This is a genomic window from Massilia polaris (assembly GCF_012927275.1).
In the GTDB taxonomy this organism is placed as follows: domain Bacteria; phylum Pseudomonadota; class Gammaproteobacteria; order Burkholderiales; family Burkholderiaceae_D; genus Telluria_A; species Telluria_A polaris.
Genome location: NZ_JABBGG010000001.1, coordinates 570,521 through 798,835 on the forward strand (window position 1 = coordinate 570,521; position 228,315 = coordinate 798,835).

The 228,315-nt window shown below is 64.0% G+C and carries 200 protein-coding genes, 2 tRNA genes, 6 pseudogenes and 2 riboswitches (1 of these 210 running past the window's edge); of the genes and pseudogenes, 115 read left to right on the forward strand and 93 right to left on the reverse strand.

The features are described from left to right. Window positions 1-25 precede the first annotated feature (25 nt). Window positions 26-808, reverse strand: a complete 783-nt coding sequence (locus tag HHL21_RS02700) for a 3-hydroxybutyrate dehydrogenase (protein ID WP_206085522.1) — start codon at window positions 806-808, stop codon at window positions 26-28. Between the two features lie 175 nt (window positions 809-983). On the opposite strand from HHL21_RS02700, the pseudogene HHL21_RS02705 reads away from it, so the two are divergent. From HHL21_RS02705 to HHL21_RS02730, 6 genes and pseudogenes are all read left to right on the forward strand, one after another. Beyond that, window positions 984-1,856: pseudogene (locus HHL21_RS02705) on the forward strand (alpha/beta fold hydrolase); the annotation flags it as partial. 24 nt (window positions 1,857-1,880) lie between these two features. Further along, window positions 1,881-2,231 carry a RidA family protein gene (locus HHL21_RS21525; protein ID WP_169463921.1) on the forward strand — a complete coding sequence of 117 codons (351 nt, stop codon included), beginning with the start codon at window positions 1,881-1,883 and terminating at the stop codon, window positions 2,229-2,231. 6 nt (window positions 2,232-2,237) lie between these two features. Next, window positions 2,238-4,478 (forward strand): RelA/SpoT family protein, encoded by a 2,241-nt coding sequence (locus tag HHL21_RS02715; protein WP_169463688.1) that lies wholly within the window; start codon window positions 2,238-2,240, stop codon window positions 4,476-4,478. 3 nt (window positions 4,479-4,481) lie between these two features. After that, entirely contained in the window at window positions 4,482-5,285 is an 804-nt protein-coding gene (locus HHL21_RS02720; protein WP_169463689.1) for an MlaE family ABC transporter permease, read from the forward strand. 10 nt (window positions 5,286-5,295) lie between these two features. Continuing rightward, window positions 5,296-6,249, forward strand: a complete 954-nt coding sequence (locus tag HHL21_RS02725; protein ID WP_169463690.1) for an MlaD family protein — start codon at window positions 5,296-5,298, stop codon at window positions 6,247-6,249. Then, the gene (locus HHL21_RS02730) at window positions 6,246-6,899 is read left to right on the forward strand and encodes a hypothetical protein (RefSeq protein ID WP_229495888.1); all 654 of its coding nucleotides are present in this window, start codon (window positions 6,246-6,248) and stop codon (window positions 6,897-6,899) included. Before HHL21_RS02725 ends, HHL21_RS02730 begins: the two co-directional genes overlap by 4 nt. Before the next feature lie 22 nt (window positions 6,900-6,921). Here HHL21_RS02730 and HHL21_RS02735 read toward each other — a convergent pair whose 3' ends face one another. From HHL21_RS02735 to HHL21_RS02750, 4 genes are all read right to left on the reverse strand, one after another. Then, window positions 6,922-7,467, reverse strand: coding sequence for an SRPBCC family protein (locus HHL21_RS02735; protein WP_169463692.1), 546 nt, complete (start codon window positions 7,465-7,467; stop codon window positions 6,922-6,924). A 91-nt stretch (window positions 7,468-7,558) separates the two neighbouring features. Beyond that, window positions 7,559-7,897, reverse strand: coding sequence for an ISC system 2Fe-2S type ferredoxin (gene fdx / locus HHL21_RS02740; protein WP_169463693.1), 339 nt, complete (start codon window positions 7,895-7,897; stop codon window positions 7,559-7,561). An 11-nt stretch (window positions 7,898-7,908) separates the two neighbouring features. Further along, the gene (locus HHL21_RS02745) at window positions 7,909-8,823 is read right to left on the reverse strand and encodes an NAD(P)/FAD-dependent oxidoreductase (RefSeq protein WP_169463694.1); all 915 of its coding nucleotides are present in this window, start codon (window positions 8,821-8,823) and stop codon (window positions 7,909-7,911) included. A gap of 78 nt (window positions 8,824-8,901) precedes the next feature. Next, window positions 8,902-9,816: a cation diffusion facilitator family transporter gene (locus HHL21_RS02750; RefSeq protein WP_169463695.1), complete on the reverse strand. Its 915-nt coding sequence runs from the start codon at window positions 9,814-9,816 to the stop codon at window positions 8,902-8,904. 160 nt (window positions 9,817-9,976) lie between these two features. On the opposite strand from HHL21_RS02750, the gene HHL21_RS02755 reads away from it, so the two are divergent. The 11 genes from HHL21_RS02755 to HHL21_RS02805 all read left to right on the forward strand — a co-directional run bounded on the left by HHL21_RS02755 (window position 9,977) and on the right by HHL21_RS02805 (window position 20,529). Next, window positions 9,977-10,053 (forward strand) — tRNA-Val (locus HHL21_RS02755). Between the two features lie 191 nt (window positions 10,054-10,244). Then, window positions 10,245-12,152 carry a threonine--tRNA ligase gene (thrS, locus tag HHL21_RS02760; protein WP_169463696.1) on the forward strand — a complete coding sequence of 636 codons (1,908 nt, stop codon included), beginning with the start codon at window positions 10,245-10,247 and terminating at the stop codon, window positions 12,150-12,152. 30 nt (window positions 12,153-12,182) lie between these two features. After that, window positions 12,183-12,728 (forward strand): translation initiation factor IF-3, encoded by a 546-nt coding sequence (gene infC / locus HHL21_RS02765; RefSeq protein ID WP_370659660.1) that lies wholly within the window; start codon window positions 12,183-12,185, stop codon window positions 12,726-12,728. 194 nt (window positions 12,729-12,922) lie between these two features. Continuing rightward, window positions 12,923-13,120, forward strand: coding sequence for a 50S ribosomal protein L35 (rpmI, locus tag HHL21_RS02770; RefSeq protein ID WP_054262960.1), 198 nt, complete (start codon window positions 12,923-12,925; stop codon window positions 13,118-13,120). Window positions 13,121-13,141: 21 nt separating this feature from the next. Further along, window positions 13,142-13,501, forward strand: a complete 360-nt coding sequence (rplT, locus tag HHL21_RS02775; protein ID WP_106759958.1) for a 50S ribosomal protein L20 — start codon at window positions 13,142-13,144, stop codon at window positions 13,499-13,501. A 119-nt stretch (window positions 13,502-13,620) separates the two neighbouring features. Then, window positions 13,621-14,637, forward strand: a complete 1,017-nt coding sequence (gene pheS, locus HHL21_RS02780; protein WP_169463697.1) for a phenylalanine--tRNA ligase subunit alpha — start codon at window positions 13,621-13,623, stop codon at window positions 14,635-14,637. Between the two features lie 31 nt (window positions 14,638-14,668). Beyond that, complete coding sequence (pheT, locus tag HHL21_RS02785) at window positions 14,669-17,095, forward strand: phenylalanine--tRNA ligase subunit beta (RefSeq protein WP_169463698.1); 2,427 nt, start codon at window positions 14,669-14,671, stop codon at window positions 17,093-17,095. Between the two features lie 104 nt (window positions 17,096-17,199). Next, the gene (locus HHL21_RS02790) at window positions 17,200-17,559 is read left to right on the forward strand and encodes an integration host factor subunit alpha (RefSeq protein WP_169463923.1); all 360 of its coding nucleotides are present in this window, start codon (window positions 17,200-17,202) and stop codon (window positions 17,557-17,559) included. An 8-nt stretch (window positions 17,560-17,567) separates the two neighbouring features. Continuing rightward, entirely contained in the window at window positions 17,568-17,990 is a 423-nt protein-coding gene (locus tag HHL21_RS02795; RefSeq protein WP_169463699.1) for a MerR family transcriptional regulator, read from the forward strand. Window positions 17,991-18,181: 191 nt separating this feature from the next. Beyond that, window positions 18,182-18,814: a response regulator transcription factor gene (locus tag HHL21_RS02800; RefSeq protein ID WP_054262954.1), complete on the forward strand. Its 633-nt coding sequence runs from the start codon at window positions 18,182-18,184 to the stop codon at window positions 18,812-18,814. Window positions 18,815-19,005: 191 nt separating this feature from the next. Beyond that, window positions 19,006-20,529: a CHASE3 domain-containing protein gene (locus tag HHL21_RS02805; protein ID WP_169463700.1), complete on the forward strand. Its 1,524-nt coding sequence runs from the start codon at window positions 19,006-19,008 to the stop codon at window positions 20,527-20,529. Here the strand turns inward: HHL21_RS02805 and HHL21_RS02810 are convergent. Together HHL21_RS02810 and HHL21_RS02815 are read right to left on the reverse strand one after the other, a co-directional pair. Next, window positions 20,426-21,235, reverse strand: coding sequence for a Crp/Fnr family transcriptional regulator (locus HHL21_RS02810; protein ID WP_169463701.1), 810 nt, complete (start codon window positions 21,233-21,235; stop codon window positions 20,426-20,428). The genes HHL21_RS02805 and HHL21_RS02810 overlap by 104 nt on opposite strands. Window positions 21,236-21,452: 217 nt before the next feature. Further along, entirely contained in the window at window positions 21,453-23,375 is a 1,923-nt protein-coding gene (locus HHL21_RS02815) for a methyl-accepting chemotaxis protein (protein WP_169463702.1), read from the reverse strand. Window positions 23,376-23,485: 110 nt separating this feature from the next. Here HHL21_RS02815 and HHL21_RS02820 point away from each other — a divergent pair, with 110 nt between their 5' ends. From HHL21_RS02820 to HHL21_RS02850, 7 genes are all read left to right on the forward strand, one after another. Further along, the gene (locus HHL21_RS02820; RefSeq protein ID WP_169463703.1) at window positions 23,486-24,151 is read left to right on the forward strand and encodes a response regulator transcription factor; all 666 of its coding nucleotides are present in this window, start codon (window positions 23,486-23,488) and stop codon (window positions 24,149-24,151) included. Continuing rightward, complete coding sequence (locus HHL21_RS02825) at window positions 24,148-25,503, forward strand: sensor histidine kinase (RefSeq protein WP_169463704.1); 1,356 nt, start codon at window positions 24,148-24,150, stop codon at window positions 25,501-25,503. Before HHL21_RS02820 ends, HHL21_RS02825 begins: the two co-directional genes overlap by 4 nt. 90 nt (window positions 25,504-25,593) lie before the next feature. Next, complete coding sequence (locus tag HHL21_RS02830) at window positions 25,594-26,181, forward strand: GspH/FimT family pseudopilin (protein WP_169463705.1); 588 nt, start codon at window positions 25,594-25,596, stop codon at window positions 26,179-26,181. Window positions 26,182-26,192: 11 nt separating this feature from the next. Next, a complete protein-coding gene (gene pilV, locus HHL21_RS02835; protein WP_169463706.1) occupies window positions 26,193-26,639 on the forward strand; it encodes a type IV pilus modification protein PilV in 447 nt (148 codons plus the stop codon). Next, the gene (locus HHL21_RS02840) at window positions 26,639-27,439 is read left to right on the forward strand and encodes a PilW family protein (protein ID WP_206085525.1); all 801 of its coding nucleotides are present in this window, start codon (window positions 26,639-26,641) and stop codon (window positions 27,437-27,439) included. The genes pilV (HHL21_RS02835) and HHL21_RS02840 overlap by 1 nt, the downstream gene beginning before the upstream one ends. Window positions 27,440-27,441: 2 nt before the next feature. Beyond that, a complete protein-coding gene (locus HHL21_RS02845) occupies window positions 27,442-27,981 on the forward strand; it encodes a pilus assembly PilX family protein (RefSeq protein ID WP_169463708.1) in 540 nt (179 codons plus the stop codon). Window positions 27,982-27,988: 7 nt separating this feature from the next. Continuing rightward, window positions 27,989-31,360 carry a pilus assembly protein gene (locus HHL21_RS02850; RefSeq protein WP_169463709.1) on the forward strand — a complete coding sequence of 1,124 codons (3,372 nt, stop codon included), beginning with the start codon at window positions 27,989-27,991 and terminating at the stop codon, window positions 31,358-31,360. A 13-nt stretch (window positions 31,361-31,373) separates the two neighbouring features. Here HHL21_RS02850 and HHL21_RS02855 read toward each other — a convergent pair whose 3' ends face one another. Continuing rightward, window positions 31,374-32,438 (reverse strand): RNA-guided endonuclease InsQ/TnpB family protein, encoded by a 1,065-nt coding sequence (locus HHL21_RS02855; RefSeq protein ID WP_169463710.1) that lies wholly within the window; start codon window positions 32,436-32,438, stop codon window positions 31,374-31,376. A 158-nt stretch (window positions 32,439-32,596) separates the two neighbouring features. Between HHL21_RS02855 and HHL21_RS02860 the strand changes: the two genes are divergently transcribed. After that, window positions 32,597-33,001, forward strand: a complete 405-nt coding sequence (locus HHL21_RS02860) for a type IV pilin protein (protein WP_169463711.1) — start codon at window positions 32,597-32,599, stop codon at window positions 32,999-33,001. A gap of 12 nt (window positions 33,002-33,013) precedes the next feature. Here the strand turns inward: HHL21_RS02860 and HHL21_RS21880 are convergent, their stop codons facing one another. Genes HHL21_RS21880 through HHL21_RS21540 form a run of 6 tightly spaced genes read right to left on the reverse strand, consistent with a single transcriptional unit; the run spans window position 33,014 to window position 39,397 of the window. After that, window positions 33,014-36,310 (reverse strand): pilus assembly protein, encoded by a 3,297-nt coding sequence (locus HHL21_RS21880; RefSeq protein WP_169463712.1) that lies wholly within the window; start codon window positions 36,308-36,310, stop codon window positions 33,014-33,016. An 11-nt stretch (window positions 36,311-36,321) separates the two neighbouring features. Then, window positions 36,322-36,882, reverse strand: coding sequence for a pilus assembly PilX family protein (locus HHL21_RS02870; RefSeq protein ID WP_169463713.1), 561 nt, complete (start codon window positions 36,880-36,882; stop codon window positions 36,322-36,324). 2 nt (window positions 36,883-36,884) lie between these two features. Continuing rightward, window positions 36,885-37,943, reverse strand: coding sequence for a PilW family protein (locus tag HHL21_RS02875; RefSeq protein ID WP_169463924.1), 1,059 nt, complete (start codon window positions 37,941-37,943; stop codon window positions 36,885-36,887). A 13-nt stretch (window positions 37,944-37,956) separates the two neighbouring features. Then, a complete protein-coding gene (gene pilV, locus HHL21_RS02880; protein WP_169463714.1) occupies window positions 37,957-38,550 on the reverse strand; it encodes a type IV pilus modification protein PilV in 594 nt (197 codons plus the stop codon). Then, window positions 38,547-39,020, reverse strand: a complete 474-nt coding sequence (locus HHL21_RS02885; protein WP_169463925.1) for a GspH/FimT family pseudopilin — start codon at window positions 39,018-39,020, stop codon at window positions 38,547-38,549. The genes pilV (HHL21_RS02880) and HHL21_RS02885 overlap by 4 nt, the downstream gene beginning before the upstream one ends. Further along, window positions 39,014-39,397: a type IV pilin protein gene (locus HHL21_RS21540; RefSeq protein ID WP_169463715.1), complete on the reverse strand. Its 384-nt coding sequence runs from the start codon at window positions 39,395-39,397 to the stop codon at window positions 39,014-39,016. The genes HHL21_RS02885 and HHL21_RS21540 overlap by 7 nt, the downstream gene beginning before the upstream one ends. A gap of 196 nt (window positions 39,398-39,593) precedes the next feature. Here HHL21_RS21540 and HHL21_RS02895 point away from each other — a divergent pair, with 196 nt between their 5' ends. Beyond that, the gene (locus HHL21_RS02895) at window positions 39,594-41,246 is read left to right on the forward strand and encodes a peptide chain release factor 3 (RefSeq protein WP_169463716.1); all 1,653 of its coding nucleotides are present in this window, start codon (window positions 39,594-39,596) and stop codon (window positions 41,244-41,246) included. 13 nt (window positions 41,247-41,259) lie between these two features. Here HHL21_RS02895 and HHL21_RS02900 read toward each other — a convergent pair whose 3' ends face one another. Next, window positions 41,260-41,637: a VOC family protein gene (locus HHL21_RS02900; RefSeq protein WP_169463717.1), complete on the reverse strand. Its 378-nt coding sequence runs from the start codon at window positions 41,635-41,637 to the stop codon at window positions 41,260-41,262. Window positions 41,638-41,827: 190 nt separating this feature from the next. Between HHL21_RS02900 and HHL21_RS02905 the strand changes: the two genes are divergently transcribed. Together HHL21_RS02905 and HHL21_RS22245 are read left to right on the forward strand one after the other, a co-directional pair. Further along, window positions 41,828-43,105 carry a methyl-accepting chemotaxis protein gene (locus HHL21_RS02905; protein WP_169463718.1) on the forward strand — a complete coding sequence of 426 codons (1,278 nt, stop codon included), beginning with the start codon at window positions 41,828-41,830 and terminating at the stop codon, window positions 43,103-43,105. Beyond that, complete coding sequence (locus HHL21_RS22245; RefSeq protein WP_206085526.1) at window positions 43,000-43,257, forward strand: REP-associated tyrosine transposase; 258 nt, start codon at window positions 43,000-43,002, stop codon at window positions 43,255-43,257. Before HHL21_RS02905 ends, HHL21_RS22245 begins: the two co-directional genes overlap by 106 nt. A 202-nt stretch (window positions 43,258-43,459) precedes the next feature. Here HHL21_RS22245 and gcvP read toward each other — a convergent pair whose 3' ends face one another. The 3 genes from gcvP to gcvT all read right to left on the reverse strand — a co-directional run bounded on the left by gcvP (window position 43,460) and on the right by gcvT (window position 48,008). Beyond that, window positions 43,460-46,354 carry an aminomethyl-transferring glycine dehydrogenase gene (gcvP, locus tag HHL21_RS02915; RefSeq protein ID WP_169463719.1) on the reverse strand — a complete coding sequence of 965 codons (2,895 nt, stop codon included), beginning with the start codon at window positions 46,352-46,354 and terminating at the stop codon, window positions 43,460-43,462. Between the two features lie 107 nt (window positions 46,355-46,461). After that, window positions 46,462-46,842: a glycine cleavage system protein GcvH gene (gcvH, locus tag HHL21_RS02920; protein WP_169463720.1), complete on the reverse strand. Its 381-nt coding sequence runs from the start codon at window positions 46,840-46,842 to the stop codon at window positions 46,462-46,464. 47 nt (window positions 46,843-46,889) lie between these two features. Next, window positions 46,890-48,008: a glycine cleavage system aminomethyltransferase GcvT gene (gcvT, locus tag HHL21_RS02925; protein WP_169463721.1), complete on the reverse strand. Its 1,119-nt coding sequence runs from the start codon at window positions 48,006-48,008 to the stop codon at window positions 46,890-46,892. 68 nt (window positions 48,009-48,076) lie between these two features. Then, window positions 48,077-48,179, reverse strand: a riboswitch (glycine riboswitch). Window positions 48,180-48,196: 17 nt separating this feature from the next. Continuing rightward, window positions 48,197-48,284, reverse strand: a riboswitch (glycine riboswitch). A 144-nt stretch (window positions 48,285-48,428) separates the two neighbouring features. On the opposite strand from gcvT, the gene HHL21_RS02930 reads away from it, so the two are divergent. Then, the gene (locus HHL21_RS02930) at window positions 48,429-48,989 is read left to right on the forward strand and encodes an ATP-dependent Clp protease proteolytic subunit (RefSeq protein WP_169463722.1); all 561 of its coding nucleotides are present in this window, start codon (window positions 48,429-48,431) and stop codon (window positions 48,987-48,989) included. 156 nt (window positions 48,990-49,145) lie between these two features. Here HHL21_RS02930 and HHL21_RS21550 read toward each other — a convergent pair whose 3' ends face one another. Beyond that, window positions 49,146-49,487 carry a hypothetical protein gene (locus tag HHL21_RS21550; RefSeq protein ID WP_229495889.1) on the reverse strand — a complete coding sequence of 114 codons (342 nt, stop codon included), beginning with the start codon at window positions 49,485-49,487 and terminating at the stop codon, window positions 49,146-49,148. A gap of 171 nt (window positions 49,488-49,658) precedes the next feature. Then, window positions 49,659-51,017: a methyl-accepting chemotaxis protein gene (locus HHL21_RS02940; RefSeq protein ID WP_229495891.1), complete on the reverse strand. Its 1,359-nt coding sequence runs from the start codon at window positions 51,015-51,017 to the stop codon at window positions 49,659-49,661. 284 nt (window positions 51,018-51,301) lie between these two features. Here HHL21_RS02940 and HHL21_RS02945 point away from each other — a divergent pair, with 284 nt between their 5' ends. The 7 genes from HHL21_RS02945 to HHL21_RS02975 all read left to right on the forward strand — a co-directional run bounded on the left by HHL21_RS02945 (window position 51,302) and on the right by HHL21_RS02975 (window position 62,323). Continuing rightward, window positions 51,302-53,572, forward strand: coding sequence for a DUF1631 family protein (locus HHL21_RS02945; protein WP_229495894.1), 2,271 nt, complete (start codon window positions 51,302-51,304; stop codon window positions 53,570-53,572). Window positions 53,573-53,678: 106 nt separating this feature from the next. Further along, window positions 53,679-57,206 (forward strand): chromosome segregation protein SMC, encoded by a 3,528-nt coding sequence (gene smc, locus HHL21_RS02950; protein ID WP_169463724.1) that lies wholly within the window; start codon window positions 53,679-53,681, stop codon window positions 57,204-57,206. Then, window positions 57,203-58,327, forward strand: coding sequence for a cell division protein ZipA C-terminal FtsZ-binding domain-containing protein (locus HHL21_RS02955; RefSeq protein ID WP_169463725.1), 1,125 nt, complete (start codon window positions 57,203-57,205; stop codon window positions 58,325-58,327). Before smc ends, HHL21_RS02955 begins: the two co-directional genes overlap by 4 nt. Window positions 58,328-58,377: 50 nt before the next feature. Beyond that, window positions 58,378-60,399, forward strand: a complete 2,022-nt coding sequence (gene ligA, locus HHL21_RS02960; RefSeq protein ID WP_169463927.1) for an NAD-dependent DNA ligase LigA — start codon at window positions 58,378-58,380, stop codon at window positions 60,397-60,399. A gap of 19 nt (window positions 60,400-60,418) precedes the next feature. Further along, window positions 60,419-61,312 (forward strand): UTP--glucose-1-phosphate uridylyltransferase GalU, encoded by an 894-nt coding sequence (gene galU / locus HHL21_RS02965; RefSeq protein ID WP_169463726.1) that lies wholly within the window; start codon window positions 60,419-60,421, stop codon window positions 61,310-61,312. Continuing rightward, window positions 61,309-61,845: a peptide deformylase gene (gene def, locus HHL21_RS02970; RefSeq protein WP_229495897.1), complete on the forward strand. Its 537-nt coding sequence runs from the start codon at window positions 61,309-61,311 to the stop codon at window positions 61,843-61,845. The genes galU and def overlap by 4 nt, the downstream gene beginning before the upstream one ends. Window positions 61,846-61,852: 7 nt before the next feature. Continuing rightward, the gene (locus HHL21_RS02975) at window positions 61,853-62,323 is read left to right on the forward strand and encodes a hypothetical protein (RefSeq protein WP_169463728.1); all 471 of its coding nucleotides are present in this window, start codon (window positions 61,853-61,855) and stop codon (window positions 62,321-62,323) included. Between the two features lie 11 nt (window positions 62,324-62,334). Here HHL21_RS02975 and HHL21_RS02980 read toward each other — a convergent pair whose 3' ends face one another. After that, window positions 62,335-63,030, reverse strand: a complete 696-nt coding sequence (locus tag HHL21_RS02980) for a dienelactone hydrolase family protein (protein ID WP_169463729.1) — start codon at window positions 63,028-63,030, stop codon at window positions 62,335-62,337. A gap of 330 nt (window positions 63,031-63,360) precedes the next feature. Between HHL21_RS02980 and HHL21_RS02985 the strand changes: the two are divergent. The 3 genes and pseudogenes from HHL21_RS02985 to HHL21_RS02995 all read left to right on the forward strand — a co-directional run. Beyond that, window positions 63,361-63,948: pseudogene (locus HHL21_RS02985) on the forward strand (transposase); the annotation flags it as partial. Next, window positions 63,944-64,978 carry an IS630 family transposase gene (locus tag HHL21_RS02990; RefSeq protein ID WP_169463928.1) on the forward strand — a complete coding sequence of 345 codons (1,035 nt, stop codon included), beginning with the start codon at window positions 63,944-63,946 and terminating at the stop codon, window positions 64,976-64,978. The pseudogene HHL21_RS02985 and the gene HHL21_RS02990, both read left to right, overlap by 5 nt. 9 nt (window positions 64,979-64,987) lie before the next feature. Continuing rightward, the gene (locus HHL21_RS02995) at window positions 64,988-65,323 is read left to right on the forward strand and encodes a CzcE family metal-binding protein (protein WP_169463731.1); all 336 of its coding nucleotides are present in this window, start codon (window positions 64,988-64,990) and stop codon (window positions 65,321-65,323) included. Between the two features lie 35 nt (window positions 65,324-65,358). On the opposite strand, the gene HHL21_RS03000 is transcribed toward HHL21_RS02995, so the two are convergent. Continuing rightward, window positions 65,359-66,348, reverse strand: coding sequence for an MBL fold metallo-hydrolase (locus HHL21_RS03000; RefSeq protein ID WP_169463732.1), 990 nt, complete (start codon window positions 66,346-66,348; stop codon window positions 65,359-65,361). A 40-nt stretch (window positions 66,349-66,388) separates the two neighbouring features. Beyond that, window positions 66,389-68,368 (reverse strand): helicase-related protein, encoded by a 1,980-nt coding sequence (locus HHL21_RS03005; RefSeq protein ID WP_169463733.1) that lies wholly within the window; start codon window positions 68,366-68,368, stop codon window positions 66,389-66,391. An 89-nt stretch (window positions 68,369-68,457) separates the two neighbouring features. Between HHL21_RS03005 and HHL21_RS03010 the strand changes: the two genes are divergently transcribed. The 5 genes from HHL21_RS03010 (at window position 68,458) to HHL21_RS03030 (ending at window position 73,062) form a co-directional block, all read left to right on the forward strand. After that, on the forward strand, window positions 68,458-69,060 hold the full coding sequence (locus HHL21_RS03010; protein ID WP_169463734.1) for an IMPACT family protein: 603 nt from the start codon (window positions 68,458-68,460) through the stop codon (window positions 69,058-69,060). A gap of 77 nt (window positions 69,061-69,137) precedes the next feature. Further along, window positions 69,138-69,213: transfer RNA gene (locus HHL21_RS03015), tRNA-Lys, on the forward strand. Between the two features lie 73 nt (window positions 69,214-69,286). Further along, window positions 69,287-69,679, forward strand: coding sequence for a transposase (locus HHL21_RS21885; protein ID WP_169463735.1), 393 nt, complete (start codon window positions 69,287-69,289; stop codon window positions 69,677-69,679). Next, window positions 69,679-70,512 (forward strand): IS1380 family transposase, encoded by an 834-nt coding sequence (locus HHL21_RS03025; RefSeq protein WP_169463736.1) that lies wholly within the window; start codon window positions 69,679-69,681, stop codon window positions 70,510-70,512. The genes HHL21_RS21885 and HHL21_RS03025 overlap by 1 nt, the downstream gene beginning before the upstream one ends. A 159-nt stretch (window positions 70,513-70,671) precedes the next feature. Beyond that, window positions 70,672-73,062 carry an FG-GAP-like repeat-containing protein gene (locus HHL21_RS03030; protein WP_169463737.1) on the forward strand — a complete coding sequence of 797 codons (2,391 nt, stop codon included), beginning with the start codon at window positions 70,672-70,674 and terminating at the stop codon, window positions 73,060-73,062. 12 nt (window positions 73,063-73,074) lie between these two features. Here HHL21_RS03030 and HHL21_RS03035 read toward each other — a convergent pair whose 3' ends face one another. From HHL21_RS03035 to map, 4 genes are read right to left on the reverse strand one after another with little or no spacing between them, the layout of a single operon-like run. Then, window positions 73,075-74,688 carry a M28 family peptidase gene (locus HHL21_RS03035; protein ID WP_169463738.1) on the reverse strand — a complete coding sequence of 538 codons (1,614 nt, stop codon included), beginning with the start codon at window positions 74,686-74,688 and terminating at the stop codon, window positions 73,075-73,077. Window positions 74,689-74,713: 25 nt separating this feature from the next. After that, window positions 74,714-75,460 carry a pseudouridine synthase gene (locus tag HHL21_RS03040; RefSeq protein WP_169463739.1) on the reverse strand — a complete coding sequence of 249 codons (747 nt, stop codon included), beginning with the start codon at window positions 75,458-75,460 and terminating at the stop codon, window positions 74,714-74,716. Between the two features lie 26 nt (window positions 75,461-75,486). Next, window positions 75,487-78,057, reverse strand: coding sequence for a [protein-PII] uridylyltransferase (locus tag HHL21_RS03045; RefSeq protein WP_169463740.1), 2,571 nt, complete (start codon window positions 78,055-78,057; stop codon window positions 75,487-75,489). Between the two features lie 4 nt (window positions 78,058-78,061). Then, the gene (map, locus tag HHL21_RS03050) at window positions 78,062-78,889 is read right to left on the reverse strand and encodes a type I methionyl aminopeptidase (protein WP_169463741.1); all 828 of its coding nucleotides are present in this window, start codon (window positions 78,887-78,889) and stop codon (window positions 78,062-78,064) included. A gap of 291 nt (window positions 78,890-79,180) precedes the next feature. Between map and rpsB the strand changes: the two genes are divergently transcribed. From rpsB to HHL21_RS03135, 17 genes are all read left to right on the forward strand, one after another. Next, the gene (rpsB, locus tag HHL21_RS03055; protein WP_169463742.1) at window positions 79,181-79,927 is read left to right on the forward strand and encodes a 30S ribosomal protein S2; all 747 of its coding nucleotides are present in this window, start codon (window positions 79,181-79,183) and stop codon (window positions 79,925-79,927) included. Window positions 79,928-80,024: 97 nt separating this feature from the next. Beyond that, entirely contained in the window at window positions 80,025-80,933 is a 909-nt protein-coding gene (tsf, locus tag HHL21_RS03060) for a translation elongation factor Ts (protein ID WP_169463743.1), read from the forward strand. Window positions 80,934-81,068: 135 nt separating this feature from the next. Beyond that, window positions 81,069-81,785: a UMP kinase gene (gene pyrH, locus HHL21_RS03065; protein WP_169463744.1), complete on the forward strand. Its 717-nt coding sequence runs from the start codon at window positions 81,069-81,071 to the stop codon at window positions 81,783-81,785. A 40-nt stretch (window positions 81,786-81,825) separates the two neighbouring features. After that, a complete protein-coding gene (gene frr / locus HHL21_RS03070; RefSeq protein WP_169463745.1) occupies window positions 81,826-82,386 on the forward strand; it encodes a ribosome recycling factor in 561 nt (186 codons plus the stop codon). Between the two features lie 108 nt (window positions 82,387-82,494). Continuing rightward, complete coding sequence (gene uppS, locus HHL21_RS03075) at window positions 82,495-83,247, forward strand: polyprenyl diphosphate synthase (RefSeq protein ID WP_169463746.1); 753 nt, start codon at window positions 82,495-82,497, stop codon at window positions 83,245-83,247. Next, window positions 83,247-84,077: a phosphatidate cytidylyltransferase gene (locus HHL21_RS03080; protein ID WP_169463747.1), complete on the forward strand. Its 831-nt coding sequence runs from the start codon at window positions 83,247-83,249 to the stop codon at window positions 84,075-84,077. The genes uppS and HHL21_RS03080 overlap by 1 nt, the downstream gene beginning before the upstream one ends. Window positions 84,078-84,089: 12 nt before the next feature. After that, window positions 84,090-85,271 carry a 1-deoxy-D-xylulose-5-phosphate reductoisomerase gene (gene ispC, locus HHL21_RS03085; RefSeq protein WP_169463748.1) on the forward strand — a complete coding sequence of 394 codons (1,182 nt, stop codon included), beginning with the start codon at window positions 84,090-84,092 and terminating at the stop codon, window positions 85,269-85,271. Beyond that, window positions 85,268-86,608 carry an RIP metalloprotease RseP gene (rseP, locus tag HHL21_RS03090; protein WP_169463749.1) on the forward strand — a complete coding sequence of 447 codons (1,341 nt, stop codon included), beginning with the start codon at window positions 85,268-85,270 and terminating at the stop codon, window positions 86,606-86,608. The genes ispC and rseP overlap by 4 nt, the downstream gene beginning before the upstream one ends. Window positions 86,609-86,670: 62 nt before the next feature. After that, window positions 86,671-89,007 carry an outer membrane protein assembly factor BamA gene (gene bamA, locus HHL21_RS03095; protein ID WP_169463750.1) on the forward strand — a complete coding sequence of 779 codons (2,337 nt, stop codon included), beginning with the start codon at window positions 86,671-86,673 and terminating at the stop codon, window positions 89,005-89,007. Between the two features lie 55 nt (window positions 89,008-89,062). Beyond that, complete coding sequence (locus HHL21_RS03100; RefSeq protein WP_229495900.1) at window positions 89,063-89,581, forward strand: OmpH/Skp family outer membrane protein; 519 nt, start codon at window positions 89,063-89,065, stop codon at window positions 89,579-89,581. A gap of 19 nt (window positions 89,582-89,600) precedes the next feature. Then, window positions 89,601-90,650 (forward strand): UDP-3-O-(3-hydroxymyristoyl)glucosamine N-acyltransferase, encoded by a 1,050-nt coding sequence (gene lpxD, locus HHL21_RS03105; protein ID WP_169463751.1) that lies wholly within the window; start codon window positions 89,601-89,603, stop codon window positions 90,648-90,650. Continuing rightward, the gene (fabZ, locus tag HHL21_RS03110; protein WP_169463752.1) at window positions 90,647-91,132 is read left to right on the forward strand and encodes a 3-hydroxyacyl-ACP dehydratase FabZ; all 486 of its coding nucleotides are present in this window, start codon (window positions 90,647-90,649) and stop codon (window positions 91,130-91,132) included. The genes lpxD and fabZ overlap by 4 nt, the downstream gene beginning before the upstream one ends. Beyond that, window positions 91,133-91,921 carry an acyl-ACP--UDP-N-acetylglucosamine O-acyltransferase gene (lpxA, locus tag HHL21_RS03115; protein WP_169463753.1) on the forward strand — a complete coding sequence of 263 codons (789 nt, stop codon included), beginning with the start codon at window positions 91,133-91,135 and terminating at the stop codon, window positions 91,919-91,921. Next, window positions 91,905-93,071 (forward strand): lipid-A-disaccharide synthase, encoded by a 1,167-nt coding sequence (gene lpxB / locus HHL21_RS03120; protein ID WP_169463754.1) that lies wholly within the window; start codon window positions 91,905-91,907, stop codon window positions 93,069-93,071. Before lpxA ends, lpxB begins: the two co-directional genes overlap by 17 nt. Continuing rightward, on the forward strand, window positions 93,068-93,745 hold the full coding sequence (gene rnhB / locus HHL21_RS03125; RefSeq protein ID WP_169463755.1) for a ribonuclease HII: 678 nt from the start codon (window positions 93,068-93,070) through the stop codon (window positions 93,743-93,745). Before lpxB ends, rnhB begins: the two co-directional genes overlap by 4 nt. A gap of 3 nt (window positions 93,746-93,748) precedes the next feature. Next, window positions 93,749-94,534: a TrmH family RNA methyltransferase gene (locus tag HHL21_RS03130; RefSeq protein WP_169463756.1), complete on the forward strand. Its 786-nt coding sequence runs from the start codon at window positions 93,749-93,751 to the stop codon at window positions 94,532-94,534. Window positions 94,535-94,591: 57 nt separating this feature from the next. Next, a complete protein-coding gene (locus tag HHL21_RS03135) occupies window positions 94,592-95,788 on the forward strand; it encodes an EAL domain-containing response regulator (RefSeq protein ID WP_169463757.1) in 1,197 nt (398 codons plus the stop codon). A gap of 89 nt (window positions 95,789-95,877) precedes the next feature. Here the strand turns inward: HHL21_RS03135 and ppsR are convergent, their stop codons facing one another. Next, window positions 95,878-96,726, reverse strand: a complete 849-nt coding sequence (gene ppsR, locus HHL21_RS03140) for a posphoenolpyruvate synthetase regulatory kinase/phosphorylase PpsR (RefSeq protein WP_169463758.1) — start codon at window positions 96,724-96,726, stop codon at window positions 95,878-95,880. A gap of 192 nt (window positions 96,727-96,918) precedes the next feature. Between ppsR and ppsA the strand changes: the two genes are divergently transcribed. From ppsA to HHL21_RS03165, 5 genes are all read left to right on the forward strand, one after another. After that, complete coding sequence (gene ppsA, locus HHL21_RS03145) at window positions 96,919-99,357, forward strand: phosphoenolpyruvate synthase (protein ID WP_169463759.1); 2,439 nt, start codon at window positions 96,919-96,921, stop codon at window positions 99,355-99,357. Between the two features lie 167 nt (window positions 99,358-99,524). Next, window positions 99,525-99,947 carry an NfeD family protein gene (locus HHL21_RS03150; protein WP_169463760.1) on the forward strand — a complete coding sequence of 141 codons (423 nt, stop codon included), beginning with the start codon at window positions 99,525-99,527 and terminating at the stop codon, window positions 99,945-99,947. A 25-nt stretch (window positions 99,948-99,972) separates the two neighbouring features. Next, complete coding sequence (locus tag HHL21_RS03155) at window positions 99,973-100,890, forward strand: SPFH domain-containing protein (RefSeq protein ID WP_169463761.1); 918 nt, start codon at window positions 99,973-99,975, stop codon at window positions 100,888-100,890. Window positions 100,891-100,959: 69 nt separating this feature from the next. Further along, window positions 100,960-101,298, forward strand: a complete 339-nt coding sequence (locus tag HHL21_RS03160; protein WP_169463762.1) for a hypothetical protein — start codon at window positions 100,960-100,962, stop codon at window positions 101,296-101,298. Between the two features lie 19 nt (window positions 101,299-101,317). Further along, a complete protein-coding gene (locus HHL21_RS03165) occupies window positions 101,318-102,124 on the forward strand; it encodes an SDR family oxidoreductase (protein ID WP_169463763.1) in 807 nt (268 codons plus the stop codon). Between the two features lie 28 nt (window positions 102,125-102,152). Here the strand turns inward: HHL21_RS03165 and HHL21_RS03170 are convergent, their stop codons facing one another. Next, window positions 102,153-104,333 (reverse strand): TonB-dependent receptor, encoded by a 2,181-nt coding sequence (locus HHL21_RS03170; protein WP_169463764.1) that lies wholly within the window; start codon window positions 104,331-104,333, stop codon window positions 102,153-102,155. 112 nt (window positions 104,334-104,445) lie between these two features. On the opposite strand from HHL21_RS03170, the gene HHL21_RS03175 reads away from it, so the two are divergent. From HHL21_RS03175 to lepB, 3 genes are all read left to right on the forward strand, one after another. Continuing rightward, on the forward strand, window positions 104,446-105,606 hold the full coding sequence (locus HHL21_RS03175; RefSeq protein WP_169463765.1) for a PepSY-associated TM helix domain-containing protein: 1,161 nt from the start codon (window positions 104,446-104,448) through the stop codon (window positions 105,604-105,606). Then, a complete protein-coding gene (locus tag HHL21_RS03180; protein ID WP_169463766.1) occupies window positions 105,603-105,770 on the forward strand; it encodes a hypothetical protein in 168 nt (55 codons plus the stop codon). Before HHL21_RS03175 ends, HHL21_RS03180 begins: the two co-directional genes overlap by 4 nt. A 78-nt stretch (window positions 105,771-105,848) precedes the next feature. Beyond that, a complete protein-coding gene (lepB, locus tag HHL21_RS03185) occupies window positions 105,849-106,520 on the forward strand; it encodes a signal peptidase I (protein WP_169463767.1) in 672 nt (223 codons plus the stop codon). On the opposite strand, the gene HHL21_RS03190 is transcribed toward lepB, so the two are convergent. Next, window positions 106,521-107,621 carry a TIGR03118 family protein gene (locus HHL21_RS03190; protein WP_169463768.1) on the reverse strand — a complete coding sequence of 367 codons (1,101 nt, stop codon included), beginning with the start codon at window positions 107,619-107,621 and terminating at the stop codon, window positions 106,521-106,523. It lies immediately after the preceding gene. Between the two features lie 204 nt (window positions 107,622-107,825). Here HHL21_RS03190 and HHL21_RS03195 point away from each other — a divergent pair, with 204 nt between their 5' ends. Next, complete coding sequence (locus tag HHL21_RS03195; RefSeq protein ID WP_169463769.1) at window positions 107,826-109,016, forward strand: multidrug effflux MFS transporter; 1,191 nt, start codon at window positions 107,826-107,828, stop codon at window positions 109,014-109,016. Between the two features lie 183 nt (window positions 109,017-109,199). On the opposite strand, the gene smpB is transcribed toward HHL21_RS03195, so the two are convergent. Further along, window positions 109,200-109,649, reverse strand: a complete 450-nt coding sequence (smpB, locus tag HHL21_RS03200) for an SsrA-binding protein SmpB (RefSeq protein WP_169463770.1) — start codon at window positions 109,647-109,649, stop codon at window positions 109,200-109,202. Between the two features lie 73 nt (window positions 109,650-109,722). Here smpB and HHL21_RS03205 point away from each other — a divergent pair, with 73 nt between their 5' ends. Together HHL21_RS03205 and HHL21_RS03210 are read left to right on the forward strand one after the other, a co-directional pair. Then, entirely contained in the window at window positions 109,723-110,154 is a 432-nt protein-coding gene (locus tag HHL21_RS03205; protein WP_169463771.1) for a type II toxin-antitoxin system RatA family toxin, read from the forward strand. Next, window positions 110,147-110,440, forward strand: coding sequence for an RnfH family protein (locus HHL21_RS03210; RefSeq protein WP_169463772.1), 294 nt, complete (start codon window positions 110,147-110,149; stop codon window positions 110,438-110,440). Before HHL21_RS03205 ends, HHL21_RS03210 begins: the two co-directional genes overlap by 8 nt. On the opposite strand, the gene HHL21_RS03215 is transcribed toward HHL21_RS03210, so the two are convergent. Then, window positions 110,441-110,953, reverse strand: a complete 513-nt coding sequence (locus tag HHL21_RS03215) for a DUF4124 domain-containing protein (protein WP_169463773.1) — start codon at window positions 110,951-110,953, stop codon at window positions 110,441-110,443. It abuts the gene before it with no gap. Between the two features lie 154 nt (window positions 110,954-111,107). Here HHL21_RS03215 and guaB point away from each other — a divergent pair, with 154 nt between their 5' ends. The 4 genes from guaB (at window position 111,108) to HHL21_RS03235 (ending at window position 117,420) form a co-directional block, all read left to right on the forward strand. Further along, window positions 111,108-112,568, forward strand: coding sequence for an IMP dehydrogenase (gene guaB / locus HHL21_RS03220; protein ID WP_169463774.1), 1,461 nt, complete (start codon window positions 111,108-111,110; stop codon window positions 112,566-112,568). 93 nt (window positions 112,569-112,661) lie between these two features. Then, a complete protein-coding gene (guaA, locus tag HHL21_RS03225) occupies window positions 112,662-114,272 on the forward strand; it encodes a glutamine-hydrolyzing GMP synthase (protein ID WP_169463775.1) in 1,611 nt (536 codons plus the stop codon). Window positions 114,273-114,551: 279 nt separating this feature from the next. After that, window positions 114,552-116,414 carry a dihydroxy-acid dehydratase gene (gene ilvD / locus HHL21_RS03230; protein WP_169463776.1) on the forward strand — a complete coding sequence of 621 codons (1,863 nt, stop codon included), beginning with the start codon at window positions 114,552-114,554 and terminating at the stop codon, window positions 116,412-116,414. Between the two features lie 127 nt (window positions 116,415-116,541). Further along, window positions 116,542-117,420 (forward strand): hypothetical protein, encoded by an 879-nt coding sequence (locus tag HHL21_RS03235; RefSeq protein ID WP_169463777.1) that lies wholly within the window; start codon window positions 116,542-116,544, stop codon window positions 117,418-117,420. Window positions 117,421-117,520: 100 nt separating this feature from the next. Here HHL21_RS03235 and HHL21_RS03240 read toward each other — a convergent pair whose 3' ends face one another. Both HHL21_RS03240 and HHL21_RS03245 read right to left on the reverse strand, forming a co-directional pair. Beyond that, window positions 117,521-119,023, reverse strand: a complete 1,503-nt coding sequence (locus HHL21_RS03240) for a tripartite tricarboxylate transporter permease (RefSeq protein ID WP_169463778.1) — start codon at window positions 119,021-119,023, stop codon at window positions 117,521-117,523. A gap of 106 nt (window positions 119,024-119,129) precedes the next feature. Next, complete coding sequence (locus HHL21_RS03245) at window positions 119,130-119,579, reverse strand: Rv1443c family protein (RefSeq protein WP_502569631.1); 450 nt, start codon at window positions 119,577-119,579, stop codon at window positions 119,130-119,132. Between the two features lie 164 nt (window positions 119,580-119,743). Between HHL21_RS03245 and HHL21_RS22250 the strand changes: the two are divergent. The 3 genes and pseudogenes from HHL21_RS22250 to HHL21_RS03255 form a co-directional block, all read left to right on the forward strand. After that, a pseudogene (locus HHL21_RS22250) lies at window positions 119,744-120,082 on the forward strand (hypothetical protein); the annotation flags it as partial. 49 nt (window positions 120,083-120,131) lie between these two features. After that, a pseudogene (locus HHL21_RS22255) lies at window positions 120,132-120,425 on the forward strand (thiamine pyrophosphate-dependent enzyme); the annotation flags it as partial. Window positions 120,426-120,516: 91 nt separating this feature from the next. Then, window positions 120,517-123,189, forward strand: coding sequence for a bifunctional diguanylate cyclase/phosphodiesterase (locus HHL21_RS03255; RefSeq protein ID WP_229495903.1), 2,673 nt, complete (start codon window positions 120,517-120,519; stop codon window positions 123,187-123,189). Here the strand turns inward: HHL21_RS03255 and fahA are convergent. The 10 genes from fahA to HHL21_RS03305 all read right to left on the reverse strand — a co-directional run bounded on the left by fahA (window position 123,186) and on the right by HHL21_RS03305 (window position 133,094). Continuing rightward, the gene (fahA, locus tag HHL21_RS03260) at window positions 123,186-124,505 is read right to left on the reverse strand and encodes a fumarylacetoacetase (RefSeq protein ID WP_169463781.1); all 1,320 of its coding nucleotides are present in this window, start codon (window positions 124,503-124,505) and stop codon (window positions 123,186-123,188) included. The two genes, HHL21_RS03255 and fahA, sit on opposite strands and share 4 nt — an antisense overlap. Before the next feature lie 17 nt (window positions 124,506-124,522). Continuing rightward, window positions 124,523-125,818: a homogentisate 1,2-dioxygenase gene (gene hmgA / locus HHL21_RS03265; RefSeq protein WP_169463782.1), complete on the reverse strand. Its 1,296-nt coding sequence runs from the start codon at window positions 125,816-125,818 to the stop codon at window positions 124,523-124,525. Window positions 125,819-125,841: 23 nt separating this feature from the next. Beyond that, window positions 125,842-126,021 (reverse strand): hypothetical protein, encoded by a 180-nt coding sequence (locus HHL21_RS03270; RefSeq protein ID WP_169463783.1) that lies wholly within the window; start codon window positions 126,019-126,021, stop codon window positions 125,842-125,844. Next, window positions 126,018-127,727, reverse strand: coding sequence for an FAD-dependent oxidoreductase (locus HHL21_RS03275; protein ID WP_169463784.1), 1,710 nt, complete (start codon window positions 127,725-127,727; stop codon window positions 126,018-126,020). Before HHL21_RS03275 ends, HHL21_RS03270 begins: the two co-directional genes overlap by 4 nt. Before the next feature lie 11 nt (window positions 127,728-127,738). Then, window positions 127,739-129,088 (reverse strand): MFS transporter, encoded by a 1,350-nt coding sequence (locus HHL21_RS03280; RefSeq protein ID WP_169463785.1) that lies wholly within the window; start codon window positions 129,086-129,088, stop codon window positions 127,739-127,741. 146 nt (window positions 129,089-129,234) lie between these two features. Beyond that, window positions 129,235-130,053, reverse strand: a complete 819-nt coding sequence (locus HHL21_RS03285) for a helix-turn-helix transcriptional regulator (RefSeq protein ID WP_169463786.1) — start codon at window positions 130,051-130,053, stop codon at window positions 129,235-129,237. Window positions 130,054-130,293: 240 nt separating this feature from the next. Further along, window positions 130,294-130,764 carry a hypothetical protein gene (locus HHL21_RS03290; protein ID WP_169463787.1) on the reverse strand — a complete coding sequence of 157 codons (471 nt, stop codon included), beginning with the start codon at window positions 130,762-130,764 and terminating at the stop codon, window positions 130,294-130,296. Between the two features lie 256 nt (window positions 130,765-131,020). Then, window positions 131,021-131,521 (reverse strand): arsenate reductase ArsC, encoded by a 501-nt coding sequence (locus HHL21_RS03295; protein WP_169463788.1) that lies wholly within the window; start codon window positions 131,519-131,521, stop codon window positions 131,021-131,023. A gap of 35 nt (window positions 131,522-131,556) precedes the next feature. Next, window positions 131,557-132,399, reverse strand: a complete 843-nt coding sequence (gene yghU, locus HHL21_RS03300) for a glutathione-dependent disulfide-bond oxidoreductase (RefSeq protein WP_169463789.1) — start codon at window positions 132,397-132,399, stop codon at window positions 131,557-131,559. A gap of 71 nt (window positions 132,400-132,470) precedes the next feature. Further along, complete coding sequence (locus HHL21_RS03305) at window positions 132,471-133,094, reverse strand: head GIN domain-containing protein (protein ID WP_169463790.1); 624 nt, start codon at window positions 133,092-133,094, stop codon at window positions 132,471-132,473. Window positions 133,095-133,478: 384 nt separating this feature from the next. Here HHL21_RS03305 and HHL21_RS03310 point away from each other — a divergent pair, with 384 nt between their 5' ends. Beyond that, complete coding sequence (locus HHL21_RS03310; protein ID WP_169463791.1) at window positions 133,479-134,219, forward strand: response regulator; 741 nt, start codon at window positions 133,479-133,481, stop codon at window positions 134,217-134,219. 8 nt (window positions 134,220-134,227) lie between these two features. Here HHL21_RS03310 and HHL21_RS03315 read toward each other — a convergent pair whose 3' ends face one another. Next, window positions 134,228-134,587 carry a hypothetical protein gene (locus HHL21_RS03315; protein WP_169463792.1) on the reverse strand — a complete coding sequence of 120 codons (360 nt, stop codon included), beginning with the start codon at window positions 134,585-134,587 and terminating at the stop codon, window positions 134,228-134,230. Between the two features lie 362 nt (window positions 134,588-134,949). On the opposite strand from HHL21_RS03315, the gene HHL21_RS03320 reads away from it, so the two are divergent. Then, a complete protein-coding gene (locus HHL21_RS03320; RefSeq protein WP_169463793.1) occupies window positions 134,950-136,845 on the forward strand; it encodes an LTA synthase family protein in 1,896 nt (631 codons plus the stop codon). A 17-nt stretch (window positions 136,846-136,862) separates the two neighbouring features. On the opposite strand, the gene arfB is transcribed toward HHL21_RS03320, so the two are convergent. Then, a complete protein-coding gene (arfB, locus tag HHL21_RS03325; protein ID WP_169463930.1) occupies window positions 136,863-137,261 on the reverse strand; it encodes an alternative ribosome rescue aminoacyl-tRNA hydrolase ArfB in 399 nt (132 codons plus the stop codon). A 68-nt stretch (window positions 137,262-137,329) separates the two neighbouring features. Between arfB and HHL21_RS03330 the strand changes: the two genes are divergently transcribed. Further along, complete coding sequence (locus HHL21_RS03330; protein ID WP_370659655.1) at window positions 137,330-138,232, forward strand: alpha/beta fold hydrolase; 903 nt, start codon at window positions 137,330-137,332, stop codon at window positions 138,230-138,232. 10 nt (window positions 138,233-138,242) lie between these two features. On the opposite strand, the pseudogene HHL21_RS03335 reads toward HHL21_RS03330, so the two are convergent. Continuing rightward, window positions 138,243-138,689 (reverse strand): annotated as a pseudogene (locus tag HHL21_RS03335) (isocitrate/isopropylmalate family dehydrogenase); the annotation flags it as partial. A gap of 120 nt (window positions 138,690-138,809) precedes the next feature. Here HHL21_RS03335 and HHL21_RS03340 point away from each other — a divergent pair. Further along, complete coding sequence (locus HHL21_RS03340; protein ID WP_169463795.1) at window positions 138,810-139,607, forward strand: ferritin-like domain-containing protein; 798 nt, start codon at window positions 138,810-138,812, stop codon at window positions 139,605-139,607. A gap of 39 nt (window positions 139,608-139,646) precedes the next feature. Here HHL21_RS03340 and HHL21_RS03345 read toward each other — a convergent pair whose 3' ends face one another. The 3 genes from HHL21_RS03345 to HHL21_RS03355 all read right to left on the reverse strand — a co-directional run bounded on the left by HHL21_RS03345 (window position 139,647) and on the right by HHL21_RS03355 (window position 142,693). Continuing rightward, window positions 139,647-141,149 carry a tripartite tricarboxylate transporter permease gene (locus HHL21_RS03345; RefSeq protein WP_169463796.1) on the reverse strand — a complete coding sequence of 501 codons (1,503 nt, stop codon included), beginning with the start codon at window positions 141,147-141,149 and terminating at the stop codon, window positions 139,647-139,649. 10 nt (window positions 141,150-141,159) lie between these two features. After that, window positions 141,160-141,621 (reverse strand): tripartite tricarboxylate transporter TctB family protein, encoded by a 462-nt coding sequence (locus HHL21_RS03350; protein WP_169463797.1) that lies wholly within the window; start codon window positions 141,619-141,621, stop codon window positions 141,160-141,162. A gap of 97 nt (window positions 141,622-141,718) precedes the next feature. After that, complete coding sequence (locus HHL21_RS03355) at window positions 141,719-142,693, reverse strand: tripartite tricarboxylate transporter substrate binding protein BugD (protein WP_169463798.1); 975 nt, start codon at window positions 142,691-142,693, stop codon at window positions 141,719-141,721. 304 nt (window positions 142,694-142,997) lie between these two features. Here HHL21_RS03355 and HHL21_RS03360 point away from each other — a divergent pair, with 304 nt between their 5' ends. Next, window positions 142,998-144,125, forward strand: coding sequence for a branched-chain amino acid ABC transporter substrate-binding protein (locus HHL21_RS03360; protein ID WP_169463799.1), 1,128 nt, complete (start codon window positions 142,998-143,000; stop codon window positions 144,123-144,125). A gap of 6 nt (window positions 144,126-144,131) precedes the next feature. Here the strand turns inward: HHL21_RS03360 and leuA are convergent, their stop codons facing one another. From leuA to HHL21_RS03400, 8 genes are all read right to left on the reverse strand, one after another. After that, window positions 144,132-145,823 carry a 2-isopropylmalate synthase gene (gene leuA / locus HHL21_RS03365; protein WP_169463931.1) on the reverse strand — a complete coding sequence of 564 codons (1,692 nt, stop codon included), beginning with the start codon at window positions 145,821-145,823 and terminating at the stop codon, window positions 144,132-144,134. 341 nt (window positions 145,824-146,164) lie between these two features. Next, window positions 146,165-146,737 carry a M23 family metallopeptidase gene (locus tag HHL21_RS03370; protein WP_169463800.1) on the reverse strand — a complete coding sequence of 191 codons (573 nt, stop codon included), beginning with the start codon at window positions 146,735-146,737 and terminating at the stop codon, window positions 146,165-146,167. An 11-nt stretch (window positions 146,738-146,748) separates the two neighbouring features. Continuing rightward, window positions 146,749-147,609, reverse strand: a complete 861-nt coding sequence (locus tag HHL21_RS03375; RefSeq protein ID WP_206085530.1) for an EamA family transporter — start codon at window positions 147,607-147,609, stop codon at window positions 146,749-146,751. Window positions 147,610-147,669: 60 nt separating this feature from the next. Beyond that, a complete protein-coding gene (locus HHL21_RS03380) occupies window positions 147,670-148,581 on the reverse strand; it encodes a diguanylate cyclase (RefSeq protein ID WP_169463801.1) in 912 nt (303 codons plus the stop codon). Further along, window positions 148,581-152,027: a hybrid sensor histidine kinase/response regulator gene (locus HHL21_RS03385; protein ID WP_169463802.1), complete on the reverse strand. Its 3,447-nt coding sequence runs from the start codon at window positions 152,025-152,027 to the stop codon at window positions 148,581-148,583. Before HHL21_RS03385 ends, HHL21_RS03380 begins: the two co-directional genes overlap by 1 nt. Beyond that, complete coding sequence (locus HHL21_RS03390; RefSeq protein WP_169463803.1) at window positions 152,021-153,361, reverse strand: oxygenase MpaB family protein; 1,341 nt, start codon at window positions 153,359-153,361, stop codon at window positions 152,021-152,023. Before HHL21_RS03390 ends, HHL21_RS03385 begins: the two co-directional genes overlap by 7 nt. Then, a complete protein-coding gene (locus tag HHL21_RS03395) occupies window positions 153,358-154,164 on the reverse strand; it encodes a carotenoid biosynthesis protein (protein WP_169463804.1) in 807 nt (268 codons plus the stop codon). Before HHL21_RS03395 ends, HHL21_RS03390 begins: the two co-directional genes overlap by 4 nt. Window positions 154,165-154,181: 17 nt before the next feature. Then, on the reverse strand, window positions 154,182-156,401 hold the full coding sequence (locus HHL21_RS03400; RefSeq protein WP_229495905.1) for a TonB-dependent receptor: 2,220 nt from the start codon (window positions 156,399-156,401) through the stop codon (window positions 154,182-154,184). Between the two features lie 295 nt (window positions 156,402-156,696). Between HHL21_RS03400 and xth the strand changes: the two are divergent. Then, window positions 156,697-157,475, forward strand: a pseudogene (xth, locus tag HHL21_RS03405) (exodeoxyribonuclease III). Here the strand turns inward: xth and HHL21_RS03410 are convergent. After that, window positions 157,453-158,826: an amino acid permease gene (locus HHL21_RS03410; RefSeq protein WP_169463806.1), complete on the reverse strand. Its 1,374-nt coding sequence runs from the start codon at window positions 158,824-158,826 to the stop codon at window positions 157,453-157,455. The pseudogene xth and the gene HHL21_RS03410 sit on opposite strands and share 23 nt — an antisense overlap. Before the next feature lie 611 nt (window positions 158,827-159,437). On the opposite strand from HHL21_RS03410, the gene HHL21_RS03415 reads away from it, so the two are divergent. Together HHL21_RS03415 and HHL21_RS03420 are read left to right on the forward strand one after the other, a co-directional pair. Next, on the forward strand, window positions 159,438-159,776 hold the full coding sequence (locus HHL21_RS03415; RefSeq protein ID WP_169463807.1) for a CidA/LrgA family protein: 339 nt from the start codon (window positions 159,438-159,440) through the stop codon (window positions 159,774-159,776). Beyond that, on the forward strand, window positions 159,769-160,515 hold the full coding sequence (locus HHL21_RS03420) for an LrgB family protein (RefSeq protein WP_169463808.1): 747 nt from the start codon (window positions 159,769-159,771) through the stop codon (window positions 160,513-160,515). Before HHL21_RS03415 ends, HHL21_RS03420 begins: the two co-directional genes overlap by 8 nt. On the opposite strand, the gene HHL21_RS03425 is transcribed toward HHL21_RS03420, so the two are convergent. The 3 genes from HHL21_RS03425 to HHL21_RS03435 are packed head-to-tail and all read right to left on the reverse strand — an operon-like array spanning window position 160,505 to window position 164,042. After that, window positions 160,505-161,770: a dihydrolipoamide acetyltransferase family protein gene (locus HHL21_RS03425; RefSeq protein ID WP_169463809.1), complete on the reverse strand. Its 1,266-nt coding sequence runs from the start codon at window positions 161,768-161,770 to the stop codon at window positions 160,505-160,507. The two genes, HHL21_RS03420 and HHL21_RS03425, sit on opposite strands and share 11 nt — an antisense overlap. Further along, a complete protein-coding gene (locus HHL21_RS03430; protein ID WP_169463933.1) occupies window positions 161,770-162,774 on the reverse strand; it encodes an alpha-ketoacid dehydrogenase subunit beta in 1,005 nt (334 codons plus the stop codon). Before HHL21_RS03430 ends, HHL21_RS03425 begins: the two co-directional genes overlap by 1 nt. Window positions 162,775-162,809: 35 nt before the next feature. Further along, window positions 162,810-164,042 carry a 3-methyl-2-oxobutanoate dehydrogenase (2-methylpropanoyl-transferring) subunit alpha gene (locus HHL21_RS03435; protein WP_169463810.1) on the reverse strand — a complete coding sequence of 411 codons (1,233 nt, stop codon included), beginning with the start codon at window positions 164,040-164,042 and terminating at the stop codon, window positions 162,810-162,812. Window positions 164,043-164,366: 324 nt separating this feature from the next. Here HHL21_RS03435 and HHL21_RS03440 point away from each other — a divergent pair, with 324 nt between their 5' ends. After that, a complete protein-coding gene (locus tag HHL21_RS03440) occupies window positions 164,367-165,758 on the forward strand; it encodes a DUF1565 domain-containing protein (RefSeq protein ID WP_229495908.1) in 1,392 nt (463 codons plus the stop codon). 14 nt (window positions 165,759-165,772) lie between these two features. Here HHL21_RS03440 and HHL21_RS03445 read toward each other — a convergent pair whose 3' ends face one another. The 3 genes from HHL21_RS03445 to HHL21_RS03455 form a co-directional block, all read right to left on the reverse strand. Then, complete coding sequence (locus HHL21_RS03445; protein WP_370659656.1) at window positions 165,773-166,123, reverse strand: group III truncated hemoglobin; 351 nt, start codon at window positions 166,121-166,123, stop codon at window positions 165,773-165,775. A 126-nt stretch (window positions 166,124-166,249) separates the two neighbouring features. Next, window positions 166,250-166,711 carry an RrF2 family transcriptional regulator gene (locus HHL21_RS03450; protein WP_169463813.1) on the reverse strand — a complete coding sequence of 154 codons (462 nt, stop codon included), beginning with the start codon at window positions 166,709-166,711 and terminating at the stop codon, window positions 166,250-166,252. Window positions 166,712-166,900: 189 nt separating this feature from the next. Beyond that, on the reverse strand, window positions 166,901-167,308 hold the full coding sequence (locus HHL21_RS03455; protein ID WP_169463814.1) for a hypothetical protein: 408 nt from the start codon (window positions 167,306-167,308) through the stop codon (window positions 166,901-166,903). A gap of 172 nt (window positions 167,309-167,480) precedes the next feature. On the opposite strand from HHL21_RS03455, the gene HHL21_RS03460 reads away from it, so the two are divergent. Together HHL21_RS03460 and HHL21_RS03465 are read left to right on the forward strand one after the other, a co-directional pair. Next, a complete protein-coding gene (locus HHL21_RS03460; RefSeq protein ID WP_206085532.1) occupies window positions 167,481-167,891 on the forward strand; it encodes a GFA family protein in 411 nt (136 codons plus the stop codon). An 11-nt stretch (window positions 167,892-167,902) separates the two neighbouring features. Continuing rightward, window positions 167,903-168,385, forward strand: coding sequence for a DUF1579 domain-containing protein (locus HHL21_RS03465; RefSeq protein ID WP_206085534.1), 483 nt, complete (start codon window positions 167,903-167,905; stop codon window positions 168,383-168,385). Between the two features lie 26 nt (window positions 168,386-168,411). Here the strand turns inward: HHL21_RS03465 and HHL21_RS03470 are convergent, their stop codons facing one another. The 3 genes from HHL21_RS03470 to HHL21_RS03480 form a co-directional block, all read right to left on the reverse strand. Beyond that, the gene (locus HHL21_RS03470; RefSeq protein WP_169463816.1) at window positions 168,412-169,152 is read right to left on the reverse strand and encodes a DUF481 domain-containing protein; all 741 of its coding nucleotides are present in this window, start codon (window positions 169,150-169,152) and stop codon (window positions 168,412-168,414) included. A gap of 139 nt (window positions 169,153-169,291) precedes the next feature. Continuing rightward, window positions 169,292-169,681 (reverse strand): DUF4124 domain-containing protein, encoded by a 390-nt coding sequence (locus tag HHL21_RS03475; protein WP_169463817.1) that lies wholly within the window; start codon window positions 169,679-169,681, stop codon window positions 169,292-169,294. Between the two features lie 99 nt (window positions 169,682-169,780). Then, window positions 169,781-171,073 carry an NCS2 family permease gene (locus HHL21_RS03480; protein WP_206085580.1) on the reverse strand — a complete coding sequence of 431 codons (1,293 nt, stop codon included), beginning with the start codon at window positions 171,071-171,073 and terminating at the stop codon, window positions 169,781-169,783. Window positions 171,074-171,241: 168 nt separating this feature from the next. Here HHL21_RS03480 and HHL21_RS03485 point away from each other — a divergent pair, with 168 nt between their 5' ends. The 4 genes from HHL21_RS03485 to HHL21_RS03500 all read left to right on the forward strand — a co-directional run bounded on the left by HHL21_RS03485 (window position 171,242) and on the right by HHL21_RS03500 (window position 174,064). Further along, window positions 171,242-172,408 (forward strand): hypothetical protein, encoded by a 1,167-nt coding sequence (locus HHL21_RS03485; RefSeq protein WP_229495911.1) that lies wholly within the window; start codon window positions 171,242-171,244, stop codon window positions 172,406-172,408. Window positions 172,409-172,502: 94 nt separating this feature from the next. Next, the gene (locus HHL21_RS03490) at window positions 172,503-172,832 is read left to right on the forward strand and encodes a DMT family transporter (RefSeq protein ID WP_169463819.1); all 330 of its coding nucleotides are present in this window, start codon (window positions 172,503-172,505) and stop codon (window positions 172,830-172,832) included. 183 nt (window positions 172,833-173,015) lie between these two features. Beyond that, a complete protein-coding gene (locus tag HHL21_RS03495) occupies window positions 173,016-173,813 on the forward strand; it encodes a DNA/RNA non-specific endonuclease (RefSeq protein WP_169463820.1) in 798 nt (265 codons plus the stop codon). Further along, entirely contained in the window at window positions 173,810-174,064 is a 255-nt protein-coding gene (locus HHL21_RS03500) for a hypothetical protein (RefSeq protein ID WP_169463821.1), read from the forward strand. The genes HHL21_RS03495 and HHL21_RS03500 overlap by 4 nt, the downstream gene beginning before the upstream one ends. Here HHL21_RS03500 and HHL21_RS03505 read toward each other — a convergent pair. Next, window positions 174,061-175,866: a PHA/PHB synthase family protein gene (locus tag HHL21_RS03505; protein WP_229495914.1), complete on the reverse strand. Its 1,806-nt coding sequence runs from the start codon at window positions 175,864-175,866 to the stop codon at window positions 174,061-174,063. The two genes, HHL21_RS03500 and HHL21_RS03505, sit on opposite strands and share 4 nt — an antisense overlap. Before the next feature lie 216 nt (window positions 175,867-176,082). Between HHL21_RS03505 and HHL21_RS03510 the strand changes: the two genes are divergently transcribed. Continuing rightward, window positions 176,083-177,087, forward strand: a complete 1,005-nt coding sequence (locus HHL21_RS03510; protein ID WP_169463822.1) for a DUF2382 domain-containing protein — start codon at window positions 176,083-176,085, stop codon at window positions 177,085-177,087. Between the two features lie 119 nt (window positions 177,088-177,206). Here the strand turns inward: HHL21_RS03510 and HHL21_RS03515 are convergent, their stop codons facing one another. From HHL21_RS03515 to HHL21_RS03525, 3 genes are all read right to left on the reverse strand, one after another. Next, entirely contained in the window at window positions 177,207-180,044 is a 2,838-nt protein-coding gene (locus HHL21_RS03515; protein WP_169463823.1) for a M16 family metallopeptidase, read from the reverse strand. Between the two features lie 128 nt (window positions 180,045-180,172). Further along, complete coding sequence (locus HHL21_RS03520) at window positions 180,173-181,162, reverse strand: sensor domain-containing diguanylate cyclase (protein ID WP_229495917.1); 990 nt, start codon at window positions 181,160-181,162, stop codon at window positions 180,173-180,175. 126 nt (window positions 181,163-181,288) lie between these two features. Continuing rightward, window positions 181,289-182,212 (reverse strand): sensor histidine kinase, encoded by a 924-nt coding sequence (locus HHL21_RS03525; RefSeq protein ID WP_169463824.1) that lies wholly within the window; start codon window positions 182,210-182,212, stop codon window positions 181,289-181,291. 184 nt (window positions 182,213-182,396) lie between these two features. Here HHL21_RS03525 and queE point away from each other — a divergent pair, with 184 nt between their 5' ends. The 8 genes from queE (at window position 182,397) to HHL21_RS03565 (ending at window position 188,736) form a co-directional block, all read left to right on the forward strand. After that, on the forward strand, window positions 182,397-183,032 hold the full coding sequence (queE, locus tag HHL21_RS03530; RefSeq protein ID WP_169463825.1) for a 7-carboxy-7-deazaguanine synthase: 636 nt from the start codon (window positions 182,397-182,399) through the stop codon (window positions 183,030-183,032). A 4-nt stretch (window positions 183,033-183,036) separates the two neighbouring features. Further along, the gene (queD, locus tag HHL21_RS03535; RefSeq protein WP_169463826.1) at window positions 183,037-183,483 is read left to right on the forward strand and encodes a 6-carboxytetrahydropterin synthase QueD; all 447 of its coding nucleotides are present in this window, start codon (window positions 183,037-183,039) and stop codon (window positions 183,481-183,483) included. Next, the gene (tadA, locus tag HHL21_RS03540; protein WP_169463827.1) at window positions 183,476-183,952 is read left to right on the forward strand and encodes a tRNA adenosine(34) deaminase TadA; all 477 of its coding nucleotides are present in this window, start codon (window positions 183,476-183,478) and stop codon (window positions 183,950-183,952) included. The genes queD and tadA overlap by 8 nt, the downstream gene beginning before the upstream one ends. Before the next feature lie 107 nt (window positions 183,953-184,059). Then, window positions 184,060-184,986: an alpha/beta fold hydrolase gene (locus HHL21_RS03545; RefSeq protein WP_169463938.1), complete on the forward strand. Its 927-nt coding sequence runs from the start codon at window positions 184,060-184,062 to the stop codon at window positions 184,984-184,986. Continuing rightward, window positions 184,983-185,900: a muramoyltetrapeptide carboxypeptidase gene (ldcA, locus tag HHL21_RS03550; protein WP_169463828.1), complete on the forward strand. Its 918-nt coding sequence runs from the start codon at window positions 184,983-184,985 to the stop codon at window positions 185,898-185,900. Before HHL21_RS03545 ends, ldcA begins: the two co-directional genes overlap by 4 nt. Continuing rightward, window positions 185,893-187,170: an NAD(P)/FAD-dependent oxidoreductase gene (locus HHL21_RS03555; RefSeq protein ID WP_169463829.1), complete on the forward strand. Its 1,278-nt coding sequence runs from the start codon at window positions 185,893-185,895 to the stop codon at window positions 187,168-187,170. Before ldcA ends, HHL21_RS03555 begins: the two co-directional genes overlap by 8 nt. Then, window positions 187,170-188,354, forward strand: a complete 1,185-nt coding sequence (locus HHL21_RS22090) for a DUF418 domain-containing protein (RefSeq protein WP_169463830.1) — start codon at window positions 187,170-187,172, stop codon at window positions 188,352-188,354. The genes HHL21_RS03555 and HHL21_RS22090 overlap by 1 nt, the downstream gene beginning before the upstream one ends. A 40-nt stretch (window positions 188,355-188,394) precedes the next feature. After that, window positions 188,395-188,736 (forward strand): zinc ribbon domain-containing protein YjdM, encoded by a 342-nt coding sequence (locus HHL21_RS03565; RefSeq protein ID WP_169463831.1) that lies wholly within the window; start codon window positions 188,395-188,397, stop codon window positions 188,734-188,736. Here HHL21_RS03565 and HHL21_RS03570 read toward each other — a convergent pair. After that, complete coding sequence (locus HHL21_RS03570; protein ID WP_169463832.1) at window positions 188,723-190,072, reverse strand: MBL fold metallo-hydrolase; 1,350 nt, start codon at window positions 190,070-190,072, stop codon at window positions 188,723-188,725. The genes HHL21_RS03565 and HHL21_RS03570 overlap by 14 nt on opposite strands. Before the next feature lie 189 nt (window positions 190,073-190,261). Here HHL21_RS03570 and HHL21_RS03575 point away from each other — a divergent pair, with 189 nt between their 5' ends. The 3 genes from HHL21_RS03575 to nadC are packed head-to-tail and all read left to right on the forward strand — an operon-like array spanning window position 190,262 to window position 193,892. After that, entirely contained in the window at window positions 190,262-191,860 is a 1,599-nt protein-coding gene (locus tag HHL21_RS03575) for an ABC-F family ATPase (RefSeq protein ID WP_169463833.1), read from the forward strand. Between the two features lie 38 nt (window positions 191,861-191,898). Continuing rightward, window positions 191,899-193,032: a quinolinate synthase NadA gene (nadA, locus tag HHL21_RS03580; RefSeq protein ID WP_169463834.1), complete on the forward strand. Its 1,134-nt coding sequence runs from the start codon at window positions 191,899-191,901 to the stop codon at window positions 193,030-193,032. Beyond that, window positions 193,029-193,892 carry a carboxylating nicotinate-nucleotide diphosphorylase gene (nadC, locus tag HHL21_RS03585; RefSeq protein WP_169463835.1) on the forward strand — a complete coding sequence of 288 codons (864 nt, stop codon included), beginning with the start codon at window positions 193,029-193,031 and terminating at the stop codon, window positions 193,890-193,892. Before nadA ends, nadC begins: the two co-directional genes overlap by 4 nt. Before the next feature lie 29 nt (window positions 193,893-193,921). On the opposite strand, the gene HHL21_RS03590 is transcribed toward nadC, so the two are convergent. From HHL21_RS03590 to nadB, 3 genes are read right to left on the reverse strand one after another with little or no spacing between them, the layout of a single operon-like run. Beyond that, on the reverse strand, window positions 193,922-194,752 hold the full coding sequence (locus HHL21_RS03590) for an NAD-dependent protein deacetylase (protein ID WP_169463836.1): 831 nt from the start codon (window positions 194,750-194,752) through the stop codon (window positions 193,922-193,924). A 12-nt stretch (window positions 194,753-194,764) separates the two neighbouring features. Then, window positions 194,765-195,664, reverse strand: coding sequence for a DMT family transporter (locus HHL21_RS03595; protein WP_169463837.1), 900 nt, complete (start codon window positions 195,662-195,664; stop codon window positions 194,765-194,767). A 43-nt stretch (window positions 195,665-195,707) separates the two neighbouring features. Next, window positions 195,708-197,321: an L-aspartate oxidase gene (gene nadB, locus HHL21_RS03600; protein ID WP_169463838.1), complete on the reverse strand. Its 1,614-nt coding sequence runs from the start codon at window positions 197,319-197,321 to the stop codon at window positions 195,708-195,710. Window positions 197,322-197,441: 120 nt separating this feature from the next. Between nadB and HHL21_RS03605 the strand changes: the two genes are divergently transcribed. Further along, window positions 197,442-198,890, forward strand: a complete 1,449-nt coding sequence (locus tag HHL21_RS03605) for a TIGR03013 family XrtA/PEP-CTERM system glycosyltransferase (RefSeq protein ID WP_229495920.1) — start codon at window positions 197,442-197,444, stop codon at window positions 198,888-198,890. A 32-nt stretch (window positions 198,891-198,922) separates the two neighbouring features. Then, complete coding sequence (gene prsR / locus HHL21_RS03610) at window positions 198,923-200,281, forward strand: PEP-CTERM-box response regulator transcription factor (protein ID WP_169463839.1); 1,359 nt, start codon at window positions 198,923-198,925, stop codon at window positions 200,279-200,281. Between the two features lie 75 nt (window positions 200,282-200,356). Here the strand turns inward: prsR and HHL21_RS03615 are convergent, their stop codons facing one another. Both HHL21_RS03615 and HHL21_RS03620 read right to left on the reverse strand, forming a co-directional pair. Further along, window positions 200,357-201,157 (reverse strand): hydrolase 1, exosortase A system-associated, encoded by an 801-nt coding sequence (locus tag HHL21_RS03615; protein WP_169463840.1) that lies wholly within the window; start codon window positions 201,155-201,157, stop codon window positions 200,357-200,359. Next, a complete protein-coding gene (locus HHL21_RS03620) occupies window positions 201,154-201,999 on the reverse strand; it encodes a hydrolase 2, exosortase A system-associated (RefSeq protein WP_169463841.1) in 846 nt (281 codons plus the stop codon). The genes HHL21_RS03615 and HHL21_RS03620 overlap by 4 nt, the downstream gene beginning before the upstream one ends. Before the next feature lie 297 nt (window positions 202,000-202,296). On the opposite strand from HHL21_RS03620, the gene HHL21_RS03625 reads away from it, so the two are divergent. Further along, a complete protein-coding gene (locus HHL21_RS03625) occupies window positions 202,297-203,874 on the forward strand; it encodes an acyl-CoA ligase (AMP-forming), exosortase A system-associated (RefSeq protein ID WP_169463842.1) in 1,578 nt (525 codons plus the stop codon). A 15-nt stretch (window positions 203,875-203,889) separates the two neighbouring features. On the opposite strand, the gene HHL21_RS03630 is transcribed toward HHL21_RS03625, so the two are convergent. Then, on the reverse strand, window positions 203,890-204,786 hold the full coding sequence (locus HHL21_RS03630) for a polysaccharide deacetylase family protein (protein WP_169463843.1): 897 nt from the start codon (window positions 204,784-204,786) through the stop codon (window positions 203,890-203,892). A 135-nt stretch (window positions 204,787-204,921) separates the two neighbouring features. On the opposite strand from HHL21_RS03630, the gene HHL21_RS03635 reads away from it, so the two are divergent. Further along, on the forward strand, window positions 204,922-206,046 hold the full coding sequence (locus tag HHL21_RS03635; RefSeq protein WP_169463844.1) for a glycosyltransferase family 4 protein: 1,125 nt from the start codon (window positions 204,922-204,924) through the stop codon (window positions 206,044-206,046). Here HHL21_RS03635 and HHL21_RS03640 read toward each other — a convergent pair. The 5 genes from HHL21_RS03640 to HHL21_RS03660 form a co-directional block, all read right to left on the reverse strand. Then, entirely contained in the window at window positions 206,001-207,119 is a 1,119-nt protein-coding gene (locus HHL21_RS03640) for a glycosyltransferase family 4 protein (RefSeq protein ID WP_169463845.1), read from the reverse strand. The two genes, HHL21_RS03635 and HHL21_RS03640, sit on opposite strands and share 46 nt — an antisense overlap. Before the next feature lie 15 nt (window positions 207,120-207,134). Then, window positions 207,135-208,319, reverse strand: a complete 1,185-nt coding sequence (locus HHL21_RS03645) for a TIGR03088 family PEP-CTERM/XrtA system glycosyltransferase (protein WP_169463846.1) — start codon at window positions 208,317-208,319, stop codon at window positions 207,135-207,137. 107 nt (window positions 208,320-208,426) lie between these two features. Next, the gene (locus HHL21_RS03650) at window positions 208,427-209,209 is read right to left on the reverse strand and encodes an XrtA-associated tyrosine autokinase (protein ID WP_169463847.1); all 783 of its coding nucleotides are present in this window, start codon (window positions 209,207-209,209) and stop codon (window positions 208,427-208,429) included. Between the two features lie 19 nt (window positions 209,210-209,228). Continuing rightward, a complete protein-coding gene (locus HHL21_RS03655) occupies window positions 209,229-210,758 on the reverse strand; it encodes an XrtA system polysaccharide chain length determinant (protein ID WP_169463848.1) in 1,530 nt (509 codons plus the stop codon). Window positions 210,759-210,947: 189 nt separating this feature from the next. Continuing rightward, window positions 210,948-211,898, reverse strand: a complete 951-nt coding sequence (locus HHL21_RS03660) for an EDSAP-1 family PEP-CTERM protein (protein WP_169463849.1) — start codon at window positions 211,896-211,898, stop codon at window positions 210,948-210,950. 307 nt (window positions 211,899-212,205) lie between these two features. On the opposite strand from HHL21_RS03660, the gene HHL21_RS03665 reads away from it, so the two are divergent. Continuing rightward, entirely contained in the window at window positions 212,206-212,949 is a 744-nt protein-coding gene (locus tag HHL21_RS03665) for an N-acyl amino acid synthase FeeM domain-containing protein (RefSeq protein ID WP_169463850.1), read from the forward strand. A gap of 11 nt (window positions 212,950-212,960) precedes the next feature. Next, on the forward strand, window positions 212,961-214,634 hold the full coding sequence (locus tag HHL21_RS03670; protein ID WP_229495922.1) for an FAD-binding oxidoreductase: 1,674 nt from the start codon (window positions 212,961-212,963) through the stop codon (window positions 214,632-214,634). Window positions 214,635-214,652: 18 nt separating this feature from the next. On the opposite strand, the gene prsT is transcribed toward HHL21_RS03670, so the two are convergent. The 4 genes from prsT to HHL21_RS03690 all read right to left on the reverse strand — a co-directional run bounded on the left by prsT (window position 214,653) and on the right by HHL21_RS03690 (window position 222,052). Continuing rightward, window positions 214,653-217,430, reverse strand: a complete 2,778-nt coding sequence (prsT, locus tag HHL21_RS03675; protein ID WP_169463851.1) for an XrtA/PEP-CTERM system TPR-repeat protein PrsT — start codon at window positions 217,428-217,430, stop codon at window positions 214,653-214,655. Window positions 217,431-217,525: 95 nt separating this feature from the next. After that, window positions 217,526-218,908, reverse strand: a complete 1,383-nt coding sequence (locus HHL21_RS03680) for a SpoVR family protein (protein ID WP_169463852.1) — start codon at window positions 218,906-218,908, stop codon at window positions 217,526-217,528. Then, entirely contained in the window at window positions 218,905-220,065 is a 1,161-nt protein-coding gene (locus HHL21_RS03685; RefSeq protein ID WP_370659657.1) for a DUF444 family protein, read from the reverse strand. The genes HHL21_RS03680 and HHL21_RS03685 overlap by 4 nt, the downstream gene beginning before the upstream one ends. Window positions 220,066-220,087: 22 nt before the next feature. Beyond that, entirely contained in the window at window positions 220,088-222,052 is a 1,965-nt protein-coding gene (locus HHL21_RS03690) for a serine protein kinase (RefSeq protein ID WP_370659658.1), read from the reverse strand. A gap of 246 nt (window positions 222,053-222,298) precedes the next feature. Here HHL21_RS03690 and HHL21_RS03695 point away from each other — a divergent pair, with 246 nt between their 5' ends. Then, entirely contained in the window at window positions 222,299-222,802 is a 504-nt protein-coding gene (locus HHL21_RS03695) for a pyridoxamine 5'-phosphate oxidase family protein (protein WP_169463853.1), read from the forward strand. A 172-nt stretch (window positions 222,803-222,974) separates the two neighbouring features. Further along, window positions 222,975-224,135: a beta propeller repeat protein gene (locus HHL21_RS03700; RefSeq protein ID WP_169463854.1), complete on the forward strand. Its 1,161-nt coding sequence runs from the start codon at window positions 222,975-222,977 to the stop codon at window positions 224,133-224,135. Between the two features lie 33 nt (window positions 224,136-224,168). On the opposite strand, the gene HHL21_RS03705 is transcribed toward HHL21_RS03700, so the two are convergent. From HHL21_RS03705 to HHL21_RS03725, 5 genes are all read right to left on the reverse strand, one after another. Further along, window positions 224,169-224,432 carry a copper-binding protein gene (locus tag HHL21_RS03705; RefSeq protein WP_229495986.1) on the reverse strand — a complete coding sequence of 88 codons (264 nt, stop codon included), beginning with the start codon at window positions 224,430-224,432 and terminating at the stop codon, window positions 224,169-224,171. A gap of 93 nt (window positions 224,433-224,525) precedes the next feature. Then, on the reverse strand, window positions 224,526-225,920 hold the full coding sequence (locus HHL21_RS03710; RefSeq protein WP_169463856.1) for a multicopper oxidase family protein: 1,395 nt from the start codon (window positions 225,918-225,920) through the stop codon (window positions 224,526-224,528). Window positions 225,921-225,934: 14 nt separating this feature from the next. Next, window positions 225,935-227,317, reverse strand: coding sequence for a TolC family protein (locus HHL21_RS03715; RefSeq protein ID WP_169463857.1), 1,383 nt, complete (start codon window positions 227,315-227,317; stop codon window positions 225,935-225,937). Window position 227,318: 1 nt separating this feature from the next. Beyond that, a complete protein-coding gene (locus tag HHL21_RS03720) occupies window positions 227,319-227,609 on the reverse strand; it encodes a hypothetical protein (protein ID WP_169463858.1) in 291 nt (96 codons plus the stop codon). 85 nt (window positions 227,610-227,694) lie between these two features. Then, a complete protein-coding gene (locus HHL21_RS03725) occupies window positions 227,695-228,099 on the reverse strand; it encodes a hypothetical protein (protein WP_169463859.1) in 405 nt (134 codons plus the stop codon). 118 nt (window positions 228,100-228,217) lie between these two features. Between HHL21_RS03725 and HHL21_RS03730 the strand changes: the two genes are divergently transcribed. Next, on the forward strand, window positions 228,218-228,315 hold the 5' portion of the coding sequence (locus HHL21_RS03730; RefSeq protein ID WP_169463860.1) for a heavy metal translocating P-type ATPase. The gene runs 2,074 nt beyond the window's last position; only the first 98 of its 2,172 coding nucleotides appear in the window; the start codon lies at window positions 228,218-228,220; its stop codon lies beyond the right edge, outside the window.

Sequence of the window (228,315 nt, forward strand, 5' to 3'; positions counted from 1 at the left end):
ACCCGCCGTGAGCAGACGGGAACGCTTACTGCGCCACCCAACCGCCATCCATATTCCACGCCACACCGCGTACCTGTCCACCGGCCGGGCTACAGAAGAACACCGCCAGCGCACCCAACTCCTCCGGCGTTACAAACTCGCCCGACGGCTGCTTCTCGGCCAGCAGCGCCTTCTTGGCCGCATCATTGCTCAGTCCCTCGCGCGCGGCACGGTCATCCACCTGCTTCTGCACCAGCGGCGTCAGCACCCAGCCCGGGCAAATCGCATTACACGTCACACCGGTGTGCGCCGTCTCCAGCGCCGTCACCTTGGTAAAGCCAACCAGCCCATGCTTCGACGCGACATACGCCGACTTCTGCGCCGACCCAACCAGTCCGTGCACCGACGCGAGGTTGATAATGCGTCCCCAGTTCTTCTGCTTCATGCCCGGCAGCGCCAGGCGCGTCGTGTGGAAAGCCGAGGTCAGGTTGATCGCGATAATCGCGTCCCACTTCTCAATCGGAAAATCTTCAATGTTCGACACATGCTGAATCCCCGCATTGTTGACGAGGATATCGACGCCGCCGAACTTTTCATCGGCGAACTTCATCATCGCTTCGATCTCGGCCGGCTTGGACATGTCGGCATTGTGATAAGCGGTCTGCACGCCAAACTCCTGGCCGGCGTCACGGTACAGCTTTTCGATCTGCTGGGCGTCGCCGAAACCGTTGAATACGATGTTAGCGCCTTGCTGGGCCAAGGTGCGGGCAATGCCCAGGCCGATGCCGGAGGTGGAGCCGGTGACAAGTGCCGTTTTGCCACTTAACATGCTTGTATTCATTGTGTCCTCTGAGAGAATGGTTGGCTGGAGACGGATAGGCAGCGCGGTGCGCTACACATTGGTAGAATTCTAATCGCAACGCCGGGTAAAATGTGGGTTTTGCCAGACGTCAGGCCGTTAGACTGGATAACGGCGACGGATATCCGCCTTGATAGGAATCGGCATGGTTGAACCAAGAATAAAATCCGTCCAGTGCATTTCCCCGGCCGGCTTGCACGAGATGTCGTACAAGGAGTGGGGCGACGAGAACAATCCGAAGGTGCTGGTGTGCGTGCACGGCGTGACGCGCGTCGGCGACGACTTCGATAACCTGGCGCGCGCGCTGTGCGGCGACTACCGCGTGGTGTGCCCGGACGTCGTCGGACGCGGCCGCTCCGGCAAGCTGGCCAATCCGGAGCTGTACCGGGTGCCGCAATACGTCAGCGATATGGTGACGCTGATTGCGCGCGTGAGCGCGGTCCCCGGTACCAGCGTCGACTGGTTCGGCACTTCGATGGGCGGCCTGATCGGCATGGCGCTCGCTTCGCTGCCGCACAACCCGATCCGCAAGCTGGTGCTGAACGACATCGGCCCGTCGCTGGACACCACCGCGCTGCAGCGCATTGGCGACTACATCGGCCAGGTGCTGAAGTTCCCGGACTTCGACAAGGCGGCGACATTTGTCCGCGAAGTGTCGCTGTCGTTCGGCGAGCACACCGACGACGAGTGGCACAAGCTGGCCAGCGACGTGCTGCGCGAGGAGCAGGGCGGCCAGTGGGTGCGCCATTACGACATGGGGCTGGCGCAGCCGTTCAGGTCCAGCACGCCGGAGACGGCGAAGGCCGACGAGTGCATGCTGTGGGCAGCCTACGATGCGATCCGCTGCCCGACGCTGCTGGTGCGTGGCGCCCAGTCCGATCTGCTGTCGCACGCGACGGCTCAGGAAATGACGCGCCGCGGTCCGAAGGCCACGCTGGTCGAAATTCCGAACGTCGGCCATGCGCCGACCTTCCTGCATGAAGACCAGATCGCAATCGCAAGACAATTTTTAATCGGCCCGGCCGATATTCTGAAAGAGACTATGGAAATCACACGACTGCACGTAGGTAAACGCCTCTCCGAAGTGGCTGTATTTAACGACACCATCTACCTGGCCGGCCAGATCGCCGAAGACACCGGCGCCGACATCGTGGGCCAGACCCGCGAAGTGCTCAGCCACGTCGACCGCCTGCTGACCGAAGCGGGCAGCGACAAGACCTGCATCCTGATGTGCCAGATCTACATCTCCGACATGGCCAACTTCGCGGGCATGAACGAGGTGTGGGACGAGTGGGTCGCGCAGGGGCACACGCCGCCGCGCGCTACCGTTGAAGCGAAGCTCGCCAACCCGGCCTGCCTGGTCGAGATCGTGGTCACCGCGGGCAAGCGCTAAACCGTCATGGTAGCTATTGCGGCGCTTGGCAGCGCAACGACGCAGCTCGTCCAGGGTCTCGGCCCTGAGGACAGCGCGCGCGTGGAAGCGGCGCTGGCCTATGCGAGCGACGCTTACCAGGACAAGGCCTGCGTGTCCGGCCAGAACGCGCTCGAGTTTTCGATCGGCGTGGCCAGCACGCTGGCCTACCTGAACAGCGACGCGGAGACCCGCATCGCAGGGCTGCTGTTCGAATTGTCGATCCTCGATCCTGACGCCGCAGCCGGCCTGGAAGCACGCGTGGGCAAGGATGCCACCGACCTCGTGACCGGCGTGCACCAGCTGATCCGCCTGCGCGACATGACAATGGGGCAGAAGGAAACGGGCCGCGGCAAAGGCGCATCGCAACGCGCGGTTGCCCAGGTCGAAACGCTGCGCAAGATGCTGCTGGCGATGGCGAGCGACATGCGCGTGGTGCTGGTGCGGCTGGCCTCGTGCGTAACCACCTTGCGCTACTTCGCCGACGTCAAGCTGTTCAACGACATGACCCACGCATACGGGCGCGAGACGCTCGACCTGTACGCGCCGCTGGCCAACCGCCTCGGCATCTGGCAGCTGAAGTGGGAGCTGGAAGACCTGTCGTTCCGCTTCATCGAACCCGATACCTACAAGCGCATTGCCAAGATGCTGGAAGAGAAGCGCATGATGCGCGAGGGCTTCGTGCAAACGGCCATCGTGCGCTTGCAGGACGAGATGGGCGCAGCCGGCATCAAGGCCGAGGTATTTGGCCGGCCGAAGCACATCTACAGCATCTACAACAAGATGCGCGGCAAGGACCTCGATTTCAGCGAGCTGTACGACGTGCGCGCCTTCCGGGTCATCGTCCCCGACATCAAAACCTGCTACACGGTGCTGGGTATCGTCCACAATATCTGGACGCCGATCCCGAGAGAATTCGACGACTACATTTCGCGGCCGAAGCCGAACGGCTACCAGTCGCTGCACACGGTCGTGATGGCCGAAGACGGCCGCCCGCTCGAAGTGCAGATCCGCACCCAGGAGATGCACAACTTCGCCGAGTACGGCATCGCCGCGCACTGGCGCTACAAGGAAGAGGGCGGGTCCAGCTTCAAGGGCCAGAAGTACGACGAGAAGATCGCATGGCTGCGCCAGCTGCTGGCGTGGAAGACCGACGTGGCCGACGCCGTCGTCGAGGAAGAAGAAATCCAGCGCGAATGGGTCGAGAAGCTCAAATCGGCCACGCTGGATGACCGCATCTTCGTGCTGACGCCGCAGGCGCGCGTGCTCGAACTGCCGGTCGGCGCCACCCCGATCGACTTCGCCTACCACTTGCACAGCGAAGTTGGACACCGCTGCCGCGGCGCGCGCGTCGACGGCATTATGGTGCCGTTGAATACGCCGCTGAAGAACGGCCAGACCTGCGAGATCATCACCGCCAAGGGCGCCCCGGGCAGCGCCGGGCCTTCGCGCGACTGGCTCAACCCCGAATACACCGTCAGCTCGCGGACGCGCACCAAGGTCCGTGCCTGGTTCAATGCGATCGACCAGCAGGAGACGCTGTCGCAGGGGCGCGCCCTGGTCGAAAAGACACTCCAGCGCGAAGGCAAGACCGCGGTCAACCTGGAGGCGCTGGCGCACAAGCTTGGCTTCAACAAGGTCGACGAGATGTTCATCTCGGTCGGCAAGGACGAATTCAGCCTGCGCCACGTCGAACACGCGCTGAATGACACAGAAGCCGCAACCGGGCCGGAAGACGCGGTCGTCCTCAACAAGAGCCGCGCATCGAGCGTCGAACAGGGCGCCAAGTCGGGCGTCCTGGTGGTCGGCACCGAAGGCCTGATGACGGTGCTGGCGAAGTGCTGCAAGCCGGCGCCGCCGGATGGCATCGTCGGCTTTGTCACGCGCGGCAAGGGCGTGTCGATCCACCGGGCCACCTGCAAGAACTTCACCGAGATGCGTTCCAAGGCGCCGGAACGGGTGATCCACACAGAATGGGGACGCACCGGGCAGGATACGGTCTATCCGGTCGACCTGTTCATCCTCGCCAGCGACAGGCAGGGACTGCTGCGCGACATCTCGGAGGTATTCTCGCGCGAGAAGATCAATGTGATCGGCTCGAACACGCAAAGCGCGAAAGGCCAGGCCCGCATGACGTTCACCGCCGAAATCGGCTCGACCGCGCAGCTGCAAAAGGCGCTCGCCGCAATCGGCGAGGTGAACGGCGTGCAGGAAGCGCGGCGCCAGTAGCCGATGCGCCCTACCTCCTTCCTTTATTCGCAGCCGCGCGACTGGGGCATGGTTGCGGTCCGCATCCTGCGCAGCTGGTGGTACATGATCCACCTTGGCGCCATCGCAATGGTGATGGCGCTGTCGCTCAGGACATACAGCCGGGCCAACCGCATCGTCGCATCGCGCTTCATCTATGCCAGCACCTGGCAGGTGTTGCCGTGGTTCACGGCGCTGGCGGCGCTGGTCAGCCTCGTCATCATCCGCATCGTCGTCGTCACGGCGCTCAGTTACGGCCTGTCGGCATACGCGCTGGAGATGGTGGTGCGGGTGCTGGTGCTGGAGCTGATTCCCTTGACCGCCGCGATGTTCGTCGCGCTGCGCGCGGGCCTGGCGTTCAATGTCGGCGATGCGCTGGCCGTCGCGGCGGCCGCATCGCCCGACACCTCAAGGCGAGCGCAGGAGCGGCTGCGCCAGGAGCTGGTGCCGCAGGTGATCGCCAACGCGTTCGCAGTGCTCAGCCTCGCGATGGTCAGCAGCGTCATCGTGCTGGTGCTCGCCTACGTTAACGTCTACGGGCTGTCGCCCTGGGGCGTGCAGGATTACACGCGCACCGTCGGCCGCATTTTCAATCCCGCCGTGACCATCGGTTTTATCTTTAAAACCGTGTCGTTCGGGCTGGCCGTCGCGGTGATTCCCACCGCGGCGATCCTGGAGATGCACCGCTACGGCCTGCGCTCGTCGTCGACCGTGCAGCCGGGCGCGGTGCGGCTGCTGTTCGTGCTGCTGCTGATCGAAGCGGCTTCGCTCGCCATTAAATACATATAAGAGGACTGACATGACAGAACCCGTAGCCCCCGCCGCTGCCGACGCGCCCGTGGAAGCGGTCGCCCACGTCGAGGCGAAGGCGGTGGCGCTGCTCCTGCTGATGGCGGCACTGAGCGTCGCCTTCCTGCTGTACGTGATGTACGCGCGCGGCGTGTTCGAAATCACGCAGCGGCTGGTGCTGATCTCGGACGACTCGGAAGGCGTCATTCCCGGCATGGACATGACCTTCGCGGGCTTCCCGATCGGCCGCGTGCAGCGGGTCGAACTGGCGCCCGACGGCAAGGCGCGTATCCTGGTGGACGTGCCGCGCGACGATGCTAAGTGGCTCAAGACCAGCAGCGTGTTTACGCTGGAGCGCAGCATGGTCGGCGAGACGCGCATCAAGGCCTTCACCGGCATGCTGGAAGATGCGCCGCTGCCGCCGGACGCCGTGCGCACGGTCCTGCGCGGCGACACCAGCGCCGAGATTCCGCGCGTGGTCGCCAGCGCCCGCGCGCTGCTTGAAAACCTCGATACGATGACGCGCAGCGATTCGGCGATCAACAACAGCCTCGCCAACCTCGAAGCCGCGACCGGCCGCTTCGCCGGCAAATACGGCCTGCTGGGCGGCGCGCTTGGCAGCGACGCCGAAGCGCAAAAGCTGATCGTCACGCTCGACCGCGTCAACGGCCTGCTGGCCAAGGCCGACCAGCGCGTGTTCGGCAAGAAGGGGCTGATGGACGACACCCAGGCTGCGGTCATCCAGATGAACGCCGTGCTGAAGGACGCCAGCAGCACGCTCAAGAAACTCGATGCGGTTCTGGCGGAAGCGCAGCAGGTCGGCGCCAACGCCAAGGTCGCCACCAAGGACCTGGGCGCCTTGCGCGCCGAGGTCGACGCCAGCCTGCGCAAGGTCACGCGCATGATCGATGAAATCAACCGCAAATGGCCATTTGCACGCGAGACGGAGCTGAAACTTCCATGAACAAGACCGCACTGACCGTACTTGTCGCATTTGCCGTGGCCGGATGCGCCAGCAAGCCGGCACCTCCGGCGTGGAAGTCGAACGCCTCCGACGCGTTGAAGGGCTACAGCGACGCCTGGCTGAAAGGGAATACCTCGATTGCCGAATCGGAGTTCGCACGGGCGCGCAGCGAGATTGCAAGCACCGGCCGCCCCGACCTGGTGGCGTTTGCCGAGTTGGTACGTTGCGCCAGCCGTGTCGCAAGCCTGGAGTACGACGAGTGCCCCGGCTTTGCCGCGCTTGCGTCGGATGCAACGGCGGGCGAGCGTGCGTATGCCGACTATTTGACGGGACGCTGGCAAGGGCTGGACGCTGCGCTTTTGCCGGAGCAGCACCAGGCAGTGGTTCGCGCCGTGCCGGGCGCCGCTACCGGCGTGCTGGCCGCGATACAAGATCCGCTGTCGCGCATGGTCGCGGCGGGCGCATTGATGCAGGCAGGGCGGATCGGGCCTGCGGATATCGTGCTGGCGACCGAGACGGCGTCAGGACAGGGCTGGCGGCGGCCGTTGCTGATGTGGCTGGGCGTTGCGCAAAAGCGCGCGCAGGCAGCGGGGGACGCGGCCGAAGTAAGCCGCATCCAGCGCCGCATAGACGTCGCCCTACCTCGATAAGCTTGGAACCGTAGGGCGGCTCTCAGTGCTGCGTCACCTCTCCGCGCCACGCCCCGGTTTCCCTGCCCCGGGCTTCGATCATCGCCTTGAATCGCTCCAGGTTGCGGCGCGCTTCCATGCGCACCGCCCCCAGCACATCACCGATGTTTTCAACCGCGCCATCGGGCGCATACTCCATCTGCAGCATGATTTTCGCGGTTGTTTCGTCGAGTTTATGGAAGGTGACGACCCCGCCATTCGACACGCCGCTTGTGCTGCTCCACGCAATGCGCTTGTCCGGGCTCTGTTCGGTGATCTCGGCGTCCCATTCCTTTTCCTTGCCAGCGACATCGGCTCGCCAATGCAAGTGGGTGTTGTCGACCTGGCGAACTTCGTGAACGCTGTCCATAAACAGTGGAAACTCTTCGAACTGCGTCCACTGGTTGTAGGCAGTGTTGACAGGAACATTGACCTCGATCGACTCTTCGACGGTCGAGCCACGTGGCGAGCCGGAGCCCTTTTTTATTTGCCTGGACAACAGGTATCCGCCGACAGCTAGTGCGGCGACTGTGACCACACGGGTTAGCATATTTTTTTCTCCTGTAGAAAGTCGGCGCCCGTTCATGCTCTCGCGCCGCCAATCAGTCAGACTTGGACAGCGCGCAATCGTTCAGATTTTTTTATCCGACTTCCTTGGCGAGGTTCAGCGAGTAGCGCGGGATCTCGACCACCAGGTCCACGTCCGCAACAATCGCCCGGCACGACAGCCGCGAATGCGGTTGCAGTCCCCACGCGCGGTCGAGCATGTCTTCTTCGTTGTCGTCGACTTCGTTGAGGGAGTCGAAGCCCGCCTGGACAATCACATGGCAGGTGGTGCAGGCGCCGACCTTGCCGCAGGCGTGTTCGATGTCCACGCCGTGGTCAAGCAGCGCGTCGCAGATGGTTGTCCCCGGCGCCGCGTTGATAGCGTTTCCGGCTGGCGCGTATTCGGGGTGCGGGAGCACGGTGAGCTTGGTCATCGCCGTAAATTTTACTCCCTGAAGCGGCGTGGCAAACGGTTGTGAATGCGCGTCGCCGCCACTGCGGCATGACCTGCCGCGACGCTGATCTGGTTCAGCCCGCGAACAACGTCGCCCACTGCGTACAGCCCCGGCACCGAGGTGGCCTGGAATTGGTCGACCACCAGCTTCGCGCAGTCGGTCGTTTCGGCGCCCAGCGCGGTCGCCAGGTCGGAGCGCGCGGTTTCGCCGAGCATCGGATACACGACGTCGAAGTAATGGTCCTCGCCGTCGGCAGTATGCAGCACCGGCTTCATGTCTTCGGTCAACGTGATACCCAGCAGTGGCGATTCGATCCGCCGGATGTTCGCTTCGTCCAGGCGCTGCTGGTCCTTGCCGATCGGGCAGGTGCTGGTGTCGCGCTCGAACAAGGTGATGTCGTTGGAGAAGGTGCGCAGGAACAGCGAATGTCCCACGCAGTTCTCTGGCGCGCCGATCACCGCGATGCGCTTGTCGAGCACGTCGAAGCCGTCGCATACCGGGCACAGCCTGACGGCACCGCTGGCAATGGCCTCATGCCAGTTCTCAATCGGCATCCCGGCGTCGGCAATCCCGGTCGAGAGCAGGACGGTGCGCGCATGGAACTGGCCGCCTTCAAATTCTGCGGTGAAATAATCAGCGACACGTGTGAGGCTGGTGACCTCGCCTTCGGTAACGTGGCCGCCGTAGCGCCCCAGCTGGCTGCGCAGGTTGTCGAGCAACTGGGTGCCCTGGATGCCGTCCGGGAAGCCGGGAAAGTTATGGGTGACGGGGATCAGTTGCAGGCGGCTGTTACCCTTGTCGACGACAACAATGTCGCGCCGGAAGCGGCGCAGGTAGATCGCGGCGGTCAGTCCGCCCGGTCCGCCGCCAATGATCAGGGTGTCGTAGATTTTCGACGGGCTCATGCCCCATTATCGGCAGCGCACGACAGGCTGGCAATCGGTGCCGTGGCCGCCATCCGGTAAGACCGGGCTTACACCGGATCAGCGCGTTTCGGGCTGCAGGGTGACGTGGTCGATGCCATGGCGCTCCAGCAGCATCGCCTTGACCGCTTCCAGCACGTGCGGCCATTCGGCAAGGTCGCGGATCTCCAAATGGCCGATCAGCGCCGGCTCGCCCGGCGACATGTCCCAGACGTGCAGGTCGTGCACCGACAGCACGCCGGGCACCGTGGCCAGGTCGGCGCCGACCTGGACGTAGTCGATGTGGCGCGGCACCGCTTCCATCAGGAAGTGGTAAGAATCACGCAGCACGCCGAAGGTCGACTTGAGGATCAGGATGGCCACCAGCATCGACAGCAGCGGGTCGATCTGCATCCACCCCGTCAGCGCGATGACGACACCGGCGATGATCGCCGCCACCGAGCCGAGCACGTCGCCCATCACATGCACCAGCGCGGCGCGCGTGTTGAGGCTTTGCTGGTCGCGCGACAGCACCCATGCCACCATCAGGTTGATCGCCAGGCCAACTGCGGCGACCATGATGACTATGCCGCCCTTGACCGGTTCCGGCGTGGTGAAGCGTCCCAGCGCTTCGACCACGATCCAGCCGACCACGGCCAGCATCGCCAGCGCATTGACGAAGGCCGCCAGCGCTTCGGCGCGCACGAAGCCGAACGAGTGGCGCGCCGACGGCGGGCGCCGTGCGATCAGCTGCGCCATCAACGCGAGCCCGAGCGCGGCGGCGTCGGTCACCATGTGCCCGGCGTCGGAAATCAGCGCCAGTGAGTTGGCCAGAAAGCCGGCGGCCACTTCGACCACGGCGAACACCAGTGTCAGGCCGAGCGCCCAGCCAAGGATGGCCTGGCTGCGGCCGGCGATGGAGTGGGCGTGCTTGGCGTCTCCCGCGCCGTGCGCGTGCAGGTGGGCGGAGGACTGGTCTGGCTGGGTCGATTGCATTTGTTATTTATAGAAGAGAGAGCAGGCGACAGTGTAGCCGGGTTGCGTGCGCGAGGGCAGTGGGGGAGAATTGTCTGAATCTAAAATTTTCAAAGAAATCAATGTGCCTGAAAAATAGCCCTTGTTTTTCACGAAACGGCTCTCTATAATGCTGGGCATCGGGCGGTTAGTTCAGCTGGTTAGAATACTTGGTCGACATCCAAGGGGTCGGGGATTCGAATTCCTCACCGCCCACCAGAATACATAGAGTAAGAGCGAGAAAGGCACCACGGTTATGACACCGCGAACTACAACCAGGTTGTGGGAGCGACGCTAGTCAGCGTGGGGATTTCTTTGGCTTGGAAAAAAGAAAAACGCGGCTAGTCCGCGTTTTTTTTTTCGTCCGCATTTTTGTTTATCATATTTCGTTCAAAGTTCAGGAGAGCAGCATGGTCGCAGTCCGACTCCCAGATGGTTCCCAGCGCCAGTTTGACGGCCCAGTCACCGTAGCAGACGTCGCCGCCAGCATCGGCGCCGGCCTGGCCAAGGCCGCGCTCGCCGGCAAGGTCGACGGCAAGGTGGTCGATACCTCGTTCCTGATCGAGCAGGATGCCGACCTCGCCATCATCACCGACAAGGATGCGGAAGGCCTGGACGTGATCCGCCACTCGGCCGCCCACCTGCTGGCCTACGCCGTCAAGGAATTGTTCCCGGACGCGCAGGTGACCATCGGCCCGGTGATTGAAAACGGTTTCTACTACGACTTCTCGTACAAGCGGCCGTTCACGCCGGAAGACCTGGCGGCGATGGAGAAGAAGATGCTCGAAATCGCCAGGCGCGACGAGAAAGTCACGCGCAGCGTCATGCCGCGCGACGAGGCGGTTGCTTACTTCAAGTCGATTGGCGAACACTACAAGGCTGAGATCATCGCCTCGATCCCGGCCAATGAAGACGTGTCGCTGTACGCCGAAGGCGGCTTCACCGACCTGTGCCGCGGCCCGCACGTGCCATCGACCGGCAAGATCAAAGTGTTCAAGCTGATGAAGCTGGCCGGCGCCTACTGGCGCGGCGATTCGAAGAACGAGATGCTGCAGCGGGTCTACGGCACCGCCTGGGCCAAGAAGGAAGACCAGGAGCTGTACCTGCACAACCTCGAAGAAGCGGAAAAGCGCGACCACCGCAAGCTGGGCAAGCAGCTCGACTTCTTCCACTTCCAGGACGAAGCGCCGGGCCTGATCTTCTGGCATCCGAAGGGCTGGACCATCTGGCAGCAGGTTGAGCAGTACATGCGCAACAAGTACCAGGTCAATGGCTACAACGAAGTCAAGGCGCCGCAGATTCTCGACGTCACCTTGTGGCAGAAGACCGGCCACTGGGACAACTACCGCGAGAACATGTTCACGACCGAGTCGGAGAACCGTTCGTACGCGCTCAAGCCGATGAACTGCCCGGGCCACGTGCAGATCTACAACGCCGGCATGAAGAGCTACCGCGACCTGCCGCTGCGCTACGGCGAGTTCGGCCAGTGCCACCGCAACGAATCGTCGGGCGCGCTGCATGGCATCATGCGGGTGCGCGGCTTCACCCAGGACGACGGCCACATTTTCTGCACCGAAGAGCAGATCGAAGCCGAGGTAACGGCTTTCCATGCCCAGGCGATGGAAGTGTACGGCGACTTCGGCTTCAGCAGCATCGACGTCAAGCTGGCGCTGCGTCCTGAGAACCGGATCGGCTCGGACGAGGTGTGGGATGCCGCCGAAGAGGCGCTGCGTTCGGCGCTGCGCGCCTGCGGCGTCGAGTGGACCGAGCTGCCGGGCGAGGGCGCATTCTACGGACCGAAGATCGAATACCACCTGAAGGATAGCCTGAGCCGTCCTTGGCAGGTCGGCACGATGCAGGTCGATTTCTCGATGCCGGGCCGCCTCGGCGCCGAGTATGTCGCCGAAGACAATAGCCGCAAGGTGCCGGTCATGTTGCACCGCGCGATCGTCGGTTCGATGGAGCGTTTCATTGGCATCCTGATCGAGAACTACGCCGGCGCGCTGCCGATGTGGCTGGCCCCGGTGCAGGTCGCGGTACTGAACATTTCCGACGCGCAAGCAGAGTACGCAAGCGAACTGGCGGCGCGTTTGCGCAAATCGGGATTCCGCGTTCACGCTGATTTGCGCAACGAGAAGATAACCTATAAAATACGCGAGCATTCCGTCCAAAAACTGCCGTATATCCTCGTGATCGGCGATAAAGAGCGGGATGCCAACACTGTAGCTGTGCGAGCACGCGGCAATGTCGATTTGGGCGTCATGTCCATCGATGCGCTGGTCGAGCGCCTCAAGCAAGATGTAGAAGCCAGGGCTTGAGGTGAATATTCCGCACGGCACTCCAATTCGATATTAAAAGGAAACAACATAGCTACTGACAAGTCGTCGCATCGCATCAATGGCGAAATCACAGCCCCCGAAATGCGTCTCTCCGGGGTTGAAAACGAGCCGCTTGGCATTGTGAGCCTGGCTGAGGCTTTTCGCCTGGCCGAAGAAGCGAACGTAGACCTGGTGGAAATTGCGCCAACCGCGCAACCGCCGGTGTGCCGTCTGATGGACTACGGCAAGTTCAAGTATTCGGAGCAGAAGAAGGCCCACGAAGCTAAATTGAAGCAGAAGATCATCGTCCTGAAGGAAGTCAAATTCCGTCCGGGCACCGATGATGGTGACTACAATATCAAGCTGCGTAACCTGGTCAAGTTCCTCGACGAGGGCGACAAAACCAAGATCACGCTGCGTTTCCGCGGCCGTGAGATGGCTCACCAGGATATCGGCTTCCGCATGCTGGAGCGCCTGAAAGCCGACCTCGAGCCGTATGGCCAGGTCGAGCAGTTCCCGAAGATGGAAGGCCGCCAGATGATCATGATCCTGTCGCCGAAAAAGAAAAAAGTGTAAGCGGTTTTGCACTGATGCCAGGGGCGGATGGGATTTTCCCATCCGCCCCTTGTTATTTCTGGGTGGATTCGTGTTAAAATCTGCGGTTCCGCACTCTCGGGTACGGAAACTACTGTGAAAGCAGGCATCTAAGCGCAGCGCAGTGCTGCCACCTGCAATCCTGACAATGGAGCTGTCCTCAGGACAGAACTACAATGCCAAAAATGAAGACCAAAAGCTCCGCGAAGAAGCGTTTTCGCGTGCGTCCAGGTGGTACCGTTAAATCGGGTCACGCTTTCAAACGTCACATCCTGACCAAGAAAACCACCAAGAGCAAGCGCCAGTTGCGCGGAATCACGAACGTCGACGCAGCGGATGTCAAGTCCGTTATGCGTATGATGCCGTCGGCTTAATCTCACAACTAAGGAGTTACTATGCCTAGAGTAAAACGTGGGGTTACAGCTCGTGCCCGTCATAAGAAAATTCTTGTACAAGCTAAAGGCTACCGTGGTCGCCGCAGCAAGGTATACCGTGTTGCCAAGCAAGCAGTCATGCGCGCTGGCCAATACGCATACCGCGATCGCCGCAACAAGAAGCGCGTCTTCCGCCGCCTGTGGATCGCCCGTATCAACGCCGCTTCCCGTGAGCATGGCGTAACGTACAGCGTATTCATGAACGGCCTGAAGAAGGCAGCTATCGAACTGGACCGTAAAGTCCTGGCCGATATGGCAGTGATGGACAAGCCAGCGTTCGCTGCGATTGTCGCCGCTGTTAAAGCAAAGATCGCTGCGTAAGCGACGGTTGATGCATGCAGGTTAGCGCCGCCGTCAAAAGCGGCGCGAAAAGAGCGGGGCAGAGGTGCAAACCTGTGCCCCGTTTTTGATTGTGGAACGACTCAGGAAAACAAAAACGCATGAACTCCCTGGAAGAACTCGTCGTCACGGCGCAGGCTGACTTTATCGCCGCCCAAGACGCTGCCGCCCTTGAAAACGCCAAAGCCAAATACCTCGGCAAGACCGGCCAGGTCACCGAGCTGATGAAGGGCCTCGGCAAGCTCGAACCGGAACAGAAGAAAGCCCAGGGCGCGTTGATCAACGCGGCCAAGGTGCAGATCGAGAACGCGCTGACCGGGCGCCGTGACGCCCTCGCCAACGCCCAGCTGGAAGCGCGCCTGAATGCCGAAGCGATCGACATCACCTTGCCGGGCCGCGGCCGCTCGAAGGGCGGCATCCACCCGGTGATGCGCAGCTGGGAGCGCATCGAGGAGATCTTCCGCTCGATCGGTTTCGACGTGGCCGACGGCCCCGAAATCGAGAACGACTGGACCAATTTCACCGCACTGAACAGCCCGGAAAACCATCCGGCCCGTTCGATGCAGGACACCTTCTACGTGGAAGGCAATGACAGCACCGGCAAGCCGCTGCTGCTGCGCACCCACACCAGCCCGATGCAGGTGCGCTACGCGCGCACGCATACGCCGCCGATCAAGGTGATCGCGCCGGGCCGCACCTACCGCGTCGACAGCGACGCCACCCACTCGCCGATGTTCCACCAGGTTGAGGGCCTGTGGATCGCCGAGGACATCAGCTTCGCCGACCTGAAGGGCGTGTACCTGAACTTCGTCAAGGCCTTCTTCGAGACCGACGACCTGCAGGTGCGCTTCCGCCCGTCTTACTTCCCGTTCACCGAACCGTCGGCCGAGATCGACATCGCCTTCGGCAGCGGTCCGCTGAAAGGCCGCTGGCTGGAAGTGTCGGGCGCCGGCCAGGTCCACCCGACCGTGGTGAAGAACTTCGGCCTCGATCCGGAAAAGTTCATCGGCTTCGCGTTCGGCTCCGGCATCGAGCGCTTGACGATGCTGCGTTACGGGATCAACGACCTGCGCCTGTTCTACGAAGGCGACCTGCGTTTCCTGAAACAGTTCAACTAATAATAATTTTTCGCGGCTGAAGGCTTAGATTATGCAATTTTCCGAAAACTGGCTCCGTACCATGGTCGATCCGAAGATGACTTCGGATGAACTGTCGCATTTGCTGACGATGTCCGGTCTCGAAGTCGAGGAAGTGGAGGCGGTCGCGCCGCCATTTTCGAACGTGGTCGTGGCCGAAGTACTGGACGTGTCCAGGCACCCGAACGCCGACCGCCTGAATGTGTGCACGGTCGATGTCGGCACCGGCACCCACCTGAACATCGTCTGCGGCGCGCCGAACGTGCGCGCCGGCATGAAGGCGATCTGCGCGATGGCCGGCGCCGTGCTGCCGCCAGGCGCGGACGGCAAGCCGTTCGAAATCAAGGTCGGCCAGCTGCGCGGCGTCGAATCGCAGGGCATGATGTGCTCGGCGAAGGAACTGAAGCTGTCGGAAGAAACCAGCGGCCTGATGGAACTCCCGGCCGACGCGCCGGTCGGACAGAATATCCGCGACTACCTCGCGCTGAACGACCTCAAGTTCACCATCAAGCTGACCCCGAACAAGGCGGACTGCCTGTCGGTGCTGGGTGTGGCGCGTGAAGTGTCGGCGCTGACCGGTACGCCGCTGCACGTGCCGACCGCGCGCGCGGTGGCGGTGTCCAGCGACGAAGTGCTGCCGGTGACGATCAGCGCGCCAGACCTGTGCGGCCGCTTCACCGGGCGCGTGATCCGCGGCCTGAACGCGCGCGCCGCCACGCCTGAATGGATGAAGCGCCGCATCGAACGCAGCGGCCAGCGTTCGGTCTCCGCGCTGGTGGACATCTCCAACTACGTGATGCTGGAGCTGGGCCGTCCGTCGCACGTGTTCGACCTCGACAAAATCCACGGCAAGATCGACGTGCGCTGGGGCCGCAAGGGCGAGTCGCTCAAGCTCCTGAACGGTAACACCGTCGACGTGGATGACTGGGTTGGCGTGATCGCCGACGACCAGCAGCTCGAATCGCTGGCCGGCATCATGGGCGGCGACTCGACCGCGGTCTCGCTAGACACGACCAATATCTACCTGGAAGCGGCATTCTGGTGGCCGAACGCCATCCAGGGCCGCGCCCGCCGCTTCAACTTCTCGACCGATGCGGCGCACCGCTTCGAGCGCGGCGTCGATTTCGCCACCACCGTCGAACACATCGAACGCATCACTTCGCTGATCCTGGAAATCTGCGGCACGCCAGGCGCCACCGTCGGCCCGGTCGACGACCAGGTCGTCAATGTGCCGCAGCGCCAGCCGGTAACGATGCGCACCGCGCGCGCCCAGAAAGTGATCGGCGTGCCGGTCACCGACGTGATGGTGGCCGATATCTTCACCCGCCTGGGCCTGCCGTTCACCCAGCAGCCGGGCGAGTTCGCGGTGACCGCGCCGTCCTACCGCTTCGACATCGAGATCGAGGAAGACCTGATCGAGGAAGTCGCGCGCGTCTACGGCTTCGAGAATATCCCGGCCAATCCGCCGGTCGCCGCAAGCGCCATGCTGGCCGCGCCGGAAGACACCCGCTCGCTGTTCGCGCTGCGTCACCAGATGGCCGACCTCGGCTACCAGGAAGTGGTCAACATGAGCTTCGTGGAAACTGCGTGGGAAGCCGACTTCTCCGGCAACCTCGACCCGATCAAGCTGCAGAACCCGATCGCCAGCCAGATGAGCGTGATGCGCTCGTCGCTGATCGGCAGCCTGGTCGCCAACGTGCGCTACAACCTGAACCGCAAGGCGGGCAGGGCGCGCCTGTTCGAGATCGGCGCCATCTTCAAGCGCAATCCGCAGGCGCAGGACGGCCCGCTGTCGGTGGCCGGCTTCGAGCAGCCGAAGCGCCTGGCCGCGATCGCCTACGGCCCGGCCGTGGACGAGCAGTGGGACGTGACGACCCGCGCGGTCGATTACTTCGACGTCAAGGCCGATGTCGAGGCGATGTTCGCCCCGTACGCGCTGCGTTTCGTCAAGGCGGACCACCCGGCGCTGCACCCGGGCCGCTCGGCGACCATCGTGCTGGAGGGCCGCGACATCGGGTTCATCGGCGAGCTGCACCCGCGCTGGCTGCAGAAATACGAGTTGCCGCAGGCGCCAGTGCTGTTCGAAGTCGATGCAGTTGCGCTACAACAACGGCCATTGCCAAAGTACGAAGAAGTTTCGAAGTTCCCGGGCGCCACGCGCGACCTGGCGCTGGTCGTCAAGCAAACCGTTGCGGCACAGGATCTGTTGGATGCTTTTAATGCGGAGATCGCTGCTAATCCGGCCGGACGCATTGTGCAAGCCATTGTTTTGTTTGATGAATATCGGGGCGCGGGCCTCGAAGCGGATGAAAAAAGCCTTGCTTTCCGCTTTAGCTTGCAAGATACTCAAACCACCTTGCAGGACGACCAGGTCGAGCTTCTGATGACGGCTGTGGCCAGTGCGGCGAGACAAAAACATCACGCAAAATCGCGTGGATAAACCCATCCGAAACGTAGCTTTAAAGGCAGGGCTGGAAAATTAATAACAATGACGTAGATTCGGCCGTCCTCCAATCGGCACTGGCGGCTGACTTGCATCGTGCGATGCTGGACGCCAAGGTACGCCAGGCGGCCGAGAAGGATATGCCGACCCTGACCAAGGCCGAGCTGGCCGAGCTGCTGTTCGAGCAGGTCGGCCTGAACAAGCGCGAAGCCAAGGACATGGTCGAGACTTTCTTCGACGAAATCCGCAATGCGCTTGAGCGCGGCGAAGCGGTCAAGCTTTCGGGCTTCGGCAACTTCCAGTTGCGCGACAAGCCGCAACGCCCGGGCCGCAACCCGAAGACCGGCGAAGAAATCCCCATCACGGCGCGCCGCGTCGTGACTTTCCACGCCAGCCAGAAACTGAAGGGTATGGTTGAAGAAACCAGCCCGGCGGCTTCCGCACTGCAGCGCGCCGCCTGATTTAGCCGATGAACGACCGTCTCGCCAAGTCCGACCTGGTCGCGCTGCCACCTATCCCGGCCAAGCGCTACTTTACAATCGGCGAAGTCAGTGACTTGTGCGGCGTCAAACCGCACGTACTTCGCTATTGGGAGCAGGAATTCACCCAGCTAAAGCCGGTCAAGCGGCGGGGTAACCGCCGCTATTACCAGCACCACGAAGTGCTGCTGATCCGCCGTATCCGTGAACTGCTGTACGAACAGGGGTTTACGATCAGCGGGGCGCGCAATAAACTCGATAGCCGCGCCAGCGACGCCGCGCCAGTCCATGAAGAGTGGGCGGCCTTCGAGGGCGGGCGCGACACCACCAAGGGCCTGCACGCTCCTCTCGATGGAGCATTGATACGCCAGGAACTCCTCGCCATCCTGGCCTTGCTGAAGCACGAAACCTGAGCTTGCTGCCGAAAGGGGTGCGCCGCCACTCTTTCTTGTCAATTTTGCATCGAACCGCGCACATGCCGGCGCACTCCTGCATTGTTTGCTATGCCGGGCGCGCCTGGTGAGTGCTAGAATGTTAATCTTGTGTTTGCCGACGGGACACATGCGCAGCACTTTCCTATGCCAGGAAAATTTAAGGGAAGACAATGATACGCGTTGCCATTTGTGACGATCACCAAATTGTAAGAGCAGGTTTTAAACAGATTTTTTCTTCGTCGCCGGACTTTGATGTCGTCGCCGAAGGTGCCACCGGCCGCGAAGCCCTCGATATCGCGCGCCGCGAGATTTGCGACGTGCTGCTGCTGGACATCGCCATGCCCGACCAGAGCGGCATCGACATCCTGCGCACCATCCGCCAGGGCCAGCCGAACCTGCCGGTACTGATCCTGTCCGGCTATCCGGCCCAGCAGTACGCGCTGAACCTGTTCAAGATGGGCGCCAACGGCTACCTGAACAAGGAATGCGAAGCCGACGAGCTCAAGACCGCGGTACGTACCGTGTTCCAGGGCCGCCGCTACGTGTCGTCGACCGTCGGCGAGCTGCTGGCGCAAAGCTTCGACCGCGATCCGAATACCGCCCTGCATACGGAACTGTCGGACCGCGAATTCCAGGTGTTCCTGCGCCTGGCCAAGGGCGCGACCGTCTCCGACATCGGCGTGGCGCTGTCGCTCAGCATCAAGACGGTGTCGACCTACCGTACCCGCATCATGGAAAAAATGGGTTTGCAGTCGAACAGCGACCTGACCTACTACGCCATGAAAAACAACCTGCTCGACTAGGCAGCGTACCGCAACGGGCCGTTCTGGGCCGTTCGCTTTTTGGGGCGCGCGGCAAAAATTCCGCAACGCAATACAACTTTCCACCCTGTAAGACGCCTCCCGCTACTGCCGAGTTTAGGCTGCATCGCACCATGTTCCCGGTCTATAATGACCGATGAGCTTGCAATGTGGCATGCATAAGGAGTCCGACGATGTACTTCACCACAGAACCCGATGGCGCACCGGCGCTGCCGTTCTATGCGACAGTGCTTGGCCTGATGTGCGTGCTGATCCTGGTCGTCAACGGCGTCAGTCTTTTCCATAATCTCTCTTCTCTCAACGGCGCCAATGCCGTGCAGGGCAAGACCGCGCAGGTCAGCGACAAGCTGCAGAAACTGAACGTGCTGGTGATGGACGCCGAGAGCAGCATGCGCGGCTATTACCTGTCCGGCTCGGATGTCTACCTGGGGCCGATGCGCACCGCCTCGGCCGAGATCGAACCCCAGTTCCATGAACTTGAAACCCTGCTGGCCGGCAGCCCGTCGCAGCTGCGCAACCTGGCGCAGTTGCGCACGCTGGTGCGGCGCAAGCTCGATGTGCTCGCCCAGACCCTGGCCGTGTACCGCCTGGGTGGACTGGAAGATATCGCGAAGATCGCGGCGACCGCCGACAGCAAGGCTGACATGGATGAGATCCGCCTGCTGCTGCTCATCATGTCGAAGGAACAGCACGAACTGACGGCGGCGCGGCGCGCGGAGTTCAATGCGGAATACCAGGAGGCGGTGTTGCTTGGCATCGGGATTAACGCGGCGGCGATCCTGGTGATCGTGTTGTTTTATGGACTGATCCGCAGCAGCTATTTTGCGCGGCTGAGGACCCAGCGTGCCTTACAGCATGCGAACGACAACCTGGAAACGATGGTGGCAATGCGTACCGAGCAGTTGTCGGTGCTGTCGCGCCACCTGATCAAGCTGTCGGAAGAAGAGAAATCACGGCTGGCGCGCGAACTGCACGACGAGCTGGGCGCGAACCTGACGGCGATCAGCATCGACATCAACTGCGCCGCCGATGAATTGCGCAGCGAACACGCGCACATCGCGCAACGGCTGGACCGCGCACGCATGACCCTGGTCACGACGGTCGAACTGAAGCGGCGCATCGTCGAAGACCTGCGCCCGAGCCTGCTCGACAACCTCGGACTGGCGGCGGCACTGCAAAGCTATTGCGAAGAATTCGCCGTCGTGACGGGGCTCGAATGCGAGGCGCTGATCGAAGGCGACGTCGATGTGGCGGGCCCGATGCACGCGATCGCGGTGTTCCGCATCGTGCAGGAAGCGCTGAACAATATCGCCAAATATGCGGGTGCGCGCACGGTCATTGTGCACCTCGCGCGCGAGGCCGGGGGCCTGGCGCTGGAGGTGTCCGATGATGGTGTGGGTATCGATGTCGATGCCGTCAGCAAGCCGAAATCGCACGGCTTGCTGGGCATGCGCGAACGCGCTCTGCTGTTGAACGGAAGCTTGCAGGTGAAACGCGGGGTGAACGATGTCGGCACCTGTGTCGAAGCGTTCATCCCGCTGGCCGAACCGGACGAGGAGGGCGGCGCGGCGCCCCGCCTGCCGGTGGCGGAACTTAGCGTGCGGCCACGTCCATCAGCAGCCGGTCGTATTCCGTCTTCGCAACCTTGTAGCACTCTCCGGCATACTCCTCAAGGCCTTGACGGTCAATTACGGTGATGTTGCCGCGGCGGTACTGGATCAGTCCGTCGTCCTGCAACTTGCCGGCCGCCGCGGTGATGCTTTCGCGGCGCACACCCAGCATGATCGAGATCAGTTCCTGGGTCACCTTCAGTTCGTTCGATGGGGAACGGTCGAGGCGGTCGAGCAGCCAGCGGCACAGTTTCTGTTCGATCGAGCTGTGGCGGCCGCCGACGGCGTTCTGGGCCATCTGGGCGAACAGCGCATTGGTGTAGCGCATCAAGAGCTGGGGCAGGGCGCCGCCCTGGTTGAAGGCGTCGCGCAGGAACTGGGTCTTGAGGCGGTAGCCGTAGCCCGCGCTCTGGATCACGGCGCTGCACATGGCGCGCTCGCCCATGAACAGGGACACGCCGACCACGCCTTCGTGTCCGACAACCGCGATTTCAGTGGTCGCGCCGTCTTCCATCACATACAGCAGCGAAACGATCGCGGTGGTTGGGAAATAAACGTAATCAAGCTTGCTGCCGAATTCAAACAGCTCCTTGCCGAAAGGCATGGGAACCAGTTCCAGGTGTTCAAACAGCGTTTCCAGGTCATTCCGTGGAAGGGCGGCGAGCAATTCATTCTGCTGGGTACCGCTGAGGCTGACAACTGGACGGGACGCAACTTTCAATTCCTTCGCGCTGACAGGAATCTGGTTTACCGATGCTGTTTGTGCGGCGTTACCAAGTTGGACGTTGTTCATTTTTTTCCTCACTAATCTCTAATAACCTCAGGACGATCCCGCCATGACTACCTGGCGAGTCGCGATGTGTGAACATTAAGGCTATAGTCTGTTGGCGAACATAAGATTAGCAGTCGCACCCATGTAGGCAGTATGCATAATGTTTTGTCGTCCTAGTCCTACTGGAGGAATTAGCGAGAATTGCCACTTTTATAGGCAATTTGACAAGCATTTTGTTTCAATTGAGCAACGCTCGGCATGGCTGAGTGCGCTCGAGCGTGAACATGCTCACCGCCCGCGTCAATTCATCGGTTTCGCCGTGCAGCAATTGCGAGCCGTCGCGCGCATGCCCGACCAGTTCGCCGTTGCGGCGGGTCATCGCATCGATGCGCGCGATCGCGCCTTCCAGCTGGACCAGCTCGGATGCCTGGACCCGGCCGGCCTTGTCCATTTCCCCGATCAGGTGCTCGACCTGGCCCACCGCCCTGGCCAGCTCGCCGATCGTCGATCCTGCCGCGGCCACCAGCGCGTTGCCGGTATCGACGGTGGCCACCGAGCTGCCGATCAGCTGCTTGATCTCGCGCGCCGCCTCGGCCGAACGCTGGGCCAGGCTGCGCACCTCGGTCGCGACCACCGCGAAGCCGCGGCCCTGCTCGCCGGCACGGGCGGCTTCCACCGCGGCATTCAAGGCCAGGATATTGGTTTGGAAGGCGATGCTGTCGATCACGCCGATAATGTCCGATATCTTGTGCGAACTTGCGCGGATCGATGCCATCGTCTCGACGACATCGCCGACCGCGCGCACCCCGCGCGCAGCGACCCCGGCTGCGGCGCCGACCAGTTCGCGCCCGGATGCGGCATGCGCCGCGCTGCGCTTGACGCTGGCGCTCAGCGAACCCATCGACCCGACGGTCTCGGACAGGGCGCCAGCCTGCGCCTCGGTATGGCCCGACAATTCGGCATTGCCGTGCGCCAGCGCCTCGGTCGCCTCGCCGATCGTTGCCGCGCCGGCGCGGATGTCGGTCACCAGGCCTGCCAGCGCTGACGCCATGCGCCCGAAGGCGTTGACCAGGTCGCCGATCTCATCGCTGGCGTGCGAGCGCATGCGGACGGTCAGGTCGCCTTCGGCGGCGCGCTGGACCGCATGGTTCAAGTGGCCAATGTCGCGCGAGAACGAGATATAGAAGCCGGCGAACAGCCAGCCGGCCAGCAGCAGCGCCGCGCCGATGCCGGCCAGCACCAGGTTGCGGTGCAGCGCCTCGCGCGCGGCGCGCGCCGCCAGCATGGTGTCCAGTTCGCCCATCACCGCCGCGCCCAGCGCGTGCAGCTTGGCGGCGGCGGCGTTGCCTGCGGCAAGGTACTGGCTGCCGGAAGTCTGGTTATACGAGTTGCTGACTTCATCGCGGGTGCGGTCGAGGAAGGCAAGGCCCGCCTTGAACGCCTGGTCCCCGCCCAGGTTGGCGAGGCCGCCGGCGGCGCGGTCCAGTCCATGGCGCGCGACCATTGCGGTGGCGTTGATCAACTGATCCTCGTTGGCCTCGAACAAGCCGGTGTCGATATACGCCGAGCCGCGCGCCGCGATCGCGGACAGGCTCTCGGCCAGCTCGGGCAGCGTGTGCACCGATGCGCCGATCAGGACGTCGCTGGCGGCGACCGGGTCCAGGCTGAGCCCGGAAAGTTCGGCGACGCTGACCGCCAGCTTGCGCAGCGCCGCGAGGACGGCGGTGTGGCGCGCCATGCTGTCCTTCGCGCTGGCGCCGGGCTGTGCGGCAGCAAGCGCCGCCCAGCCCTCGCGTACCGCTGTCCAGCCAGCCAGTCCGGACACGGAGCCGGCGCCGGCCTGGTGGGTATCGAGGGCCGCGATGCGCTGTGCAATGGACGCGCGCACCGCCGCGTCGCCGGCCGGCGCGCGCGTCGACAGGCGCAGGTGCTCGGCGCCCCGGTGCAGCTGGAGCAGCCGGACGATCTCATGGACCTGCACGATGTAGGCCGCGCCCGCGCGCTCGGACTCGCTGGCGGCGATCGACTTTTGCAGTTCGGCCAGCAGCAGGGCGCTGACAAGTACCAGCGGCACCAGCACCACATGGCAGACAAGGATGAATTTGGGTAACAGGCGCAGGTGCTGCATCAGCGCGACGGCCGGGCGAAACAGGAAAGTCATCGATATGTCCAGGTTGCATTAGTTGTCATAACGCAATAATGCAGATCGATTGTGACGCGATGATGAATTGCAGCATAATGTCCGCACCCCAACACACTGACGTAGGCCGCATGCATGTTCTCCTGGTAGAAGACGACTCCGTACTGGCCGATGGCCTGTCGCGCATCCTGCAGGGGCATGGCATGCAGGTCGAGGTGGTCGGCGATGGCTTGCAGGCCGACCAGGCGCTGCAGCGCGGCGAGTTCGCCGTCGCCGTGCTCGACATCGGCCTGCCCGGCATCGACGGCTTCGAAGTGGTGCGCCGCCTGCGCGCGCGCGCCAGCGCCACCCCGGTGCTGCTGCTGACGGCGCGCGACGCCGTCGAAGACCGCGTGCGCGGCCTCGAGACCGGGGCTGACGATTACCTGGTCAAGCCCTTCGCCACCGCCGAACTGGTGGCGCGCATCCGCGCGCTGGCGCGCCGCAATACCCCCAAGCCGGCCGTGCTTGCGCTCGGCCAGCTGACCCTCGACACCTCGGCGCGCCGCGCCCGCATCGGCGAACGCCCGCTCGACCTGTCGGTGCGCGAATGGGCGGTGCTCGAATACCTGCTCCAGCACACCTCGCGCGTCGTCTCGAAGCAGCAGATTATCGACGCCATCCTGCCGTGGGGCGACGACCTGACCCTGAACGCCGTCGAAGTCTATGTGTCGCGCCTGCGCCTCAAGCTGGCCGACGCCGGCATCGCCATCCGCACCATCCGCGGCTTCGGCTACATGCTCGAACCGGCTGCATGAACAGCATCCGCCTGCGGCTGCTGAAATGGCTGATCGGCCCGATCCTGGTGGTCAACCTGGCCGGGGCCGCGCTGACCTATTTGCTGGCCTGGACCCCGGCCCGGCTGGCGTTCGACCAGGGCCTGTCCGACGCTGCGCTGGCGCTGGCCGCGCGCGTGCGCCAGGGACCGCAAGGGGCGGTGCTCGACCTGCCGGCGCAGGCCGAGCAGGTGCTGCGCGCCGACCGCGTCGACGCGACCTATTTCGTGGTGCGCGGGCCGGATGGCGCGCGGCTCGCGGGCGATGGCGATTTCCCGGCCATCGGCTCGGCCAGCGTGCACGATGCGGTGGCGCGCGGCGAACCGGTGCGCGTGGCGACGGCCAGCGTGCGCGCCGGCGCCGATGTCATCCAGGTCGCCGTCGCCAAGACGCTGCGCAAGCGCGGCCAGATCCGCTCGGCGACCATCCGCGCCCTGGTGCTGGTCGAAGGCCTGTTCACGCTCGCGCTGGCCGGGCTGATCTGGTTCTCCGTCACCAGCGGCCTGCTGCCGCTGTCGCGCATGCGCGCCAACCTGAATGCCCGCGACGGCGCCGACCTCGAACCGATTGCCGACGAAGGCGTGCCGTACGAGCTGTCGCCGGTGGTCTCCGCCTTCAACGACCTGCTCGGCAAGGTGCAGGCCGGGGCGAGGGCACAGCACGACTTCCTCGCCAATGTCGCGCACCAGCTGCGCACGCCGCTGGCGGGCATGAAGCTGCAGCTCGAGTGGCTCGGCCAGCGCCACGCCGCCGACGCCGACAGCGTGCGCTCGATCGGCCTGATGCTGCAATCGAACGAGCGCATGATCCGCCAGACCAACCAGCTGCTGGCGCTGGCGCGTGCGGAGCCGAGCCGCTTCGAAAAGGCGCGGCTTGAGACGGTCGACCTGTCGCAGCTGGTGGCCGAGGTAGTCCAGTACTTCGTCGACGAAGCGGGCAAAAAGGATATCGACATCGGCTTCGACCTGCAGCCGGTGCAGGTGGCGGGCGACAGCTTCCTGCTGCGCGACCTGGTCGACAACCTGGTCGACAACGCGGTGCGCTACACGCCGCCCGGCGGCACGGTCACGGTGCGCTGCCTGCGCGCCGAGGACGGCGCCGGCCTGCTGGAAGTCGAGGATTCCGGGCCCGGCATTCCGCAGCATCAGCGCGCCCTGGTCTTCCAGCGCTTCCTGCGCCTGGATGACCGCATTCCCGGCAGCGGCCTGGGCCTGGCAATCGTCCGCGATATCGCCCAGGCCCATGGCGCACAAATCGTGCTGGCCGATGGTCCCGGCGGATGCGGCATGGTAGTTACGGTGCGCTTTGTGTCGGACGCGACTCCGCGCGAATAGATGTTTCTCTCGGAAAATATTTTTTGACGCGGCGGCGAACATCTTCCTATAATGAAACTTCGCGCCTTGTCCAAAGGCGATGGGAAGACGATGGAAAAATTTGCCAAGCACCAAATCCGGCCTGGCAGCAGCGACGGCTTCAGCCTGTCGGAATTGCTGGCGACGATAGCCATCGTCGCCGTCGTGACCTCGGTCGGCCTGCCGATGCTGCGCGGCTTCATCGATGATGCCGCGGTGTCGACCGCTGCCGACCAGATGCTGGCCGCCTTGAACTACTCGCGTTCGGAAGCGGTGAAGCGCAACACCCGCGTCACCATGTGCCGCAGCGTCGACGGCGCCACCTGCGCCGCCGAAGCGGCGGTCGGCGACTGGCGCCGTGGCTGGATCATTTTCGTCGATGCAGATGACGCCGGCGCCCTCGACGCCGACGACCAGGTCCTGCGCGTGCAAGACGCGCTGCCGGGCAGCGGCGCGCTGCTCGCCGGCGGTGCGGTGGCCGACTATGTGTCGTACGCTAGCAACGGCCAGGCCAGGCTGGCCGACAACAGCGCCCAGACCGGCGTATTTACCGCATGTGCCGAATCGGCAAGCGCCAAACGGCGCCGGATCGCACTGACCGCCGGCACCGGCTGGGTCGGCGTCGATATCCTGGCCGCCTCCGCCAACTGCAGCAGCTGACAGGAACTCCCATGAAACGCCAGCACGGATTCTCCCTGGTTGAAGTCCTGGTCACGATGCTGGTGGTCAGCATCGGGCTGCTCGGCATCGCCGGCCTGATCGTCACCAGCATGAAGAACAACCACAGCGCGCAGTCGCGCAGCCAGGCCAGCGTGCTGGCCAACGACATCATCGACCGCATGCGCGCCAACCGCAGCGTCGCCGAATTGTCGCCGTCGCCGTACCAGCTCGAACTGGGGGCGGAGGCCGATCCGGGCGCCGGCGTGCCGGGCGCCGACCTGGCCGAATGGCTGGCCGCGGTGCAGGCCGGGGTGCCGTCCGGGCAGGGTGCGGTGCAGTTCGACGCCGCCACCCGCAACGTCACCGTGACGGTGCAGTGGAACGATACGCGCGCCAGCGGCGACGGCGCCACGGTCGGGCTGCCGGCCCAGCAGCTGGTGGTGGCGACGCGCCTGTGATGGCCCGCCCGCGCAGCCAGCGCGGTCTTGGCCTGGTCGAGGTGCTGGTGGCGATGGCGCTGGGCCTCGTGATGCTGGGCGCGGTCGGCTATCTGTTCGTCGGCAGCAAGGAGATGAACCGGAACCAGGCCGACCAGGCCCGCATGCAGGAGAGTGCGCGCAACGCGATGGATGTGGTGGGCAAGGCGCTGCGCCAGGCCGGCTACAAGCTGAACGTCGACCAGCCGCTCGGCGGCGATGCGCTCGAAGGCAGCGACGGCGGCGGCAGCGGCGCCGAGGCGCTGTCCGACACGCTGGTGGTGCGCCACGATCCGGCCTGGGTCGCCGACAGCGCGGTCCCGCCCAATCCCTTGCTGGGACACGAAAGCAATTGCGAGGGCGTGACAGTCGTCTCCAACAACCTGCCCGACGCCACCACCGGCGCGGCGCCGGTCAACGCCAGCATGGTCGAATACCGGTTCGCGGTCGAAGGCGGCAAGCTGCTGTGCCGCGCCGATCCCGGCGCCGCCGCGGGCGGTGTGGTGGTCGCCGACAATGTCGAGAACATGCAGGTCAGCTACGGCATCGGCAACGGCGCCGAGGCAATCCTGAACTACACCGACGCCCCCGAGCCGCATGAATTCGCGCGCGTGTCGGCGGTGCGCGTCAGCCTGCTGATCCGCGGCCCCAGCCCCAACATCGTTACCGGCGCCGGCCAGGAATACATGTTCAACGGCGCCAGCGCCACCAGCAGCGACGGCCACCTGCGGCGCGTCGTCACCTCGACCTTCACCGTGCGCAACCAGACCCGATGGAAATGACCATGCCCCACACGCCCGCGCGGCAGCGCGGCGCCATCCTCGTCACCGCACTGATCTTCCTGCTCGTGCTGACCATGTTCGTGCTGGCCATGGTGCGTAGCGGGACGCTTGAGGAGCGCATGGCGCGCAACGCGCGCGACCAGCAGGTCGCGCTGCAGGCGGCGGAATCGGTGCTGCGCGACGCCGAGGCGACCTTGTTTACCGGCGCGCCCTTCGACCCCTACGATTCGAGCAGCTTCAGCGCCACCTGCGAGGGCGGCCTGTGCCGCCAGCCCGACGCGGCCAGCAGCTGGCGCGAGATCGACTGGAGTTCGGAGACGCTGACGCGCACCTTCGCCACCAGCGCCAACCACATCGGCGCGCTCGACGAGCAGCCGCGCTACATCGTCGAAATCGTCAGCCCGCCGTTCCGGACCTCGAGCGCCGGCCAGTGCGAATACGGGCTGGCGCGCATCACCGCGCGCGGCCAGGGCAACGGCGGCGCCGCCGCCTTCGTGCAGTCGACCGTACGTTTCCGCGTCTTCACCAACATTTGCGACTGAGATGGCTATGAACATGAAACTCGTGGCAGTGGCAAGCGTGGCCGCGCTGGCGGCGGCAGCGGCCTTGCTGGCCGGCGCCGCGGGCGTGTTCAATCCCGATGCGCAGCCGGTCGGCTATGTCGGCCAGCCCGCCGTCTCCAGCACCAACGTCGCCACCGGCACCGCCCGGATGTACTCGATCGACTACAGCTCGCGCAACTGGACCGGCAACGTCCACGCCTATCCCGTCACTTCCGCCGGCGCGATCGGCACGGTTGACGAGTGGGGCCCGGGCGGCGCTGCCGCCAAGATCAAGCTGCAGGCCGCCGCCGACACCCGTTTCATAGTCACGATCAAGAACGGCGCCGGCATCCCGTTCCGCTGGGCCGACCTGTCGCAAGGGGCCGGCGGCCAGCGCGAGGCGCTCGACGCCGGCTCGGCGGGCGCCTCCAGCTCGGCCTTGCTCGACTACCTCCGCGGCAGCAGCGCCAACGAAGGCAGCGCGGCCGGCCAGTTCAGGGCCCGCGCGACGGTCCTCGGCGACATCATCCATTCGACCCCGGTGTACTGGAACGACGGCGTCAACCAGACCGTGTTCATTGGCGCCAATGACGGCATGCTGCATGCGATTAATGCGCAGGACGGCACCGAACGGTTCGCCTATGTCCCGCAGGTGCTGCTGCCCAAGCTGGGCATGCTGGCCAGCCAGGCGTACAGCCACAAGTACTATGTCGACGGCCGCATGGACGTCAAGAAGATGGGCGCGCAGACCATCCTGGCCGGCACCCTCGGCGGGGGCGGCAAGGCCATGTTCGCGCTCGACGTCACCAATGCCAACGCCACCTCGGAGGCGAATGCCGCCACCAAGGTGCTGTGGGAAGTCACCAGCGAGTCGACCGGTTTCGAGGACCTCGGCGACACCTACGGCGCGCCGACGCTGGCCACGCTGCCCGACGGCACCAACGCGCTGGTGATCGGCAACGGCTACAACAACACCGGCAACGGCCACGCGGTGCTCTACCTGGTCAATGCCCGCACCGGCGCCCTGATCAAGGCCATCGACACCGGCGAGGGCAGCGAGGACGCGCCCAACGGCCTGTCGTCGCCATCGCTGTGGGATTCGAACGGCGACGGCCGCAAGGACACCGCCTACGCCGGCGACATCAACGGCAACCTGTGGAAGGTCAGCCTGGCGGCACCGTACACCGCGGCGGCGCGCGTGCTGCATACCAATACGCTCGGCGCCAGCCAGGCGATCACGATGGCGCCCGGCCTGATGCGCCACCCGCTCGGCGGCGTGATGGTGACCTTCGTGACCGGCCGCATGCTCGACAGCGACGACGCCGACAACACCGCCAGCCATTACGCTTACGGCATCTGGGATGGCAAGCCGTCGTCGAACACGGCGCTGCTCGAACAGACGCTGACCGAAGCGAGCTACTCGGGCGCCAGCCAGGCCACGCGCGTACGCATCGCCACCCGCAACGCGCCCGACTGGCGCGCCGGCCACCATGCCGGCTGGCGTACCCGCCTGCCGATCGGCGGCGAGCGCGTGGTCGGCGACGGCGCCTTCGTCACCGGCGACATCTTCCAGTTCTTCAGCACCAACCCGGCAGTCAACACCACCAGTGTGCCGCCCGGCGAAAACTGGTGGATGCAGCTGAACGCGCTGACCGGCGGCGACGCCGGCGCCACGCTGTTCGACCTGAACGGCGACAACCAGTTCACCTCCGACGACAAGGTCAATGAAGACGATCCGGTCGGACGCTACATGGGCGGCGGCGTGCGCTCGCAGCTGATCGCGCTGTCGGCCGACGGCGTCGACGTATTCCAGTCGAACTACGACCGCAACAGCGCACCGCCGGCCGAAACGGTCAACACCACCATCGCGACGGTGGACGGCCAGCGCGGGGTGTCGGGCGGCCACTTCGATACCGACTTCATCTGCTACAAGAACTGCGGCGCCGCCACCTCGACCTACCGCACCATCTACGCCTCCACCGGCGTGTACTCGGTCGGGCGCGAAAGCGGCGGCGACACCGATACCCTGAACTACGTGCACGTGCACGAGTACGACGACATCTACGACCGCATCGGCATCGACACGCTGCGCCCGAGCCAGGACTTCCAGCGCGTACACCGCTCAAAGTCCAATTCGGTCATCACGCACGCGCCCAACACGCCCAACTTCGAGGACCGCGAAGCCTATCCGGCCGCCGGGGTGACCCTGGTATCGACGTCGACCGAAGGCGGCAAGTCGGCACGCAACGTACCCGGCGACAGCTACAACTACCAGCACACGACGCCGGTTCCGCTGCCGGGCTTCCCGTCGTCGAGCGCCGACGACAGCGCCGCCAGCAAGATCACCAAGACCCGCTATACCACCACGCTGACCATCGGCGAGGCGGTCAGCGTCGGTTCGCGCGACCGCAATGGCCGTTATCCTTATTCGTGGCGCACCACCGTGCGCAGCTGGGAGACCGTCATCACGACCATCGAGACCGTGCCCAATTTCCGCTTCAAGGTGCTGATATCGAACCAGGCCTATTCGCCGGCGGTCACACTGCGCATCGGCGGCGCCGAGAACGGCGCGCTCACCAACGCCACCTACGACGGCCCGGTGTTCAACTTCCAGACCGCCGCCGGGCTGAAGACCGCCACGCTGGCCACCTACAAGATCGGCTCGGTGCGCGACCTCGAACTGGCGATGCCGCTGGATGCGTTTAACGTCAAGAACTGGGGCACCGGCGTCACCCGCACCGGGCTGCATCCGATCCGACCGCAATGCGCCGGCATCGCGGTCGAGCGTCCAACCGCCGGCCCGCTGGGCGAATGGCGCAACGGCGCGCTGACCGTGCAGGTGGTCGATTCAACGGTGACCGACGCCGAGATACAGATGAACGTGACCGGCCGGCCCGACCTCGGATACCGCCTGAAAGCCAGCGCGATGAAAACGAAACTGGTGGCCGAGTACCTGATCTACTGGCACCACCCGAACAACAAGTGCATGGCCGACACCGGCTGGACAAAGTCGCCGCCGCAGGATGATGGCGCGTCGGACGCGGTTCCGGGCACATGGGCGCCGGGCGAGGATGATCCGAAGGGCGTGTTCCAGCCAGGCGCGGGCGAGCAGTCCAGCGTGGTGCCGCTTGCGCCGCCGACGACGACGGTCACCAACCCTGACGGCAGCACGACCATTACGACGGTGGTGCATACCGCGCTGGCCGGCGGCGGCTATACGGTGACGACGACGGTACGCACGATCCCGCCGCAGCTATCGGGCAGTACCGGCATCGTCACCGGCGGCGTGGTCGGCAGCGGCGGCGAAATCGATACTGGCGGGATCAACAAGAGTGCGGCCAACCTTGGCCGCATCAACTGGCGGGAACTGCAGCGTTGACGTCCTCCCCGGCCTAAACGTCGGGGATTCCTACAGCTAGCGTCGCACGTCCGCGACGGAGAATGTTTAGCGCAGCATTGAGATCCCGATCATGTACCGCTCCGCAATCACAGCAACGCCATTCTTTCGCATGTTCAGTGAACATGCTTCCAAGGTCTGCGATACCTTTCGGCCGCGAATCGGGAACAGCGCCACAATCCGAGCAGATCTGGGTGGTAAAGCTTTCGTTCACTTCTTCAAACCAGGCGCCATGCTTAACAGCCTTGTACGCCAGTTGTGTGCGGAAAGACGACCAGCCGACATCGTAGACGGACTTCGCCATGCTGGTCCTGGCGAGCGCGGATGCATTGATATTACCGACCACGATATAGTCGAACGCGCCGACGATGGCGCTGGTGCAGGTGTGCAGGTAATGGCGGCGGCGATTGGCAATCCGTGCGTGGATCGCCGCGACCCGCTTCTTCTTACGCGCGCGCTGGGCCACCGCCAGTGCCGCCTCGCTGGCACGGTAGATGTGCGGCGCCGCGATGCGGCTGCCGTCGCTCAGTGTCGCCAGGTCTTTCAGGCCAAGATCGATTCCCACAGCGCGCACCGGCAAGCGGGCGGGAGCCGCCGGCACTTCAAGGACGATATTGAGGAACCAGTTGCCGCACCGGTCGCGCGAGAAGTTGGTCCCATCGGTGATTTTTCCTTCGGGCAGCGCGCGCGAATGGAATACGCGGAAGGTATTGCCGGCGAAGCGGAAGGCATTGCCTTCGCGTTTCAGTTCACGTCCTTTCAACGGCCCCCAGCCCAGCGACTTCCTGCCGCGATAGCGAAGGTAGGGCCGGCGCGACCCGGAGCGCGACCTGGCGTACTGCTGGCACACGTCGTTGACCGTACCCGAGTGAAGGCCAAGCTCCTTGCTGCACCCCGTGGTGAGCTTGACCAGGTCAAAACCGGTATGCCAGCGGCGACCGAAACGCAGCGCATCGTTTTGCCTGTCGTTGCAGTAGTTCCAGACGAAGTTGACTGTCCTGGCCTGCTTGTTCAGCAAGCCGGTCAGCGACTTGACGCGATAGCGGTAAACCAGTTTCATCCACGTTCGACAGCAATTGTCGGCCATGGTTCCACTCTCACAACCAAGGCATCGACTGCTGCGGCATGTCTTTTTACGGGGCCCGAATTGCTGCGCAATTCGCAGTCGGCTCCTTTCACTCCTCGTCCTGAAGGACAAGGTTTCTCGGAGCAAATCTGATGAACAAGCAAATGCGAAGCCGGGGATTCACCCTGGTCGAATTGATGGTGGTGCTGGTGGTGGTGGGCATCCTGTCCGCGATCGCGATCCCGTCGTACACCCAGTACATCCTGCGCTCGCACCGCACCAGCGCCCAGGCCGTGCTGGCTGAAACGGCGCAGTTCATGGAGCGCTTCTACACGACCAACAACAGCTACGAAGGCGCCGCGCTGGTGACGGCGGTAGTGCCGCGCAATGCCGGCGGCGCCGAGGTGCGCTACAACGTCAGCTTCGTGGAAGATCCCGATGCGGACGGGTTCATGCTGCAGGCGGTTCCAGCCAACGCGCAGGCCGATGACGAATGCGGCACGCTGACCCTGTCGGGCACCGGCGCGCAAGGCGCCGATGCCAGCGGCTGCTGGTAAGTCCGGCCCCGCTTAATCTCCTTTGGTGTAGGTGTAGGCGCGCTTGCGCTTCGACGAGATCGCCGGGCGGATGCGCTGCGGGCTGATCGGCACGCTGACGCCGCCGCTGTTGTCGCCGTCCTTCTGGGCCGCACCCAGCACCACTGACACCGAGTTCCCACCCACATCCACGCCGGATGCGAACACCGGCGACGGCGGCAGGCCGCCACCGACAAACACCGACGAACGGCGTCCGCCGCATGCTCCTTGCACTCCGATCGCGCCTGAACCGTTCAGCAGGTTGACCCAGTAGCCGCGCGCTTCGCCCAGCGTGGTCGAGCAGCTGCCTTCCAGCTTCGGCACCGGCCGGTTGGTGCTGAAGGTCACCATGCCGCCCGCGATCAGGGCCGACGTCACCACCTGCTCGCCCTGGCCGTTCTGGTTCAGCTTGATGAACCAGCCAGCCTTGAGCGAATCGGGCAAGATCGGGGCCGTGGTGCAGCTGTCCAGCGTGGTGTAATTCTCCAGCGAGTCGAGCTCCGTCGGCAGCGTGAGCGCCGACGCGGTGAGGTCGTCGCGATAGACATAGAAGCGGTTCTCCACGCCGGCGTACGGATACTGTTCGCGCAGCGGATGTTCGCGGTCGCCGCTGCCGATCGCCACATACACCTTGTTCTGCGAGTACAGCAGCGCTGGCGCAAACAGGAACTTGCGTCCGTCGCCGGTCGATGCGACTTTGCGCCGGGTCCACTGCGTGCTGCTGAGCGCGACGCGCGTGGTCGGGCTGGCGATGAAATCGACGCGGTACAGGTTGCCGCCGGTGTCGGCAGCATAGGCGTAGTCGGGATAGCTGTCGTTGTCGACGTCGACCATGGCGATGTCGGCAGCGACCGGCTTGTCCGTGGAGAACGAGCGGAGCAGCGCCCCGGTATCGGCGTTCAGCACGTAGATGAAGCCGCCCTTGCTGCCGGTGCAGGCGGGCGATTTGCTATTCGCGTCTTCGCAGCTGTCGTAGCCGCCGCCCACCACCACGACCGGGGTGGTCGTCGAGAAGCCCTTGATGAAGGCGGCGCTCGGCGTCGACCAGGTCTGGCCGATGCCTTCCATGCCTGTGGTGCAGCCGGTATCGTTGGTCAGGTTCGGGCAGCCTGCGCGCCACTTGAAGACGGGCGTGGCCGGCGTGGTGACGTCGATCCCGTACAGCATCCGGCCGCCGCGGCGCATGCTCGGGAAGATCCAGACCTTGCTGTTGTTGGCGTTCTGGTAGACCCCGATCGAGCCGTCGAAGAAGTAGTCCTTCGGGCGCGGCGGCGGGATGAATTCATCGCTCATGCCCGGATAGCTGATGCGCGGGCTGTTGTTCCGGATGCGCGACAGGCGCGAGAAGAACTCGGGCGCCACGAACGACCAGCGCTCGGTCCCGTTGGCGGCATCGACCGCGCGCAGGGTGCCGTCGTTAGCGCCGTAGTACACGGTGACGCCGCCGCTGCCGTAGTTGACCGGCAGCGGACGCGAGTGGATCACGTCGCCGTGGATCGACGGGCGTGTCTTGGTGGTCTGGTCGTTCAGCTTTTCGTTCTCGGTGTCCTCGCCGCGGATGTAGTTGACCAGGCTCGGATGCAGTCCGGTGTTGGCGGTGCTGAAATCGACCAGCGCGCCGTTTTCCACTGTCAGCATGTTGCGGGTGACCGACTCGGTCGCGGCGGCGGTCGTGCCGAGGTTCCCTTCGCGCAGGACCTGGGCGGCGCCGCCTTTTTCAACCTGCGGGCCGTCCGGCGCGTCGGAGTATTTGTCGAGCGTGCCGAGCGTGCAGGTGCCGATCGGATCGGGGGTGATGCCCTTGTTGGCCCAGTAGTTGCCGCTGTCGCGCGTCCAGTAGCTCTTGGCGCACGGCGTCACGAAACCGGTCAGTGGATTGACCGCGACGCTGCCGGCGGCGTCGGCCAGTTCGATGTCGGCGCCGCGGGCGATCAGCTGGTAGCGTTTCAGGTTGCCGAACCAGCGCGGCTTGGCGGCCGGATCGGGACGGAACATGCCGATGAAGACCTGGTTCATGTTCTGCGAACGGTTGGTGGCGTTGACCGGCAGGCTGGTCGACGCGAACGAGGTGTTCACCGCCTGGATCTCGACCATGATTTCGCGCAGCGCATCGACGATCGACTGCTCGTTCTTGGCGACGAAGTAGCGCCCGCCGCCGGCCTTCGCCATGCCCATCATGAGCGAGGTGTGCTGGGCGTTCGGCTGCTTGTTGTAGACGTCGATGGTGTAGGTGGTGACCGACGGCCGCACGGTGGCGCCGCTGACTGGAATGCCTTTGTCGTGCATGAAGCGCGACCATTCGTCGGCGTTGTATGGCTTGGTGTCGGTGCTGGTGGTGCCGGTGGCGACGTTGGTGATCTCGGTGTCGGTGCCGACCACGGTGTACTTGCTGGTCCCTGCGGCACAGGCGGTGGCGCCGTCATTGGCGGTGACGGTGCCGATCTTGCAGCCGTCAGTGAAGTTGGCGCAGGTGGTGCTGAAGGCCGGAAGCGCGGCGGCGGCCGCAGTCGCGCTGGCATAGCATGCGCTGGTGGTGCCGACCTCGGTGGGCGTGCTGACGCTCTGGCTGGTGAAGTTCGGCAGGCCGAGCTGGGGCGGCGTGCTGCCGTTCAGGGCGGCCAGGCGCGCGGTGTTGGCAGCGTTGTCGGCGCTTGGTCCGCTGGCGCTTGGGTTGCCGATGAAGATGACAAAGCTGCGTCCGCAGGTGTTGTCCGCCGTGAGCGGCGAACGGAAACGGCTGAACGCGGTCGAGTAGCCGGCGGTGTCGGCCTTGGATGCCAGGGTAGCCGAAGGCGAATACGAATTCGCACCCGCGAAGTAGTTGTACACGTCGAACATCAGGTTGCCGTACGGCGTACCCGAATTGCGTTTCTCGTCAGGACTGTTGATGTTGTTCGAAATGGTCGTCAGCTGGGCAGCCATCAGCGTCCGGTTGACCGCGCTCATTTCGCGCACCGCGGAGCGGATGAAACCGCCGTCGTCGTTTGCGTTGCCGCCGGTGACAAACTCCATCAAGCCGACGCTGACACGTTCATCGACCTCGCCGATCGCGGTGCGCACCGCATCGGCCTCGGCCTGGCCCTGGGTTTTCCCGCCCGGCCACTGCTGGTTCTGGCGCGACCAGTTCGACGTGTTGTCGAGCACGATCAGGATGCGCGGCACGATCGTCGTGCCGGCCGAAGTGCCGAGGAAAATATCGATATCGTCAGCCAGCGCGACCTGCGGCGAGATAAAGCCAAGGCTGGCGCACAGCGAGAGCGCGATCAGTTTCGTTCCGGTGCTGCGTTTCATGGCGACCTCTTTTAGTTAGGGCAGTTGGTTGCGATGTCATCTTCCGCGACACGCACGGCGATGCCCTGGTTGACTTCCACCTGGGCTTCGGTGACCGCGTCGGTGGCGACCACATGGACGTCCCAGATGCTGTTGGCGCATGTCGAATTGCCGGTGGTGGCGCCTTCGGTGGCCCAGTTCTGGTTGGCGCCGATCGAGCAGCCCAGGTCTTCCGGCTCGGCCAGGTCCAGGTCGGACGACTTGATCGACTGGGCCTTCACGCATCGCGGGGCGGGCGTGATGGCTACCGTGACATCGGTGACGCCGTCGCCATTGACGTCCACGCAGCGCTGGTTGTTGGCGCCGCATGGGTTGGCAAGCACGTTCGAGGGCGTTTCGAAAAAGCGCGTGCTGCTGATGGTTTCCTCGATCACCTCGCGCGCCGCGGCCAGCGCCTCGTCGCGCTGCTGCATGTTGCTGACAATCTGGAGGTTCGACTGGTTCATGTTGAAGCTGGTCAGGGCCAGCATGGTCAGGACCACCAGCATCACCAGCGCCATGATCAGGGTGATGCCCTGTTGTCGGTGCAGCATTTTCACGGCGTTTTCCTTCCGGCGGGATTAGGCAGGGCGACCAGCGACTGGAATACGTGGCGCTTGTAGGCGTCATTTTCGGGATCGTAGACGACCTCTTCACCGGCGGCGTCGAGTCCGAGCTTGTAACGCTTGTCGTCAGTGAAGCCGGCGGTTGGCTCGAGGTTGCGGGCCAGCAGGTTGAGCTTGACCGAGACCACGTTGCGCCAGTTGGCGACGGCGCACGCGGCATCGGCGCAGCTTGCGGCGGTCGCGGGGCTGGCGGTGAACAGGTCGGCGACGCCGTCGGCGCCGGTATCGAGGCCGTATTCGACTTGCAGGTTTTCGATGCCGTTCACCAGCGGGACTTCGGTGATCGACAGCGCGGTACCGGTCACGCCAAGTTCGGCGCGTTTCAGCGTCGGCACGCCGTCGGCTTCGCGGTCATTCGCCGAGATGTAATAGACATGGGTCAGGTAGCGCCTGATCGCGGCGGCCGTCGTGCAGTTGCGCTGGTGCCTGTCCAGCGTCGTGGTGACGATGTCGAGGCCATAGAAGTCGGCGGTGTCGCCGGACCCAAGCTCGGCCGCGGCGGTGCACAGCGAGGCCTGGAAAAATGGGCCGCCATCGCTCACGGGCGCGCATCCGGCCGTTCCGGCGATGCAGGTGGCGGTACGGCGCACCACGATGACATCGGTGCCGGCGACAAGGCCGGGCAGGCAGTCGAGCGCATCGGCGTCAGCATCGTCGATGCCCTGGACCGGCAGCGGCAGCGCGCCTTTCAGCGCGGCCACCGTCAGCGCGCACGGATCGGGCAAGTCGGCCGGGCTGGCAAGCACGGTCGGGTCGAATTCGCCGTAGAATCCGGCGTTGCGCAGGTCGGCCGTCAACGCCTGCATCGCAAAGCGGCCGTTCTCGATCTGGCGGTTGGCCTTTTCAATTTCGGCCTGGGCGCGGCTGTTGTTGACGAACAGGGTGGTCATGCCGGCCAGGATCAGCAGGCCGATGGTGGCCGCGATCATCAGTTCGGACAGCGAGAAACCGCGTTGCGCGCGGAGCAGGGTCGGGCGGAAGGCTGGCATCGTCGTCTCGCGGTTATTTGCAGTCAGGGACGCCGACGGCGACCCGTGCGCCGATCGCGCGGCGGTGGGTTTCAGCGCCGTATTCGCCATTGCCGCAAACGTGCGACGGCGCGCGCGTGGCATGCATGCCCTGCCACGCAACGGTCAACTGGTAGATGCCTGGCTGGCACACGCCGGGCGCAGCGTCGCGCGCCTGGATCTCGGTGACGCAGCCGCGCGCGCCGAGCATGGCGCCGGCGTTGACGTCGGCCTCGCCCTTGACCTCGGCGGCGCCTTGCAGCGCCGTGCTCCATTCGCACTTGTCGCGCGCGCTGCGCTCGGTGAGCGTGCTGCAGTTGCCCGGCTCGTCGTCAGTGCCGAGCGGTGTTTCGGCGTCGGTGACATACCCAGCGGCCTGTGCCGGGTTGCCCGACATGCGGGCCTGCAGGTCTTCCAGCAGCACCACGGCCTGGGCGCGCTGGTAGGCTTCGATCGATCCCACTTGGGCCTTGGCCTGGAAAGCGGCGATGCCGAGCAGGCCGAAGGCCAGTACGACCACCGTGACGAGCACTTCGACCAGCGTGGTGCCGCGCTGGCGCCGGATGTGGGCGTAGGGGAGATGGGTCATTGGGCGGGAACGCAGGCGGTCGGTTTCTGATAGGGGCGGCCGGACAGGTCGATTTCGACACAGCGGCGCTGGCTGCTGCCGTCGACTTCGATATCGAACGACGGCGCGGTGGTTCCGCTGAGACGGCCGTTAGGCAGGTAGGTCACGCTTGACGGGCCGTCGATGGTGGCGCCGGTAATGGCGCCGTGGTCGTCCAGCAGGATGTCGCCGTCGGTTGGATGGGCGATGTTCCAGCCCGACGCCCAGCCCTCGTCAGCCGGCGACAAGGTGATGGCGGTGTTGCGCTTGATTGCCTCGCTGCGCGTGCGCAGCAGCGACGCGAACACGTCGGATGCCGCGCTTTTGACGCGCTGGCCGGCGATCAGTTCCGAGAACGACGGCGCGGCAACCGTGGCGAGAATCGCCATCACGGCAACCCCGGCCAGCAGTTCGGGCAGCGTGAAGCCGCGCGCGCGCCGTGCCGCTACCATTTGTCCGCCGGGGACCTGGTCCCGCTCTGGTTGATTGTCAGCGTATCGTCGCCGTGCTGGTTGGTGCCGGTTTTTGGCTCCGCCGTGATGGTGAAGCCCGGCGGCCCGTCGCTCGCCTCGATCGTGATGTCGTACTTCGACGAGACCGCCGCTGGCGTTGTCATGCCGAGATCCGTGACGGAATCGGCGTAGGCGCGGTTGTCGACCAGAAACTGCGCCTGGGCCTGCGCCAGCTCCATCATGTGCGACTGGGCCGCGCCGCGGTTTCCCTTGACCAGGTAGCTGCCGTAGGCCGGGTAGGCGATCGCCGCCAGCATGCCGATGATGGCGACGACGACCATCATTTCAATCAGGGTGAAGCCACGTTGACGGTTCATGGTGTGCTCTGCAGGTGCATTGAGGGAAGATGTTGCTCAGTATAAACACTTAAGCTTGCATTTCCCTGAAGTAATCCTGACAAAACGCTGACAATGCCACAGCCGGCATCTGCCGGCAGCCCGATTCAGTTCACACACCGGGGGCAAGAGACGGTAAAATCGAAGGTTTTTCGCAGAAGCCAAACCGGCTCAGACCATGTCCGACGATATCGCAGCATCAACACCAGAATCCGGCGCCAGCGCCTCCAAGGCGCCGGCCGCCATTGCGCGCGAAGTGCAGCGCCGCCGCACCTTCGGCATCATCTCCCACCCGGACGCCGGTAAAACCACGCTGACCGAAAAACTGCTGCTGTTCTCCGGTGCGATCCAGATGGCCGGCACGGTCAAGGCGCGCAAGAGCGGACGCCATGCGACCTCGGACTGGATGGAGATCGAAAAGCAGCGCGGCATCTCGGTGGCCTCGTCGGTGATGCAGTTCGAATTCCGCGACCACGTGATCAACCTGCTCGACACCCCGGGCCACCAGGACTTCTCGGAAGACACCTACCGCGTGCTGACCGCAGTCGACTCGGCCCTGATGGTGATCGACGCGGCCAAGGGCGTGGAAGCGCAGACCATCAAGCTGCTCGACGTCTGCCGCATGCGCAGTACGCCGATCGTCACCTTCATGAACAAGCTTGACCGCGAAACGCGCGACCCGCTTGAACTGCTGGACGAACTCGAATCGGTGCTGAAGATCCAGTGCGCCCCGGTGACCTGGCCGATCGGCATGGGCAAGAACTTCCGCGGCGTGTACCACCTGCTGCGCGACGAGATCATGCTGTTCCGCGCCGGCGAAGAAAAAGCCGACGGCGCCTTCGAAATCGTCAAGGGCATCGACAACCCGCGCCTGGCCGAGATGTTCCCGCTCGAGATCGAACAGCTCAAGACCGAAGTGGAGCTGGTGCACGGCGCCTCGCACCCGTTCGACCTGGAGCAGTTCCTGGCCGGCGTGCAGACGCCGGTGTTCTTCGGTTCGGCGATCAACAACTTCGGCGTGCGCGAGATCCTGTCGGCGCTGGTCGACTGGGCGCCCGCGCCGCGTCCGCGCAACGCCACCGTGCGCGACATCGCGCCGGAAGAGCAGCCGTTCACCGGCTTCGTCTTCAAGATCCAGGCCAACATGGACCCGGCCCACCGCGACCGTATCGCCTTCCTGCGCGTGTGCTCCGGGCGCTTCGAGCGCGGCATGAAGGTCAAGCACCTGCGCCTCGGGCGCGAGATCAAGGTGTCGTCGGTGGTGACCTTCATGGCGTCGTCGCGCGAACAGGTGGAAGAGGCGTACGCGGGCGACATCATCGGCCTGCCGAACCACGGCAACATGCAGATCGGCGACAGCTTCTCGGAAGGCGAAATGCTGGTATTTACCGGCATTCCTTACTTCGCGCCGGACTTCTTCCGTTCGGTACGCATCCGCAATCCGCTCAAGATCAAGCAGCTGCACAAGGGCTTGCAGCAGCTGGGCGAAGAAGGCGCGGTCCAGGTGTTCAAGCCGGTGCAGGGCAGCGACATCATCCTGGGCGCGGTCGGCGTGCTGCAGTTTGAAGTGGTGGCGAGCCGCCTGCTGAACGAGTATGGCGTCGATGCAGTATTCGAAGGCACCAGCATCAGCAGCGCGCGCTGGGTATCGGGCGACGACAAGCGGGTACTGGCGGACTTTGAAGCGGCGCTGGGCCACAACGTCGCCTACGACGCGGCCGGCAACCTGGCGTACCTGGCGACCTCCAACGTCAACCTGCGCCTGACGCAGGAACGCTGGCCGAAGCTGACCTTCCACGCGACCCGCGAACACGCCGCAAAATTGGGCTGACCGGGTACGGAACCTAGCCGCTTACGATGCTTAGGATGTTGCCGTCGGGATCTTTGAACCAGGCGACCTTAAAGTCATCGTTGCGGTAAATGTCGCCTTCGAGTGTCATGTCAGGCATATCGTAATGCTCGAAGGTGACGCCCTTGGCCTTCAGGCCGGCGGCGACGGCGTCAATGTCCCCGCCTACATTCCAGAGCGCGGAGGTGGCCTTATTGGTCGCCGCGTATTGCGATCGATAGACGTTGAGCCTCGAGCTGCCACTGCGATAAGTAATGGCTTCCTCCCCTTCGGTTGACAGCCTGGTCAAGCCAAGCGTGCCTTCATAAAACCTTGCTGCTGCGTCAAGGTCCTTCACTGCGATCATGGCGATCGCTTCACTGTCGCTGAGCATGCTTCACTCCCCGGATCAAGGTTGGTGAGCCAGCAAGCGTAGGCCTCGATAGACGGCGAGTCTGTTCGTTGCCACACGCTGTACGCTTCCGTTCCCGTTGATCTCGCGCAAGTATCCGGGCACTGCCGGGCGTACAGTGCAAGATGCGCGTGGGAAATAAAACCACAGCCTGCGCGTCGGGGAGACACACATGTTAAGCAAACTACGGCTCGGCCCGAAGCTGCTGCTCGCACCTGGCGTGGTGCTGGTGCTGCTGGTGCTGCTGTCGTGCGGCGCGTACTACGCGATGGTGCGGCAGAACCAGTCGCTGGACATCATCGTCGACCAGCGCGCCGGCAGCATCCGCGCCGCATCCGACCTGGTCTCCTCGGCCCACCAGGCGCACACTGAAATCTACCAGCTGCTGACGTGGCAGTACGCCAGCTTCACGGCCCCGCGCACCGATGCGCTGGCGCGCGACATCCACGCGCGCCACCGGGGCATCGACGTCAAATTCCGCGCGCTGGCCGCCAGCACACTGGCCGGAAGCAGCGAACGCCGCGTCATCGACGAGGCGGCTGCCGCCTACCGCGTGTATGTCAGGGCGGTGCTCGACGTGATCGAATTGTCGCGCGATGACGGCTCGATCAGCGCCAATGCGATGTCGAAGGCGATGTCGACCCTGATGCCGGTGGTGATCGTGTTGTCGGTGGTGCTGTCGCTGGCGATCACCGTCGCGGTGCGCAGCGCGCTGCTGCGGGAGGTGCGCGACATCGGCCAGGCCGCGACCGGCCTGGCGCGCGGCGACCTGACCGTGCGCGAGCGGGTCTACGGGCGCGACGAGATCGCCGAGACATCGCGCGTGCTCGACGCCAGCATCCGCAACTTGAACGCCACCCTGAAAACCATCCTCGATTCGGCGCGCTCGATCGATACGGCGTCGCGCGAAATCGCGCTTGGCAATGCGGACCTGTCGACCCGTACCGAAGTGCAGGCCAGTTCGCTGAACCACACGGTGTCGTCGGTGGAGCAGCTGACCGAAACGGTGAGCCGCACTGCCAGCAACGTCGAGCTGGCAAACCGGCTGGCCGAGAATGCGTCGTCGGTGGCGCAGAGGGGCGGTAGCGTGGTCGAGCGGCTGGTGCTGACGATGGCCTCGATCAAGGACAGCTCGTGCAAGGTGGCGGAGATTGTCGACGTGATCGACGCGATTTCATCGCAGACCAATATCCCGGCGCTGAATGCCGCGGTGGAGGCGGCGCGTGCGGGCGAGCATGGCAGCGGATTCGCGGTGGTGGCGAGCGAGGTGCGCACCCTGGCGCGGCGTTGCGCGACTGCGGCGCATGAGATCAGGGAGATGCGTGGGTCGTCTTGCCCGAACATATGCACTGTGTTTGGACGCTTCCCGCCGAGGATGCGGATTACTCCAAACGGTGGAAGACGATCAAAATCCACTTTTCGAAATCATTGCCGAACGTGGAGCCGTTGACGCCGGTGCGAAAGAAGCGTGGGGAGCGCGGCATCTGGCAACGGCGCTATTGGGAACACACCATTCGCGACGAACGCGATTTCGAAGCACACGTCAATTACGTGCATTTGAATCCAGTGAAACACGGCCTGGTTCTGCGCGCTTGCGATTAGCCTTATTCGTCGTTCCACCGATACGTGAAGAATGGGATTTATCCCAAAGATTGGATGGGGTATGGCGACGAGATCGACGCCCGTGAATAAAAAATGGCGGAATGCGCTTCGCTTTTCCACCCCACAGCCCGCGGCAAATCGTAGCGTGGAAAAGCGGAGCGCATTCCGCCAATTGCCGGCGTATGCGAACCGCCGTTAATGCTTACTCGTAATCGCTGATCGGGGCGCAGCCGCAGAACAGGTTGCGGTCGCCGTACACGTTGTCGGCACGGCCGACCGGCGGCCAGTACTTCTGCTTGCGCAGCGACGCTACCGGGAAGGCAGCCGCTTCGCGCGTGTACTTGTGCTGCCAGTCGTCAGCCATCACCACTTCCGCCGTGTGCGGCGCGCCCTTGAGCGGGTTGTCCATGCGGTCGTACTCGCCACGTTCAACCTTGACGATCTCTGCATGGATCGCAATCATCGCGTCGATGAAGCGGTCGATCTCGACCTTCGACTCACTCTCGGTCGGCTCGATCATCAACGTGCCCGGTACCGGGAAGCTCATGGTCGGTGCGTGGAAGCCGAAGTCCATCAAACGCTTGGCGACATCCTCATTGCTGATGCCGGTCGCGTCCTGCAGCGGACGCAGGTCGAGGATGCATTCGTGCGCCACCAGTCCGTCATGACCCGTGTACAGAACCGGATAGTGCGGCGCCAGGCGGCGGGCGATGTAGTTGGCCGACAGGATGGCGGTCTCAGTGGCTTCGGTCAGCCCTTCGCCGCCCATCATCGCTATGTACATCCACGAGATCGGCAGGATGCTGGCCGAGCCGTACGGCGCGGCGCTGACCGCGCCGATGCCCGCTTCGTCGCGCGAGTAGCCGGTCGAACGCTGGTTCGGCAGGAACTTGGCGAGGTGCGCGCCAACGCCGATCGGGCCAACGCCCGGTCCGCCACCGCCGTGGGGAATGCAGAAGGTCTTGTGCAGGTTCAGGTGGCTGACGTCGCCGCCGAAGCTGCCCGGCGCCGCTACGCCAACCAGCGCGTTCATGTTGGCGCCGTCGATGTAGACCTGGCCGCCGTGCGAGTGGATGACTTCGCAGAGTTCCTGGATGCCTTCCTCGAACACGCCGTGGGTCGATGGGTAGGTCACCATCACGCACGCGAGGTTCTTGCTGTGCAGTTCAGCCTTGGCCTTGAGGTCGTCGAGGTCGACGTTGCCGTTTTCGTCGCAGGCGGTGACCACGACCTTCATGCCGACCATGTTGGCCGATGCCGGGTTGGTGCCGTGCGCGGACGATGGGATCAGGCAGATGTTGCGGTGGCCTTCGCCGCGCGACTCGTGGTATGCCTGGATAACCAGCAGGCCTGCGTATTCGCCTTGCGAGCCGGCGTTCGGCTGCAGCGAGATCGCGGCGTAGCCGGTGACGGCGCACAGCATCTCTTCGAGCTGGCCGATCATCTCGCGGTAGCCGACGGTCTGCGAATCAGGCGCGAACGGGTGGATCGACGAGAACTCCGGCCAGGTGACCGGGATCATTTCGCTGGTGGCGTTCAGCTTCATCGTGCACGAACCGAGCGGGATCATGGTGCGGTCGAGCGCCAGGTCCTTGTCGGCCAGGCTGCGCAGGTAGCGCAGCATTTCGTGTTCGGCGTGGTAGCGGCTGAAGGTCGGGTGCGTCAGGTAGGCGCTGGTGCGCGCCAGTTCGGACGGGTAGGTGTCGTCGATGTCCGCGTCGAGCGCGTCGAGGTCGAACGCGCTGGCGCTGTCGATGCCTTCGGCGAAGATCGAATGCAGCAGGGCGATGTCTTCGCGCGTGGTGGTCTCGTCGAGCGAGACGCCGACATGCGATGCGTCGATGCGGCGCAGGTTGACGCCCTTCGCTTCAGCGGCGGCGTGCAGCTGGTCGGCGCGGTTGGTCTTGATGGTCAGCGTGTCGAACCAGGTGCTGTTGGCCAGCGTGTAGCCGAGCTGGCCCAGTTGCGCTGCGAAGATGCTGGTGAAGCGGTGCACGCGGGTCGCGATCTGCGCCAGGCCTTTCGGGCCGTGGTAGACGGCGTACATCGACGCCATCACTGCCAGCAGGACCTGCGCGGTGCAGATGTTGGAGGTAGCTTTTTCGCGGCGGATGTGCTGCTCGCGGGTTTGCAGCGCGAGGCGGTATGCCTTGTTGCCTTGCGCGTCGATCGTTACGCCGACCAGGCGGCCTGGCATGCTGCGCTTGAATTCGTCGCGGGTAGCGAGGAAGCCTGCGTGCGGGCCGCCGAAGCCGAGCGGTACGCCGAAGCGCTGGCTGTTACCGACAACGACGTCGGCGCCCCATTCGCCCGGAGGCGTGAGCAGGGTCAGCGCCAGCAGGTCGGCGGCGGCGATGACCATCGCGCCGGCTGCGTGAAGCTTCTCGACGGCGGCGCGGTAATCGCGCACTTCGCCGTTGACGCCCGGGTATTGCAGCAGCACGCCGAAGCACGATGCGTCGAGCGACTCGACTTCGCTGGCAGCGATGGTGCGCACTTCGATGCCGAGCGGCCGGGCGCGGGTTTCGATCACTTCGCGCGTCTGCGGCAGCACGTCGTCGGCGACGTAGAACACGTTCGATGCCGATTTGCCGACGCGCTGGATCAGCGTCATCGCTTCGGCGGCAGCGGTGCCTTCGTCCAGCATCGACGAGTTGGCGATGCCCATGCCGGTCAGGTCGGTGACGACCTGCTGGAAGTTCAGGATCGCTTCGAGGCGGCCTTGCGAGATCTCCGGCTGGTACGGGGTGTAGGCGGTGTACCAAGCCGGGTTTTCGAAGATGTTACGCAGCACGACGTTCGGCGTGAAGGTGCCGTAGTAGCCCTGGCCGATCACCGACTTCATGACCTTGTTCTTTGAGGCGATCGCCTTCAGCCTGGCCAGCGCTTCCTGCTCCGGCATCGGGTTGTAGAACTCGCCCAGCGCGAGCTTGCTCTTGTTGCGGATGTTGGCCGGGACGACAGCGTCGATCAGCGCGGCGCGCGATGCGTAGCCGAGCTTCGACAGCATGGCTTGCTGTTCGGTGTCCGATGGGCCGATGTGGCGCGAGATGAAATCGTCGCGGGCTTCAAGTTGGGTCAGGCTGGTGCGGGTCATGTAGAGGCCAAATAAGATGCTGGCAGCCGGAGGGGCGGCGGCCGATGGGTGTGAAGGGCTGATAGGGCAGGTCCTGCCGCGCGCGGGCGCGCGGCAGCAAAACCGGATTACTCGGCGGTTGCCTTGCCGTAGCCGGCTGCGTCGAGCAGGCCGTTGATGGCGTTGGCGTCGCTTGGCTTGATCTTGAACAGCCAGGCCGAGTAGGCGTCCTGGTTGATCGAGTCAGGCGCGTCGGCCACCGAATCATTGACCGCCACGACTTCGCCCGATACAGGGGCGTAGATGTCGCTTGCGGCCTTGACCGATTCGACCACTGCTGCGTCGTCGCCGGCGGTGTACGACTTGCCGACTTTCGGCAGTTCGACGAACACGATGTCGCCCAGTGCGTCCTGGGCGAATTCGGTGATGCCGACGGTCAGGGTGCCGTCTTGTTCAGCGCGTACCCATTCGTGGGATTCGGTGTATTTCAGGTCGGCAGGAATATTCATGTGTGGCTCCATGTTAATAAGTGTCAGGTGTTGGTTTGCGGGGCTGGTCAGGCAACCAGGATTTTACCGTTACGGACGAACGGCAGCTTGATCACGGTGGCGGCCAGCTTCTTGTCGCGGATTTCGACGTGCACGGTGTCGCCGACGGCGACGTCCATCGGCAGGCGGCCCAGCGCGATGGCTTGCTGCATGGTAGGGCTGAAGGTGCCGCTGGTGATTTCGCCGACGCTGCCCGATGCGCTGATGACTTTCTGGTGCGCGCGCAGCACGCCGCCTTTTTCGCGCAGGATCAGGCCCACGTACTGCTGGTGCTGGCCGTCCTTCTGCAGTGCGGCCTTGCCGATGAAGTCGCGCTCGGAGACCAGGTCGACGGTCCATGCCAGGCCGGCGTCGAGCGGGTTGACGGTTTCGTCCATGTCCTGGCCGTACAGGTTCATGCCGGCTTCCAGGCGCAGCGTGTCGCGTGCGCCCAGGCCCGCAGGCTTGACGCCGGCGGCCACCAGCGCGTTCCACAGCGCGTCGGCTTGCGAAGCAGGGAAAGCCAGCTCGAAGCCGTCTTCGCCGGTGTAGCCGGTGCGCGCGACCATCACTTCGCCGAACGCGGTGTCCTTGGCGATGACGGCATTGAATGGTTTGAGCGGCTCGGATGCTTCCTTCGCGGTCGGCAGCACTTCCCATACCTTGGCGCGGGCGTTCGGGCCCTGGACGGCGATCAGCGCCATCGCGTTGTCGCCATCGCGGCGCTGGGTGACGGTGACGCCGCTGCTGGTCGCCGCGTTCTGCGCGTTGATCCAGGCGATGTCTTTTTCGGCGGTGCCGGCGTTGACCACCAGGCGGAACCAGTTCTCGCCGAAGAAGTAGACGATCAGGTCGTCGATGACGGTGCCGTCAGGCTTGAGCATGCACGAGTACAGCGCCTTGCCCGGAACCTGCAGCTTGTCGACGTTATTGGCCAGCAGGCCGCGCAGGAAAGCGCGCACGTTGGCGCCTTCGAGGTCGACCACGCACATGTGCGAGACGTCGAACATGCCGACGTCGGTGCGCACGGCATGGTGTTCTTCGATCTGGGAGCCGTAGTTGACAGGCATGTCCCAGCCGCCGAAGTCGACCATCTTGGCGCCGGCGGCGCGGTGTGCGGAATTGAGCGGGGTCGCTTTAAGCGTCATGGAAATCCTCAGGGCAAGTGAAAAGGGGACTGCCGAGCAGACGCGCGGCCGCAGCCGTCCACGTATGTTCGCGCCCCTCTGTCCTCGATACCTGAGAGATAGCGGAATGATCCGCCTGCCCCTTCGGTGGGCCGCTTGCAAGTGCCGCGGCCGCTCTCCAGAGTTGAACCGGTGCGCGATGCGCTGCCGACCCCTGACCGGTCCTTTTGCCTGAGAGTTTTTGGGTGATGCCCCTTCGGCGGCAGCTTGGACGCTGCCCTCTCCCGATCAAGACTGTGGAGCATATGCCACCATGGCCTCTGTGTCAACTCGGCGGCATGCGACCCGGCAGGGAAGGGCGCGCACGAATGGCTTCCCGTGCGAGGCTTGCCATCACCTAATTTGTTAGAATCCGACTATCAATAACGCGAGCTAATAACCATGAGCGAAGAAACCGTGAGCAAGGAAACGGACGCCTATTACACCTTGTCGGGAGACGTCAACAGCGACATGGTGCACCGCGTGTTCGAGGCGGTCGCCGAAATGACTGAGCGCGGCATCGATACCGCGCACGTATTAATACAGTCGAATGGCGGCTATGTCAGCGATGGCCTGTGCCTGTACAACTTCCTGTCGAATTCGCCGATCAAGTTCGTGGTGTATAACGGCGGCGCGGTCGCGTCGATTGCGGTCATCCTGTTCTTGTCGGGCACCGAGCGATATGCCAGCGAGACGGCGCGCTTCATGGTGCACAAGTCGCATGCCACCGCTTCGCCTGGCGCGCGGCCGGATGCCCTCAACATCATCGTCGAAGGCCTGCGCGCCGACGATGCCCGCACCGAGTCGATCCTGCGCAAGCACGTCACGCTGACGCCGGAACAGTGGGCGATCCACCAGTATTCCGACCTGCACCTGACCGCGCGCGACGCCGAAACGGCCGGGGTGGTCAACAGCATCCGCGATTTCGCCCCGCCCAAGGGCTTCCACCTGCACAACATCTGACCGAACCGGCCTCGCGCCGGTTTTTTTAATGGCGCCCAACGGAAAAGAGCCTGCCAACCGGAATGTCCGGCGCAGACTCTTTCTTTTTGCTTCCTGTTTGGCTACTGAAATGACGGGGCCCGGAAACACGGCGCCGTCCAGCAGGCGACGACGTTATCAGCGCTTGTCGTTTTTGTGGCTTTGACGGCCAGCTTCAGCGTGTTGCTCAGGGGTGCCGCCGCGGGTTCCGCCCCCGCTCGACTGGCGGCCGCCCGGCGATGCCGAATTGGCGTCCGAACCAGGCGATCCCGACTGGCGCGATGCGTCGTTCTTGTGGCTTTGGCGGCCCGCTTCAACGTGCTGCTCGTGGGTGCCGCCCTGGTTGCCCGAACGCGAACCGGGGTTATTGGCCGATTGCTGGCTATCCTGGTTGCTTTCCGAACGCGAGCCCGATTGGTTACCCGACTGCTGGTTACCCGGTTGTTGCTTACTAGCTTGTTTCTTTTGGTTCGAGTTCATGTTCATTCCTCTTTAAAGTTGGGATGCTGTGCTCACCGGTTTTGCAGTCGAGAAAAGTTTTCATCTGCGTTTCCGGTGAAGCAATGATGCAATCCGCACTGTTGAATCGGTATCAGAACATTACTCGTACCCCTGTAGGATTGAGTCCTACAGGATTGCAACACTCAGCCGTCAGAATTCTTCCCAATCGGCATCTAGCCTGGTTGCGGCGCGCTTGCCTGGGGCCGCCGCGGCCGGGACCGGAGCCGGGCGAGGGCGCTTCACCGGTTCGCGTCTCGCAACGACGGGCCTGCCGGGATTGCTGGCGATCAGGTGGATCTGGGCCGCCGGCCGTGGGTGCCCGGCATCCAGCGAGAAAGCAGCGATGGTGTGCTTGAGCGCGCCCGCCTGGTCGCGCATCGACGCTGCCGCTGCCGCCGACTCCTCGACCAGCGCCGAGTTCTGCTGGGTGGCGTGGTCCATTGCGGCGATGGCCTGGTTGACCTGCTCGATGGCGGCGGCCTGTTCGGCGCTGGCCGCGGCGATCTCGCCGATGATCTCGGTGACGCGCTTCACGCTGGACACGACCTCGTTCATCGTTTTGCCCGCCTTGTCGGCCAGCTGCGTGCCGGCCGTGACCTTGCCGACCGAATCGTCGATCAGTTCCTTGATCTCGCGTGCGGCAGCGGCCGAGCGCTGCGCCAGGTTGCGCACTTCGGCCGCCACCACTGCGAAGCCGCGTCCCTGTTCGCCGGCGCGCGCAGCTTCCACTGCCGCGTTCAGCGCCAGGATATTAGTCTGGAAAGCGATGCCGTCGATGACGCCGATGATCTCGGCAATGCGGCGCGACGACTCGTTGATCGACGCCATCGTGCCGACTACCTCGGACACCGCCTGGCCGCCCTTGACCGCCACTTCCGACGCCGACACGGCCAGCTTGCTGGCCTGGTGGGCGTGGTCGGCGTTCTGCTTGACGGTGGAGGTCAGCTCTTCCATCGAGGACGCGGTTTCCTCCAATGACGCGGCCTGCTGTTCGGTACGCGCCGACAAGTCCATGCCACTGCTGGCGATTTCGCCCGCTCCGCTGGCGATCGTCTCCGAATCGGAGCGCACGCCGGCGATCAGCGCCACCAGCTTGTCGTTCACCTCCTGCATCGCACGCGATAGCAGGGCCTGCTCGCCGCTGCCTTCCTGCTCGATGCGGGTGCCCAGGTCGCCGCTGGCGATGCGCTGGGCTGCCAGCACGGCCGCGTGGATCGGACGCGATACTTCGGCCGCGAGCCAGGCGGCGAGTGTGCCCGCGACCGCCAGGCCGGCGATGATGAGCGCGATGCTCCAGTTGCGCGTGCCGCTGTAACCCGAGCGCAGCAGCTCCGCCGCGTGGGCGCCGCCGCCGGCCTTGCCGCCTTGCTGCAACACCTGGGCCGTGAGCTCGCTCAACTGGCCAAGCTGGGCCAGCAGCCAGGCCGCCAGCGCCACGCCAAGGAACGACACGATGGCCAGGCAGGCGTGGATCTTGAGGTTGGTGTCGAGGTTGCGGATGCGTTTCATGGCGGGTTCCTTCTCGGTGGCTACACCAGGCGGGGGATCCATGCCATGGTAAGGAAGTCCAAACTGCAACATTTGCGCGATATCAAGGTAGGGCGGACATCGGCTAGCCCGTGGCGGGGAACTATCTCGCAAAAAGTCACCGGCATGCCCCCCAAAGCGTGGCAAATATGCATATCGACTATTGCCATGTGGAAATTATCTGTCAGAATGGACTGATGATGGCGAGTCGAGATTCGGAAGCAGCTTCTCCACAGGCATCTGGCGTCCAAGCGCGCCAGGACCTGATGGACAAGCTCGTCGGCATCGTTGCCAGCCACGTCAACGACAATCTGATGGCGGTAGTCAACCGCATCATTGCCGATTTGCTCGACGCGGCCAGCGCCTCCGCCAACGGCGGCGCGATGTTCCAGCGCGTCAAATCCGGCAATCTCCTGAAAGAAAACAGCTACGCCTTCTTCCACCTTGCCTGCACCGCGCTTGCCGATGCGGTACGCAAGGAACTGGTGGCGCTTGCGCCAGTACCGGTCAAGAGTGCCGGCGCAGCCGTCCCGCTCGGCCTGGTGCCACTGGAAGAGATGGACAACCGGGTGGCGTTCGAAACGATCAGCCGGCCATTCGACGTCAGTTGCTCGGATGCGCTCGCCACGCTGGATGTGCGGCTGGGGTACATGCTCGAACGCGACGTGTTGCGCATGAACCAGAACCCATTCCGGCCGCAGGTCTTCCTGATGGCATTCCAGCAGGCCTGGATCGAATTCGAACCCAATGCGGCCGGCCATGAGCTGCTGCTGCCCCTGCTGAAGCCGGCGGTGCTGTTCGAATTCGCCCCAATGTACGAAGCGTTGAACCTGGCGATGGTGCGCAAGGGCGTGTTGCCGGGCTCGGTCGACGCCTACCGTATCCAGAAAACCGACAACGCGGCAGCAGCCAGGGCCGCGAGGGTGCAGGAAAAAGCGGCCTTGTCGCGCCGGCTGCAGGATTTTTTCTCGGGCGGGGCAGCCACCGGCGATGGCATGCCGCTGATTCCCGACCTTCCGTCCATGCCGCAAGGTAACGGAGGCTGGCGGCCGAGCACCGCCGCGGGCTTCGATGCGCCGACGCCGGGAGAAGCAGTGCCGACGCGCGGTGGCTTTGCCGAAAAGGCTGGAGCTGCACATCAACAGGCTGATGGTGCCGGGGGATCCATCCATCCCCCAGCCGGCGTCAGCTCCGTGTCGCAAGCCCCCGTGCTGACTGGCGCCAGCCTGATTGGCCTGCTGGGCGAGATGCAGAAACGTCTTCCCCAGCTCCCTGCGGCCGGTACGGCAAGCGAAGGCGGCGCGACGCCGCACAATGCGTTCTACTTGCCGCGCCTGAAGCAGAGCCTGCCGCAGGGCAGCCTGTCGCGCGGCGACGAAAGCACCATCGACCTGCTGTCGCGCATCTTCGAGACCGTTTTCCTCGACGACAGCATCCCTGCGGAAATCCGCGACCTGATCCAGTTCCTGCAGATCCCGGTGCTGAAGGCGGCGCTGTCGGACAAGAACTTCTTCTTCGAGGAAGCGCACCCGGCGCGGCGCATGATCGACCTGCTGTCGCGCATGGGCTGGGAGCAGCGCAAGGACGCCGACGACCCCTTGTTCCAGGCGATGCGCCGCAACGTCGACCTGGTCGGGCGCGACGCCGGCCGCGAGCAGCAAGCGTTCGCCGAAGCGGTGGCCGACCTCGAGGCGTCGATTGCGGCCGACGAGAGCGTCGCCGACAGCGATATCGCAGGTCCGATTGCAAACGCGCTCAAGCAGGAAAAAGCGGTCGAGGCGACGCGCAGCGCGAAGACCGCGGTGGCGATGCGCATCGGCGGCAACGGCGCGGTGGAGATCGTCGATTCCTTCCTTGAGCGCAAGTGGACCACGGTTCTGACGGTTGCCTACAGCGTGGAAGACGACAAGCCAGGCGCGGTTGCCAACGCGACGCGCACAATGGACGAGCTGCTGTGGAGCGTCAAGCCCAAGGTGACGGCCGAGCAGCGCAAGGAACTGATCGGCAAGCTGCCGGCGCTGCTCGCCGCGCTGAACAAGTGGCTCGACGTCATCAAGTGGCAGGATGCGGACCGGTTGCAATTCTTTGCCGGGCTGGCCGAGTGCCATGTCTCGATCGTGCGCGCGCCGCTGGACCTGTCGCCATTGCGGCAGCTTGAAATCGCGGTCGAGGTCGCGCAGCAGGATGCGATTCGCCGCATCGAGAAAGAGCAGGCGGCGGACGCTCAGGAGCAGGCAGCGCAGGCTGACGAGGCGCTGGTGACCGTAGACGGGCTTGAGCGCGGCATGTGGCTGGAGTTTGTCCAGCCGGACGACAGTGTGCGCAAGGCGAAGCTGGCGTGGGTCAGCCCGCTGCGCAGCCTGTTTATCTTCTCGAGCGGGGCGCGGCAGGAGTCGTTCTCGCTGCAGGGCGAGGCGCTGGCGCAGGCCTGCCGCGACGGCAAGGCCCGCGTGATCCAGGAGAGCGGGGTGGTGGCGCGCGTGCTGTCGGAGGCCATGGCGGTCAATGACCCGGCCGGTTTGGTCGTCGCCGCCTGATACCGGCTCTGAACTTGGCCTTAATGCAAGCAACCAATGGTATGATGGTGCCCTTTCCGTTCGCCGGGTAACCTAGAGCCGAGCAAGGCCAGGAACAGTCAACAACGTGCGTCTATCTTCCATTAAATTGTCGGGATTTAAGTCTTTCGTTGATCCCACCAATTTCCAGGTCCCGGGTCAGTTGGTGGGCGTCGTCGGCCCGAATGGCTGCGGCAAGTCGAATATCATCGACGCCGTGCGATGGGTGCTGGGCGAATCGAAGGCGTCCGAACTGCGTGGCGAGTCGATGCAGGACGTGATTTTTAACGGCTCCACGCACCGCAAGCCCGCCGGGCGCGCCTCCGTCGAACTGGTGTTCGACAATAACGACGGCAAGGCCGCCGGCCAGTGGGGCCAGTACGCCGAGATCGCGGTCAAGCGCACCCTGACCCGCGACGGCACTTCGACCTACTACATCAACAGCCAGCCGGTACGCCGGCGCGACATCCAGGACATCTTCCTCGGCACCGGCCTCGGTCCGCGCGCCTACGCCATCATCGGGCAGGGCATGATCTCGCGGATCATCGAGTCGCGTCCTGAAGAACTGCGCATCTTCCTGGAAGAGGCGGCAGGCGTCTCGAAGTACAAGGAACGCCGCCGCGAAACCGAAAACCGCCTGAACGACACGCGCGAAAACCTGCTGCGCGTCGAGGACATCCTGCGTGAACTGAACGCGAACCTCGAGAAGCTCGAAGCGCAGGCTGTCGTGGCCAACAAGTTCCACACGCTGCAGGGCGACCAGGAAGAAAAACAGAAGCTGCTTTGGCTGCTGCGCAAGAACGAGGCGAAGGCCGAGCAAACCAAGTACTTCCGCGAGATGGAGCAGGCCCAGACCGACCTCGAAGAGCAGACCGCCAAGCTGCGCCACGTCGAGCTGGACCTCGAGCGCATGCGCCAGGCCCACTTCGCGGTCGGCGACCGCCTTCACACGGCGCAGGGGCACCTGTACCAGACCAACTCCGAAATCGGCAGCCTCGAAGCGCAGATCAAGTTCGTGATCGAATCGCGTTCGCGCTTGCAGAACCAGATCGGCACATTGACCGCACAGCGCAACCAGTGGCAGGCGCAGGGCCAGGAATACCAGGAACAGGTCGAAGAAGCCGAGTACCTGCTGGAGGAGCTGGGCGGCCGCGTCGAGCAGTCGCAGATGTCGGCGGAAGCGCAGAACGAACGCATCCCGTCGCTGGAAGCGGCATGGCGCGAAGCGCAGGAAACGACCACCGGATCGCGCCAGAAGATCATGCAGGCGCAGCAGCAGATCGAGCTGTCGTCGGCGCACCAGCGCAACGCATCGAACATCCTGCAGGGCCTGGCCACGCGGCGCGAGCGCCTGCAGCAGGAAAAGAACGGCTTGAACCTGCCGGACAGCAGCCACCTCGCCAACCTCAAGATGCAGCTCGAGGAAAAGCAGCAGGCGCTGGAAGAGCAGACATTGACGCTCGAGGAAGCAGCCGAGCAGCAGCAGCGCGTCGAGGAAGAGCGCTCCGCCGCCCAGGCGCAGGTGAATGCCGAAAGCGCGGCCAACGCGCAGCTGGAAGCGCGCCTGTCGGCGTTGAAGCAGCTGCAGGAACGCGTGCAAACGCAGGGCAAGGTCCAGCCCTGGCTGCAGAAGCATGAACTCGACGGCCTGCCGCGCCTGTGGCAGAAGCTGCACATCGAGCAGGGCTGGGAAACCGCGATGGAAGCGGTGCTGCGCGAACGAACTGGCGCGCTGGAGATGTCGAACATCGACTGGGCCAAGGCCTTCTTCAACGATGCGCCGCCAGCCAAGCTGGCGCTGTATAGCCCAACGCTGGGAAACGCCGCGACGCCGGCGGAAGTCAATGGACTCAAGCCGTTCGCCAACCTGCTCAAGCTGAACGAAACCGGCTTGCGCGGACTGCTGCACGACTGGCTGCACAATGTATTCGCCGCCGAAGACACGGCGAGCGCGTTCGCGGAGCGCGGCAAGCTGCCGACCGGCGGCTCGTTCATCACGCGCCAGGGCCACGTCGTCACGCAGTCAAGCGTGCGGTTCTACGCCCCCGATTCCGAGCAGGACGGCATGCTCGGGCGCCAGCAGGAAATCGAAAACATCACGCGCCAGCTGCGCGCGCAAGCGCTGCTGGCTGACGAAGCGCGCGCCCGTTCGGTACGTGCCGACGCGGCCGCATCCGATCTTTCGCGCCGCCTGCAGGACGCGCGCCAGCGCATCGCGGGGCTGACGCAGCAGGTGCACGGGCTGCAGATCGACGTCGTCAAGCAGTCCGAAGTCGAAGCGCGCTTCAACCAGCGCAGCACCCAGATCGCCACCGACCTGGCCGAGATCGCGGCGCAGGAAGCGGAGCAGCAGCAGATCCAGGCCGAGGCCGAAGAAAAATTCGAGCAGCTCGACATGGAGCTGGCCGAACTGCAGGGCGCGCACGAAGACGGGCAGACCGTGTTCCTCGAAAAGGAGCAGGCGCTGGCCGACGCGCGCCAGCAGCTGCGCGAGATGGAACGCGCGGCGCAGGAAGCGCAGTTCGCCGAGAAGTCACAGCGCAGCAAGATCGAAGAACTGCGCCGCAATATCGCGACCGCCACGCAGCAGGCCTCGCAGGTCGGCGAGAGCATCGAACTTGGGCAGCAGGAACTTGAAACGCTCGAATCGGGCGCCGCCAAAGACGGCCTGCAGGACCTGCTCGACCGCCGCACCGGCCAGGAGCGCGCGTTGTCCGATGCGCGCCATGAGCTCGACCAGATCACCCAGCAGCTGCGCAGCGCCGAAGAAGCGCGCATGCAGGCCGAACGCAGCCTGCAGCCGCAGCGCGACAAGATCACCGAGATGCAGCTGAAGGAACAGGCCGCGCGCCTGAACCAGGAGCAGTTCGACGAGGCGCTCAAGGCGGTGCAAGCCGACGAAGCAGCGCTGACCGAGAAGCTCCATCCGGACATGAAGGCGTCGTACCTGCAGGGCGAAGTCACGCGCCTGACCAACGCCATCACGTCGCTTGGCGCGGTCAACCTGGCTGCGCTCGACGAGCTGGCTCAGGCGTCCGAGCGCAAGAACTTCCTCGATTCGCAGAACGCCGACCTGAATGAAGCGATCACCACGCTGGAAGACGCCATCCACAAGATCGACAAGGAAACGCGTGACCTGCTGCAGGACACCTTCGACAAGGTCAACCACCATTTCTCGGAGCTGTTCCCGATCCTGTTTGGCGGCGGCAATGCCAAGCTGGTGATGACCGGCGATGAAATCCTCGACTCCGGCGTGCAGGTGATGGCGCAGCCGCCGGGTAAGAAGAACGCGACCATCCACCTGCTGTCCGGCGGCGAAAAAGCCCTGACCGCGACCGCGCTGGTGTTTTCGATGTTCCGGCTTAACCCCGCACCATTCTGCCTGCTGGACGAAGTGGACGCGCCGCTCGACGACGCGAACACCGAGCGCTTCTGCAGGATGGTCAAGCGGATGTCGGAACATACCCAATTCCTTTTCATCTCGCATAACAAGATTGCGATGGAAATGGCCAATCAACTGATCGGTGTGACGATGCAGGAACAAGGTGTATCGCGCATTGTGGCGGTGGACATGGAGTCCGCCGCGAATTTCGCTACTGAGGCACAAGCAGCATGACAGATCTTCAAGTGAGCCTTCTTGCCGCTGGCGGCGTGTTTATCGCCGGCGTGTACACCTATAACAAATGGCAGGAGTACAAAGCCAGGAAAACCGTGGAGCGCGCCTTCGCGACCGACCATGACGATGTGCTGATGCGCGTCGGCGAAACCCGCCAGGAGCCGTCGTTCGACCTTGGCCTGAACCCGATACCGGGCGCCGTTGCAGGCACTGGCAATGGTTTCGACGCCGATCCTTCCGGCTCCGCGCCGGTCGACGACTTCGCGCCGATCGCCGCGGTGCAGGCGCCGGTCGGCCCGGACGGACTGACGCCTGCCGCCGAACTGGCCAACACGCTGGTCGATCCGCTGATCGACTGCCTGATCCCGCTGGCGCTGGAGATCGCCGTCCGCGGCGACAAGATCCTGCCGGTATTGCAAACGCTGCGCCACGTCGGCAACAAGCCGGTCCACTTCATCGGCCTGCACGTCAACGGCGACTGGGAACCGATCACGCATGGCGGCGTGTACACCAAGCTGCAGGCGGGCGTGCAGATGGCCAGCCGCACCACCGCGCTGAACGAACTTGAATACTCCGAACTGGTCACCCGCCTGCGCGCGGTGGCCGACGAAATCGGCGCCGAGCCTGAAATCCCGGACATGATCGAAGTGATGGGCGAATCGCGCACCTTGCACCGCTTCGTCGCGGGCCACGACGCCCAGCTTGGCGTCAACCTGATGTCGAATGGCGCGCCATGGTCGATGACCACGCTGATCGGCGCGCTGGAAAAGCAGGGCTTCGACGTGCGCCCGGACGGCCGCTTTGCGATGCCGGACGGCGAAGGCGGCATCCTGTTCACGCTGTCGACCAACGTCACGCTGGGCGCCGACACCACCTCGCGCCTGACCCTGCTGCTCGACGTGCCATGCGTCGCGCCTGCGCGCGACGGCTTTGGCGCGATGGTCACCTGCGCCAAACAGCTGGTCGAGCGGCTTGACTGCACCATCGTCGACGACTTCGACCAGCCGTTGACCGACGCCGCACTCGGCGGGATCAACGGCCAGGTGCTGGAGTTCTACCAGGAGATGGAAGCGGCCGACATCCCTGCCGGCTCGACCCGTGCAATGCGCCTGTTCAGCTAAGTCTGGGGATTATCGTGACGCTTGACGCAAACAGCGCCCACCTGGAGCGGATGAAGTGGCTGACCACTGAACTGAACCGCCACATCTTCGCGTATCACGTACAGGACGCGCCAACCATTCCTGACGCCGAGTACGACCGGCTGTTCCGCGAACTGCAGGAACTGGAAGGCGCGCACCCGGAAGCGGTATCGGTCGATTCGCCGACCTACCGCGTGGGCGCCGCCCCGATCCCCGAATTCAGGCAGGTGACGCATACGGTGCCGATGCTGTCGCTGAATAACGGTTTTGCGGATGAAGATGTCGAGAACTTCGACCGGCGCGTGCGCGAAGGACTGGGCGCGGTGCAGGCGGAATACGCCAGTGAACTCAAGTTCGACGGGCTGGCGATCAGCCTGCGCTACGAAGACGGGGTGTTTGTGCAGGCCGCCACGCGCGGCGACGGCGCCACCGGCGAGGAAGTCACGACCAACATCCGCACCATCCGCGCGATCCCGCTGCGCCTGCACGGCAGTGCGGTCCCGAAGGTGCTCGAAGTGCGCGGCGAAGTGTTGATGTATAAAGCCGATTTCGCCAGGCTGAATGCGCGCCAGCGCGACGCCGGACAGAAGGAGTTCGCCAACCCGCGCAACGCGGCTGCCGGCAGCCTGCGCCAGCTCGACTCGCGCATCACGGCGCAGCGCAGCCTGCGCTTCTTCGCCTATGGCATTGGCGCGCTGGAAGGGCGCGCGATGCCCGACTCGCACTCCGCACTGCTGGACTGGTACCACGAGCTTGGCCTGCCGGTCTGCGCCGAGCGCGCCGTAGTGCCTGGCATTGCGGGCATGCTGGCGTTCTACCGCGACATCGGAACGCGCCGCGCCAGCCTGCCGTACGAGATCGACGGCGTGGTGTACAAAGTGAACCGGGTCGAAGACCAGCAGCAGCTTGGCTTCGTGTCGCGCGCGCCGCGCTTTGCGCTGGCCCACAAGTTCCCTGCCGAGGAAGCGCTGACGCAGGTACAGGATATTGAAGTGCAGGTTGGCCGCACTGGCGCGATTACGCCTGTGGCCCGGCTGGTGCCGGTATTCGTCGGCGGCGTCAACGTGATGAACGCGACGCTGCATAACGAAGACGAAGTGCGCCGCAAGGATATCCGGATCGGCGACACCGTCATCGTGCGCCGCGCCGGCGATGTGATCCCGGAGGTGGTGGCGCACGTGCCTGAACGCCGTCCGGCAGACGCACGCGAGTTCGTCATGCCGGCCAGCTGCCCGGTATGCGGTTCGCCGATCGTCAAGCCCGAGGACGAAGCAATCGCGCGCTGCTCCGGCGGCTGGACGCATTGCAGCGCGCAGCGCAAGGGCGGGCTGATGCACTTCGTATCGCGCCGCGCCATCGACGTCGAAGGCATGGGCGACCAGCTGATCGAACAGCTGGTCGACAAGGGCGTGGTCAAGACCGCCGCCGACCTGTACCGGCTCGACATGGAACGCCTGTGCGCGCTCGATCGCATGGCCACCAGGTCGGCGCAGAACGTGCTCGACGCGCTTGAGAAATCGAAGCAGACCACGCTTGCGCGTTTTATCTACTCGCTCGGCATTCGCCACGTGGGCGAATCCACCGCCAAGGCGCTGGCGCAGCACTTCGGCAGCATCGACGCACTGCTTCACGCGGCAACGTGGGAGAATGGGATCCAGCTGCTGGACGTGGCCGATGTCGGGCCGGTCGTGGCGCGTTCGATTGCCGACTTCCTGTCCGATGACGACAACCGCGCGCTGGTAGCACAGCTGCGCGAAGCCGGCATGACATGGAAAGAGGGCGCGCATTCGATGGCGAAGCCGGACGGTGCGCTGTCCGGCAAAACGTTCGTGTTGACAGGCACGCTGCCGACCCTGAGCCGCGACGAAGCGGCTGCGATGATCGAGACGGCTGGCGGCAAGGTGTCTGGTTCGGTATCGAAGAAGACTTCGTATGTTGTCGCTGGTGCGGACGCAGGCAGCAAGCTGGCGAAGGCGCAGGAACTGGGCATCACGCTGCTCGACGAAGCCGCGCTGGTAGCCCTGCTTGAGACCGCAAACGGCGTCACCGCGTAAAAGATCGAAGGAGTGCAGGATGCAGCGAATCAGAAAAGCAGTATTCCCGGTTGCCGGCCTTGGCAGCCGCTTCCTCCCGGCCACCAAGGCGCAGCCAAAGGAAATGCTGCCCATCGTCGACAAGCCGCTGATCCAGTACGCGGTCGAAGAGGCGGTCGCCGCCGGCATCACGGAGATGATCTTCATCACCGGCCGCAACAAGCGCGCGATCGAGGACCATTTCGACAAAGCCTACGAGCTCGAAGCCGAGCTGGAAGCGGCCGGCAAGGCGCAGTTGCTGGAAGCGGTGCGCAACGTCATCCCGAAGAACATCACCTGCATCTACATCCGCCAGTCGGAGCCGCTTGGCCTCGGCCACGCGGTGCTGTGCGCGCGGCCGGTCGTCGGCAATGAGCCGTTCGCGGTGCTGCTGGCCGACGACTTCATGGATACCGGTCGCGCCGACAAGCCGGTGCTCCAGCAGATGACCGAGCTTTACGACTACGAGAACTGCAGCGTGCTGGCGGTGCAGGATGTCCCGCGCGAGAACACCAGGCAATACGGCATCGTCAGCTCCGCGCCATACCGTCCGGGCATCGAGCTGGTATCCGGCATCGTTGAAAAGCCGCAGCCGGAAGTGGCGCCGTCGACGCTCGCCGTGGTCGGACGCTATGTGCTGACCGGCCGCATCTTCGACTACCTTGAACACCTCGGCACCGGCACCGGCGGCGAGATCCAGCTCACCGACGGGATCGCGGCGCTGATGGCGGCCGAGCGCGTGCTGGCCTACCGTTATTCGGGCCAGCGCTACGACTGCGGTTCCAAGCTGGGCTACCTGAAGGCCATGACCGCGATGGGGCTGAAACACCCTGAAACCGGCGCGGGCCTGCGCCAGTTCCTCAACGACGTATGCGAAAGGATGGACCCAAAATGACTGTTCGTGACATCCTCAAGATGGGCGATCCGCGCCTGCTTCGCGTGGCCGAGCCGGTGCGCGACTTCGATACGCCCGAACTGCATGCGCTCATCGCCGACATGTTCGACACCATGCACGACGCGAACGGCGCAGGCCTCGCAGCGCCGCAGATCGGCGTCAACCTGCAACTGGTGATCTACGGCTTCAAGCAGAACGCGCGCTATCCGGACGCGCCGCAGGTGCCGGAGACGGTGCTGATTAACCCCGTGCTCACGCCGCTGTCGGACGAGATGGACGATGAGTTCGAAGGCTGCCTGTCGGTGCCAGGATTGCGCGGGCTGGTGCCGCGGTTCAGCAAGCTGCGGTACGAAGGCGTCGATCAGTTCGGGAGCAAGATCAGCCGCGATGTCGACGGGTTCCACGCGCGCGTTGTTCAGCACGAGGTGGACCATCTGCTGGGGATTCTCTACCCGATGCGGATCACCGATTTCTCCAAGTTCGGCTACACCGAAGTGATGTTCCCGGATCTTGATCCACACGACGACGACTAATAAAAGCATGATGAAAAAAACTGCCATCGCGCTGGCATTGCTGCTGTGCGCGCAAGCCCAGGCCCAGGAGCAAGACAGCGGCAAACGCAGCGAGCTTTGGCTTGCGACCGGATTCGCGACGTACCACTTCCAGAGCGATAAGGACCTGAACGGACAGAACCCGGGTGTCGGCATTGAGTATCGGTTCTCGGATGTCGCTGCGGTTACTGCAGGGCGTTTCTATAACAGCGACCGGGATCACTCGAAGTACGTGGGTGTGTATTACCAGCCGTGGAGCTACCGTGGGGTGAAGATGGGCGCTGTGGTTGGGGCGTTTGACGGCTATCCGAACATGCGCGATGGGGGATGGTTCCCGGCCTTGATTCCGACCGCGACCTACGAGTACAAGCGGGTGGGCGTGAACCTGGCGGTGATCCCGACGTACAAGAACCGTTTGCACGGCGGGATATCGCTGCAGCTGAAGTTCCGGCTGTTCTAAGGTTCGGCGGATCAGCCCAGGTGCTTTTTGAAAAACTCAAACGTGCGCTGGTTCGCCAGCTTCGCCGACGCCGCATCGTAATGCGTGCCGCGGTGCCGTGCGAACGCGTGGTTCTGACCCGCATACGTGTACACCGTCACATTCGCATGCTCCTCGGCCGCCTTGGTGATCTTCTCGCGCGCCGGTGGCGGAATATACTCGTCCGCTTCCCCCAGATGCATGATCATCGGGCATGACACCGACTTGAACTCGCTCACATACTCGTTCGTCCTGCCGCCGTAATAGGCCGCGGCTGCATCAGGCTCCTTGCGCGCCGCCGTCAGGAAGGTCATCAGTCCTCCGAGGCAGAAGCCCATCACGCCAACTTTGCCGTTGGAGCCTGCATAAGTGCGCGCAGTCTGCAGCGCCGCGCCGATATCCTCTACGCCCTTGTCGATATCGAACTTCTGGTAGAACTCCATCGCCTTCGCCCACTCTGCCTTGCTCTGGTCGGTCAGCTCGACACCCGGCTGCATGCGCCAGAACAGGTCAGGGCAGATCGCGATGAAACCCTGTGCGGCCAGCTGGTCGCAGGTCTCGCGCAGGTCGGCGTTGATGCCGAAGATTTCCTGGATGACGACAATTGCCGGCGCCGGCGTTGTCGCGGGCTTTGCAACATAAGCGCCGAAGCTTCCGTCCGGCGTGTCGATCTTGATGCGTTCGTTCATCGTTTTCTCCTTGTTTGGACCGTGGTCATTTTGGCACATCCAGAAGAAAGCGGCGCGACGTGCGACGGATTGAATAGCGACGACCGCGATGGCCAGATTTGCATGCCGCGATGCTAGAATAGTTGATTATACGAAATATTTAATCTTAGATAACAGGCAGATCAGATGGACTATCAAGGAACACCGGGAGCGGATGTCATCAACCAGGCTGCGCTGAACATCCCACTAGCCTGAATTTTGCATAAAAAAGGGCAAGAATGCCGTAAGTGATTGATAAAATGTGAGTTATCCCTAAAACACATTCGTCAACACGAACACATCTTGCCCGGCATGAATTCTACCCCAGAGCAGCTCCGTTTTGCATCCATTCCAGCCCACAGCGTTCGCGCCGATTTCGCCGGCGGCGGTTTGTCGTCCGATCTCGGTCCGGTTTTGTTGCGTGGCGTCGATCTCCAGATTGGATTGACCAAGCGCCTCGCGGCTGCCTTGCCTGACCGTCGCCATCAGAGTTACGTCAGCCATTCATATCACGATATTCTGACGCAGCGCATCTACCAAATTGGCTGCGGCTACGAGGATGGCAATGACGCGAACAGTTTGCGCCACGACCCGATGTTCAAACTTGGCGCCGCGCGCCTGCCGTTCGACGATGATGCCGCGCTGGCGTCGGGAGCGACTATTTCGCGCTTCGAGCACGCGGCAAGCCGTCAGGACATTTACCGTGTCAGCGAAGCGCTCGTGGAACAGTATATTGCCAGCTTCGCCAGCCCGCCGAAGAGCCTGATTCTTGACCTCGATCACTCGGAAGATGCGTGCTACGGCCAGCAGCCGCTGGCGTTCTATAACCATCACTATGGTTCGACCTGCTACCTGCCGCTGATGATCTTCGACGGGAAGACAGGCGGCTTGATCGCTGCCGCAGGCTTGGGCAAGGCGGCATAAGACGGCGCAAGCACTTGCCTTACGTTCGAGGATCGTTCTTGCCTGTTCGGACGGCGCCGACAGCAGCGCTGTTGCGGTCAAGCTTGCAGTGACCCAGCAGACCGTGTGCAAGTGGCGCGGTCGCTTCGTGAAGGAACGCCTCGATGGGCTGCGCGATGCGCCGCGTTCGGGGACGCCGCGCACGATAGACGATGCGCGTGTCGAGGCCGTCATCGCCAAGACGTTGGAAGGCCAGCCGAAGAATGCCACGCATTGGAGCACACGGACGATGGCACGCGAGGCGAAGCTGTCGCAATCAGCGGTCAGCCGGATTTGGCGCGCCTTCGGTTTGCAGCCCCATCGGCAGGAAACGTTCAAGCTTTCCACCGACCCGCACTTTGTTGAAAAGACCCGCGACATCGTGGGCCTGTACATGGACCCGCCCGTTAAGGCCATGGTGCTATGCGTTGATGAAAAAAGCCAGATCCAGGCGCTCGACAGAACCCAGCCCATGCTGCCGCTGGCTCCCGGCATCGCGGAGCGACGCACACATGATTACGAGCGTCACGGCACGACCACCCTGTTCGCCGCCCTCGATATCGCCACAGGCAAGGTCATCGGAGAACTACACCGGCGCCATCGCAGCAGTGAGTTCTTGAAATTCCTGCGCACCATTGAAGCGTCGGTTCCAAGTGATCTCGACATTCATCTGGTGATGGACAACTACGGCACACACAAGACGCTGACCATCCGCAGGTGGTTTGCCCGCCATCCCCGTTTCAAGGTCCATTTCACGCCGACCTCCGCTTCATGGCTCAACCAGGTCGAACGCTGGTTTGCCACATTGACTGAAAAGCAGATTCGCCGCGGAACCCATCGCTCGACCCGCCAACTTGAGGATGCGATTCGCGCCTACCTCAAGATTAACAACACTGAGCCAAAGCCGTTCATCTGGACAAAATCCGCTGACGCGATCCTGGCCAGCATTGAGAGATTTTGTTTGCGAATTTCTAACTCAGGACACTAGGAGCATGTCATGCAAAAATTTAACCGCGCAACTTTCGTCCTGATCACCGCCCTGCTGGGCGGCGCCGCTGGCGCCGCTGGCCTGACCAACACCGGTGCCGATTATGGCTACGTTGCGCTGACCGCACCAGTCGACCGCACCATCGTGATCGACGCGTCCACCAAAGTCGTCAACGTCACCAACGGCGAAACCGTGGAATTCAAGATTGACGGCCAAAGCATCCGCTGGCACTTCAATACCTTCCACCGCGAGAGCGTGCTCGATCTGTCCAAGATCGTCCCGCAAGCTGCGCAGGCCGCCAATGTGCGCGTGTACGTCGCCGCCAACCCGCTGTACCAAAGCTAAGACGCACGAGCCCTTGCGGCGGGTGGTAGCGCGGCTTATTGCTGCAAACGCAAACCATCTTCCGCGAATGTCAACGGCCCAAGGTAGTTTTGGCGTATGGACTTGGTAACGGCCTCGCGGTTTCCATCCACGGCAGGCGAGATATGACTCAGCAGCAGCCCACCTGCCCTGGCCTGCTGGGCAATTCTCCCAATGTCGGACGGTGAGGTATGCAAGGTGTAGAGTATCGCCGGTGCACCGGGAGGATCCAGCACCACGGTGTTAAACACCAGTAGCTGTGTACCTTGCGCGATAGAGCGCAGCGCAGCATGGCCCAGAGGATCGATATCTCCGCTGAAGGTGATGCTCTTGTCTTTGTAATCCACACGGTAGATGACGGCAGGCGCATCGCGGTGATGTCCCGCAATAGCGCTGATGACCAGGCCGTCCTTGTTCACGATGACGCTGGGCGCGCGGCCCGCTTGGCGTGCCGCGAACAGGCTATTTGCTGTGAAAGTAATCGGCGCGGAGAAATCGCTCAGATAGCTGAACGCGCCCTGCTTTCCAAACATCAGGTCGATGTAGCGGCTTGTCGAGGGAAATATCGCAGCCGTTTCACCGGCCTTGTCTTTGCCACCCGTACTGCCACTCGGACCAAACACCTGGAACGCGATGTTGCCGCGCGTGCTGACTGCGCGCGCTTTCACCAAACCTGGCAAGCCGCCTGCGTGGTCAGCATGCAGATGGGTCAGTAACACAATGTCCATCCTGGCCAGCGCCAGGTTCGCCTCGCCCAAGCGCACAAACGTGCCAGGTCCCGCGTCCACCAGGATGCGCGGCGTACCGTCCAATAGCACCACATATCCAGCACCTGCACGTCCAGTGGCGCCGGGGCCGCCGGAACCAAGTACGACCAGCTCCAGCGCAGCGACGGACGGTGTTGCGTCTTGCGCGGCGCACAGCTGCGGCATGCCTATCAAGGCGGTCGACAAGATGGCGGCCAATACATCTACCTGGGGCAGTCGCAATCGCTGAAAAAAGTCCATGATTTCTCCGGCTATCAATTGAAATGAGTTCCCGCGCCTGTCAGCGGAAGCGCTTGGGCTGCTTGCGGCGGGTGGCGGCGTTCTGCTGCTGCAGCAGGGAGTCGACGCGCTCCGAGGCCATGCGCGACAGGCTTTGCGCCAGCTCGATGTCGGGGAAATGCTCGGGCAAGCGGTAGCCCAGCCACGCGTAGGCAGAGTACAGGCGGCAAGTATCCTCCACTTCCTGCCGGCTACAGCGGAACAGCGCGAAGTCGTCCTGCTTAAGGCGCGTCACTTTACCGCGCGACAGCGAAGTGGCCCAGTGTTCCCACGCGCGCTGCAGCGACAACACCTTGCTCGACACCGGCACCAGCGACAGCGTGAACTTGTCGGCCACCGACAGCTCCAGGCTGTCCAGCCAGGCCGCGCGCGTCGACTGGTCCTCCGTGATGCGCGGGTAGAAGAAGCCGTCCGGCACATCGATGTTGTACACGAAGCGCTTGAGCAGCTTGGCAAGCGAGGTTTCGCTGGTGACCGAGGCGATGCGGTGCAGGTGCTCCAGGGTCGGCGCCACCGAAAAGCCGCTGGCGTTCAGCGGCGCCAGTTTCTCCTTCAGCAGCGCGCGCATCACCTGGTGCGTGTTGTCGTCGTAGCCGGCCACCAGGCCTTCCTCGTGGATGCCGTAGCGCCCTGCGCGGCCGGCAATCTGGCGCGCCAGAGAAGCCGAGATTTCCTCCTCCTCGTAGCCGTTGTACTTGACCGAGGTGGTCATCACGATGCGCGAGATCGGCATGTTCAAGCCCATCGCGATCGCGTCCGTGCCCACCACCACATCGGCCTGACCGTCGCGGAAACGCTGCGCCTGCGCGCGCCGCACTTCGGGCGACAGGTTGCCGTACACGGTGGCGACCGACAGCCCGGCCTCGGTCGCCATGTCGCGCCACATCAGCACGTCGCGGCGTGAGAAAGCGATCACCGCGTCGCCCTTGCGCAGGCCACGGATCTTGCGCACCGCGCCTGGCTCCATCGACAGCGGCGCCTTGCGCTTCAGGATGTGCACCTCCAGCTGGCACTCCAGCCGCTCGGCCAGCGCTTCGATCGCGCGGCGTGCCTCGGGCGCGCCAAGCAGGTAGATGGTGCGGGCCGGCGCGCCGCACACGGCGGCGGTCCAGGCGGCGCCCCGGTCGCGGTCGGCCAGCATCTGGATCTCATCGATCACCGCCACGTCCACCGGCGTGCGCGTGTCCAGCATTTCCACCGTGCTGGCCACGTGCGTGGCGCCCTCGGCGATGCGGCGCTCCTCACCGGTGACCAGGCTCACCGCCAGCGGCTTGCCGTGCGGGGCGAAGGCCTGCAGGCGCTCATAGTTCTCCAGCGCCAGCAGCCGCAGCGGCGCCAGGTAAATGCCGCTCGGCGCCTTGGCCAGCGCTTCGATGGCGCGGTGCGTCTTGCCGGAGTTGGTCGGCCCCAGCAAGGCGATGAAGCGGCGCGGCAGACGGCGCGCCACCTCGAAAGACTCCGGATACTCGGCCAAGTTGATGCTTTGCTTGGTGCGCTCGGCATGGCGCTCCTCGCGCTGACGCTCGATGGCGTACTCCAGTCGCTGGCGGATGCGCCCGAACACCACGCTGGCCATTTCCGAGGTCTGCAAATCGGACAGCGTGTGCAAAAAGCTCATCGGGTCCAGGCCGAAATCGTCGCACTCCAGCGCCATCTCGCGCACGAAGGCGGCGGTAGCGGCGCGCAGCTCGTCCACGGCCTGCTCGCCGGTGCGCTCGCGCAGCAGCTGGGCGCGGTCGTCTGCGCTCAACTTGCGCCATTTGGACGGCTTGGCCAGCACGCCTTGCGCCGGCACCAGCTGGTACGGCACGCGCAGATCCTCCTCCGCCACCGTGCCGGAGAAGCGCAGGAACACGCGGCCCTCCATTTTGACCAGCTGGATGCCCCGGGCCGGCAGACCCAAGTCGCGGCACAGCACGTCGTCGCTGCCGTGATCGTCGTCGTGGTCGGCCGGGGTGGACGGGGGAAAATTGGATGTCATCTCAAAACGCTCGTGTGGACTGGAGTGGGGTTGCAGGGTATTCTGCACCATTCAACGCTTCAAGCTGGTGCTGGTACACCGTATTATCAATGCCTCAAACAATCACCGCAGCCGCGCACAGCGAGCTGATTATCAAAAAAAGCCGCTTCATCTGCTGCGTCCAGCCCATGACCGACCGCGCCACCGCCCAGGCGGTGGTGGCCGCGCTGTGGGAACAACATCCGGGCGCGGCCCACGTGTGCTGGGCACTGCTGGCCGGTGGCCAGTCGGCGGCCGTCGACGACGGCGAGCCCAGTGGCACAGCCGGCCGGCCCATGCTCGACGTGCTGCGCCACCAGGACCTGGAAGGCGTGCTGGCTACCGTGGTGCGCTACTTCGGCGGCGTGAAGCTGGGCGCCGGCGGCCTGGTGCGCGCCTATACCGACAGCGTGGCGCAAGCCCTGCTCAAAACGGAGAAGGCCGCCATAGTACGTTTGCGCACGCTGCGCTGCAAGGTGCCATATGCCATGGAAGGCATGTTGCGGCGCGAAATCGAGGCCGCGCGCGCCACGCTGGAGCAGGTCGAGCATGGCGACGACGTGACCCTGGCCTTCAGTCTGCCGGACGCGGCCGCCGCGGCGCTGCAGGCCAGCCTGAGCGAAGCGGGCCACGGCCGCATCCTCTGGCTGGCAGATGACGATGCAATCGAATAGAACGCGCCGTAGCATTTTCCAGCCCTTCACCATCCCTTGCCAACTCGGCGGGGCCGCCATTTAATGTGGCCCCTTTCGGGTCGTTAGCTCAGCTGGTAGAGCAGCGGACTTTTAATCCGTTGGTCGCAGGTTCGAATCCCGCACGGCCTACCACGAATTAGTACGAAGCCCACGAATTTGCGTTCGTGGGCTTTTTGCTTTCTGGTCGCTTTGGAAAAGGTCCGCCTTGCCTGACCGTCGCCATCAGAGTTACGTCAGCCATTCATATCACGATATTCTGACGCAGCGCATCTACCAAATTGGCTGCGGCTACGAGGATGGCAATGACGCGAACAGTTTGCGCCACGACCCGATGTTCAAACTTGGCGCCGCGCGCCTGCCGTTCGACGATGATGCCGCGCTGGCGTCGGGAGCGACTATTTCGCGCTTCGAGCACGCGGCAAGCCGTCAGGACATTTACCGTGTCAGCGAAGCGCTCGTGGAACAGTATATTGCCAGCTTCGCCAGCCCGCCGAAGAGCCTGATTCTTGACCTCGATCACTCGGAAGATGCGTGCTACGGCCAGCAGCCGCTGGCGTTCTATAACCACACTATGGTTCGACCTGCTACCTGCCGCTGATGATCTTCGACGGGAAGACAGGCGGCTTGATCGCTGCCGTTCTTCGACCCGGCAAGCGGCCATTTGGCGACGAGAACGCGATGATCATGCGCCGTGTTTTAAAACTGATTCGCCTCCATTTCCCCGATACCCATATTCTCGTTCGGGGCGACGGCCACTTCAGCGGACCTGAACTGATGGGCCTCATCGACAGCATGCCGAACATCGACTTCATTTTCGGCTTCTCCTGCAACGTCAAGCTGCTTGAGATGGCCGAGCCCACGAGACTTCGTGCCATCGACCAGTGGGTAGCAGCGCAATCCCAGGACGTGGTGCCGAATGCCTTGCGCCTGTTCGACGAGTTTGATTACAAGGCCCGCTCATGGCCGAGGGCATGGCGGGTATTGATGAAGGCCGAAGTCATGGCGCTCGGCGAGAACACACGCTTCATCGTGACCTCGCTTCCCGGACTCGATGCGGGCACGCTGTACGAAGACATTTATTGCGGGCGCGGTCAAGCCGAAAACCATATCAAGCATCTCAAGGACGATCTGGCCGCCGACCGCACTTCCTGTACCAGCTTTCTCGCCAACTGCATGCGCCTTCTGCTGCATGCCGCCGCTTATATCTTGCACCAGCAACTGAGAACGCAGGCACTGCAGCATACCGCGCTGTCGCAGGCGCAACCATCAACGGTCATCTCCAAACTGTTCAAGATCGCCGTGCAGGTCAGGCAGTACAAGAACAAGATCGTCCTTCATCTGCCGAGCGCGTGCCCGGTCAAACATCTGCTGCGGACCTTGACCGAGCGTCTGTATCTGCCGACACCGGCAAGCTTCTTCAACTCGTCCTGAGTAAGCCACGTCCGGTCTGCCGAGAACTGACCACCCCACCGTCATCCATCAACCTCATGCCGCTCCATTTGACGTCCCGTTTAGTTGGGTAGGGGAGCTATTGCCCGCGCCGTCACAATCGCTGTCGAGGAAGTCCTGTATCGATGAGCCGGCGCCGTAGTGGCAGTTTATGAAACATCCAGGCTAGGCAGCGTTATCCGCGCCGGGGACGGCAACGACACTGTGTTCGCCGCGTATGCGCTCGTCGTCGGGGGACGCGGCGATGACCTCATCGTGTCGATCGGCGAGGGGACCACGGTTGTCTACTGGGACTCTCCCACGGGTGTGACCATTAATCTGGCCGACGGAACCGTGCGCGACGGTTTCGGCTCCGTCGACAGGCTGGAGGGAATCAAGGTGGTGCAGGGCTCCGCTCATGACGATTCACTCACCGGCAGCGGCGCCGACGAATCGTTCCATGGAGGACTGGGTAACAATCGTTATGCCGGAGGTGGCGGTTACGATACGGTAAGCTACTTCTTTGTTAAATCGACCGATGCCAGCGTTGTCTATGAAGCGGCCTCGGACAGCTTTACGGTCACCAAACGATTCCCGAACGGCGACACCGGAGTCGATACACTGCACGGGATCGCGAAGATCGAATTTGTCGGCGAGGGCGCGGACGACGCCGCGATTCACCGGAGCGATTATGTGGGAAGTTTCCGCAGCGGCTACACCGCGTTCAACGTGGCAGTGCCCAAGTTGGCCGGATTATCGCAATTTACGACGGGCGACTTCAACGGAGACAACAAGGCCGACTTCACGATCGTGACCCAGGTTGGAACGGGCACCGCGCCCGCGCCGGCCTTCATTTTCCTCGGCGACGGGCAGGGACATTTTTCCGACCAGACCGCGGCGGTGTTTGCGAATGGTTCCGCGATGAACGCTGTCGGCGGGGGGCGCACCCTTGTTGCCGACTTTAACAACGATGGCCGCAGCGACCTGTTCCAGCTGAACTTCGGCGGCGACGCGCCGCCATTCCCCGGTGGGCAGAACAGCCTGTACCTGTCGTCGCCATCGGCCGGCACGCTGGCGGACGTGAGCGCGACCCTGCCGCGCACGCTGGAATTGAATCATGGAGGCAGCACTGGCGACCTTAACGGCGACGGCTTCGCTGACGTCCTGTTGAACACACTGGACGAAGGAAGCCTGCTGCTGATGAACGATGGCACGGGGCACTTCAATTCTGCGCGGCCGGGAAAGCTTCCTCGGCCGCTCGGGCACACTAGTTATGGCGATTACCCGGAATCGCACACCTTTTCGGGGATTGTCGATGTTAACGGCGACCGCCGGCCCGACCTCATCCTGGGTACTTGGGACGGTACCATGGGCAAGCACGAAAGCAAGGTACTCCTCAACGACGGAACTGGCGATTTCTCGCGCCAGGCTTCGATTGCCTTGCCGGCCAGCGGAATCGACAAGGAAATTGTGCTCGACGTGGAGCCCATCGACCTGAACGGCGATGGCTTTGCTGACCTGATGCTGAGCATCACAAATGGCGGCACGAACGATGTGTTTTACCGCACCGCCTATATCCAGTTGCTCGTGAATGACGGGACCGGGCACTTCCGCGATGAGACCGTGATTCGCCTTCCGCAGGACAAAACCCCTGACGCCGGGGGCTGGCTGATGTCGCTTACGCCCGTCGATTTCAACCGGGATGGTGCGATGGATATCCTGGCCGAGAGCGCGGGCGGAACGGTCAGGTCGTCGGTCTATCTGAATGACGGGAAAGGCCATTTCACGCAGCACTGGCAATCCGGACCGGGGGAACGTACCGCCGCTATCGACCTGCAGGGCGACGGGATGGCTGACCTGCTCTCCGCGGCGGGGAACCTGCGAATGATCCCTCTGTCGAACTACCTGCCCAACGACCACGTCTACCGGGCAAATTTCGGCGGTGAGGAACTGCTCGGCTCAGCGGGGAACGATACCTTCGTCCCGCGCGACGGACGTAACGTGTTCGATGGCGCAGGCGGAATGGATATCGTCAGGTTCAGCGGCGCGCGCGCGGACTATTCCGTGACGGGCAGCGCCGCAAGCGGCGTCACGATTACCGGCGCAGCCGGTAATGTCGCGATGACGCACATCGAGAGGGCGGTGTTCGGCGATGCGGCGGTGGCGTTCGATGTGGACGGCGCTGCCGGCCAGACGTATCGCCTCTACCAGGCGGCCTTTGACCGCAAGCCGGACGCTGCCGGCTTTGGTTTCTGGCTGACCCAGATGGAAAAGGGCGCAAGCCTGCAAGCCGTCGCTGGCGCTCTCGCGTCCAGTCCAGAGTTCATATCGCTGGTCGGTGCTACCGCAAGCGGCGAACAATTTGTCACCGCCATGTACGCGAACGTGCTGCACCGGCTTCCGGATAAAGACGGCATGGCGTTCTGGCTTTCCATACTGGACCGCGGCGTTGCGCGAGGTGACGTGCTGGCGTCGTTCGGGGAAAGTCCCGAGAACCAGGCACAGGTCATCGGCACGATCCAGGCCGGCATGGAGTACGTGCCGTACAGCTGACCAGCCCGCGTCTTAACGCTTCACTTCGCCGAACGCTTCACCCTTGTTCCAGGTAGGCATCGACGGCGCATTCGCCACTTCGTAACCGAGGTTCAAGGTAAACTGCGCCTGCTGCACCATGCCCGACAGGTTCCACGCCGGGTTGTATTCGTCGCTGACCTGGTGATAGTGCTTGGTAAAACCAACCATCTTCTGGCTCGACGCCGAGTGGTCGTGCTCGAAGTCGAACGAGCCGTCGCCCGAGAACACGGCCGATCCGACGTTGAATGCCGGGATGCCGGCCTTGGCGAACGCGAAATGGTCGGCGCGGAAGAAGGCGCCGCCGAGGTCAGGGACGGTCGGCGCCAGCCGCAGGCCCATTGCCTTCGCTACCTTGGCCGCGCTGGCGTGCAGGCTGCTGCGTTCCGAACCGGCCACGCCGATGTCGCGCGTGCGGCCGACGAAATTCAGGCTGTCGAGATTCAGGTCCGCTGCGGTTTTCGCCAGCGGCCAGATCGGGTTGCGGGTGTAGCCCGTTGCCCCGATCAGGCCTTGTTCCTCGGCCGCCGTCCACAGGAAGATCTGGGTGCGCTTGGCTGGCTTGGCGACCGCGGCCTGCGCCATGGCCAGCAGCGCCGCGCTGCCGGACGCATTGTCGATGGCGCCATTCCAGATGTGGTCCGGCTGGCCCGGCACTTCAAGCTTGCCGAGGTGGTCCCAGTGCGACGAGTAAATCACCGCCTGGTCCTTCAGTTTCGGATCGGTGCCCGGAACAATACCGGCGACGTTGGTCTCTTCGATGTTGCGGTGCTGGCTGTCGATTGCGACCATCGCCCTGGCGCCAAGGTCGACCGGCTTGAAGCCGCGCACTTCCGCTTTCGCGCGCAGCGCGTCGAGGTCATGGCCGCCAGCGGCGAACAGGCTGCGTGCGGTGTCTTCATGAATCCAGCCCTGCATCGCGTTGCCTTTGCCGGCAAGGCGGAACTGCTCGCGCGCGAAGCCATTCGCAGGCACGCTCCACGGATACGATGCCGAGTCCGTCGTGTGAATCAGCAGCACGCCCGCGGCGCCCTGGCGAACTGCTTCCTCGAACTTGTAGATCCAGCGGCCGTACCAGGTCAGCGACTTGCCGGCGAAGCGGTTCGGCTCCTGGGCGGTCGGCTTCGGGTCGTTGACCATCATGACGACAACCTTGCCCTTGACGTCGGTTCCAGCGTAGTCGTTCCATTTTTCGCCGGGAGCGTCGATGCCGTAGCCGACGAACACCATCGGCGCCTCGAAGCGCGTCTGGGCCGCGTCGTTGGCGTTGGCGAACACGATGTCCTTGCCCAGCACCGGCGCAAACGCCTTGCCGCCTGCTTCGAACCTGACCGAGCTGGTCGGGAGAGTCCTGCTGCCGACGATCTTGACCGGCTGGCGGTAACCTTTGCCGAGCGCCGGCTTGAGGCCGATGATGGCGGCCTGCGTTTCGATGTACTTGACGGCGAGTTCGCCGCCGCGCTGGCCGGTGCCGCGGCCTTCGAGCAGGTCGTCTGCGAGGAAGGCGAGGTGCGCACGCAGCGGCGCTTCGGTCACGGTTTGGGCAGCAGCGATAGCAGCATGGCTTGCCAGGATCGCGCCGGCAGCAAGTACAGGGAATTTACGCATCAGGTCTCCGGATCTAAAACAGGCATCAAAATTGTTCGTCAGGACGCAGGTAGCGCCATTTCCCGACCGGCAGGTCGCCCAGCTTGACCTTGCCGATGCGGACGCGCTTCAGGCCGACCACCTTGAGTCCAACCATGTCGCACATGCGCCGGATCTGGCGCTTCTTGCCTTCCTTGAGGGTGAAGCTTAGCTGGTCGTCGTTTTGCCAGCGTACCTTTGCCGGCAGCAGCGGCTTGCCATCCATCCAAAGGCCGAAGCACAGCTTCTTCAGGTCGGACTCGGGCAGCTTGCCTTCCTTGGTGTACTCGACGCGCACCAGGTATTCCTTCTCGACGGTGGTGGTCTCGCCGATCAGCGTCTTGGCAACGCGGCCGTCCTGGGTCAGGATCAGCAGGCCGACCGAGTCGATGTCGAGGCGGCCGGCCGGCACGAGGCTGCGCAGCTGCGTCGGGTGGAAGGTCTCGGGCGACGGATCGTCTTCCCAGCGGTTCTCCGGTTTGATCAGCGCCACCGCCGGCGTGTAGCCGTCTTCGGCCTGGCCGCTGACATAGCCCATCGGCTTGTTGATCAGGATCGTCACGCGCTTGGACTGCTCGGCGGCGGCCTGGCGCTCGACGGTGATTTTCTGGTGCGGCAGCACCTTGCTGCCCAGTTCCGACACCACCTGGCCGTCGACGCGTACCCAGCCGCGGGAGATCCATTCATCTGCTTCGCGGCGCGAAGAAAGCCCGAGTTCGGACATGCGTTTCGAAAGGCGTACTAATTCAGTCATTGTGTTCTTTACGATTGGAGTGCTGTTTAAACTTTGAGGGCGTCGAGCAGGTCGGTCTCGAGCTGGATCTGGTTGCGTGCGTTGTTCAGTACCGCGCCGTCGATCAGGAACACGTCTTCCACACGCTCGCCGAGCGTCATGATCTTGGCGGTGTGGACGTTGATGCGGTAGCGCGTGAGGACATTGGCGATCGAGTACAGCAGGCCGGTACGGTCGTTGGCCGCAATCGACAGCAGGTAGTACTGGCCGCGTTCGTCCGGGCGCAGGTCGACCGTCGGCGCGATCGGGAAGGTGCGCGACAGGCGCGACAGGCGCCCGCGCGTCGGCACCGGCAGCGGCGTCTGCGACACCAGCAGTTCGCAGATTTCGTGCTCGATCAGGTTGATGATATCGCGGTAGCTCTTGGCGAAATTCTGCTCGGTGACGAGGAAGGTGTCGAGCGCGTAGCCGTGCCGCGTGGTGTGGATCTTGGCGTCGAGGATGCTGAAGTTCTTGCGGTCGAAGTAGCTGCAGATGCGCGCGAACAGGTCTGGCTGGTCCTTCAGGTACACCGTCACCTGCAAGCCTTCGCCGATTGGCGCCAGGCGGCACTTGATCACCGGCCGCTCGCTGTCGATGCGGTCGTACAGCGAACGGGTTTGCCACGCGATGTCGGAGGCGTCATGGCGCAGGAAGTAGGCCATGTCCAGCTGCGCCCACAGCGCTTCGTGCGCGTCCGGCGGCAGGCCGAACAGGCGCAGCGTGGCCATCGCTTCGACCTGGCGGTTCTTCAGTTCGCGGTCGGCCGACGGCGGCTCGCCGCCCAGCACGCGCAGGGTGATGCGGTACAGGTCTTCCAGCAGCTTGGCCTTCCAGGCGTTCCAGACCCTCGGGCTGGTGCCGCGGATGTCGGCCACGGTGAGGAGGTAGAGCGCGGTCAGGTGGCGTTCGTCCTTGACCAGGTTGGCGAAGGCCTGGATCACGTCGGGGTCCGACATGTCCTGCTTCTGCGCGACGGTCGACATGACCAGGTGCTCCCTGACCAGGAAGGCCACCAGTTCGGTGTCCTCTGCGCTGATGCCGTGGTCCTCGCTGAACTGCACCACGTCGGCCACGCCGAGGATCGAGTGATCGCCGCCGCGGCCCTTGGCGATGTCGTGGAACAGCGCGGCGACGTACAGCAGCCAGGAGCGCGGGAAATTGGCGATCAGCTGGCTGCAGAACGGATACTCGTGCGCGTGCTCGGTCATCGTGAAGCGGCGCATGTTGCGCACCACCATCATGATGTGCTGGTCCACCGTGTAGACGTGGAACAGGTCGTGCTGCATCTGGCCGATGATCGGCCGGAAGCTCGGGAGGTAGCGTCCCAGCACGCCGGTGTCGTTCAGGCGGCGCAGCGCGTGCACCAGGCCGACCGGCGCCTGCAGGATGCGCAGGAAGCTGTTGCGGTTGACCGGGTCGGCGCGGAATCCGGCATCGATCATCGAGCGCGCGTGCCACAGCGCGCGCATGGTGCGGGCCGTCATGCCTTTCAGGTGCGGCCGCTCCGTCATCAGCACGAACATTTCGAGGATGGAGGAGGGCGTCGTCTCGAAGGTATTGTCGTCGGCGATGTCGATGAAGCCGCCGACATCGTTGAAGCGCTCGTTGATCGCTGCCGGCACCGAGTCCTGCGGGAACAGCTGCGCCTCGATGTTCTGCAGCAGGATGGTATTGAGCTGGGTGACCGTCTTGGCGGCCCAGTAGTAGCGCTGCATCAGGTATTCGCTGGCGCGGCGGGACTGAGTGGTCTTCAGGCCGAAGGTCCCCGCGATCGGCGTTTGCAGGTCGAACAGCAGGCGGTCTTCGCGGCGGTTGGCTTGCAGGTGCAGGCGGACGCGGATGTCCTTGAAGGCGCTTTCCTTTTCCATCAGCTGGCGCGCCTCGGTCTGCGTGATCAGGCCGCGCGTGGCCAGCTGGCCCCACGAATTGGCCAGGCCCGCAGCCTTGGCGACCCACAGGATCGCTTGCAGGTCGCGCAGTCCGCCGGGGCTTTCCTTGCAGTTCGGCTCGAGGCTGAACGCGGTGTCTTCGTATTTGGCGTGGCGCAGGCGCATCTCGGCCATCTTGGCCTGAAAGAAGGCCTGCGGGTTCATCGCCGCGAGATAGCGCTGCTGGAGCTGTTTGAATACGGCGCCGCCGCCGGTGATCAGGCGCGCTTCCAGCAGGCTGGTTTGGACCGTGATGTCGGCCTCCGACTCGACCAGGCATTCGTCGACGGTGCGGATGCTGTGGCCGATTTCGAGGCCAAGGTCCCACAGCAGCTGGACCAGGCCTTCGAGGCGCGCCTGCGTCAGCGCGTTGGCCGGTTCGGCCAGCAGGATCAGGAGGTCGACGTCGGAAAATGGAAACAGCTCGCCGCGGCCGTAGCCGCCCACGCCGACCAGCGCCGCGTCAGGCGGCAGGCCGGAGGCGTTCCAGGCATCGGTGAGGACGGCGTCGACGCTCTGGCGCAGGCAGCGCAGCAGTCTCTCGGGTTTGCCGTCCTCGCGGAAGGCGGCGATGAGCAGCGCGCGGTCCGCTTTCAGCCTTTGCTTGAGCAGGTCGCGCGTTTCGTTTTTGTGCGCCGCCGCTGGCATGGCTTTACGCCGCTACAGCTTGCGCCGGGGCGCCGACGATGGCCGGCGGAGGTGGGGTGCCGGCCGACTGGGTCAGTACTTCATAGCCGGTCTCGGTGACCAGGATAGTGTGTTCCCACTGCGCCGACAGGCTGCGATCCTTGGTCTTGATGGTCCAGCCGTCGCCCATTTCGCGGATGTCGCGGCGGCCGGCGTTGATCATCGGCTCGATCGTGAAGATCATGCCCGCTTCGAGTTTTTCCAAAGTGCCCGGACGGCCGTAGTGCAGTACCTGCGGCTCTTCGTGGAACACTTTGCCGATGCCGTGGCCGCAGAACTCGCGCACCACGCTGTAGCCGTTCTTTTCGGCGTGCTGCTGGATCACGTGGCCGATATCGCCCAAGTGGGCGCCGGCGCGGACCTTGGAGATGCCGAGCCACATGCACTCATAAGTCACTTCCGACAGGCGGCGCGCCAGGATCGACGGTTCGCCGATGAAGTACATGCGGCTGTTGTCGCCGTGGTAGCCGTCCTTGATGACGGTGATGTCGAGGTTGACCACGTCGCCATTCTTGAGGACCTTGTCGCCCGGGATGCCGTGGCAGATCACGTCGTTGACCGAACTGCAGATGGCTTTCGGGTACGGGGTGTAGCCGGGCGGGCAGTAGTTCAGCGGCGCCGGGATCGTGCCCTGCACGTTGACCATGTATTCATGGCACAGGCGATCGAGTTCGCCGGTGGTGACGCCAACCTTGACGAACGGGGTGATGTAGTCGAGGACTTCGGAAGCAAGGCGGCCAGCGAGGCGCATGCCTTCGATTTCTTCGGGGGTTTTAATGGAAATGGTGGACATAGTGGTCACAATCGACAGAAAGCGGTTCAAAGCGGGAATGTCCACATTATAAGTGATCGAAGGGCATCACGTAGGCCGTGGGGCGGAAAAGGGCAACCTTCGTCGACCTTCATGCAGGCATTCCAATACACGCGCCACTTGAAAAGATGGCCAAAACCCGCTAGAATCTCGGGTTGCTTGATTTACGTTTTCAAGCGATGTTGTCAAAATACTTGTTAAATCGCGAATCCGGCCTCAAAGGGTGCCCTCGAGGTGACTGGCCGGATTCCAGACCCAACCCTGGAGAATCACATGTCCGTAACAATGCGTGAAATGCTGGAAGCCGGTGTCCACTTCGGTCACCAAACCCGTTTCTGGAACCCAAAGATGGCTCCTTTCATCTTCGGCCACCGCAACAAGATCCATATCATCAACTTGGAAAAGACGATGAGTATGTATCAAGAAGCAATGAAGACCATCAAGCAGATCTCCGCTAACCGCGGCACGATCCTGATGGTTGGTACCAAGCGCCAGGCACGCGACATCATCGCTGCCGAAGCCGCTCGTGCCGGCGTTCCTTTCGTTGACCAGCGCTGGCTGGGCGGCATGCTGACCAACTTCAAGACGATCAAGACGTCGATCAAGCGCCTGAAGGACATGGAAGCAGCAATCGCTGACGGTTCGGCTGAGCAACTGTCGAAAAAAGAAAACCTGATGTTCCAGCGCGAGATGATCAAGCTGCAGAAGGCCATCGGCGGCATCAAGGACATGGGCGGCGTTCCTGACGCTATCTTCGTCGTCGACGTCGGCTACCACAAGGGCGCGATCACCGAAGCTGGCAAGCTGGGCATCCCAGTCATCGGCGTGGTTGATACCAACCACTCGCCAGAAGGCGTGACCCACGTCATCCCAGGTAACGATGACTCCTCGAAAGCGATCGCCCTGTACGCTCGCGGCGTCGCTGACGCGATCCTCGAAGGCCGCGCTAACGCGACCAACGAAGTCGTTCAGATGGCTAAGTCGTCGGACGAGTTCGTCGAAGTTTCCGACCAGGCATAAGCCGGCGGCAGGGCGACCTGCTGATCACGTAGAAAAAGGGGTAGCATCTGCTCCCCTTTTTTTTAAACAGAATACGAAATAACTTAGGAGAATTCTTATGGCAGCGATTACTGCAGCAATGGTTGGCGAACTGCGCGCCAAGACCGATGCGCCAATGATGGAATGCAAAAAAGCACTGACCGAAGCCGAAGGCGACATGGACCGTGCGGAAGAGATCCTGCGCGTCAAGCTGGGCGGCAAGGCATCGAAAGCATCGTCCCGTATCACCGCTGAAGGCGTGGTAGCATCGTTCATCTCCGGCGGCGTTGGCGCCCTGGTAGAAGTGAACAGTGAAACCGACTTCGTGGCAAAGAACGACGACTTCATGGCGCTGGCAAACAATGCAGCCCGCCTGGTCGCCGAGCACAACCCGGCTGACGTTGCAGCCCTGCTGGCACTGCCGCTGGACGGCAAGACCCTGGACGAAGTGCGTGCTGCCCTGATCGGTAAAATCGGCGAAAACATGTCGATCCGCCGCTTCCAGCGTTTCGAAACCACCGGCAAGCTGGCTTCGTACCTGCACGGCGCCCGTATCGGCGTCATGGTAGAGTTCGACGGCGCGGACGAGCAGGTTGGCAAGGATGTTGCAATGCACATCGCTGCAATGAAGCCAGTGTCGCTGTCGGCTGACCAGGTTCCTGCAGAACTGATCGAAAAAGAGCGTTCGGTTGCTGCGCTGAAAGCACAGGAAGACGCTGACGCAGCTGCTGCCGCAGGCAAGCCAGCCCAGTCGCCGGAAATCCTGGCCAAGCGCCTCGAAGGTTCGGTACAGAAATACCTGAAAGAAGTATCGCTGCTGAACCAGGCGTTCGTTAAGAACGACAAGCAGTCGATCGAACAGATGCTGAAAGAAAAGAACACCACCGTGAAAGCATTCACGATGTATGTTGTTGGCGAAGGCATCGAGAAGAAGCAGGACGATTTCGCAGCAGAAGTTGCTGCGCAAATGGCTGCTTCGAAGCAGTAAGTTTGAAAAGCGGGCCGGAAGGCCCGTTTTTTTAACTCGCGCCACCTGCCAGCACTGGCGGGTGAGGGCTGGCGGGCGGCCACAAGCCGCTTGCTGTCCGGACCCGAATACAACTGTCATTTTAGGAGCCCACACATGTCAAAACCAGCTTACAAACGCGTACTCCTGAAACTGTCTGGCGAAGCTCTGATGGGTGACGATGCCTATGGCATCAACCGTGCGACGATCGAGCGCATGGTCGCCGACATCGCGGAAGTGGCGAAATCGGGCGTGGAACTGGCAGTGGTCATCGGCGGCGGCAACATCTTCCGCGGCGTTGCGCCTGGTGCGCAGGGCATGGACCGCGCCACCGCCGACTACATGGGCATGCTGGCCACCGTGATGAACGCGCTGGCCCTGGCCGACGCGATGCGCCACGTGGGCATCGTCGCGCGCGTGATGTCGGCGATCGGCATCGAGCAGGTCGTCGAGCCATACGTGCGCCCGAAGGCGCTGCAGTACCTGGAAGAGGGCAAGGTCGTCATCTTCGCCGCCGGCACCGGCAACCCGTTCTTCACCACCGACACCGCGGCTGCGCTGCGCGGCTCCGAGATCGGCGCCGAGATCGTCCTCAAGGCAACCAAGGTCGATGGCGTATATACTGCCGATCCGAAGAAGGACCCGAGCGCCACCCGCTACGAGTCGATCAACTTTGACGAAGCCATCGCCAAGCACCTGCAGGTCATGGACGCCACCGCGTTCGCGCTGTGCCGCGACCAGAAGCTGCCGATCAAGGTCTTCTCGATCGTCAAGCCGGGCGCGCTGATGCGCGTCGTGATGGGCGAAGACGAAGGCACGCTGGTCCACGTTTAAGAACCAAGCAAACAATAACCACCGAATACAGGAGAGCAGCATGACTATCGCTGACGTTAAGAAAAGCGCGCAAGACCGCATGAACAAGTCGATCGAGACCCTCAGGGCCGACCTGGCCAAGGTCCGTACCGGCCGTGCCCACACCGGCATCCTCGACCACATCATGGTTGAATACTACGGTTCGCCGACCGCGCTGACCCAGGTCGCCAACGTGACCCTGGTCGACGCCCGCACCATCGGCGTGCAGCCGTTCGAAAAGAAGATGGCGAGCACCATCGAGAAAGCGATCCGCGACTCCGACCTGGGCCTGAACCCATCGTCGCAGGGCGACATGATCCGCGTGCCGACGCCGGCGCTGACCGAAGAGCGCCGCAAGGAGATGGTCAAGCTGTGCAAGGGCGAGGCTGAAGACGCGAAAATCGCCGTGCGCAACATCCGCCGCGACGCCAACGAATCGCTGAAGAAGCTGGTCAAGGACAAGGCGATCTCGGAAGACGAAGAGCGCCGCGCATCGGACGAGATCCAGAAGCTGACCGACAAGTTCGTGGTCGACATCGACAAGACCGTCGCCGAAAAAGAGAAAGAAGTCCTGACCGTGTAATAATTGCATGTTGGCGGGTTCCCCGCCATGAACGCATGCTCGGCGGATGCCGGGGGGCGCCGAGCCCGTTGCGCTTATCCGCCCTACGTTTTTTCTGGCCCAGGATCTATGATTTTCAAGAGTTCGACGACAGCAGTCCCTGAAGTGGCGAAAATGCCGCGCCACGTTGCCATCATCATGGACGGCAATGGCCGCTGGGCGACCAAACGTTTCATGCCGCGCGTGGCCGGCCACGTCAAGGGTGTCGAAGCCGTGCGCGGCGTCGTGGAAGCCTGCGCGCTGCGCGGCATCGAATATCTGACCCTGTTCGCCTTCTCGTCCGAGAACTGGCGCCGTCCCGAAGAAGAAGTGTCGCTGCTGATGCGCCTCTTCGTGACCGCCCTCGAACGCGAAGTATCGAAAATGCACGCCAATAACATCCGCCTGAAGGTCGTGGGCGACCTGTCGCGCTTCGACGCCAAGCTGCAGGAGATGATCGCCGCAGCCGAGCGCCGCACCGCCAACAACACCCGCCTGACCGTCACCATCTGCGCCAATTACGGCGGACGCTGGGACATCATGCAGGCCGCCGGAAAAATGGTCGCCGCCCATTCCGGCGCGACCGAGTTCACCGAAGAACAACTGGCCGAACACCTGGCCATGGCCTATGCGCCCGAGCCCGACCTGTTCATCCGCACCGGCGGCGAAGAGCGCATCTCCAACTTTTTACTGTGGCAGCTCGCGTATTCGGAGCTGTACTTTACCGATACCTACTGGCCCGATTTCGGCGTCGAGGCGCTCGACACCGCGATCGTGTCCTACCAGGCGCGCGAACGCCGCTTCGGCCGCACCGGCGACCAGCTGGCGGGAGAGAGCGCATAATGCTGAAGACCCGCGTCATCACCGCCGTCGTCCTGCTCGTCGCATTGCTGGGCATCCTGTTCGGCGGCTACTATCAGCTGTTCGCCGCGGCCATCGTGCTGTTCCTGGTCGCCGCGGTCTGGGAAGCGTTCCAGCTGTTCGGCTCCTCCAAAAAACAGGCGCTCGCGATCTCGCTGTTCTGGGGCGCCGCGTTCGCATACACCTTCCTGTTCCAGACCAACCAGTCGACCCAGTTCTGGTTCGCGCTGTGCGCCGCGATCTGGCTGGTGCGTTTCGTGCCCGCGCTTGGACACGGGCTGCCGCCGCCGCAAGGCATCGGCAACACGCTGCTTGGCACCGTGTACGGGCTCTCGCTGGTCGGCTGCTTCGCTGCGATGGTGGTGTTCTACCAGCACTCGCCAATCTACCTGCTGTCGGTGATGGCCCTGGTGTGGGTGGCCGACATCGGCGCCTACTTCTCGGGCAAGGCGTTCGGCAAGCGCAAGCTGGCGCCGTCCATCTCGCCGGGCAAATCGTGGGAGGGCGCGATCGGCGGCGCCATCGCCGTGCTGCTGCTCGCGGCCGCCGTGATCCTGTCCGGCAGCCCGATGGCGGCCGACACCTTCGTCGTCAAACTCCAATCGTCGCGTGGCTGGCTTGCCGCCATGGCGATCCTTGCCGTGATCGTCGCCGCCAGCGTGGTCGGCGACCTGTTCGAATCGATGCTCAAGCGCCGCGCCGGCGTCAAGGACAGCAGCAACCTGCTGCCTGGCCACGGCGGGGTGCTGGACCGGATCGATGCACTGGTCCCGGTCTTGCCATTCGCCGCGCTGATCGACGCCTGGCTTTAAAGAAGGCGCACTATGCAAAGCATCACAATCCTTGGCGCGACCGGCTCGATCGGCGTGTCGACACTGGACGTGCTCGCGCGTCATCCTGAAAAATACAAGGTCTTCGCGCTGACCGCGCATGGCCGGGTCGAAGAACTGGCTGCGCAGTGCGAGCAGTTCCGCCCCGCGCACGCCGTGGTCGGCAGCGCCGAAGCGGCGCAAAAGCTCTCAAGCCTGCTGCGCGAAAAAGGCCTGCGCACCGAGGTGGCGTACGGCGAGGAAGCGCTGTGCGCAGTCGCCTCCAGCTCCAACACCGACACCGTGATGGCCGCCATCGTCGGCGCGGCCGGGCTGGCGCCCACCCTGGCCGCTGCCCGCGCCGGCAAGAAGATCCTGTTGGCGAACAAGGAAGCGCTGGTCATGTCCGGCCAGCTGTTCATGGACGCGGTCGAGGAAAATGGCGCGACCCTGCTGCCGATCGACAGCGAACACAATGCGATCTTCCAGTCGCTGCCCCAGTCGTATGCGCGTTCACCGCGCGGCGCCGGCGTCGCCAAGATCCTGCTGACCGCCTCCGGCGGGCCATTCCTGGCGCGCGCCGTCGAGACGCTCGAAGCGGTGACCCCGGAGCAGGCATGCAAGCACCCGAACTGGGTCATGGGCCGCAAAATATCGGTCGATTCGGCCACCATGATGAACAAGGGCCTCGAAGTCATCGAGGCGCACTGGCTGTTCGGCGCGCCGGCAAGCCAGATCGAGGTCGTCATCCACCCGCAAAGCGTGATCCATTCGATGGTGTCCTACGTCGACGGTTCGGTGATCGCCGAGCTGGGCAACCCCGACATGCGCACCCCGATCGCCCACGCGCTGGCTTTCCCTGAGCGGATCGAGTCCGGAGTGGCGCAGCTGGACCTGATCGCCATCGGCACCCTGCAATTCGAAAAGCCGGACTACCAGCGCTTCCCGTGCCTGGCGCTGGCGTTCGAAGCGCTTGAGGCAGGCGGCACCGCGCCGGCCCTGCTCAACGCGGCCAACGAGATTGCCGTGCAGGCCTTCCTCGAACACCGCATCGGCTTCCGCGACATCGACCGCGTGATCGCGCGCGTGATGCACGAAAACGACCACGGCGCCGCCAGCAGCATCGACGCCGTCATGGCGCAGGACGCCAGGGCGCGCAGCGCCGCCGAAGCCATCGTCGCAGGCATCCAGCGATGAACTTCATCCAGACAGTGCTCGCCTTCCTGCTGGCGCTGGGGCCGCTGATCATCTTCCATGAACTCGGTCACTACGCGGTGGCGCGGCTGTGCGGCGTCAAGGTGCTGCGCTTCTCGGTCGGCATGGGCAAGGTGGTGTGGTCGCGCCGTTTCGGCAAGGACCAGACCGAATGGGCCGTGTCGATCCTGCCGCTGGGCGGCTACGTCAAGATGCTCGACAGCCGCGACCCGGACGCGCCGCCGCTGGCGCCCGGCGATGAGCAGCACGAATTCACCCGCAAGAGCGTCTGGCGCCGCATCGCCATCGTGGCCGCCGGCCCGATCGCCAACTTCATTCTCGCCATCGTGGTGTTCGCCGGCCTGTTCATGTATGGCATCGCCGAACCTTCCACGCGCATCCGCTTCATGCCCGAGACCACGCCGGCCTGGCAGGCTGGCCTGCGCGGCGGCGACCAGATCGTTGCGGTCAATGGCGAGCAGGTTGGTGCATGGTCCGAGCTCAATTGGGAAGTCATTTCGTCGGCGCTGGACAAGCGCGACGTGCAGTTGCAGGTTGAACGCGAGTCGCAAGGCCGCGTCGACCTGGTGTTGCCTGCCGCCTCGTTCGAGGGGCTGGACGCCGACGCCGACCTGCTTGGCGCGATCGGCATCGGCGTGGCGCGCCCGGCGCCGGTGCTGGGCAAGATCATCCCAGGCGGCGCGGCCGAACGCGCGGGCCTGGAAAGCGGCGACCTGGTGACCGCCATCGACGGCAAGCCGGTCCCGGACGGCATCGCTTTCATCGAAGCGCTGCGCAAGGCGGGCGGCCGCACCGTGCAGGTCGCTGTCACGCGGGACGGGAGCGTAATTACGATCCCGGTGGCGCCGGAGCTCGACCCTGAAACCGGCTATGGCCGCATCAAGGCTGAAGTGGCGCTGGCGCCGGAGATGGTGAGGGTGGCGTCAAGCCCGCTGGAGGCAGTCGGCAAGGCGGTACGCAAGACCTGGGAGACCAGCGCATTGACGGTCAAGATGATCGGCAAGATGATCACCGGCGAAGTCTCGCTGAAGAACGTCACCGGCCCGATCACGATTGCCGACTACGCGGGGCAGACCGCGCGCATGGGCGTGGTGACCTTCCTGATCTTCATCGCCTCCATCAGCATCAGTCTGGGTGTGATGAATCTGTTACCAATTCCGGTTCTGGATGGTGGCCTTTTGCTGTATTATTCGCTGGAAGTTTTGACCGGACGCCCCTTGCCGGAGCGGATCGCCGAATTTGCGCAGCGCGCTGGCGTCGCCATGCTGGTGATGCTGATGGCGCTAGCCGTCTTCAACGACGTGGCGCGGCTGCTGTAAAGCCCGTGCCTGCAGTCCCGAGTAACGTATTGTGCCTATTGATCGACCCTTTGATTTAGCCGATGAAATTACAATCTGATCGTTCCGCATTGCCTTCCTTTCGCCGCAGCCTGATCGGCGCCGCCGTCGTGGCGCTGTGCTCCGGACCCGCCTTCGCAGTCAACCCGTTCGTCGTCAAGGACATTCGCGTCGAAGGTATCCAGCGCACCGAAGCCGGCACCGTCTTCAGCTACCTGCCGGTCCGCGTCGGCGAGACCTTCAACGATGACAAGAGCATTGCCGCGATCAAGGCGCTGTACGCCACCGGCTTCTTCAAGGACGTGCGCCTGGAAGAAGAAAACGGCGTGCTGGTGGTGCTGGTCGAAGAGCGTCCTGCGATCGCCGGCGTCGACTTCACCGGCTCCAAGGAATTCGAGAAGGACATGCTGATCAAGGCGCTGAAGGAAATCGGCGTCGGCGAAGCCAAGATCTTCGACAAGGCCTCGGTCGACCGCGCCGAGCAGGAACTCAAGCGCCAGTACCTGTCGCATGGCCTGTACGGCGTCAAGATCACCACCACCGTCACCCCGATCGAGCGTAACCGCGTCACCGTCATGTTTAACATCGACGAAGGCGAGGTCGCGCGCATCCGCCAGATCAACATCGTCGGCAACAAGACCTTCTCGGACAAGGAACTGCGCCAGCTGCTGCAGCTGGACACGAGCGGCTGGTTCACCTGGTACAGCAAGGCCGACCAGTATTCGAAGACCAAGCTGACCGGCGATATCGAAGCGATCAAGTCGTTCTACCTGAACCGCGGCTACCTCGAAGCGAACGTCGAATCGACCCAGGTCGCGATCACGCCGGACAAGAAGGACATCTACCTGACCATCAACATCACCGAAGGCGAGAAGTACACCGTCTCCGACGTGAAGGTGGAAGGCGAGATGTTCGGCCGCGAAGACGAAATCCGCTCGCTGGTGCTGCTCAAGCCGGGCAAGCCGTATTCGGGCGAGCTGCTCACCGCCAGCAACAAGCTGATCGCCGACCGCATGGGCACCTTCGGCTATGCGTTCGCCAACGTCAACGCCAACCCTGAACTGAACCGCGAAAAGCGCGAAGTCGCCTTCACCTTCTTCGTCGATCCGGGCAAGCGCGCCTACGTGCGCCACATGAACATCTCCGGCAACACCGTCACGCGCGATGAAGTCATCCGCCGCGAGTTCCGCCAGTTCGAAGGTTCGTGGTACGACGCGAACAAGATCAAGATGTCGCGCGACCGCGTCGACCGCCTCGGCTATTTCAAGGACGTGACAATCGACACGCCGGAAGCGCAGGGAACGTCCGACCAGGTCGACATCAACCTGGCCGTGGTCGAAAAGCCGACCGGTAACTTCATGATCGGCGGCGCCTTCTCGCAGGCCGAGAAGTTCACCTTCACGGCGTCGATCCAGCAGGCCAACTTCGCCGGCAGCGGCAGCACCGTCGGCATCGAGCTGAACACCAGCCGCTACCTGCGCACGATCGCGTTCTCGCACACCAATCCGTACTTCACGGACGACGGCGTATCGCGCTCGTTCGAACTGTACCTGCGCACGGTGCGCCCGCCTGCACTGAACATCGGCAGCTATACCGTCAAGCAGACCGGCGGACGCCTGTCGTTCGGCGTGCCGTTCTCCGAATACGATACGGTGTACTTCGGCGCGGGCCTGGAACGCACCGAGATCGAAACCGACATCACCAGCCCGACCCGCTTCAAGGAATACGTGCGCGACTTCGGCAATTCACCGGACGGCATCGGCAGCGCCACCACCAACGCCTTCCCGTTGACGGCAGCGTGGGGCCGCGACAGCCGCGACAGCGCGATCACCCCGACCATCGGCCGCTACCAGCGCGCCAACCTCGAGATCGACGTGATCGGCGACGCCAAGTACTACCGCGCGGTGTACGAGCAGCAGTACTACAAGCCGCTGACCCGCATGATCACGCTCGCGCTGAAGGGCGAATTCGACTACGGCCACGGCCTGCAGGGCAACAAGTACCCGGTCTTCAAGAACTTCTACGGCGGCGGCATCGGTTCGGTGCGCGGCTACACCAGCTCCTCGCTCGGCATCGTCGATCCGCAGACCTTCGACGCGCTGGGCGGCGCGGTTCGCGTGATCGGTAACGCCGAACTGCAAATGCCATTCCCTGGCGGCGGTCCTGACCGCAGCCTGCGCTGGTTCGGCTTCCTCGACGCCGGCCAGATCTACCAGGAAGGCCAGAAGATCCGCGCCAATGAGCTGCGCTACTCGAGCGGCCTGGGCATCAGCTGGATTTCCCCGGTTGGTCCGCTCAAGTTGAGTTATGCTAAGCCTTTGAACGCAAAACCGGGCGACCGCCTGGAGCGCTTCCAGTTCCAGATGGGTACCGGGTTCTGATGCAGTGGTCCGCCACTGCGCCTGCGACGTTTCAATTCAGATTGCGGAGAATAAGTTGAAAACTGCCTTTACCTCAATGTCGAAACAGCTGCTGCTGTTGGCGCTGTGCGCGGTGCCAATCGCCCACGCGCAGGCGCAGATGGCGGGCAGCCGCATCGCATACGTGGCGACCGAACGCCTGATGACCGAGTCGAAGCTGGCCAAAACGGCCGACGAACGCATCGAAGCGGAATTCTCCAGGCGCGACAAGTCGATCAACGAACAGATCGGAAGCGTGCGCGCACTGGCCGAGAGGTTCGAGCGCGAAGCGCCGAAGCTGACCGAGATCGACCGCACCCGCCGCACCCGCGAACTGATCGACATGGAGAAGGACGTCCAGCGCAAGCAGCGCGAGTACCGCGAGGACCTCATGCAGCGCAAGAACGAAGAACGCGCGAATATCGCGCAAAAGGCGTACAAGGTCATCGAACAGATCGCCGCGCAGGAACAGCTTGACGTGGTGATCTACGAAGCCGGCTGGTTCAATCCGCGCATCGACATCACCGACAAGATCTTGAAGCAACTCGACAAATAACAGAAACAGGAACTACCAGATGGGCACTCGACTGGGTGAATTGGTCGAACGCTTGGGCGGTGAGCTGGCGGGTGACCCGGAGATCGAAGTCACGGGCATCGCGCCGCTGGCCGATGCAGGCGCTTCGCACATCAGCTTCCTAAGCAATAGCAAGCTGCGCGCACAAGCCGCGCAAAGCGGGGCCGCGGCCCTGATCCTGTCCCCGGCCGACAGCGAGACGGTCGGCGCCACCTACCCGGGTGCGCGCATCGTCACCAAAAATCCGTATGCTTACTTTGCCCGCGCCGCGCAGTATTTCGACGCGCTGACGGCGTTCGTGCCCGCGCCCGGCGTCCACGCCAGCGCGTTCGTCGACGCCGGCGCCACGGTCGATCCGTCGGCCCACGTGGGGCCGAATGCGACGGTCGAAGAGGGCGCCTTCATCGGCGCCGGCGCGGTGATCGGCGCCGGCTGCTTCGTCGGCCGCGACGCCATCATCGGCGCGGAGACCCGGCTGTTCGCCAACGTGACCTTCCATGCGGGCTGCCAGATCGGCGCGCGCGGGATCGTCCATTCGGGCGCCGTGATCGGCACCGACGGCTTCGGCTTCGCCAACGAAGGCGGCGTGTACATCAAGATTCCGCAAACCGGCCGCGTGGTCATCGGCGACGACGTCGACATCGGCGCCAATACGACCATCGACCGCGGCGCGCTGGCAGACACCATCATCGAAGATGGCGTCAAGCTGGACAACCAGATCCAGATCGGCCACAACTGCGTTATCGGCGCGCACACGGCGATGGCCGGCTGCGTCGGCGTGGCCGGCAGCGCGAAAATCGGCAAGTACTGCACTTTTGGGGGCGCCGCGATGGTGCTGGGCCACCTGACCATCGCCGACCACGTGCACATCTCATCGGGCAGCATGGTATCGCGCTCGATCGCGGAACCGGGCCAGTACACCGGCTTCTACCCGCTCGCTAAAAACGCCGACTGGGAAAAAACCGCGGCGATCGTTCGCAACCTGGACACGATGCGCGATAAAATCCGCGCGCTGGAAAAAACAATCAAAACCCTGACAGAACAAAAATGACAACTACCGAAAACAAGACCCTCGACATTTGCCAGATCAAGGCGCTGCTGCCGCACCGTTATCCGCTGCTGCTGGTTGACCGCGTGCTGACCTGGGAAGCGAACAAGTCGATCACTGCGATCAAGAACGTCACCGTCAACGAAGAATTCTTCAACGGCCACTTCCCGCACAAGCCGGTCATGCCGGGCGTGCTGATGATCGAAGCGCTGGCGCAGACCGCCGCGCTGCTGTCGTTCCTGACCATGGGCGTCAAGCCGGACGAGAACTCGGTGGTCTACTTCGTCGGCATCGACAACGCGCGCTTCAAGCGCCCAGTCGGTCCTGGCGACCAGCTGAAGATGGACGTCGAGATCCTGCGCGTATCGCGCGGCATCTGGAAATACAAGGCAGTAGGCAGCGTTGACGGCGCCGTGGCGCTCGAAGCTGAACTGATGTGCACCATTCGCGCCACCGATGACGCGAGCAAGCCAGCGGGGCAGTAAATGACGATGATTCACCCAACCGCCATCGTCGATCCGAAGGCGCAACTCGACAGCACCGTCGAGATTGGCCCGTACTCGATCGTCGGCCCGAACGTGCAGATCGGCGCGCGCACCGTGGTCGGCCCGCATGTGGTCATCGAAGGCCATACGACCATCGGCGAAGACAACAAGTTCTTCCAGTTCTCGTCGATCGGCGCCGCACCGCAGGACAAGAAGTGGGCGGGCGAACCGACCCGGCTTGAAGTCGGCGACCGCAACACCGTGCGCGAGTTCTGCACCTTCAACCTGGGCACCACCCAGGACCAGGGCGTTACGCGCCTCGGCAACGACAACTGGATCTCGGCCTACGTCCACCTGGCGCACGATTGCCAGGTCGGCAGCAACACGATTTTCTCGAACAATGCGCAGCTGGCCGGCCACGTCGAAGTGGGCGACTGGGCGATCATGTCCGGCTACGCCGGCGTGCACCAGTTCTGCAAGATCGGCGCGCACGCGTTTGTCGGCATGTACACCAGCCTGACCCAGGACGTGCCGCCGTTCGTGCTCGTATCGGGCAACCCGGCTGGCGCGCGCGGCGTCAATATCGAAGGCCTGAAGCGCCGCGGCTTCACGCGGCCACAGATCGACGGCATCCGCGCAGCCTACAAGCTTATCTACCGCAACAACCTCACGCTGGACGAGGCCAAGGCGGAGCTGGCGAAGCTGCAGGGCGACTCGCCGGAAGCGGCGTCGCAGGTCGGCGCGATGCTGGACTTCCTGGGTGGCGCTACCCGTGGCATCGTCCGCTGACATAACGGTCGCCGTCGTCGCCGGCGAGGTGTCCGGCGACATGCTCGCCGGCCGCCTCCTGGCCGGCCTGCGCCCGCATCTCCCTGAAGCGCGCTTCCACGGCATCGGCGGCCCGCGCATGGCCGAACAGGGCTTCGTGTCGGACGTGCCGATGGATACGCTGACCGTGCGCGGCCTGTTCGAGATCATCCCGCGCTACCGCGAGATCAAGGGCATCCAGAACGCGCTGCGCGACCGCCTGATCGCCGAGCGTCCGAACGTGTTCATCGGCGCCGACTATCCCGGCTTTAACCTCGGGCTCGAACAGCAGCTGCGCGAGGCCGGCATCCCGACCATGCACTTCGTCAGCCCGCAGATCTGGGCCTGGCGCGGCGGGCGCATCAAAAAAATCCAGAAGGCTGTGTCGCACATGCTGGTGATCTTCCCGTTCGAGGAAGAGATCTACAAGCAGGCCGGCGTGCCCGTGACCTATGTCGGCCATCCGCTGGCCGAGATGATCCCGATGGAGCCCGACACCGCGGCAGCGCGGCGCGCGCTCGGCATTCGCGAGTCCGCGCGGGTGGTGACGGTGATGCCGGGCAGCCGCATGGGCGAACTCAAATACCTGGCGGCGCCGTTCGTGGCGGCCGTCAGCCTGCTGGCCAAACGCGACCCGGGCCTTCGCTTCGTCGTGCCGATGGCGGGCGAGCGCCAACGGCAGTACTTCAACCAGCTGGTCTCGGAAGCGGGCCTGTCGAATGTGCAGATCGACCTGGTCGACGGCCAGTCGCATACCGCGATTGCGGCCGCCGACGCGGTGCTGGTCGCATCGGGCACGGCGACGCTGGAAGTGGCATTGTTCAAGAAGCCGATGGTCATCGCCTACAAGGTCATGCGCGCGTCGTGGGAGATCATGCGCCACATGGGCTACCAGCCGTGGATCGGCCTGCCGAACATCCTCGCGCGCGAATTCCTGGTGCCCGAATTCCTGCAGAACGCTGCCACGCCCCAAGCGCTGGCCGACGCGGTGTGGAAGCAGCTTGAAGACGTGCCGGGCCGCCTGAAGCTGGTCCAGCGCTTCACCGACATGCACCACAGCCTGCTGCGCAACAGCGCGGAAGAAGGCGCCGCCGCCGTCATGCGCGTCATACAATCGTCCAAGGCACCATGAGAACCAAGAAAGTCAATTTTTACCCTGGGCTGAAGAAGAACGCGCTGCCGTTCACGCCTGAAGATATCGTCTGCGGCGTCGACGAGGCCGGACGCGGCCCGCTGGCCGGGCCTGTGTTCGCCGCGGCGGTGATCCTGCATCCCGACCGTCCGATCCTCGGCCTGCGCGACTCCAAGAAACTGACCGCTGAACGGCGCGACGAACTCGCGCCGCTGATCAAGGCCAATGCGATTGCGTGGGCGATCGCCGAATGCTCGCACGAAGAAATCGACGCCATCAACATCCTGCAGGCGACCATGCTGGCGATGCGCCGCGCGGTGGAAGCCTTGTCGACGCTGCCGACCATCGCGCTCATCGACGGCAACCGCAGCCCGGTGATGACGATCCGCTGCCATGCGATCATCGAAGGCGACGACAAGGTGCACGCAATTTCGGCCGCATCGATCCTTGCCAAGACGGCGCGCGACGCCGCGCTGGTCACGCTGCACCAGCAGTATCCGCAGTACGGTTTCGACCAGCACAAGGGCTACAGCACCGCGATGCACATGGAGCGCCTTCGCGAGCACGGCCCATGCCCGGTGCACCGCCGCTCGTTCGCGCCGGTGCGCGCGGCGCTGGTCGGCGCGTTGTCCGGCGAAACCATCCCGTTCGACTTCGCAGTGGAAGAAGACTGACGCATGAAGACCATCACTTCGCGCGACAACCCGCTGTACAAGGAACTCAAGCACCTCGCCACCAGCTCGCAGGCGCGCCGCAAGGCCGGCCGCACGCTGCTCGACGGCGTGCACCTGAGCCAGGCCTGGCTCGACATGCGCGGCGCGCCGCTGCAATGCATCGTCAGCGAAAGCGCGCTGGCCAACCCGGAGGTTGCCGGCATCGTCATGCGCTGCGAGAACCAGCACGCGCATGTCACCGCGCTGCCGGATGCGCTGTACAACGCGGTCAGCCAGGTCGAACACGGCGTCGGCCTGATGTTCCTGATCGAGACGCCGGCCAGCGAACTGCCCGCCAGCCTGACCGTTAACGCGGTCCTGCTGGATAACGTGCAGGACCCGGGCAACGTCGGCTCGATCCTGCGCAGCGCGGCGGCGGCCGGCATCACCCAGGTCTTCTGCAGCAGCGGCACCGCGTTCTGCTGGTCGCCGAAAGTGCTGCGCGCGGCGATGGGCGCCCACTTCGTCGTCGAGATCTACGAGAACGTCGACCTCGCGTCCCTGATCGCGCCATCGAAGATTGCCGTTATTGCCACCAGCGGCTATGCCACGCAACGCGTGTACGACGCCGACCTGCGCCAGCCGGTCGCCTGGGTCTTCGGGCACGAAGGGCAGGGCGTCGCCGACGACCTGCTGTCGATGGCCACCCAGCAGGTGGTCATCCCCCATTTGGGCCAGGTTGAGTCGCTAAATGTTGCGGCTTGCGCAGCAGTTTGCTTTTTTGAGCAAGTCAGGCAGATTCAGGCGTAGACGACAGCCTGAACTCAGCGTACCCTCTTGGGATAGAGCAACAGTGGAGTTTGAAGAGTGGACATCGCCCATTTGCATTTTTTGGTAGCCGAAGCGGACCAGGCCCAGCGTCTCGCGGTCGTGGACATGCTCGGCAAGCTGGGCGCCAGCCAGGTTTCCGAAGTTCCGGACGGTCATTCGACCCTGCGGTTCCTGAACGAATCGTTCGCCCCCGCGGTGGATATCGCCATCGTCGACCTGTCGCTGCCGGGCATGGACGGGCTGGAACTGATCCGCACGCTGGCGGGCCAGAACTGCCGCTCGCGCATGATCGTCGTCGGCGCGCAGCCGTCCAACCTGCTGTTTTCGGTCGAGACGATGGCGCAGGCCTATGGCCTCGACCTGCTGGGCAGCATCGCCAAGCCGGTGACGGTCGCGCGCCTGCAGGCGCTGATTGAAAATTTCGTCCCGCCGCCGCAGCGTTCCGAACCCCCCCACGGCCCGACCTTCTCGTTCTCCGATATCGGCGTCGGCCTTCAGGCGCGCCAGTTCGAACCCTACTTCCAGCCGAAGATCGAGCTGGCCACCGGCCAGGTCAAGGGGCTGGAGACGTTCGCGCGCTGGGAGCATCCGGAGCACGGAGTGCTGGGGCCGCACGCCTTCATCGACGCGCTCGAACAGCACAACCGCATCGACTTCCTCGACTGGACCATGATCGAAAAATCGGTCGAGCGCTGCCGCGAGTTCCAGGACAAGGGCACGCCGATTCCGATCTCGATCAACCTGGCGCAGGAGACGATCGCGCATCCGGGATTCATCCAGCAAATCACGGCCTGCGTGCAGCGGCATCGCGTGATGCCTGACTATATAACGTTCGAGATGCCCGAATCGTCGGTGCTGACCACAGACCCGTCCTTCCTGGAGCGGCTGGTGCGCTTGCGGATGATGGGGTTCGGGCTGGCGATTGACGACTACGGCACGGGCAGGTCGAACCTGCAGCTGCTGGCGCGGGTGCCGTTCACGGAGCTGAAGATCGACCGCAGCTTTGTCGATGGCGCGTCGAAGAAGCGGGCGCTGGGCACGGTGCTGAGTTCGTGCCTCGGGCTGGCGCGCAGCCTTGACCGGATGTCGGTCGCGGTGGGCGTCGAGACCAGGCAGGACTGGGATTTCCTGCAGGGGCTGGGATGCACCTATGCGCAGGGGTACCACATCGCCAAGCCGATGGAAGCGGAAGCGTTTCCGGGGTGGCTGGAGGATTGGCGGCATTTCTTCTGATGCCGTCATTCCCGCGCAAGCGGGAATCCATAGTCGCGTGCTACACATATGACGCATGGGTTCCCGCTTTCGCGGGAACGACATCTACCTCAATAATCCCGACGGTCCGGCTTGATCTCCTGAAGGATGGTCGTCGCGATCTCCTCAATCGACTTGGTCGTCGACGACAGCCACCTGATCCCCTCGCGCTTCATCATCAGCTCCGCCTCGTTCACCTCATAGCGGCAGTTCTCGATCGACGCGTACTTGCTGCCCGCGCGGCGCTCGTGGCGGATCTCCGACAAACGCTCCGGCGTGATGCTCAAACCGAAAATCTTGTGCCGGAACGGCGGCAGCGACGACGGCAGCTTGCCGCGCTCGAAATCGTCCGGGATCAGCGGGTAGTTGGCCGCCTTGATCCCGTACTGCATCGCCAGGTAAAGGCTGGTCGGCGTCTTGCCCGAGCGCGACACGCCCACCAGAATCACATCCGCGCCCGACAGATTCTTGTGCGACTGCCCGTCGTCGTGCGCGAGCGAGAAGTTGATGGCCTCGATCCGGTTCTTGTATTCCTCGCTGTCGACGATATTGTGCGAGCGGCCCACCGTGTGGGTCGACTTCATCCCGAGCTCCTGCTCCAACGGCGCGACAAAGGTCTGGATCAAATCCATATGCATGCCGTCGGCCTGGCGGATCACCTGCGACAGGTCGTGCTTGACCAGGGTCGAAAACACGATCGGGCGCTGCCCGTCGGTGTTGACGGCTTCGTTAATCTTGCGCTTGGCGTCGTAGGCCTTGTCGAGGGTGTCGATGAACGGCAGGCGCACCTGGCGGAACTTCATCTCGAACTGCGTCAATACGGCGTGCCCGAAAGTCTCGGCCGTGATGCCGGTGCCGTCGGAAACGAAGAAAACGGTGCGCGCCGAGGTCGGCAAGGGGGAACGGGTTTCTAAGGTCATTATGTGGTCTGCATCTGATGCTGCCATTGATTCAAGGTTGTGCGCTGTAAATTCACCGCACAGGCTGTAAAATGCTCTGCAACGGATTCAATTGTGCTGCACGACGCCAAGAATAACAAGAATACCGGGCGGCCCGGAGTTGGGTAGCATTGCCTCACGCGAAGATTTCTATCATCAGTAAGGGTATTTACCATGACCAACTTGTCTAACGCTGCACGGAAGGAGCCCGATCAGGCCGATTCGAGCGTGTATGTCGCTTCATTTGAAGAGTTGCGCATGACGGATGTCGAATCCGTCGGCGGCAAGAACGCTTCGCTTGGGGAGATGATCAGCCAGCTGGCGCACGCCGGCGTGCGCGTGCCGGGGGGCTTTGCCACCACCGCGCAGGCATTCCGCGATTTCCTCGATCACAGCATCGACGGCGGCCCATCGCTGGGCGACCGCATCGCGACCCGCCTCGAAGGCCTGAACATCGACGATGTGCGTTCGCTGGCCCAGGCTGGAGCCGAGATCCGCCAGTGGATCGTCGAGACGCCATTCCAGCCGCGCCTCGAAAAAGAGATTCACGCGTTCTACGACCGCCTGGTCGCCGATTCGGCCACCGAGATGTCGTTCGCGGTACGCTCCTCCGCCACCGCGGAAGACCTTCCGGATGCATCTTTCGCGGGCCAGCAGGAGACCTTCCTGAACGTGGTCGGCATCGACAACGTGCTCGAAGCGATGAAGCACGTGTTCGCATCGCTGTACAACGACCGCGCGATTTCGTACCGCGTGCACAAGGGCTTCACCCACGCCGAAGTCGCGCTGTCGGCGGGCGTGCAGCGCATGGTCCGTTCCGACCTGGGCGCGGCCGGCGTGATGTTCACCATCGATACCGAGTCCGGCTTCAAGGACGTGGTGTTCGTCACTTCCAGCTACGGCCTGGGCGAGACGGTGGTGCAGGGCGCGGTCAACCCGGACGAATTCTACGTCCACAAGCCAATGCTCGAACTGGGCAAGCTGCCGGTCATCCGCCGCAACATCGGCTCGAAGCTGATCAAGATGGAATTCACCGACGAAACCAAGGCTGGCCGCTCGGTCAAGACCGTCGACGTGCCGATCGAAATGCGCAACCGCTACTCCCTGAACGATGCTGAAGTCGTCGAACTGGCGAAGTACGCCGTCATCATCGAGAACCACTATGGCCGCGCGATGGACATCGAGTGGGGCAAGGACGGCCGCGACGGCAAGCTGTACATCCTGCAGGCGCGCCCTGAAACGGTGAAGTCGCAGCAGAAGGCGACCGACGCGCAGCAGCGCTTCAAGCTCAAAGGCACGGGTACGGTCCTGACCTCCGGCCGCGCAATCGGCCAGAAGATTGGCGCAGGTCCGGTGCGCGTCATCACCGACCCGTCGGAGATGGAACGTGTGCAGCCGGGCGACGTGCTGGTGGCCGACATGACTGACCCGAACTGGGAACCGGTCATGAAGCGTGCGTCTGCGATTGTGACGAACCGCGGCGGCCGTACCTGCCACGCGGCGATCATCGCACGGGAGCTGGGCGTGCCTGCGGTTGTCGGCTGCGGTGATGCGACCGAGCTGCTCAAGGATGGCACCTTCGTGACGGTATCCTGCGCCGAAGGCGACGAAGGCCGCGTCTACGACGGCCTGCTGGAAACCGAAGTGTCGGAAGTTTCGCGCGGCGAACTGCCGCCGCTGAAGACCAAGATCATGCTCAACGTCGGCAACCCGCAGCTGGCCTTCGACTTCCAGTCGGTGCCGAATGCAGGTGTCGGCCTGGCGCGCCTTGAGTTCATCATCAACAACAACATCGGCGTGCACCCGAGGGCCATCCTCGAGTATCCGAACATCGATGCGGACCTGAAGAAGGCAGTCGAGTCGGTCGCACGCGGCCACGCTTCGCCAAAGGCGTTTTACGTCGACAAGCTGGCCGAAGGCATTGCGACCATCGCAGCCGCGTTCTGGCCGAAGCCGGTCATCGTGCGCCTGTCCGACTTCAAGTCGAACGAGTACAAGAAGCTGATCGGCGGTTCGCGCTACGAGCCGGACGAGGAAAACCCGATGCTGGGCTTCCGCGGCGCGGCGCGCTACCTGGCGGCGGACTTTGCCGGCGCATTCGAAATGGAATGCGAGGCGATGAAGCGCGTGCGTAACGACATGGGCCTGACCAACGTCGAGATCATGGTGCCGTTCGTGCGTACCGTGGGCCAGGCCGAGAAGGTCGTCGACCTGCTGGGCAAGAATGGCCTGAAGCGCGGCGAGAACGGCCTGCGCCTGATCATGATGTGCGAAGTGCCTTCGAACGCTATCCTCGCGGACGAGTTCCTCAAGCACTTCGACGGCTTCTCGATCGGCTCGAACGACCTGACCCAGCTGACCCTGGGCCTGGATCGCGACTCGGGCATGGCGCTGCTGGCGGCCGACTTCGACGAGCGCGACCCGGCCGTCAAGGCGATGCTGTCGATGGCAATCAAGGCCTGCCGCGCGCAGGGCAAGTACATCGGCATCTGCGGCCAGGGGCCATCGGACCATCCGGACTTCGCCGCATGGCTGATGGCCGAAGGGATCGAGTCGATGTCGCTGAACCCGGACTCGGTGGTCGAAACGTGGCAGAAACTCGCGGCCATGTAAGTAAAACGATGATGTTGACTCTTCGCTAAAACTGGATACACTACAGGCATCAATTCAGCGAATCCAAACATTATAAAAACTTATACCATCGCGTCAGGAACCCTCGCAGCCTTCACAGGCTTCGGGGGTTTTTGTATTTTGAAATGGCAGTTCCAGAGGAGAGTGTGATGAACGACTGGGTATTGTGGCTGATCATGGCCGGCGTACTGGTGGCACTGGAGATGTTCACCGGGACCTTCTACCTGTTGATGATTGCGGTCGGACTCGGCTTCGGCGCGCTGGCCGCGCTGTTCGGCATGTCGGTACCGGCGCAGACGATTGTCGCAGCGGTGGTCGGCGTCATCGCGACTGGCATTTTGCACCGCAGCCGCTTTGGCCGTCCGGCCAAGCACAATGCGGCGCGCGACCCGAACATGAACATCGATATCGGCCAGCGCCTGGACGTGTCCGAGTGGCAGGGCGGCCGGGCGCGTGTGATGTATCGGGGCGCGCTGTGGGACGTCGAGCTGGGGCACGGAGCCATACCGGAAGCGGGCAGCTTCAAGATCGTCGAGGTGCAGGGCAGCCGGCTGATCGTCGCGAATTCATAATAATCAAACGGAAAGAGGATCAATCATGGAGTTATTTGGCAGCGTAGCGACGGTCCTGTTCATCGTCGCACTGGTATTCGTATTCAAGACCATCAACGTGGTGCCGCAGCAGCATGCGTGGGTAGTGGAGCGGCTCGGCAAATATCACGCGACGCTTGCGCCAGGCCTGAATATCGTCATCCCGTTCATCGACCGCATCGCCTACAAGCACTCGCTCAAGGAGATCCCGCTCGACGTGCCGCCGCAGGTCTGCATCACGCGCGATAACACGCAGCTGCAGGTCGACGGCATTTTGTACTTCCAGATCACCGATGCGATGCGCGCGTCGTACGGCTCGTCGAACTACCTCGCCGCGATCACCCAGCTGGCGCAGACCACGCTGCGTTCGGTCATCGGCAAGATGGAGCTCGACAAGACGTTCGAAGAGCGCGACCACATCAACACGACCATCGTCAACGCGATCGACGAGTCGGCCGCCAACTGGGGCGTGAAGGTGCTGCGCTACGAGATCAAGGACCTGACGCCGCCGCAGGAGATCCTGCATGCGATGCAGGCGCAGATTACGGCGGAGCGCGGCAAGCGCGCGCTGATCGCGGCGTCCGAAGGCCGCCAGCAGGAACAGATCAACATCGCGACCGGCGAACGCGAAGCGGCGATTGCGCGCTCCGAAGGCGAAAAGCAGGCATCGATCAACCGCGCCGAAGGCCAGGCCAAGGCGATTGTTGCGCTGGCCGAGGCGAATGCAGACGCGCTGCGCCAGATCGGCGCGGCGATCCGCGAGCCGGGCGGCACCGAGGCGGTCAACCTGAAAGTGGCGGAGCAGTACGTGCACGCCTTCGAGAGCCTCGCCAAGACCAACAACTCGATCATCGTGCCGGCCAACCTGTCCGACATGAGCGGCCTGATTGCCAGCGCTATGCAGATCGCCAAGGCGCAGAAATAAACGGTGGATGCAGTGATGGATGGCTTGCACCCAGGTACCGGAGTTCCGCAGCGATTGAAGGCGAGACCGATGCTCTATGCGCTGCTGTTAATTACAGCCGGCGAGAGTTTTATCGTGACCGCCGCCAACGACCGTCCACACGTAGATGTCATGGCTTTGCTCGAGGTGGCCTCAAACTTTGTCGCGTTTGTCTGGTATTGCCGGGACAGCGATGCGATGGGTTACAAACGCTCGTCCGGGCTAAACATCGCCGTCATCCTCCTTGGCCCGTTTGGGGTCGCATTTTATCTGGTGCGAAGCCGGCCAAAGGGTAAGCGGCTGCGCGCGGTCCTGCGATTGCTGGGCTTCGTTTGCCTGCTGGTCGGCGCATCGGTGCCTGGCACGATCATCGGCGCTATCCTCACATGACCTATTGGAGAAGGCGTCAATGAAAGTTATCGTTATTACCGGGGCCTCGGACGGGATCGGGGCAGAGATGGCGCGCCAGCTGGCGCACGCACACGGCAGTGCCGTGGCGCTTGTGCTGGCGGCCCGTAATGAGCAGCTGCTGATGGAAGTGGCGGGCCAGTGCGAGGCGCTCGGCGCGCAGGCCCTGGTGGTGCCGACCGATGTCACGGTGCAGGACCAGTGCATCCGGCTGACCGACAAGGCAGTGGAGCGATTCGGACGTATCGATGCGTTGCTCAACAACGCGGGACGTTCGGCGCATGCGCTGTTTGAAGAAGTCGCAGACCTTGGCTGGTATGAAGAGCTTATGCGGATCAACCTGTGGGGTAGCGTGTGGTGTACGCACGCGGCGCTGCCGCATTTGAAAGCCTCGAAGGGTTCGATCGTGGCGGTGTCGTCGATTGTCGGACTGGTTGGCGTGCCTGGCAGGACGGCTTATGCGGCGACGAAGTTTGCGATGACCGGGTTTTTCGAGACGCTGCGCATGGAGCTCAAACGGGCTGGTGTCAGCGTAACGACGGCGTATCCGGGCGTGGTGGCGACCAGGATTCGGGTGCGCGGGTTTAATGCGGAAGGCAAGCCGGCGGGCGTGAGCAAGCTGAAGGAAGACGACGCGATGAGCGTGGAGGAGTGTGCGCGCCTGATCATCGAGGGCATGAACCGGCGCGAGCGCGAAGTCGTGATGACGTTGAAGGCGAAGGTCGGGCGCTTCCTGAAGCTGGTCGCGCCCGGCATGGTGGAGGATATGGCGCTGGCGGCTGTCAAGGACGACGCAAAGCCGCATTAGCACCACTACCCCGTTACGCGCCTTAGGCTCAGAAGTCTGCTGACGCGGAGACTGCTACCGTGCGCGGGGCTCCTTGCACGAGGTAGCCCGAACCCGGGAAGCCGCCGGCGGATGCCCAGTAGTCTTTGCCAGTTGCGTTATCGACGCGTGCGCGTAGCGTGACGGCGCGGTCGGCGATACGCGTCGCGTAGCTTGCGCCCAAGTCCAGGCGCGCCCATGACGGCAGCTTCTGCAGGTTGGCGCCGTCGGCGAACTGGCCGGACGTGTACAGCGTGCGCGCCGTCAGCGTCAGGCCATCCACTCCCGACACATCCCATTCGGCGCCAAGGTTCAACTGCGTCTCCGGCACGCCGATGACATCCTTCCCCTGAGTGATGTCGCTCGCAGTCATGCGCTGCTCCGCATCGAGCAAGGTCAGGCCGCCCAGCAGGCGCACGCCACGCGCCGGCGTACCGAATACCGACAGTTCGAGGCCGCGGTTGCGCTGCTCGCCAAACACGCCGAAGTGGCGGTCGACGACGTAGGCAGCTGGCTGCGATGTGGTAAACAGCGCCGCGCTCATGCCCAGTTTGCCGCCGTCGTACTTGACGCCCACTTCCTTCTGCTTCGACGTGAACGGCGCGAACGCCTCGCCGACATTGTCAATATTCGTGCCGGATGCGACCGCGCCTTGCTGCAGGCCTTCGATATAGTTCGCGTAGACCGAGACGCCGGCCCACGGCTTGTACACGATGCCGGCAACCGGCGTGACTTCGCCCTGGTCGTACGCCGAGTTCTCGATACCGGTGTTGTAGTCGTAGCTGTAGGCTTTGATTTTCTGGTGGCGTGCACCGACGGTCACCAGCAGTTTTCCATCGGCCAGCGCCATCGTGTCGGCCACTGCGTAGCTCGACAAAATACTCTTCTGGGTCAGCAGCGGATTGTTCATGTCGCCGCCAGTGAAGAAGTTAGCCTGTGGCGCGGCTACGTCGACCGGACGATAGATGTTCGTGGCGAAGCCGGTGAAGAAATCGCTCATCGCGTAGGCGTTGCGCGACTCCTGCGAGAAGCCCGACACGGTGGCGCTGAGCGTATGGCCCACGGCACCGGTGCGCAGCTTGCCGCGTACGCCGATTTCGCCCGTGCGAACGTGGTCGGTGCGGGCGTTGTCGAAGCGGTACATGATGGCGCTTCCATCTGCCTTGCCAACTGTCGGCGCGGCCAGGATATTCATCTCGTCGCCCGAACGGACGCCGAAAGCGCCCCATGCAACTGCGTCGGCGCCGAGATCTACCTCAGCGCGCAGGGTGCCGAAGGTGTCGCGCTCCGTGGACGTGGTCCATGGCTGCGCCCAGTTGCTGGCGCCCTTAGGCGCCGCTGGCACAGGGATGCCTGCGGCGAGCGTCACGCTTGGGCGCGCATTGTCCAGCGTGTGGTCCTGGTAGCCCGCGTCGGCCGATACGCGGAAGTTGTTGCCGCGGTAGTCGAGTCCAATCGAGAACAGGCTCAATTCGCGCTCTTCGCGGTCGACGGCGGTGTCGCCCTTGCGCTTGGCGGCGTTGATGCGTACGCCCGCACGGCCTTCGGGACCGAAGCGGCGTCCGATGTCGGCTGCTGCATACGCCTGGCCGCCACTTTCGACGCCGGCCGTGAACTGGGTCAGCGGCGTGTTGGAGGCGCGCTTGGGCACCAGGTTGATCGAACCGCCGACGCCACCGCCGCCCGGCGCTGCGCCGTTGACGAAGCTGTTCGCACCGCGGAATACTTCGACACGCTCAAGCAGTTCCGATGCGACGAACTGGCGCGGCAGCAGGCCATACAGGCCGTTGTAGGCCAGGTCGTCCGAGTTCACCGCGAAGCCGCGGATCACATACAGCTCCTGGTAGTTGCCGAATCCGCGCGCCACGCGCACCGACGGGTCGTTCTGCAGCACGTCGGCGACGCTGCGCGCCTGCTGGTCCTGGATCAGCGCCTGGGTGTAGTTCATGGTGTTAAACGGCGTGTCCATCACGTCCACGTTGCCGAGCAAGCCGAGGCGGCCGCCTCGCGCTACCTGTCCGCCGGCGTAGGCCGATGGCAGGCCTTGCGCCGATGCGTCGGCCGATGCGCTGATCACGACGGTCGGCGTGACGGCGGCGTCGCTGCTCGCGGTCTGTGCGTGGGCGACAGAGCTGGTAACGATCAGGGCGGCGAAGGCGACAGGCGAGAGCTTGAAGGGGGGGGTGTGCATGGAATTTTTTCTTAATAATGAGAACGATTCTCATTTTACTTCGGAACGCTCGTCTTGTAAATGAGAACGATTTGCATTAAGATCTCAGGATATTCCTCTATGATGTTTTCCGATGACCCCTGTTACCGTCCGCCGCTGGGCATGGATCCACAAATGGAGCAGCCTCGTCTGCACCGTGTTTATGCTGCTGCTCTGCCTGACCGGGCTGCCGCTGATCTACCACCATGAGATCGGCCACCTGCTTGGTAACGACGTCGAGGCGCCGGCGATGGCGGCCGGGTCACCGAAGGCGAACCTCGACGACGTGATCGCAGCCGGGAAGGCGATGTACCCGGGGAAGATCATGATGTACATGTCGCAGGAAGCGGACGAGCCGGACATCTGGAACCTGACGCTGGGCGACCACCCGACCGATGAAGATTACAAGCCGATTGCGGTGGACGCGCGCACCGCGAAGGTGATCGCGGAACCTGCGTTCGAAGGCGGCGCCTTCATGTCGACCATGTTCCACCTTCACGTCGACCTGTTCGCGGGCCTGTGGGGCAAGCTGTTCCTCGGGCTGATGGGCCTGCTGCTGCTGGTGGCGCTGGTGTCTGGCGTCGTGCTGTACTCGCCGTTCATGCGCAAGCTCGAATTCGGCACGGTCCGGCGCGACCGCTCGCCGCGCACCAAGTGGCTCGACCTGCACAATGTGCTCGGCATCGTCACGCTGGTGTGGGCGCTGGTGGTGGGCGCGACCGGCATGATCAATACCTGGGCCGACGTGCTGCTGAAGTACTGGCAGGCGACCGAACTGGCCGAGATGGTCAAGCCTTACCAGGGCATGGCCGCACCGACCAAGCTGGCGTCGATGGAACGGTCGATCAAGCTGGCCGAGGCCTCGGAGCCGGGCATGAAAGTCGGCTTCGTCGCGTTCCCGGGTACGCCGTTCGCGACGCCGCATCACTACGGCGTGTTCATGCGCGGTGATGAGGCGTTTTCGTCGCGCCTGTACAGGCCTGTGCTGATCGACGCCCAGACGGCGGAGATGACGGACCGCCGCACGCTGCCCTGGTACCTGACCGCGCTACTGGTGTCGCAGCCGCTGCACTTTGGCGACTACGGCGGCGCATGGATGCAGTTCTTGTGGGCGATGCTCGATATCGCTACCATCGTCGTGCTGGGAAGCGGCTTGTACCTGTGGGTGAAGCGCGGGAGGACTGCGAAGGCTGAAGCCGCGCTGCCGTCGGCGAACGTGCCGCAAGCGGCATTCGCCCGCAAGGAGGCGCGATGAAGCGGCGAACCAACAGCACCTGGCGCGCCCCAGTCATGTTTGGCGTGCTGACCAGCGTCGGCCTGATCTCCGCGCTGCTTGGCGACGGCTTGTGGGACGCGCTGTCGGCAGTGACGCTGGGAGTTCCCGTCGCAGCGTGCGCATGGTACGGATTCAAGCGCTGACCCGCGCTCCCGGTTTAAGCTTGGCTAAAGAATAACTGCGTATAACTGCGGGCATACCAACCACAGATGGGGCCTGAAATGAAAAGCTGGATTAGCGCAAACAAGGGATTCCTCATGTTCCTCGTCCTCTTCGGTGTGTTCCGCACCGCGGTGGCGGACTGGAACCCGGTTCCGACAGGTTCGATGCGGCCTAACCTGCTCGAAGGCGACGTGGTGTTCGTCAACCGGCTTGCATATAACCTGAAGGTGCCGCTGACCGACGTGGTGGTAGCGCAGCTTGGCGATCCGGCGCGCGGCGATGTGGTTACCTTCAGCTCCCCGAAGGACGGTACCCGCCTGATCAAGCGCCTGGTCGCGCTGCCTGGCGACGTGGTCGAGATGCGCAATGAGCGGCTGGTGATCAATGGCCAGGAGGCGGCGTATGACATGGTCGGTTCGGTCTCCGAACAGGTCGGTGGTTCAAGCACCTACACCACGGCGCTCCAGCTGACCGAAACGACGGATGGCAAGCAGCGCCCGATCCTCGTCATGCCGCAGGTACAGGCGATGCGTAACTTCGGGCCGGTGACGGTACCGGCCGGCCAGTACATGATGTTGGGCGATAACCGCGACAACAGCGCCGATTCGCGCTTTATCGGCTTCGTCCCGCGCGCGCTGCTGATTGGCCGGGCCGAGCGGGTGCTGGTCTCGGCCGACATCAAGGGCAACTGGATGCCGCGCGGGTCGCGCTTTTTGATGGCGCTGGACTGATTACTCGCTGTCGGCCACGTCGCCCCGGGCCACGTCGATGCGGCCATACAGCCCGTGTTCCTCGTCACCCGGTCCGGCGGTGAAGAACAGGGTGTTGAGGGGCTGGTTGTTGACCCCATTTCCGAACGCGAGTCCCCATAGTCCATCGATGCGAATCGGCTCGCGGTCGGTGCCGCGCAGGCGCCCGGCGAAGCGGCCGTTGGCGATATCGTAGGCGTTTATCGCACCGTCGCCGAAATTGCCCACCAACAGCCGGTTGCCGAATTTGCCGAAGCTGGCCGGCGCCAGCGCCAGTCCCCACGGCGCGTTCAGGGCGCCGCGCGTGATCAGGCGGCGTACGAATTCACCGGTCGGGCTGAAGACCGACACCAGCCCCAGTCCGCGCCCGGCCACTTCATGGTCTCGGTCAGCGTCCTGCTTCGCATACGTCACATAGATATCGCCGCCGATCGCCTGGATGCCGAAAGGCGCGAAGCAGTGCGGCAGGTGCGGGTCGTGGAAGGCGCGGGCGGGCAGGACGACGGGCTGGAAGGCGGCGTCGAACACGTCGACGCGACCGTTATGGAAGTCGGTCGCGTACAACAGCGCGCCCTGGCCGCTGGCGCCGATGGCCAGGCCTTTGTACACCGCGCCGAGCGGCGAGTTGTCGACCACGCGGATCGCGTTGGTGAAGTCGACGTTGGGCGCCCATCCAGAGATGACTCCGTCCTCGCCGGCGAAGATGAAGCGGCTTGGGCCCGACGAGCTGCCGTTGCTGACGACGAAACCACCGCCGCCGTAGAACGCGATGCCGGTCGGCTCGCCGCGTTCGGAGGAACCGGCTGGGGGAGGAATCGTCACCACCAGCGACTGCGGATGGCCGTCGCCGTCGTACAGGGTCGACAGGCCGGTGCCCTCGTCGCTCACCCACACGAATCCGAAGGGATTGAAGGCGATGCCCCAGGCGTTGACCAGGTTCGGGTCGATATTTTCGGCGCCCAGCGCGGCGAGGTTGGCCACCAGCTTGCGAACTTCATAATAAGAGGGGAGATGCACGATGGGCAGCTCGGGCCGTGCCTGCAAGGGCTGGCTGCCGGTCAGGTGACGGAGGAAGGCGTTCATTTTGGACTCCTGCGATGGCAAATCAGACGGACACAACCGTGATAATCGGCGCGTTTCGGCAGGGCGCGTTGAGATCGCGTAAAGAATGGCAGCGGCGTTAACGGTAGTAAAAGTTGGGTCGTCGGTAACCTTTCCGAAATTCCCGTAAAATCGCGGCCTCGGATGGCGCGCGCAATGCGGTGCCGGCATTTTTAAAGGCATTGCATGCAGCGACTGTTAACGGTAATTCTGGCTCTTTTGGGCATGGTGGGCGCGCTCGCGATCGACACCTACCTGCCATCCATCCCCGCCATCGGGCGCGAATTCGCGGTCGGGCCGCTGGCCGTGCAGCAGACGCTCAGCGTGTTCCTGTTCACGTTCGCGTTCATGATGCTGTTTTACGGGACGCTGTCCGACTCGTTCGGGCGCCGTCCGGTGATCCTGGTGGCGCTGGCGGTGTACACGCTGTCGTCGCTGGGTGCGGCATTCGCGCCGACCTTCGGCTGGCTGCTGGTCTGCCGCGCGCTGCAAGGGCTGGCGGCGGGCGCCGGCTCGGTGATCGGGCAGGCGATCGTGCAGGACCGCTTCTCGCACGACCAGTCGCACGCGCAGCGGATCATGTCGCACATCATGATGGTGTTCGGGCTGGCGCCGGCGATCGCGCCGATCCTGGGCGGCTGGCTGCACGTGACATTCGGCTGGCGCTCGACGTTTATCTTCCTGGCCGTGTTCGGCGCGCTGCTGATCGCGCTGGTGTACCGCATGCTGCCTGAGAGCCTGCCGAAGGAGCAGCGCCATGCCTTCCACGGCGTGGCGATCGCGAAGAACTACCTGAAGGTGCTGAAGAACCCGCAGTTCCTGCTGCTGTCGCTGTCGGTGGGGATGGCGTTTGGCGGGCTGTCGCTGTACATCGGCTCGGCGGCGAACTTCGTGCTGGAGATTCTGCACCTGCCCGAGACTGCGTTCGGCTGGCTGTTCGTACCTTTGATCAGCGGTATGGTGATTGGTTCGGCGTGGGGCGGCAAGAAGGCCGGCAAGATCGATCCCGCGCGCCTGGTGTGGCTTGGTTTCGGGGTGATGGCGCTGGCGGGTGTGCTCAACGTCGGCTACAACTCGCTGTTCGTAGCCGACATCCCGTGGGCGGTGCTGCCGCTGATGATCTACACGTTCGGGCTGGCGGTGGCGATGCCGGCGATCCAGGTCGGCGCACTGGGGCTGTTCCCGGCCAACCGCGGGCTGGCCTCGTCGATGCTGTCGTTCATCCAGATGATGGCGTTCGCGCTGGTATCTGGCCTGCTGGCGCCGGTACTCTTTGACAGTGCGTTGAAGCTGGCTTGGGGTGTGATGGCCGGGCTCGTGGCAGGTTTCCTGTGCTGGCGCCTCAGCCTTCGCGTCCAGACCCCACAGCAGCAATAAAGAATCGGGTCAACGTGACCCGGTCCGTCCCCGGGGTCTGTCCCCAGGGACGGACCCCGAAGTCCTTTGCAACTTTTCGTTCGGAATGCGGGCCGTGATGGGGTAGGAAAACGCGAACGGGGTCTGTCCCCGGGGACGGACCCCGATTTTGGAAGTCTTTCGGAATGAAATACTTAGCGGTGGCTAACGGGTGTTTTGCTTCATCGCGCTGGCGACTTCGCGCTTGGCGTCCCGGTCTTTCTCGGTGGCGCGCTTGTCGTGCTGCTTCTTGCCCTTGGCGAGACCAATCTCGCACTTGACCCGCCCACCCTTGAAATGCAAATTCAGCGGCACCAGCGTGTAGCCGGAGCGCTCGACCTTGCCGATCAGCTTGTCGATCTCGGTGCGGTGGAGCAGTAATTTGCGCGTGCGGATGGCTTCCGGGTGGCTGAACGCCGACGCGGTGTTGAGGGCGCTGACGTGCGCGCCGAAGAGGTATAGCTCATCGCCACGCACGACGACGTACGCTTCCTTGATCTGGACGCGCGATTCGCGAATGGCTTTTACTTCCCATCCTTCCAGCACAATGCCGGCCTCATAGCGGTCTTCGATGAAGTAGTCGTGAAATGCTTTTCTGTTGTCTGCAATGCTCATGAAATAGCGAAATAGCGCGGTTCGGTTAAACTACTAATGCAACATATCCAACATCATAACAAACGGCTGACTCATGGCAGTAGTGCACAAAACAGTTTTTCTGGGTTATAGCGCAGAACAAATGTTCGACCTGGTGGCGAACGTGGAAGATTATCCGAAATTCCTGCCCTGGTGCGGCGGTGTCAAAATCCTCGAACGCACCGACGACACGCTGGTCGCCTGCCTCGCGATCCATTTTCACGGCGTGCGCCAGAGTTTCACGACCCGGAATCACAATCTCCGCCCGACCCAGATGAAAATGAAACTGGTCGATGGTCCATTCAAAGTCATGGATGGCACCTGGACTTTTAAAGCCCTGCGCCCCGACGCCTGCAAAGTCGAACTGGACCTGCACTATGAGTTTTCGAGCATTATCCTCGAGCAGCTGATCGGACCCGTGTTCGGTATGATCGCCAACAGTATGGTCGATTCCTTCTGCAAGCGTGCGGAAACCGTTTATGGCTGACCTGGTCAACGTGCAGCTGTGCTACGCAGCGCCGTTGCGGGAGTATTTCCGCGAGCTGGCCGTCGCTCCGGGCACGACGATCGAACAGGCGATCGCGCAGAGCGGAATACTGCAGGACATTCCGGGCATCGACCTGGAAACCCAGCAAGTCGGCATCTTCGGCAAGAAACGCCCTCTCGACACCGTACTGCGCGAGCGCGACCGCATCGAAATCTACCGTCCCCTCGTCGCCGATCCGAAGGATTCGCGCCGAAGGCGCAGTGAGAAGAGGGCGGCAGCGGCCTGATTAACGGCAGGCGGCGAGGATCTTGTTCGCCTTCGCATTGGCCAGCGCGCGTTCGGCGTCGCTCATGAAGGTTTGCTCGCCGCTTTGACTCACGCTGCCGATGCGCGCGCCGGAATCCAGCTGCATCCTGTACTCACGCGCCGCGGCGCATTGCTCGGCCTTCGCCGCCTTCGCCTGCGCCTCGGCCGCCGCCTTCCTGTCCGCCGCGGCCTTGTCGCTGACCCGCTTGTTGAATTCGACGTCGCGCTCGGCCATCGTCGGCGGCGCCTTTTTTTCAGTCTCCGCCACAGAAGCAGGCTTCGGCTGGTCCGGGTCTCGCGCCACGATGGCGACCGCCGGACGGCCAGGCGCCTTCAGGATATCCTTCTCAGGCACCGACGAGGGCGGCGAACGGTCGGAAAACTGTTTGATCCCTTTCGCGTCGATCCACACGTACTGCGCCTGCGCCAGTCCGGCGACCAGCGACAGCGCTGCGACCGCCAGCAGGCGCCGGCAAGGGGAGTATCTATTCATCTGCATTATTTCCATAAAGAAGCTTTGTACCGATTTCCTCATGCCTGAGCCCGCATGTCAACGACGGCCTATGCTTTTCCGCCGAAATGTTGGCTGCTGCAGACGGTCGCCCGGAACTTCTGTATAATTCGCTTTTGCGCCTATAGGAAATACTATGCGTCTACTTCAGAAAGCACTCACATTCGATGACGTGCTGCTCGTTCCGGCTTACTCGAATATCCTGCCAGCCGAAACTTCCCTCAAAACACGTCTGACCCGCAACATCGCGCTCAACATTCCCTTGTTGTCCGCCGCGATGGACACGGTGACCGAAGCACGCCTGGCGATCGCGATGGCGCAAGAAGGCGGCATCGGGATTATTCACAAGAATCTCGGTCCAAAAGACCAGGCCCGCGAAGTTGCGCGCGTAAAACGTTTCGAGGCCGGCGTGCTGCGTGATCCGATCACGATTCCGCCAACCATGAAAATCCGCGACGTGATCGCGCTGACCGTTCAGTACGGCATCAGCGGCTTCCCTGTCGTTGAAGGCAACACCGTCGTCGGCATCATCACCAACCGCGACCTGCGTTTCGAAGAGGAACTCGACGCGGAAGTGCGCGCCAAGATGACCCCGCGCGACAAGCTGGTGTACGTCAAGGAAGGCGCCGATACCGCCGAAGCCAAACGCCTGATGAACAAGCACCGCCTCGAGCGCGTGCTGGTCGTCAACGATGAATTCGAACTGCGCGGCCTGATCACCGTAAAAGACATCCAGAAGTCGCACGAGCACCCGTTCGCGTCGAAAGACGCGCTCGGCAAGCTGCTGGTCGGCGCGGCAGTTGGCGTCAGCCAGCGCGACGAAGAGCGCATCGAGCTGCTGGTCGCGGCCGGCGTGGACGTGCTGGTGGTCGATACCGCCCACGGCCACTCGCAAGGCATCCTCGACCGCGTCAAGTGGATCAAGACCAAGTTTCCGCACATTGACGTGATCGGCGGCAACATCGCCACGGCGGCGGCGGCGCTGGCGCTGGTCGAACATGGCGCCGACGCGGTCAAGGTCGGCATCGGCCCAGGCTCGATCTGCACCACCCGTATCGTTGCAGGCGTCGGGGTGCCGCAGATCACCGCGATCGCCAACGTGGCAGCTGCCCTCGAAGGCACCGGCGTTCCATGTATCGCCGACGGCGGCGTTCGCTTCTCGGGCGACGTGTCGAAGGCGCTGGCAGCTGGCGCATCGACCGTCATGATGGGTTCGATGTTCGCCGGTACCGAAGAAGCGCCGGGCGAAGTGATCCTGTACCAGGGCCGCAGCTACAAGTCGTACCGCGGCATGGGCTCGCTGGGCGCGATGGCCGATGGTTCGGCCGACCGCTACTTCCAGGATGTCGCTTCGCGCGTCGACAAGTTTGTGCCGGAAGGTATCGAAGGCCGCGTTGCCTACAAGGGCAGTGTGGTTGCGATCATTTACCAGCTGGTCGGCGGCGTGCGCCAGTCGATGGGCTACTGCGGTTGCGCGACGATCGACGAGCTGCGCGAAAAAGCCGAGTTCGTGGAAATCACTTCGGCCGGCATGCGCGAATCGCATGTCCATGACGTGCAGATCACCAAGGAAGCTCCGAACTACCGTTCGGAATAACAGTAGGTGCGTGGGCAGGGTTTCCTGCCCACGTTTGCATTCGCCCCATCGTTTCATGCGCCGCCCCGCGCGCCATTTATTTAATCGGTCTCCATGCATTCTAAAATCCTCATCCTCGATTTCGGCTCCCAGGTAACTCAGCTGATCGCGCGCCGCGTGCGCGACGCCGGCGTGTTCTCGGAAGTGTTCCCGTACGACGTCAGCGACGAATTCGTCCGCAACTACGGCGCGTCCGGCGTCATCCTGTCGGGCAGCCACAATTCGACGCTCGAAGGCGACTCGCCGCGCGCGCCGCAGGCTGTGTTCGAACTCGGCGTGCCTGTGCTGGGCATCTGCTACGGCATGCAAACGATGGCGGCCCAGTTGGGCGGCAAGGTCGAAAGCGGCCTGGTTCGCGAATTTGGCTACGCCGAAGTGCGTGCGCGCAGCCATACCGCGCTGCTGAACGGTATCAACGATTTCGTCACCGACGAAGGCCACGGCATGCTGAAGGTGTGGATGAGCCACGGCGACAAGGTGCTGGAAATGCCGCCAGGCTTCAAGCTGATGGGCAACACCGAAAGCTGCCCGATCGCCGCGATGGCGGATGAAGAGCGCCGTTTCTACGCGCTGCAGTTCCATCCGGAAGTGACGCACACCTCGCAGGGCAAGGCCATCCTCGGCCGCTTCGTGCACGAGATCTGCGGCTGCAAGTCGGACTGGAACATGCCGGATTACATTTCCGAAGCGGTCCAGAAGATCCGCGACCAGGTTGGTACCGATGAAGTCATCCTCGGCTTGTCGGGCGGCGTCGATTCGAGCGTGGCAGCCGCGCTGATCCACCGCGCGATCGGCGACCAGCTGACCTGCGTGTTTGTCGACCACGGCCTGCTGCGCCTCGACGAAGGCAAGATGGTGATGGACATGTTCGCCAAGAACCTCGGCGTGAAGGTGCTGCGCATCGATGCCGAAGACCAGTTCCTCGGCCACCTGGCCGGCGTTGCCGACCCGGAAGCCAAGCGCAAGATCATCGGCCGCGAATTCGTCGAAGTGTTCCAGGTCGAGGCCGGCAAGCTGAAGAACGCCAAGTGGCTGGCGCAGGGCACCATCTACCCGGACGTCATCGAAAGCGCGGGCAAGGGCAAGAAGGGCCAGACCATCAAGAGCCACCACAATGTGGGCGGCCTGCCGGAAACGCTGAACCTGAAGCTGCTGGAGCCGCTGCGCGAACTGTTCAAGGACGAAGTGCGCAAGCTGGGCGTCGCGCTCGGCCTGCCGCATGACATGGTGTATCGCCATCCGTTCCCGGGCCCGGGCCTGGGTGTGCGCATTCTCGGCGAAGTGAAGAAGGAATTCGCCGACCTGCTGCGCCGCGCGGATGCGATCTTCATCGAAGAGCTGCGCAAGACCCCGTGCGACATTCCTGCGCTGGAAAGCATCGACGCGGGCGAAGCGCCGAAGAACTGGTACGAGGCGACCAGCCAGGCGTTTGCGGTATTCCTGCCAGTTAAATCGGTGGGCGTGATGGGCGATGGCCGCACTTATGAATATGTGGTTGCACTGCGCGCGGTGCAGACGCTGGACTTCATGACGGCGCAGTGGGCGCATCTGCCGCATAGCCTGCTGGGTAAGGTGTCGAACCGGATCATCAATGAAGTGCGCGGGATTAACCGGGTGGTTTACGATATCTCGGGCAAGCCGCCTGCAACGATCGAGTGGGAGTAATCTTCCGCCTCGAATATGCAATTCGTAAAAACCCGCTTCGGCGGGTTTTTTTGTGAGCAAGGCGTATGCACCATGTAACGCGCGGGCGCATGGGTAGTCTATTCCATGCACGGTTCGGTTGCTGGTCTCGGAGGGGCTAGGCTGTATTGATATGCAAACCATGCATTCCTTTGGTCTGTGATTCGCCAGGGATATCACAGCACGGTTAAAGCGATATTGGACAAAGCGTAAGCGGGAGGGCAATCTGGCCCTATCCGCAATTCCAATTGGACTCCAATCATGCCGCAATACCGCTCCCGAACCACCACCCACGGCCGCAACATGGCCGGCGCGCGCGCGCTGTGGCGCGCCACCGGCATGAAAGACGGCGATTTCGACAAGCCGATCATCGCCGTGGTGAACTCCTTCACCCAGTTCGTGCCCGGCCACGTGCACCTGAAAGACCTGGGCCAGCTGGTCGCGCGCGAAATTGAAGCGGCCGGCGGCGTCGCCAAGGAATTCAACACCATCGCCGTCGACGACGGCATCGCGATGGGCCACGGCGGCATGCTCTATTCGCTGCCGTCGCGCGACCTGATCGCCGACTCGGTCGAGTACATGGTCAACGCGCACTGCGCCGACGCGATGGTCTGCATCTCCAACTGCGACAAGATCACGCCGGGCATGCTGATGGCCGCGATGCGCCTGAACATCCCGGTGGTGTTCGTCTCCGGCGGACCGATGGAAGCGGGCAAGGTCGTGAAGGTCGTCGACGGCACCCGGAAAATCATCAAGCTCGACCTGGTCGACGCGATGATCAAGGCCGGCGACAGCAGCATCAGCGACGCCGACGTGGCCGAGATCGAACGCTCCGCTTGCCCGACCTGCGGTTCGTGCTCCGGCATGTTTACCGCCAATTCGATGAACTGCCTGACCGAGGCGCTGGGCCTGTCCCTGCCGGGCAACGGCACCATCGTCGCCACGCACGCCGACCGCAAGGAGCTGTTCCTGCGCGCCGGCCGCACGATCGTCGAACTGGCCAAGCGCTATTACGAGCAGGACGATGCATCCATCCTGCCGCGCAATATCGCCACCATGGCCGCGTTCGAGAACGCGATGGCCCTGGACGTGTCGATGGGCGGCTCGACCAACACCGTGCTGCACCTTCTGGCTGCCGCGCACGAAGCCGGCGTGCCGTTCACGATGGCGGACATCGACCGGATCTCGCGCAAGGTGCCATGCCTGTGCAAGGTCGCGCCGATGACCGACAAGTACCACATCGAAGACGTGCACCGCGCCGGCGGCATCATGGCGATCCTGGGCGAGCTGGCGCGCGCCGGCCTGCTCGATACCTCGGTGTCGTCGGTGCATGCAAAGACGCTGGGCGAGGCGATCGAAAAGAACGACGTCAAGCGCTGCGACGACCAGGCGGTGCACCAGATGTTCCGCGCCGCGCCTGGCGGCGTGCCGACGCAGGTAGCATTCTCGCAGTCGGAACGTTACGCAGCGCTGGACCTGGACCGCAGCGCCGGCTGCATCCGCGACCTGGAGCATGCGTATTCGAAAGACGGCGGCCTGGCTGTCCTGTATGGCAACCTGGCCGAGAAAGGCTGCATCGTCAAGACGGCCGGCGTGGATGAAAGTATCCTGAAGTTTTCCGGCAAGGCGCGCGTGTTCGAAAGCCAGGACGACGCGGTGGAAGGCATCCTGGGCGACACCGTCCATGAGGGCGACGTGGTCATCATCCGCTACGAAGGGCCGAAGGGCGGCCCGGGCATGCAGGAAATGCTGTACCCGACCTCGTACATCAAGTCGAAAGGCCTGGGCAAAGCCTGCGCCTTGCTGACCGACGGCCGTTTCTCGGGCGGCTCGTCCGGCCTGGTGATCGGCCATGCATCGCCGGAAGCGGCGGAAGGCGGCGCGATCGGCCTGGTGGAGGAGGGCGACACGATCGACATCGACATCCCGAACCGTAGCATCAACCTGCGCATCGACGCCGCAGCACTGGCGGCGCGGCGCGCGGCGATGGAATCGAAGGGTGGCGCCGCATGGCAGCCGCTCAACCGCGAACGGGTGGTATCGCAGGCGTTGCAGGCGTACGCGGCGCTGACCACGTCGGCCGACCGCGGCGCGGTGCGCGACCTGTCGCAGCTAAAGCGCTGACCGCACAATTGATGAGGTGTTGACGGCGTTCAATGGTGCGCAGAGTACGGCTTAACTGCGCTATTCTCAAATTGTTCCAACGCTAATAGTTGCGGTGGTCGCGTTCTCAACAATGGGAGGAGTCACCATGAAACATACCCTCATCGCCGTTTTCGACAGCCGCACCGATGCCCAGGGCGCCATGGACGAGCTGCTGCTGTCCGGCTTCACGGGCACCGACGTGCGCCTGTCCGAGGACACCGCCAGCATCGCCGACACCGAAGTGTCCGACCGCACGGAGGAGCAAGGCATTGGCGCCAGCATCATACATTTCTTCACCGACTTGTTCGGCAGCGACCGCGACGTCCATGGGAACAAGTACGCCACGGCTGTCAGCAAGGGCCACCATGTGCTGACTGTGACGACCGCCGACGAGCCGGAGGCCGAGCGCGCCGCCGACATTGTCGAACGTTTCGGGCCGGTCGATATCGACGACAAGGTCGCCGAATGGAGCGGTGCGCCGCTTACCGCCAGTGGGCAGGCGATGCGCATGGCAAGCCCCGGCAGTATGCAACGGTCGGAACGCACGACCCTGCATTTCCAGGGAGACCGCGGCCTGTTTGCGCAGCAGTCGCTGAACGATGAAAGGCCCATGGGCCATACCTACCAGGAAAGTATGGGGCCGGGGGATGAGTTGTCGACGGGGTATTTCGGCGGCGTGCAGCGCGGCGGCTCGCGTATTTTCTCCCCGCTGACTCCGGGCCAGGCGAACATCATCGATACGGAAACGTATAACCGCAGCCACTGGGACAGCACTTACGGTGCGGGCGGCCGCTCGTATGACGACTACGAGCCTGCCTACAGCTTCGGGCACGAGATGGCCACTATGTACCGCGACCGTCCCTGGGATGAGGCAGAGCCGGACGTTCGCAACAAGTGGGAATCGCGCGATACCGCCGGCGGCGCATCAACCTGGGAAGAGTTCAAGGCTGCCATCCGCCACGGGTGGGACCGCCTGACGCACTAGAGCCAGAGAAAGCCCGCCTCGGCGGGTTTTCTTTTTCGATACGCGACAGGCCAGCTTTAGAACGTGTGGCGCACATTGTTCATGGTGGTGCCGTACGATGTTATTCCGGATGAAATGCCTCCTCGCGCTTCCTTTTGAGTGAAGGCAGCATGACGACAACCATCGCCGCGACCGCCAGCCCGAGCATGGTCGCGCTGATCGGACGCTGCACGAACACCAGCGGGTCGCTGTGCGACAGCAGCAGCGCGCGCCGCAGGTACTCCTCCATCATCGGGCCGATGATAAAGCCCAGCAGCATCGGCGCCGGTTCGGCATCCAGTTTGGCGCAGGTGTAGCCGAACAAGCCAAACAAGGCCATCAGCCACACATCGAATTCGCTGTTGTTGAGGCTGAACACGCCGATCGCGCAGAACATCAGCACGGCGGGATACAGGCGATGGTAGGGGACCATGATCATCTTGACCCACAGCCCGATCATCGGCAGGTTCAGGACGACCAGGAACAGGTTGCCGAACCACATCGACACGATCAGGCCCCAGAACAGCGCCGGCTGCTCGGTCATCACCGCCGGGCCGGGCTGGATGCCCTGGATGATCAGGGCGCCGATCATCAGCGCCATCACCGGATTCGACGGGATTCCAAGGGTTAGCATCGGAATGAACGAGGTCTGGGCGCCGGCGTTGTTGGCCGCTTCCGGCGCCGCGACGCCTTCGATCGCGCCCTTCCCAAACTGGGCGGAGTTCCTGGATACTTTTTTCTCGATCGAATAGGCGGCAAACGATGCGAGCATGGCGCCTCCGCCAGGCAGGATGCCCAGCGCCGCGCCGAGCACCGTGCCCCGGACGACGGGCGCGATGATGCGTTTGAAATCCTCTTTGCTGAGCATGAGGCCCGACACTTTTTTCATCGCGAGGCTGCGGGTTTCGTCATGCTCGAGGTTGCGGACGATCTCGCCGACCCCGAACATGCCCATTGCGACGATGACGAAATTAATGCCGTCGGCCAGTTGCGGCACATCGAAGGTGTAACGCGCGACGCCGGAGTTGACGTCGGTGCCGACCAGGCCGAGCAGCAGGCCAAGCAACACCATGCCGACCGCGTTGAGCAGCGAGCCGCTGGCCAGCACCACCGATGCCACCAGTCCCAGCACCATCAGCGAGAAGTATTCCGCGGGCCCAAACCGGAGCGCCAGTTCCGCCAGTGGCGGAGCGAACGCGGCGAGCAGAACGATGGAGACCGTGCCGGCAAAGAACGAGGCCAGCGCGGCCGTGGCGAGCGCCTTGCCGGCATTGCCGTTGCGGGCCATCTGGTAGCCGTCGATCGCCGTGACTACCGAGGATGATTCGCCGGGCAGGTTGACCAGCACGGCCGTGGTGGATCCGCCATATTGGGCGCCGTAGTAAATCCCGGACAGCATGATCAGCGCGGAGATCGGCGGCAGGCCGAAGGTGGCCGGCAGCAGCATCGCGATGGTGGCGATCGGGCCCAGCCCCGGCAGGACGCCGACTGCGGTGCCGACAAAGACCCCGATCAGGCAATACATCAGGTTGCCCAGTGTGAAGGCGGTGGCGAAACCCAGTCCGAGGTTGCTTAGGATGTCCATTTTCCTGGCTAAAAGCGGAGCCGGGGGAGTCCACCTCCCGGAAGCCTTGAATTTTGCGCGTATGAACCTGCCAATGCAAGAGGCAGCTCAATCGTGTGTCGCTGTGCTAGCGAAAGGTTCGCGCAAGCACCGCATGCCTGTGCTGGAAGAACAGCTTGACGAACCATGCAAGGAGCGGCGACGCGAAGCGCGGCGAGAACTCCAGGTTGTCCGTGACAGTTGCGCCGTCACCTGCCGCTGTCACTATCCGCTCGTGCCGCCACATGCGCATCGAAAACAGCGGCGACTGCTCGACGAAGCGGCGGCCAGGCTCCAGTTCGACGAAGGTCAGCCTGGACATGTCCATCGGGAATATCCCAAACAGCAGGAAGTGGCAGCGGCCGAGCGATTTCCCGAGGGCGGTGTCCTTGTCGATGTGTTTCATCCCTTTGGGGAAAGTCATCTTCAGGACAGGCCACATCTCCGCCTGTATGCCCCGGGTCGACGTCGACCAGGTCCAGAGTTCGTCGACAGAAGTCGGTAAGGTGGTTACAAAAGTGAGGCGCTCTATCGGCATCCGGCTTCCACATGGTTGTTGCGGATATTGGTATTCTGTCCCTTTCCATGGTTTGCTTCCGTTAGCCAAGTCGCAGTTCGGGCAAGTTCCCCTGCTGGCGATCCGCTTTTCGCTTGCGCTGCCCGTGCCGGATGCCGATACCGGCGCCTTTGGCGAAGTCGCCGATGACCGGCACTGATGGCCGCTCCACGCACGACACGCGGCAAGGGCTTGCAGTTGAGTTCCAATCCGGTGCTGGCGCCAAAGCTGCCGGCCTGCCGTCACAAAATGGAACGCGCAGGTGCGCGACGCCGGCCAGATTGCGCAAACGGTGCAGGCGGCTATCCGGATCGCGACTCGCGGCAGGCGATGCCGCGGTTGAGTTGATCAGGCGTGCGCGCCGCCCGATCTTCTACGGCGGCGGAGGGCTGATCAACTCGGGCAATGAGGCGTGCAAAAAATTCGCGGAACTGGTTCGGCGAAAGCGCGGTCCATGCACGCTCACACTGATGGGACTCGGCGCCTTCCCCGCATCGAGCGAGCTTTGGCTCGGCATGCTGGGCATGCACGGCACGCCAGTGGCAGGAGCTCCATCACGCAGCGCGCTACAGCCACAGCTACTCCGAGGCCATGCCCGTTTTCGTCGCGCTGGCACGCGCGTTCGGGTGGAGCGCGCGGCGCGTCGAACACGCCGGCGAGCTCGATGCTGCGCTGTCGGAATGCCTGTCTTCGGACACGCCATACTTTCTGGATGTCGTCGTCGAGCAGGCCGAGAACTGCTTCCCGATGATCCCATCCGGGCACGGACATCACGAAATCATGCTTGGGAAAGACCGCTGGTATCGAGGTGGCCGGCCGGTGTCATGATGCCGAAATAATTGCCGGTTAGCATCTTGTGTTTGCGCCAGTTCGCGCTGGTCGATTCACAAAATCTAGGACGGCGATGGCCAGGCAAGCTTTGAACGACCCCACCCCGATTTCCAGCGCGCGCCCTTCATTGCTCGCGCTTCTGTTCTGGCCTGTCGCGGCGATTTTGCTGATCGCAGCGGTGTGGTGGATAACATTTGTACGCGCGAACAATGAGCGTACCGAGGCCGAACAGAACACACGCCGCGAAGCGACTGCGGCGGCCCAGGCATACGAGCAGTACGTGACCCGGTCGGTGGCGCAGATGGATCAGGTGTCGATGCAGCTGAAACAAAGCTGGGAGCAATCGAACGGCCAACTGCGGCTGGAACACCTGACCCGCGACGGCATGTTCCTCGATAGCGCGTTCGTCGCTGTCAGCGTCGTCGACGCGCAGGGTCGGGTAATCAGCTCTACCCGCGCCAGCGAACTCGATACCTCGTATGCGCAGTCCGCATTCTTCAAATTCCACCGCAATAACAACTCAAGTTCCCTGAAGATCGAAACGCCCCAAGGGGCGCCAACCCCGGTCCACGCCGCAGTTTTGTTCAGCCGCCGCCTCGATACCCGCGAAGAAGCGTTCGACGGCGTCGTGGTCGTGACCGTGCCGTCCGACTACCTCACATCGTTCTACGTGCCGTCGGCACTCGGTCGCGAGGGCATGGTCGCTACGGTGGGCGCGGAGTCCGGGCTGCGGCTGGAACAGCAAGAATACGCTGGTGCCAGCCCGTCCGAGACGGCATTCCCGCATAACCCAGGGCTGTGGGCCGCGGAATACGGTGTTTCGCTGCTGGATGGCGAACGTGGTTTTCCGGACGGCCAGCCGCGCTTTCTCGCCTGGCGCCACTCGTCGGCGTACCCGCTGGTCGCCCTGGTCGCGCTGTCGAAGAACGAGGCGATGGCGGCCGCGGATGCCTACTGGATCGATGGCCGCAACAATGCGGCATTCGCTTCGTTTGGCCTGGCGTTGATCGCCGCATTGGCAACCGTGCTCGCACGCCGCGCCGCCCATCGGCTCAGCGAACAGGAAGACGTGCGGCTCGCCTACCGGACGGCCACCGAAAGTGCCAACGACGGCTTCTACATGGCCGCCGCCCTGCGCAACGACGCCGGGGAGATTGTCGATTTCCAGATTGTCGACTGCAACGAACGTGGCGCCTATTTTTATGGGACCTCACGCGGAGAGCTCCTTGGCAAGCGCTTGTCCTCCATCGAGGCCGGCGTATTCGGCGACGCGCTGCTGGACACCTACACCGCGGCGATGGAATCGGGCTTCCATGAGGACGAGCGCGAGATGCCGTCCGATAAGCGCCTCAACATCAAGTGGGGCCACCGTCGCCTTGTCCGTGTCGGTAACGGGCTCGCAGTGACACTGCGCGACATCAGCGAACGCAAGGCGCATGTCGTCGAACTGGAGCGGCTCGCCAACGAAGACATGTTGACCGGGCTGCCGAACCGCCATTGGCTGATGGGGTTTCTGCCCCTTGCGATGGCGGCCAGCCGTGCCAATGGCACCGAGCTTTCGCTGCTGTTCATCGACCTCGACGAATTCAAACAGGTCAATGACCTGCACGGACATGCCGTCGGCGACCAGCTGCTCAAGGCGGCGGGTGAGCGCCTGCGCGCACTGCTGCGCCCGGGCGATCATGTGGTCCGATTCGGTGGCGACGAATTCATCGTGCTGCTGATGCCCTCGGAGGCGGAGCAGCAGGCTGCCAGCGTCGCCGAACGCATCATCGCCGCGTTCGGGACGCCGTTCACAATTGGCGGCGAACAGCCGCAGGTCGGCGCGTCCGTTGGCATCAGCGTGTTTCCTCGCGACGCCGCAGATGCTGCGGCGTTGATCAAGAACGGCGACATCGCCATGTACGCGGGGAAGACCGATGGCAAGGGACAGTACCGCTATTTCGAGGCATCGCAGTCGCGCATTATCCAAAGCCGCCTCCAGCTGAAACACAGGCTGCTCGAGGCAATCGAGCTTGACCAGTTCGTGCTGTACTACCAGCCGCGGGTCGATGCCTACACGGGCAAGGTATGCAGCATGGAGGCGTTGGTGCGCTGGATCCATCCGCAGCATGGACTGGTGTCGCCGCTCGAGTTCATCCCGATGGCCGAAACCACTGGCCTGATCCTGCGCATCGGCGAAATGGTGATGGAGAAGGCGTGCCGCCAGATCGACGAATGGCGCAGCGCGGGACTGGCTGTCGTGCCGGTCTCGATCAACGTGTCGCCGAAACAGTTCGCTCGGGGCGAGGTGCATCGCCAGCTGGCCGTTTATCTTGACCGGTACGCGATACCTTCTTCATTGCTGGAGGTGGAGATCACGGAGTCGGCCATGATGGGCGAGCAGGAAGAAGTGCTGGCGGAGCTTGGCGCCATCCGGGCTTTGGGCGTCAAGCTGCATGTCGATGATTTCGGCACCGGCTATTCGTCATTGTCGCAGTTGCAGAAACTGAAAATGGATGTGCTGAAGGTCGACCGGGCGTTCACGTCGGAACTGGGCAACTCGCGCGAGGGACGGGTGTTCTTCCAGGCGATCGTCTCGATGGCGCATGCGCTGGGCATGTCGGTTGTCGCCGAAGGCGTGGAGACAGCCGAGCAGCTGGGCATTTTGCAGGAGTTGGGTTGCAATGAAGTCCAGGGCTATTATCTGGCGAGGCCGATGCCGGCGGCGGCGATTCCTTCCGTTCTCACGCAAGGAAATCTGTTCGCCACGACACGTTAGCTCTGTTTTGCGGGCAGCACGGTGCCGCGGCACTCGCCAAATCCAATGCGGGCAGTGCCAGGCTTCTCGCACCAGCCGCGCATGATGACCGTATCGCCATCGAGCAGGTAGGTGCGGCTGTCGCCGTCCGGCAGGCTCAATGGTTCCTTGCCGCCCGACGTCAGCTCGATCAACGCGCCGGCCTGGTCGGGCGTCGGTCCGGACAAGGTCCCGCTGCCGAACAGGTCGCCCGGCTGTAAATTGCACCCGCCGACCGTGTGGTGCGCGAGCAGCTGCGCCACGGTCCAATAGGCGTGGCGGTAGCTGGTCGCAGACAGCTGCGCAGGCGCGCTGCCGGCCGAACGCATGCGTTCACTTTCAAGCAGCACCTGGAGTTGCACGTCGAAGGCGCCGCCGGCGCGGTTGGCGGGCGTATCCAGGTAAGGCAGCGGTTGCGGATCGCCTTCCGGCCGCGCGAACGGCACACGGTAAGGCGCCAGCGCCTCCAGCGTCACGATCCACGGCGACACGGTGGTCGCGAAGTTCTTCGACAGGAAAGGCCCGAGCGGCTGGTATTCCCAGGCCTGCACATCGCGCGCCGACCAGTCGTTCAACAGGCACAGCCCGAACACGTGCGACTCGGCCTGGTCCATCGGCACCGAGCTGCAGGACTGGTTCCCGGTCCCCACATAAATCCCCAGCTCCAGTTCGTAGTCAAGGCGCTTGCATGGTCCGAAGTCAGGTTCGGACTTCCCGGGCGCCATGGTCTGGCCAACCGGGCGATTGAAACCCTGGCCCGATACCTGGATTGACGAGGCACGCCCGTGATAGCCGATCGGAACCCACTTATAGTTGGGCATCAACGGACTCTCGGGCCGGAACAGCTTGCCCACGCTGGTGGCGTGGTGGATCGAGGTGTAGAAGTCCGTGTAGTCGCCGATCTTCGCCGGCACGGTGTACTCGGCGTCCGATTGCGGAACCAGGCACGCGCTTAGCAGCTCGCGTTCGGGCGCGCCGGTGCGCAGTGCGCGGCTGAGGGCGAGCCGCAGCGCGCCCCATGCGTCGGGGCCCATCGCCATGAAGCGGTTCAGTGAACTGTCGCCGCATGCAGCCGCAAACCGCAGCGACTGTGGCGACAACGCAGCACGGCTGGCGGCCATGCGCAGGTCGACGATCTGGTCGCCAATCGCAACGCCGCCGCGGAAGGTCTCGTCGGATCCGGCGCGGCGGAATACCGCAAACGGCAGGTTCTGGATCGGGAAATCGGCGCCCGGCTGGTTGGCCGAGGCAACCCAGCTGCGCAACGCCGGCGCGTGGGTTTCGTTTAGCAATGACATGAATGCTCCTTGTGGTTTCAGCGCTGGGTTGGATCGAAGCGCTTTTCCAGCCCTTGCCAACAGTTGGCGTAGCTGGTTTGCAGTTGGGCCGACTCGAGCGCGTGAACGGTCGGGCGGATGACCGCCGGCGTTTCGAACATGAAGGCCATGGTGTCGGCCACGTAATGCGGCTTGCTGGTGTCGGCCACGCTGGCCTTGTCGAACGCCTCGGCATCGGGTCCATGGCCGCTCATGCAGTTATGCAGCGATGCGCCGCCGGGCGCGAAGCCCTCGGCCTTGGCGTCATAGGCGCCGTGGATCAGTCCCATGAACTCGCTGGCGAAGTTGCGGTGGAACCAGGGCGGGCGGAAGGTGTCCTCCGCGTTCAGCCAGCGCGGCGGGAAGATCACGAAATCGAGGGTGTCTACGCCGGGCGTGTCGCTCGGCGCCTGCAGCACCAGGAAGATCGACGGGTCAGGGTGGTCGTAGCTGATCGAACCGATGGTGTTGAAGCGGCGCAGGTCGTATTTGTAGGGCGCGTAGTTGCCGTGCCACGCGACCACGTCGAGCGGCGAGTGCCCGATCGCGGCGCGCCACATGCGTCCCTGGAACTTGGCGACCAGTTCGAAGTCGCCCTCGCGGTCCTCGTAGCACGCCACCGGCGTGAGGAAGTCGCGCGGATTGGCAAGGCCATTCGATCCGATCACGCCCAGGTCCGGCAGGCGCAGCAGCGCGCCGTAGTTCTCGCACACGTAGCCGCGCGCGACAGGACCGTCGAGGCGTACCTGGAAGCGCACCCCGCGCGGAATCACGGCGATCTCGTGCGGCTCCACCTGGAGCGTTCCCAGCTCGGTCGCAATCGTCAGTGCGCCCAGCTGCGGCACGATCAGCAGCTCGCCATCGGCGTTGTAGAAGTAGCGTCCTTCCATCGAGCGGTTCGCCGCGTACAGATGGATGGCGCAGCCGGCGCCGGCGGCGGGATTGCCGTTGCCGCCCATGGTTACCAGGCCCTCGATGAAATCGGTCGGTCCATGCGGCAGCGGCAGCGGGTCCCAGCGCAGCTGGTTGGGTGAGACCGGCACGTCGTCGAAGCTGCTGACGATCCGGCCAGTTTCCGTGGCGGCGAACGGCCCGTGGATAGCCGCCGGGCGTATCCGATAGAGCCATGAGCGGCGGTTGGTATGGCGCGGCGCCGTGAAGGCGGTGCCGGACAACTGTTCGGCGTACAGCCCGTAAGGCGCGCGCTGTGGCGAGTTGCGCCCGGCCGGCAGTGCGCCGGGCAGGGCTTCGGTGGCGAATTCGTTGCCGAAGCCGGATTGATAATCGAGCTGCATGGGATGTCCTCCTGATGCGTTGTTCATTCCGCGAGGCCGGCGGCGGCATCGTCCACCATGCGCTCGACGGTGACGGGATCGCCGATCTGGCCGATCGCCAGCAGCGCGAAGCGGGCCAGGAACAGGGGCGACTTGTCCGCGCCCAGCTGGGTCATGGTCTTGCAAAGCCGCGTGTAGACGGCATCGAGTTCGCTGTCGTTCATGAGAGCTCCTTGCTCGGTGATGGATGCAGCAGGTGTTCGACCGCGGCGGCGAGCTGGCCTGCGTCCGGCGCCTGCCAGCGGCCCAGCACATGGCCGTCGGGCCGGACCAGGTAGACGCTGCCCGGCGCCGCGCCATACATGGGGAACAGGCGGCCGGTGTCGTCCCATGCGCAGCGCGATGCCGGGTCCAGCGGACGTTCCTGCGCAATCGGAACCAGGGTCAGGTCAATGCCCCTGTACCGCATCGACTCCGCAAACGCGGCGAGCTGCGGCGGCGCCGTGGCGTCGGTCGTGAAGCAAAGCGCGGTAACGCCGCTGCCAGGCAGGTCGGTGACGTGGCCCGGCGATCCCTTGGCCGCATTGAAGACCATGAGCGGGCACTCGGGCAGGACCGCGCCTGGCACAGGGCCCGCGCTCCACCCGTCCTGGTCCGCGATGTTCAGCGGCGAGCCGGTGTACGTGATGGCGGAACTCTGGCGTGGATTGATCAGCGGGCGCACGCAAGCGTGCTTTGCGGCGAGGCCAAGTACGGCGGTGCGCATCAGTTCAAAGGCAAACGAGGGCGGCGCCATGAATTCGGTGCTCTTGGTGCCGTAGCCGAGGTTCTCGTGAGTCGCTGCGACTCGCTCGCTGGAGTAGCTGTCCAGCAGGCTCTCGCCGGCCAGCCCCTTGACCACGTATGCCAGCTTCCACGACACATTGTCCGCGTCGTCGATGCCCGAATTCGCACCGCGCACGCCGAAGATAGGCACCAGGTGGGCGGCGTCGCCAGCGAACATCACGCGGCCGTGGCGGTACTCCTCCAGCGTCAGCGCGTTCGCCTTGTACATCGTGATCCAGATGGGCGCCCACGGTCCGCTCTCGCCCATCATGTCGAGCAGGCTTTGCACGCGCGGCAGCACGTTTTCCGGCTTGACCGCTTCGTCCGCGTTTTCGCCGTCCTGCACCTGGTAGTCGATGCGCCACACATTGTGCGGCTGCTTGTGCACCAGTACCGTCGATCCGGGATTGCATGGCGGGTCGAAGTAGGCCAGCCGCTCGGTCGGGCGCTCGCTTTCGAGCTTGATGTCGACGATGATGTAGCGGCCTTCATAGCTGGCGCCGCGCAGCGGCAGTCCCATCGCCTCGCGGATCGTGCTGCGCCCGCCGTCGCAGGCCACCAGCCAATCGGCGTCCAGAGAGTAATTGCCCGCGGGCGTGTCCAGGCTGAGCGTGACGCCATCGTCACCGTGCTTGAAGCCGGTGACGCGCGCCTGCCAGCGGATGTCGATCAGGTGCGGGTACTTTTCGGCCGCCTCGAGCAGCAGTTCCTCGATGTGGTACTGGGCAAGGTTGACCATCGGCGGCAGCTTCTGGTTGTCGTCCTGCGGCATTTTAAAGTGCAGCACCTCGGTATCGCGGTAGAAGCTGCGCCCGCCAGTCCACGGCAGGCCGGTCTTGAGGAAGCCATCGAGGGCGCCAAGGCGTTCGATGATCTCCAGGCTGCGGCGCGAGATGCAGATCGCGCGGCTGCCCTGGCAGACCGAGTCGTCCGCTTCGATCAGCACCGAGGCGATGCCCTGGCGCGCCAGCCCGAGCGCGGTGGACAGGCCGACCGGCCCGCCCCCGACAATGGCTACCTTGTGGCGGATTGCCGCTTCCGGCGGCGGGATGCGGGCCGGGTACTGCCGGGCCGTGAACGGGTAGGGTGCAAATTCAATGGTCATCGTCTTTTCCTTCAATGGTCGGTTTTCGGGCGCGCGCCGATCGGCAGCATCAGCACGATCACCGTGCCGGCCACCAGCAGGGCGCTGGCGTAGAACAGGCCGCCCGTAAAGCTCCCGGTCGCATCCTTGATCCAGCCGACCACCAGCGGATTAATCGCCGAGCTCACGTTACCGGCCGCGTTAATGACAGCGATGCCGATCGCCTGCGCCTTCCAGCTCAGGGCCTGGTCGGGCGTGGTCCAGAAAATCGACATGGCGGTGTACGAGCCGGCCGATGCCATGCAGATGCCAAGCATCTGCACCACCGGGTCGCCTGACAGCGCGGTGAACATCCAGCCGACGGCCGAGGCCAGCATCGGAATGACCAGGTGCCAGCGGCGCTCCTGCTTGCGGTCCGAACGGCGGCCCCACCAGATCATCGCCACGATGGTGACCACCTGCGGAATCGCGGCCAGCAGGCCGATGGTGCGGTTGCTGGCGTCGGCGCTGAAGCTCTTGACGATCAGCGGCGTCCACACCGCCACCATGGCCAGCGTATTCACCAGGCAGAAGTAGGCCAGCCCGAACTTGACCACGGCCGGGGAAGTCAGCTCGGCGAACAGGCTGGGTTCAGGCGCGGCGCCCCCTGGTACTGGCTGTTTGCGGACGCTCCGCAGGCTGCGTTCCAGCGTGCTTTTCTCGGCGGCGCTCAGCCACTTTGCGTCTTGCGGCTTGTCGTCGAGGTACCAGAACACGATCAGGCCGAGGATCGACGACGGCAGGCCTTCCAGCATGAACAGCCACTGCCAGCCTTTCAGTCCCATCGCGCCATCGAGTTCGAGGATGTAGCCCGACACGGCCGATCCCAGCGCGGCGGTGACCGGCATCGCGATCATGAACAGCGCGTTGGCGCGGGCCCGGTAGGCGGGCGGGAACCAGAAGGTCAGGTACAGCAGCATCCCGGGCAGGAAGCCGGCTTCGGTGATGCCGACCAGGATGCGCAACAGATACAGGGTCTCCGGGCTGGTGGCGAACATGGTCGCGGTCGAGGCCAGGCCCCAGCCGATCATGATGGTCCCGATCCAGCGCCGCGCGCCGACCTTCGCCAGCGCGATATTGCTTGGTATGCCGAACGCGACGTAGGCGATGTAGAAGAGGGTAGTGGCGAGGCCGAACTGGGTGGCGGAGAGGCCAAGGTCGGCGGACATCGTCAGCGCGGCGAAGCCGATGTTGATGCGGTCGAGGAAGGAGAAGACGAACAGCAGGAAGATAAACCAGAGCAGGCGACGCGACACCTTGCCGATGACCTGTTGTTCGAGCTCGAGTTGCTGATGCGATGCGCCGCTGGATGGCGCCTGGATTAACGTGGTCACCGGTGGCATTGGGGGTCTCCTGATATCCGGTTGAGCTGGAGCCGCAACGAATATCGCGGCTTACCCTGACGTTTGTTTTTATTGTCGTCGTTAGCCGAGTATGAGGATGGCCGATCCCGCTGTCTGTCCCCATTTTGGGTACAGCCCGCACAGTCTCAGGGCTTGTCGGTGGACAGGCAGAGCGCGAACAATTGGCGCTGGCTGGAGATGCCGAGGCGCTGGTAAGCGCGCTTCTGGTAGGTGATGACGCTGGTGGGCTTGATGCCCATCAGGTCGGCGATTTCGGCGGCGGTGCGGCCTTCCAGCACGCCCCGGACGACGTCCAGTTCGCGTTTGGCCAGCGAGGGGCACAGGCGGCGCACCCGCGCCAGCATCAGCTGCGGGATGCCGAGTTGGTTCTGGCCGTGCATGACGTAGTGATGGCGCGCGGCGTGCCCGATCAGCGGCGCCAGCGCCTCGACCAGCGCGATCTCGCCCGGCTCGAAGTTGCCGTAGCTGCGGTCGCGGTAGAGGTTCACGGACAGCCAGATATGGTCGGCCGGCTGCACCATCAGCGACAGCCGGTCGCACACGTTCGGGTCGCTGTAGCATGCCGCGCGATACCCGGCGTGGTCGATATCGTCGGTGTTCTGCTGGTGGATGATCAGCGACGACCCGGAACTGGCCTGCGGTGCGGCCGTGATCACGCGCTGGTTCCCGTCGAGCAGGTAGTAGTGGCGCGCGTATGCATCGGCGACATCGCGCAGGAAGCGCCCGCCGCGATGGTCGGCCACCGAGACGGTGCGCGGGCGGTTGCCGAATTCGTAGGCGAACACGGTGCACTGCGAAATCTTGGCCGGCTCGGCCAGCGTCTTCAGGACCTCGGCGGCGAATGTGGTGTTATCCGCCTGGCCGATCGCCGCCACCAGCCCTGTGACCCGAGACAAGTCGAGCAGGGCGGCGGGAGCGGGACGGTCAAGGGACCAGTAGCGCATGGCGGGACAGGAAACGTAAATGATTCATACCGTTTCAGGCTAGCACCTTAGTACGGTAGCGTCAAACGAGGTGGTCCGGCGCCCAGGTCGGACCAATCCCGGCGCGACCGCCCCGTTTGTCAAAGCACGATGTGGTTGCGGGGTTCGGGAAGCGGGGCAAGTCGCGCTCGCCCAGCATTGTGCGCAGCTCCAGAGTTAGTGCTTGCTGCAGGCGCCCATCATTTTTCGCGCGGCGCGCCGCTAGCGTGTCAAAGCGAGATAGAGGCTGCCGAATAGAAAACCGAACAGCGCCGAAGATACGCACACAGCGCACCAAAGCCCAAACTGGTACAGCTCCTGCCGCTCTTTGCAGGCGCGCTGCTTGTCAAACGTCCGGCGATGTTTTGTCCTGCGGCACACGCAGTCGTCGGCCGAAGCGTATTTGTTGAAGCGCTCGCTGTAAACGTTCGCGCCCAGCAGCGATGCGATGTCGAACATAACACGGATCAGTTCTTCGGATGGGTCCCTTGCGCCCGCTATTCCGAAGCGGTCAAGGCGGACGCTGGCGCGCCTGGCGCTTTTCAGTCGAACCACCTGCTGGCCATGCGCCCTGAACGACACTGCCTTATCCAGGATCAACTTGTCGCATCGATTAACTGCCGCCAGCCATGCTTCTACGGAGATCGGTGATGTCCGCAGCCCCTCATATGCAATGTAGACGTACGCGCTCAATTCGGCCTCCGCACTGACAACGGGCAGTCGAGGATCAAACCGGATTTGATCTTTGATCGGCTTACGGGGATCCACCTGCCCTGGATGGATCTCTTGTAGGAATGTTCCTACCCCGCTGTACAGCCGTAAGCAGGGAGTGTGCCAGCTAGCGCGAACTTTTAAGAATCAAGGGCTTATGCGGGTAAGCGGGCAAATGGGGCCCGTGCCCGAATGAAAGATGTAAAAGATGGCGACACACTCGTTGGTCGTGCGACCGTCACGGCTTGGAAGCTCCGATCTGATCGAGCTCACGCTTGAGTGCCAATTTTTCGAGCTTCTCCATCGGGAGCGACTGGAAAAGATCGAGGCGATATTTGATTTCCCTGCAAACTTTTGCGAAGGCGTGCCGGACTTCCGCGTCGGTTCCGTGACAAAGCACCGGATCTTCAAAGCGCCAATGCGCTGTGATCGGCTGGCCGGGCCATACCGGACACGGTTCGCCCGCCGCGGCGTCGCACACCGTGATCACGAAATCCATGTGCGGGGCGGACGTCGCCTCGAACTCGTCCCACGACTTACTTCTCAGCTTCTCCAGCGAATATCCGAGCGAACTGAGTTCTTCGCACGCAAACGGATTGACCGTGCCGGTTGGATGGCTCCCTGCGCTGCAGGTTTTGAAGCGTCCACCGCTCGTCGCATTCAGCATGGCTTCGGCCATGATGCTGCGCGCCGCGTTCCCGGTGCAGAGGAACAAGACGTTGTACGTTTTGTCGTTCATGGAAAACTCCTTGGCCTCAAGAAGAGAATATCTGATCAGTCCAGATCCGAAGCGTCGTGCCGCTCCGGAACCTGTTCCTCCGGCTTCCCGCGCACGCGGTTAACCTTGCGGCCGCGGATAACGGCGGGACGTGCACCGACCTCGTCGGCCCAGCGCTTGACGTTCTTGTAGTCGTGCACCGACAGGAATTCCGCCGCATCGTACAGTTTCCCCCGCACCATCCCGCCGTACCAGGGCCAAATCGCCATGTCGGCAATGGTGTACTGGTCGCCGGCGACGAAGCGATGCCCGGCCAGCTGACGGTCCAGGACGTCCAGCTGGCGCCTGGTTTCCATGGCATAGCGGTCGATCGGGTATTCGAACTTCTCGGGTGCGTAGGCATAGAAGTGACCGAAGCCGCCACCCAGGAAAGGTGCCGACCCCATCTGCCAGAACAGCCAGTTCATTGTCTCGGTGCGCGCCGCCGTTTCCTTCGGCAGGAAGGCGTCGAATTTCTCCGCCAGATACATCAGGATAGAGCCTGATTCGAACACGCGCAGCGGTTCGTCGCCGCTATGGTCGACCAGCGCCGGGATCTTCGAGTTCGGATTGATGTCGACGAAGCCGCTCGAAAATTGGTCGCCTTCGTTGATCCGGATGAGCCAGGCGTCGTACTCGGCGCCGGTATGGCCCAGCGCGAGCAGCTCTTCCAGCATGATCCCGACCTTCACCCCGTTCGGCGTCGCCAGCGAATACAGTTGCAGCGGATGCGTGCCTACCGGCAGGGCCTTGTCATGGGTAGGGCCGGCGACCGGGCGGTTGATGTTCGCAAACGTCCCCCCCGACGACGCGGGAGGAACCCAGACAGCTGGCGGAACATACTTCGCTTGGTCAGTCATCAACATCTCCTCGAACCTGTGATGCTGGACATTCTAGCCGCGACGGTGGCCACAGGTACGTGCACGATATTTCAACGGGCGGCCGTGACGCTTCCAATGCCCGAGACCGATTTATTGACGATGCGCGGGTTGCCGTAATAAGTCAGGTTGCCCATGCCTTCGACGTCCGCGGTGAGCTTCTCGCTCGCATAGATCGAGACGGCGCCGATGCCTTCGAAGCTGACATCCGCTTCCTGCGCGATCAGGGCTTTGGTATCGACTTCGCCGACGCCTTCGGCATCAATGCGCACGTGGCGCACCTTGCCGTTAATTTGCAGGCTGCCGGCGCCACGGTAATCCACATCGAGGCGGTCGCCCTGGATGTTGTTCAGGCGGGTGAGGCCCGCGCCTTCCGCATCGAAGCCGGTCAGCGATGGCATCGACACGACAATCCGTTCGTGCTTTCTCATCCTGATGTTCGAGTCGTCATCCATGCCAATGCGCAGCTCGCCATTAACGACCTTTGTCGTCACCCGGCCGATGTATTTCGGATCGCCGTGCACGGTCACCGAAAACGGCTTGCCGGCGTCAACCGTCAGGTTCATCGCGCCGGAGATGGCGATCTTATTGAATTGCGTCACGTTGCGGGTTTGTTCGTCGGCGTGCGCCGCGACGGTGGCAATGGACAGCAGAAGGGCGAGGGTTGTACGCAGCATGTTTGTCTCCGGTTCGGTGGGTATGCATTGATTCTACGGAAGCCCGCTTTGCCACGCGTCTATTTGCGATGAACTGCAAAAAACGTGGTCCCAAACGACCTGGGGTGCGCTTTTGTAAAATTTCTCAGGGGCTTGATGGTGTTGGTCGCGCTAACGGGACATCGGTCTGCCTTTTTCTCCGACGTTATTCCCACACGGAATTTTTCGAAATGGATTTTGGTTTCATTGCTGGTCGTTGTCGAGACCGTTGTGTCATCTGACATATTCACGCTCCGGCACATCGCAGAAATTTGTGGCAAAGTAAGCGAGTACCGAAGGGGGTTGAGGGATCTATGTGCTGTTGCCGGCGGCGCGTAGCATTCACCTGACTGAGAGAACGCTGTGATGTTGCATCCGACCGTTGCGTCACCTGTTCACGCGCTGATCGTCGACGGCGATAGCGGGATGCGCACGATGCTTACAAGCTATCTTGCGGACAATGAAATGCGCGTCAGCGCCATGTCCCATGGGCATGGCGTGAGTGAGGCGATGCAGCGCGAGATCTTCGATGTCCTTATCCTGAACCCGAGGCTGCCCGGCGAGGACAGCATGCAGATCGTGCGCCGCGTGCGGGACGAGTCCGATATTCCCATCATTGTGATTACTGGTCGCAATGAAGAGGCCGACCGCGTCATGTGGCTCGAGTCGGGCGCCGACGACTACTTGGGCAAGCCATTCTCCCCACGCGAACTGCTGGCCAGGATACGCGCACTGTTGCGCCGCTCGCGCGCGCAGCAGACCGTCGCGCAAGGCCTGGCGCGGGTTCGTGCGTATCGCTTTGGCGGTTGGGAACTCAATGTCCGGCTGCACCGTCTGGTCGCTCCAGGCGGCACGGTGATCGCACTGACCAATGCCGAGTTCCACCTGCTTGCCGCCTTCCTCGCCGCCCCCCAGCGTGTGCTATCGCGGGAACAGCTGCTCGACCTGTCGCGGCTTCATGGCGCCGAGGTGTACGACCGCGCCATCGACGTCCAGGTGGGGCGCCTGCGCCGGAAACTTGATTCAGCCTGCGTGCATGAGGACCTGATCCACACCGACCGCGGCGCAGGCTATTCGCTGACCGTCGCAGTTGATATTGTTCACTAGCCCACCAGCTACTTGCCGTCCAGCTGATCGAGCGATTCGGACAGTGTGGCGCGGTGATGCCTGACCGCCTCGACCGCCTCGGCACGAACCTCAGCGCTGTTACGGACGCTGTTCGCCTGACGGGCAACGACAGGCGGGGATGATCCTGTGGTAGCGCCGCGCGTGTCGCCGGCCTGCGTCATTGTGCTTCGGCCGGGTGCGGGCGACGCGGTCGGCGGCTGTTCCTGCGGCGTGGCATTGCCGGTGTCACGCGCCTCAGGCTGGGGCTGTACGTTCGTCGCCGCCTGCGGCTCCTGCCCCATGCATACGGAAGCGAAGGCCGTGGCCCCGAACAAGGTCAAAGCCCTCAGGGGGGAATAGTATTTCATCGTCGTTCTCCCGGTCACGTGCTGACTCGCAGGATCGAGCCTGAGCCTGCGATGTGACGCGTGTGTGTCCGTCATCGGATCAACGATTTCATTTGACACGCACGCAAAGTCTCGCCGGCAGGCCATGCCCCAAAAACGATGGATGACTTGCTGGCTTCCGGCTGGGCGTTTAACGAAACCTTAACGCGGTTTTAACGCTGAAACCACGCGCGGGCATGTATATTCTTTTCGCCGTAACGCCAAACGGTGCATCTCGCATCATGGCCAATCGTGGATCGGGCGACAATAACGTGTTAAACAGTTTTGCCGTTCGGCTAGGACGGCGGCTCCAGTGGGCAGGCCCGTACGCCATCTTTGTGCAGATGACTTTAATTGGCATGGCGGCGCTGTCGATTTCCCGCCTTGCGCTGGTCGGGTGGCAGTGGGACCGGGTCAGCGCGACCGGCATGATGGCCAGCGTACTTCTCCAGGGTATTCGCGCGGACCTGATATTGCTCGGCTACTTCACCGTCATTCCCATTATTTTGCTCGCTCCGCTGACCTGGGCGCTGCCGGCGCGTCTCTTGAGGATTATCTGCACCTCCTGGGCCACGATCGCCCTGGTCCTGATCGTGTTCATGGAAGTGTCGTCGCCGCAGTTCATCACGCAGTTCGACGTCCGGCCGAACCGCCTGTTCATCGAATACCTGCTGCATCCGAAAGAAGTCGTCGCGATGCTGTGGAATGGCTTCCGCTTTACGGTGATCGCAGGCGTAGGCGCCTCGATCCTGCTTGGTGCTGCGATTTTTTACGTCCTGCGCGTGGCGTCCGCCAGCGCCGTCACCTGGCCGGCCAGACGGTTATTGTTGATCTGGCCCCTGGTGTTCCTGCTGGTGTGCGTCCAGATCCGGTCGACCACGGCGCACCGGCCGGCAAACCCCGCCTTGTTCGCGCTCACCGGCGACGCCATGGTGAATTCGCTGGTCATCAATTCACCGTGGGCCGTGCTCGATGCACTGCTGTCGATGCGCAAGGAGGCCAATTCATCCGAGATCTACGGCCCGTTCCCGCGCGACAAGGTATTCGAGACGGTGAAGTCGGCGTCGTGGCTGAAAGACGCTGAATTCACATCGGCTGAACTTCCGACATTGCACCGGCAGGTCGCTGCGATCAAGCGCGACAGGCCGCTGAACCTCGTGATCGTCCTTGAAGAAAGCCTGGGAGCGACATTTGTCGAATCGCTCGGCGGCCTGCCGGTCACGCCGGAACTCGAGAAGTTGAAGCACGACGGCTGGTGGTTCCAGCAGCTTTATGCCACCGGCACGCGTTCGGTGCGCGGGATTGAAGCAGTTGTGGCGGGTTATCCGCCCACGCCGGCGCGCAGCGTGGTGAAACTCTCGCTGGCCCAGCAAAACTTCTACACGCTGGCGCTTGGCCTGGGCAGGGAAGGTTACGCGACCGAGTTTGTTTATGGCGGCGAAGCCCATTTCGATAATATGAGGAGCTTCTTCACGGGGAATGGGTTCCAGCGGGTTGTCGACCGCAACGACATGACGCCGGTGTTCGAAGGCAGCTGGGGCGCGTCGGACGAGGACCTGTTCAATAAATCCCTTGAGCGCCTGACGACGCTGCATAAAGAAGGAAAACCGTTCTTCAGCCTGATTTTCAGCTCGTCGAATCACCAGCCATTCGAGTTCCCGGACGGGCGCATCGAACTGCACGATTCACCGAAGCAGACGGTCAACAACGCCGTTAAATATGCTGACTTCGCGTTGGGGCGATTCATCAGCGAAGCGAAGAAACAGGACTATTGGAAGGACACCATTTTCCTTATCGTGGCAGACCACGACACGCGCGTATATGGAAACAGCCTGGTCCCGATCAAGAAATTCCACATTCCGGGGCTGATCCTCGGCGCGGACATCCAGCCGAAACGCATCGCCGCCGTTGCAAGCCAGATCGACCTTGGGCCGACGCTGTTGTCATTGATGGGCGTGTCGAGCCAGCATCCGATGATCGGCCGTGACTTCGCACGCGATAGCGACAGCCCGGGCCGCGCACTGATCCAGTTCGATAATTATTTCGCGTGGCTCGAAGGGACTACGGCAACGATTCTCAGGCCGGGCAAGAGCCCTGTGCTGGCGAGCTATGATGCGGCGAGCGGCGATGTGTCGATCGAAGCGGCTGCGCCCACCCCGGCGCAGATCGACACCGCGATGGCGCATGTGATGCTGCCATCGATCGTGTACCGCGAGCGGCGCTACAAATTAGCCAGATAGGGAGAATCATCCGCCGCTTACTCGCTGACCTTTCCCCGTAACGCCTTCACCTGGCCGCTGCGCGTCTTCTCGTCCAGCCTGCGCCGTTGCGAACCGCGCGTCGGCCGCGTCGGCCTGCGCACCACTGGCACCTCGGCCGCGAGGTCGACCAGCGCCTGCAGCCGCCGCAACGCATCTTCCTTGTTCTGCTCCAGGCTGCGCGATTGCTGCGCCTTCAGCACCACCACGCCGCCTTGCGTGATGCGCCCGTCGCGCATCTCCAGCAGCCGCGCCTTGATGGCGGGCGGCAGCGAGGAGGCCGCAATGTCGAAGCGCACGTGCACGGCGCATGAAACCTTGTTGACGTTCTGCCCGCCCGGCCCCTGCGCGCGAATGGCGCTGAACTCGACTTCGGCTGGGTTGATCGCGACAGTCATCATGGGTTGATCGAATTAACGTGCTGGTGTTTAATGCGATCATGATAAACCCTTCGCAAGGCAACCACGTGACGACGCAATTCTTTCCTGGATTCCGCACTTCCTTAGTGGAAGTAGCGCCTGGCGTGCAGATCAATACCGCCGTCGGCGGAAATGGCCCGCCGTTGCTGCTGCTGCACGGTCATCCGCAAACGCACGTCATCTGGCACAAGGTCGCGGCCGCTCTGTGCGACCGCTTTACTGTCGTCACCTGCGACCTGCGTGGCTATGGCGATTCGTCCAAGCCGCGCGGCGACGCATCGCATGCCAGTTACAGCAAGCGGACGATGGCCACGGACGTGCTGAAAGTGATGCAGTCGCTTGGGTTCGCCCGGTTCCGCGTCATGGCGCACGACCGTGGCGCGCGGGTCGCCCATCGCCTTGCCGCCGACCATCCGGAAGCGGTGCAGCGCCTGGTCTTGCTCGATATCGCGCCGACCCTGGCGATGTACGAAAAGACCACCGAGGCATTTGCGCGGGCGTACTGGCACTGGTTCTTCCTGATCCAGCCTGCGCCGATGCCGGAGCGGCTGATCGAGGCCGACCCGGCCGCCTACATCACGGATGTCATGGGTAGCCGCAGCGCCGGCCTGGCGCCTTTCGACCCGCGCGCTTTGAAGGAGTACCAGCGCTGCCTGGCCTTGCCCGGCGCCGCCCACGGGCTGTGCGAAGACTACCGGGCCTCGGCCTCGATCGACCTCGAACACGACCGCATCGACCTGGAACGCGGCTACCGCTTGCCGATGCCGCTGCTGGTGTTGTGGGGCGGGCAGGGCGTGGTGCAGCGCTGCTTCGAGCCACTGCGGGAATGGCGGCAGGTCGCCGGCGACGTTTCCGGTGAAGCGCTGGCGTGCGGCCACTACATACCGGAAGAAGCGCCGGAGCTGCTGTTGGCCCGTGCCTTGCCGTTCCTCGCCGTGGAAACCCCCTGAGCGGCGAGCGTCAGGCGCGCGGCCGGATCGCCGCCGCGATCGCCGTTCCAAGCTCGGTGGTAGTCGCGCTCCCACCCAGGTCGGGTGTCGCCGGGCCCTGCAGCAGCACCGTTTCGATGGCCCTCATGATCGCGTCGTGCGCCGCGGTGTAGTTCGCGTCGCCGTTGCCAAGGAAGTCCAGCATCATCGCGCCGGACCAGATCATGCCAATCGGATTGGCGATGTTCTTGCCGAAGATGTCAGGCGCCGAGCCATGCACCGGCTCAAACAGCGAGGGGAAGGTGCGGTCGGGGTTCAGGTTGGCTGACGGCGCGATGCCGATCGTCCCGGTGCCGGCCGGGCCGAGATCGGACAGGATATCGCCGAACAGGTTGGACGCCACCACCACGTCGAAACGCTCCGGCGACAGGACAAAGCGCGCGCACAGGAGGTCGATATGGTACTTGTCCCAGCGAACGTTTGCAGGGACGTTTAATCGTAAGTCGGGAAATGGAACGGTGTCAAACGAGCCGCGTATCCACCCGAATCCGGCAATCTCGCCGATAATTCCGTATGCGTAACTCATCTGATGTGAACAATGAACGGTAGTGAACTTCGCGCCTGTGCCCTGCAGTGCCTGCTTGAAACCGACCCAGTCCTTAAAGCCGGCAAGGTGGCGGCGATGTCCGCGGCCTGGCTTGCGGGCGAACTGGCGCTGGAGCCGGACGCCGCCATGCCGGGGTCGGCAGCGATTCCGGGCCGTCCTGAACGTCCGGCGCTGGTCGCGCCACGCCTGGTGGGGCGCCGTTCGATGGCGACGGTGGAAGGGCGCGCCATGCTGATCCATGCGCTGGCCCACATCGAATTCAACGCGACCAACCTGGCGCTCGACGCGCTCTGGCGTTTCGCGGGAATGCCGCCCGATTACTACACCGACTGGCTGCGGGTTGCGAGGGAGGAAGCGATTCATTTTTCGATGCTGTCGGCGCACTTGCAAACGCTGGGTTCCGAGTACGGCGATTTCCCGGCGCACGACAGCCTGTGGGAGATGGTCGAGCGAACGCGCGAGGACATCGTGGCGCGCATGGCGCTGGTGCCGCGCACGCTCGAGGCGCGCGGCCTCGACGCGATCCCGCCGCTGCGCGCCAAGCTGGCCCAGGCCGGCGACATGGCGGCGGCACAGATCCTCGACCGGATTTTGCAGGATGAAATCGGACACGTCGCGATCGGCAATCACTGGTATGTCTATCTGTGCGGCCAGCGCGGATGGGAACCGCGCCCGACCTATGACGAACTGGCGGCGCGTTACCGCGCGCCGGCGTTGAAAGGGCCGTTCAACCTCGATGCGCGCCGTCTTGCGGGCTTCACCGAAGCCGAACTGGACAACCTGGCCTGACACGCATGCCGGCGAACCCGCAGGATCGCCGGCATGGTCTTACTCCTCGTGGAACGCTTCTTCGCGCTTCTTGCGCAAGGAAGGCAGCAGCACCACCGCCATCGCCGCAACGGCCAGGCCCAGCATGACCGCGCTGATCGGACGCTGCACGAACACCATCGGGTCGCTGTGCGACAGCAGCAGCGCGCGGCGCAGGTATTCCTCCATCATCGGTCCGATGATGAAGCCCAGCAGCATCGGCGCTGGTTCCGCGTCGAGCTTGGCGCAGATGTAGCCGAACAAGCCGAACAAGGCCATCAGCCCGACATCGAACTCCGCGTTGTTGAGGCTGAATACGCCGATCGCGCAGAACATCAGGATCGCCGGATACAGGCGGTGGTAGGGAACCATGATCATCTTGACCCACAGCCCGATCATCGGCAGGTTCAGGACCACCAGGAACAGGTTGCCAAACCACATCGACACGATCAGGCCCCAGAACAAGGCTGGCTGTTCGGTCATCACCGCCGGTCCAGGCTGGATGCCCTGGATGATCATCGCGCCGATCATCAGCGCCATCACCGGGTTGGACGGAATGCCGAGCGTCAGCATCGGGATGAACGAGGTCTGCGCACCGGCGTTGTTGGCCGCTTCGGGCGCCGCAACGCCTTCGATGGCGCCTTTGCCGAATTGCTTCGAGTTCTTCGACACCTTCTTCTCGAGCGAGTAGGCGGCGAACGACGCCAGCATGGCGCCGCCGCCCGGCAGGATGCCAAGTGCCGAACCGAGGCCGGTGCCGCGCAGGACCGGTCCGATGATGCGCTTGAAGTCTTCCTTGTTCAGCATCAGCCCGGAAACTTTCTTCATCACCAGGTTGCGGGTCTCGTCATGTTCCAGGTTGCGGATGATTTCGCCGATGCCGAACATGCCCATCGCCACGATCACGAAGTTGATGCCGTCGGCCAGCTGCGGCATGTCGAAGGTATAGCGCTGGGCGCCCGAGTTGACGTCGGTGCCCACCAGGCCGAGCAGCAGGCCGAGGATGACCATGCCGATCGCATGCAGCAGCGAGCCGCTGGCCAGCACGACCGAGGCGACCAGGCCGAGCACCATCAGCGAGAAGTATTCCGCCGGGCCGAACTTGAGCGCCAGGTCGGCCAGCGGCGGTGCGAACAGCGCCAGCAGGATGGTGGCGACGGTGCCGGCGAAGAACGACGCCAGCGCCGCGGTCGCCAGCGCCTTGCCGGCGTTGCCGTTGCGGGCCATCTGGTAGCCATCGATCGCCGTGACCACCGAGGATGACTCCCCGGGCAGGTTGACAAGGATCGCGGTGGTCGAGCCGCCGTACTGGGCGCCGTAGTAAATACCCGACAGCATGATCAGCGCCGAAATCGGCGGCAGCCCGAAGGTGGCCGGCAGCAGCATCGCGATGGTGGCGATCGGGCCGAGGCCCGGCAGCACGCCAACGGCGGTGCCGACGAACACGCCGATCAGGCAGTACATCAGGTTAGTCAGGGTAAATGCGGTTTCGAGGCCGAGGCCAAGGTTGCTTAAAATTTCCATGTTTTTCTACTCACCCACCAAGCCAGGGACCAAAGATCGGCATCGGCAAGCCAAGCAGCTTGACGAACACCACCACGGCGAAAATCGCCAGGCCGCCGGCCAGCAGCGCTGCCTGGCCGAGACGGAACTTGGGACTCGCGTACGCGCTCAGCATGACAATCACCAGCACGGCCGGAACCAGTCCGGCGCCGCGCATCAGGAAGCCGAACAGCAGCACCGCCGACAGGACGATGACAAGTTCCTTGATGTAGAACTTGCTGACCGGTTCACCAGGCGTCAGCAGGGAGCGCACCACGGCAATCGCGCCGATCAGGGTCAGCAGGCCGCCGAGCACGGTGGGGAAATAGGCAGGACCCATGCGGCCCGCTGTGCCCATTTCGTAATCCAGGCCGATGACGATCGCGCCCAGTCCGAAGAATAGAAAAATGATGCCGGTCCAAAAGTCCTTTGGATGGCGAATAAATGATGGCACTGCGAGTCCCCTTATTACTTTTTATATTTACTCATGGTGCTGCGCCCGGTAACGGGGGCTGCGCCATGTGCCGCTTGTTACGTGAGCGAGGACCGGTCTAGTCCGCGTACACGCCTGCCTTCTTGATGATCGCACCCCAGCGGTCGATTTCCGACTTCAGGTGCGCGCGCAGTGCTTCCGGACGGGCCTTCGCGTCAGCAACCGGCTCGGTGCCCAGGTCGGCGAAGCGTTGCTTGACGACAGGATCTTTCAGCGCCACTTGCAAAGCGCCAGCCAGGCTGTCGATGATTGGCTTCGGCGTACCTTTTGGTGCATACAGGCCGTGCCACACCGCGACTTCGAAGCCCGGCAGGCCGGATTCGTTCAGGGTCGGCACGTCGGGCATGGAAGCCAGGCGCGTCTTGGTGGTCACGCCATAGGCCTTGATCTTGCCGCCTTTGATCTGGCTGGTGGTGTTGGTGGTCTGGTCGCACATGAAGTCGACCTGGCCGCCCAGCAAATCGTTCATCGCAGGGCCGGTGCCCTTGTAGGGAACGGTGGTCAGGTCGGTGCCGATCGCGGTCATGAACAACATGCCGCACAGGTGCGACGCCGAACCCACGCCTGCGTTGGCATAGGTAACCTTGTCCTTGTTGGCTTTGACGTAGGCGAGGAACTCCTTCAAGTCCTTGGCCGGGAAGTCCTTGCGCGCCACCAGCGTCATCGGCACGTCGGTGATCAGGCCGATCGGCTCGAAGCTGTCGATCGCATTGTAGGTCAGCTTGCGGTACAGGCCGGGCGCGGTCGACTGGCCGATGTGGTGCAGGAACAGCGTGTAGCCGTCCGGCGCCGCCTTGGCGACGCGTGCCGCACCGATCGTACCGCCGGCGCCGCCGACGTTTTCGATAATGATCTGCTGCTTGAGTTTGGTGCCCATCGACTGGGCCACCAGGCGCGCAACCGTATCGGTCGGTCCGCCGGCGGCGAACGGAACGATCATCGTGATGGTCTTGGTTGGGTAGGGCTGGGCATGGGCCAATGCGCTGCCGAACAACGCCAGGCATGCGACCGAACGCAAAAGTGTAAGTTTCATCGAGTTGTCTTCCTCTAAGCTCTGTTTTAAGTATGCGGATCATTGCGTGGAGCGGGGCCAGGGGCTTGCCGGACTCAGCAACATTTTCAGCGAACGCCGCCGCTGCCTCACGCAAGGATTGTTGTACCAGTTAATAGATAGATGTGCAACTGTGGAAAACCGCAGTTCGGGCCGTTTTTTTGACGCCGGCCAGAATCAGCGCATGGCAAACCGGCTTTCTTTTGTTGCGATATTATGCTGCATCGCACATTTCCGGAGTCGCCATGCAAGGCGTGGCTCCGTGACGTATTTCCAAGAGGATTGAATGAAGAAGTTATTTGTTGTTGTTGCCCTGTCGATCGCCAGCGTGGCCTCGGCACAGGAAGTCGTCAAAATCGCCCACGTCGGCGCGACCACCGGTCCGGTGGCCTACTTCGGCAAGGACACCGAGAACGGCGCCCGCATGGCGATCGAGGCGCTCAACGCGCGGAATCCTGTGATCGGAGGCAAGAAGGTGCGCTTCCAGCTGGTCGCGGAAGACGACGCCGGCGATCCGAAGCAGGCCACCGCCGTCGCGCACAGGCTGGTCGACGCCAAAGTCAACGCCATCGTCGGACACCAGACCTCGGGCACCACGATTCCCGCGTCGAAGATTTACTACTCGGCGGGGATTCCGCAGATTTCGCACTCGAGCACCAGCCCGAAGTACACCCAGCAGGGCTTCAACACGACCTTCCGCGTCGTCAGCAATGACATGCAGCTGGGCCGCGCGCTCGGACGTTACGCGGTCAGGCAGATGGGCGCGCGCCGCATCGCCGTGATCGACGATCGCACCGCCTACGGCCAGGGGCTGGCGACCGAGTTCGCCAGGGGCTTGCAGCAGCAGGGCGGCGCCACGGTGGTGGCCAAGGAGTTCACCCACGACAAGGCGACCGACTTCACCGCGATCCTGACCAAGATCCGCGCCACCAAGCCGGACCTGGTGTTCTTCGGCGGCATGAACGCGGTCGCCGGCCCAATGCTGCGCCAGATGAAGACACTCGGCGTGAATGCGAAGATGATGGGCGGCGACGGGATCTGCTCCGACGAAATCGCCAAGCTGTCGGGCGGCGCCATGGCCGATGGCCAGGTCGTCTGCGCTGAAGCGGGCGGGGTCGAAGCTGCCGGCAAGCCGGCGCTGGACAAGTTCCGCGCCGACTACAAGAAGCGTTTCGGCATCGAGGTGCAGATCAACGCGCCGTATGCCTACGACGCGGTGATGACCTTTGCCGATGCCATGACGAAGGCGGGCTCCACCGCGCCGGCAAAATACCTGCCGGAACTGGCGAAGATCCGCTACAAGGGCGTGACCGGCACTGTCGCTTTCGATGAGAAGGGCGACATCCGCGACGGCACGCTGACCCTCTACACGTTCAAATCCGGCCACCGCACCATGCTGGCGGTGACCAAATAAGGACGCTTATGCGGCCAGCGCCGGTGCCACGCTTTGTTGCGTGGCCGCCAGTTGCCGGTTCACCGCCGACAGTACCGCCTTGAACGAGGCCGTCACGATATTGCTGTCGATGCCCGCACCGAACAAGGTCGGGCCGTTGGCGACACGCAGTTCGACATAACAGGCCGCGCGCGCGTCCGCGCCCGAGCCGATCGCATGCTCGTGGTAATCCATCAGCTGGATATCGATGCCGAGCGCATTCACGAATGCATCGATCGGACCGTTGCCCGACCCAGGCATGGTGCGGCGCAGATGGTTGTCGATGACCGCCACCTCCACCTTCACACGTTCGCCAGCGCCGCTGTTCTCCGTCATCGAATGCGAGACGTAGCTGTACGGCCCATCGTGCTCGAGGTATTCGCGCGAGAACAGCGCGTGGATGCCGGCGGCGGCGATTTCCCGGCCGCTTGCGTCGGCCTGGCCCTGCACCACGCGCGAGAACTCGATCTGCAGGCGGCGCGGCAATTCCAGTCCATATTCCTGCTCGAGCAGGTAAGCGATGCCGCCCTTGCCGGACTGGCTGTTCACGCGGATGACGGCGTCATAGTTGCGGCCGAGGTCGGCGGGGTCGATCGGCAGGTAAGGCACTTCCCAGATCCCGCCGGCCTGCTGCTGTGCGAAACCCTTCTTGATCGCGTCCTGGTGCGACCCTGAGAACGCCGTGTACACCAGTTCGCCCGCGTACGGGTGGCGCGGATGCACCGGCAGTTCATTGCATTCCTCGACCAGCTGGCGCACCGCATCGATGTCGGAGAAATCGAGTCCCGGGTGCACGCCCTGCGTGTACAGGTTCATCGCCAGGGTGACGAGGTCGACGTTGCCGGTACGCTCGCCGTTGCCGAACAGGCAGCCTTCGACGCGGTCGGCGCCGGCCATCACGGCCAGTTCGGCTGCCGCTACCGCGGTGCCGCGGTCATTGTGCGGGTGCACGCTGATGACCAGCGACTCGCGCCGTTCGAGGTGGCGGCACATCCACTCGATCTGGTCGGCGTAGACGTTGGGCGTGCTGGCTTCGACAGTGGAGGGGAGGTTGACGATCATCGGCTTCTGCGGCGTCGGCTGCCACACCGCGCTCACCGCGTCGACGATCTGCTTCGAGAAATCGAGCTCGGTGGTGGAGAACGACTCCGGCGAGTATTCGAGGCCCCAGTCGGTTTCCGGATGGGCCGCGACGAGCTGCTTGACCAGTTGCGTGCCATTGACCGCGATCTGCACGATGTCCTCGCGCGACATGCCGAATACGACACGGCGGAACACCGGCGCCACCGAGTTATAGATGTGCACAATCGCGCGTTTCGCGCCGGCCGCCGAGTCCACCGTGCGGCGGATCAGCTCCTCGCGCGCCTGGGTCAGCACGATGATGGTGACGTCGTCCGGAATGCGCTTCTCGTCGATCAGCATGCGCACAAAATCGAAGTCGGTCTGCGAGGCCGACGGGAAACCGACTTCAATCTCCTTCAGGCCGATTTTGACCAGCATCTCGAAGAAGCGCAGCTTCTTTTCCGGGCTCATCGGCTCGATCAGCGCCTGGTTGCCGTCGCGCAGGTCGGTGCTCATCCAGATTGGCGGGCGGGTGATGGTGTTCGACGGCCATTGACGGTTGGCGAGCTGGACGGCAGGGAAGGGACGGTATTTGCTGGCTGGATTGTTCAACATGATTGCTTGCTCCTGTGACTACGGTACGGGTGCCGGGACGGCGCGCTGTGGCGGGAGGCTGCCGGACGGGCCACGTAACGCTAGGCCCGGCAACCGATCGGTAGCTTTAGCAGCAGCGCGCACGTACGAACACCGGCAACCGCGGACGGTGCGGAGCAAGGGAACGACGGGGTGAATTCGAAGGTGGCAGACATCGGAACAACTTTCCTGAAACTACTGGGAGACCGGCAGGGCCGGACGCAAACGGCGGCAATTAAGCGCGTAGTAGCAGGCCTGCTAGCGATAGGACGCTGGCATGCGGCAGGGAAGTCGACAGATGCAGTTGGAAGGACATGGCGTTGACTTTAAGGAAGAGTCGCGCTCGTGTCAAGCATTCCCTTGCCCGACTGGCTGCTTCCTTCCTCGATGCGCAACACCGGGTAGGGATTGATCGCGCCGCCCGCTTCGTAGATTCCGTAGTGCAGGTGCGGCGGCGTTCCCGCGGCATTGCCCGTATTGCCGACGTAGCCAATCACGGTGCCCGTCCTGACCCGCAAGCCGCGCGCCACGTCCGCAAAGCGGTCCAGGTGGGCATAGTAATGGCGCTGGCCGCCCGGGCCGAGCACCCAGACGACTTGCCCGCCCAGCCGGTTGTTTCCGACCCGCATTACGATGCCTTCGGTCGCCGAGTGCACCGGCGTACCGCGCGGCGCGAAAATGTCGATGCCTTCGTGCTTGCGCCCGCCGCTTCGTGCGGCTTGCCAGGTGTCCGTGAGTTTCTTCGGCGTGACGCCCCGCACTGGCACGCTGACGGAGTCCGGCGCCGGCATCGAGGCCAGCCGGATCGCGTAAATGGCGTCGTCGACGTAAGGACCGACCAGCGCATACGCCACCACCAGCAACACACCCAACAGCAGGATTCGGACGATGGCACGCATGGCTTGAATTTTCAGTTCCTGATCCGGGCCGACCAGGCGCTGGTGGCCGACGCCAGCACGATGCAGGCGATCGCGATCCATTGGCTTGCTGTCAGCATCTCACCGAGGATGAGGAACCCGGCCAAGGCGCTGACCGCCGGCGCCGCGCTGCTCAGCATGCCGAACAGGCCCTGCGACAAGCCACGCAGGGCGATCACCTCCAGCGTGTACGGAATGGCGCTGGACAGTACCGCGATGGCAATGCCGGTCAGCACAATGGCAGGGGCGAGCATGGCGGCGCCGGAGCAGGCGATGCCAAGCGGTACGGTGAACAAGGAAGCGACCAGCATGCCCCACGCGACCCCCTGGCCGCCCCGCAACGCCGACGCGCGCTTGCCGAACACGATATACAGCGCCCAGCACAGCGCCGCGCCAAACGCATACGCGATGCCGGCGGGATCGAGCTGCCCGGGGCCGCCGTCGAATGGCAGCAGCAGGTAGAGTCCGAAGATGGCCAGCGCGCAGGAAGCGAAGTCGCGCGGCCGGCGCGACGACAGCAACGCCACGCTCAGCGGCCCGGTGACTTCGATCGCCACCGCGATGCCTATCGGGATACGGTCGAACGCGCGGTAGATCAGCAGGTTCATCATGCCCAGCACCGTGCCGTAGATCAGCAGGTTGACGGCGTCGCGTTTGGTGATCGGCGAACGCCAGGGACGGAATATCGCCAGCAGCAACAGTGCGGAAAAGCCGACGCGGAACGCGGTGATGCCTTCGACGCCGATCAGCGGGAACAGATTCTTGGCGATCGCGGCGCCGAGATTGACGGAGATCTGGCCGCCGAATAGTGCGAGGGACGGCAGCAACACGCCGTCACGGTCTGATTGAAGCAAGGGGAAGTGCTTTCTGGAGATTGTTTGGGAACAGCTTCTGCAGAAACATTATAAGTGACGCTACCCTTGTCGCCAGACGATGCGGTTGCGCCCGGCCTGCTTGGCCTGGTACAGGTGCGCATCGGCCGCTTCGAACATGGCGGAGGCGGTTTCAGAGCCGTGTTCGTGGAGGGTGGCGCCGCCAACGCTGACCGTCAGCACCGGGGCCACCGTCGACGCGGCGTGCTCGATCATCAGCTGCGCGATCTCGCTGCAGATCGCGCAGACCACTTGCTGCGCCTGCGCGGCGTCGGTGTCCGGCATCAGCAGCACCAGTTCTTCACCGCCGTAACGCGCGGCCAGGTCGGCCGGCCTGCGCATGCCGTTGCTGGCGGTGCGCGCGACGGCCCTTAATGCGCGGTCGCCGGCGGGGTGGCCGTAATGATCGTTGTACAGCTTGAAGCCGTCGATATCGAGCAGGGCCAGCGACAGCGGACGCTTGCTGCGCGAAGCGCGCAGCCATTCCGCTTCGTACACTTCATCGAAACGGCGGCGGTTGGCCAGTTCGGTCAGGCCGTCGACGTGCGCCAGTCTTTCCAGCATGCGCCGCTGGCGCACCACTTGCAGGTGCAGCGCGACACGCGCCATGACGACGGTCGCATTGAACGGCTTGGCGATGTAGTCGGCCACGCCCATGCGCAGGCCGTTCGCCTCGTCTTCGGGGCGGTCGAGTCCCGAAATGAAGATGACCGCAATGTGCGCCGTCTGCGGGTCGGCGCGCAGCTGGCGCAGCGTTTCGTAGCCGTCCATGTCGGGCATCATGAGGTCGAGCAGGATCAGGTCGGGCGCATGGCGCGCGGCGCGTTCGAGCGTCTGGGCGCCGTTTTTGGCGAGGATGACCGTGTATTCCGGCTTGAGCAGTTCGCCGAGCACCATCCGGTTGATCGCGTCGTCGTCGGCAACCAGGACCTTCTGCATGTCGTCGAAGCTCATCAAGCGTTTTCTTTCAAGTCCATGTCGAGCGCCTGCGCCAGTTCGGCCAGCGGGACCAGTGCCGCATGATATTCGATGTCGTCGACCGCGCGCTGGACCGCCGCCAGCACGCCAGCGTGGCGCGAGCCGGCGAGCAGGGTTTGAAGCTCGTGCAGCGCGTCCTCGGCGCGCGCGTCTTCCGATTTCAGCAAATTCTCGAGGCGATCGACCAGCCTGCGGCCGTCCGCCGCGGCGTAGCGGCTCGCGACCACCGGCGCTTCAATTTGTCCGAGGCCGCCAAGCACCGTTTCGAGGCTCTCCCTCAGTTCTGTCACCAGCGCGTCGATGCGTTCGAATCGTCCGGCGCGCAGTTCCAGTTCGACCGTGTTGGCCAGCGCGGACAATCCCGACGCGCCAAGGTAGAACGCGCTCGACTTCAGGTTGTGCGTCAGGCTTTCGATGGCGCCGTAATGCGTGCCCGCCAGCGCATCGCGCAAGGTGGGCGGCGCGTCCCGGTACTCCAGCAGGAAGCCGCGGATGCGCTTGTGCAGGCGGCTGTGCTGGCCGTCGACATTGGCAAGCGCCTGCCGCCAGTCCACGCCGCTGATGGCAGGCAGCGCGGCGGCATCATCCTGGGCCGCGCCGGGAATCGACGGCGGCGGCAGCTGGCGGCCGGCCAGGCGCGCGGGATCGATCCAATTGAGCAGTGTGCGGAACAGCAGCGCCGGGTCGATCGGCTTGGTGACATGGTCGTTCATCCCCGCATCCAGGCTCTTCTCGCGGTCGCCCGCCATGGCGTGCGCCGTCATCGCGACGATCGGCACGTGCTGCAGGCGCTTGATGGCGCGGATGCGGCGCGCTGCCGTCAGCCCGTCCACTTCCTGCATCTGGATGTCCATCAGGACCAGGTCGTAATCGGCTTCCTGCGCCATCTGCACGGCTTCGCCGCCGTGGACGGCGACGTCGACCTGCATGCGCGCCGAGGCCAGGAAGTCCAGCGCCACCTCGCGGTTGTTGGCATTGTCTTCCACCAGCAGGATGCGCGCGCCATCGAGGCGCGCCAGGTCCGGCAGCTGGATACCTGGCGCATTGTGCTGCGCCAGCTCGCCTGCGTCGCGCTGCGGTACCGCAAGTTCCGGATGCAGCACCTGGAAAAGGCTGTGATAGAGCAGGGCGGGGCCGACCGGTTTGGTGAGGAAGGCGTGCAGCGGAACGTCGCCCTCGTTCTGCAATACAGTCTCGCGCGACGAGGCGCTGACCATCAGGATGGCCGGCGGTGCGGGGAAGCGCACATCCGCATGGATACGGCGGATGGTTTCGACGCCGTCCCATCCCGGCATCATGTAATCCATCAGCACGACCTGGTACGGCTCGCCCGTATCGACCGCGCGCGCCAGCATCGCCAGCGACTGCTCGCCGGAGCTGGCGGCGTGCGCGGTGACGCCGAAGGACGCCAGCATTTCGACCAGCGCGTCGCGCGACGTGGCGCTGTCGTCCACCACCATCACGCGGGCCTGGTGCAGCGCCGCTGCCGATAGCGTAACGGCGGCGGCATCAGGGTCGCCGATCCCGAGTTGCACCGTGAACGTGAAGCGGCTGCCGGCGCCGGGCGTGCTGGTCGCTTCGATGGCGCCGCCCAGCAGCTCGACCAGCTGCTTCGAGATGCTCAGGCCGAGGCCAGTGCCGCCGTAGCGGCGCGTGATCGAGTTGTCGGCCTGGTTGAACGACTGGAACAGCTGCGCCAGCTGCTCCTTGTTCATGCCGATGCCGGTGTCGGTGACGCTGAAGCGCAGCGTGAGCGCGCCGCCGCAGCGTTCGACCGTGTCGACCGCCACCACGATCTCGCCATGCTCGGTGAACTTGACCGCGTTGCTGGTCAGGTTGATCAGCACCTGGCCGATGCGCAGCGGGTCGCCTACCAGCCGGGTTGGCACGCCGCGCTCCACGCGGAACACCAGTTCGACCGGCTTCGCGCCAGCCTTGATGGCGGTCACGCCGGACAGGTGCTCCAGCATTTCGTCGAGATCGAACGGCACCGCTTCCAGCTTCAGCTTGCCCGCCTCGATCTTGGAGAAGTCGAGGATGTCGTTCAGGACGCCGAGCAGGTGCTCGCCCGATCCGAGGATCTTGCTCAGGTAGTTGCGCAGTTTCGGCTGCGGGTCCGCCATCAGCGACAACCGGCTCATGCCGATGATCGCGTTGAGCGGCGTGCGGATTTCATGGCTCATGTTGGCGAGGAAGTCGGACTTCATGCGGGTGGCGGCTTCGGCGCGCAGCATCGCATCCTGCATCTGCCTGGTGCGCAGGGCAAGGATCCGCATGAACACCAGCATGTCGAACAGGTTTCCGAACTGGAGGGCGTGCATGGTCCAGAAGTTGGCCGGGACCGCGCCGTTGATGACCTGGCTGAGGATCACCGATGATGCGAAGGCGACCGCCCACCCGGCCAGGAAGTAGGTGCCGACGGCATCGCCGCTTCGCGCGCGCTTGAATGCACCGGGAAGGCCGAGCAGCATCGGCATCAGGCCGAGCGTGCTGACGATGGCGACCAGGGTCTCGACGCTGATCACGTCGAGCGCATAGGCAAGCGCGCTCACGACGCACAGCACTGCACCGGTCTTCATCAGGCGGCTGAACAGGCGGTCGGTGCCCGGACGGGCCAGCGCCTGTTCGACGAACAGGTAGGCGCCGCAGGAGGCCATCAGCGCAAACAAGCCGCCCGCGTGCAAGTTCATCCACGCGTTTTCCTTCCAGATGTACTGGCTGCCCAGGCCGAAGAATTCGACCGAGAACATCGTGGTGCCGCCGATCAGCAATGCGTACTTGCCGAATAGCGGCTCGCGCAGGTTGATCCACTGCGCCACGCTATACAGCAGCAGGCAGACGCTCAGGCCAATCAGCAACCCTTGCAACATCTGCTCGTTGAGCGCATCGGCGTGGAACGGGCCCGGTTTGGACAGGCGGATCGGCAGGATCATCGAACCCACGTTCTCGATGCGCAGCAGGATCAGTTGCTGCTGGCCGGGCTTGAGCGGCAGCAGGACAGCAGGCGCGCGCCCGCCGCGTGCGTTCGCTTGCACCGGCTGCAGGTTGCCGAGCGCCGGGTGGCGCTTCACCTGGCCATCGGTGACGACGAACACGTCGACCCGGTTGATGACGGCGTAGTCGATGTCGAGGATCCAGTCGGCGCCGCTTGTAGCCGACAGCGCAATGGGGATGCGCAACCAGACAACGTCCTTGTGCACGCCGAGCGTGGCATACGCGGAAGTGGGCGCCGCGAATTTCGCCGCGGCCGCGAGTGCCTCTTCGGCGCGCAGCGTGCCGCCAGGGTCGCTCAGCACCGTTACCGCCGGCCATGCGTCTACCCGCCCGAGGCGGTCTTCCAGTACCAGCGGGCCGGGCGCCGCCAGCGACAGGCCTGGTATCAGCACCAGCAGGAGGAGCGCAAGGCGCAGCAGCGTCAGCATTTGATCGGTCCGGGTGAAGGGTTTTGTTTGCGGCGGCCGGTCAGCCGCCGTTCCAGCGCGTTCATCCAGCCTGGCGCGCTGGGATCCGCCTGCCAGGTCTCGAGCACGCTTCCGACCTGGTTCAGCAGCGCGGCCGGCAGCTTGAGGGGGCGCGTCTGGTCCATCAGCACCTTTGCGGCGAAGCGGTGGCCGGCTATCCGGGTCACCAGGCGCGCGATCGAAAACTGCGGCAGCGCCAGGCGTACGACGCTGTCGATCACGCGGACCGCGCCCATTGTCACAGCAAACAGCGCGCTTGACGGCCACGAGACCCGCGCTGTGAGGGCCAGCGCCTGCGCGGCATCGGGCCCGCACAGGAAGCGCGTCATCAGCACCGGGAAGGGTTTGCAAAGCGCCAGCGGAATCTCGTTCTCCATCGTTTGCATCAGCGCTGCGCCGAGCGCGGGGCGCGGGTCGGGCAGGAACGATGCACCGCGGGCGCGCGCCTGGATGGCGCCAAACATGGCCTCGGCCTCCGCCATCGTCTCGGGCATCAGCGCGCGCTCGATCCCGATCAGGTGGCCGAGGACGTTCCAGGTGTGCAGGTAGGCCTCTTCGTCGGCCTCGGGGAGACCGATGCCGAGCCGGCGCAAGCCGCGCAGGAACACATAGCCGAAGGTGAGCAGTGTATAAGCCAGTTCATCCTGGTTGCAGGGCAGGCCGTTGCGCCCGACGTCCCAGCCATTCGCCAGCAAGGTGTGGTGCAGGCCCTCCCCTTGCGGAGGCTGCGGCGTAACCACTGCGTAGTCGCGGGCGGCGGCGGGGTCGCCGCGAAGCATCAGGTGGCGGATCGTGGCGTGGATCAGGCGCACCTTGATCGCCTGTGCGACGCCGCCGCCGGCGCCAAGCAGGCCGCCGTGCATCATCACCGGGAAGACCATCGCGGCAGTGGAGCGGATGCGGTAATCGGTGTGCTGCTCCAGCTGCCCGGCGGCGTGCAGGACGCCGGCCAGTTCGGGGACCACATAGCATTCGGGCAGGCTGGCGCAGAACAGCAGGGTGCACGACGTCATGCTCATGTCCATGAACAGCGTTTCGGCGCGCGCTATCTTCGCATCGTCGGCCCAGCCAGGCAATTTCAGTGCGGCGCTGACGTAGTCTTCCAGCGCGGCGGCAATCGGGGCAGCGACATCCGGCCCGGCCTTCCAGTCCGCCAGCGCGCCGTTGGACTGCCACTGCGCGAGCTGGCGGTTGACGATGGCGAGGATGTCAATTGGCGCCTCGGTAGCGGGGCCGAGGATGCGGGCGATGGTGTCGTCAGCCAGCGGATCGGCGCGCAGGCTGGCGGGCTTCATGCGCTCACCTGCGATGCCGGCGCCTGCCAGCGCACGAAGCCGCACAGCGCCGCCAGCAGGGGAATTCCCATCGCGAACAGCGCGATCGTGCGCGTCTCGACCGGGTAGCCCTCGACCATTTGGAACAGCATGCTGCCGCCGTAAATGGCCAGAGGAACCAGCGCATGGCGGCGCGCCACCGGCCGCGCCGCCAGCGGAGCGCGTCCGCGCAGGCTGAGGCGGAAGGCGAGCACGATGACAAAGGATACGAACGCCCAGCCGGCGAATCCCTGCACGGTTTCGCCGAACCACCAGCCGTCGGTCTCGGTCATGATCCACGCCTTCAGCTTGTAGACCATGTACGGGTCGGCGCCGAGGTCGTAGGCAGTGACGACCATCGCGGCCAGCAGCGACATCGCAATCGCCTGCATGAGCGGGGCGGCGCCGTCGGAGGGCGCCTGCCAGACCATCAGGTTGCTGATGATGTAGGCAACGTAGCACAGCGCGAACCACATCAGCGGGATCACTGCCGGGACGTCGCCCAGTCGCGGTCCCAGCACATCGGTGTACGTGTAGCTGCCGAAAAACCAGCCGTAGGACGAACCCAGCTGCTCGGCGATCCAGCCGGCCGCCACGCCGATCACGACGAAGCGGAGCGCGGCGCGGGCGCCCAGCAGGTGGATCGCGCTCGCCCAGCAGCATGCGAACATCAGCACCGAACTGGCGATCAGCAGTTGCGTCGTCTCGGCCTGGCCTCGCATCAGCATCGCAGCGAGGAAGGCAAGCAGGAGGGCGATCGTAATGCGGGGCAGGTGATTTGTCATGAGGGCAGGCTATGTGATCAGAAGCGGTAATCCAGGCGAACATCCATCGTGCGCGGATCGCTCGGCACCAGCATGCCGAAGCTGTCGATGGCGATCGGCGCGATCTTGTCGCCGATGTTCTTCACCAGCGCGTGAAGGCTCCAGCGCGCGCCATCGGGACGGTAGCCGAGGCTTGCATCGGCGGTGGTGCGGGATGGGATCGGGTATTGCAGCAGCTGGCTTGGGACGCCGATCGTGTATGAACTGCTCGAGCGCGCGGCGACGCCGGCCTTCAGCTGGCCGCCCGCGGCACGGAAGCGGTGCTGGTAGCCCAGCGTGACGACGGTGCGTGGCGCGCGGTCAAGCTTGTTGCCGGCCCACGAATGCACGCCGTCGGGCGTGTACGACACGTAGTGGGCGTCGAGCAGGGCGAGCGTGTAGTTAAAGCTGCCGGCTGCTGTCGCGTTGACCACGCCTTCGACCTCAAGTCCCTTGACGCTGGCCGATCCGGCATTGGCCGTCACATAGCGCGGCGCGCCCTGGACGATCGCCACGCCCGACAGCTGCAGGTTGGTGTAGTCGTAGTCGAAGGCCGTGACGTTCAGGCTCGCGCGATTGCGCCAGAAACGGGTCTTGATGCCAGCCTCGTAGGAGCGCAGCTGCTCCGGCTGGTACAACAGCGTATTCGCGGGCACCGCCGCCGCGGCCGGGCAGCCGATGCCGACGCCGCTGCTGCCCGCCAGGCAGCCGTCGTTGAAGCCGCCCGCCTTGTAACCGGTCGAGACGGCGCCGTACACGAAGGTCGCGGGAGCGAGGTCGTAGTCGGCGCCGAGGCGCCAGGTGGTCTTGTGCGTGTCCAGCGACGCCGCATTGAGCAGCCTGAAGTCGGTGGCGGGATTGAACGCCTGCGCTTGCTGGAAGTTGGTCGAACCGACGCGCGACTTGTCGTCTTTGGTGTGGCGCGCGCCAGCCGTGACGCGCAGCTGCGGCGACATGCTGTAGGTCGCCTGGCCAAAGGCGGCGCGGCTGCGCGCGACGGTCGGGCCGTGCGGGAATACGTAGTACGGCGGCAGGCCGACCAGTTCGAGGTCGTGGAAGCCGTACACCACGCTGGACTCTTCGCGGAAGTAGTACAGCCCGGCCTGGGCGCTGAGCGGCCCGCTGCCGTTGGTGGCGATCCTCAGTTCATGCGAATCCTGTTCGTAGTCGCCGCTGAAATCCTGGCGCACGCCAAGCGCAAACGCCGGTGCCACGCGGTAGTAGAAATTGGCCAGCGCGCCGTGCTCGTAATTGCGGTGCGCGCCGAGGTAGGACAGGGTGGCCGCGCCCAGGTTCCAGGCCAGCTCGGCGCCAGTGCCCGAAGTGGTCTTGTCGCTGTAGCCCTGCGCCGGCACCGTATTCGGCGGCACGAAGGCGTTGGTCAGGCGCTGCCCGGTGCTGGCGCCGTACCATTGAGGGCTGCCGCTGGCGACGCCGGTGTAGAAGTTGGTATCCGGGACGATGCTGTCGTTGTTGTCGTGGACCGTGCTGCGGTCGTGGCGCAGCAGCAGCGATGCCGACCTGCCGATGGCCAGTTTGGCCGACAGGCGCGCCGAGCGGTCGTCGCGGTCAAGCCCGAGCGTGTGCGGCGTCCCTTGCGCATTGACCAGGTAGCTGTCGTGCTTGTTGTAGGCAACCGCGGCGCGCACGGCAAGCGCGTCGCTGACCGGAACGTTGAGCATCGCGCTGGCTTTGCGGCTGCCGAAATTACCCGCCCCAACGCTGGCCGCCGCTTCCCGCTTCCGGACCGGCGCGTTCGAGATGACGTTGACCACGCCGGCGGTGGCATTGCGGCCGTACAGAGTGCCTTGCGGCCCGCGCAATACCTCGACGCGGGCGAGGTCATGGAAGCTGAGGTTCTGGTTCTGGGGGCGGGCGATGTAAATCCCGTCGAGCATGAAAGCCGCCGACGGGTCGCCTTTTTCCGTGGTATCGGCGTTCGACACGCCGCGGATTGTGATCTTCAGTCCATCGGCGGCGCCATCGAGGTGCACGTTAGGCAGCCGCGCGGACAGGTCGGATGGGCGGTCAATGCCGGCATCGTGCAGCCGCTCGCCGGACATCACGCTCATCGCGACAGGCGTGCGCGACTCGTTCGACACGGTGCGTTGCGCGGTGACGACAATTTCCGCGATTTCGGCCTCGCTGCCGGACTGGCGTGGCGCCGCCACCTGGGCGTTAGCCGCGGTCCAGACGATACCCGAAATCGAAACGGCCAAAAGTGTAGGGCTCAGTCGAACCCGGCGAATAGACATTGCAGCGCTCCCCAGCCTTGTCACGGCGCCGGCGATCGGCCGGTACCCCTCCCACCGTCCATGTTTTTCACATTTGTATACGGTAGGAATGAAAATTAGGAGTCTAGCAGTTAGTGTCGCGAGGAAATAGCCCCCGAACCAACAATGTGAAAATAACTACAAGCAATAGATACAGTTGCAATTGCTTTTTTGTCTACCTTGCGCCGGCCCAAGCCCATCTGCGGTCAGAATAGCGAGGAACATTCACTGCGGAGAAACCATGCTGATCGCCACTTTCAACGTCAACGGCATCACCAGCCGGCTGCCTGCCTTGCTGCAATGGCTGGAGGAGAAACAGCCGGACGTCGCCTGCCTGCAGGAACTGAAGGCGCCACAGCAGAAATTCCCGGAGCGGCGTTGAAAGAGCTGGGCTACCAGGCGCTCTGGCACGGGCAGAAAAGCTGGAACGGCGTGGCCATCCTGACGAAGGACGCGCCGGCCCAGGAAATAGGGCGCGGCCTGCCGGGCGATCCGAACGACGAGCAAAGCCGCTATATCGAGGCGGCCGTCAACGGCGTGCTGATCTGCTGCCTCTACCTGCCGAACGGGAACCCGGCGCCGGGGCCGAAGTTCGACTACAAGCTGCAGTGGTTCGAACGGCTGATCATCCGCGCGGCCGAACTGATGGAGAGCGGCGCGCCGGTGGTGCTGGCGGGCGACTTCAACGTGATGCCGACCGAGCTCGATGTCTACAAGCCCGAGCGCTGGGTCAACGACGCGCTGTTCCGGCCGGAGACGCGGGAGGCCTTCCACCGGCTGGTCGCGCAAGGCTGGTGCGACGCGTTGCGCGCGATGCATCCGGATGAACGGATCTATACCTTCTGGGACTACTTCCGCGATGCCTACGGACGCGATGCCGGCCTGCGCATCGACCACCTGCTGCTCAGTCCTGCGCTTGCCGGATCCCTGACGGCGGCGGGCGTGGACCGCGAGGTGCGCGGCCGCGGAAAGCCGAGCGACCACGCGCCCACGTGGATCAGGCTGGACCTTGGCCGGTAGAACGCGCGTTGCGCTGCCTCGCCCAGTAGCCGATTCCCAGCAGGGCAAGCCATGCGGGAATCATGTAGACCGAGAGCCGCAGGCCAGGCGTCATGAACATCACGACCAGGATGCCCGCCAGGAAAAGCAGGCAAAGATAGCTCGATACCGGGAACGCCGGGCTCGGGAACTCGGTCGCTTCGCCAAGTTCATTCTTGCGCGCGCGGAAGCGCAGGTGGATCCAGCTGATCATCGACCAGTTGATGACCAGCGCCGACACCACCAGTCCCATCAGCACCCCGAACGCTTCGCCGGGCATGAAATAGTTCAGGCTCACGCACAGGCCGGTGGCCACTGCCGACACGCCCAGTGCGGCCAGCGGCACGCCGCGCTTGTTGACCTTGAGCAGTGCGCGCGGCGCGTTGCCTTGCAGCGCGAGGCCGTACAGCATGCGGCTGTTCGCATACACGCAGCTGTTATACACGGACAGCGCCGCGGTCAGCACGACGATATTGAGGACGTTGGCGACCAGGTTGCTGTTGAGCGCGTGGAAGATCAGCACGAACGGGCTGCCGCCGGTGACCACTTTCTGCCACGGATACAGCGACAGCAGCACGCCCAGCGCGCCGATGTAGAAGATCAGGATGCGGTAAATGGCCTGGTTGGTTGCCTTGGGAATCGTCTCGGACGGGTTCTCGGCTTCGGCCGCGGTAATGCCGACCAGCTCAAGCCCGCCGAACGAAAACATGATGACGGCCATCGCCATCGCCAGGCCGCCGACGCCATTCGGGAAGAAGCCGCCGTGCTGCCACAGGTTGGCGATACCGGCTTCCGGGCCGGCGCCGCCCGACACCAGCAGGTAAACGCCGAAAACGATCATGGCGACAATCGCGACTACCTTGATGACGGCGAACCAGAACTCCATCTCGCCGAACGCCTTGACGGTCGCCAGGCTGATGCTGTTGATGATGACGAAGAACGCCAGCGCCGACATCCAGGTCGGAATGTCGGGCCACCAGTATTGGACGTAGATGCCGACGGCGGTCAACTCCGCCATGCTGACCAGTATGTACAGCACCCAGTAGTTCCAGCCCGACGCGAAGCCGGCCAGGTGGCCGCAGTATTTGTCGGCGAAATAGCTGAACGAACCGGCGACCGGCTCGTCGACGACCATTTCCGCCAGCTGGCGCATGATCAGGAAAGCGATGACGCCCGCAATGGCATAGCCGAGCAGCACCGACGGTCCGGCCAGCTGGATGGTCTGCGCGATGCCGAGGAACAGGCCGGTGCCGATGGCGCCGCCCAGCGCGATCAGCTGGATGTGCCGGCTCTTGAGGCCGCGCTTGAGTTCGTTATTGCCGTGTGCAGCCATTGTTGTGTACCAGTACGCCAAAGGGGAGCATTTTAATGCATCGCAGCAAGCGAGTACGGCAGGCCGGCTTCGCGCGCATATGTTTCAGACATGTATCAGGCGTTGAAACCTGCGACTGGGTGCATAAAATGGAAGCATGTTGCTCGGAGGACGGTCATGAATATCCTGACGAAGGGCGTGGCGAAACGCCTTATATTTTCGCTCTTGCTGGCGGGCTCCCTTGGCGGTTGTGCCTACTATGGCCCTCCGCCTTCCGGCTACGATTCCTATCCATATTCTTACGGTTACCCTGGCTACGCCGGGCCACCGGTCTCCATCGATCTGGGATTCGGCTTCTATGACTACGGCCGGGCCCACCATAGCCGCGGACATCGCGTCCACCATGGTTACCATGGCGGATACCGGGGCGGCCATCATGGGAGTCGTGGTTTCCAGGGCGGCGGCCGCAGTCGCCACCGCGGATGGAGGTGATTCGAATTATTGACTGTCCGGTTCGGCAGGAGAGCAAAAGGTCCGTGCTATTCTTCGTGGACAGTTGATCTCCCGACAAACAACCGGAGCCGGCATGAAAGTCAAGATGATCCGCATCACCTGCCGCGGCCGGTAGCCTGATGCGGCAGACCTTTGCGATCCTGCTGGTGTTCCAATGCCTTGGCGAAGGCCTGGTATTCCTGCTGCACCTGCCCATCCCCGGTCCGGTGGCCGGGATGCTGCTGCTATTGGCCGCGCTCCTGGCCTGGCCGCGCTTGCATGCGCTGGTCGAACCGGCCGGCAGCGAACTGCTGAAGCACCTGTCGCTGCTGTTCGTACCCGCTGGCGTTGGCATCATCGCCGCCGGTTCGGCAATCGCAAGCAATTGGCTGGCACTTGTCGTCGCAATGGTGGGAAGCACTCTGGTAACCCTCGCCGTGACGGCAGCGGTGATGCGCGCGCTGATGCCCGATGACTGACCTGCCCGAAATCGGCACGTTCTGGGTTTACCTTACGGCCACGCCGCTGCTCGGCCTGACGCTGACCTTGTGCGCTTATACCGGCGCCCAGGCGATCCACGTGCGGTGCCGCATGTCGCCGCTGGCAAATCCGGTCGCGATCGCGCTGGTGGCGCTGGTACTGGCGCTGAGCGGCATGTCGTACAAGGAGTATTTTGCCGGCGCCCAGTTGGTCCACTTCCTGCTCGGGCCGGCGACAGTGGCGCTTGCCATTCCGCTGGCGCGCCAGGTCCCGACAATACGCCGCGTGTTCCTTCCCTTGTTCGCCGGCCTGTTCGCCGGATCGGTGTGCGCCATCCTGTCGGCGGTGCTGTTGGTGATGGCACTGGGCGGCTCTGAACTAATGGCAGTGTCGGCGGCGCCGAAGTCTGCGACGACCCCGATTGCGATGGCTGTCGCCGAAAGGCTGGGCGGAATGAGTGCGCTAACGGCCGCGCTGGTGGTGGGCACCGGGGTGTTAGGCGCCGTGGTGGCCCGCGCCCTGTTCAATTGGATGGGGATCGGCTCGCCCAAGGTGCGCGGATTCGCGCTGGGTGTCGCCTCGCATGGCATCGGCACGGCGCGCGCGTTCCAGGTCAGCCCGGAAATGGGCGCCTTCGCTGGACTCGGCATGGGGCTGAACGCGATACTGACTGCGTTGCTGGGCCCCATGGCTCGTGCCGCTCGCACTGCGCCTGTTCTGACGGCGCTCAGTCGATGAACAGGGTCGCCGGGTACTCCAGGTAGGCGCGCAGCGCCTGCACGAACTGCGCGGCGTACATGCCGTCGATGACCCTGTGGTCGAATGAGCAGGACAGGTTCATCATCTTGCGCACGACGACCGCGCCGTCGCGCACCACCGGCCGCTCGACCATGCGGTTGACGCCGACGATGGCCACTTCCGGATGGTTGATCACCGGCGTCGTGACGACGCCGCCCAGCGCGCCCAGGCTGGTGATGGTGATGGTCGATCCGGACAGCTCTTCTCGCACCGCCTTGCTGGTGCGCGCCGCTTCGGCCAGCCGCGCCACTTCGGCGGCGCTGGCCCACAGGTCGCGCGCCTCGGCGTGGCGCACCACCGGCACCATCAGGCCCGCATCGGTCTGGGTGGCGATGCCGATATGGACCGGCTTGTGGTATGTGACCACGCCGGCGTCGTCATCGAAGCGCCCGTTCACGTTCGGGAAGCGGGCGGCGCCCAGCACGACCGCGCGCATCAGCAGCGGCAGCAGGGTCAGGCGGCCGCGGTCCTTGCCATGCTGCGCATTGAGCTGGACGCGCAGCGCCTCGAGGTCGGTGACATCGACTTCTTCAACATACGTGAAATGCGGGATGCGGCGTTTTGCGTCCTGCATTTTCTCGGCGATCTTGCGGCGCAGGCCAAGCAGCGGAACCGCCTGCACGCCCTCCAGCGGGGCGTAGCGGCTCGGGCCCTCGGCGGCGCGCGGCTGGCTGCCGGCGATGATGGCATCGAGGTCGGCATGCGTAATGTGCCGCGCCGGACCGGTGGCGGTCACGCTATGCAGGTCGATGCCGAGATTACGTGCGCGCTGGCGAACCGATGGCGAGGCGAGCGGCTTCTCGTTCGATGCCGATGGCGCCGGCGCGGCTGCAGGCGGAGGCGGCGTCACGGCCGTCGCCGGGGCGGCAGCCGGCGCAGGTGGAGGCGGCGGCGGCGGTGCGGGAGGAGCCGGGCGCGCCGGCGCAGGCGCGCCTGCCGTCGTATTGCCTTCGCCTTCCACTTCGATCCGGATCAGTTCCGCACCGACCGCCAGCGCCTCGCCGATCGCGCCGCCCAGTGCCAGCACGGTGCCGTGCACCGGCGACGGAATCTCCACAGTGGCCTTGTCGGTCATGACGTCGGCCAGCACCTGGTCTTCGGTCACCGCATCGCCCGGCTGCACGCGCCATTGCACGACTTCGACTTCGGCGATGCCTTCGCCCAGGTCGGGCATCTTAATCACATGAATTCCCATTACGCCTCCATCGCACGTTTGAATGCCGCCCCGACGCGGTCAGGGCCGGGGAAGTAAGCCCATTCCTGTGCGTGCGGGTAGGGCGTGTCCCAGCCGGTGACCCGTTCGACCGGCGCTTCGAGGTGGTAGAAGCAGTGCTCCTGCACCAGCGCCACCAGCTCGGCGCCAAAGCCGCTGGTGCGGGTCGCTTCGTGCACCACCACGCAGCGCCCGGTTTTCTTCACCGAATTGACGATGGCATCGAGGTCGAGCGGCCAGATGCTGCGCAGGTCGATGATCTCGGCGTCGACGCCGGTTTCGCGCGCCGCCGCTTCGGCGACGAACACCATGGTGCCGTAGGTGATCACGGTCAGGTCTTCACCAGGGCGGAACACCGACGCGCTATCGAGCGGCACCGTGTAGTAACCCTCCGGGACCTCGCCCAGCGGATGCTGCGACCACGGCACCACCGGCTTGTCGTGGTGGCCGTCGAAGGGGCCGTTGTAAAGGCGCTTGGGTTCGAGGAAGATCACCGGGTCGTCGTTTTCGATCGAGGCGATCAGCAGGCCCTTGGCATCGTAAGGATTGGACGGCATCACGGTGCGCAGGCCGCACACGTGGGTGAACATCGCCTCCGGGCTCTGGCTGTGGGTCTGGCCGCCGTAGATGCCGCCGCCGCAGGGCATGCGGATGGTCATCGCGGCGGTGAACTCGCCGGCCGAGCGGTAACGCAGGCGCGCCGCTTCCGACACGATCTGGTCCGACGCCGGGTAGAAGTAGTCGGCGAACTGGATCTCGACCACCGGGCGCAGTCCGTACGCCGCCATGCCGACCGCGGTGCCGACGATGCCGCCTTCCGAGATCGGCGCGTCGAACACGCGCGACTTGCCGTACTTGGCCTGCAGGCCGTCGGTGCAGCGGAACACGCCGCCGAAATAGCCGACGTCCTGGCCGTAGATCACCACGTTGTTGTCGCGCTCGAGCATCACGTCCATGGCCGAACGCAGGGCCTGGATCATGGTCATCGGCACGGTGTTGGTTTCCTTGTCTCTTGCCACGGTCACACTCCCAATTGTTCGCGCTGGCGGCGCAGGTGTTCCGGCATGTCCTTGTAGACATCCTCGAACATCGACGCCGCGCTCGGTACCCGGCCGTTGGCCAGGGTGCCGAATTGCTCGGCCTCCTTTTGCGCGGCGACGATTTCGGCTTCAAGTTCCTTGCGGGTGGCTTCGTGCTCGTCGTCTGACCACAGCCCGCGCAAGGTCAGGTGCTGGCGCAGCCGCGCGATCGGGTCGCCCAGCGGGAAATGGGTCCAGTCGTCGGCGGGACGGTATTTGGACGGGTCGTCCGAGGTCGAGTGCGGGCCGGCGCGGTAGGTGACCCATTCGATCAGGGTCGGGCCGAGGTTGCCGCGGGCCCGATCGGCTGCCCACTTCGAGGCAGCGTAGACGGCGAGGAAGTCGTTGCCGTCGACGCGCAGCGAGGCGATGCCGCTGCCGACGCCGCGCGCGGCGAAGGTGACGCTTTCGCCGCCGGCCAGCGCCTGGAAGGTCGAGATCGCCCACTGGTTGTTGACCACGTTCAGGATGACCGGCGCCCGGTAGACGTGGGCGAAGGTGAGGGCGGTGTTGAAGTCGGATTCGGCGGTGGCGCCGTCGCCGATCCATCCCGATGCGATCCTGGTGTCGCCCTTGATCGCCGAGGCCATGCCCCAACCGACCGCCTGCACAAACTGGGTCGCGAGGTTGCCCGAGATGGTGAAGAAGCCGGACTGGCGCACCGAATACATGACCGGGAGCTGGCGCCCTTTCAACGGGTCGCGTTCGTTCGACAGCAGCTGGCAGATCATGTCGACCATCGAGACCTTGTGCGCCATCAGCAGGCTTTGCTGGCGGTAGGTCGGGAAGTGCATGTCGCCATCTTCGAGCGCGAGCGCCTGGGCGGTGCCGAGCGCTTCCTCGCCGAGCGAGGTCATGTAGAAGGACATCTTCTTCTGGCGCTGGGCGATGACCATGCGCGCGTCGAAGATGCGCGTTTTCATCATGGTGCGCAGGCCGAAGCGCAGCAGTTCGCTGTCGACGTCGGGCGCCCACGGCCCCACCGCGTTGCCGGACTCGTCGAGGACGCGGATCAGCGTCCACGCCAGGTCGGCGGTGTCGGATGGCGCCACATCGACGGGCGGCCGCCTGGCGTCGCCGGCAGGGTTCAGGCGAAGGTAGGAAAAATCGGTCTTGCAACCCGGCCGGCCGGTAGGCTCCGGGACATGCAGTGACAGAGGCTTGCTCTGGCTCATAATCGCTTCCCCTTGGTAAGGTGGTGCGCCGAAAGAATAACAAATTTGTGGCTGCCTTGGGATGTAAATTACGCAAGTTTCCATATTGCGCTGCGCCATAGACGAGCGCACCCATGCGAACTAAATGACCGGGGCGCCTGTCTAGATCACAGTCGAGCATCCAGGCGAGCAGAGCTTGCGCGATCCCTCCTGGCGCTCTGGGATTGACGCAGCGGGTCCGGCACGTCGCTGTTTTGCGCCATGCCATGCCCGCCGGGCTCGTTGAATGCTATTTCTGAGTCGCGGCGCCTGGCCGACAGGAATCCGCGCGCCGAGGGGGACAAGATGACGAAGATATCTGCAACGAGGTGGCGGACGGCGATGCTGTTGGCGGCGGGCTGGCTGCCGCTGCTGGGCGCGTGCAGCGGCGGTTCGGGCGAGGCGCGGCCGGCGCCGGGACCCGCAGCACCCGCGGTCCCAGGCAACGAAGCGCCGCCAGGCGGCGGCCAGCCCGTCGGGGGGGCGCCGGCCCCGCTGCCGGGCGCGCCGCCGCCCGCCGTGGTCGACGAATTCCTGCTGGCGGGGTATTCGCCCGCGCCGGCCAGCGTACCTGCCGCGGCGGTGTTTCCAGGCATGGACGGCAGCGTCGCCGACCCGCCGCACGAGACGCCGGACGCCGTGCTGCTCGCCAGGGCCAACCGCGACGCGCTGTATGTGTCGCCGAAGGGAATCGACAGCAACCCGGGCACAGCCGACCGTCCGTTCCGATCGCTGGCGCGCGCCGCGCGCGCGGTACGCGCCGGCATCACCGTGTATGTGGCGCCCGGCGCCTATGGCGGCGGCGTCCGTACCAACGCCAGCGGCAGGGCCGACGCGCGCATCACCTATGTGTCGACGACCAAATGGGGCGCGCGTATCGTGCCTCCGCCAAACTCGCAGGCCAGCGCGGCATGGGACAACCGGGGCGACTATGCCGACGTGGTCGGCTTCGAGATCGATGGGCGCGGGTACCGCGAAGGGGTGCGCTGGACGCATGGCATCTACAACGGCGGCTCCTACGATTCGATCCGCAATAATTACATCCATCACATCGCCCAGAACGTCGACTGCACGCCCGGCGGCGGCGCGGCGATCGGGATCGACAGCTATTACCGCGCCGTCAAATCAGACGCGATCGCCAACCTGTTGCATGACATCGGGCCGGCTGGCTGCCACTACATCCAGGGCATCTATTTCAGCACTTCCGGCAGCGTGAAGAACAATGTGATCTATCGCGTCGCCGAGGCCGGCATTCACCTGTGGCATGACGCGAACAACGTTGTCATCACGAACAATACGGTGACCGCATCGAACACGGGCATCATCGTGGGCGGGGGCAACTTCTATCACACCAAGGGCCCAAACGATCACACCATGGTCTACAGCAACATCGTGTACGACAACAAGATGGGCATTTCGGAACAGGGCAGGACGGGCGCCAACAACAGCTACCGCAACAACCTGGTGTACCGCAACGCGCGTTTTAACTGGAGCCTGAAGAACGGGCTGGCGCACAGCGGCACCGTGAGTTCGCCGCCGCTGTTCGTGGGCGGGGATGCCAGCGTGCCGAACCTGAAGCCGAGCGGCAGTTCGCCGGCGGTCGGGCAGGCGTCGCCGACTCATGCGGCAAGTACCGACTTCGAGGGACGGTCGCGCAATTCGCGCACCGGCTTCGATATCGGCGCCTACCAGCACTGAGGCAGCAAGGCGGATTAGTGGACTTCGACGCGGCCGAAGAAGCCGTACTGCAGGCTGGCGGCAATGCGGCGCGCCACCAGCAGGAACTCGTCGGCAAGGTCGGGGACGAACAGGCGCCGCGCGGTCGATTCGAACAGCGCGAGCCAGCGCTTGAAGTGCTCGGGTACAACGCCGTCCAGTTCCATATGGGTGCCAAAGACATTCCCGCGGAACTCGTGCGTCGCCAGCATGACGGTCGACCAGAACTCCACCATGCGGTCCAGGTGCGGTTCCCAGTTGTCGCCGATGGCCGCCTCGAAGATCAGCTGCAGTTGCGGGTCGCCCCTGACGTCGGCGTAAAATTCGTGGACCAGTCGGGCGATCACGGTCCTGTTCAGTTCAGCATACATGGCAGCCAGTTAACATGGAAATCAGATGCCACATTATAAGCGTCGTAAAACACGGCCAAGGGCAGCTAGCCGCGATAAGCAACGTCGTTAAATTAACGACGTTCAGGCCACCTGGCGGGTTGCCGGTTTAGTGTAGAACTGGACCGGAACGGCGTCCGGGCGCGGGCGCGGCAGCACCGAGGCCAGGGTCTGATTGTCGAGCACGGCGAGGTAGGCGTCGGTGGCATCGACCAGGACGTCCTGCAGGCGGCATCCGCCGCTCAGCCCGCAGGACGAGCCGGCCGGGTTGAAACATTCGGCCATGTAGAAGTCGGTTTCGCTGGCGCGCACGATGGCGCCGATGTTGATCTGTTCCGGCTCGAGCTTCAGGCGCAGGCCGCCGTTACGTCCGCGCAGCGTTTCGACCACGCCGGCCAGGCCGAGCTGGTACACCACCTTCATCAAGTGATTCTTGGAGATCGCGTGCAGGTCGGCGATTTCCTGGATGGTAACCAGGCGGTCGCGGTGCATGCCGAGGTGAATCAGCGTTCGCAGGGTGTAATCGGTGAAAGTGGTCAGTCGCATGGGCGTAGGTATTGTCCGGCAATCGGGTTACTGCCGAAGCATATCACGCAGAGGCGTGTGAAACGGAAATCTGGTGCCGGTGTTTGAGGCCACCGGACTAACCTGCGGGGCTTGCTGCTGCAAGCCGCCAACGCCCCCATGGTAGTACCCTCAAATGACCGGAGAATGACTTCGGTCTAACTGGGAGCGTTAAGGATTTCCCAGCAGGTCATGTGCATCCAGGATCGCGTAGGCGATGTCGGGATGGCGCTCCAGGCATTTGCGCACTGCCGCCGGGATGGCCTGGCGCGTCTTGCGGCACAGGCCCGGGCGCTCGTCGAGCTGGATGGTAAAGCCGCGCACCGTGCGCACGCCGCGCGCACTGGGGGTGATGGTCAGGCCGATGCCAAGCAGCTCCTGCATCTTGTCGCCGATGCGCCGCAGGTCGTCGTAGGTCTCGATGCAATCGATGCGTGCGATCAGTTTCTTTTCTTCCTCACGGGTCAGGCGCAGCACGCGCGTGTCGGCGTGCGGGTCGGCCAGCAGGCTGTCGCGGTCGCAGACGCAGGCGCCCGGAGGGCACTCTACGCGTATCGGGAACGGTACTGCTTGAAGCATGACGTCGCGCCGGGTGGTGGGAAAGGAGACATATTCTACATCGGCCGCCGCGGCGATCCAACTGGCGCCGAGAACGCGGGTTACACCGGAGTGGCGCAAAGGCCGGGCACGCGTGCGCGCCACGAACTGGCTTACACTACTGTCATGTCGGATGTCGCGCGCGGAGGTTGTCATGGTGCTGAGCGGGGGATGCTGTTGCGGTGCTGTGCGGTATGAAACTGCGGAGCGGGCGTTCCACGCCACCATCTGCCATTGTCCGACCTGCCGCAAATCGGCGGGCGCGCCCAGCGTGGCCTGGTTCAGCGTGGTGCTGTCGGATTTCGCGCTCATATCGGGCACCCTGGCCAATTACCGCTCCAGCCTGCACGTTACACGCGGCTTCTGCGCCGAATGCGGCACCCAGCTGACCTACCAACACGACGGCTTCCCCAGCGACATCGATATCACGCTGTGCAGTCTCGACGATCCCGAGGGAATGCGCCCGGACGACCACACCTTCGTGCGCTACCGCCTGAGCTGGATGGTTCCGGGGGACAACCTTCCCGAATTCAAACGTAGCCGCGCGGAAGGCGCGGGCAAATGACAGGAGACGCCATGGACAAGGAAATCGTTACTGAGCAACACCGCTGGCTGCAGCAACTGGTCGGCGACTGGGCCTACGAATCGACGGTGGCGATGGGGCCTGGCGAGACCGACACGACCATCGGCATGGACCGCGTCAAGGCGCTGGGAGAGTTCTGGATTATTGCCGAAGCGGAGGGCGAGTTTCCCGGCGACGGGCCAGCCAAAATGGTGATCACGCTGGGCTACGATCCGCTGCGCGAGCGCTTCACCGGCACCTTCATCCATTCGCAGATGAGCTACCTGTGGCATTACGACGGCGAGCTCGACGGCACGCGCAGGATACTGACGCTTGAATCGTCCGGACCGGCCATGGACGGTAGCGAAACCACGGCGCGTTACCGCGACGTGATGGAAATCGTGGATGAATCGCGGCGCCTGTTCAGTTCATATGCCTTGCGCGAGGATGGCAAGTGGCATGAGTTCATGAGCGCGCGCTACACACGCGTGGCGTAGCGGCTGACCGGCATTGCGATAGCGGGTCAGAATGAATAAACGAGCGTCACCGAGGTCTGCGTATCGGTGTTCTTCTTGTTTGCCGGCACATTGGTATCGTTGCGTGCCGCAAACGCCGCCTTCATCTGCATGGTGTCGTTGATCTTGGTCGATACCGCCGCCTCGGCAATCGAGTGCACATTCGATGTGCCCCGTTCCACGCTGACCGACTGCGAAAACATCGCCGACGGACTCAGGCGCCAGCGCACGGCGGCAGCGCCGCGCACGGTAAAGCCATTTTCTTCTTCGCCAGTAGCGCGCGTTCCGGCGAAGTAACCCGGGCCGACCTCCAGGTCGATTCGGCGGTCCCTGGCGTTTTCCCAGCCCCAGGCGTGACCGATGCCCATCGTGCTGTACGTCGTGTATGCACCGAAATTATCGTCGACGTGGGTACCCAGCACAAACAGCTTTTTACCGTCTTCCATTAATTTGTACGCGGCCTTGGCCGACAGCGAAACGCGCTCAGCCGACTTGACGGTCACGGTCTTGCCACCGCTTACCGTTTTCTCGTCTTCCTTGAAGTAGCCGGAAACAATGTACTGATTGCTCCAGTCCGCCAATTCCTGGCGCGCGTCGATCCTGCCGGTGACGGAAGTACCTGCGGTGTTGCCGGAGGTGGTGATGGCGCCGAGTTCGGCTGAGGTGTTCCAGGCGGGGGCGATGTCGCCGGCGAAAACGTTGGCGTGCGTCATGGCCGCGGCCAGCGCGAGAAGCGAAAAGAGTTTCATGTGCGTAGCGGAGCTGCTGTCGGTGACCGTATTGTACCCGATCAACAGCCGGAAAACTGTCAAGTTGCTCATTAATTGACAGCAACTTGCGGTCAATACACGCTAACAATCGCTATTCAGTCACAACGACAGCGCCGGGTCAGCGAGATGCGGCGAGTCCGCGCTGGCGGCTGGCCGACATCGAGCCGTCGAGAAGCATCAGGGTGCGGCGTGCTTCTTTTAACGTGGCGACATCGCGGGCCAGCGCGCGGCCGGGCGCCTGCACCTGCGTGAAGGGCGCCGCGCGCAGGCGTGCGGATGGCGGCAGGTTGGCCAGCTGGTGGCGCGTCACTTCAGCCACGGCGTCTGCCGGGGCGGCTGGCGCGGCTACCAGCACCTGTGCCGCATCCTCGCCTTTGCAAGGCTGGTCGGTCAGCGTGACGTGGCCGGCGTCATCGGTGCACTTAATGACGTCGGTTCCCGCAAAAGTGCTCGAAACGAACACCATGCCTGCAACAAAGAGTGTGTGGCGGATGGCTCGGCAGTTCATGGTGTTGCTCCTCGTTGGCGTTTAGACAATTATGCTCGCTACGGGAACCCACCTCTGTTCGGTACCACACGGTGTCAAGATGATAATTTATTGTCGCGTTCAGGTGCCTATGGTCGCGTATTTGAAGGTGAACGCCGCAGCGATAATCCACACGATCGGCTTCACCTCGCGGGCTTTGCCGGTCAACAACTTGAGCACGGCGTAGGTAATGAAGCCGAATGCGATGCCGTGGGCGATCGAGTAGGTGAATGGAATCGACACCGCGCAAACTGCCGCCGGAATGCTTTCGGTGGTTTCTTCCCATTCGATGTTGCCGAGGTCGCGCAGCATCAGGCAGGCGACGAACAGCAGCGCCGGTGCGGTCGCGTAGGCAGGCACCACGCCGGCCAGCGGCGAAATGAACAGGCAGGCGAGGAACAGCAGCGCGATGACCACGGCGGTCAGGCCGGTGCGCCCGCCCGCCTGCACGCCGGCGGCGCTTTCGATGTAGGCGGTGGTGCTCGAGGTGCCGAGCGCGGAGCCGGCGACGATGGCGGCGCTGTCGGCCAGCAGTGCGCGGTTGAGGCGCTCCATTTTGCCGTCGACCAGCAGGCCGGCGCGGCTGGCGACGCCCATCAGGGTGCCGGTCGCGTCGAACAGTTCGACCAGGAAGAACACCAGCACCACGTTCAGGATGCCGACCCCGATGGCGCCGCCGATGTCGAGCTGCATCAAGGTCGGCGCGAGCGACGGCGGGGCCGAGACGATGCCCTTGAACGTATTGCCGCCGAAGAAGAAGCTGGCCACCGTGATGGCCATCATGCCGATCAGGATGGCGCCGCGCACGCGCAGGCGGTCGAGCGTCACGATCAGCAGGAAGCCAATGATCGCCATCAGCGCCGGTGCCGAGCGCAGGTCGCCCGCGGTCACCATCGTGGCGGGACTGGCGACGACGATGCCGGCGCTCTTGAGTGCGATCAGGCCGAGGAACAGGCCGAGCCCGACCGTAATCGCGGTGCGCAGGGAGTGCGGAATGCCGCTGACGATCATCGCGCGCAGACCGAACACGCTGACCAGGATGAACAGGCAGCCGGAAATGAACACCGCGCCCAACGCCGTCTGCCATGGGACCCCCATGCCGAGCACCACCGCGTAGGCGAAGTAGGCGTTCAGCCCCATGCCCGGCGCCATGCCGATCGGATAGTTGGCATACAGGCCCATCATCAGGCTGCCGATCGCCGCCGCGAGGCAGGTGGCCACGAACACCGCGTCCTTCGGCACGCCCGCGTCGCCGAGGATCGATGGATTGACGAAGATAATATAGGCCATCGTCAGGAACGTCGTCAGGCCGGCGATGACCTCGGTGCGCACTGTCGTTCCGCTTTCTTGCAGCTTGAAATAGTTGTTCAGCAATGACACTGTGCTCTCCCGTTGGGTTTCCAGGCAGCCCGCCAACGGGTCCGCCTTGTCGTGTTATCAAGATAATACCGCGTTCGCTGTTGAGCCTGAAACGCCTTTGCCAGTCGCGCGGACGCTGGCGATTTGCTAACATGGCGGACAGATCCCTCACCAGAAGCAGCCATGCCAAAAAACAAGCGCCCAGTTCCACGCAAGTCCGCCGTCACTTCCGTCCCGCAGGACGACGACGATTTCGTCGCGCAGGCAATGGCGGAACTGGCCCTCGACGTCGCCGTGCCGGAAGACGATGACGAGGCGGTGGTTCGCCAGAAAAACGACGAACTCAACCGGATGATCCTGAACGCTCTGCGCAAGAAGAACGACGACGTGCTGTATGACGCCATCGACCGGGCGCGCTATTCGGATATCCCGGCGTACCAGTTGCTGCGCGCCAGCATCGAGGAGGCCAGCGGCGTGGTGGTCACGCGGCGCGAGGGCGCCGCCGCAATGGAAATCAATGCCTTCGCCATTCCCCTGTTTGTGCACGGCGCCGGCGGCCTGAAGGAAAGCGAGTCGTTTGCCGACCCGGATGCGTTCGAGGCGCTGGTCGACAGCTTCCGCAGCGCCGGGCTGGAAAGCGAAGGAGCGCAGGTCGTGCTGGTCGCGCACGCCTACGATCCGCGCGAGGCGGCACGCATCACGTATTGCGAACTGAACGAGATCGTGCGCGACGTCCATGCGTCGATGACGGCGAAGAAACTGACCGCGGCGCCGGCGCTGGACCGCAGCATGACGGGCTGGGCGCAAAACATGGCAGCCGCCGGCGCGCCGACGGTCGAGCTGCGTTTCCTGGTCGGTTTCGCGCTCAAGCGGGTTGACGATCCGTTCTACGCCATACCGGACGATGAAACGCGCGCCGAGGAATATTTCGAGGCGCGCATGGCCCGTTACCGCACCTGGACCGAACTGGCGGCGCCGCTGGTAAGGCGCTGCCTGGCCGCCAATCCCGACAGTATCGAAGTGAACTTGCTGTACCAGGACCTGTTCTTCGGCGCGTTCGAAGATGGCGTCGAGGAACTGGCGACGCTGCGCATGATGACGCAGCTGAACCAGGCGCTGGAAAGCAGCGGCATCGAGCCGGCCGCGGCCAGCGCCCGCGTTGCCGTGGCGGCCGCCGAAGATGACCTCGTCATGCGCGTGACCTTATTCGGGCAGGGCGGGGCGGTGCTGGCGACGGTCGACAAGCCGCTCGATGTCGGCGCCGAGCTGGAGGCAGAGATCGAGGATGTGCGCGATGCGCTGGCAGCTATCGGCATCGGCAATGTCGAGGTTGAAGCGGCTGGCAGTTAAGCGGTGCCCGCTTTGCGCACGCATTCGCGATCCTGTCGAGGCTGGCCTAACCGCTGAAGCCGCTGCATACTGCGAACTCGACGGGAGAAAATTCATGAACAAATGGCTGGTCTTGGGCGTCGCAATCGTAGCGGAAACTATCGCGACATCCGCGCTGAAATCGAGCGAAGGATTTACAAAGGTCTTGCCTTCCGTCGTAGTCCTGATTGGATACGGGATCGCCTTTTATTGTCTGTCGATGACCTTGAATGCGATACCCGTAGGCGTTGCTTATGCAATTTGGTCGGGCATCGGCATCGTGCTCATCACCGTGGTTGGCTGGACTGTTTTTGGCCAGAAGCTCGATGCGCCGGCGCTGCTTGGCATTGCGCTGATTATCGCCGGTGTCGTCATAATGAACGTGTTCTCGAAGAGCGGGCATTAACGCATACGGGCCGGGATGCGACGCCAGGTCAGCGTTTGGCTTCGCCGCGCTCCACGGCCCCGGCGTCCCACGCATCGGCAGCAGGGCTTCAAAAATTGTGCGAGGGTACGGCTGGGTCGGAATAACAAGATTTCTCTACGGTATGACGTTAGAATAGCGGCCTGAATTTTCCATCAGGCATCGATGTTTCAACAGATTTTGGCCGGCACCCTGCTGGCCGCGGCGCTGCTCGGCAGTGCCAATGCAGGCGGCTGTCCGGACCATTATGTCGACGGGCGGCTGCCCGAAATCCGCAATCCCCGGCTGGCCGTTGCCACGCGCGAGTTGTGCTACGGCGTATTCGGCGTCATGCATTCGGGGGTCACGCGCACGGCCCTGTGGTCGGCCGAGCATCTGCGGGCGGACAACGTGGCGGCCGCAAGCGACCAGTCGCGCATCAATTCCTTCCATGCCGAACCGCGGCTGCCGCGCGCGCAGCGCGCGGAACTGTCAGATTACGCGCTGAGCGGGTTCGACCGCGGCCACCTGGCGCCCAACGGTAACATGCCGGACCGGCGCAGCCAGCGCGAGAGTTTTTCGCTGGCGAACATGGTGCCGCAGGACGCCGAGAATAATCGCCACGTATGGTCGGGCATTGAGCACATCGTGCGCAAGATGGCCGCGAAGGAGGGGGCGCTGTATGTGCTGACCGGCCCAGCGTTCCTGGGCGGCAACCTGCGCAAAGTCGGCAATGTGCTGGTACCCAGCCACCTGTATAAAGTGGTCTGGAACCCGCGCCAGAAGGCGGGCGGCGCCTGGTTTATCGAGAACGCGCCGACCACGCAGTACCAGACCATGACGGTCGCGCAGCTTGAGAAGACCATCGGCATCGACCTGATGCCGTCCTTGTCCGCGCGCGAAAAAGAGGCGATGCTGCGCTTGCCGCACGTCCGGCAGCGCAAGCCGCGGCGCGCACGGCGATCTCAGGAGGAGCTGCAATGAAGAACGGGTTTGATCCCTACGCCAATGAAGCCGACGTCGTTATCGTCGGCAAGCTGATGATCGAGAACCGTCTTGACCGCGTGACCTTGAGCGGCGACGTCGACCTGACCGCCGACCAGGCGGGGCTGACCCGGGCGCGCGAGCTGCACGACTTGTTGGGCGCAATCGTCGGCAAGCTCGAAACGCAGGCGCTGCCGGACGCGCTGCCGCCACCAAACATTCAGACGGTAAAGAATCCCTTCACCGGCTAGCGTTCGAGCACGTAGCGCCCTGGCGCGAGTCCGAGCGAGCCCTCGACCGGTTGCGCCGCTGCCATGCCGCCCGGCGACACGCGATCGAGCCAGGCCAGCCATTCGGGCCACCACGAGCCGGGCCGCTCATCGGCCAGTTCGATCCATTTGTCGGGATCGGTGTAGCGGTCGCCGCGCCGGTGTAGCGCGGTGTAGTAGCGCCTCCCGGCGCGGCCCGGCTCGCTGATGATGCCGGCGTTGTGGCCGCCGCTGGCGAGCACGAAGTTGACGTCGCAGTGCGACATCAGGTGCACCTTGTACACCGAACGCCACGGCGCGACATGGTCGGTCATGGTCGCCACCGCGAACACCGGCACGTGCACGTCCGACAGCGCGACCGGCCTGCCGTTGACGCGGTAACGCCCAGAGAACAGGTCGTTGTTGAGGAACAGCTTGCGCAGGTAATCGCTGTGCATGCGGTAGGGCATGCGCGTGGTGTCGGCATTCCATGCCATCAGGTCGCTCATCGGGGCGCGCTCGCCCAGCAGGTAATGGCTGACCGCGACCGACCACACCAGGTCGTTCGAGCGCAGCAGGCGGAACGCGCCCGCCATCTGCCGGTTGTCGAGGTAGCCCTGCTGCCACATCAGGTCTTCCAGCCAGGCCACCTGGCTTTCGTCGATGAACAGCATCAGTTCGCCCGCTTCGGAGAAATCGGTCTGCGCGGCCAGCAGCGTGATCGAATTCAGGTACGCGCGCTGGTCGTGCTCGTATGCGGCGGCGGCGATCGACAGCAGCGTGCCGCCGAGGCAGTAGCCGACCGCATTGATCTTGTTGCCGGGCAGCCGCTCGCGGATCGTGTCGAAGGCGCGCATCACGCCTTCGTGCAGGTAATCGTCGAGGCCCAGATTGCGGTCCTGCTCGACCGGGTTGTGCCAGGAAATTATGAAGACCGTGTGGCCATGCCCGACCAGGTAACGCACCAGCGAGTTATGCGGCGACAGGTCCATGATGTAGAACTTCATGATCCATGCGGGCACGATCAGCACCGGCTCCGCATGGACGTCGGGCGTGGCCGGCGAATACTGGATCAGTTCGATCAGGTGGTTGCGGAATACCACTTCGCCCGGCGTCACCGCGACCTCGATGCCCGGCCGGAATGCGTCAGCGCCTTCCGGCGGCAGGCCGCGCGCGCGGCGGCTGATGTCCTCCGACAGCCTGGCCGCGCCGCGCACCAGGTTCGCGCCGCGTTCGCGCACGATGGCCGCGCCGACCTCGGGATTGGTGGCAAGGAAGTTCACTGGCGAGACCAGGTCGAGCAGCTGGCGCGCGACAAACGACACCACTTGTTCATGGTGCCTGGTGACGCCGTCGACGCCAGTGGTGGCGTTGTGCCACCACTGCTGGTTCAGCAGGAAGGCCTGCTGCATCAGGTTGTATGGCCAGCGCTGCCATTCTTCGCTGCGGAAGCGCCGGTCCTGCGGCAGCGGGTCGATGCACGGCTCGGCGTCCTGGCCGAGCGCGCTGCGCATCGCGTAATCGAGCCAGCGCAGGTCCTTGTCCCATGCTTTCTGCGCCAGCTGCTGCCATTTGCCGGGCGACTGCGCCAGGTGCAGCATCCAGTCGGTCCACGCCAGCGCCAGGCTGGTCGGCGAGATGCCCTGCGTGGCCTGGCCCATCAGCGCATGCAGCATGCGGTCGACACTGCTCGGTGGCTCGACATCGGTCGGGCGCACGCCGCCCATGTCGGTGCGGGCCGGTGGCGGGTTGGCGACTTCGAGCGTGAGCGAGGTGTGTTCGTGCGCTGGTTTGGTCAATTGCATTGCGTTCTCCGGGTTGCGAAGTGCGGCGATTTTCAGCTTCCTATGCATACGAAATGCAAACTTGAGCAACGTCAATGGTGCGCAGGTTCGCGGCTGTTTGCGGTACTCTGAAACCAGCAACTGACAGCGAATTTAGAGGGGCGACTGTAATGACAAGCGATGCCGACATCGAGGAAACGCTGATGCATGACGCGCAATAGTTGGAGGGAATTTATCATGAAACACACACTTGTAGCCGTCTTCGATAATCGAAGCGACGCCCAGAAAGCGATGGACGACCTGCTCGCATCGGGCTTCAGCCGTTCCGACCTGCGCCTGTCCGAAGGCGGCACCCAAACCGAAACCGCAGCGTCGGGCGCCGACCTGCACGAAGACGAATCGTTCAGCGACAGCATCAAGCACTTCTTCGCCGACCTGTTCGGCAGCGACCGCAGCCGTCGCCTTGGCCAATATTCCGAAGCGATCGCGCGCGGCCATTACGTGCTGACCGTCACGGCGCCGAACGAGCCTGAAGTCGAGCGCGCGGCCGACCTGGTCGAGCGTTACGGCCCGCTCGACATCGACGAGACCTCGTCGGCCTGGCCATCGGCTTCGGCCGCTGGCAGCACCGCTGGCATGAGCGCAGGCATCCAGCAGCAATCGGCTTCGATGTCGCAGCAGTCAGGCCAGGGCCCGGCCCAGGCCAGCACCGGAAGCTCGATGCAGTTCGCCAGTACCGAATCGCAATCGATCCCGGTTGTGCAGGAACAACCCAAGGTCGGCAAGCGCGAAGTGCAGCGCGGCGGAGTGCGCATCTTCACGTATGGGGTTGAAACGCCGGTCGATGAAAGCGTCAACCTGCGCGAAGAGCAGGTCACGGTTCAGCGCCGCGCGACCGACAAGATGGTCGACCCGGCCGAGGTCCCGGCGTTCCAGGAGAACGTCAAGGATACCTTGCGCCGTACCGAGGTGGAGGTGGAGCAACTGTCGGACACGAAGGACGATGACTACTACCGGAGCCACTGGACCGGCAACCTGGCCGGCACCGGCAAGACCTATGACGAATATGCCCCGGCGTATCGTTACGGCAGCGAGATGCGCCGCAGCGAGCTGTATCGCGGGCGTCCGTTCGAGGAGGTGGAGACTGACTTGCGTTCGGACTGGGCGCGTACCCATCCGGGTTCGGCGTGGGAAAGCTTCAAGGCTGCCGTACGTCATGGATGGGATCGCATGACGAGCTAAGTTTCCTCAATCTTTCGCCGCCACCGCGTCGTTCCCGCGAAGGCGGGAATCCAAGCTGAGTTTAAATATCTAGCTCAGCATGGGTTCCCGCCTACGCGGGAACGACGTTTTGGGGGGGCTTATTTTGCGAACGCTGCAGTTGCCGGCGTAATCGTCACCGCCTCCGGACGAATATTCAGCTTCATCCCGCCAATCGCCTGGTCCTCATCCAGCAGTGTCTTTGGCTTCTCCGCGTCATACTTGATCGGCGAGAACACGTCGCTGACCAGCTTGTCCTTCAATCCAGCCGCATCCTTGGTAACCATCACCACTGACAGGTTCTTGGCGGACAAGTGCTTGCGCATCGCGGCGTTGACCTCGTCGACGCTCAGCTTCGATAAGCCGTCGCGCATCAGTTTGGTGAATTCCGGGGTGCCGTACCACTTCGAATCGAGCGCGTAACCCAGGTACTGGTCTTGCGTCGCGGTCATGACGAACACGTTCTTCATCAGGTAGTCGCGGGTGGTTTCGAACTGCTCGCGGGTCATGCCCTGAGTGATGAACTTGTCCAGTTCGGTCAGTGCGACGCGCAAGGCGAAGTGCGCGTTGTCGGGAGCGACCGGACGGATCCAGACCTCGAACAGTTGCGCCTTGCGGCCAAGGTTCGGGTTCGGGAAGAACTGGAACATCCCGCGCGGGAAGGCTTCGATATACGCGTAGTCGCCGTAGTTCATGCCGCGCACTTCACGGATGCGCTGGTACAGGTGGGAACTCGAGGCGCGGTGCTCGCCGAGGAAGGCCTTGGCCAGCCACAGCGCAGGGAAGTCGGGATGCGAACGCGTGACAACGGTCGGCAGCCCGAACGAGATCGCCGTCGCGCGCGTGTTCTTTTCGATGATCTCCACTTCCAGCCCGTTTGGCATGCGGCCTTTCGGCTCGCCGCCGTACGACATGCCAGCACCTTGCGGCAGGGTGGCCAGCGACGCCTTCAGCGAAGCGATCTGCGCATCGGAGACATCGCCCGCGATGCCCACTTGCAGCGCACCCTGGGTGTAAGCCTGCTTGTAGAACGCCTTGACGTCGTCCAGCGTGATCGATTCGATGCCTGCCAGCGTACCCAGTACCGGGTGGCCGTACGGCGTGCCTTCGAACACATTGGCCTGCAGGCGCTCTTTGGCGAACTCTTCCTCGTTGTTGTCCTTCATGTCCACCTGCAGCGCGTTCTTCTGCGCATCCTTCAGGCGGCGGAAGTCTTCCTCGCGGAAGCCCGGCGACATCAGCAGGGGCAGGGCGACGTCGGCATACCGGGTCCAGTTGTCCTTGTGGATCGAGCCGGTGAAGGTGGTCATTTCCTTGTCGACCTGCTCGCTGAAGCTGCCCGCCATCGGGAACAGGGCCTTGGTCACTTCGTCGATCTTGCGCTGGCTCGAACCGGCCGACGCGACCATCGCCGCGGTCAGTGCGGCCAGGCCTTCCTTGCCCTTCGGATCATGCGCCGAGCCGGCGGTGAACAGCAGCTTGAAGCGGATCTGCGGCAACGCCGACTTCTGCACCAGCACGTCGAATTTGGGGTCGGCCAGTTGCGCGGCGAACTGGTCGAGCTTCGGCAGGGCCGCCATCGCGGCCGGCATCGGCTGGTGCGACAGGGTGGTGACGATCATGCCGTCGTCGACCAGGTATTTGCGCGCGGCCGCTTGCAGGTCGGCCGGGGTCAGCGAATCGACCAGGCGGTAGTAGCGGTTGAGCGTGCCGTACGAGCGGCTGAAGTGGACGTACGATGCCAGCGTGCTGGCGATCTGCTCGGTGTTGTCGAGCGAACGTACCAGGCCGTATTTCTGCGCCGACTTGGCGTCGGCCAGTTCGCTTGCCGATACCGGCGTGGTGCGCAGCTGCGCGACCGTCTGCATGATGGCGTCGCGTACGTACACGGCGTCTTCGGGCTTCTTGACGCGCGCGGCGATGGTGGCCAGGTTGGCGTCGACGCGGTTCGGGCTGTAGTCGAACAGCTGGTCGACCTTCTGCTCATCCTGCACCAGGCGCTTGTACAGCGGCGAAGTGCGGCCGAACGACAGCGACAGCAATGTCGACAGCGCTGCCTGGTCCTTGGCCCTGTCGGAGAACGCCGGCGCACGGAAGGCGACGGTGACGAACGGCAGGGTCGGGCTGGTCCACGGCACGTGCTTGTAGATGGCGCCGCGCGGCGCTGGCTCGGCCGGTACTTCGGCCTTGTAGGTGCCGCGCTGCCATTTTGCCCAGTATTTTTCGACCAGCGCGATGGTCTTCTTCGGATCGACGTCGCCGGCGATGATCAGCGCGGTGCGTTCCGGACGGTACCAGCGGTCGAAGAACACCTTCGAGTACGCGTACTGGTTCGGCATGTCCTCGATGTCCTTCAGGAAGCCCATCGTGGTGTGCTTGTAGGTATGCGTGGTGAAGGCGGCGTCGCGCTGCACTTCGATCAGCTTGGAGATTGGGTTGGCGCTGTTCTTGTTGTACTCGCCCAGCACGGCGCGCGATTCGGTCTTGAACGGGCCTTCCTCGTACTCCAGGTTCTGGAAACGGTCGGCCTCGACCTTCAGGATGGTCTCGAGGTCTTCCTTGGCGAAGGTGGTGTAGTAGTTGGTCAGGTCGTCGCTGGTGTAGGCGTTCTGGCGCGCACCGGAGCGGGTGATGACTTCCTGGTACTTCTCAGGCGGATAGGCCTTGGTGCCGCGGAACATCATGTGTTCGAAGAAGTGGGCAAAACCCGACTTGCCCGGTTCGATCTCGTTGCGTGAGCCGGCCTGCACCGGGATGTGTACCGACACCAGGTTCGGGAATCCGGTCGGCACGACGATGACCTTCAGGCCGTTCGGCAAGGTCTTCTCGGTCGCGGTGAACGGCAGCACGTCGCCAGGGGCCGGCGTGCTCTTCGGCGCTGCGGCGGCGAGTACGGGAAGGCCGAGCGCGAGCAAGGTTATCGGGATGAGTTTTGACACACTGCCTCCTTGAGTAACTGACAAGGCGGCAAGGATAATTTAATCGTTAGATAAAGAACAGGAAAAAATCGGGCGGCGTGGCAAACGCCCGAATCGCGCAAGGACTGCGCGCACGCGAGGACAGGCTTTCAAACAGTTTCGGTGGCGGGGAGGCTGATGCGGTTGCGGCCCATGTGCTTGGCGCGGTAGAGGGCCGCGTCGGCGATCGCAACCAGCTGGGAAGCGTCGGCGTCGCTGGACGCCAGCGCCGTGGCGGCGCCGATGCTGACGGTGACCCTTCCGTCGCGGGCGAACCGGTTGGGCAGGCGCAGCTGCTCGACCCTGGCGCGGATGCGCTCTGCGACGATGGCGGCGCCCTTGAGCGACTGGTTCGGCAGGATCACGGCAAACTCCTCGCCGCCGTAGCGGGCAACCAGGTCGTTGGCGCGCATTTCCGAGGCCACCGCAACGGCGATGCGCTTCAGGCATTCATCGCCGCCGAGGTGTCCATTGGCGTCGTTGTAGGCCTTGAAGTTGTCAACGTCGACCATCAGCAGCGAAAGTGGCTGCTTCTGCCGCGTTGCCCGTGCCCACTCGGCGTGCAGGGTGTCGTCGAAGCAGCGCCGGTTTGCCAGGCCGGTGAGGCCGTCGCGGGTGGCCAGCTGTTCCAGCGCGATCTGGGCCTGCTTTTCGTCCGTCATGTCGCGCAAGGTTTCGACCACGGCGATCAGGGTATTGTTGTCGTCGAAAACCGGGCTGGCGTCGGCGGCCAGGTAGCGGCGTCCGGCGCGCGGCATGTCGCACCAGCTTTCGGCGCAAATCTGGGCGCCGGCGGGTGCCTCGGACGGTACCGAACCGTACAGCTGGCGCACTTCGCCGGGGCGGTTCTGGATGACCAGGTCGGCCAGCGTGGGACGCTGTTCCGGATAAAAGCTGCGCCAGTGGTCGCTGGTGCCGAGCACCTCTTCGGCCGGGACGCCGGTCAGGCGTTCGCAGGCGCGGTTCCAGATAATCACGCGCCGGTCGGTGTCCAGCACGAAGGCCGGTACCGCCAGCATTTCCATCAGCTTGTTGGCGAACATCCGCTCCGGTTTTCCGCTGCTGTCGTTCAGGCATTGAATGGTAGATGCGCTCATCATGTGCCGTTCCCTGTTTTTAAAAACTGGCTGCCGTTGGGCAAGTAATTGACTGCCTGCAAGTCTTGATTTTCCTACCGGAACTAATCGCCTCGCTTGATTTAGAGCAAGGCAACCGATGACGGGACTTCAGTGCACAGCGATTGGCTGGCCCAGCGGGATGATGAGAGAAAGCTGGCATCCACCACCCGGCTTGCTGTCGATGGCAAACGATCCACCGAGCGCGGCAACGCGGTCGCGGATGCCGTCCAGTCCGCATCCCTGGGCCGCATCCGCGGCCGCGAGGCCGATTCCGTTGTCCCGGATTGTCAGGTTGAGCTGGCCGTCGTCGCGGGTCAGCGCCACCCGCACATCGGTCGCCTGGGAGTGGCGCGCCACGTTCGACAGCGACTCTTGCAGGATGCGGAACAGCATCGCATCGAAGGCCTTGTCGGTGTCGAAGGCGGCCGGGTCCGCGGTGAAATGGTGGCGAATGCCGTTCAGCCGGGTGAATTCGCTGAGCTGGCATTCCATCGCGTAGCGCAGTCCAGCGTCCAGGGCCAGCGGGCGCAGGTCATTGATAATTCCGCGCAGTGACTTGATCGCCAGGTCGAGATTGCGGATCATGACATCAATACGGGCGTTCAGTTGCGGGCTGGCGGCGCGCGTGGCGTGCTGCAGCAATGTCAGTTCGATCTTCAGCGCCATCAGGTTCTGTCCAAGGTCGTCGTGGATGTCGCGCGCGATGCGGCGCCGTTCGGTGTCGCGCACGCCTTCCTGCTGCTCGACCAGCCGGCACAGTACCTTGTGCGTTTCGGCCAGGGCGCGCTCGGCAAGCGCGCGTGCATGGCGCTCGACTCCGAGCTGGGCCTGGGCGTCGCACAGGCGGTCGTCGGAGCGCAGGTGATGGCGCAGCAGGGTGTGGAATCCCCATCCGATCACCAGCAGCCAGATGGTGGCCAGCAACAGGCCAGGCGTCGGGGTTGCCCAGTCGGCAGGGGCGAATGCGAGGCAAGGCGCGCTCGTGACGCCAAGGACAAGGGCGGCGGATAGGGAACGGGGGGCGCGTTTCATGGCATCCTTCCTGCGGGGCTGAATCGACCTATGTCAAGGTACAGTGGGCCGCAGTTGAGCTCCTTGTGCGCGATCAAAAACTTGCGCAGCGGGAAGAAATCATGCCGGCCACATGATTGCGGGGTTTACTCGGTTTCGGCCGGGTCGCGGTATAATGGAAGGTTGACGATTGAGGCAATTCCCCGTGACTTACAGCATTAAAGAGATTTTCTACACCCTGCAAGGCGAAGGCGCGCACGCCGGACGCCCGGCCGTGTTCTGCCGTTTTTCCGGCTGCAACCTGTGGACCGGCCGCGAGATCGACCGCGCGACTGCCGTTTGCCAGTTCTGCGATACCGACTTTGTCGGCACCGACGGCGAACTGGGTGGGAAATTCCCGACGGCGGCGGAACTCGCCGCGCGCATCGACAGCCTGTGGCCGTCCACGCACCGCGCCAGTAAATATGTCGTGTTTACCGGCGGCGAGCCCTTGCTCCAGCTCGACGCGGCCCTGATCGACGCCATGCACGCGGCCGGCTTCATGATCGCCATCGAAACCAACGGCACCTTGCCGGTGCCGCCTGGCGTAGACTGGATTTGCGTCAGCCCGAAGATGGGCTCGAAGCTGGTGGTGGGGAAGGGCAATGAGATCAAGGTCGTCATCCCGCAGGCCAACCAGGACCTCGGCGCCTACGAACAGCTCGATTTCGAGAACTTTTTCGTGCAGCCGATGGATGGCCCGCTGGCCGAATTCAATACCCGTCTCGCCATCGAGACCTGCAAGCGCAATCCCAAGTGGAAATTGAGCCTGCAAACCCATAAACTCCTCCAGATACCCTGAACGCATGCTGACCATTACCCGCAAGCTCGAATTCGATGCCGGACACCGGATTCCCGACCATAAAAGCCAGTGCCGCAACCTGCATGGCCACCGCTACACGCTGGAAATTACCCTGACCGGCGCCGTGATCGAAGTCGAAGGCAACTCCGACAACGGCATGATCATGGACTTCTCCGACATCAAGGCGCTGGCCAAGGAGCATCTGGTCGACGTCTGGGACCACGCCTTCATCGTCTACGAAAAGGATGACAAGGTGCGCGAATTCCTGGCCAGCCTGCCGGGCCACAAGACCGTCGTCATCGACCGCATTCCGACCGTCGAGAACCTGGCGCAGGTCGCGTTCGCCATCCTGAAGGCTGCCTACAAGGACCGTTACGGTACCGGCCTGCACCTGCACAAGCTGGTGCTGCACGAAACCCCTAACTGCTGGGCAGAAATTACCGATGCCTGATCGCGACTTCATGCAGCTGGCGCTGGACCAGGCCCGGCACGCGTGGGCGCTGGGCGAAGTGCCGGTCGGCGCGGTGGTGGTCAAGGACGGCGAAGTCATCGCCGTCGGCTACAACCAGCCGATCGGGCGGCATGACCCGACCGCGCACGCCGAAATCGTGGCCCTGCGCGCGGCCGCCGAGAAGATCGGCAACTACCGGCTGCCCGGTTGCGAGCTGTATGTGACGCTGGAGCCGTGCGTGATGTGTTCCGGCGCCATGATGCATGCCCGCCTGGCGCGCGTGGTGTACGCAGCACAAGATCCGAAGACGGGAGCGGCCGGCTCGGTCGTCAACCTCTTTGCGCAAGAACAGTTGAACCACCACACCGAAGTGCTGGGCGGCGTCATGGCGGATGAAGCCAGCGCGATGCTCAGGGGCTTCTTCGCCGAGCGCCGCAACGCGGCCCGCCGCATCGCCGCGCCGGAATAAGCGCCGGCGCCGCCTTGGCGCCGCTCATGAAAAAAGGGTGCCGCGCGCACACCCTGGCCACGCAAAAATGGTATGCTAAACCAGGACAATTCAGCGCGACCGACACCATGCCTACCTTGAAGTCGAACGGCATCCGACTCGCCTATGAAACCGCAGGGGACCCGAAAGACGTCCCGATCCTGCTGATCATGGGCCTCGGCATGCAACTGATTGCCTGGCCCGACGACTTCGTCGAGGGGCTGGTCGACCAGGGCTTCTACGTCATCCGCTTCGACAACCGCGACTGCGGGGAGTCCACCAAGTTCGATCACGCCGGCACCCCGAATCTCTGGCTTACCTACCTCAAGTCGCTGGTGCACTGGCCGATCAGGGCCGCGTACACGCTCGACGACATGGCGGAGGACGCGCGCGGCGTCTTGCGCGCGCTGGGCGTCGCCAAGGCGCACGTGGTGGGCGCTTCGATGGGCGGGATGATCGCGCAGATCATGGCGGCCAAGTACCCTGAGCGCATACTCAGCCTGACCGCGATCATGTCCAGCAGCGGCCGTCGCGGACTGCCGGGACCGACGCGCGAGGCGCGCGCCGTGCTGATGCGGCGTCCGCGCAATGCGCGCGATATGGAAAGCATCATCGAGCACACCGCAAACATCTACCGCGTGATCGGCAGCCCGGCGTACCCGACCCCGGAGAGGCATCTGCGCGCTAACATCGCGCGCGCCATGCGCCGCAACGTCAGTGGCGCCGGCGTGGCGCGCCAGATGGTGGCGGTCGCCGCGGCCGGCGACCTGAGTCCGCGGCTCGGGGGCATTAGCGTGCCCACGCTGGTGATCCACGGTGCGGCCGACCCGCTGGTCCCGGTCGCCTGCGGCATCGACGTCGCCCGCCGCATCGCCGGTTCGCGGCTTGAGATCATCGAGGGTATGGGACACGATCTGCCCGACCAGCTGATCGAACGGCTGCTCGCCTTGATCGACGCGCACGCGCACGGTAAGATGGAAGCCGACCCAACACCACGGCTTTTCGAAAAACAGTGATCACATCAAAACCAGGCATCGGCATCGTCGCGCCCAGCGGATACACCCTCGACGACGCTGCGGTCCAGCGCGGCATCAAACTGCTTGAGGCGCGCGGCCACGTCGTCCACAACTACTTCGACACGGCCAAGGTATTCCAGCGTTTCGGCGGCACCGATGAGGCGCGCCTTGCGCAGCTGCAGGCCGCGGCGTGCGACCCGGACATCGACGTCGTGATCGCCCTGCGCGGCCAGTACGGGCTCACGCGCCTGCTGCCGCGCATCGACTTCGACACCATGGCCGCCAGCGGCAAGATATTCGTCGGCTTCTCCGACTTCACCGCTTTCCAGATGGGCTTGATGGCGAAGACGGGCGCGAAGAGCTATGCGGGCCCGATGCTGTACGCGGACTTTGGCGCCATCGAACCGGTCGACTTCACGCTCGACGACTTCTGGAAGTGCCTGGCCGGGCCAACGCACAGGATCGACGTCACGGCCGCAGGCAATCCATCGGTTGATGCGAGCGGCACGATCTGGGGCGGCAACCTGGCGATGGTGATGTCGGTGCTCGGCACCAGCTACTTCCCGAGTATCGACGACGGCATCCTGTTCTTCGAGGACGTCAACGAACATCCATACCGCGTCGAGCGCATGCTGCTGCAACTGCTGCATGCCGGCGTCATCGAACGCCAGACGGCGATCGTGCTGGGCGATTTCTCGTCGTACGGGATCACCCCCGCCGACAACGGCTACAACTTCGAGGTGATGGTCGACTACCTGCGCCGCGTGATGCCGGTGCCCGTATTGACCGGGCTGCCGTTCGGGCACGGCCGCACGCGTGTGACGATTCCGTTTGGCGCGCAGGCGCGGCTCGTTTCGCACGATGCCGGCTTCACGCTGACCATGAGCGACTACCCGACGGTAGCGCATGGCTGAACCGCTGCCGGCGCAGAGCTTTTACCAGGCTACGTCGGCAGGCGATTCATATCCATCACTTGAAGGGGGCGTCGAGACGGCGGTCTGCATCATCGGCGGCGGCTTCGCAGGACTGGCGACCGCGCTGTCGCTGGCCGAACGCGGCGAGACCAACATCGTGCTGCTTGAGGGCGAGACGATCGGACATGGCGCCTCCGGCCGCAATGGCGGCTTTGTGTTCGGCGGTTTCTCGCTGGGCGAACGCGCCTTGCTTGGCAGTGCGGGCGACGAGGCCGGAAGGGCGCTGTACCGGCTAACCCTCGCCGCCGTCGAACAGATCCGCGACCGAATTCAGCGCTACGCCATCGACTGCGACGCGCGCTACGAAGGCGTCATCCTTGCCAACTGGTTCGACGACGACCGCATCCTCGATGAACAGCAGCGCTTCATGGTGGACCGCCTCGGCGTCGAATGGCAGCGCATCAGCCGCGCCGGCCTGGCGGACCAGCTGCGCACGCAGCGTTACTTCGGCGGGCTGTTCGAACCCTCCGCATTCCACTTTCATCCGCTGAAGTATGCGCAGGGCCTGGCGCGCGTGCTGGCCGCGCAAGGCGTCGCGGTGCATGAGCGAAGCCGGGTCACGCGCATTTCACCGGACGGCCACGGCTGGCTGGTGCAAACCGCTGGCGGCCAGGTGCGCGCAAAGGACGTCGTGGTCTGCTGCGGCGGCTACATCGAACGACTGTATCCGCGCCTTGGCGGTGCGGTCCTGCCTATTGCCACATATGTGATGGCGACCGAGCCGCTCGGCGATCGCCTGCAGGAATCGGTGCGCACCGGCGCTGCCGTCTACGACACGCGCTTCGCGTTCGACTACTACCGGCCATTGGCCGATACGCGGCTTCTGTGGGGCGGCCGCATCGCGATACGCGACCGCGGCCAGGCCGAGGTCGCGCGGCTGCTTCAGCAGGATATGGTCAAGGTCTATCCGCAACTGGCGGGGACGCGGGTCGATTACGCCTGGAGCGGCATGATGAGCTACGGCCGCCACCGCATGCCGCAGGTCGGGCGCCTGCCTGAAGGACTCTGGTACGGCATGGGTTTCGGCGGTCACGGTGTGGGCCCGACCACCCTGGCAGGGGAGCTGCTTGCGGCAGCGCTGCGCGGAGACGGCAGCGTGCTGGCGAGCTTCAGTGCATGGGGATTGCCGCACGCGGGCGGTCCCGCAGGCCTGTTCGCGGCGCAACTCACCTACTGGTACTACGAACTGCGCGACTGGATGCGCCAATAGTGGCTGCGCCTTCGTCAACAAGATCGGCGCGCATCGACGCGCTGCGCGGGCTTGCCGTGTTCGGCATCCTGCTGATTAATGTATGGGGATTCGTCTACGGCTATACCGCACTGCGCTACGGGGTCATCGACGCCTCGGCGACCAGCGCCGACCGCCTCGCGGTTTTCTTCGCTGCGGCGTTCGCTGAGCAGAAGTTCTATCCGATCTTTGCATTCCTGTTCGGCGCCGGATTCTCGCTCCAGATGCGGTCATTGGCGGAGAAGTCGGGCATGGACGATGCGCGCGCGATCTACCTGCGCAGGCTGAAATGGCTGCTGGTGGTGGGCCTGCTGCACGGTACCTTGCTGTGGTTCGGCGACATTCTGGCTGCGTATGCGCTGACAGGATTCTGGCTGCTGCGCCACGCGGGAGAATCGTGGCCCGAACTGCGCCGGTCGCTAAGACTGGCCGTTATCGTCAACGTGGGCGTTTTGCTGCTGACGGCGATCATCATGGCGACGATTGCCACCATGGCGGATTACGGCGCGGAGACCGCAGATGAAGCGCTGCTTGCGAACGACATTTATACGCATGGCCGGTGGATGGAGGTCACGAAAGCGAGGATCGGGGACTTCGGCATGAACATCGGCGGCTTCTGGCTATTCGTGCCGCGCATCGCGCTGCTGTTCCTGCTCGGTGTGACAGCGGTGCAGCTGGGATGGCTGACGCACCCCGAACGCCATCGCGCGCTGTGGCGCCGCATCCTGCTTGTTGGCGCCTTCATTGCGCTGCCGCTGAACGTGTGGTGGGGATATGAGGCGCTTGGCTGGGCGCTGGAGCCGGAGACGTCATCACGCTTGGTGCATATGGCCTCGTTCCTGCTCGAACTCGCGGGGCCTGCGCTGGCTGCGGCTTATGTCGCACTGTTCATGCTGGCTGGCGAGCGTGTGATGAACGTCCTGGCTGCATGGCTCGCGCCTGTCGGGCGGATGGCGCTGACCAACTACCTGGTGCAGTCGGTGGCGTGCGGTTTGCTGTTGCAGGCTTACGGGCTGGGACTTGGTGCGGTCCTGTCGCGCGCTCAGTTGATGCTGGTAGTCGCGGGGATCGTGCTCGCCCAGGTCGCGTTGAGCCGCTGGTGGCTGTCCGGTCACGACCAGGGGCCTGTAGAAGCGCTGTGGCGACGATATACCTACCGGCGGTAAGGCGGCGCGGTATACTTGCCTCTTTTCGCCAGGATTCAAGATGACCGCCTTACCACCATGCCCGAAGTGCAATTCCGAATTCACCTACGAAGACGGCACCCAGCTGGTCTGCCCGGAATGCGGCAATGAGTGGACGGCGCAGGCTGCCGGTGCGCAGGAAGAGGGCGCCAGGGTCTACCGCGACGCATCCGGCACCGTGCTGCAGGACGGCGACACCGTCACCGTCATCAAGGACCTGAAGCTCAAAGGCTCGGGCGGCACCGTCAAGATGGGCACCAAGGTCAAGAACATCCGCCTGGTCGACAGCGACCACGATATCGACTGCAAGATCGACGGTTTCGGCGCGATGAGCCTGAAGACGGAGTTCGTCAGGAAGGTGTGACGCCTAAGCGGCGAAGCTGCGCTGCCTGGTAAGCGCCGAAGACATCGTTGAACAGGCAGCGGATCAGCGGATCGTCGACGCTCTCCGCCGAGTCGATCTCCTCGTCGATGTCTGCGTCGAAAACCGTGTCGTTGATCCGCATGTACATCGACGTCAGCGCCTCACCTTGGGTCAGGGCGGTGTGGAGTTTCGAGGCGGGGACCTCCGTCGTCCACCCGAGCGGGGCGGCGGCGCCGTCGAGCAGCGCGATGCTGTCGCCTTCAACGCGGTAGTGGAAATCCGTTCTCGCTCCCGCTTTGTCGTAGATCGACAGCCGCCAAATGCGCGGCTTTTCGAAGAAACTATCTTCCGGCAGTTCCATCGTTTCGTACTTCTCAAGCAAGCCTGTTCGGCAATAGTCAAGCACCAACCTCGCTTCGTCAGGCGTCAGGGCATGGAAGTGGGCCGCTATCTCAGCGGTATGCGGAGGCTGGACAGTGCTGTCGTAGCGATAGTCGACGTCCTGCTCGCCGACGGGCAGCACCCAGGGCAGCGATTCAGCCGCTTGAAGCGAGTTCTGGTCCAGCACCACCGATACCGACGGGTTCAGCCGGACGACGCTGGCGCCGGGGAGGGCGCGCTCGATCTCAAGCTGGAACCGGGCGTAGGTGATCGGGAAAAACCTGTGCCGATACCACGACCACGGTTCCTGGGTGAACTGGCACGAACTCGGCACGACAAAGCGTGGATTGAGCACCTTCAGCTGGTCGAGCCATTCTGTCGGCAGCTCCGGCGAGGCGGCGTCCGCCCGCGATGGCGCGAGCACTTCAATCTCGCGCATCGTTTGAAACGGCCACAGCACCATATCCCAGGGAGATTCGTTCGCCAGATCGGCAAGCGCGACCGGGGAAATCCACGAGTCGACGACATTTAGTACGTTCATGCCGCCGGCCCTGACCTGGAACATCGAGTCGACATCCGAGTCCAACGCCTCGCGCGGGATCACCTCAAACGGGCCTACCGTTACCGCGAGATTCGTTTCCAGCTTGTGCAGATTGACGAAACCCAATGCCTTGACCATGTCGAACAGCTCGTCGAAGAGGCAATACATGTGAATCTGCGTGGACCGGTCGAGCAGGTCGAGGCTTTCGAGCGAGCAGTGATCGTCGTGGAAGTGAGAAATGAAAACGGCGTCGAAGCGCTCCTGCCGGATCTGCTCGTGATCGAACCGCACGTCCGGGAATGCATGGCAGTTTTTGCTGAACGGATTCTCGAAAATCGGGTCGAAGGCGATCCGTGTTCCGTCGCACTCGAAGACGTAACCGGCGTGGAGGATCCTCGAGATTCTTAGGGACATGGCTTCAGGCGAAAGTGGGGGCGCACAAGGAGCGAGATTATCGCATGCGGGTCAAGTTCCATAAGTCGTACCGTTTTTCTGACCTTTTTCATAAGTTTTACATATGAATCGGCCCGCCCGCCGCAGGGGGAGGCTGCACAATGGTAAAATACGCGGTTAATCAAATCATCGCATGCAAGGGCTTTACCAGTGCTATCTACAGCTAATATCACAATGCAATTCGGCGCCAAGCCGCTGTTCGAAAACATCTCCGTCAAGTTCGGCGATGGCAACCGCTACGGCCTGATCGGCGCAAACGGTTGCGGCAAGTCGACGTTCATGAAAATCCTCGGTGGCGACCTCGAACCGTCGGGCGGCAATGTCATGCTCGACACCAACGAGCGCCTGGGCAAGCTGCGCCAGGACCAGTTCGCCTATGAAGACAAGCGCGTCCTCGACGTGGTAATGATGGGCCACACCGAGCTCTGGAACGCGATCAGCGAACGCGACGCGATCTACGCGAACCCGGAAGCGACCGACGACGACTACATGCACGCGGCCGAACTGGAAGCGAAAGTCGCCGAGTACGACGGCTACTCGGCCGAAGCGCGCGCCGGCGAACTGCTGCTGGGCGCGGGCGTGTCGATCGACCAGCACCAGGGCCCGATGAGCAACGTGGCGCCCGGCTGGAAGCTGCGCGTGCTGCTGGCGCAGGCGCTGTTCTCGAACCCGGACATCCTGCTGCTCGACGAACCGACCAACAACCTGGACATCGATACGATTCGCTGGCTCGAAGACGTGCTTAACCAGCGCAACTCGACCATGATCATCATTTCGCACGATCGTCACTTCCTGAACCAGGTCTGCACCCACGTCGCCGACATGGACTACGGCACCCTGAAGGTCTACCCGGGTAACTACGACGAGTACATGCTGGCGTCGACGCAAGCGCGCAACCAGCTGCTGTCGAACAATGCCAAGGCCAAGGAAAAGGTCGCGGAACTGCAGGACTTCGTGCGCCGCTTCTCGGCTAATAAATCCAAGGCGCGCCAGGCGACTTCGCGCGCCAAGCAGATCGACAAGATCAAGGTCGAGGACCTCAAACCGTCCTCGCGCGCTTATCCATTCGTTCGCTTCGAAGGCGAGAAGAAGCTGCACCGCCTTGCGGTGGAAGCGGAAAACATCTCGAAGAAGTACGACGAACAGCTGTTCAAGAATTTCAGCATCATGGTTGAAGCGGGCGAGCGCATCGCGATCATCGGCCCTAACGGCGCCGGTAAGACCACCTTGCTGCGTTCGATCTGCGGCGAGATGTGCGGCATGGCGACCGATACCGGACGCATCAAGTGGGCCGAGAATGCGAACGTCGGCTACATGCCGCAGGATCCGACCGAAGAATTCATGGACGACCTGACCCTGACCGACTGGATGGGCCGCTGGACCAAAGAAGGCGACGACGACCAGGCCGTGCGCTCGATCCTGGGCCGCCTGCTGTTCGGCGGCGACGAGGTGAAGAAGTCGGTCAAGGTGCTGTCGGGTGGCGAGAAGGGCCGCATGATGTACGGTAAGCTGATGCTGGGCCGTCACAACGTCATGATGCTCGACGAGCCGACCAACCACATGGACATGGAATCGATCGAGTCGCTCAACATCGCACTGGATAAATACGCAGGCACCCTCATCTTCGTATCGCACGACCGCGAATTCGTGTCGTCGCTGGCCAACCGCGTCCTGGAAATCAAGGACGGGCAGATCATCGACTTCCGCGGCAACTACGAAGACTACCTGCAAAGCCAGGGTATTAACTAAGCCGCGCCTTCTGGCCTAACATTGATGGGGTTATCACCATGAGAGTCCTTCCGATCAAGACCGTCGAGTATGACCATCCGCAGGGTGGCCTGAGCTGCACCGCGCAGGCTTGGGCACGTGCGCCCGCGACGCCTTCGCCAGAAGAGAAGGCCGCGCTCAAGGAGCGCATCCGCAAGCTGCTGAAGGAGCGCGAGGCCGTGCTGGTCGCGCACTACTACGTTGATGGCGACCTCCAGGACCTGGCCGAAGAAACAGGCGGCTGCGTGTCCGATTCGCTGGAGATGGCGCGCTTCGGCCGCGATCATCCGGCCAAGACGCTGGTTGTCGCTGGCGTGCGCTTCATGGGCGAGACGGCGAAAATCCTGAGCCCTGAAAAGACCATCCTGATGCCGGACCTGGACGCGACCTGTTCGCTCGACCTGGGCTGCCCGGCCGACGAATTCGCGGCCTTCTGCGACCAGCATCCCGATCGCACCGTGGTCGTGTACGCGAACACCAGCGCGGCCGTGAAGGCGCGCGCCGACTGGATGGTGACGTCCTCGATCGGCCTCGATATCGTGGCCCACCTGCACGCGCAGGGCAAGAAGATACTGTGGGCGCCTGACAAGCACCTCGGCGGCTATATCCAGAAGAAGACCGGTGCGGACATGCTGCTGTGGCAGGGTTCGTGCATCGTCCACGACGAATTCAAAGGCGTCGAACTTGAGCTGCTGAAGGCCGAACATCCCAACGCCAAGGTGCTTGTGCATCCTGAATCGCCGGCCAGCGTGGTGGCGATGGCGGACGTCGTCGGTTCGACGACGCAGCTGATCAACGCGGCGCAGACGCTGGACGCGAGCGAATTCATCGTCGCTACCGACAACGGCATCCTGCACAAGATGCGGATGGCGGCGCCCGGCAAACACTTCATCGAAGCGCCGACCGCTGGCAACAGCGCGACGTGCAAGAGCTGCGCGCATTGCCCATGGATGGCGATGAACGGCCTGCAGAACCTGGCCGACGTGCTCGAAAGCGGCAAAAACGAGATCTTCGTCGACCCTGAAATCGGCAAGCAGGCGGTGCGCGCAATCGACCGCATGCTCGACTTCGCGGCAGCGAAAAAGGCCAAGGCGCTGCCGACCGGCGACCTGGCGACCGAATCCACACTGTTCTCCGGAGTTGGCCCTGCATGACGACCTTGCGTAATCCGTACGACCAATTTGACGAGAACCTGCAGGCGTCGTTCGAGCAGAACCTGCTGGCGGCACTGCTGGAAGACGTCGGTGCCGGGGACCTGACCGGAAAGCTGGTGCCTGACGATCAGCGCGTGCGCGCGCGCGTGATCGTCCGCGAAGATGCAGTGCTGTGCGGCGCGCCGTGGTTCGAAGGCGTGATGGTCGCGCTGGACCAGTCGATCGAGATCGACTGGCAGTATGCCGAAGGCGACATGATGACGGCGAACAGCGTCGTCTGCACCATCGAAGGGCCGCCGCGCGCTTTGCTGACGGCGGAGCGCAGCGCGTTGAACTTCCTTCAAATGATGTCCGGCGTCGCGAGCGCGACGCGCAAGTACGTCAAGCTGATCGAAGGCACCAACGCAGCGATCCTCGATACGCGCAAGACCTTGCCCGGTCTGCGCCAGGCGCAGAAGTATGCGGTGCGTGTCGGCGGGGGCAAGAACCAGCGCATGGCGCTGTATGACGGCATCCTGATCAAGGAAAATCATATCGCTGCTGCTGGCGGCGTGCGTCCGGCGCTGGCTGCCGCGCAGGCGCTCGATGCTGGCGTGTCGATCCAGATCGAGGTCGAGAACCTGGCGCAGCTTGACGAGGCGCTGTCGGCTGGCGCGGTGTCGGTGTTGCTGGATAATTTTGACTTGCAGATGATGCGTGATGCGGTGAAGCTGAATGCAGGCCGTGCGCTGCTTGAGGCATCGGGCGGCGTCAATATGGACAGCGTGCGCGCGATCGCGGAGACGGGCGTCGACCGGATTTCGATCGGCAGCCTGACCAAGGATGTGCGGGCGACCGATTACTCGCTGCGTATCCTCTGATCTATGAACACTCACCTTGAGCCACGGCCTTAGTCCAGATAATCCCGCAATTGCGGCAATATCCGTTCAGCCGGCGCCTCGAGCTTGAGAGATAGCAGCTCGTCGGCGCGCGTTTTCCCCAGGTTGACGGCGGCGATTGGCTTCCCCGCGGCGGCGGCCATCCGGCAGAAACGGTAGCCGGAAAATACCATCAGCGACGATCCGACCACGAGTAGCGCATCCGCGTCGTCCATCAGGGCGAGCGCGCGGCGGCTGCGCTCCGCTGGCACGCCGTCGCCGAAAAACACGACATCTGGCTTCAGCATGCCGCCGCAGTGTACGCAGAACGGTTCGTGGAAGCTTGCCGGCGCTTCCGGTTCGAGCTGCGCGTCGCCATCGGGCAGCGGCCTTGCCGTCGCGCCGAGCATGGCCGGATTGGCCTCGTCGAGCAGGCCCTGGACGAACGCGCGGGTGTAGCGCGCGTGGCAGTCGAGACACACTACCGAATGGATGTTACCGTGCAGCTCAAGCACGCCGGTGCTGCCCGCACGCTGGTGCAGGCCATCGACATTCTGGGTCATCAAGGCGCCGATGGCGCCGTTCGCCGCGAGATCCGCTAGCGCGCGGTGGCCTGCATTCGGCTCGGCGCGCGCCAGCGTCGGGTAACCGACCATGCTGCGCGCCCAATAACGTCGCCGTGTGGCCTCAAACTTGCGGAATTCGGGACCCTGCACTGGCGTTGGGCCACGCCGCGTGCCGTCCTTGTCGCGGTAATCCGGGATGCCGGAGCCAGTGCTGATGCCGGCGCCGGTCAGCACCAGTACCCGGCGATGGCCCGTCAGGAAGTGGGCCAGATGGTCGATCGTCAGGTCGTCGGCCATGGCTGAATTGCGTTAGCGGCGCGCCGACACCACGATGCCGCCGACGATAAGGGCAAACGCGGCGACGTGGAACAGGTGCGGCGTCTCGCCCAGCATGGCCGCGGACAGCACGGCGGTGAACAGCGGGGTGAGGTTGACAAAGAAAGCGGCGATGCTCGGACCGGCACGCTGCACGCCCGCGTCCCAGCATTGCAGCGCGATGATCGCCGGGCCGATCGCAACGTACAACAGGCAGGCGACGAGCGGCCAGCTCCAGACAATCGGCGCGGCTCCGGCCGCATACTCCACGCCTGCGAATGCGCCCGACCACATTACGCCGTAAATGACTTGCCCAAGCAGGAAGGCGGCCCAGTTGGCGCGCAACTGCGGTGGGTCTTTCGGCTGCATCAGCAGCCAGCTGTAGAACGCCCACGCTATCGTCGCGAGGATCATGTACAAGTCGCCAGCTACAAGCCGCAGCGCGAGCAGCTGGTTCCATTCGCCGCGCGACAGCACGATCAGCACGCCGACGATCGACAGCGCCGCCCCGGCCAACTGGCGCCGGCGCGCCTTCACGCCGAAGAACAGCGAACCGACCAGCAGCATCCAGACCGGCATGCCTGACGCGACGAGGGTGACGTTGATTGGCGTGGAGGTTTGCAGTGCGAGGTACTGAAGGGAGTTGTACAGGCCGATGCCGAGCAGGCCAAGCATCGAGAAACGGCGCCAGTTGGCGAGCAGTCCCGAACCTTCGCGCAAAGCCATGCGGCCGAGCGGCAGCAGGATCGCCAGTGCAATCGCCCAGCGCAGCAGATTAAGCGTCATCGGGGGCACCGCGTCGCGGACCAGGCGCCCGACGATGGCGTTACCCGCCCAGAGCAGCGGCGGGATCGTCAGCAAGGCCGCCGTTGAGGGTGTCAGTTTGTGGTTCATGTGTGCTGGCCGGTGTGCTGGCCGGTGTGCCGGCCTTGTCAGTCTATCGTCGCGGCGGCGTCAGCACGCTTGGCAGCGCCTTCGGCAGCGTGTCCGGGTAGTCGCGGCTGAAATGCAGGCCGCGGCTTTCACGCCGGGTCAGCGCGCTGTTGACGATCAGCTCCGCCACGTCGACCAGGTTGCGCAGTTCGAGCAGGTCGGGCGTGATGCGGAAGTTGCGGTAGTACTCGTCGATTTCTTCCTTGAGCAGCGCGATGCGGTGCTGCGCGCGCTGCAGCCGCTTGGTGGTACGCACGATGCCGACGTAGTTCCACATGAAGCGGCGCAGTTCGTCCCAGTTGTGGGCGATGACCACTTCTTCGTCGGCGTTGGTGACGCGGCTTTCGTCCCACGCGGGCAGCGATGGCGTCTCCAGCGCGGCCAGCGCGGCGATCTCCATCGCGCACGATCGCCCGATTACCAGGCATTCCAGCAGCGAGTTGCTGGCCAGGCGGTTGGCGCCATGCAGGCCGGTGCAGGCGGTTTCGCCTACCGCATACAGTCCCGGGATATCGGTGCGGCCTGCCAGGTCGGTGACGATGCCGCCGCAGGTGAAGTGCACGGCAGGTACCACCGGGATCGGCTCCTTGGTGATGTCGATCCCAAGTTCGAGGCAGCGCGCGTAGATGGTCGGGAAGTGCTCGACCAAAAAGTCGGCGGGCAGGTGGCTGATGTCGAGGTTGACGTAGTCAAGCCCGCGCTTTTTCATTTCGAAGTCGATCGCGCGCGCCACCACGTCGCGCGGAGCCAGTTCGCCGCGCTGGTCGTGCATCGGCATGAAGCGCGTACCGGCAGCGGCGCCGGCTTCCGGCGGCAGCAGCAGGCGTCCGCCTTCACCGCGGATCGCCTCGGTGATCAGGAAGGACTTGGCGAACGGGTGGTACAGGCAGGTCGGGTGGAACTGGATGAACTCCATGTTCGACACCCGGCAGCCGGCGCGCCACGCCATCGCGATGCCGTCGCCGGTCGCGGTGTCGGGGTTGGTGGTGTACAGGTAGACCTTGCCGGCGCCGCCAGTCGCCAGCACCGTGTGGTCGGCCTCGAAGGTCAGCACGCGGCCGGTTTTTTCGTCTTGCACGTACAGGCCGTGGCAGCGCGGCTGGCTTGACACGGGCGCGCCTTGCGCCGCCAGCTTGCCGGAGGTGATGACGTCGATGGCGAAGTGCTGTTCGAACAGGCTGATGTTCGGATGCGCGCGCACTTTCTGTTCGAGCGTGACCTGCACCGCGTGGCCGGTGGCGTCGGCGGCATGGATGATGCGGCGCTCGCTGTGGCCGCCTTCGCGGGTCAGGTGGAATCCCATTTCCGCGGTCGGGTCGCGCGTGAACGGCACGCCCTGCGCGATCAGCCATTCGATCGCCGCGCGTCCGTGTTCGACGATGTAGCGCGTGGCCGCCTCGTCGCACAGGCCTGCGCCGGCGACCAAGGTGTCTTCAATGTGCTTCTGGTGGCTGTCGCCCGAATCGAGGACGGCGGCGATGCCGCCCTGCGCCCAGTTACTGGCGCCATCGAGCAGGGCGCGCTTGGAGATGATTGCAACTTTGCGGGTTTCGGCCAGGTGCAGGGCGACCGACAAACCGGCCAGGCCACTGCCGACGATAGCGACATCAAATTTCATGACATTGTTTGGGTTTTGTACAGAAGCATCACTATAGTCCATTTACCCGGCGCTTGCCTCGCGCCCTGTTTGGGGGGCGGTGCTTGTCCATAGTCAATGCACTAAATGCAAGATTCGGCAATGATGCAAATGCCTGCGCGCCACGTGGCAGGCGCCTTCCATTTGCCGGGAGAAGATGTGATACGGATCTTCAATCACTACGTTTCCAAAATGGCGTTCATCCTGCTGTTCCTTGAGCTGCTGATGTTGCTGGCGTCGGCCAGCGTCGCCTCGGTCCTGTGGTTTTCCGACGGCCGCGGCCACTTCCGCGCCGATAGCCTTTACCTGTCTTCGCTCACGTTCGCGCTGGTGATCATCTTCAGCATGAGCGCGCTCGGCATGTACCAGCACAGCTCGCGCGAGGGCCTGCGCACCACGCTGATTCGCATCATGCCGTCGTTCGGGCTTGGGTTCACGCTGCTGTCGGCACTGATCGCTGTGCGGCCGGACCTGTACTTCGGGCGCGGGATCAGCATCCTGGTTTTTGCGGTCGGCGCGACCGGAGTGGTGATCACGCGGCTGGTGGTGTTCAAGTCGGCGGAGTCGGCGCTGCTGGAGGCGCGCCTGCTGTTCGTCGGCGGCGGCCAGCTCGCGCATGAGTGCATCGAGCTCGCGTCGAACAAGTTCGGCTTCCATCAGTTCCACGTGATCGGCTGCGTGCCTGTAGCGGGCGAAGAAAACTGCGTGCCCGACTCCAGCCTGCTGCCGATCGGCGAATCGCTGCTGGCGATGGCGCGCAAGTACGAGGCGAGCGAAATCGTGGTCGCCGTCGCCAACCGGCGCAGCAGCGGCTTCCCGGTGCGCCAGCTGCTCGAATGCGCGCTCGGCGGGGTTCGCGTCATCGACGCCGCGACATTCTTCGAGCGCGAGGCCTGCCAGATCCGCATGGACTCGCTGCAGCCGAGCTACTTGATTTTCGGCGGCGGCTTCGACCAAAGCTTCGTACGTGCGGCCACCAAGCGTGCGTTCGACCTGGCCGCGAGCGGCTCCATTACCGCGCTGTCGCTGCCGGTGATGCTGGTTGCTGCGGCCGCCATCGTGCTGGAGGACGGCGGCCCGGTGTTCTACCGCCAGGAGCGCGTCGGTCTCGATGGCCGGGTTTTCAGCGTGCTCAAATTCCGCAGCATGCGCAAGGACGCGGAGCAGGATGGCACCCCGACCTGGGCCGCGCATGACGATCCGCGCATCACCAGGATCGGACGGATCATCCGAAAGCTGCGCATCGACGAACTGCCGCAGATGTTCAATGTCTTCCGCGGCGAGATGAGCTTCGTCGGGCCGCGTCCGGAGCGCGCCTTCTTCGTGCGTCAGCTGGAGCGCGACATCGCCTACTACGGCGTCCGGCACAGCATCAAGCCCGGCATCACGGGACTCGCGCAGGTACGCTATCAGTACGGCGCGTCGGTCGAAGACGCCATCGAGAAACTGCAGTACGACCTGTACTACGTGAAGAACAACAGCCTGTTCCTCGACCTGCTGATCCTGATCGATACCGTGCAGGTGGTCCTGTTCGGCAAAGGCAGCAGGTAGGAAGCGGCCAATCCATATTGACGGAGGACCCGATGGGCAAGACGAAGCTGCTGGTTGTCGAGGATGACGCGGGCTTGCAAAAACAGCTGCGCTGGAGTTTCGACGAGTACGAGGTAATCGTCGCCGGCGACCGCGAAACCGCGCTCGCGCAACTGCATCGGCATCAGCCGCCCATCGTGACGCTCGACCTCGGCCTGCCGCCCGATCCGGATGGCGCCAACGAGGGCCTGGCGACACTCCAGCAGATCCTCGCGCTGGCGCCGGATACCAAGGTGATTATCGTGTCAGGGAACCAGCAGCGCTCGAATGCATTGAAGGCGGTGTCGCTGGGCGCCTACGATTTCCACCAGAAGCCGTTCGAACCCGCCACGCTTGCGCTGGTGGTAGCGCGCGCGTGCAAGCTGCACGGCATGCAGCAGGAGAACCGGCGCATGCTGCAGATCGAGGCGGAGTCCCCGCTGGCCGGCATCGTCACGCGCGACCCGGGCATGCTCAGGCTTTGCCGGGGCGTCGAGAAGGTCGCCCCGTCGTCGGCTACGGTAATGCTGCTCGGCGAGTCAGGCAGCGGCAAGGAGCTGGTCGCGCGCGGACTGCACAGGCTGGGCGCGCGCCATGAGCGGCGCTTCGTCGCGATCAACTGCGCGGCCATTCCGGCCGACCTGCTCGAGAGCGAATTGTTCGGCCACGAAAAGGGCGCATTCACCGGCGCCGGCCAGCAAACCCTCGGCAAGATCGAACTGGCTGACGGCGGCACCTTTTTCCTCGATGAGATCGGCGACATGGCGCCCTCGCTGCAGGCCAAGCTTCTGCGCTTCCTGCAGGAGCGCGTGATCGAGCGCATTGGAGGGCGGCGCGAGATTCCCATCGATGTGCGGGTGGTGTGCGCCACGCACCAGGACCTTGCCGCGATGGTGAGCGACGGCCGCTTCCGCGAGGACCTGATGTACCGGCTGCGCGAGATCGTGCTGGAGATCCCGCCGCTGCGCAAACGGGTGGGAGACCCGGCGCTGCTGGCGCACCATTTCCGGAACCGTTTCTGCCAGGCCGAGGGCCGTCCGCTGATGGCGTTCAGCGTGGATGCCATCGCGGCGATCGAGGAGTACCAGTGGCCCGGCAACGTGCGCGAACTGGAGAACTGCATCAAGCGCTCGGTGATCATGTCCGACGGTCCGCAGATCGGTGTCGATGACCTTGGCCTGCCGGTAATGGAGAACACCGATGCCGCCATCAACCTGCGCGAGGTGCGCGATGCGGCCGAGTACAAGGTCATGGTGATGGCGCTTGCGCGCTCGGATGGGAATATTGTCAAGGCCGCCCACCTGCTCGGGGTCAGCCGTCCGACGCTGTACGACCTGATGCATCACCACGGCGTCAAGGCGCAGCTGCCTTAGTCGCCGTCCTTCCACTGGCCGGCCTCGAGCAGCTTGTTGTTGGGGCCGCCAGCACGGCTCGCAGCAGGGTTGCGCTCACCATGTGACGATCCAGTGCGCGGTGACCTGCGCAACTTCGTCGCGCCATTTGCGGCTGGCGAAGGTGTCGTCGGCGAGCGGGATCTCGACGCGCCGGCAGCGTAGTCCGTGTTTGCCGATCAGCTGGTCGAACTCGCGCGCGCTGTCGCCGGCGCCGCCAAGTATTACCAGGGTCTGGCCTTCGAAGCAGGACAGCGCGGCGATTACGCGCTCGGGCAGCTCCATCGTCTTGTCGGCGGCGGCCTCGCGCAGGTGCTGGCGCAGCGCCGCCGCGCTGGCTGCGAAATCGACGTTGCCGGTGGCGACCTTTTTCCAGAAACCCAGCTCGCCGAGCCGTCCAAGGTAGTACTGGCGCGGACCCGGGCGCAAAGCCGGCGCCGGCATCCCGACGCGGGGATTCAGCAAGATCAGGCCGCGCACGCGTGGGTCGGTATGGGCGTAGAGGGCGGCGGCAGTGGCAGCTTCGCCGAGGCCCCAGACGACGATCTCCTTCATGTCGGGTATCTGCATGAAGAACTCGGCGATCGCGCTGCGTACATCGTCGTCGATGCTATCGCAGCTGCGCGCTTTACCCTCGCTGTCGCCGCAACCGCGGTGGTCGAAGCGCATCACCGGGATGCCGCGCCCGGCCAGGGTGCGCGACAGCAGCGCGAACTGGCGGTGGCCGCCGACCCGATACTGGGCGGCGTCGGTGACGACCAGCAGGCCGCGTTCGATCGGGCGTTCGGGCACGTCGATGATGCCGACCAGGCAGCTGCCGACGCAGTGGAAACGCAGCGCGCGCTGGCCGAACTTCATGGTCCGGCTCCAAACACGGCGCTGGTGGCGGCTAGCAGGGCCGGACATTCGGCGTCCACGATCGGGGTCCAGAAGGGGGCGCCGTCGACCTGGTGGAAGCGGACCGTGGCGCCGCGCTCGCCCCAGCGCCGGGTCAGGCGCGCCGCGCTGGCGGCAAGCCGGATCGGCGCTGGCGCACCGCTGGCGAACCAATGGATCGGGCAGGCCGGCACTTCCAGCACGGCGGCGTCGCAAGCGTCGATCGCCTGCGCCAGTTCGCGCGTGAGCGCATAGCCGGCCACCTCGATGCTGCCGTGCGCCGCAAGGTGGGCGCGCATGGCCGCAGTGCTGCGCGGGGATCCGTCCGGCGGATTGTCGCCCTGCGCGGCCAGCTGCCGGCGCAGGAACTGGTTGATGCAGGTGCGTCCGTGCATGAAGGGCTGCCACAGGATGATGCCGTCTACCGGCCTGCCGCACGCGAAGTCGAGCGCCAGCAGGCCGCCGAGGCGCAGGCCCCACAGCTGCACCGGGCCGGCGCTGCGCTGGCGCAGCCAGTCGAGCGCCAGGCCGAGGTCATGGCGCCAGACGTCCCAGCGCGCCGCGGAAAAATCGCCGCAGCTGTCGCCGCAGCCGAACAGGTCGATCTGGAGTACCGCGTAGCCCAGCGCGGCGAAGTGGCGCGCCTGCAGCAGCGCCATGCGGCGCGTGCGATTGAGTTCCTCGGCAAACGGGTGCACGTACAGGATTGCGCCGCGCTCCGGCCGGTTTGGATCGGGGGCGTGGTACAGGCTGAAACGGGTGCCGGGATCGGCATCGAAGAAAAACGCTTCCACGCGCGGGGTGGATACCAGCGGGGCGTTCATGGGTCTGGCCTCTCTTGCACATCTTTCGCACGACGCTCTACTGGGGCTGCCGCCAGCCCGGGCCAGGTGCGAACGGGATGCAGGACGTTGTCGGTTGGTCGCATGGCGGCTCCAGGTGGTCGCGTGATGGAAAGCGTTGTCATGCCTTCTACCCCTGATTCATTAGACACCCCCGAAAAACCGCTCATCTTGAGGGGGAACAAGCTCATGCGGGCCGTTCAATAGTTGACCCCAATCAAAAAGGCCGCCGCGGTTTTTCACAATGATGGATTGGGTAGCGCTCATAGAGGGGACGACATGGCTGAACTGATTCATGAACTGATCGCGGAAAGCGCGGACCGGCGCCCGCTGGCCGAAGCGCTGGTCGACGGCGAATTGCGCCTGACTTACCGCGAGCTCGCCGACCGCGTCGAGGAGGCCGCGCACGGCTTTGCCGCGCTCGGGCTGGCGCGCTTCGACCGCATCGCGATCTTTATCGAGAAGCGCCACGAAGCGGTGGTGGCGATGTTCGCGGCGGCTGCGGCGGGATGCGTTTTCGTCCCCGTCAATCCGCTGCTCAAGCCCGCGCAGGTAGCGCACGTCCTGCGCGACAGTAATGCGTGCGTGCTGGTCACGACAAGCGCGCGGCTCGACATGCTTGTGGGCGTGGCTGGCGACTGTCCCGAACTCCGGCATGTGCTTGTGACGGACGCGAAAGCGCCGCACATCGCCGGCCTGGCGGTCACCGAGTGGCGCGAGTTCCTGGCGCGCGGCCGCGGCGCCGCGCTGCACCGGACCATCGAGACCGACATGGCCGCGCTGCTGTACACCTCGGGCAGCAGCGGCCCACCGAAGGGCGTGGTGCTGTCGCACCGCAACGTGGTGGCCGGCGCCTGCAGCGTCGCGCGCTACCTCGGCAACAGCCCGGCCGACCGCATCCTCGCGATCCTTCCCCTGAGCTTCGATTACGGCATGAGCCAGCTGACGACGGCGTTCGCCAGCGGCGCCGCCGTGGTCCTGATGAACCAAGTCCTGACGCGCGATATCCCGGCGATGATCGACCGCGAGCGCATCACCGGCCTGGCCGCCGTGCCGACTTTGTGGATCCAGCTTGCCAACCTCGATTGGCGCGGGCGCCACCGGCTGCGCTACATCACCAGTTCCGGCGGCTGCATGCCGCGTCCAACGCTCGCCACGCTGCGCCAGGCGTTGCCGCGCACCCGCATCTACCTGATGTACGGCCTGACCGAGGCGTTCCGCTCGACCTACCTGGCTCCCGAACAGGTCGACGCCAGGCCGGACTCGATCGGCAAGGCGATACCGAATGCGGAAGTGCTGGTGCTCGACCCCGAAGGACGTCCGTGCGGTCCGGGCGAACCAGGGGAGCTGGTGCACCGCGGGCCGCTGGTCTCGCTGGGCTACTGGAGCGATCCGGAACAGACGGCGCAACGCTTCCGGCCACTGCCACCGTGCGCCGGCCAGCCGCGTCCCGGCGCTGTCGTATGGTCCGGCGATACCGTCCGCATGGACGAGGAAGGCTACCTGTACTTCATCTGCCGCACCGATGAAATGATCAAGACGTCCGGCTACCGCATCAGCCCCACCGAGATCGAGGACGTGCTGTATGCGACCGGGATGGTGGGCGAGGCGGTTGCGCTGGGCGTCGCGCACCCGGTGCTGGGGCAGGCGATCGCGGTCGTGGCGACACCGGGCGACAGCGGCGTTCCCGATTCGGCCGCGCTGCTGGCCGCGTGCAAAGCGCGGCTGCCGTCGTACATGCTGCCGGCACTGGTGGAACTGCGTCCGGGACCGCTGCCGCGCAACCCGAACGGCAAGTTCGACCGGCGCATGCTGGCCAGCGAACTGGCGCATCTGTTCGCCGAGCTTGTCCCGTGACCGGAACGTTGGCCGTCAAGCCGGTGTACTGGCAAGATTGCATGCCATGCGCAGCAGCAGGCCCGCCGCGCCCCTTTCCGATGGCATAAAGCGCGGCAGCAGCATTGGATCGGTGTCGTGGCGGGCGGCGCCGTGAGCGCTGGTGATCGCCGCGTCGAAGCCCTGGCTGCGCAGCATGCGCACATGGCGCATTTCGAAGTCCTGTCCCGGTTTGCCGTTCGGGTAGGCGAACAGGCGTACCGGCGCCTGGATGATCTCCTGCAGCCTGGCGCGTCCGTTGGCGATTTCGAGGCGCGCATCGGCGTTCGAGATCGATGTCAGCACAGGATGGCTGACAGTCTGCGCGCCGATCTCCATGCCGGATCGGTGCAGGGCCAGCACTTCGTCCGAAGTCATCATCGTCGGCGCGAAGCTGCGCGCCATGCCGCGGATGCGCTCGAGCCGCTCGCCGTGCGGCAGCCGTCCCAGGGTATCGATCAGCATGTCGATCACCGCGCGCCGGCGCAACGGGCAAGCCAGGTCGTAGGTCGCGAAGCCACTAGCGGTCAGGTTCAGGCGGTCGCCGATCGCGCTGCGGACCACGTCGATCACGGCGTCCTTCCACATGCAGCCGCCATCGAGAAAGCCGCTGGCCACAAAAAAGGTCGCGCGCACACGGTAGCGCTGCAGGATGGGCAGCGCCACTGAAGCATTGTCGGCGTAGCCGTTTTCGAAGCAGATGCAGGCGGCGCATCCCGGCAGCGTGCGTTCGCGCAGCCGGCGCACCGCATCCGACAGCGGCAGCAGCTTGAACCAGCGGGTCAGCAGCCTGACCTGCTGCTCGAAGCGCAGCGCGTCGATCTGTTCAGGGAACAGCGCGTCGGGCCTGGCGAGCACACGGCGGTAGAGCACAATCGAAAGCGGTACTTGCATGGATTGACACCTGTCAACGTTGCACCGGAGCTGGCCACTACACTCACACAATCAGGTGCATCGAATATAGACCGGCGCCGTTGCATGACTGTTGCGCCGAGTCATGCCGCAAACCCTTTCAAGGTGGAGAACTTTATGCGTATCGGAATCCTGTCTTACCCGATGCTGTTCCAGCGCGAGGGCGGCCTGCAGATACAGATACGCGAGACCATCCGCGCGCTGAATCGCATCGAAAGCGTCGATGGCGAGACAATTACGGTTGAGCTGGCCGACCCGTGCCGCGGCAGGCTGGATGCGTATGACCTGATCCACGTATTCGCGGCGGTGCATGGCAATCACCGCATGGTCGAAGCGGCGTCGGAACTGGGCGTGCCGGTTATCCTGTCGCCGCTGATCTCGCCGGGGTGGAACCGCTCCAGCGGCACGCGGGCGCGCGTCGCCGACCGCGTGCTCGGCAACCTCACCGCCTGGAACGTCGAGACCAGCTATGCGCAGACCCGGCGCGCGCTGCAGCTGGCGACCCTCATCGTCGCACTCGGCGAAGCCGAAAAGCGCGCGATTGGCGAAGCCTTCCTCGTTTCGCCTGCGCGGGTGCGCGTGTTCCCGAACGGGATATCGCCGCAGTTCTTCAATGCCGACGGCGCGCTGTTCCGCGCGCGCACCGGCCTCGACGGTCCCTTTGTGCTGATGGTCGGGGCGATCGCGCCTCACAAAGACCAGCTGGGCATGGCGCGCGCGCTGGCCGAGATGGCGCTGCCTTTCGTATTGGTGGGCGAAGCGCAGGAGCGCGACCAGGATTACCTTGCGCAGGTCAGGCAGGTGCGCGGCGTGACCTGCATGGGCAAGCTGCGCCATGACGACCCGCTGCTGGCCAGCGCGTTCGCGGCCGCCGCGGTATTCGCGCTGCCGGGGCAGGCCGAGGTGCAGCCGATGCCGGCGCTCGAAGCGCTGGCCGCCGGCACCCCGGTCGTCAACAGTTCGGGCAGCGAACTGACGATTCCGGACTCCGGCTTCGCGCTGAGGACCATCACGCCCGGCGATACGAGCGGCATCAAGCGCGCGGTGCTGGGCTTCATCGACGAGCCGCCTGGACGCGCCGCAGTGCGCTCGCTCGTCAGCGACCTGACCTGGGACCGTATCGCCCGGCAGATTGCGCGCTGCTATGTTGAAGTGGCTGGCGGCTATCCGCGCCACGAAGCGCCGGCCGGCATATTTCATCGCCCAACGCATTCGAGCAGCCGCTTGTACACAGGCCCGTAACTGCGCGCCGCGGTTTCCCAGCCGCGCTCGACCTCTGCGAACGTACGCGCGCGTTCGCGCAGCGGCTGCATACAGCCCGGCTCCGCCAGCAGCGCCAATACCGATTCCACCAGGCTGTCCACGCTTCCCGCTTCGAACAGGATACCGTTGCGGCCGTGATCGACCAGCTCGCGGTGCGGCCCGATGTCCGACGCCAGCACCAGCGCCCCATGCGCCATCGCTTCAAGCGGCTTGCGCGCCACCATGAAGGAGCGCGTCGGCAAGGCGGGGAACAGCACAAGGTCGGCCGCTGCGTATATCGCCGTAAGGCTTTCGCGTTCCGGTTGACCGGGGAACAGCACCGCGGCGCCATGGACGCCAGCGAGTTGCATCAGCTGCGCCTGCGCCTGCGCCGGGCCGGCGCCGGCCAGTACCAGCCGCAGCGCCGGATGCACCCGCAGCAGCGGCGCCATTGCAGCAATCAGCAGGTGTACGCCGTCGCGCTGTCCGAACGGTCCCGCATAGGCGAGCAAAGGCCCGCCCTGGCCGGGCAGGTACGCGGGCCACGGACCGGCAGGCTGGCGCGCCGGGTCAATCGCGGGTGGAATGACGCTGATGCGTCCCTCGGCGGCGCCACCCGCCAGCAGGCCGGCACGCAGCGCGAAGCTGTCGGTGACGACCGCCGCAGCGGCGCGGGCGATGTAATTGTCCGCCGCACTCCTGGTCCCGCCATGCATCTCGACCAGCACAGGCACATCGCTGCGCCAGCCGGCCCACAGCGCCGCGATCGCGTTCAGCGCCGGCGGATGGGCGTGCAGGAGGTCCGGGCGCGACAGCCGTATTGCGTGGCGCAGGCGGCGCGCCATGCGCCGCGCCAGCAACGACGGCGGCAGCCATTCCGGGCCGGGCCGGGTGCGGATGAAGTGCCAGCCGTCGCGGTTGCGGTCCTCGGTCTCGACCTTGCCCTGGGCCGGGCCGGTCAGCTGTATCGTGTGCCAGCCGAGCGCGCGCTGCTGGCGAAGCAGCGACAGCGTACGGTGGGAGTAGGCGGTATGGACCGGGATCGAATGATCGAGCACGTGCAGGATGCGCATGCGGCCGGTCCCGGGTCAGGCGCGGTTGGCGAGGGTGTGCGGGCAGGGCGGCGGCTGGGTCAGCGAATCGTAAACGGCCAAGTAGCCGCGCGCCATCGCCGGAAGGCTGTGCTGGGCGATGACCTGGCTGCGCGCGCGCATGCCGTGACGCGCGCCCATTTCGGGAATCCGGCAGTAGTCGGCGATCGCCGCCGCCATCAGCTCCGGCGACTTGGGCGGCACCAGGATGCCGGTGAAGCCCGCGCGCACCAGTTCCGTATTGCCGCCGACTGCGGTGGCCACGACCGGCAGGCCGGTCGCCATCGCCTCGAGGATGGTGTTCGAACTGCCTTCCGCCAGCGACGGCAGGACGAACAGGTCCATCGCGCGCAGCAGTTGCGCGATGTCGCCGCGCTCGCCCGGCAGCCAGGCGCGGTGCGAGGCGCCGGCGCGTGTCAGCATGTCGATGCATTCGGCGCGCGCCGGGCCATCGCCCACGATCATCAGGCGCAGGCGCTGGTGTGCGGGATGGGGCGAGGCGATCAGCCGCAGGAAGGCCTCGACCAGTGTGACATGGTTCTTGAGGTCGACCATGCGCCCGACGCTGCCGATGACGAAGGCATTGTCCTGCATGAATCCGGCCGGGCCGATCGCAGCCGGCGGACCGAGGCGCGGGTGGAACTGGATGCTGTCGACGCCATTGGCGATCTGGGACACGCGTTCGGGTTGGGCGCCGACGCTGTCGATCAGCCAGTGTTCGAGGTCGGCGCTGACGGCGATGAAATGGCCGATCAAGGGCCGCAGACAGCGCCGCAGCAGCTGGTACTTGAGGCGTTTTCCAAACAGGTCGAACATGTCGCGCCCGTGCTCGCCGTGCACGCGCAGCTTGACTCCGGCCAGCGCGGCGACCAGCTGCCCTTCCAGGCCGCACAGGTTGCGGGTGTGGATCAGGTCGGGCTGCAGTGCGCGCAGGGCCTTGAACATGCGCAGGTAGTGGCCGAAGTCCTTGCCTTCGCGTTTGTTCAGGCTGATGATCTCGACGCCGCGCGTTTGCAGCTGCGACTCGAAGTCCGAGTAGTCCTTGAGGCAGACGATCGCGTGCCGGTAGCGGTCGGGCGGCATGTGCTTGATCAGGTTGATGAGGCCATTCTCAAAGCCGCCAGCATCGAGCTGGTGGATCAGGTGCACCACCAGCCTTGGCTGTTCAAGAAATACTGTCATGATCGACTCCGCACGGATTGGACGGCCGCTTCACTGCCGCTAAAGCCTGCCAGCGCGGCCGCGGCTGGCTTCGGAGCTCGTCGGCCGTCATCGCATGGCGGATGCGCTCAGTCGTAGTAACCATAATAGTCGCCCCCGGGGAAAGACCGTGCCTTGTTGCAGATAAGGCTGATATGGGGGCAGTGATCCAGCCGGCGCAGGGCCTCCTTGACGGCGCCCTGGGTGGTCGATTCGGCCTCGATCACCATTACCACCTGGCCCATTTGCGCGGCCAGCACGCTGGCCTCGGTGGTCAGGAGCAGCGGCGGTGAGTCAAAGATCACGATCCGGTCGGGGTAGCGGTTGCTGATCTCGACCAGCAGGGCGCTCATGGACTGGCTGGCCAGCAGCTCGGTCGCATGCTTGTTGTTGCGGCCCGCCGGCAGCAGGCTGAGGGTGTCGATGTTGGTCTTCAGGATGACGTCGGCCACGCTCAGTTTTTCGCTGAGAAGGAGATCCATCAGGCCCGGCGCCGCGGCCAGGCCGAGCACCTTCAGCACCGAAGGGCGCGCGACGTCGGCGTCGACCAGCAGCACGGTGTGGTCCTTCTCCATGGCGATGCTCATGGCGAGGTTGATCGCGCAATAGGTCTTGCCTTCGCCCGGCAGCGCGCTGGTGACGACGATCAGGTTGCGGTTGCTGCTTCCGCCGCCGGCGTGCAGCGCGTTGCGCAGCAGCGGGCGCTTGATGATGCGGAAGTCCTCCGCGGCGCTGGTGCGGCCGCCGTCGTGCGTGACCATGCCCATCTGGTGCAGGCGCGCCAGGTTGATGTCGACATAGCGGCGCGCATCGGCGCCGCCGTCCGGGGCGGCCAGCGCCGCGCCGTGGTCGTGCGTGTCCAGGGTATCCATGTGTGTCCTTCGCTGCGTGTCAGCTTCTCAGGAGTGCCGATGCCATCATCACGGCGTACACCGCGGCCAGTCCCGCGATCGACATGCCGAACAGGTGCTGGCCGCGGCGCCGTTTGACCTTCTCGGGTTCGGTCCAGTTCATCGAGACGGTGCCCAGCACGGGCAGTCCCGTAATCTCGCGCATCACGCCCGGTCCAAGGAAGGCAGGGCGGCTCTGGCTGATCAGGAGCGCGATGCCGGGTCCGGCGCCGAGCGCCATCAGGAACGCGACGGTGTAGAACAGCAGGCGGTTCGGGCCGATTGGGGCGATCGGCATGGTCGGCGGATCGATGATCTTGAACGACATCATCTCGGTGGTCGACGACAAGTCGCCCGACAGTTTGGCCGCCTCGCGCCGGCCGATCAGCTTTTCGTAGTTGTCCTTGTTGATCTCGTAATCGCGGTTCAGCTGCGCCAGCTGCGACTCGACCTCCGGCACCGCATTGCTCTGCGCGAGAAGGCGCGCATGGCGCGCGGTGTACTCGTTGACGCGCGCCGCCATCGCCGCGACCCGTCCATCGGCTTCAGTCAACGCGACCTTCAGCTGCTGCAGCATGGGGCTGTAGTTCCTGCCAGGGTCGCCATCGTTCATCTTCAGCTTGTTGTCTTCGATCTTGCGCGCCTCGAGCTGCGCAAGCAGGCGGCGGGCGGCGAGGATGTCGGGATGCTGCTCGGTGTACTGAAGGTGCAGCGCATCGAGGTTCTTGTTAACTGCGGCGATGCGGGTGTCGATTTCGGGATTTGGCAGCGATGCGGGACGCTGCTCGATGCCCGTTAAAAGCGCATCGCCGCTGACCTGGGCCTTGATGGCGGCGCGCGCCTGTTCGGCTTCCAGCAGTTCGAGCCTGGCGGCGCTCAGGTGATCGGCGGCGATCGCGAGCTGCGCGCCGTAGTCGACGCCCTGGCGCGGCAGCAGCGTGCTGTTGCGCAGCTTGAACTCCTTGACCATGTTCTCGGCCGCCACCAGGCGGTCTTCGTAGTTCTTGATCTGTTCATCGAGGAACTGGACCGCCTTCTGCGAGTCGCCGAGCTTGCCCTTGAAGCTGCCCTCGACGAAGATCGTCAGCAGCGACTGCACGACGTCGCGCACCAGCTTAGGATTCCTGTCCTGGTAGCTGATCGCGTAAATATCGTAGGCAGCGGTGCCGCCGATCTTAATCTTCGACATCAGCCTTTCGACCTGCTGCTCGTGCTCGCGCGCGGTGGTGGCGCGCACGTCCAGGTCGACCATGCGCATCACTCTTTCGACGTTCGGGCGGCTGAGCAGGGTGCGGCTCATGATGGCCACCTGCTGCTCGACGTTCGGCACACTGGTCATGTTCGACAGCAGCGGTTTGAGGATGGTCTGGGTGTCGACGAACACGCGGGCGGTGGTCTGGTACTCGTCCGGCATCGAATACGCCTTGATCCAGCCAGCCACGCCGACCAGCCAGGCGATGGCGACGGCGTGCCAGCGGTACTTCCAGATGCCTCGCACGCTCGACAGCAACTGGCTGATTATGTCCTCCATTCTGTCGATCTCCGTAGTCGTGCGACCGGAAGCGCATGCCTCGCTCCGCACATATTTTCGATTATATGGCGTGTGGGCAACCAAATTTTGCCTACCTCGGCCGCCGTTGATTCGAATCAAAACTGTCGAGCCTGGCAGAAAAAATGGGGCCGGCCAGTTGCGCGGCTGACCGGCAAATGCGCATTCCAGCTATTCCACTGCCTGCCTGCGGCGCCGGCCAATCGCGGTGATGCCGAGCAGGCCAATACCGAAGATGGCCAGGGTGGCCGGTTCCGGTACTGCCTGCGTCGCCTGCAACGCGTTGGCCAGCGTGTTGTGCTGGATGGTGATCTGATACGTGCTGGCGGTGCTGAGCATGCCGGTCGTCGAACTGAACGACATCTCGCCCGGGTTGTAGGTCGTGGTGCCGGGGAAGCCGTCGGTGCGGCTGACGTTGCTGAAGGCGTTCAGCTCGTTCGGCGCGTACGTAAACACCGTCATGCCGGTAGTCATGTCGATGATGTTGATGCTCCACGACAGCCGGGCATTGGCGTTGGTGGTCGGCGCGCCATCGGCCGATACGTAGGCCTGGGTGAATGGCGTGGCGTCGAAGGCGATCGTCATTGAATCGGCCGCACCGAGGGTGAAGCTGAAGGTGGTGGAAGTTCCGACATCCGAGTTACCGGATGCCATGCCGTTCATCGCCAGCGACGCATCGGCGCGGGTCGATGCCGTCGCACCGGCCGGGGTCGTGCCGATCGTGATCGAGCTGCCGGACAGGTTCTGGTCGGCATAGCCGAAGGTGCCTGGCACCGGAGGTGCGCCGCTGAATGGGGCGAAGTTATTCTCGGGCCGGGCTGGGTTTGGCGTGCCAACCGTCTGGTGCGCGACGTCCGGGTTGACGCCGCTCAAAATGCCAAACGACTGTGCGCCGTTCGCGAATACGCCGTTCAGCGAAGCGGTAGCGTGCGCATCGTTGGTTCCGGTCAGCATGCCAAAGTCGGTCACGCTGAACGGCGTACCCGACGAATGCAGCAAGCGGAAGTTATCGATGACGAGGATGGACTGGGCGAACGCATCGGCTCGCGCGCTGCCCATCCCACCGATGGCGATGCTGGCGGCCATGGCCGTCAGCAGCATGGTTTTGCGGACGATCTTCATGTCAATCTCCTGTTGGGGATGAAACTGGATTGCTGGGGCGACAACTTGCCGCCTTGCCATCTGTAATGCAGCTTCCGTGCCACACCGTTTTCCCCTATCAAATCAAGACCTTGACCTTCGTACCGTCGAGTTGACGAGCCTACCCGGACCGCGGTGGCAAAAAATCCGACGCTGTCCGCAGGATTGAACTTGCGCTATGGCTGCTCAGTTCGCGGGAACTATCTTATGCATGAGCATGTCAGACAGGCACAACTTTTCGTTCGCGCCGGCAACCGGTGGCGACGGTTCCTGTGGAGGACGACCAACCATGCTTAAAGATGAGCTGCCAATTGCTACATTCGTATGTCCGACCGGACTGCGCGACCTGTGTATCGGTGAACAAGGAACGGACGCAAGCCTGGACCACCCGCTGGATGTCCAGGTATTCCATATACGCCTTGCCAACTCGGCGGGCCGGCGCGAAGCGGCCAGCCTGCTGATCCGCAAGATGTACGGCTGGCGCGGCTACGCGGTCGCGACCGAAGAAGACCTCGAGCCGAACAAGATCACGCTGTACGCGGAAACGGGCGGGGTGGTGGTCGGCACCATGAGCCTGTGCCTCGACCGCGACACCAGCCTGCCAGCGGACGAGAACTTCCGCGACAAGCTCGACGCGCTGCGCAACCAGGGACGGCGCTTATGCGAACCGTCGCGGCTGGCAATCGACAAGGGCGTGACCAAGCGTGTGTTCGCGTCGTTGATCCACATCTCCTATATTTACGCGCGCAACATCCACGGTTTTACCGACTACATCATCGAAGTGAATCCACGCCACGTCATGTTTTACAAGCGCATGCTGGGTTTCCGCGATTTCGGCGGCGAACGGCCCTGCACGCGGGTCGGCGCGCCTGCCGTGCTGCTGCGGCTCGAGCTGGACTACATGGGCGAGCGGATCCGCCGCTGGGGCGGCTTGATGGAAGCGCATGGCGAGGAGCGCTCCTTCTACCCGTATTTCTTCCCGACCTGGGACGAGCCCGGCATCACCGCGCGCCTTGTGGGCGGGCGTAGCTAATGGAGGCCGCCATGACAGCCACAGACGAACCGGACCAAGGTGCCGGCACGGCCGCGATGGCGGGTGCGGAGCGCCGCGCGCTGCTGCTGCGCGAACTGCGCGATGTGGTGGGGGTCGAGCAGGTGCGCGACGACGACATCACGATAGAACGCTATGCGCGCAGCACGTCCTCGCGCAGTACGCGTGCACTGGCCGTGATCACGCCCGGCAGCGCCGATCAGGTCGCTGAACTGGTAAGAGTCGCCAGGCGCCACAAAGTACCCTTGTACCCGATCAGTACCGGGAAAAACTGGGGCTACGGCGACGCCTGCCCGGTCATGGACGGGCAGGTGATCGTCGAACTGTCGCGGATGAACCGTATCATCACCGTCGACCCGACGCTGGCGTATGCCGTGATCGAGCCGGGCGTGACGCAGCAGCAATTGTCGGACTACCTGATCGAGCACAAGCTCAACTTCTGGATCGACTGCACCGGCGCCGGACCCGACACCAGCTTCATGGGCAATATCCTGGAGCGCGGCTTCGGCCATTCCCCATACGGGAATCGCCTGCAGCATGTGGCCGGCATGCAGGTCGTGCTGGCGTCGGGTGAGGTGCTCAATACCGGCTTCGGCCACTATCCGAATGCCAAAGCGACCCATTTGTTCCCTTACGGCGTCGGTCCCTTCCTCGATGGCCTGTTCACCCAGTCGAATTTCGGCATCGTCACGCGCATCGGCCTCTGGCTGATGCCGAAAGCGGAATGCATCAACCATTTCTTCTGCACGGTGGACAGGCACGAAGACATCGGTCCCGTGGTCGACGCGTTGCGGCCGCTGCGCATGAACGGCACGCTGCGCAGCATCCTCCATATCGGCAACGACCTGCGCGTGATATCGGGCGGCGCCGTGTACCCGCGTGAGCGTGCCGGCAACGCCTTCCCTCTGCCGGAAGCGCTGCGCGCGGCAATGCGTGACGGGGCCGGGGTGGGCGCCTGGACGGTATCGGGCGCGATGTATGGCAGCACGCGGCAGGTCGCTGCCGCGCGGCACGCGCTGAAGCAGGCGCTGAAAGGCACGGCGGCGAAGACGACCGTCCTGACCGAAGGCAAGCTGCGCATGGCTGCGATGCTGGCGCGACTGTTTGGCGACAGCGCAGCGGGCAAACGCCTGCGCGCGAAAGTGGACCTTGGCGTATCCTTGTTCGCGATGAACCGGGGCGTCCCTAGCGGCAGGTTCCTGGCGGGAGCGTACTGGCGGCGGCGCGGTGGATTGCCAGCCGGATTTCCGAAGCAGGCCAATCCAGCGGCCGACAACTGCGGGTTGCTGTGGGTATCGCCGATCCTGCCGATGCGGGGCGAAGACCTGCTCGAGCTTCACCGCATGGTCGAGCCGGTCTTCAAGGAATATCGCTTCGACCTGTTCGTCACTTTCAGCATGATCAATGAACGCTCGCTCGGCGGCGTCATTACGGTCGCCTACGACAAGGACGACCAAGAAGAGGTGGCGCGGGCCATGGCTTGCTACCAGGCCGTGTTCGACCTGGTGATGGCGGCCGGCTACATTCCCTACCGCGTAGGCAACCAGTCGATGGCGCAGCTCGATCCGAACGCCGACGTGTTCTGGTCGACCGTGCGGCAGATCAAGGCCGCGCTCGATCCCGACGGCCTCATCTCTCCAGGCCGCTACGAGCCTTGGCGCCTGTAAAAATATCCGACACCGGCCTCAGAGCGTTGCAAGCAGCGCCCTGGCTTCGTCGCGGCGGGTGAAGTCCTTGGCCGAAAGAGCGCGCTCGAGCTCGCGGCGGGCCGATGCCTTATCGCCGGATTTCGCCAGCACCATGCCGTAGTGATAGCGGATTTCGGCGGCGTCCGGCGCGAGGGCGCTGGCCTTCTGCAAGAGCGGCAGCGCGCGTCCGAGGTTGCCGGTCTCGAGGTGGATCCAGCCAAGCGTGTCCATGATCGCGGGGCTGTTGGGCGCGAGCTTGTGCGCGCGCTCGGCGTGATGCAGCGCTTCCTTGCGGTTCATCCGCTGGTAGGCCCAGGCCAGGTCATTGAGCGCGATGACGTTGTCGGGATCGCTCTTGAGCACGGCGTGCAGATGCCCCGCGGCCGCTTCGTAATCCCTGGCCACCACCATGCTGCTGGCGTAGTACAGCCGCGTCGGGATGTCGTCGGGGCGATTCCGGAACCATTCGTTCATGCGCGCCTGCGCGTCGGCGGCTTTGCCATTTTTAATCAATGCGCCGTGAAGCTGGATCAGCAAGGCGCCGTTTTGTTGCAGGTCAAACGCGCGCTCGTACGCTTTCAGCGCTTCCGGGTGCTTGTTCTGCGTGCTCAGGACGTCGCCCTCCAGCTTATGCCCTCGCGCCGATTCCGGCCGCCGGTTCTGCACCGACCGCGCCAGGCTCAGGGCCTCGGCGAACTTTTTTTGGCCGATGTGGACGTTGAGGAGGTTCACCTGGGCGTCGGCCAGGTCGGGGTCGAGCGCCAGCGCCTTGTTGAGGGACGCGAGCGCGCCGGCTTCGTCCTTCAGTTTCATCTGCACGGTCGCGTAGCGTGCATGCAGTCCGGCATTGCGCGGCGCCATGGCGACCAGCCTGGCGTAGCCTTCCGCGGCAGCCGCGAAGTCTTCGTTCATGTAGGACACCTGCGCCAGCATCGCAAGCGCATCCGGGTTGGCCGGATGAGTGGCGACCAGCTTTTGCGCGAGCACCAGCGCTTTTTGCCTTTCGCTGGCGCGGGCATAGAAGTCGACCAGCCGCAGTGCGACGCGCAGGTTCGCGGGATTGTCCGCGCTGGCCCGTTCCAGCCACGTCATCGCTTCAGCACGCTTGCCTTCGGCCGCCGCCAGCCTTCCCAGCGCTTCCATCAATGCGGCGTCGCCTGGAGCCTTGGCGAGGGCGTTCCGGTAGCGTTTGCGGGCGTCGGCTGGGCGGCCTTCGAGCGTGTCGAGCTGCGCCAGGTTGTCGAGCGCCGGCAGGTAGGACGGATCGAGCTTGAGCGCCGCTTCGAAACTGGCACGCGCCGCACCGAGGTCATGCTTCGCGAGCCAGATGCCGCCCTTGAGATTCTGTACCAGCGGATTGTTGGCCTGGTTCTCCATGCGCTGGACGGTTGCCATCGCTTTATCCGGCGCTTTCGCGCGCAAGTAGCTCATGGCGAGCAGCATCCCGGCGCGGTCGCCGGCGTTATCCAGCGATGCGGCGCGCTCAAGTTCCGCGACAGCGCGGCCGTTGTCGCCATTGCCGAGGCGGCTCAACGCGACGCCGGTGCGCAGGCCCGGGGCGGCGGGCCGCAGCGCCGCGGCCTTTTCAAAGAATTCGGCAGCCTGGGTGAAGTGGCGGCCGCGCAGCTTGGCTTCGCCGGCGAGCGCGAGCAGCTCGACATCGTCGGGGTGGGCGAGGATCAGCGGGCGCAGCAGGACGAGCGCCTCGTCCGGTGCGTTGCGGCGCAAATGAAGCGCCGACATCAGCTTGGACGCGTACAGGTGGCGCGGATACGATTCGAGGAACTTTTGCAGGTACTGCTCCGCCTGCTGTGTGGAGCCGAGGGCCGACTGTATCGCGCCCGCCAGCAGCACGCTCGGCAGGTGGTCGGGGATTTCGCGCAGGATTTTCTGTACCGATTCGAGCGCCGCCTTGTGCTTGCCTTCGCGATAGTCCAGCATGGCTTGCGAATGGAATACGGCGATCGCTCCCGGCGCCGCTGTCCTGGCCTGGGCGATGGTCTCGCGTGCTTGCCTCAGGTTGCCGCTGTCGATGTGCAGGTTGCTCACGTCGACCAGCGCCTGCATGTTGGCGGGACGCAGCGCCAGGATGCCGCGGTACGCACTCATCGCTTCAGCCGGCTTGCCCGAGGCGCGATGCAGGTCGCCGCGCAGGCGCAGCGCATCGATGCTGGACGGGCTGGCCTTGAGCGCCTGGTCGAGGTACGCATGGGCCTGGGCGGTATCCTGCGCACCAATCGCCAGGCGCGCCATGCCAACCAGCGCGTCGGGCGAGGCCGGATTGAGTTTGAGCGCGTCGGCGAAGGCCTCGCGAGCCGCGTCCGGTTTGCCAAGGCCGAGCAGGGCGCTGCCGCGCAGGGCGAGGATCAGCGGCCGGCGCGCCGGTTCGGCGGCCGGCTGGATCTCGCCCAGCAGCCGGTCGTACTGCCCCTGCATCAGCATTGCCTTGCCGAGCAGGGGCGCGATCTGTCCGGCGTCGCCACCGAGCGCCATCGCGCGGCGCAGCTCTTTTTCCGCCGAGACCGCGTCGCCATCCTCGACGTACAGCTCGCCGAGCAGGATGCGGGCGGCACTGTTGGCGCCATCCTGCTGGATCACGATCTTAAGCTGGATCACGGCCGCGCGGCTCTCGCCCTGGTCGCGGTATTTCCGCGCCTCAGCGATCATCGCGCCGATCTCCTTGTCGCCACGGCATCCGACGGCGGAAATGCCGAGCGCTACGGCAAGCGCCGCGGCAACGGATCGGGACCACAAGGGTTGTTTTTGCTCGAACATGGCGCTCTCCGGTCAGGTCTACCGACTAGAGTAGAGAGTCCATGCAGCAACTTGTTGACCGCCATCAACGACACGCCAGACGTCGCGGGATCGGCTCAGGAAGGCGGCTTTTTACCAGTCAGGACGCGAACGACGCCGCGGAAGTCGACCGTGTGAAGCGACACGGGCCGGCGCCAGATGCGGCCCACGTATTCCATCACACGCTCGGCCTGTCCAAGCTCGAGGCCACGGCCATCGTGCAGGTAGTCGTGGCGAAGATCGAGGCTGCCGTCCGGTCCGACCTGGGCGATCGTGATCGCCGGCGAGCCGTAATTGAATTTTGGCGCCAGGATGGCTTCGCGGATCGCATGGATGTCGCGGCTGGAGATACGGGTTTCGCCGTCGCGCCGCCCTTCGTAGACGAACAGGTCGAGCTTGTCGGCGATTTCCTGGTCAAGATAGTTGCGGATGAATCCGAAATCGTCTTCTTCACGGCAAATCTGGCGCGCCTTCTCCATGCCGTGCTGGTCGATGATGTGTTCCCACAACGAGAAGCCCAGGTGGTAAGGGTTGAGCGACAGCGCCAGCTGCTGGCCGCTTGCGAACGGTCGCACCACGTCCGAGTGCGACTTGATCGCGGCCAGGTACAGCTCGTGCGGCAGGAAAGCCGCCTCGCGCAGCAGCCGCGCGTGCCAGTACGAGGCCCAGCCCTCATTCATGATCTGGCAGGCGTAAATCGGGTGGAAATAATACGCTTCCTCGCGCACCGCAAGGAAGATGTCGCGCTCCCAGTCCTCCAGTGCCGGCGCGTAGTTAGCGATGAACCATAGCAGGTCGGTCTCGGGCTGCGGGGGCAGGTGTGCGCGTTGCGGCGGTCCTTGCACCGCAGCGATGGATTCACCAGGCAGGCGCGTGAAGCGGTCGCGAAACAGGTCCGGCCCCGGTTCGGCGCGCGGCGCGACAAACTCCGGATAGCGCGGCCGGTGCAGTGGCTGGTCGACGTCGATATGCGTCTCCAGCGCGAGCGCGGCGTCGAGCACGGCCTCGACGCGCTCCTGTCCGTGCGCCTGCAGCGCCAGTTCGAGCCGGTGCGCCCTGGCGGCGCTCTGCTCCAGGATATGGCCGCCGGCCATCGCCATGAAGCGCGTGAACAGCTGATTGCTCTTGGCGAAGTCGGCGTGTCCGAGCACGTGCGCGGTGACCAGCGTATTTTCCGCGAGCGAGTTGTGGTCCTGCATGAAGGCGTGGCAGGGGTCGCCCGGAAACATCACCTCGAAGATGCGGGAGTGGCCCATGTGCTGGCGCACCAGCTGGTGGATGTAGCGCACGCCGAACGACCAGTGCCGCATGCGCACCGGCAGGCCATAGACGGCGATCTCGACCATGAAATTGGCGGGGACGAGGTCGCAATCGACCTGATAGAAGTCCAGCCCCAATTCCACCGCCAGCGCCTCGATGCGCTCGCTGTAGCCTGCCAGCTGCCGCTGGGCGTCGTTCATGCGAACGCCACCTTGCCGGCGCCGGATTCCTGCATGAAGAACTTGCGCAGCGCGCGCCAGACGTCGTCCGGATTCGACAAGACGCTGCTGCCGATCGGCACGCCGCGTCGTTCCAGCTCACTGCACAGGCGGCGCATCTCGGTTTCCAGCGAGCGCGATATGCCGGGAAGCGTCTCCACATAGCCAATGTAGTTGAGCGATCCGGCGAGTGCCGTCAGCGCTTCGGTCGCCGCGATGCGGTCCTCGGTGAAGTTTTCGCCATCCGATGCGTAGAACAGGTAGACGTTATGCTGCGCCGCGATGTACTCGCTGCGCACCAACTCCAGCGCCAGCTTGAAGGCGCTCGATGCGATGGTGCCGCCCATGCCTGTGACCTGAAAGAACTCGCTCTCCGAGAATTCCCAGGCGTGCGTGGTATGCGCGATGAACCTGGTTTCAACCTTGGCGTAGTTGCGGCGGATGCCTTGCAACGCGAAGAAGAAAAACGATTTCGCGAGCTTGCGTTCGAGCCGGGTCATGCTCGCGGACACATCGATGACGAACAGGATCACGGCGCTGGTGCTCGGCTTCGGGCGCGTCACCAGCTGGCGGAAGCGCAAGTCATCGTTGGTGAAGGGCACCGGGTTCTCCTGCACCGCACGGCGCTTGATGGCCTCCTTGATGGTGCGGCGGCGGTCAAGCCGCGAGCGCGCGCCGCGCTTGTCCCACCCTTCGCGCACCAGCTGCACCTCATCGATGCGGGCCGATGGCTTCGGTTTCAGGTCGGGCAGTTTCAGCTCTTCCCATACCCAGTCCATCAGGTCGTCGATCGAGAATTCGAGCAGCAGCCTGACGTCGCCGTCTTCCTGGCCGCCTTTGCCGTCGTCACCCTCAAAGGGCTCGGGCAGGGCATGCTGCAACACGTCGCCCGGCTGGCCTTCACCCTGGCCGGCGCCGTTCTGGCTGCGCCCGTCGGCGAGCTTGAAGCGCGCGTGCTCAAGCAGGCGCACCGGAATCCGCACCGTGCGCTCCTGCGGCCCGGTGATGAGGTCCGGGCCGGCGATCAGCTCGGGCAAGTGCTGCTGGACCGCGTCGCGCACCTTGTCGTTATGGCGCAGCCAGTCGCGCGCACCGCGCGAGAACAGGTCGTACCAGGCCGTGTTAATCGTTGCCGCCACTGTCCACCTCCAGGGAAGGGTGCTACTCCTGTGCCAGCAGGGTGGTCACGTAGTTCAGCGCCTCGCGCGCGCTGTGGCTGTCGTAACCGTATTCATCGACCAGGCGCTTCTCGACCGCCGATATCTTGGTGCGGATTTCTTCGTCGGGCCGTTTGGCGGAACTAACCAGCCTCAGCACGTCGCGGCGCTGCTCGAACAGGTACTGCTGGACCGCATCGTTCAGTTGCATGTGGCTTTCCAGCCCGAACCTGACGCCGCGCTTGTAGGCGCCCATCGCCTTGCGTACGACTTCCTGCCGGAACGACTGCTTCCCGGATTCCGAGATGTGGATTTTCTCCTCGACCGCGCGCAGGAAGCGCTCGTCCGGGCGCCTTTCCTCGCTGGTGATCGGGTCCTTGATCTGGCGGTTGTCGAGCATCGCTTCGACCTCGTCGAGGTACTTGTTCAGCAAGTCCTGCGCCTCCTGCTCGAACGACACGAACAAAGCCCTGTGCACGTCTTCCTTGACCCAGCGGTTGTAAAAATCCTTGCGCGTCAGCACCAGGTAATCGACCCACCGGCGCTTTTTCTTTGCGTCGATGCGGGCATCGCTCTCGATGCCGTCCTTCAGCGCCAGCAGCACGTCCATTGTCGACAGGCTCTGCTGGTTGGACTGGATAATGGCGTTGGACAGGGCGTTGATGACGAAACGCGGCGACACGCCGGCCAGCCCCTCCTCAGGCGCCTTCTCCTTCTCTTTGACACGGCGGACGTCCGTGCGGTTCACGCCGTCGACCTCCTCATCGGCGTGGATGCGGACTTTCCTGACCAGTTCCACCTCCTTGTCCTCACCGTCCTGGATGCGCGACAAAATGGCGAACACGGCAGCGGCATGCAGCACGTGCGGGTCGAGGTGGACATCGCGGAACGCTGGCGCGGCCGACGAAATGAGCTTCTTGTAGATCCGCGCTTCCTCCTTGTAGTTCAGGGTGTAGGGCACCTGGACGATCACCATGCGGTCGAGCAGCGCCTCGTTTTCGCTCTCCTGCAAGAACTTGCGGAACTCGGCCAGGTTGGTGTGCGCGAGGATGGTCTCGTCGAGGTAGATGAGCGGAAAGCGCGACACCTTGACGTTTTTCTCCTGCGTCAGCGTCAGCAGCAGATAAAGGAACTCGCGCTTGACCTTGAGGATTTCGATCATCTCGAGCACGCCGCGGCTGGCCGCGTACACGGCGCCCGACCATGACCACGCGCGCGGATCGCCCTCGTCGCCGTACTGCGCCACTTTCGACAGGTCCACCGAACCGACCAGGTCGGCCAGGTCCGCGGTGGTCGGGTCGTGCGGCGCGTAGGTGCCGATGCCGCTGCGGCCGGACTCCGAAATGAAAAAGCGCTCCACCGGCATCTGCATGAAGTCGCCGCCGAACTGGTCTTCCAGCCGCGCGCGGCAGTGCGGACAGACCTCGCCGGCGATGTCGATGCCGTAGGTATTGCGGCAGGAAGCGCGCATCGTGTGCGGCACCAGGTGCAGGGGAGACTCGTGCACCGGACAGCCGCCGATGGCGTACAGCGCGCCGTCATCGGTGTGGCTGTATTCCTCCAACCCGCGCTTGAGCAGGATGACCAGGCTCGATTTGCCGCCCGAGGGCGGCCCGAGCAGAAGCAGCAGGCGCCGCCCGACTTCCGATCCGGCTGCGGCGGCCTTGAAATAGTCGACCACGCGGACGATTGCCTCGTCGATGCCGAACAGGTCGTCGTCGAACAGCCTACAGCGGAATTTGCCTTCGCCGGCATCGACGCAGGTGCTGCGGATCATGTCCCACACATACTGGTGCGAACTGCGCCCGACCTGGTGCGGGGAGGCAGGCCAGACCTTTTCCATGAACTCCGAGAAGGTTCCCGACCAGTGGCCGGCCCGATGCTGCCTCGTGAACAGGGCCAGGCTGTCGAGAAAATTGCCTTGCTGGTCCGATTGCTGCGGCTCCAGCGCGTCGCCGGGTAATGTCACGTTTCCTCCGTCGTGAAATGGGTGTGGCAAGCGCTTGGCGTTCGCTGCCCGGAGCTCAAGTATCGGTCCCGGCACAATGTGGCGGATGACCGGCCTCAATGTGGAGGACCGAACCAATGTCGAGTTTTCATGCGGAAATGTGGCTCCAGCGGCGAATGGTGCGGCGAACGTTGGGCGGCGCACAGATGAAAGTTCGGGGCAGGATCAGGATAGAGGCTTGTCCAAGCTAAATCCGAAGGAGTGTTCATGTATCCAACCAATTCCGCCCATAACGTCAAAGAGCTATCCGACAAAATCAATTCGGTGCGCTTCGCGATGTTTACGACAAGCGACAAACATGGCCACCTCGTCGCCACGCCCATGACCAACCAGGAAATGGACAAGGAAGGCCACCTGTGGTTTTTCACGTCGATCAACACGGGCTTATGGGAAGACATCGCCGCCACGCCCGAAGTGAACGTCAGCTTTGCCGAGCCGAAGGATGGACTGTATGTGTCGGTCAGCGGGCGCGCCGAGCGGGTGGTTGAGCGCGCCAAGATCCACGAACTGTGGAACCCGTTCGTCGCGGCCTGGTTCCCGAACGGCCCTGACGACATCCACGTGGCGCTGGTGCGCGTGGTGCCGCACAGCGCCGAATTCTGGGACACCGCATCGAGCAGGATGGTGTCGCTGTTCGCAATGGCCAAGGCGGCCATCACCGGCGAACCGCCAAAGGTCGATCCCGCCGAACACGGCAAGATCGACCTGTAAGACCCAAGCGCAACCGCTTTGGAATTTGTCCCTGGATTACATATTCCCGACACTCTGCCGACACAACACCCATGGAAAGCGCCGGGCGAACGCCCGAGAATAGCGCCATCTTTCCAACTACGCATGCAGGGGTCATATGAATCGGCGCAGGAATATTCTTTCAACAGGGACTTTGATTGCAAGCGCGCTGCTGGCCGGCTGCGGCGGAGAAGCGATTTTCGTGGCCGATCCGGTAACCCGCATCGACGTTTTGGCAAGCCACGCGCGCGGCATGGAGAACATCGCCTTCCACAAAGGCAGCGCCTACATCGGCATGTCCAATTCCACTACCGAGGGAACGGCGGTGGTGCGCACCGGCCTGCCGGTGACGGCGGCATCGCAATGGAACACGGTCGCCCTCGGCAACTGCGGCCTTGGCGCATTCAACGACATGGCGCCGCAGCGCGCTCCGACCCTGCGCCCGCTGGGCGACACGCTGTGGATGTTCCAGCCCTGGTATGAAGCCCCCGGCGCGCAGGAACATGCGCTGTGCGCACTGAACCAGGCCGGCACCAGCTTCGCGCCGCAGGACCAGAGCCTGCGCGCCTGTTACGAGCAATGGTGCTACACGCTGTGGATGGACGAGTTGAAGATGGTTGGGACGCGCCTGTACAGCAACGCCGGCGCTGGCCCGAACCTGTTCGTCTCCGACAACAAGGCCGCCAGCTGGCGCGTGCTGCTGGGCCAGTTCGATTCGATGACCTGCTACCACCAGTCCTTCCACATCGTCGGCACGCGCCTGCTGGTGGGCGGCGAATGTCCGCTCGACGACGCTTTCATCCGGGCCTACCAGCTGAGTGCGGACGGTTCGCGCCTCGAATCGCAGGCCGAGCTGCCGGTCGACGTGCCGGACCTGGAAAACCGCAACATCCAGTTCATCGACTCAATTGATGGCACGCAACGCGTATTTGCGGGCGTGGAGGGCGGCTTGCTGCGCAGCGATGACGGCGGCCGGTCGTTCAAGTTCGTCATCAGGCACCCGATCGAGGGAGGCAACATGTATCCGTACGTGACGAGCTTCCTGTCGCTGAAAAACAAGCCGAACGTGATTGTGGTGGGAGGTTTCGACAAGGCCAACGCGCGGCCCTACCTGGCGTGGTCGGCCAATGGCGGCGACAACTGGACCAACCTTTCCGCGATGCTGCCCGGCTACAACCGCGGGGCGGGCGATACCGGTCTTTCCGGGCAAGTGACGTCGCTGGTCGAGGATCCGCAAGGGCGCATCCTGCTGACCCTGAACGAAGATGCAACGGCCAAGGGCAAGCTGATCCAGCTCACCCTCGGCAAGCCCTAGCGCGGCTGTGCCAGCGGCCCGGGACGGTGATGCTTACTTGGCGATGTCGAGCTGGATCACCGTGATGGCGCCGTTGGCGCGCTCGGCGGCGAAGTTGATCTTGTCGCCGGCTTTTACTTTCTCAAGCATCGCCGGGTCCTTGACGCGGAACACCATCGTCATCGGCGGCATGTCGAGGTTCGCCAGCGCGCCATGCTTGATGGTCATCTTGCCCGCTTCCTTGTCGACCTTCTTGACTTCGCCAGCGACCAGCGTCACCGGCGCGGCAGGCGCCGGCGTCGGCTGGGCCATCGCCATGCCGGCGATTGGAAGGGCCAGTGCGGCGGTGATAACGAATGTAGATAATTTCATCAGTATTCCTCTTCTAGTTCAATTAATTTAGCTAACGGCTTAATGGCCGCTGTGGTGGACCGGCTTTACAACCTGCAACACTTTCTCGCCCGGCCTGGCTGCCATCTGCTTGGTGTCCGGCGCGCGCACCGGCTCCGGCATGGCTGCGGCGCCATCCTTCCATTCGTACGCAACCGTGCCTGCCGGGTGCTTGTACCAGCCCGGATCCTGGTAATCGTTACGCGCCAGGCCCTTGCGCACCTTGAGGGTCGTGAACATCCCGCCCATGCCGATGCCGCCGAACGGGCCAGTGCCAGTCATCATCGGCAAGGTATTGTCCGGCAGCGGCATTTCCATTTCGGCCATGTCGGCCATACCCTTGTCGCCCATGATCATGTAGTCGGGCACGAGCTTGTTGATCTTTTCGACCACGTCGCGCTGTTCCACGCCGATCAGCGTCGGCACGTCATGGCCCATCGCGTTCATCGTGTGGTGCGACTTGTGGCAGTGCAAGCTCCAGTCGCCGGGCTCGTTGGCGATAAACTCGATCGCGCGCATCTGTCCGACCGCGATATCGGTCGTCACTTCCGGCCAGCGCGACGCCGGCGGCGTCCATCCGCCATCGGTGCCGGTCACAACGAACTCGTGGCCATGCAGGTGGATCGGGTGGTTGGTCATGGTCAGGTTGCCAACCCGGATGCGCACCTTGTCGTTCAGGCCGACCACCATCGGGTCGATGCCCGGGAAGGCGCGGCTGTTGAAGGTCCAGAGGTTGAAGTCGAGCATCGTGTTGACCTTGGGCGTATAGCTGCCCGGGTCGATGTCGTAGGCGTTGAGCAGGAAGCAGAAATCGCGGTCGACTTTCTGGAACGACGGATTTTTCGGATGCGTGACCCAGAAGCCCATCATGCCCATCGCCATCTGCGTCATTTCATCCGCGTGCGGGTGGTACATGAAGGTGCCCGGCCGGCGCGCCACGAATTCATAGACGAAGGTTTTGCCGACCGGAATAGCCGGCTGGGTCAGGCCGGTGACGCCGTCCATGCCGTTCGGCAGGCGCTGGCCATGCCAGTGGATGCTGGTGTGCTCGGGCAGTTTGTTGGTGACAAAGATGCGCACGCGATCGCCCTCGACCACCTCGATGGTCGGCCCCGGCGACTGGCCGTTGTAGCCCCACAGGTTGGCCTTCATTCCCGGCGCAATCTCGCGCACAACCGGTTCGGCGACCAGGTGGAACTCCTTGACGCCATCCTTCATGCGCCATGGCAGCGTCCAGCCGTTCAGGGTGACGACTGGATGGTACGGGCGGCCGTTCGGCGGCGCCAGCGGAGCCTGGGTGGCGGCCTTGTCCATGATGACAGCCTCGGGGAGCGATGCCGCTCCGACCCGGCTGACGACGGCGGTCGTGACCGCGGCAGCGCCTGCGCCGCGGAAGAAATCTCTACGTGAAACCATTCTGATTACCTCGATTAGTGTTGTGCCGCGGCGGCGGGGGCTGGCGCGCTGCTTGCGCGCGCGGCGGGGCGACTGCCGCCGGCGCCGGTCATTGCTGCATGCAGGGCCGAATCGGCCACCCAGTAGTCGCGCTGCGCTTCGATTGCCGCGTTGACGCTCATGATCTGGTCGCGCGCGTCGGCCAGCAGCTCGAACACGCTGATCAGCATGCCGTTGTAACGCAGCAGTTGCTCGTCTGAGATGCGTTTCTTGAGCGGCACGATCTCGTCACGGTAGTGGCGCGCCAGGTCATAGGCGGTGCGATAAGCAAGGTAGGATTCACGCACTTCGGAACGCGCATCGACGGCGGATGCCGCGGCGCGCTGCACCGCCTGCATGTACAGCGATTCGGCTTTCGCCACGCGCGCAGTGCCCCAGTCGAACAGCGGGATCTGGAATTCGATCTCGTAGCCTTTCTCGCGCTCGCCACCCGGTGTGGTGTTGTGCAGGTAGGACAAGTCGAGCAGGTTGACGAAGCGGGTCGCGCGCGTCAGGCCCAGCGACGACGCAAGGCCGGCGAGTTCCTTCTGCGCCATCAGCATGTCGAGGCGATTCGTCATCGCCTGCGCTTCGGCATCGTTGACCTCGCGTGGCGCCGCCGGGAGGTCGGGCAAGCGGTCGGGCAGCTGGAACCGGGTGTTGTTACCCCACAGTCCCATCAGTCGGGTCAGGCGTTCGCGTTCGGCCACCATTGCCTGGCGTGCGCGTGCAAGCTGGGCAACGGTGTCGGCGTAGAACGCTTGTTCGCGAGCTTGCTGCAGCTTGCTCCAGTTGCCTGCCGCCGCCATCCGGCGCGCCAGTTCCGCGCTGGCGTCGGCAGCGTCCTTCACCTGCTCCATGTAGGCAGCGCTTTGCTGGGCGGCGATTGCGCTGTAATAGGCGCGGCGCGTTTCGTCGGCCACGCGCAGCAGTTCGCCTGCCGCGCGCATCTGGGCTTGCTCAAAGCGGCGCCTTTCCAGCGGCAGCGTAAATGGCATCGTCAGCAGGCCCATGATCGGGACAGTCAGCGTGCGCTCAAGCTCGACACCTTCATGGCCCTTCAGGCGGCCGAAGCTGAAGACCGGATTGGCGATGCGGCCAGCCTGCACCAGGTCGGCTTCGGCGACGCCGAGTTCCGCGTAGGATGCCTGCAGGCCGCGGTTGTTGATCAACGCAAGCTGGACAGCGTTGTCAACCGTCAATGGCTTGGCGAGCAAGCCGGCCAGTTGGTGCTCGACCGTTTCCGGCTTGTTCGGGGGAATGGCCTGCGCGCTGCGCGCCTGCGCCAGGGCCTGCACTGCGCCGACACCGCCGTCAGCGGAGAAGGAAGCGCAACCGGAAAGGAGCAGGGCGATCGCTGAGGGAATCAATGCACGCATGTCATTCCTTGTGTTGGTGCCCGTGGTGCGGGTGTTTTTTCTCGGGGCTCGCGCCCATGTCGTGGCCGGCATGCTCGTCGCGCGGCTGGGCCACGCGCTCATTGCTATCCTTCCAGCCGACCGGCGGGGTGTCCGTGTCGGCGCGGTAGTCGGCAAACGCGGACTCATAGACTAATGGCGCGGCGGCGGCAGTAGGGTTCATTGGGGCGAGGCCTGGCTGGTCCTGCGCGAGGGCAGCGACGGGCGACAGTGCGCAGCCAGTCACCAAGGCGAAACGGATCAGGGTTTTCATGCAAATCTTTCGTCGGTCTGCGACACCCGGCGTTCGCAGGGCATCGAATCAAAAGCGAAGGCGGGGTCGCCGCCCGCATCGGATATCAGGCGACGGTGTGCGGCGGCCGCTCGAGCGCGCCGACTATGCAGGCGGTGTCGTAGGCAGCAACGTAGGGAATGCGCTCGGCGCCGTGGGAATTGATCTGGGGAAGGGGAATCAGGACGGTGACGATGGCCGCGCCCACCGGGCACGAGGCACAGGTGCCGCACTTTGCCAGGCTGCCTGGCTTATCGTCGCCGGGCGCCTGTTTGGCCTTGTGATGTTCGCAGCCCGCTGGCATGCCCGAGGCGGCGTCATCGGCGACCGCTGTCGCGGCGGCAACTACTTTCGCGGCGCCCGAATCGCACATGAACATCGATACCGCGGCGAATCCCTGGAGAGGGAGCGCGAGCAGCAATATCCAGACGAAAATAGACTTCAGCGATTTCATGGTGGCGAAGTGTAGCATGAGTCGATACGGGTTTAGTGTTGCGACTGCGGTAGCGAAATAAACAAGCGACAGGGTCTTGACCTTACAATGATGGGAAGGTCGATGATGGTGAAAATGGACCACAGGGAGAATCGCGATGGTAACAAATACTGGTAAGGAACTGGACTTGCCGATCGAGGGGATGAGTTGCACCTCCTGCGCGGGCAGGGTCGAAAAGGCGCTGCGTGCCGTTCC

Excerpts from the sequence above, each read along its gene's own strand:
- HHL21_RS02700 (WP_206085522.1), bottom strand. The coding sequence starts at position 808 with ATGTTAAGTGGCAAAACGGCACTTGTCACCGGCTCCACCTCCGGCATC.
- HHL21_RS21525 (WP_169463921.1), top strand. The coding sequence starts at position 1,881 with ATGGAAATCACACGACTGCACGTAGGTAAACGCCTCTCCGAAGTGGCT.
- HHL21_RS02715 (WP_169463688.1), top strand. The coding sequence starts at position 2,238 with ATGGTAGCTATTGCGGCGCTTGGCAGCGCAACGACGCAGCTCGTCCAG.
- HHL21_RS02720 (WP_169463689.1), top strand. The coding sequence starts at position 4,482 with ATGCGCCCTACCTCCTTCCTTTATTCGCAGCCGCGCGACTGGGGCATG.
- HHL21_RS02725 (WP_169463690.1), top strand. The coding sequence starts at position 5,296 with ATGACAGAACCCGTAGCCCCCGCCGCTGCCGACGCGCCCGTGGAAGCG.
- HHL21_RS02730 (WP_229495888.1), top strand. The coding sequence starts at position 6,246 with ATGAACAAGACCGCACTGACCGTACTTGTCGCATTTGCCGTGGCCGGA.
- HHL21_RS02735 (WP_169463692.1), bottom strand. The coding sequence starts at position 7,467 with ATGCTAACCCGTGTGGTCACAGTCGCCGCACTAGCTGTCGGCGGATAC.
- fdx (WP_169463693.1), bottom strand. The coding sequence starts at position 7,897 with ATGACCAAGCTCACCGTGCTCCCGCACCCCGAATACGCGCCAGCCGGA.
- HHL21_RS02745 (WP_169463694.1), bottom strand. The coding sequence starts at position 8,823 with ATGAGCCCGTCGAAAATCTACGACACCCTGATCATTGGCGGCGGACCG.
- HHL21_RS02750 (WP_169463695.1), bottom strand. The coding sequence starts at position 9,816 with ATGCAATCGACCCAGCCAGACCAGTCCTCCGCCCACCTGCACGCGCAC.
- thrS (WP_169463696.1), top strand. The coding sequence starts at position 10,245 with ATGGTCGCAGTCCGACTCCCAGATGGTTCCCAGCGCCAGTTTGACGGC.
- rpmI (WP_054262960.1), top strand. The coding sequence starts at position 12,923 with ATGCCAAAAATGAAGACCAAAAGCTCCGCGAAGAAGCGTTTTCGCGTG.
- rplT (WP_106759958.1), top strand. The coding sequence starts at position 13,142 with ATGCCTAGAGTAAAACGTGGGGTTACAGCTCGTGCCCGTCATAAGAAA.
- pheS (WP_169463697.1), top strand. The coding sequence starts at position 13,621 with ATGAACTCCCTGGAAGAACTCGTCGTCACGGCGCAGGCTGACTTTATC.
- pheT (WP_169463698.1), top strand. The coding sequence starts at position 14,669 with ATGCAATTTTCCGAAAACTGGCTCCGTACCATGGTCGATCCGAAGATG.
- HHL21_RS02790 (WP_169463923.1), top strand. The coding sequence starts at position 17,200 with ATGCTGGACGCCAAGGTACGCCAGGCGGCCGAGAAGGATATGCCGACC.
- HHL21_RS02795 (WP_169463699.1), top strand. The coding sequence starts at position 17,568 with ATGAACGACCGTCTCGCCAAGTCCGACCTGGTCGCGCTGCCACCTATC.
- HHL21_RS02800 (WP_054262954.1), top strand. The coding sequence starts at position 18,182 with ATGATACGCGTTGCCATTTGTGACGATCACCAAATTGTAAGAGCAGGT.
- HHL21_RS02805 (WP_169463700.1), top strand. The coding sequence starts at position 19,006 with ATGTACTTCACCACAGAACCCGATGGCGCACCGGCGCTGCCGTTCTAT.
- HHL21_RS02810 (WP_169463701.1), bottom strand. The coding sequence starts at position 21,235 with ATGAACAACGTCCAACTTGGTAACGCCGCACAAACAGCATCGGTAAAC.
- HHL21_RS02815 (WP_169463702.1), bottom strand. The coding sequence starts at position 23,375 with ATGACTTTCCTGTTTCGCCCGGCCGTCGCGCTGATGCAGCACCTGCGC.
- HHL21_RS02820 (WP_169463703.1), top strand. The coding sequence starts at position 23,486 with ATGCATGTTCTCCTGGTAGAAGACGACTCCGTACTGGCCGATGGCCTG.
- HHL21_RS02825 (WP_169463704.1), top strand. The coding sequence starts at position 24,148 with ATGAACAGCATCCGCCTGCGGCTGCTGAAATGGCTGATCGGCCCGATC.
- HHL21_RS02830 (WP_169463705.1), top strand. The coding sequence starts at position 25,594 with ATGGAAAAATTTGCCAAGCACCAAATCCGGCCTGGCAGCAGCGACGGC.
- pilV (WP_169463706.1), top strand. The coding sequence starts at position 26,193 with ATGAAACGCCAGCACGGATTCTCCCTGGTTGAAGTCCTGGTCACGATG.
- HHL21_RS02840 (WP_206085525.1), top strand. The coding sequence starts at position 26,639 with ATGGCCCGCCCGCGCAGCCAGCGCGGTCTTGGCCTGGTCGAGGTGCTG.
- HHL21_RS02845 (WP_169463708.1), top strand. The coding sequence starts at position 27,442 with ATGCCCCACACGCCCGCGCGGCAGCGCGGCGCCATCCTCGTCACCGCA.
- HHL21_RS02850 (WP_169463709.1), top strand. The coding sequence starts at position 27,989 with ATGAACATGAAACTCGTGGCAGTGGCAAGCGTGGCCGCGCTGGCGGCG.
- HHL21_RS02855 (WP_169463710.1), bottom strand. The coding sequence starts at position 32,438 with ATGAAACTGGTTTACCGCTATCGCGTCAAGTCGCTGACCGGCTTGCTG.
- HHL21_RS02860 (WP_169463711.1), top strand. The coding sequence starts at position 32,597 with ATGAACAAGCAAATGCGAAGCCGGGGATTCACCCTGGTCGAATTGATG.
- HHL21_RS21880 (WP_169463712.1), bottom strand. The coding sequence starts at position 36,310 with ATGAAACGCAGCACCGGAACGAAACTGATCGCGCTCTCGCTGTGCGCC.
- HHL21_RS02870 (WP_169463713.1), bottom strand. The coding sequence starts at position 36,882 with ATGCTGCACCGACAACAGGGCATCACCCTGATCATGGCGCTGGTGATG.
- HHL21_RS02875 (WP_169463924.1), bottom strand. The coding sequence starts at position 37,943 with ATGCCAGCCTTCCGCCCGACCCTGCTCCGCGCGCAACGCGGTTTCTCG.
- pilV (WP_169463714.1), bottom strand. The coding sequence starts at position 38,550 with ATGACCCATCTCCCCTACGCCCACATCCGGCGCCAGCGCGGCACCACG.
- HHL21_RS02885 (WP_169463925.1), bottom strand. The coding sequence starts at position 39,020 with ATGGTAGCGGCACGGCGCGCGCGCGGCTTCACGCTGCCCGAACTGCTG.
- HHL21_RS21540 (WP_169463715.1), bottom strand. The coding sequence starts at position 39,397 with ATGAACCGTCAACGTGGCTTCACCCTGATTGAAATGATGGTCGTCGTC.
- HHL21_RS02895 (WP_169463716.1), top strand. The coding sequence starts at position 39,594 with ATGTCCGACGATATCGCAGCATCAACACCAGAATCCGGCGCCAGCGCC.
- HHL21_RS02900 (WP_169463717.1), bottom strand. The coding sequence starts at position 41,637 with ATGCTCAGCGACAGTGAAGCGATCGCCATGATCGCAGTGAAGGACCTT.
- HHL21_RS02905 (WP_169463718.1), top strand. The coding sequence starts at position 41,828 with ATGTTAAGCAAACTACGGCTCGGCCCGAAGCTGCTGCTCGCACCTGGC.
- HHL21_RS22245 (WP_206085526.1), top strand. The coding sequence starts at position 43,000 with ATGCACTGTGTTTGGACGCTTCCCGCCGAGGATGCGGATTACTCCAAA.
- gcvP (WP_169463719.1), bottom strand. The coding sequence starts at position 46,354 with ATGACCCGCACCAGCCTGACCCAACTTGAAGCCCGCGACGATTTCATC.
- gcvH (WP_169463720.1), bottom strand. The coding sequence starts at position 46,842 with ATGAATATTCCTGCCGACCTGAAATACACCGAATCCCACGAATGGGTA.
- gcvT (WP_169463721.1), bottom strand. The coding sequence starts at position 48,008 with ATGACGCTTAAAGCGACCCCGCTCAATTCCGCACACCGCGCCGCCGGC.
- HHL21_RS02930 (WP_169463722.1), top strand. The coding sequence starts at position 48,429 with ATGAGCGAAGAAACCGTGAGCAAGGAAACGGACGCCTATTACACCTTG.
- HHL21_RS21550 (WP_229495889.1), bottom strand. The coding sequence starts at position 49,487 with ATGAACTCGAACCAAAAGAAACAAGCTAGTAAGCAACAACCGGGTAAC.
- HHL21_RS02940 (WP_229495891.1), bottom strand. The coding sequence starts at position 51,017 with ATGAAACGCATCCGCAACCTCGACACCAACCTCAAGATCCACGCCTGC.
- HHL21_RS02945 (WP_229495894.1), top strand. The coding sequence starts at position 51,302 with ATGGACAAGCTCGTCGGCATCGTTGCCAGCCACGTCAACGACAATCTG.
- HHL21_RS02955 (WP_169463725.1), top strand. The coding sequence starts at position 57,203 with ATGACAGATCTTCAAGTGAGCCTTCTTGCCGCTGGCGGCGTGTTTATC.
- ligA (WP_169463927.1), top strand. The coding sequence starts at position 58,378 with ATGAAGTGGCTGACCACTGAACTGAACCGCCACATCTTCGCGTATCAC.
- galU (WP_169463726.1), top strand. The coding sequence starts at position 60,419 with ATGCAGCGAATCAGAAAAGCAGTATTCCCGGTTGCCGGCCTTGGCAGC.
- def (WP_229495897.1), top strand. The coding sequence starts at position 61,309 with ATGACTGTTCGTGACATCCTCAAGATGGGCGATCCGCGCCTGCTTCGC.
- HHL21_RS02975 (WP_169463728.1), top strand. The coding sequence starts at position 61,853 with ATGATGAAAAAAACTGCCATCGCGCTGGCATTGCTGCTGTGCGCGCAA.
- HHL21_RS02980 (WP_169463729.1), bottom strand. The coding sequence starts at position 63,030 with ATGAACGAACGCATCAAGATCGACACGCCGGACGGAAGCTTCGGCGCT.
- HHL21_RS02995 (WP_169463731.1), top strand. The coding sequence starts at position 64,988 with ATGCAAAAATTTAACCGCGCAACTTTCGTCCTGATCACCGCCCTGCTG.
- HHL21_RS03000 (WP_169463732.1), bottom strand. The coding sequence starts at position 66,348 with ATGGACTTTTTTCAGCGATTGCGACTGCCCCAGGTAGATGTATTGGCC.
- HHL21_RS03005 (WP_169463733.1), bottom strand. The coding sequence starts at position 68,368 with ATGACATCCAATTTTCCCCCGTCCACCCCGGCCGACCACGACGACGAT.
- HHL21_RS03010 (WP_169463734.1), top strand. The coding sequence starts at position 68,458 with ATGCCTCAAACAATCACCGCAGCCGCGCACAGCGAGCTGATTATCAAA.
- HHL21_RS03025 (WP_169463736.1), top strand. The coding sequence starts at position 69,679 with ATGATCTTCGACGGGAAGACAGGCGGCTTGATCGCTGCCGTTCTTCGA.
- HHL21_RS03035 (WP_169463738.1), bottom strand. The coding sequence starts at position 74,688 with ATGCGTAAATTCCCTGTACTTGCTGCCGGCGCGATCCTGGCAAGCCAT.
- HHL21_RS03040 (WP_169463739.1), bottom strand. The coding sequence starts at position 75,460 with ATGACTGAATTAGTACGCCTTTCGAAACGCATGTCCGAACTCGGGCTT.
- HHL21_RS03045 (WP_169463740.1), bottom strand. The coding sequence starts at position 78,057 with ATGCCAGCGGCGGCGCACAAAAACGAAACGCGCGACCTGCTCAAGCAA.
- map (WP_169463741.1), bottom strand. The coding sequence starts at position 78,889 with ATGTCCACCATTTCCATTAAAACCCCCGAAGAAATCGAAGGCATGCGC.
- rpsB (WP_169463742.1), top strand. The coding sequence starts at position 79,181 with ATGTCCGTAACAATGCGTGAAATGCTGGAAGCCGGTGTCCACTTCGGT.
- tsf (WP_169463743.1), top strand. The coding sequence starts at position 80,025 with ATGGCAGCGATTACTGCAGCAATGGTTGGCGAACTGCGCGCCAAGACC.
- pyrH (WP_169463744.1), top strand. The coding sequence starts at position 81,069 with ATGTCAAAACCAGCTTACAAACGCGTACTCCTGAAACTGTCTGGCGAA.
- frr (WP_169463745.1), top strand. The coding sequence starts at position 81,826 with ATGACTATCGCTGACGTTAAGAAAAGCGCGCAAGACCGCATGAACAAG.
- uppS (WP_169463746.1), top strand. The coding sequence starts at position 82,495 with ATGATTTTCAAGAGTTCGACGACAGCAGTCCCTGAAGTGGCGAAAATG.
- HHL21_RS03080 (WP_169463747.1), top strand. The coding sequence starts at position 83,247 with ATGCTGAAGACCCGCGTCATCACCGCCGTCGTCCTGCTCGTCGCATTG.
- ispC (WP_169463748.1), top strand. The coding sequence starts at position 84,090 with ATGCAAAGCATCACAATCCTTGGCGCGACCGGCTCGATCGGCGTGTCG.
- rseP (WP_169463749.1), top strand. The coding sequence starts at position 85,268 with ATGAACTTCATCCAGACAGTGCTCGCCTTCCTGCTGGCGCTGGGGCCG.
- bamA (WP_169463750.1), top strand. The coding sequence starts at position 86,671 with ATGAAATTACAATCTGATCGTTCCGCATTGCCTTCCTTTCGCCGCAGC.
- lpxD (WP_169463751.1), top strand. The coding sequence starts at position 89,601 with ATGGGCACTCGACTGGGTGAATTGGTCGAACGCTTGGGCGGTGAGCTG.
- fabZ (WP_169463752.1), top strand. The coding sequence starts at position 90,647 with ATGACAACTACCGAAAACAAGACCCTCGACATTTGCCAGATCAAGGCG.
- lpxA (WP_169463753.1), top strand. The coding sequence starts at position 91,133 with ATGACGATGATTCACCCAACCGCCATCGTCGATCCGAAGGCGCAACTC.
- rnhB (WP_169463755.1), top strand. The coding sequence starts at position 93,068 with ATGAGAACCAAGAAAGTCAATTTTTACCCTGGGCTGAAGAAGAACGCG.
- HHL21_RS03130 (WP_169463756.1), top strand. The coding sequence starts at position 93,749 with ATGAAGACCATCACTTCGCGCGACAACCCGCTGTACAAGGAACTCAAG.
- ppsR (WP_169463758.1), bottom strand. The coding sequence starts at position 96,726 with ATGACCTTAGAAACCCGTTCCCCCTTGCCGACCTCGGCGCGCACCGTT.
- ppsA (WP_169463759.1), top strand. The coding sequence starts at position 96,919 with ATGACCAACTTGTCTAACGCTGCACGGAAGGAGCCCGATCAGGCCGAT.
- HHL21_RS03150 (WP_169463760.1), top strand. The coding sequence starts at position 99,525 with ATGAACGACTGGGTATTGTGGCTGATCATGGCCGGCGTACTGGTGGCA.
- HHL21_RS03155 (WP_169463761.1), top strand. The coding sequence starts at position 99,973 with ATGGAGTTATTTGGCAGCGTAGCGACGGTCCTGTTCATCGTCGCACTG.
- HHL21_RS03160 (WP_169463762.1), top strand. The coding sequence starts at position 100,960 with ATGCTCTATGCGCTGCTGTTAATTACAGCCGGCGAGAGTTTTATCGTG.
- HHL21_RS03165 (WP_169463763.1), top strand. The coding sequence starts at position 101,318 with ATGAAAGTTATCGTTATTACCGGGGCCTCGGACGGGATCGGGGCAGAG.
- HHL21_RS03170 (WP_169463764.1), bottom strand. The coding sequence starts at position 104,333 with ATGCACACCCCCCCCTTCAAGCTCTCGCCTGTCGCCTTCGCCGCCCTG.
- HHL21_RS03175 (WP_169463765.1), top strand. The coding sequence starts at position 104,446 with ATGACCCCTGTTACCGTCCGCCGCTGGGCATGGATCCACAAATGGAGC.
- HHL21_RS03180 (WP_169463766.1), top strand. The coding sequence starts at position 105,603 with ATGAAGCGGCGAACCAACAGCACCTGGCGCGCCCCAGTCATGTTTGGC.
- lepB (WP_169463767.1), top strand. The coding sequence starts at position 105,849 with ATGAAAAGCTGGATTAGCGCAAACAAGGGATTCCTCATGTTCCTCGTC.
- HHL21_RS03190 (WP_169463768.1), bottom strand. The coding sequence starts at position 107,621 with ATGAACGCCTTCCTCCGTCACCTGACCGGCAGCCAGCCCTTGCAGGCA.
- HHL21_RS03195 (WP_169463769.1), top strand. The coding sequence starts at position 107,826 with ATGCAGCGACTGTTAACGGTAATTCTGGCTCTTTTGGGCATGGTGGGC.
- smpB (WP_169463770.1), bottom strand. The coding sequence starts at position 109,649 with ATGAGCATTGCAGACAACAGAAAAGCATTTCACGACTACTTCATCGAA.
- HHL21_RS03205 (WP_169463771.1), top strand. The coding sequence starts at position 109,723 with ATGGCAGTAGTGCACAAAACAGTTTTTCTGGGTTATAGCGCAGAACAA.
- HHL21_RS03210 (WP_169463772.1), top strand. The coding sequence starts at position 110,147 with ATGGCTGACCTGGTCAACGTGCAGCTGTGCTACGCAGCGCCGTTGCGG.
- HHL21_RS03215 (WP_169463773.1), bottom strand. The coding sequence starts at position 110,953 with ATGAATAGATACTCCCCTTGCCGGCGCCTGCTGGCGGTCGCAGCGCTG.
- guaB (WP_169463774.1), top strand. The coding sequence starts at position 111,108 with ATGCGTCTACTTCAGAAAGCACTCACATTCGATGACGTGCTGCTCGTT.
- guaA (WP_169463775.1), top strand. The coding sequence starts at position 112,662 with ATGCATTCTAAAATCCTCATCCTCGATTTCGGCTCCCAGGTAACTCAG.
- ilvD (WP_169463776.1), top strand. The coding sequence starts at position 114,552 with ATGCCGCAATACCGCTCCCGAACCACCACCCACGGCCGCAACATGGCC.
- HHL21_RS03235 (WP_169463777.1), top strand. The coding sequence starts at position 116,542 with ATGAAACATACCCTCATCGCCGTTTTCGACAGCCGCACCGATGCCCAG.
- HHL21_RS03240 (WP_169463778.1), bottom strand. The coding sequence starts at position 119,023 with ATGGACATCCTAAGCAACCTCGGACTGGGTTTCGCCACCGCCTTCACA.
- HHL21_RS03245 (WP_502569631.1), bottom strand. The coding sequence starts at position 119,579 with ATGCCGATAGAGCGCCTCACTTTTGTAACCACCTTACCGACTTCTGTC.
- fahA (WP_169463781.1), bottom strand. The coding sequence starts at position 124,505 with ATGTCATTGCTAAACGAAACCCACGCGCCGGCGTTGCGCAGCTGGGTT.
- hmgA (WP_169463782.1), bottom strand. The coding sequence starts at position 125,818 with ATGCAGCTCGATTATCAATCCGGCTTCGGCAACGAATTCGCCACCGAA.
- HHL21_RS03270 (WP_169463783.1), bottom strand. The coding sequence starts at position 126,021 with ATGAACGACAGCGAACTCGATGCCGTCTACACGCGGCTTTGCAAGACC.
- HHL21_RS03275 (WP_169463784.1), bottom strand. The coding sequence starts at position 127,727 with ATGACCATTGAATTTGCACCCTACCCGTTCACGGCCCGGCAGTACCCG.
- HHL21_RS03280 (WP_169463785.1), bottom strand. The coding sequence starts at position 129,088 with ATGCCACCGGTGACCACGTTAATCCAGGCGCCATCCAGCGGCGCATCG.
- HHL21_RS03285 (WP_169463786.1), bottom strand. The coding sequence starts at position 130,053 with ATGCGCTACTGGTCCCTTGACCGTCCCGCTCCCGCCGCCCTGCTCGAC.
- HHL21_RS03295 (WP_169463788.1), bottom strand. The coding sequence starts at position 131,521 with ATGAACGACAAAACGTACAACGTCTTGTTCCTCTGCACCGGGAACGCG.
- yghU (WP_169463789.1), bottom strand. The coding sequence starts at position 132,399 with ATGACTGACCAAGCGAAGTATGTTCCGCCAGCTGTCTGGGTTCCTCCC.
- HHL21_RS03305 (WP_169463790.1), bottom strand. The coding sequence starts at position 133,094 with ATGCTGCGTACAACCCTCGCCCTTCTGCTGTCCATTGCCACCGTCGCG.
- HHL21_RS03310 (WP_169463791.1), top strand. The coding sequence starts at position 133,479 with ATGTTGCATCCGACCGTTGCGTCACCTGTTCACGCGCTGATCGTCGAC.
- HHL21_RS03315 (WP_169463792.1), bottom strand. The coding sequence starts at position 134,587 with ATGAAATACTATTCCCCCCTGAGGGCTTTGACCTTGTTCGGGGCCACG.
- HHL21_RS03320 (WP_169463793.1), top strand. The coding sequence starts at position 134,950 with ATGACTTTAATTGGCATGGCGGCGCTGTCGATTTCCCGCCTTGCGCTG.
- arfB (WP_169463930.1), bottom strand. The coding sequence starts at position 137,261 with ATGACTGTCGCGATCAACCCAGCCGAAGTCGAGTTCAGCGCCATTCGC.
- HHL21_RS03340 (WP_169463795.1), top strand. The coding sequence starts at position 138,810 with ATGAACGGTAGTGAACTTCGCGCCTGTGCCCTGCAGTGCCTGCTTGAA.
- HHL21_RS03345 (WP_169463796.1), bottom strand. The coding sequence starts at position 141,149 with ATGGAAATTTTAAGCAACCTTGGCCTCGGCCTCGAAACCGCATTTACC.
- HHL21_RS03355 (WP_169463798.1), bottom strand. The coding sequence starts at position 142,693 with ATGAAACTTACACTTTTGCGTTCGGTCGCATGCCTGGCGTTGTTCGGC.
- HHL21_RS03360 (WP_169463799.1), top strand. The coding sequence starts at position 142,998 with ATGAAGAAGTTATTTGTTGTTGTTGCCCTGTCGATCGCCAGCGTGGCC.
- HHL21_RS03370 (WP_169463800.1), bottom strand. The coding sequence starts at position 146,737 with ATGCGTGCCATCGTCCGAATCCTGCTGTTGGGTGTGTTGCTGGTGGTG.
- HHL21_RS03380 (WP_169463801.1), bottom strand. The coding sequence starts at position 148,581 with ATGAGCTTCGACGACATGCAGAAGGTCCTGGTTGCCGACGACGACGCG.
- HHL21_RS03385 (WP_169463802.1), bottom strand. The coding sequence starts at position 152,027 with ATGCTGACGCTGCTGCGCCTTGCGCTCCTCCTGCTGGTGCTGATACCA.
- HHL21_RS03390 (WP_169463803.1), bottom strand. The coding sequence starts at position 153,361 with ATGAAGCCCGCCAGCCTGCGCGCCGATCCGCTGGCTGACGACACCATC.
- HHL21_RS03395 (WP_169463804.1), bottom strand. The coding sequence starts at position 154,164 with ATGACAAATCACCTGCCCCGCATTACGATCGCCCTCCTGCTTGCCTTC.
- HHL21_RS03410 (WP_169463806.1), bottom strand. The coding sequence starts at position 158,826 with ATGGCTGCACACGGCAATAACGAACTCAAGCGCGGCCTCAAGAGCCGG.
- HHL21_RS03415 (WP_169463807.1), top strand. The coding sequence starts at position 159,438 with ATGCGGCAGACCTTTGCGATCCTGCTGGTGTTCCAATGCCTTGGCGAA.
- HHL21_RS03420 (WP_169463808.1), top strand. The coding sequence starts at position 159,769 with ATGACTGACCTGCCCGAAATCGGCACGTTCTGGGTTTACCTTACGGCC.
- HHL21_RS03425 (WP_169463809.1), bottom strand. The coding sequence starts at position 161,770 with ATGGGAATTCATGTGATTAAGATGCCCGACCTGGGCGAAGGCATCGCC.
- HHL21_RS03430 (WP_169463933.1), bottom strand. The coding sequence starts at position 162,774 with ATGACCATGATCCAGGCCCTGCGTTCGGCCATGGACGTGATGCTCGAG.
- HHL21_RS03435 (WP_169463810.1), bottom strand. The coding sequence starts at position 164,042 with ATGAGCCAGAGCAAGCCTCTGTCACTGCATGTCCCGGAGCCTACCGGC.
- HHL21_RS03440 (WP_229495908.1), top strand. The coding sequence starts at position 164,367 with ATGACGAAGATATCTGCAACGAGGTGGCGGACGGCGATGCTGTTGGCG.
- HHL21_RS03450 (WP_169463813.1), bottom strand. The coding sequence starts at position 166,711 with ATGCGACTGACCACTTTCACCGATTACACCCTGCGAACGCTGATTCAC.
- HHL21_RS03455 (WP_169463814.1), bottom strand. The coding sequence starts at position 167,308 with ATGCTTCAAGCAGTACCGTTCCCGATACGCGTAGAGTGCCCTCCGGGC.
- HHL21_RS03460 (WP_206085532.1), top strand. The coding sequence starts at position 167,481 with ATGGTGCTGAGCGGGGGATGCTGTTGCGGTGCTGTGCGGTATGAAACT.
- HHL21_RS03465 (WP_206085534.1), top strand. The coding sequence starts at position 167,903 with ATGGACAAGGAAATCGTTACTGAGCAACACCGCTGGCTGCAGCAACTG.
- HHL21_RS03470 (WP_169463816.1), bottom strand. The coding sequence starts at position 169,152 with ATGAAACTCTTTTCGCTTCTCGCGCTGGCCGCGGCCATGACGCACGCC.
- HHL21_RS03475 (WP_169463817.1), bottom strand. The coding sequence starts at position 169,681 with ATGAACTGCCGAGCCATCCGCCACACACTCTTTGTTGCAGGCATGGTG.
- HHL21_RS03485 (WP_229495911.1), top strand. The coding sequence starts at position 171,242 with ATGCCAAAAAACAAGCGCCCAGTTCCACGCAAGTCCGCCGTCACTTCC.
- HHL21_RS03490 (WP_169463819.1), top strand. The coding sequence starts at position 172,503 with ATGAACAAATGGCTGGTCTTGGGCGTCGCAATCGTAGCGGAAACTATC.
- HHL21_RS03495 (WP_169463820.1), top strand. The coding sequence starts at position 173,016 with ATGTTTCAACAGATTTTGGCCGGCACCCTGCTGGCCGCGGCGCTGCTC.
- HHL21_RS03500 (WP_169463821.1), top strand. The coding sequence starts at position 173,810 with ATGAAGAACGGGTTTGATCCCTACGCCAATGAAGCCGACGTCGTTATC.
- HHL21_RS03505 (WP_229495914.1), bottom strand. The coding sequence starts at position 175,866 with ATGCAATTGACCAAACCAGCGCACGAACACACCTCGCTCACGCTCGAA.
- HHL21_RS03510 (WP_169463822.1), top strand. The coding sequence starts at position 176,083 with ATGAAACACACACTTGTAGCCGTCTTCGATAATCGAAGCGACGCCCAG.
- HHL21_RS03520 (WP_229495917.1), bottom strand. The coding sequence starts at position 181,162 with ATGATGAGCGCATCTACCATTCAATGCCTGAACGACAGCAGCGGAAAA.
- HHL21_RS03525 (WP_169463824.1), bottom strand. The coding sequence starts at position 182,212 with ATGAAACGCGCCCCCCGTTCCCTATCCGCCGCCCTTGTCCTTGGCGTC.
- queD (WP_169463826.1), top strand. The coding sequence starts at position 183,037 with ATGCTGACCATTACCCGCAAGCTCGAATTCGATGCCGGACACCGGATT.
- tadA (WP_169463827.1), top strand. The coding sequence starts at position 183,476 with ATGCCTGATCGCGACTTCATGCAGCTGGCGCTGGACCAGGCCCGGCAC.
- HHL21_RS03545 (WP_169463938.1), top strand. The coding sequence starts at position 184,060 with ATGCCTACCTTGAAGTCGAACGGCATCCGACTCGCCTATGAAACCGCA.
- HHL21_RS03555 (WP_169463829.1), top strand. The coding sequence starts at position 185,893 with ATGGCTGAACCGCTGCCGGCGCAGAGCTTTTACCAGGCTACGTCGGCA.
- HHL21_RS03565 (WP_169463831.1), top strand. The coding sequence starts at position 188,395 with ATGACCGCCTTACCACCATGCCCGAAGTGCAATTCCGAATTCACCTAC.
- HHL21_RS03570 (WP_169463832.1), bottom strand. The coding sequence starts at position 190,072 with ATGTCCCTAAGAATCTCGAGGATCCTCCACGCCGGTTACGTCTTCGAG.
- nadA (WP_169463834.1), top strand. The coding sequence starts at position 191,899 with ATGAGAGTCCTTCCGATCAAGACCGTCGAGTATGACCATCCGCAGGGT.
- nadC (WP_169463835.1), top strand. The coding sequence starts at position 193,029 with ATGACGACCTTGCGTAATCCGTACGACCAATTTGACGAGAACCTGCAG.
- HHL21_RS03590 (WP_169463836.1), bottom strand. The coding sequence starts at position 194,752 with ATGGCCGACGACCTGACGATCGACCATCTGGCCCACTTCCTGACGGGC.
- HHL21_RS03595 (WP_169463837.1), bottom strand. The coding sequence starts at position 195,664 with ATGAACCACAAACTGACACCCTCAACGGCGGCCTTGCTGACGATCCCG.
- nadB (WP_169463838.1), bottom strand. The coding sequence starts at position 197,321 with ATGAAATTTGATGTCGCTATCGTCGGCAGTGGCCTGGCCGGTTTGTCG.
- HHL21_RS03605 (WP_229495920.1), top strand. The coding sequence starts at position 197,442 with ATGATGCAAATGCCTGCGCGCCACGTGGCAGGCGCCTTCCATTTGCCG.
- prsR (WP_169463839.1), top strand. The coding sequence starts at position 198,923 with ATGGGCAAGACGAAGCTGCTGGTTGTCGAGGATGACGCGGGCTTGCAA.
- HHL21_RS03615 (WP_169463840.1), bottom strand. The coding sequence starts at position 201,157 with ATGAAGTTCGGCCAGCGCGCGCTGCGTTTCCACTGCGTCGGCAGCTGC.
- HHL21_RS03620 (WP_169463841.1), bottom strand. The coding sequence starts at position 201,999 with ATGAACGCCCCGCTGGTATCCACCCCGCGCGTGGAAGCGTTTTTCTTC.
- HHL21_RS03625 (WP_169463842.1), top strand. The coding sequence starts at position 202,297 with ATGGCTGAACTGATTCATGAACTGATCGCGGAAAGCGCGGACCGGCGC.
- HHL21_RS03630 (WP_169463843.1), bottom strand. The coding sequence starts at position 204,786 with ATGCAAGTACCGCTTTCGATTGTGCTCTACCGCCGTGTGCTCGCCAGG.
- HHL21_RS03635 (WP_169463844.1), top strand. The coding sequence starts at position 204,922 with ATGCGTATCGGAATCCTGTCTTACCCGATGCTGTTCCAGCGCGAGGGC.
- HHL21_RS03640 (WP_169463845.1), bottom strand. The coding sequence starts at position 207,119 with ATGCGCATCCTGCACGTGCTCGATCATTCGATCCCGGTCCATACCGCC.
- HHL21_RS03645 (WP_169463846.1), bottom strand. The coding sequence starts at position 208,319 with ATGACAGTATTTCTTGAACAGCCAAGGCTGGTGGTGCACCTGATCCAC.
- HHL21_RS03650 (WP_169463847.1), bottom strand. The coding sequence starts at position 209,209 with ATGGATACCCTGGACACGCACGACCACGGCGCGGCGCTGGCCGCCCCG.
- HHL21_RS03655 (WP_169463848.1), bottom strand. The coding sequence starts at position 210,758 with ATGGAGGACATAATCAGCCAGTTGCTGTCGAGCGTGCGAGGCATCTGG.
- HHL21_RS03660 (WP_169463849.1), bottom strand. The coding sequence starts at position 211,898 with ATGAAGATCGTCCGCAAAACCATGCTGCTGACGGCCATGGCCGCCAGC.
- HHL21_RS03665 (WP_169463850.1), top strand. The coding sequence starts at position 212,206 with ATGCTTAAAGATGAGCTGCCAATTGCTACATTCGTATGTCCGACCGGA.
- HHL21_RS03670 (WP_229495922.1), top strand. The coding sequence starts at position 212,961 with ATGACAGCCACAGACGAACCGGACCAAGGTGCCGGCACGGCCGCGATG.
- prsT (WP_169463851.1), bottom strand. The coding sequence starts at position 217,430 with ATGTTCGAGCAAAAACAACCCTTGTGGTCCCGATCCGTTGCCGCGGCG.
- HHL21_RS03680 (WP_169463852.1), bottom strand. The coding sequence starts at position 218,908 with ATGAACGACGCCCAGCGGCAGCTGGCAGGCTACAGCGAGCGCATCGAG.
- HHL21_RS03695 (WP_169463853.1), top strand. The coding sequence starts at position 222,299 with ATGTATCCAACCAATTCCGCCCATAACGTCAAAGAGCTATCCGACAAA.
- HHL21_RS03705 (WP_229495986.1), bottom strand. The coding sequence starts at position 224,432 with ATGGCGATGGCCCAGCCGACGCCGGCGCCTGCCGCGCCGGTGACGCTG.
- HHL21_RS03710 (WP_169463856.1), bottom strand. The coding sequence starts at position 225,920 with ATGGTTTCACGTAGAGATTTCTTCCGCGGCGCAGGCGCTGCCGCGGTC.
- HHL21_RS03715 (WP_169463857.1), bottom strand. The coding sequence starts at position 227,317 with ATGCGTGCATTGATTCCCTCAGCGATCGCCCTGCTCCTTTCCGGTTGC.
- HHL21_RS03720 (WP_169463858.1), bottom strand. The coding sequence starts at position 227,609 with ATGAAAACCCTGATCCGTTTCGCCTTGGTGACTGGCTGCGCACTGTCG.
- HHL21_RS03725 (WP_169463859.1), bottom strand. The coding sequence starts at position 228,099 with ATGCTACACTTCGCCACCATGAAATCGCTGAAGTCTATTTTCGTCTGG.